243 protein-coding genes, 4 tRNA genes and 4 pseudogenes (2 of these 251 running past the window's edge) are annotated in these 217,684 nt (G+C 65.9%); 122 read left to right on the top strand and 129 right to left on the bottom strand.

The window, feature by feature from the left end; translation table 11 throughout:
- Positions 1-93 carry the start of a peroxiredoxin gene (locus tag G9465_RS16620; protein ID WP_166972005.1) on the bottom strand. It extends 360 nt beyond the left edge of the window, so only the first 93 of its 453 coding nucleotides appear in the window; it begins with the start codon at positions 91-93; its stop codon lies off the left edge, out of view.
- A gap of 139 nt (positions 94-232) precedes the next feature.
- Here G9465_RS16620 and G9465_RS16615 point away from each other — a divergent pair, with 139 nt between their 5' ends.
- From G9465_RS16615 to G9465_RS16590, 6 genes are all read left to right on the top strand, one after another.
- On the top strand, positions 233-883 hold the full coding sequence (locus G9465_RS16615) for an adenylate kinase (RefSeq protein ID WP_166972003.1): 651 nt from the start codon (positions 233-235) through the stop codon (positions 881-883).
- Between the two features lie 34 nt (positions 884-917).
- A complete protein-coding gene (locus tag G9465_RS16610; RefSeq protein WP_166972001.1) occupies positions 918-1,811 on the top strand; it encodes a DUF106 domain-containing protein in 894 nt (297 codons plus the stop codon).
- Positions 1,812-2,274: 463 nt separating this feature from the next.
- Complete coding sequence (gene cmk / locus G9465_RS16605) at positions 2,275-2,853, top strand: (d)CMP kinase (protein ID WP_166971999.1); 579 nt, start codon at positions 2,275-2,277, stop codon at positions 2,851-2,853.
- A gap of 4 nt (positions 2,854-2,857) precedes the next feature.
- Positions 2,858-3,748, top strand: coding sequence for an RNA-guided pseudouridylation complex pseudouridine synthase subunit Cbf5 (locus G9465_RS16600; RefSeq protein ID WP_166971997.1), 891 nt, complete (start codon positions 2,858-2,860; stop codon positions 3,746-3,748).
- A gap of 102 nt (positions 3,749-3,850) precedes the next feature.
- Positions 3,851-5,041 carry a carboxylate--amine ligase gene (locus tag G9465_RS16595; RefSeq protein WP_166971994.1) on the top strand — a complete coding sequence of 397 codons (1,191 nt, stop codon included), beginning with the start codon at positions 3,851-3,853 and terminating at the stop codon, positions 5,039-5,041.
- A 71-nt stretch (positions 5,042-5,112) separates the two neighbouring features.
- A tRNA-Pro gene (locus G9465_RS16590) sits at positions 5,113-5,183 on the top strand.
- Positions 5,184-5,249: 66 nt separating this feature from the next.
- Here the strand turns inward: G9465_RS16590 and G9465_RS16585 are convergent.
- Together G9465_RS16585 and G9465_RS16580 are read right to left on the bottom strand one after the other, a co-directional pair.
- On the bottom strand, positions 5,250-5,579 hold the full coding sequence (locus tag G9465_RS16585; protein ID WP_166971992.1) for a hypothetical protein: 330 nt from the start codon (positions 5,577-5,579) through the stop codon (positions 5,250-5,252).
- Between the two features lie 457 nt (positions 5,580-6,036).
- Complete coding sequence (locus G9465_RS16580; protein WP_166971990.1) at positions 6,037-6,279, bottom strand: hypothetical protein; 243 nt, start codon at positions 6,277-6,279, stop codon at positions 6,037-6,039.
- 140 nt (positions 6,280-6,419) lie between these two features.
- On the opposite strand from G9465_RS16580, the gene G9465_RS16575 reads away from it, so the two are divergent.
- On the top strand, positions 6,420-7,424 hold the full coding sequence (locus tag G9465_RS16575; protein ID WP_166971987.1) for a hypothetical protein: 1,005 nt from the start codon (positions 6,420-6,422) through the stop codon (positions 7,422-7,424).
- Positions 7,425-7,595: 171 nt separating this feature from the next.
- On the opposite strand, the gene ilvD is transcribed toward G9465_RS16575, so the two are convergent.
- Positions 7,596-9,326, bottom strand: coding sequence for a dihydroxy-acid dehydratase (ilvD, locus tag G9465_RS16570; protein ID WP_166971984.1), 1,731 nt, complete (start codon positions 9,324-9,326; stop codon positions 7,596-7,598).
- A 173-nt stretch (positions 9,327-9,499) separates the two neighbouring features.
- On the opposite strand from ilvD, the gene G9465_RS16565 reads away from it, so the two are divergent.
- From G9465_RS16565 to G9465_RS16530, 8 genes are all read left to right on the top strand, one after another.
- The gene (locus G9465_RS16565; protein ID WP_166971981.1) at positions 9,500-11,668 is read left to right on the top strand and encodes a glycoside hydrolase family 15 protein; all 2,169 of its coding nucleotides are present in this window, start codon (positions 9,500-9,502) and stop codon (positions 11,666-11,668) included.
- Positions 11,669-11,727: 59 nt separating this feature from the next.
- Complete coding sequence (locus G9465_RS16560; protein ID WP_166971978.1) at positions 11,728-12,693, top strand: beta-ribofuranosylaminobenzene 5'-phosphate synthase family protein; 966 nt, start codon at positions 11,728-11,730, stop codon at positions 12,691-12,693.
- A 150-nt stretch (positions 12,694-12,843) separates the two neighbouring features.
- Positions 12,844-13,680 carry an HTR-like protein gene (locus tag G9465_RS16555; protein WP_166971975.1) on the top strand — a complete coding sequence of 279 codons (837 nt, stop codon included), beginning with the start codon at positions 12,844-12,846 and terminating at the stop codon, positions 13,678-13,680.
- A gap of 96 nt (positions 13,681-13,776) precedes the next feature.
- Complete coding sequence (locus G9465_RS16550) at positions 13,777-14,697, top strand: ribbon-helix-helix protein, CopG family (protein WP_166971972.1); 921 nt, start codon at positions 13,777-13,779, stop codon at positions 14,695-14,697.
- Entirely contained in the window at positions 14,690-15,214 is a 525-nt protein-coding gene (locus G9465_RS16545) for a hypothetical protein (RefSeq protein ID WP_166971969.1), read from the top strand. The genes G9465_RS16550 and G9465_RS16545 overlap by 8 nt, the downstream gene beginning before the upstream one ends.
- Positions 15,215-15,246: 32 nt before the next feature.
- A complete protein-coding gene (locus tag G9465_RS16540; protein ID WP_166971966.1) occupies positions 15,247-15,570 on the top strand; it encodes a transcription factor S in 324 nt (107 codons plus the stop codon).
- 24 nt (positions 15,571-15,594) lie between these two features.
- Entirely contained in the window at positions 15,595-16,131 is a 537-nt protein-coding gene (locus G9465_RS16535) for an NUDIX hydrolase (RefSeq protein ID WP_166971961.1), read from the top strand.
- 65 nt (positions 16,132-16,196) lie between these two features.
- Positions 16,197-17,114 (top strand): hypothetical protein, encoded by a 918-nt coding sequence (locus tag G9465_RS16530; protein ID WP_193571711.1) that lies wholly within the window; start codon positions 16,197-16,199, stop codon positions 17,112-17,114.
- Positions 17,115-17,123: 9 nt separating this feature from the next.
- Here G9465_RS16530 and G9465_RS16525 read toward each other — a convergent pair whose 3' ends face one another.
- Together G9465_RS16525 and G9465_RS16520 are read right to left on the bottom strand one after the other, a co-directional pair.
- A complete protein-coding gene (locus G9465_RS16525; RefSeq protein WP_166971958.1) occupies positions 17,124-17,996 on the bottom strand; it encodes a ZIP family metal transporter in 873 nt (290 codons plus the stop codon).
- Positions 17,997-18,042: 46 nt separating this feature from the next.
- Positions 18,043-18,735, bottom strand: coding sequence for an SDR family NAD(P)-dependent oxidoreductase (locus G9465_RS16520; RefSeq protein WP_166971955.1), 693 nt, complete (start codon positions 18,733-18,735; stop codon positions 18,043-18,045).
- A 146-nt stretch (positions 18,736-18,881) separates the two neighbouring features.
- On the opposite strand from G9465_RS16520, the gene crtD reads away from it, so the two are divergent.
- The 4 genes from crtD to G9465_RS16500 all read left to right on the top strand — a co-directional run bounded on the left by crtD (position 18,882) and on the right by G9465_RS16500 (position 23,273).
- A complete protein-coding gene (gene crtD, locus G9465_RS16515) occupies positions 18,882-20,369 on the top strand; it encodes a carotenoid 3,4-desaturase (RefSeq protein ID WP_166971953.1) in 1,488 nt (495 codons plus the stop codon).
- Entirely contained in the window at positions 20,366-21,247 is an 882-nt protein-coding gene (locus G9465_RS16510; RefSeq protein WP_166971951.1) for a prenyltransferase, read from the top strand. Before crtD ends, G9465_RS16510 begins: the two co-directional genes overlap by 4 nt.
- A complete protein-coding gene (gene cruF, locus G9465_RS16505; protein WP_166971949.1) occupies positions 21,240-22,103 on the top strand; it encodes a bisanhydrobacterioruberin hydratase in 864 nt (287 codons plus the stop codon). Before G9465_RS16510 ends, cruF begins: the two co-directional genes overlap by 8 nt.
- Before the next feature lie 66 nt (positions 22,104-22,169).
- A complete protein-coding gene (locus G9465_RS16500) occupies positions 22,170-23,273 on the top strand; it encodes an NADH:flavin oxidoreductase/NADH oxidase (protein WP_166971947.1) in 1,104 nt (367 codons plus the stop codon).
- A 35-nt stretch (positions 23,274-23,308) separates the two neighbouring features.
- Here the strand turns inward: G9465_RS16500 and G9465_RS16495 are convergent, their stop codons facing one another.
- The 4 genes and pseudogenes from G9465_RS16495 to G9465_RS26290 all read right to left on the bottom strand — a co-directional run bounded on the left by G9465_RS16495 (position 23,309) and on the right by G9465_RS26290 (position 26,869).
- Positions 23,309-24,019 (bottom strand): hypothetical protein, encoded by a 711-nt coding sequence (locus G9465_RS16495; protein WP_166971945.1) that lies wholly within the window; start codon positions 24,017-24,019, stop codon positions 23,309-23,311.
- Between the two features lie 75 nt (positions 24,020-24,094).
- Positions 24,095-25,099 carry a DUF368 domain-containing protein gene (locus G9465_RS16490; RefSeq protein WP_166971943.1) on the bottom strand — a complete coding sequence of 335 codons (1,005 nt, stop codon included), beginning with the start codon at positions 25,097-25,099 and terminating at the stop codon, positions 24,095-24,097.
- Between the two features lie 97 nt (positions 25,100-25,196).
- The gene (locus G9465_RS16485; RefSeq protein ID WP_166971941.1) at positions 25,197-25,442 is read right to left on the bottom strand and encodes a hypothetical protein; all 246 of its coding nucleotides are present in this window, start codon (positions 25,440-25,442) and stop codon (positions 25,197-25,199) included.
- 57 nt (positions 25,443-25,499) lie between these two features.
- Positions 25,500-26,869: pseudogene (locus tag G9465_RS26290) on the bottom strand (phosphoribosylglycinamide synthetase C domain-containing protein).
- Between the two features lie 105 nt (positions 26,870-26,974).
- On the opposite strand from G9465_RS26290, the gene G9465_RS16475 reads away from it, so the two are divergent.
- Complete coding sequence (locus tag G9465_RS16475; RefSeq protein WP_166971939.1) at positions 26,975-27,247, top strand: hypothetical protein; 273 nt, start codon at positions 26,975-26,977, stop codon at positions 27,245-27,247.
- A gap of 42 nt (positions 27,248-27,289) precedes the next feature.
- Here the strand turns inward: G9465_RS16475 and G9465_RS16470 are convergent, their stop codons facing one another.
- The 8 genes from G9465_RS16470 to G9465_RS16435 all read right to left on the bottom strand — a co-directional run bounded on the left by G9465_RS16470 (position 27,290) and on the right by G9465_RS16435 (position 33,020).
- Complete coding sequence (locus G9465_RS16470) at positions 27,290-28,192, bottom strand: hypothetical protein (RefSeq protein ID WP_166971937.1); 903 nt, start codon at positions 28,190-28,192, stop codon at positions 27,290-27,292.
- Complete coding sequence (locus tag G9465_RS16465) at positions 28,189-28,602, bottom strand: hypothetical protein (RefSeq protein ID WP_166971934.1); 414 nt, start codon at positions 28,600-28,602, stop codon at positions 28,189-28,191. Before G9465_RS16465 ends, G9465_RS16470 begins: the two co-directional genes overlap by 4 nt.
- Before the next feature lie 184 nt (positions 28,603-28,786).
- On the bottom strand, positions 28,787-30,067 hold the full coding sequence (locus tag G9465_RS16460) for a TIGR00300 family protein (RefSeq protein ID WP_166971932.1): 1,281 nt from the start codon (positions 30,065-30,067) through the stop codon (positions 28,787-28,789).
- 45 nt (positions 30,068-30,112) lie between these two features.
- Positions 30,113-30,502 carry a gamma-glutamylcyclotransferase gene (locus G9465_RS16455; protein ID WP_166971930.1) on the bottom strand — a complete coding sequence of 130 codons (390 nt, stop codon included), beginning with the start codon at positions 30,500-30,502 and terminating at the stop codon, positions 30,113-30,115.
- 2 nt (positions 30,503-30,504) lie between these two features.
- Entirely contained in the window at positions 30,505-30,876 is a 372-nt protein-coding gene (locus G9465_RS16450; protein ID WP_166971927.1) for a cyclophilin-like fold protein, read from the bottom strand.
- Positions 30,877-30,927: 51 nt separating this feature from the next.
- Positions 30,928-31,314 carry a hypothetical protein gene (locus G9465_RS16445; RefSeq protein WP_166971925.1) on the bottom strand — a complete coding sequence of 129 codons (387 nt, stop codon included), beginning with the start codon at positions 31,312-31,314 and terminating at the stop codon, positions 30,928-30,930.
- A gap of 65 nt (positions 31,315-31,379) precedes the next feature.
- Positions 31,380-32,132 carry a methyltransferase domain-containing protein gene (locus G9465_RS16440; protein ID WP_227015594.1) on the bottom strand — a complete coding sequence of 251 codons (753 nt, stop codon included), beginning with the start codon at positions 32,130-32,132 and terminating at the stop codon, positions 31,380-31,382.
- A gap of 3 nt (positions 32,133-32,135) precedes the next feature.
- Positions 32,136-33,020 carry an aldo/keto reductase gene (locus G9465_RS16435; protein WP_166971923.1) on the bottom strand — a complete coding sequence of 295 codons (885 nt, stop codon included), beginning with the start codon at positions 33,018-33,020 and terminating at the stop codon, positions 32,136-32,138.
- Positions 33,021-33,101: 81 nt separating this feature from the next.
- Here G9465_RS16435 and G9465_RS16430 point away from each other — a divergent pair, with 81 nt between their 5' ends.
- A complete protein-coding gene (locus G9465_RS16430) occupies positions 33,102-33,854 on the top strand; it encodes an SOS response-associated peptidase (RefSeq protein ID WP_166971921.1) in 753 nt (250 codons plus the stop codon).
- A 62-nt stretch (positions 33,855-33,916) separates the two neighbouring features.
- Positions 33,917-34,855, top strand: a complete 939-nt coding sequence (gene cysK, locus G9465_RS16425; RefSeq protein WP_166971918.1) for a cysteine synthase A — start codon at positions 33,917-33,919, stop codon at positions 34,853-34,855.
- A 184-nt stretch (positions 34,856-35,039) separates the two neighbouring features.
- Here cysK and G9465_RS16420 read toward each other — a convergent pair whose 3' ends face one another.
- Complete coding sequence (locus tag G9465_RS16420; RefSeq protein ID WP_166971916.1) at positions 35,040-35,651, bottom strand: translation initiation factor IF-2 subunit beta; 612 nt, start codon at positions 35,649-35,651, stop codon at positions 35,040-35,042.
- Between the two features lie 163 nt (positions 35,652-35,814).
- Between G9465_RS16420 and G9465_RS16415 the strand changes: the two genes are divergently transcribed.
- On the top strand, positions 35,815-36,756 hold the full coding sequence (locus G9465_RS16415; RefSeq protein ID WP_166971914.1) for a collagen-like protein: 942 nt from the start codon (positions 35,815-35,817) through the stop codon (positions 36,754-36,756).
- A gap of 4 nt (positions 36,757-36,760) precedes the next feature.
- Here the strand turns inward: G9465_RS16415 and G9465_RS16410 are convergent, their stop codons facing one another.
- Positions 36,761-37,858, bottom strand: coding sequence for a CapA family protein (locus tag G9465_RS16410; RefSeq protein WP_166971912.1), 1,098 nt, complete (start codon positions 37,856-37,858; stop codon positions 36,761-36,763).
- Between the two features lie 385 nt (positions 37,859-38,243).
- Here G9465_RS16410 and G9465_RS16405 point away from each other — a divergent pair, with 385 nt between their 5' ends.
- Together G9465_RS16405 and G9465_RS16400 are read left to right on the top strand one after the other, a co-directional pair.
- Positions 38,244-39,803, top strand: a complete 1,560-nt coding sequence (locus tag G9465_RS16405) for a helix-turn-helix domain-containing protein (protein WP_166971910.1) — start codon at positions 38,244-38,246, stop codon at positions 39,801-39,803.
- 52 nt (positions 39,804-39,855) lie between these two features.
- Complete coding sequence (locus G9465_RS16400; protein ID WP_166971906.1) at positions 39,856-40,134, top strand: HalOD1 output domain-containing protein; 279 nt, start codon at positions 39,856-39,858, stop codon at positions 40,132-40,134.
- 3 nt (positions 40,135-40,137) lie between these two features.
- Here the strand turns inward: G9465_RS16400 and G9465_RS16395 are convergent, their stop codons facing one another.
- Genes G9465_RS16395 through G9465_RS16385 form a run of 3 tightly spaced genes read right to left on the bottom strand, consistent with a single transcriptional unit; the run spans position 40,138 to position 44,090 of the window.
- A complete protein-coding gene (locus G9465_RS16395; RefSeq protein ID WP_166971904.1) occupies positions 40,138-41,211 on the bottom strand; it encodes an ABC transporter ATP-binding protein in 1,074 nt (357 codons plus the stop codon).
- A complete protein-coding gene (locus G9465_RS16390) occupies positions 41,201-43,018 on the bottom strand; it encodes an iron ABC transporter permease (RefSeq protein WP_349674903.1) in 1,818 nt (605 codons plus the stop codon). The genes G9465_RS16395 and G9465_RS16390 overlap by 11 nt, the downstream gene beginning before the upstream one ends.
- A 1-nt stretch (position 43,019) precedes the next feature.
- On the bottom strand, positions 43,020-44,090 hold the full coding sequence (locus tag G9465_RS16385) for a thiamine ABC transporter substrate binding subunit (RefSeq protein ID WP_166971902.1): 1,071 nt from the start codon (positions 44,088-44,090) through the stop codon (positions 43,020-43,022).
- Positions 44,091-44,489: 399 nt separating this feature from the next.
- Here G9465_RS16385 and G9465_RS16380 point away from each other — a divergent pair, with 399 nt between their 5' ends.
- From G9465_RS16380 to G9465_RS16370, 3 genes are all read left to right on the top strand, one after another.
- Complete coding sequence (locus G9465_RS16380; protein ID WP_166971900.1) at positions 44,490-45,146, top strand: sugar phosphate isomerase/epimerase; 657 nt, start codon at positions 44,490-44,492, stop codon at positions 45,144-45,146.
- A gap of 50 nt (positions 45,147-45,196) precedes the next feature.
- Positions 45,197-46,306, top strand: coding sequence for a pyruvate dehydrogenase (acetyl-transferring) E1 component subunit alpha (pdhA, locus tag G9465_RS16375; protein ID WP_166971897.1), 1,110 nt, complete (start codon positions 45,197-45,199; stop codon positions 46,304-46,306).
- Positions 46,307-46,402: 96 nt separating this feature from the next.
- A complete protein-coding gene (locus tag G9465_RS16370; RefSeq protein WP_166971894.1) occupies positions 46,403-46,930 on the top strand; it encodes an HTH domain-containing protein in 528 nt (175 codons plus the stop codon).
- 26 nt (positions 46,931-46,956) lie between these two features.
- Here G9465_RS16370 and G9465_RS26285 read toward each other — a convergent pair.
- Positions 46,957-47,176: pseudogene (locus G9465_RS26285) on the bottom strand (hypothetical protein); the annotation flags it as partial.
- 103 nt (positions 47,177-47,279) lie between these two features.
- Between G9465_RS26285 and G9465_RS16360 the strand changes: the two are divergent.
- The gene (locus G9465_RS16360; RefSeq protein WP_166971891.1) at positions 47,280-47,741 is read left to right on the top strand and encodes a nucleoside deaminase; all 462 of its coding nucleotides are present in this window, start codon (positions 47,280-47,282) and stop codon (positions 47,739-47,741) included.
- Here the strand turns inward: G9465_RS16360 and G9465_RS16355 are convergent, their stop codons facing one another.
- Positions 47,742-47,897, bottom strand: coding sequence for a hypothetical protein (locus tag G9465_RS16355; RefSeq protein WP_166971889.1), 156 nt, complete (start codon positions 47,895-47,897; stop codon positions 47,742-47,744).
- A 94-nt stretch (positions 47,898-47,991) separates the two neighbouring features.
- Here G9465_RS16355 and G9465_RS16350 point away from each other — a divergent pair, with 94 nt between their 5' ends.
- Positions 47,992-48,720: a hypothetical protein gene (locus G9465_RS16350; protein WP_166971886.1), complete on the top strand. Its 729-nt coding sequence runs from the start codon at positions 47,992-47,994 to the stop codon at positions 48,718-48,720.
- Between the two features lie 81 nt (positions 48,721-48,801).
- On the top strand, positions 48,802-48,996 hold the full coding sequence (locus G9465_RS16345; RefSeq protein WP_166971884.1) for a hypothetical protein: 195 nt from the start codon (positions 48,802-48,804) through the stop codon (positions 48,994-48,996).
- 162 nt (positions 48,997-49,158) lie between these two features.
- Here the strand turns inward: G9465_RS16345 and G9465_RS16340 are convergent, their stop codons facing one another.
- Positions 49,159-49,395 carry a hypothetical protein gene (locus G9465_RS16340; RefSeq protein ID WP_166971881.1) on the bottom strand — a complete coding sequence of 79 codons (237 nt, stop codon included), beginning with the start codon at positions 49,393-49,395 and terminating at the stop codon, positions 49,159-49,161.
- A gap of 139 nt (positions 49,396-49,534) precedes the next feature.
- Here G9465_RS16340 and G9465_RS16335 point away from each other — a divergent pair, with 139 nt between their 5' ends.
- A complete protein-coding gene (locus G9465_RS16335) occupies positions 49,535-50,782 on the top strand; it encodes a sulfatase-like hydrolase/transferase (RefSeq protein WP_166971879.1) in 1,248 nt (415 codons plus the stop codon).
- A 13-nt stretch (positions 50,783-50,795) separates the two neighbouring features.
- On the opposite strand, the gene G9465_RS16330 is transcribed toward G9465_RS16335, so the two are convergent.
- Entirely contained in the window at positions 50,796-51,752 is a 957-nt protein-coding gene (locus tag G9465_RS16330; protein WP_166971876.1) for a nucleoside hydrolase, read from the bottom strand.
- A 137-nt stretch (positions 51,753-51,889) separates the two neighbouring features.
- Between G9465_RS16330 and G9465_RS16325 the strand changes: the two genes are divergently transcribed.
- The 5 genes from G9465_RS16325 to G9465_RS16305 all read left to right on the top strand — a co-directional run bounded on the left by G9465_RS16325 (position 51,890) and on the right by G9465_RS16305 (position 57,607).
- Complete coding sequence (locus G9465_RS16325) at positions 51,890-54,769, top strand: Eco57I restriction-modification methylase domain-containing protein (protein WP_166971873.1); 2,880 nt, start codon at positions 51,890-51,892, stop codon at positions 54,767-54,769.
- Between the two features lie 333 nt (positions 54,770-55,102).
- A complete protein-coding gene (locus tag G9465_RS16320) occupies positions 55,103-55,396 on the top strand; it encodes an ArsR family transcriptional regulator (RefSeq protein WP_166971871.1) in 294 nt (97 codons plus the stop codon).
- A gap of 260 nt (positions 55,397-55,656) precedes the next feature.
- Positions 55,657-55,956, top strand: a complete 300-nt coding sequence (locus G9465_RS16315; protein ID WP_166971868.1) for a GYD domain-containing protein — start codon at positions 55,657-55,659, stop codon at positions 55,954-55,956.
- A 392-nt stretch (positions 55,957-56,348) separates the two neighbouring features.
- Positions 56,349-57,005 (top strand): thioredoxin domain-containing protein, encoded by a 657-nt coding sequence (locus G9465_RS16310; RefSeq protein ID WP_166971867.1) that lies wholly within the window; start codon positions 56,349-56,351, stop codon positions 57,003-57,005.
- Positions 57,005-57,607 carry a hypothetical protein gene (locus tag G9465_RS16305; RefSeq protein WP_166971865.1) on the top strand — a complete coding sequence of 201 codons (603 nt, stop codon included), beginning with the start codon at positions 57,005-57,007 and terminating at the stop codon, positions 57,605-57,607. The genes G9465_RS16310 and G9465_RS16305 overlap by 1 nt, the downstream gene beginning before the upstream one ends.
- A gap of 90 nt (positions 57,608-57,697) precedes the next feature.
- Here the strand turns inward: G9465_RS16305 and G9465_RS16300 are convergent, their stop codons facing one another.
- The 4 genes from G9465_RS16300 to G9465_RS16285 form a co-directional block, all read right to left on the bottom strand.
- Positions 57,698-59,341: a methyl-accepting chemotaxis protein gene (locus G9465_RS16300; RefSeq protein ID WP_166971864.1), complete on the bottom strand. Its 1,644-nt coding sequence runs from the start codon at positions 59,339-59,341 to the stop codon at positions 57,698-57,700.
- Between the two features lie 142 nt (positions 59,342-59,483).
- Positions 59,484-60,671: a redox-regulated ATPase YchF gene (locus G9465_RS16295; RefSeq protein WP_166971863.1), complete on the bottom strand. Its 1,188-nt coding sequence runs from the start codon at positions 60,669-60,671 to the stop codon at positions 59,484-59,486.
- 300 nt (positions 60,672-60,971) lie between these two features.
- Positions 60,972-61,475, bottom strand: coding sequence for a GNAT family N-acetyltransferase (locus tag G9465_RS16290; RefSeq protein WP_166971861.1), 504 nt, complete (start codon positions 61,473-61,475; stop codon positions 60,972-60,974).
- A 64-nt stretch (positions 61,476-61,539) separates the two neighbouring features.
- Complete coding sequence (locus tag G9465_RS16285; RefSeq protein ID WP_166971859.1) at positions 61,540-62,544, bottom strand: deoxyhypusine synthase; 1,005 nt, start codon at positions 62,542-62,544, stop codon at positions 61,540-61,542.
- A gap of 222 nt (positions 62,545-62,766) precedes the next feature.
- On the opposite strand from G9465_RS16285, the gene G9465_RS16280 reads away from it, so the two are divergent.
- From G9465_RS16280 to G9465_RS16270, 3 genes are read left to right on the top strand one after another with little or no spacing between them, the layout of a single operon-like run.
- Positions 62,767-64,350 (top strand): succinic semialdehyde dehydrogenase, encoded by a 1,584-nt coding sequence (locus G9465_RS16280; RefSeq protein ID WP_166971857.1) that lies wholly within the window; start codon positions 62,767-62,769, stop codon positions 64,348-64,350.
- Complete coding sequence (locus G9465_RS16275; protein WP_166971855.1) at positions 64,350-64,715, top strand: hypothetical protein; 366 nt, start codon at positions 64,350-64,352, stop codon at positions 64,713-64,715. Before G9465_RS16280 ends, G9465_RS16275 begins: the two co-directional genes overlap by 1 nt.
- 31 nt (positions 64,716-64,746) lie before the next feature.
- Entirely contained in the window at positions 64,747-64,908 is a 162-nt protein-coding gene (locus tag G9465_RS16270; protein ID WP_166971853.1) for a hypothetical protein, read from the top strand.
- A gap of 6 nt (positions 64,909-64,914) precedes the next feature.
- On the opposite strand, the gene G9465_RS16265 is transcribed toward G9465_RS16270, so the two are convergent.
- From G9465_RS16265 to G9465_RS16235, 7 genes are read right to left on the bottom strand one after another with little or no spacing between them, the layout of a single operon-like run.
- Complete coding sequence (locus G9465_RS16265) at positions 64,915-66,102, bottom strand: threonine synthase (protein WP_166971851.1); 1,188 nt, start codon at positions 66,100-66,102, stop codon at positions 64,915-64,917.
- Positions 66,103-66,142: 40 nt separating this feature from the next.
- Positions 66,143-66,706, bottom strand: a complete 564-nt coding sequence (locus tag G9465_RS16260) for a transcription elongation protein SprT (protein ID WP_166971850.1) — start codon at positions 66,704-66,706, stop codon at positions 66,143-66,145.
- Positions 66,706-67,473, bottom strand: a complete 768-nt coding sequence (locus G9465_RS16255) for a Nif3-like dinuclear metal center hexameric protein (protein WP_166971849.1) — start codon at positions 67,471-67,473, stop codon at positions 66,706-66,708. Before G9465_RS16255 ends, G9465_RS16260 begins: the two co-directional genes overlap by 1 nt.
- A 32-nt stretch (positions 67,474-67,505) precedes the next feature.
- Complete coding sequence (locus G9465_RS16250; protein ID WP_166971848.1) at positions 67,506-68,273, bottom strand: hypothetical protein; 768 nt, start codon at positions 68,271-68,273, stop codon at positions 67,506-67,508.
- A 41-nt stretch (positions 68,274-68,314) separates the two neighbouring features.
- Positions 68,315-69,079, bottom strand: coding sequence for a hypothetical protein (locus G9465_RS16245; protein WP_166971847.1), 765 nt, complete (start codon positions 69,077-69,079; stop codon positions 68,315-68,317).
- A gap of 38 nt (positions 69,080-69,117) precedes the next feature.
- The gene (gene speB, locus G9465_RS16240; protein WP_166971845.1) at positions 69,118-69,918 is read right to left on the bottom strand and encodes an agmatinase; all 801 of its coding nucleotides are present in this window, start codon (positions 69,916-69,918) and stop codon (positions 69,118-69,120) included.
- A 2-nt stretch (positions 69,919-69,920) separates the two neighbouring features.
- On the bottom strand, positions 69,921-70,301 hold the full coding sequence (locus G9465_RS16235) for a translation initiation factor IF-5A (protein ID WP_166971843.1): 381 nt from the start codon (positions 70,299-70,301) through the stop codon (positions 69,921-69,923).
- 149 nt (positions 70,302-70,450) lie between these two features.
- Between G9465_RS16235 and G9465_RS16230 the strand changes: the two genes are divergently transcribed.
- The 4 genes from G9465_RS16230 (at position 70,451) to G9465_RS16215 (ending at position 73,527) form a co-directional block, all read left to right on the top strand.
- Positions 70,451-71,221 (top strand): phytanoyl-CoA dioxygenase family protein, encoded by a 771-nt coding sequence (locus G9465_RS16230; protein WP_166971841.1) that lies wholly within the window; start codon positions 70,451-70,453, stop codon positions 71,219-71,221.
- A complete protein-coding gene (locus G9465_RS16225; RefSeq protein WP_227015592.1) occupies positions 71,221-72,558 on the top strand; it encodes a divalent metal cation transporter in 1,338 nt (445 codons plus the stop codon). Before G9465_RS16230 ends, G9465_RS16225 begins: the two co-directional genes overlap by 1 nt.
- A 4-nt stretch (positions 72,559-72,562) precedes the next feature.
- Positions 72,563-73,117: a hypothetical protein gene (locus G9465_RS16220; RefSeq protein WP_166971838.1), complete on the top strand. Its 555-nt coding sequence runs from the start codon at positions 72,563-72,565 to the stop codon at positions 73,115-73,117.
- Between the two features lie 104 nt (positions 73,118-73,221).
- Complete coding sequence (locus G9465_RS16215; protein ID WP_166971836.1) at positions 73,222-73,527, top strand: antibiotic biosynthesis monooxygenase; 306 nt, start codon at positions 73,222-73,224, stop codon at positions 73,525-73,527.
- A gap of 21 nt (positions 73,528-73,548) precedes the next feature.
- On the opposite strand, the gene G9465_RS16210 is transcribed toward G9465_RS16215, so the two are convergent.
- The 3 genes from G9465_RS16210 to G9465_RS16200 form a co-directional block, all read right to left on the bottom strand.
- Positions 73,549-75,252, bottom strand: coding sequence for an AarF/ABC1/UbiB kinase family protein (locus G9465_RS16210; RefSeq protein ID WP_166971834.1), 1,704 nt, complete (start codon positions 75,250-75,252; stop codon positions 73,549-73,551).
- 16 nt (positions 75,253-75,268) lie between these two features.
- Positions 75,269-75,625: an Hsp20/alpha crystallin family protein gene (locus tag G9465_RS16205; RefSeq protein WP_166971832.1), complete on the bottom strand. Its 357-nt coding sequence runs from the start codon at positions 75,623-75,625 to the stop codon at positions 75,269-75,271.
- A gap of 111 nt (positions 75,626-75,736) precedes the next feature.
- Complete coding sequence (locus tag G9465_RS16200) at positions 75,737-76,510, bottom strand: GIDE domain-containing protein (RefSeq protein ID WP_166971830.1); 774 nt, start codon at positions 76,508-76,510, stop codon at positions 75,737-75,739.
- 98 nt (positions 76,511-76,608) lie between these two features.
- On the opposite strand from G9465_RS16200, the gene G9465_RS16195 reads away from it, so the two are divergent.
- Positions 76,609-77,538, top strand: a complete 930-nt coding sequence (locus tag G9465_RS16195) for a molybdopterin-binding protein (RefSeq protein ID WP_166971828.1) — start codon at positions 76,609-76,611, stop codon at positions 77,536-77,538.
- Positions 77,539-77,592: 54 nt separating this feature from the next.
- On the opposite strand, the gene G9465_RS16190 is transcribed toward G9465_RS16195, so the two are convergent.
- The 7 genes from G9465_RS16190 to G9465_RS16160 all read right to left on the bottom strand — a co-directional run bounded on the left by G9465_RS16190 (position 77,593) and on the right by G9465_RS16160 (position 82,362).
- Entirely contained in the window at positions 77,593-78,222 is a 630-nt protein-coding gene (locus G9465_RS16190; RefSeq protein WP_166971826.1) for an HAD family hydrolase, read from the bottom strand.
- A gap of 83 nt (positions 78,223-78,305) precedes the next feature.
- Entirely contained in the window at positions 78,306-78,692 is a 387-nt protein-coding gene (gene lwrS, locus G9465_RS16185; protein ID WP_166971824.1) for an LWR-salt protein, read from the bottom strand.
- A 5-nt stretch (positions 78,693-78,697) separates the two neighbouring features.
- On the bottom strand, positions 78,698-78,976 hold the full coding sequence (locus tag G9465_RS16180) for a 4a-hydroxytetrahydrobiopterin dehydratase (RefSeq protein WP_166971822.1): 279 nt from the start codon (positions 78,974-78,976) through the stop codon (positions 78,698-78,700).
- 46 nt (positions 78,977-79,022) lie between these two features.
- On the bottom strand, positions 79,023-79,310 hold the full coding sequence (locus tag G9465_RS16175) for a hypothetical protein (protein WP_166971820.1): 288 nt from the start codon (positions 79,308-79,310) through the stop codon (positions 79,023-79,025).
- Positions 79,311-80,654 (bottom strand): glutamyl-tRNA reductase, encoded by a 1,344-nt coding sequence (hemA, locus tag G9465_RS16170; protein WP_394353971.1) that lies wholly within the window; start codon positions 80,652-80,654, stop codon positions 79,311-79,313.
- Positions 80,651-81,298 carry a bifunctional precorrin-2 dehydrogenase/sirohydrochlorin ferrochelatase gene (locus tag G9465_RS16165; protein ID WP_166971816.1) on the bottom strand — a complete coding sequence of 216 codons (648 nt, stop codon included), beginning with the start codon at positions 81,296-81,298 and terminating at the stop codon, positions 80,651-80,653. The genes hemA and G9465_RS16165 overlap by 4 nt, the downstream gene beginning before the upstream one ends.
- On the bottom strand, positions 81,295-82,362 hold the full coding sequence (locus G9465_RS16160; RefSeq protein WP_166971814.1) for an Lrp/AsnC family transcriptional regulator: 1,068 nt from the start codon (positions 82,360-82,362) through the stop codon (positions 81,295-81,297). The genes G9465_RS16165 and G9465_RS16160 overlap by 4 nt, the downstream gene beginning before the upstream one ends.
- A 134-nt stretch (positions 82,363-82,496) precedes the next feature.
- Between G9465_RS16160 and G9465_RS16155 the strand changes: the two genes are divergently transcribed.
- A complete protein-coding gene (locus G9465_RS16155) occupies positions 82,497-82,781 on the top strand; it encodes a hypothetical protein (RefSeq protein ID WP_166971812.1) in 285 nt (94 codons plus the stop codon).
- On the opposite strand, the gene G9465_RS16150 is transcribed toward G9465_RS16155, so the two are convergent.
- The 3 genes from G9465_RS16150 to G9465_RS16140 all read right to left on the bottom strand — a co-directional run bounded on the left by G9465_RS16150 (position 82,778) and on the right by G9465_RS16140 (position 83,683).
- Entirely contained in the window at positions 82,778-83,188 is a 411-nt protein-coding gene (locus tag G9465_RS16150; RefSeq protein ID WP_166971810.1) for a DUF5778 family protein, read from the bottom strand. The two genes, G9465_RS16155 and G9465_RS16150, sit on opposite strands and share 4 nt — an antisense overlap.
- A 103-nt stretch (positions 83,189-83,291) precedes the next feature.
- Positions 83,292-83,486 (bottom strand): cold-shock protein, encoded by a 195-nt coding sequence (locus G9465_RS16145; RefSeq protein WP_166971808.1) that lies wholly within the window; start codon positions 83,484-83,486, stop codon positions 83,292-83,294.
- A gap of 2 nt (positions 83,487-83,488) precedes the next feature.
- Positions 83,489-83,683 carry a cold-shock protein gene (locus tag G9465_RS16140; protein WP_166971806.1) on the bottom strand — a complete coding sequence of 65 codons (195 nt, stop codon included), beginning with the start codon at positions 83,681-83,683 and terminating at the stop codon, positions 83,489-83,491.
- Positions 83,684-83,786: 103 nt separating this feature from the next.
- Between G9465_RS16140 and uppS the strand changes: the two genes are divergently transcribed.
- Together uppS and G9465_RS16130 are read left to right on the top strand one after the other, a co-directional pair.
- Complete coding sequence (uppS, locus tag G9465_RS16135; protein WP_166971804.1) at positions 83,787-84,701, top strand: polyprenyl diphosphate synthase; 915 nt, start codon at positions 83,787-83,789, stop codon at positions 84,699-84,701.
- A gap of 66 nt (positions 84,702-84,767) precedes the next feature.
- Positions 84,768-84,995 carry a hypothetical protein gene (locus tag G9465_RS16130; RefSeq protein WP_166971802.1) on the top strand — a complete coding sequence of 76 codons (228 nt, stop codon included), beginning with the start codon at positions 84,768-84,770 and terminating at the stop codon, positions 84,993-84,995.
- 63 nt (positions 84,996-85,058) lie between these two features.
- On the opposite strand, the gene tuf is transcribed toward G9465_RS16130, so the two are convergent.
- Positions 85,059-86,327: a translation elongation factor EF-1 subunit alpha gene (tuf, locus tag G9465_RS16125; protein ID WP_166971800.1), complete on the bottom strand. Its 1,269-nt coding sequence runs from the start codon at positions 86,325-86,327 to the stop codon at positions 85,059-85,061.
- Between the two features lie 194 nt (positions 86,328-86,521).
- Positions 86,522-87,130: an undecaprenyl diphosphate synthase family protein gene (locus tag G9465_RS16120; protein ID WP_166971798.1), complete on the bottom strand. Its 609-nt coding sequence runs from the start codon at positions 87,128-87,130 to the stop codon at positions 86,522-86,524.
- Between the two features lie 134 nt (positions 87,131-87,264).
- On the opposite strand from G9465_RS16120, the gene G9465_RS16115 reads away from it, so the two are divergent.
- A complete protein-coding gene (locus G9465_RS16115) occupies positions 87,265-88,608 on the top strand; it encodes a DUF92 domain-containing protein (RefSeq protein ID WP_166971796.1) in 1,344 nt (447 codons plus the stop codon).
- Entirely contained in the window at positions 88,605-89,021 is a 417-nt protein-coding gene (locus G9465_RS16110) for a GNAT family N-acetyltransferase (RefSeq protein WP_166971795.1), read from the top strand. The genes G9465_RS16115 and G9465_RS16110 overlap by 4 nt, the downstream gene beginning before the upstream one ends.
- Here the strand turns inward: G9465_RS16110 and dnaG are convergent.
- A complete protein-coding gene (gene dnaG / locus G9465_RS16105; protein WP_166971793.1) occupies positions 89,018-90,379 on the bottom strand; it encodes a DNA primase DnaG in 1,362 nt (453 codons plus the stop codon). The two genes, G9465_RS16110 and dnaG, sit on opposite strands and share 4 nt — an antisense overlap.
- A gap of 130 nt (positions 90,380-90,509) precedes the next feature.
- The gene (locus G9465_RS16100) at positions 90,510-91,223 is read right to left on the bottom strand and encodes a sugar phosphate isomerase/epimerase (RefSeq protein ID WP_166971791.1); all 714 of its coding nucleotides are present in this window, start codon (positions 91,221-91,223) and stop codon (positions 90,510-90,512) included.
- Between the two features lie 52 nt (positions 91,224-91,275).
- Here G9465_RS16100 and G9465_RS16095 point away from each other — a divergent pair, with 52 nt between their 5' ends.
- The 8 genes from G9465_RS16095 (at position 91,276) to G9465_RS16060 (ending at position 98,742) form a co-directional block, all read left to right on the top strand.
- The gene (locus G9465_RS16095; RefSeq protein ID WP_166971789.1) at positions 91,276-91,620 is read left to right on the top strand and encodes a tRNA-binding protein; all 345 of its coding nucleotides are present in this window, start codon (positions 91,276-91,278) and stop codon (positions 91,618-91,620) included.
- Positions 91,621-91,695: 75 nt separating this feature from the next.
- Entirely contained in the window at positions 91,696-91,905 is a 210-nt protein-coding gene (locus G9465_RS16090) for a DUF3311 domain-containing protein (RefSeq protein WP_166971787.1), read from the top strand.
- 1 nt (position 91,906) lies between these two features.
- On the top strand, positions 91,907-93,433 hold the full coding sequence (locus G9465_RS16085; protein WP_166971785.1) for a sodium:solute symporter: 1,527 nt from the start codon (positions 91,907-91,909) through the stop codon (positions 93,431-93,433).
- A 95-nt stretch (positions 93,434-93,528) separates the two neighbouring features.
- Positions 93,529-94,011: a peroxiredoxin gene (locus G9465_RS16080; protein WP_166971783.1), complete on the top strand. Its 483-nt coding sequence runs from the start codon at positions 93,529-93,531 to the stop codon at positions 94,009-94,011.
- Between the two features lie 60 nt (positions 94,012-94,071).
- The gene (locus G9465_RS16075) at positions 94,072-94,470 is read left to right on the top strand and encodes a DUF2892 domain-containing protein (protein ID WP_166971781.1); all 399 of its coding nucleotides are present in this window, start codon (positions 94,072-94,074) and stop codon (positions 94,468-94,470) included.
- A 77-nt stretch (positions 94,471-94,547) separates the two neighbouring features.
- A complete protein-coding gene (locus tag G9465_RS16070; RefSeq protein WP_166971779.1) occupies positions 94,548-95,456 on the top strand; it encodes a DUF6293 family protein in 909 nt (302 codons plus the stop codon).
- A 307-nt stretch (positions 95,457-95,763) separates the two neighbouring features.
- The gene (locus G9465_RS16065; RefSeq protein WP_166971777.1) at positions 95,764-98,481 is read left to right on the top strand and encodes a valine--tRNA ligase; all 2,718 of its coding nucleotides are present in this window, start codon (positions 95,764-95,766) and stop codon (positions 98,479-98,481) included.
- Between the two features lie 84 nt (positions 98,482-98,565).
- On the top strand, positions 98,566-98,742 hold the full coding sequence (locus G9465_RS16060; RefSeq protein WP_166971775.1) for a hypothetical protein: 177 nt from the start codon (positions 98,566-98,568) through the stop codon (positions 98,740-98,742).
- A 7-nt stretch (positions 98,743-98,749) separates the two neighbouring features.
- On the opposite strand, the gene G9465_RS16055 is transcribed toward G9465_RS16060, so the two are convergent.
- Positions 98,750-99,529, bottom strand: coding sequence for a DUF1405 domain-containing protein (locus G9465_RS16055; RefSeq protein ID WP_166971773.1), 780 nt, complete (start codon positions 99,527-99,529; stop codon positions 98,750-98,752).
- A 63-nt stretch (positions 99,530-99,592) separates the two neighbouring features.
- A complete protein-coding gene (locus G9465_RS16050; RefSeq protein ID WP_166971771.1) occupies positions 99,593-101,068 on the bottom strand; it encodes a hybrid sensor histidine kinase/response regulator in 1,476 nt (491 codons plus the stop codon).
- A 143-nt stretch (positions 101,069-101,211) separates the two neighbouring features.
- Between G9465_RS16050 and pdxS the strand changes: the two genes are divergently transcribed.
- Together pdxS and G9465_RS16040 are read left to right on the top strand one after the other, a co-directional pair.
- Positions 101,212-102,120, top strand: a complete 909-nt coding sequence (gene pdxS / locus G9465_RS16045) for a pyridoxal 5'-phosphate synthase lyase subunit PdxS (RefSeq protein WP_166971769.1) — start codon at positions 101,212-101,214, stop codon at positions 102,118-102,120.
- 106 nt (positions 102,121-102,226) lie between these two features.
- Positions 102,227-103,438 carry a mechanosensitive ion channel family protein gene (locus G9465_RS16040; protein ID WP_227015585.1) on the top strand — a complete coding sequence of 404 codons (1,212 nt, stop codon included), beginning with the start codon at positions 102,227-102,229 and terminating at the stop codon, positions 103,436-103,438.
- On the opposite strand, the gene G9465_RS16035 is transcribed toward G9465_RS16040, so the two are convergent.
- The gene (locus G9465_RS16035) at positions 103,435-103,743 is read right to left on the bottom strand and encodes a hypothetical protein (protein WP_166971765.1); all 309 of its coding nucleotides are present in this window, start codon (positions 103,741-103,743) and stop codon (positions 103,435-103,437) included. The genes G9465_RS16040 and G9465_RS16035 overlap by 4 nt on opposite strands.
- 166 nt (positions 103,744-103,909) lie before the next feature.
- Here G9465_RS16035 and G9465_RS16030 point away from each other — a divergent pair, with 166 nt between their 5' ends.
- The 5 genes from G9465_RS16030 (at position 103,910) to G9465_RS16010 (ending at position 111,637) form a co-directional block, all read left to right on the top strand.
- Positions 103,910-104,494 (top strand): DUF2150 family protein, encoded by a 585-nt coding sequence (locus G9465_RS16030; protein WP_166971763.1) that lies wholly within the window; start codon positions 103,910-103,912, stop codon positions 104,492-104,494.
- Between the two features lie 43 nt (positions 104,495-104,537).
- Complete coding sequence (locus tag G9465_RS16025) at positions 104,538-107,453, top strand: hypothetical protein (protein ID WP_166971761.1); 2,916 nt, start codon at positions 104,538-104,540, stop codon at positions 107,451-107,453.
- A 68-nt stretch (positions 107,454-107,521) separates the two neighbouring features.
- Entirely contained in the window at positions 107,522-108,859 is a 1,338-nt protein-coding gene (gene hmgB / locus G9465_RS16020) for a hydroxymethylglutaryl-CoA synthase (protein ID WP_166971759.1), read from the top strand.
- Positions 108,860-109,172: 313 nt separating this feature from the next.
- Positions 109,173-110,426: a multicopper oxidase domain-containing protein gene (locus G9465_RS16015; protein WP_166971757.1), complete on the top strand. Its 1,254-nt coding sequence runs from the start codon at positions 109,173-109,175 to the stop codon at positions 110,424-110,426.
- Positions 110,423-111,637, top strand: a complete 1,215-nt coding sequence (locus tag G9465_RS16010; RefSeq protein ID WP_166971755.1) for a ZIP family metal transporter — start codon at positions 110,423-110,425, stop codon at positions 111,635-111,637. The genes G9465_RS16015 and G9465_RS16010 overlap by 4 nt, the downstream gene beginning before the upstream one ends.
- Positions 111,638-111,655: 18 nt before the next feature.
- Here the strand turns inward: G9465_RS16010 and G9465_RS16005 are convergent, their stop codons facing one another.
- The 3 genes from G9465_RS16005 to G9465_RS15995 are packed head-to-tail and all read right to left on the bottom strand — an operon-like array spanning position 111,656 to position 113,615.
- Entirely contained in the window at positions 111,656-112,363 is a 708-nt protein-coding gene (locus tag G9465_RS16005) for a helix-turn-helix domain-containing protein (protein WP_166971752.1), read from the bottom strand.
- A gap of 54 nt (positions 112,364-112,417) precedes the next feature.
- Positions 112,418-113,005: a type IV pilin gene (locus tag G9465_RS16000; RefSeq protein ID WP_166971750.1), complete on the bottom strand. Its 588-nt coding sequence runs from the start codon at positions 113,003-113,005 to the stop codon at positions 112,418-112,420.
- Positions 113,006-113,048: 43 nt separating this feature from the next.
- On the bottom strand, positions 113,049-113,615 hold the full coding sequence (locus G9465_RS15995; protein WP_166971748.1) for a hypothetical protein: 567 nt from the start codon (positions 113,613-113,615) through the stop codon (positions 113,049-113,051).
- 91 nt (positions 113,616-113,706) lie between these two features.
- On the opposite strand from G9465_RS15995, the gene G9465_RS15990 reads away from it, so the two are divergent.
- Together G9465_RS15990 and G9465_RS15985 are read left to right on the top strand one after the other, a co-directional pair.
- Positions 113,707-115,194: a replication factor C large subunit gene (locus tag G9465_RS15990; protein WP_166971746.1), complete on the top strand. Its 1,488-nt coding sequence runs from the start codon at positions 113,707-113,709 to the stop codon at positions 115,192-115,194.
- Positions 115,195-115,266: 72 nt separating this feature from the next.
- The gene (locus G9465_RS15985) at positions 115,267-115,653 is read left to right on the top strand and encodes a hypothetical protein (protein ID WP_166971744.1); all 387 of its coding nucleotides are present in this window, start codon (positions 115,267-115,269) and stop codon (positions 115,651-115,653) included.
- Here G9465_RS15985 and G9465_RS15980 read toward each other — a convergent pair whose 3' ends face one another.
- The 5 genes from G9465_RS15980 to G9465_RS15960 all read right to left on the bottom strand — a co-directional run bounded on the left by G9465_RS15980 (position 115,654) and on the right by G9465_RS15960 (position 119,462).
- Complete coding sequence (locus tag G9465_RS15980) at positions 115,654-116,637, bottom strand: amino acid ABC transporter permease (protein ID WP_166971742.1); 984 nt, start codon at positions 116,635-116,637, stop codon at positions 115,654-115,656. It lies immediately after the preceding gene.
- Positions 116,637-117,377, bottom strand: a complete 741-nt coding sequence (locus G9465_RS15975) for an amino acid ABC transporter ATP-binding protein (RefSeq protein ID WP_166971740.1) — start codon at positions 117,375-117,377, stop codon at positions 116,637-116,639. The genes G9465_RS15980 and G9465_RS15975 overlap by 1 nt, the downstream gene beginning before the upstream one ends.
- On the bottom strand, positions 117,374-118,048 hold the full coding sequence (locus G9465_RS15970) for an amino acid ABC transporter permease (RefSeq protein ID WP_166971738.1): 675 nt from the start codon (positions 118,046-118,048) through the stop codon (positions 117,374-117,376). Before G9465_RS15970 ends, G9465_RS15975 begins: the two co-directional genes overlap by 4 nt.
- Before the next feature lie 4 nt (positions 118,049-118,052).
- Positions 118,053-118,859: a basic amino acid ABC transporter substrate-binding protein gene (locus G9465_RS15965; protein WP_166971735.1), complete on the bottom strand. Its 807-nt coding sequence runs from the start codon at positions 118,857-118,859 to the stop codon at positions 118,053-118,055.
- Positions 118,860-118,952: 93 nt separating this feature from the next.
- Positions 118,953-119,462 carry a cytochrome AA3 biosynthesis protein gene (locus tag G9465_RS15960; protein ID WP_166971733.1) on the bottom strand — a complete coding sequence of 170 codons (510 nt, stop codon included), beginning with the start codon at positions 119,460-119,462 and terminating at the stop codon, positions 118,953-118,955.
- 286 nt (positions 119,463-119,748) lie between these two features.
- Here G9465_RS15960 and G9465_RS15955 point away from each other — a divergent pair, with 286 nt between their 5' ends.
- Positions 119,749-122,001: an NADP-dependent malic enzyme gene (locus G9465_RS15955; RefSeq protein ID WP_166971731.1), complete on the top strand. Its 2,253-nt coding sequence runs from the start codon at positions 119,749-119,751 to the stop codon at positions 121,999-122,001.
- A 30-nt stretch (positions 122,002-122,031) separates the two neighbouring features.
- Here the strand turns inward: G9465_RS15955 and G9465_RS15950 are convergent, their stop codons facing one another.
- Positions 122,032-122,274, bottom strand: a complete 243-nt coding sequence (locus tag G9465_RS15950) for a hypothetical protein (protein WP_166971729.1) — start codon at positions 122,272-122,274, stop codon at positions 122,032-122,034.
- A 200-nt stretch (positions 122,275-122,474) separates the two neighbouring features.
- On the opposite strand from G9465_RS15950, the gene G9465_RS15945 reads away from it, so the two are divergent.
- Positions 122,475-123,362, top strand: a complete 888-nt coding sequence (locus G9465_RS15945) for an NAD(P)-dependent oxidoreductase (RefSeq protein WP_166971727.1) — start codon at positions 122,475-122,477, stop codon at positions 123,360-123,362.
- 85 nt (positions 123,363-123,447) lie between these two features.
- On the opposite strand, the gene G9465_RS15940 is transcribed toward G9465_RS15945, so the two are convergent.
- From G9465_RS15940 to G9465_RS15925, 4 genes are all read right to left on the bottom strand, one after another.
- Positions 123,448-124,110 carry a ribonuclease H gene (locus G9465_RS15940; protein WP_166971725.1) on the bottom strand — a complete coding sequence of 221 codons (663 nt, stop codon included), beginning with the start codon at positions 124,108-124,110 and terminating at the stop codon, positions 123,448-123,450.
- An 87-nt stretch (positions 124,111-124,197) separates the two neighbouring features.
- Positions 124,198-124,440: a hypothetical protein gene (locus G9465_RS15935; RefSeq protein ID WP_166971723.1), complete on the bottom strand. Its 243-nt coding sequence runs from the start codon at positions 124,438-124,440 to the stop codon at positions 124,198-124,200.
- 203 nt (positions 124,441-124,643) lie between these two features.
- On the bottom strand, positions 124,644-125,054 hold the full coding sequence (locus tag G9465_RS15930) for a hypothetical protein (RefSeq protein WP_166971721.1): 411 nt from the start codon (positions 125,052-125,054) through the stop codon (positions 124,644-124,646).
- Between the two features lie 44 nt (positions 125,055-125,098).
- Entirely contained in the window at positions 125,099-125,536 is a 438-nt protein-coding gene (locus tag G9465_RS15925) for a pyridoxamine 5'-phosphate oxidase family protein (protein ID WP_166971719.1), read from the bottom strand.
- A gap of 148 nt (positions 125,537-125,684) precedes the next feature.
- On the opposite strand from G9465_RS15925, the gene G9465_RS15920 reads away from it, so the two are divergent.
- Positions 125,685-126,257 (top strand): HalX domain-containing protein, encoded by a 573-nt coding sequence (locus G9465_RS15920; RefSeq protein ID WP_394353981.1) that lies wholly within the window; start codon positions 125,685-125,687, stop codon positions 126,255-126,257.
- A 10-nt stretch (positions 126,258-126,267) separates the two neighbouring features.
- On the opposite strand, the gene G9465_RS15915 is transcribed toward G9465_RS15920, so the two are convergent.
- Together G9465_RS15915 and G9465_RS15910 are read right to left on the bottom strand one after the other, a co-directional pair.
- Positions 126,268-127,491, bottom strand: a complete 1,224-nt coding sequence (locus tag G9465_RS15915; RefSeq protein WP_166971715.1) for an FAD-dependent oxidoreductase — start codon at positions 127,489-127,491, stop codon at positions 126,268-126,270.
- A 59-nt stretch (positions 127,492-127,550) separates the two neighbouring features.
- Entirely contained in the window at positions 127,551-128,591 is a 1,041-nt protein-coding gene (locus tag G9465_RS15910; RefSeq protein WP_166971713.1) for a zinc-dependent alcohol dehydrogenase family protein, read from the bottom strand.
- A gap of 72 nt (positions 128,592-128,663) precedes the next feature.
- Between G9465_RS15910 and G9465_RS15905 the strand changes: the two genes are divergently transcribed.
- From G9465_RS15905 to G9465_RS15895, 3 genes are all read left to right on the top strand, one after another.
- Positions 128,664-129,044: a nuclear transport factor 2 family protein gene (locus G9465_RS15905; RefSeq protein ID WP_166971711.1), complete on the top strand. Its 381-nt coding sequence runs from the start codon at positions 128,664-128,666 to the stop codon at positions 129,042-129,044.
- A gap of 15 nt (positions 129,045-129,059) precedes the next feature.
- Complete coding sequence (locus tag G9465_RS15900; RefSeq protein ID WP_166971708.1) at positions 129,060-129,224, top strand: hypothetical protein; 165 nt, start codon at positions 129,060-129,062, stop codon at positions 129,222-129,224.
- Positions 129,225-129,305: 81 nt separating this feature from the next.
- Positions 129,306-129,548, top strand: a complete 243-nt coding sequence (locus G9465_RS15895) for a PRC-barrel domain-containing protein (protein WP_166971706.1) — start codon at positions 129,306-129,308, stop codon at positions 129,546-129,548.
- Here G9465_RS15895 and G9465_RS15890 read toward each other — a convergent pair whose 3' ends face one another.
- Positions 129,549-130,220 (bottom strand): hypothetical protein, encoded by a 672-nt coding sequence (locus G9465_RS15890; protein ID WP_193571710.1) that lies wholly within the window; start codon positions 130,218-130,220, stop codon positions 129,549-129,551.
- A gap of 538 nt (positions 130,221-130,758) precedes the next feature.
- On the opposite strand from G9465_RS15890, the gene G9465_RS15885 reads away from it, so the two are divergent.
- Positions 130,759-132,420: a hypothetical protein gene (locus G9465_RS15885; RefSeq protein WP_166971704.1), complete on the top strand. Its 1,662-nt coding sequence runs from the start codon at positions 130,759-130,761 to the stop codon at positions 132,418-132,420.
- 351 nt (positions 132,421-132,771) lie between these two features.
- Here the strand turns inward: G9465_RS15885 and G9465_RS15880 are convergent, their stop codons facing one another.
- The gene (locus G9465_RS15880; protein WP_227015583.1) at positions 132,772-133,470 is read right to left on the bottom strand and encodes a GntR family transcriptional regulator; all 699 of its coding nucleotides are present in this window, start codon (positions 133,468-133,470) and stop codon (positions 132,772-132,774) included.
- Positions 133,471-133,605: 135 nt separating this feature from the next.
- Positions 133,606-133,749 (bottom strand) — tRNA-Met (locus G9465_RS15875).
- Positions 133,750-133,883: 134 nt separating this feature from the next.
- Between G9465_RS15875 and G9465_RS15870 the strand changes: the two genes are divergently transcribed.
- Positions 133,884-134,858: a hypothetical protein gene (locus tag G9465_RS15870; RefSeq protein ID WP_166971702.1), complete on the top strand. Its 975-nt coding sequence runs from the start codon at positions 133,884-133,886 to the stop codon at positions 134,856-134,858.
- Positions 134,859-134,990: 132 nt separating this feature from the next.
- Here the strand turns inward: G9465_RS15870 and G9465_RS15865 are convergent, their stop codons facing one another.
- Positions 134,991-135,359 (bottom strand): DUF5830 family protein, encoded by a 369-nt coding sequence (locus tag G9465_RS15865; RefSeq protein ID WP_166971699.1) that lies wholly within the window; start codon positions 135,357-135,359, stop codon positions 134,991-134,993.
- 74 nt (positions 135,360-135,433) lie between these two features.
- On the opposite strand from G9465_RS15865, the gene G9465_RS15860 reads away from it, so the two are divergent.
- Positions 135,434-136,096 (top strand): TVP38/TMEM64 family protein, encoded by a 663-nt coding sequence (locus G9465_RS15860; protein WP_166971697.1) that lies wholly within the window; start codon positions 135,434-135,436, stop codon positions 136,094-136,096.
- On the opposite strand, the gene G9465_RS15855 is transcribed toward G9465_RS15860, so the two are convergent.
- Complete coding sequence (locus G9465_RS15855; RefSeq protein ID WP_166971695.1) at positions 136,071-138,623, bottom strand: PAS domain S-box protein; 2,553 nt, start codon at positions 138,621-138,623, stop codon at positions 136,071-136,073. The genes G9465_RS15860 and G9465_RS15855 overlap by 26 nt on opposite strands.
- A gap of 45 nt (positions 138,624-138,668) precedes the next feature.
- Positions 138,669-138,791 carry an HVO_2523 family zinc finger protein gene (locus G9465_RS26115; protein ID WP_255491948.1) on the bottom strand — a complete coding sequence of 41 codons (123 nt, stop codon included), beginning with the start codon at positions 138,789-138,791 and terminating at the stop codon, positions 138,669-138,671.
- An 86-nt stretch (positions 138,792-138,877) separates the two neighbouring features.
- On the opposite strand from G9465_RS26115, the gene G9465_RS15850 reads away from it, so the two are divergent.
- Positions 138,878-140,398, top strand: a complete 1,521-nt coding sequence (locus tag G9465_RS15850; protein WP_166971693.1) for a molybdopterin-dependent oxidoreductase — start codon at positions 138,878-138,880, stop codon at positions 140,396-140,398.
- Positions 140,399-140,439: 41 nt separating this feature from the next.
- On the opposite strand, the gene G9465_RS15845 is transcribed toward G9465_RS15850, so the two are convergent.
- Positions 140,440-140,970 carry a dihydrofolate reductase family protein gene (locus tag G9465_RS15845; RefSeq protein WP_166971691.1) on the bottom strand — a complete coding sequence of 177 codons (531 nt, stop codon included), beginning with the start codon at positions 140,968-140,970 and terminating at the stop codon, positions 140,440-140,442.
- Positions 140,971-141,061: 91 nt separating this feature from the next.
- On the opposite strand from G9465_RS15845, the gene G9465_RS15840 reads away from it, so the two are divergent.
- On the top strand, positions 141,062-141,352 hold the full coding sequence (locus G9465_RS15840) for a hypothetical protein (protein WP_166971689.1): 291 nt from the start codon (positions 141,062-141,064) through the stop codon (positions 141,350-141,352).
- A 76-nt stretch (positions 141,353-141,428) separates the two neighbouring features.
- Here G9465_RS15840 and G9465_RS15835 read toward each other — a convergent pair whose 3' ends face one another.
- On the bottom strand, positions 141,429-144,569 hold the full coding sequence (locus tag G9465_RS15835; RefSeq protein ID WP_166971687.1) for an adenosylcobalamin-dependent ribonucleoside-diphosphate reductase: 3,141 nt from the start codon (positions 144,567-144,569) through the stop codon (positions 141,429-141,431).
- Positions 144,570-145,064: 495 nt separating this feature from the next.
- On the opposite strand from G9465_RS15835, the gene G9465_RS15830 reads away from it, so the two are divergent.
- On the top strand, positions 145,065-145,253 hold the full coding sequence (locus tag G9465_RS15830) for a hypothetical protein (protein ID WP_166971685.1): 189 nt from the start codon (positions 145,065-145,067) through the stop codon (positions 145,251-145,253).
- Here the strand turns inward: G9465_RS15830 and trpG are convergent.
- The 4 genes from trpG to trpD are packed head-to-tail and all read right to left on the bottom strand — an operon-like array spanning position 145,250 to position 149,113.
- A complete protein-coding gene (gene trpG, locus G9465_RS15825) occupies positions 145,250-145,858 on the bottom strand; it encodes an anthranilate synthase component II (RefSeq protein WP_166971683.1) in 609 nt (202 codons plus the stop codon). The two genes, G9465_RS15830 and trpG, sit on opposite strands and share 4 nt — an antisense overlap.
- Positions 145,855-147,477: an anthranilate synthase component I gene (gene trpE, locus G9465_RS15820; RefSeq protein ID WP_166971681.1), complete on the bottom strand. Its 1,623-nt coding sequence runs from the start codon at positions 147,475-147,477 to the stop codon at positions 145,855-145,857. The genes trpG and trpE overlap by 4 nt, the downstream gene beginning before the upstream one ends.
- On the bottom strand, positions 147,474-148,121 hold the full coding sequence (locus tag G9465_RS15815) for a phosphoribosylanthranilate isomerase (protein WP_166971679.1): 648 nt from the start codon (positions 148,119-148,121) through the stop codon (positions 147,474-147,476). The genes trpE and G9465_RS15815 overlap by 4 nt, the downstream gene beginning before the upstream one ends.
- Positions 148,118-149,113 carry an anthranilate phosphoribosyltransferase gene (trpD, locus tag G9465_RS15810; protein ID WP_166971677.1) on the bottom strand — a complete coding sequence of 332 codons (996 nt, stop codon included), beginning with the start codon at positions 149,111-149,113 and terminating at the stop codon, positions 148,118-148,120. The genes G9465_RS15815 and trpD overlap by 4 nt, the downstream gene beginning before the upstream one ends.
- A gap of 175 nt (positions 149,114-149,288) precedes the next feature.
- Between trpD and G9465_RS15805 the strand changes: the two genes are divergently transcribed.
- From G9465_RS15805 to G9465_RS15700, 22 genes are all read left to right on the top strand, one after another.
- Positions 149,289-149,363 (top strand) — tRNA-Val (locus G9465_RS15805).
- 179 nt (positions 149,364-149,542) lie between these two features.
- Positions 149,543-150,091, top strand: coding sequence for an SWIM zinc finger family protein (locus tag G9465_RS25405; RefSeq protein WP_338071841.1), 549 nt, complete (start codon positions 149,543-149,545; stop codon positions 150,089-150,091).
- A 169-nt stretch (positions 150,092-150,260) separates the two neighbouring features.
- Positions 150,261-150,716: a hypothetical protein gene (locus tag G9465_RS15795; protein ID WP_166971675.1), complete on the top strand. Its 456-nt coding sequence runs from the start codon at positions 150,261-150,263 to the stop codon at positions 150,714-150,716.
- Between the two features lie 272 nt (positions 150,717-150,988).
- Positions 150,989-152,149: a hypothetical protein gene (locus tag G9465_RS15790; RefSeq protein ID WP_166971673.1), complete on the top strand. Its 1,161-nt coding sequence runs from the start codon at positions 150,989-150,991 to the stop codon at positions 152,147-152,149.
- Positions 152,146-152,745, top strand: coding sequence for a hypothetical protein (locus tag G9465_RS15785; RefSeq protein ID WP_166971671.1), 600 nt, complete (start codon positions 152,146-152,148; stop codon positions 152,743-152,745). Before G9465_RS15790 ends, G9465_RS15785 begins: the two co-directional genes overlap by 4 nt.
- Positions 152,742-153,293, top strand: a complete 552-nt coding sequence (locus tag G9465_RS15780) for a hypothetical protein (RefSeq protein ID WP_166971669.1) — start codon at positions 152,742-152,744, stop codon at positions 153,291-153,293. The genes G9465_RS15785 and G9465_RS15780 overlap by 4 nt, the downstream gene beginning before the upstream one ends.
- A gap of 2 nt (positions 153,294-153,295) precedes the next feature.
- The gene (locus G9465_RS15775) at positions 153,296-153,877 is read left to right on the top strand and encodes a hypothetical protein (protein WP_227015582.1); all 582 of its coding nucleotides are present in this window, start codon (positions 153,296-153,298) and stop codon (positions 153,875-153,877) included.
- Complete coding sequence (locus G9465_RS15770; protein ID WP_166971667.1) at positions 153,874-154,128, top strand: hypothetical protein; 255 nt, start codon at positions 153,874-153,876, stop codon at positions 154,126-154,128. Before G9465_RS15775 ends, G9465_RS15770 begins: the two co-directional genes overlap by 4 nt.
- Positions 154,125-155,027 carry a type IV secretory system conjugative DNA transfer family protein gene (locus tag G9465_RS15765; protein ID WP_227015580.1) on the top strand — a complete coding sequence of 301 codons (903 nt, stop codon included), beginning with the start codon at positions 154,125-154,127 and terminating at the stop codon, positions 155,025-155,027. The genes G9465_RS15770 and G9465_RS15765 overlap by 4 nt, the downstream gene beginning before the upstream one ends.
- The gene (locus tag G9465_RS15760) at positions 155,024-155,164 is read left to right on the top strand and encodes a hypothetical protein (protein ID WP_166971665.1); all 141 of its coding nucleotides are present in this window, start codon (positions 155,024-155,026) and stop codon (positions 155,162-155,164) included. Before G9465_RS15765 ends, G9465_RS15760 begins: the two co-directional genes overlap by 4 nt.
- Before the next feature lie 92 nt (positions 155,165-155,256).
- Positions 155,257-155,502, top strand: a complete 246-nt coding sequence (locus tag G9465_RS15755) for a hypothetical protein (protein WP_227015578.1) — start codon at positions 155,257-155,259, stop codon at positions 155,500-155,502.
- Positions 155,502-156,035, top strand: a complete 534-nt coding sequence (locus G9465_RS15750; protein WP_166971660.1) for a hypothetical protein — start codon at positions 155,502-155,504, stop codon at positions 156,033-156,035. The genes G9465_RS15755 and G9465_RS15750 overlap by 1 nt, the downstream gene beginning before the upstream one ends.
- A 5-nt stretch (positions 156,036-156,040) precedes the next feature.
- A complete protein-coding gene (locus G9465_RS15745; RefSeq protein WP_166971658.1) occupies positions 156,041-156,775 on the top strand; it encodes a hypothetical protein in 735 nt (244 codons plus the stop codon).
- 11 nt (positions 156,776-156,786) lie between these two features.
- A complete protein-coding gene (locus G9465_RS15740) occupies positions 156,787-157,059 on the top strand; it encodes a hypothetical protein (RefSeq protein ID WP_166971656.1) in 273 nt (90 codons plus the stop codon).
- Positions 157,056-157,832: a hypothetical protein gene (locus G9465_RS15735; protein WP_166971654.1), complete on the top strand. Its 777-nt coding sequence runs from the start codon at positions 157,056-157,058 to the stop codon at positions 157,830-157,832. Before G9465_RS15740 ends, G9465_RS15735 begins: the two co-directional genes overlap by 4 nt.
- 81 nt (positions 157,833-157,913) lie before the next feature.
- Entirely contained in the window at positions 157,914-158,279 is a 366-nt protein-coding gene (locus G9465_RS15730; protein WP_166971652.1) for a hypothetical protein, read from the top strand.
- Positions 158,269-158,661 (top strand): hypothetical protein, encoded by a 393-nt coding sequence (locus G9465_RS15725; protein ID WP_166971650.1) that lies wholly within the window; start codon positions 158,269-158,271, stop codon positions 158,659-158,661. Before G9465_RS15730 ends, G9465_RS15725 begins: the two co-directional genes overlap by 11 nt.
- On the top strand, positions 158,662-159,279 hold the full coding sequence (locus G9465_RS15720; RefSeq protein WP_166971648.1) for a hypothetical protein: 618 nt from the start codon (positions 158,662-158,664) through the stop codon (positions 159,277-159,279). It abuts the gene before it with no gap.
- A complete protein-coding gene (locus tag G9465_RS15715) occupies positions 159,279-159,530 on the top strand; it encodes a hypothetical protein (protein ID WP_166971646.1) in 252 nt (83 codons plus the stop codon). The genes G9465_RS15720 and G9465_RS15715 overlap by 1 nt, the downstream gene beginning before the upstream one ends.
- A 1-nt stretch (position 159,531) precedes the next feature.
- Positions 159,532-160,584 (top strand): hypothetical protein, encoded by a 1,053-nt coding sequence (locus G9465_RS15710; RefSeq protein WP_166971644.1) that lies wholly within the window; start codon positions 159,532-159,534, stop codon positions 160,582-160,584.
- 2 nt (positions 160,585-160,586) lie between these two features.
- On the top strand, positions 160,587-160,889 hold the full coding sequence (locus G9465_RS25630) for a hypothetical protein (protein ID WP_227015577.1): 303 nt from the start codon (positions 160,587-160,589) through the stop codon (positions 160,887-160,889).
- Positions 160,889-161,314, top strand: a complete 426-nt coding sequence (locus G9465_RS15700; protein ID WP_227015576.1) for a hypothetical protein — start codon at positions 160,889-160,891, stop codon at positions 161,312-161,314. Before G9465_RS25630 ends, G9465_RS15700 begins: the two co-directional genes overlap by 1 nt.
- 24 nt (positions 161,315-161,338) lie before the next feature.
- Here G9465_RS15700 and G9465_RS15695 read toward each other — a convergent pair whose 3' ends face one another.
- Entirely contained in the window at positions 161,339-162,118 is a 780-nt protein-coding gene (locus tag G9465_RS15695) for a hypothetical protein (protein WP_166971640.1), read from the bottom strand.
- Between the two features lie 173 nt (positions 162,119-162,291).
- Here G9465_RS15695 and G9465_RS15690 point away from each other — a divergent pair, with 173 nt between their 5' ends.
- The 3 genes and pseudogenes from G9465_RS15690 (at position 162,292) to G9465_RS15680 (ending at position 165,493) form a co-directional block, all read left to right on the top strand.
- Entirely contained in the window at positions 162,292-163,083 is a 792-nt protein-coding gene (locus G9465_RS15690; protein ID WP_166971638.1) for a hypothetical protein, read from the top strand.
- 560 nt (positions 163,084-163,643) lie between these two features.
- Complete coding sequence (locus G9465_RS15685; RefSeq protein WP_166971636.1) at positions 163,644-164,324, top strand: site-specific integrase; 681 nt, start codon at positions 163,644-163,646, stop codon at positions 164,322-164,324.
- Positions 164,325-164,400: 76 nt separating this feature from the next.
- Positions 164,401-165,493, top strand: a pseudogene (locus G9465_RS15680) (IS630 family transposase).
- A 785-nt stretch (positions 165,494-166,278) separates the two neighbouring features.
- On the opposite strand, the gene G9465_RS15675 reads toward G9465_RS15680, so the two are convergent.
- A complete protein-coding gene (locus G9465_RS15675) occupies positions 166,279-166,623 on the bottom strand; it encodes a hypothetical protein (protein ID WP_193571709.1) in 345 nt (114 codons plus the stop codon).
- 3 nt (positions 166,624-166,626) lie between these two features.
- Positions 166,627-166,944, bottom strand: a complete 318-nt coding sequence (locus G9465_RS15670; RefSeq protein WP_166971634.1) for a MarR family transcriptional regulator — start codon at positions 166,942-166,944, stop codon at positions 166,627-166,629.
- Between the two features lie 117 nt (positions 166,945-167,061).
- Between G9465_RS15670 and G9465_RS15665 the strand changes: the two genes are divergently transcribed.
- The 4 genes from G9465_RS15665 (at position 167,062) to G9465_RS15650 (ending at position 169,349) form a co-directional block, all read left to right on the top strand.
- Positions 167,062-167,268, top strand: a complete 207-nt coding sequence (locus G9465_RS15665; protein WP_166971632.1) for a ribbon-helix-helix protein, CopG family — start codon at positions 167,062-167,064, stop codon at positions 167,266-167,268.
- An 83-nt stretch (positions 167,269-167,351) separates the two neighbouring features.
- The gene (locus G9465_RS15660) at positions 167,352-167,693 is read left to right on the top strand and encodes a hypothetical protein (protein ID WP_166971630.1); all 342 of its coding nucleotides are present in this window, start codon (positions 167,352-167,354) and stop codon (positions 167,691-167,693) included.
- Complete coding sequence (locus G9465_RS15655; protein ID WP_166971628.1) at positions 167,690-168,751, top strand: site-specific integrase; 1,062 nt, start codon at positions 167,690-167,692, stop codon at positions 168,749-168,751. The genes G9465_RS15660 and G9465_RS15655 overlap by 4 nt, the downstream gene beginning before the upstream one ends.
- Positions 168,752-168,992: 241 nt before the next feature.
- A complete protein-coding gene (locus G9465_RS15650) occupies positions 168,993-169,349 on the top strand; it encodes a helix-turn-helix transcriptional regulator (protein WP_166971626.1) in 357 nt (118 codons plus the stop codon).
- Positions 169,350-169,351: 2 nt separating this feature from the next.
- Here G9465_RS15650 and G9465_RS15645 read toward each other — a convergent pair whose 3' ends face one another.
- A complete protein-coding gene (locus G9465_RS15645; protein ID WP_166971624.1) occupies positions 169,352-169,843 on the bottom strand; it encodes an HTH domain-containing protein in 492 nt (163 codons plus the stop codon).
- A gap of 188 nt (positions 169,844-170,031) precedes the next feature.
- Positions 170,032-170,340, bottom strand: a complete 309-nt coding sequence (locus G9465_RS15640; protein ID WP_166971622.1) for a lycopene cyclase domain-containing protein — start codon at positions 170,338-170,340, stop codon at positions 170,032-170,034.
- A gap of 107 nt (positions 170,341-170,447) precedes the next feature.
- On the opposite strand from G9465_RS15640, the gene G9465_RS15635 reads away from it, so the two are divergent.
- Positions 170,448-171,590 (top strand): CBS domain-containing protein, encoded by a 1,143-nt coding sequence (locus tag G9465_RS15635; protein ID WP_166971620.1) that lies wholly within the window; start codon positions 170,448-170,450, stop codon positions 171,588-171,590.
- 354 nt (positions 171,591-171,944) lie between these two features.
- Here G9465_RS15635 and G9465_RS15630 read toward each other — a convergent pair whose 3' ends face one another.
- Positions 171,945-174,170, bottom strand: a complete 2,226-nt coding sequence (locus G9465_RS15630; protein WP_166971618.1) for a CDC48 family AAA ATPase — start codon at positions 174,168-174,170, stop codon at positions 171,945-171,947.
- A 107-nt stretch (positions 174,171-174,277) separates the two neighbouring features.
- On the bottom strand, positions 174,278-174,931 hold the full coding sequence (locus tag G9465_RS15625) for an L-threonylcarbamoyladenylate synthase (RefSeq protein WP_166971616.1): 654 nt from the start codon (positions 174,929-174,931) through the stop codon (positions 174,278-174,280).
- Between the two features lie 134 nt (positions 174,932-175,065).
- On the opposite strand from G9465_RS15625, the gene G9465_RS15620 reads away from it, so the two are divergent.
- Positions 175,066-175,482, top strand: a complete 417-nt coding sequence (locus tag G9465_RS15620) for a universal stress protein (RefSeq protein ID WP_166971614.1) — start codon at positions 175,066-175,068, stop codon at positions 175,480-175,482.
- Positions 175,483-175,527: 45 nt separating this feature from the next.
- Positions 175,528-176,862 (top strand): nickel pincer cofactor biosynthesis protein LarC, encoded by a 1,335-nt coding sequence (larC, locus tag G9465_RS15615; RefSeq protein WP_166971612.1) that lies wholly within the window; start codon positions 175,528-175,530, stop codon positions 176,860-176,862.
- Here the strand turns inward: larC and G9465_RS15610 are convergent.
- Positions 176,859-177,623, bottom strand: coding sequence for a hypothetical protein (locus G9465_RS15610; protein WP_166971610.1), 765 nt, complete (start codon positions 177,621-177,623; stop codon positions 176,859-176,861). The genes larC and G9465_RS15610 overlap by 4 nt on opposite strands.
- Before the next feature lie 25 nt (positions 177,624-177,648).
- The gene (locus G9465_RS15605; protein WP_166971608.1) at positions 177,649-177,936 is read right to left on the bottom strand and encodes a hypothetical protein; all 288 of its coding nucleotides are present in this window, start codon (positions 177,934-177,936) and stop codon (positions 177,649-177,651) included.
- 96 nt (positions 177,937-178,032) lie between these two features.
- Between G9465_RS15605 and G9465_RS15600 the strand changes: the two genes are divergently transcribed.
- Together G9465_RS15600 and radB are read left to right on the top strand one after the other, a co-directional pair.
- Entirely contained in the window at positions 178,033-178,857 is an 825-nt protein-coding gene (locus G9465_RS15600) for a hypothetical protein (protein WP_166971606.1), read from the top strand.
- A gap of 46 nt (positions 178,858-178,903) precedes the next feature.
- On the top strand, positions 178,904-179,617 hold the full coding sequence (radB, locus tag G9465_RS15595; RefSeq protein ID WP_166971604.1) for a DNA repair and recombination protein RadB: 714 nt from the start codon (positions 178,904-178,906) through the stop codon (positions 179,615-179,617).
- A gap of 253 nt (positions 179,618-179,870) precedes the next feature.
- Here the strand turns inward: radB and phoU (G9465_RS15590) are convergent, their stop codons facing one another.
- The gene (phoU, locus tag G9465_RS15590) at positions 179,871-180,551 is read right to left on the bottom strand and encodes a phosphate signaling complex protein PhoU (RefSeq protein ID WP_166971602.1); all 681 of its coding nucleotides are present in this window, start codon (positions 180,549-180,551) and stop codon (positions 179,871-179,873) included.
- A gap of 98 nt (positions 180,552-180,649) precedes the next feature.
- Positions 180,650-181,318: a phosphate signaling complex protein PhoU gene (gene phoU / locus G9465_RS15585; protein WP_166971600.1), complete on the bottom strand. Its 669-nt coding sequence runs from the start codon at positions 181,316-181,318 to the stop codon at positions 180,650-180,652.
- Positions 181,319-181,566: 248 nt separating this feature from the next.
- On the opposite strand from phoU (G9465_RS15585), the gene G9465_RS15580 reads away from it, so the two are divergent.
- A complete protein-coding gene (locus G9465_RS15580) occupies positions 181,567-183,102 on the top strand; it encodes a TrkH family potassium uptake protein (RefSeq protein ID WP_166971598.1) in 1,536 nt (511 codons plus the stop codon).
- A 5-nt stretch (positions 183,103-183,107) separates the two neighbouring features.
- Here the strand turns inward: G9465_RS15580 and G9465_RS15575 are convergent, their stop codons facing one another.
- From G9465_RS15575 to trkA, 3 genes are read right to left on the bottom strand one after another with little or no spacing between them, the layout of a single operon-like run.
- On the bottom strand, positions 183,108-183,452 hold the full coding sequence (locus G9465_RS15575; protein ID WP_166971596.1) for a hypothetical protein: 345 nt from the start codon (positions 183,450-183,452) through the stop codon (positions 183,108-183,110).
- Positions 183,453-183,496: 44 nt separating this feature from the next.
- Positions 183,497-185,068 carry a TrkH family potassium uptake protein gene (locus G9465_RS15570; protein ID WP_166971594.1) on the bottom strand — a complete coding sequence of 524 codons (1,572 nt, stop codon included), beginning with the start codon at positions 185,066-185,068 and terminating at the stop codon, positions 183,497-183,499.
- Between the two features lie 2 nt (positions 185,069-185,070).
- Positions 185,071-186,402 (bottom strand): Trk system potassium transporter TrkA, encoded by a 1,332-nt coding sequence (trkA, locus tag G9465_RS15565; RefSeq protein WP_166971592.1) that lies wholly within the window; start codon positions 186,400-186,402, stop codon positions 185,071-185,073.
- 189 nt (positions 186,403-186,591) lie between these two features.
- Between trkA and G9465_RS15560 the strand changes: the two genes are divergently transcribed.
- Both G9465_RS15560 and G9465_RS15555 read left to right on the top strand, forming a co-directional pair.
- Complete coding sequence (locus G9465_RS15560) at positions 186,592-187,026, top strand: universal stress protein (RefSeq protein WP_166971590.1); 435 nt, start codon at positions 186,592-186,594, stop codon at positions 187,024-187,026.
- Entirely contained in the window at positions 187,023-189,272 is a 2,250-nt protein-coding gene (locus G9465_RS15555; protein WP_166971588.1) for an amino acid permease, read from the top strand. The genes G9465_RS15560 and G9465_RS15555 overlap by 4 nt, the downstream gene beginning before the upstream one ends.
- Here the strand turns inward: G9465_RS15555 and G9465_RS15550 are convergent.
- On the bottom strand, positions 189,269-190,702 hold the full coding sequence (locus G9465_RS15550) for a polysaccharide deacetylase family protein (RefSeq protein ID WP_166971586.1): 1,434 nt from the start codon (positions 190,700-190,702) through the stop codon (positions 189,269-189,271). The two genes, G9465_RS15555 and G9465_RS15550, sit on opposite strands and share 4 nt — an antisense overlap.
- 237 nt (positions 190,703-190,939) lie before the next feature.
- Between G9465_RS15550 and G9465_RS15545 the strand changes: the two genes are divergently transcribed.
- From G9465_RS15545 to G9465_RS15535, 3 genes are read left to right on the top strand one after another with little or no spacing between them, the layout of a single operon-like run.
- A complete protein-coding gene (locus G9465_RS15545) occupies positions 190,940-193,171 on the top strand; it encodes a PKD domain-containing protein (protein WP_166971584.1) in 2,232 nt (743 codons plus the stop codon).
- Positions 193,172-193,227: 56 nt separating this feature from the next.
- Complete coding sequence (locus tag G9465_RS15540) at positions 193,228-194,172, top strand: S49 family peptidase (RefSeq protein ID WP_166971582.1); 945 nt, start codon at positions 193,228-193,230, stop codon at positions 194,170-194,172.
- A complete protein-coding gene (locus tag G9465_RS15535; protein WP_166971580.1) occupies positions 194,165-195,205 on the top strand; it encodes a DUF4350 domain-containing protein in 1,041 nt (346 codons plus the stop codon). The genes G9465_RS15540 and G9465_RS15535 overlap by 8 nt, the downstream gene beginning before the upstream one ends.
- A gap of 49 nt (positions 195,206-195,254) precedes the next feature.
- Here the strand turns inward: G9465_RS15535 and G9465_RS15530 are convergent, their stop codons facing one another.
- The 28 genes and pseudogenes from G9465_RS15530 to G9465_RS15395 all read right to left on the bottom strand — a co-directional run bounded on the left by G9465_RS15530 (position 195,255) and on the right by G9465_RS15395 (position 215,342).
- Positions 195,255-198,764, bottom strand: a complete 3,510-nt coding sequence (locus G9465_RS15530; protein ID WP_166971578.1) for an exodeoxyribonuclease V subunit beta — start codon at positions 198,762-198,764, stop codon at positions 195,255-195,257.
- Positions 198,757-199,998, bottom strand: coding sequence for a hypothetical protein (locus tag G9465_RS15525; protein WP_166971576.1), 1,242 nt, complete (start codon positions 199,996-199,998; stop codon positions 198,757-198,759). Before G9465_RS15525 ends, G9465_RS15530 begins: the two co-directional genes overlap by 8 nt.
- Positions 199,995-200,807: a hypothetical protein gene (locus tag G9465_RS25400; protein WP_193571708.1), complete on the bottom strand. Its 813-nt coding sequence runs from the start codon at positions 200,805-200,807 to the stop codon at positions 199,995-199,997. The genes G9465_RS15525 and G9465_RS25400 overlap by 4 nt, the downstream gene beginning before the upstream one ends.
- 241 nt (positions 200,808-201,048) lie before the next feature.
- The gene (gene secY / locus G9465_RS15515) at positions 201,049-202,515 is read right to left on the bottom strand and encodes a preprotein translocase subunit SecY (protein ID WP_166971574.1); all 1,467 of its coding nucleotides are present in this window, start codon (positions 202,513-202,515) and stop codon (positions 201,049-201,051) included.
- A gap of 6 nt (positions 202,516-202,521) precedes the next feature.
- Positions 202,522-203,022: an uL15m family ribosomal protein gene (locus G9465_RS15510; protein WP_166971572.1), complete on the bottom strand. Its 501-nt coding sequence runs from the start codon at positions 203,020-203,022 to the stop codon at positions 202,522-202,524.
- A complete protein-coding gene (locus G9465_RS15505) occupies positions 203,022-203,486 on the bottom strand; it encodes a 50S ribosomal protein L30 (RefSeq protein WP_166971570.1) in 465 nt (154 codons plus the stop codon). The genes G9465_RS15510 and G9465_RS15505 overlap by 1 nt, the downstream gene beginning before the upstream one ends.
- Complete coding sequence (locus G9465_RS15500) at positions 203,486-204,124, bottom strand: 30S ribosomal protein S5 (RefSeq protein WP_166971568.1); 639 nt, start codon at positions 204,122-204,124, stop codon at positions 203,486-203,488. Before G9465_RS15500 ends, G9465_RS15505 begins: the two co-directional genes overlap by 1 nt.
- Positions 204,121-204,683: pseudogene (locus G9465_RS15495) on the bottom strand (50S ribosomal protein L18). The gene G9465_RS15500 and the pseudogene G9465_RS15495 overlap by 4 nt, the downstream one beginning before the upstream one ends.
- A complete protein-coding gene (locus G9465_RS15490; RefSeq protein WP_166971566.1) occupies positions 204,683-205,132 on the bottom strand; it encodes a 50S ribosomal protein L19e in 450 nt (149 codons plus the stop codon). The pseudogene G9465_RS15495 and the gene G9465_RS15490 overlap by 1 nt, the downstream one beginning before the upstream one ends.
- Positions 205,132-205,983, bottom strand: a complete 852-nt coding sequence (locus G9465_RS15485; RefSeq protein ID WP_166971564.1) for a 50S ribosomal protein L32e — start codon at positions 205,981-205,983, stop codon at positions 205,132-205,134. The genes G9465_RS15490 and G9465_RS15485 overlap by 1 nt, the downstream gene beginning before the upstream one ends.
- Entirely contained in the window at positions 205,983-206,519 is a 537-nt protein-coding gene (locus tag G9465_RS15480; RefSeq protein WP_166971562.1) for a 50S ribosomal protein L6, read from the bottom strand. Before G9465_RS15480 ends, G9465_RS15485 begins: the two co-directional genes overlap by 1 nt.
- Before the next feature lie 2 nt (positions 206,520-206,521).
- Positions 206,522-206,914 (bottom strand): 30S ribosomal protein S8, encoded by a 393-nt coding sequence (locus G9465_RS15475; protein ID WP_166971560.1) that lies wholly within the window; start codon positions 206,912-206,914, stop codon positions 206,522-206,524.
- A 2-nt stretch (positions 206,915-206,916) separates the two neighbouring features.
- Positions 206,917-207,096 (bottom strand): 30S ribosomal protein S14, encoded by a 180-nt coding sequence (locus G9465_RS15470; RefSeq protein WP_166971557.1) that lies wholly within the window; start codon positions 207,094-207,096, stop codon positions 206,917-206,919.
- Entirely contained in the window at positions 207,093-207,623 is a 531-nt protein-coding gene (locus G9465_RS15465; RefSeq protein ID WP_166971555.1) for a 50S ribosomal protein L5, read from the bottom strand. The genes G9465_RS15470 and G9465_RS15465 overlap by 4 nt, the downstream gene beginning before the upstream one ends.
- Entirely contained in the window at positions 207,620-208,378 is a 759-nt protein-coding gene (locus G9465_RS15460; protein ID WP_166971553.1) for a 30S ribosomal protein S4e, read from the bottom strand. The genes G9465_RS15465 and G9465_RS15460 overlap by 4 nt, the downstream gene beginning before the upstream one ends.
- A complete protein-coding gene (gene rplX, locus G9465_RS15455; RefSeq protein ID WP_166971551.1) occupies positions 208,375-208,737 on the bottom strand; it encodes a 50S ribosomal protein L24 in 363 nt (120 codons plus the stop codon). Before rplX ends, G9465_RS15460 begins: the two co-directional genes overlap by 4 nt.
- 4 nt (positions 208,738-208,741) lie before the next feature.
- The gene (locus G9465_RS15450; protein ID WP_166971550.1) at positions 208,742-209,140 is read right to left on the bottom strand and encodes a 50S ribosomal protein L14; all 399 of its coding nucleotides are present in this window, start codon (positions 209,138-209,140) and stop codon (positions 208,742-208,744) included.
- Positions 209,140-209,466, bottom strand: coding sequence for a 30S ribosomal protein S17 (locus G9465_RS15445; protein WP_166971548.1), 327 nt, complete (start codon positions 209,464-209,466; stop codon positions 209,140-209,142). Before G9465_RS15445 ends, G9465_RS15450 begins: the two co-directional genes overlap by 1 nt.
- A complete protein-coding gene (locus G9465_RS15440; protein ID WP_166971546.1) occupies positions 209,457-209,744 on the bottom strand; it encodes a ribonuclease P protein component 1 in 288 nt (95 codons plus the stop codon). Before G9465_RS15440 ends, G9465_RS15445 begins: the two co-directional genes overlap by 10 nt.
- Positions 209,744-209,962, bottom strand: coding sequence for a 50S ribosomal protein L29 (rpmC, locus tag G9465_RS15435; RefSeq protein WP_166971544.1), 219 nt, complete (start codon positions 209,960-209,962; stop codon positions 209,744-209,746). The genes G9465_RS15440 and rpmC overlap by 1 nt, the downstream gene beginning before the upstream one ends.
- A complete protein-coding gene (locus G9465_RS15430) occupies positions 209,959-210,870 on the bottom strand; it encodes a 30S ribosomal protein S3 (protein WP_166971542.1) in 912 nt (303 codons plus the stop codon). Before G9465_RS15430 ends, rpmC begins: the two co-directional genes overlap by 4 nt.
- On the bottom strand, positions 210,870-211,331 hold the full coding sequence (locus G9465_RS15425; protein ID WP_166971540.1) for a 50S ribosomal protein L22: 462 nt from the start codon (positions 211,329-211,331) through the stop codon (positions 210,870-210,872). The genes G9465_RS15430 and G9465_RS15425 overlap by 1 nt, the downstream gene beginning before the upstream one ends.
- Before the next feature lie 2 nt (positions 211,332-211,333).
- Positions 211,334-211,756 carry a 30S ribosomal protein S19 gene (locus G9465_RS15420; RefSeq protein WP_166971538.1) on the bottom strand — a complete coding sequence of 141 codons (423 nt, stop codon included), beginning with the start codon at positions 211,754-211,756 and terminating at the stop codon, positions 211,334-211,336.
- Positions 211,753-212,475, bottom strand: coding sequence for a 50S ribosomal protein L2 (locus G9465_RS15415; RefSeq protein ID WP_166971536.1), 723 nt, complete (start codon positions 212,473-212,475; stop codon positions 211,753-211,755). Before G9465_RS15415 ends, G9465_RS15420 begins: the two co-directional genes overlap by 4 nt.
- Before the next feature lie 2 nt (positions 212,476-212,477).
- Positions 212,478-212,735, bottom strand: a complete 258-nt coding sequence (locus G9465_RS15410) for a 50S ribosomal protein L23 (RefSeq protein WP_166971534.1) — start codon at positions 212,733-212,735, stop codon at positions 212,478-212,480.
- Positions 212,732-213,472, bottom strand: coding sequence for a 50S ribosomal protein L4 (gene rpl4p, locus G9465_RS15405; protein WP_166971532.1), 741 nt, complete (start codon positions 213,470-213,472; stop codon positions 212,732-212,734). The genes G9465_RS15410 and rpl4p overlap by 4 nt, the downstream gene beginning before the upstream one ends.
- 3 nt (positions 213,473-213,475) lie before the next feature.
- The gene (gene rpl3p / locus G9465_RS15400; RefSeq protein WP_166971530.1) at positions 213,476-214,492 is read right to left on the bottom strand and encodes a 50S ribosomal protein L3; all 1,017 of its coding nucleotides are present in this window, start codon (positions 214,490-214,492) and stop codon (positions 213,476-213,478) included.
- A 4-nt stretch (positions 214,493-214,496) separates the two neighbouring features.
- Entirely contained in the window at positions 214,497-215,342 is an 846-nt protein-coding gene (locus G9465_RS15395; protein ID WP_166971528.1) for a putative RNA uridine N3 methyltransferase, read from the bottom strand.
- A 298-nt stretch (positions 215,343-215,640) separates the two neighbouring features.
- Here G9465_RS15395 and G9465_RS15390 point away from each other — a divergent pair.
- Positions 215,641-215,712, top strand: a tRNA-Gly gene (locus G9465_RS15390).
- Between the two features lie 67 nt (positions 215,713-215,779).
- Here the strand turns inward: G9465_RS15390 and G9465_RS15385 are convergent.
- The gene (locus G9465_RS15385; RefSeq protein ID WP_227015575.1) at positions 215,780-216,331 is read right to left on the bottom strand and encodes a response regulator; all 552 of its coding nucleotides are present in this window, start codon (positions 216,329-216,331) and stop codon (positions 215,780-215,782) included.
- Positions 216,332-216,421: 90 nt separating this feature from the next.
- On the opposite strand from G9465_RS15385, the gene G9465_RS15380 reads away from it, so the two are divergent.
- Both G9465_RS15380 and mch read left to right on the top strand, forming a co-directional pair.
- Positions 216,422-216,754, top strand: a complete 333-nt coding sequence (locus G9465_RS15380; RefSeq protein WP_166971526.1) for an MTH1187 family thiamine-binding protein — start codon at positions 216,422-216,424, stop codon at positions 216,752-216,754.
- A gap of 24 nt (positions 216,755-216,778) precedes the next feature.
- Positions 216,779-217,684, top strand: the 5' portion of a protein-coding gene (gene mch, locus G9465_RS15375) for a methenyltetrahydromethanopterin cyclohydrolase (protein WP_166971524.1). 27 nt of this gene lie beyond the right edge of the window; only the first 906 of its 933 coding nucleotides appear in the window; it begins with the start codon at positions 216,779-216,781; the stop codon falls past the right edge of the window.

The following is a 217,684-nucleotide window of genomic DNA, read 5'->3' as shown; positions in this document are numbered from 1 at the left end:
CACGACCGTCGGGTCGTCGAACTCCGGCGTCACCGTCTCGCCGGACTGGTTCGGAGCGCTCACGTCGGGTGCTGGGTCGCCTGCTTCGAGCATACCGGCCTCTGGGCAGCCGCAGTTTTACGGATTTGGATCGGGGCAGTCCGCCACGCGAGGGCTACGAGCGACTGCCCAGTCGGTCCCGGGCCGGGCGCGTTTGGACAACCATTTAACGAGCGCGGGAGAACCCGCGTCCATGTCGAATCCACGAATCCTGATTCTCGGGCCGCCGGGCGCCGGCAAAGGCACACAGAGCGTCAACCTCGCCGACACCTACGGTGTCGAGCACATCACGACAGGCGACGCCCTGCGGGCGAACAAGGACATGGACATCAGCGACATGGACACCGAGTACGACACGCCGCGGGAGTACATGGAGGCCGGTGACCTCGTCCCCGACGCCGTCGTCAACGCCATCGTCGACGAGGCGCTCTCCCAAGCCGACGGGTTCGTGCTGGACGGCTACCCGCGCAACCTAGAGCAGGCCGAGGAACTCGAAGGCATGACCGACCTCGACGTGATTCTCTCGCTCGACGTCTCCCGCGAGGAACTCGTCGACCGCCTGACCGGCCGCCGCGTGTGTGACGACTGTGGCGCGAACTACCACGTCGAGTTCAGCCCGCCCGAAGCGGAGGGCGTCTGTGACGAGTGTGGCGGCGACCTCGTCCAGCGCGAGGACGACAACGAGGAGTCGGTGCGCAACCGACTGGACGTCTTCGACGAGAACACCGCGCCGGTCATCGCCCACTACGAGGACCACGAGGGCTTCGTCGCCATCGACGGCGAGCAGACCCCCGACGAGGTCTGGGACGACATCGAGAACGCGGTCGATGCACACGCAGAATAAACGTTGATAAGTCGTCACTGCTGAACACAGTACAATGGCACGCACCGCGCCGAAGGTAGAACGACTCGCCGACGAGGGCGAAGCAATGACCGACGCACTCGCAGCGGTCCTCTCCGTCGCCGAGGAGAAAGGGACCGTCACGTGGAGTGACGTCAGCGACGACATCACCAGCGGCGAGTGGGGGCGACTCATCGAGTCCGGCCTCCTCGTCGACGCCGACGGCGAGGGGTTCGTCGTCGACGACCCGGAAGGCGTCCACGAAGCGCTCGAAGAGGCCGACGCCGCCCCCGCAGAGGACGACGACGACGGCAGTTGGTCCACGTGGGACAAACTGGCCGGCCTCGCGACGCTCGGCCTCTTCGCCGGGTACTCGCTCACCTCCGTCCGTGACGCCATCGGCGGCGTCATCGACATCGCGCTGGGACCGCTGGCCGAGGTCGTCCCCTTCTACGTCGTCATCCTCGTGCTGGCCGTGTTCACGGGCTCTACGTCCTCGATTCTGCAGGACCAGCTGATGGACATGTCCGGGATGGGCGACCATCAAGAGAAGATGCAGGACCTCAAAGAGCGCCGCGAGGCCGCGAAGGAACGCGGCGACGACGAGGCGCTGGACCGCCTCGAAGAGGAACAGATGGAACTGATGACCGACCAGATGGGCATGTTCAAACAGCAGTTCCGCCCGATGGTCTGGATCATGCTCATCAACATCCCCATCTTCCTGTGGCTCTACTGGATGGTGTTCGGCGCCGGGATGTCCCTGGAGGCACCGGTCGTCACGTTCCCGATACTCGGTGACGTCGGCTCGTGGCAAGAGGGCGCCGCCGGGCCGCTGCAGGCGTGGATCCTCTGGTACTTCCTGTGCTCGCTGTCGTTCACCCAGATCATCCGGAAGGCGCTGAACGTCGAGACGACGCCGACCGGTAGCTAACCCGTTCGCGACGGGGTCGGTTCTCCGTCGCCTCGGCGCTACACCGACTCCGTATCCAGCACACTTTGGTTCAGCCGCGCGAAACGGCGTTCAAGGACCCCGCCGACGGCACACTACGAAGCGACCGGGACGTTCTCTCGGCCGAGACGCGGCGGACGCTGGGTGACGACTGCGACCTATACGCTGTTGTGACTCGGGCGTGTCCAGACTCTTCGTCAGTTCGTTCGGGGCCGCCTCGCTGCCGGTGACTCGTTTTCGCCCGGCATCATCGCGCTTAGTGTCGGGGCTTGTACCGGTGTTGCGGCGGTACTTTGTGAACCTCGTGCCGACGGACTCGTCAAGCGTCGCGACTGGTGTGGTGGCGCTGCGTTACGCGACGTTCGCGATGCGCGTGACGAATTCGTTCGATGCCGATGCGGTCCGAAGACACAACTCCTTTTATCGCCACCTTCGGAGAGTAGCTATGTTGATCACCGTCTCTGGTCCCGCTGGCAGCGGGAAGAGCACGCTCGCGAAGAGTCTCGCCGACGCCCTCTCCTACGACCACGTCAGCGGCGGCGACATCTTCCGCTCGCTGGCCGAGGAACGCGGGATGACGCCGCTGGAACTGAACAAGGCCGCCGAGGAGGACGACCAGATAGACCGCGACCTCGACCGACGACTCCGGGACATCGCCGCCGAGCGGGACGACCTCGTGTTGGAATCTCGCCTCGCTGGCTGGATGGCCGGGGAATACGCCGACATCAAACTCTGGCTCACCGCGCCACTCGACGTCCGTGCCGACCGCATCGCCCAGCGCGAGAACAAGCCCTTCGAGCAAGCCCGCACGGAGACCAGAGAGCGCGGCGAGAGCGAGGCCCAGCGCTACAGCGACTACTACGACATCGACTTCGACGACCTCTCTATCTACGACCTCTCGGTCAACACTGCCCGCTGGGACCCGCAGGGCGTCCTGAGCGTCTCGCTTCACGCCATCGACTCCTACCGTCCGGAGGGCGACGAGGGGAAAGCACCCATCGAAGACATCCGGTACGAGTTCTGATTCGATGACGCTCCGTGGCCCACCCGACGACCGCGACGTCGACGCCCTGCTCTCCTTTGGCGTCGTCAACCTCGATAAGCCCCCCGGCCCCTCCGCCCATCAGGTCGCCGCGTGGGTCCGGGACGCCACCGGACAGGACCGGGTGGCCCACGGTGGCACGCTCGACCCGAAGGTCACGGGCTGTCTCCCGATTCTACTCGGCGACGCCGCCCGCGCGGCCCGCGTCTTCGACGAGGCTATCAAGGAGTACGTCGCCGTGTTGGAACTCCACGACCGCGCTCCCGCGGACTTCGGGACCGTCGTCGCCGAGTTCGAGGGCGACATCTACCAGAAACCACCGCGAAAGAGCGCCGTCAAGCGGCAACTGCGGACCCGACGGATTCACGACCTCGACGTTCTCGAACGCGAGGACCGCCGGGCGCTCCTTCGCGTGCGCTGTGCCTCGGGGACCTACATCCGCAAACTGTGTCACGACATCGGACTGGCGCTCGGGACGGGCGCGCACATGGGCGACCTGCGCCGGACTGCCACAGGCACCTTCGACGACGCCGACCTCGTGACGATGCACGACCTCGTCGACGCGCTCGCCGTCGCCGAGGCTGGCGAGGCGACGCCGCTCCGCAAGGTGGTCCAGCCAGCGGAACGCGCTCTCGTCGCGCTTCCAGCGGTGACAATCGCCCCCAGCGCTGCCCGTGCGGTGGCCGACGGCGCGCCGGTGTACGCCCCCGGTGTCATCGACGTCGGTCCCGCCGAGGTCGGTGGTGCCCCGCCGGAGGAAGGGACACTCGTCGCCTGCTACACGCCGGACGACGCGGCCGTCTGTCTCGGCACGCTGGTCGGGGACCCCGAGGCCGACGCCGGGACCGTCGTCGAACTCGAACGCGTCCTCGTCTGACGCCTCGAATCTGACTGATAAGCCGGTCTTACCACGCGAATGGCGGCCGGCGGTGCCGGTAATTTCCGAGTTACCTACTGCGTGGTCCCCGCCTAGATACCGATGGGAGTATCGACCGGGCACGCAGCGGTCGTCATCGCCAACGCATCACCGGGAAGTATCGCCGCCGTCCGCTCGCTGGGCCGGTGCGGGGTCGATACGATCGTCGCGTCGGACATCACCGTGCCACCGAGTGCCCGCTCGCGCCACTGCGACGAGTTCGTCCCGCTTCCGGAGCCGACAGACCCCGACGACTACGCGGCGGCACTCCTCTCGCTGGCCCGTCGGCCCGACGTCCGAACTATCCTCCCCGGGCGCGAACAGGACATCTTCGTCCTCGCGAGCCACCGCGACGCGTTCGCCGACCACGTGACACCGTTCTGGCCGGAGTTCGAGACGGTCCGGGAGACACACGACCGGTTGTCGCTGTTCGCGACGGCGGCGGCGGCCGACGCCCCAATCCCGACGACCGAACCGCTGGACGCGGTCACGGACTGGTCCGGCGAGCGTATCGTCAAGTCGCGGTACGCGCTGCTGACCGACGCGTACGACCGAACTATCCCCTCACGCGACCTACACAAGCCGCCGTCGACGGTGTACCTCGAACCGGGCCAGACACCCGACCGACAGGCGCTCGTCGAGCGAATGGAACACGTGCCGGTCGCACAGTCGTACGTCGGGGGAACGGAGTACTCCTTCCGGGCGCTGTACGATCACGGCGACCCGGTGCTGACGAGCCAGATTCGCCAGCACCGCGGCTACAAGTACACCGGCGGCGCCAGCGTCTACCGGGAGTCCATCTTCGACCCGCGTCTCGAACGGTCCGGACGCGCGCTGCTGGACGCACTCGACTGGCACGGCCCTGCGGAAGTGGAGTTCCGTCGCCCAGCAGACGGCGACGAGTATCTCCTGATGGAGGTCAACCCGCGGCTCTGGGCCTCGCTGTCCTGTGACATTCGCGCCGGGGTCGACTATCCGTGGGTGCTCTGGCGCCTCGCCGGCGACGACCCGGTGCCCGAGACCACCGACTACGAGACGGGCGTCGGGACGCACCTCCTCCGTGGTGAGGTGTCCTATCTCTACAGCCTCTGGACACACGACTGCCCACTGGTCGACCCGCCCAGTCCATCGACGGCGCTCTGGAACCTCATCGCGTCGTTCCGCCGCCACCCCGACTGTGACTACCTCTCGCCGTCGGACCCGTGGCCGTTCGTCCGCGACACTCGTCTGGCCGTCCGGTCGCACCTCCCGTGACCGCGCCACACCCCACCACGGCGCCGCCGAAGCGAAGCCCTTAATTAAAACACCCTCCTCCTCCCGAGTGCGGGACCGTGGGGTAGCGGTATCCTCTGCCGATGGGGTCGGTAGGACCTGAGTTCGAATCTCGGCGGTCCCACTCCAACTTTACTCAGACGCCGACACCGGTACGCTCAGCGTTGTTTCTCCGTAGCTCGGATCGGAATCAGAACATGTCGTATATCTCTCCGGCGAAGAATTCGGCGTTTTCGTGGCCGTGATACTGAATCTGTTCAGCTTCTCTATCGTAGTCGACCCAGCCTCTGCTGGTGAGTTTCGGTAGATGGGTGTGATGGAGTTGTACCCGTACCTGCTTGCGGCATTGGTCTGGAACTCGCTTCTCGATGTAGGTCACCAGTTCGGCTACTTCCGCAGTATCCTCTTCGAGACAGTCCTCGAAATAGTGGATTATTTCCCGCCGAACATGATGGCTCAAGGTGTCTAAGAGGTCGTTTATCGCGGGGGCCTTGTTCGGATAGCAGTCCTGAAGCGACATCTGGATGGCGTGATTTTACAACCACGGTGATAAACGCTCCGACCGTTAACTAGTAACACGATTGTACGCTGACTATAGGATCCGCATATCTCATCTCCTGCCGCGGTTTCATTCGAGTGGGACACCGGGAATCCGATGCCACGCCCGACGCAATCCGTTCGAGGGCAAAGCCGTCGCAGTTCGAGCTGGAGCGGGACTCCATCTGGCCGATACGTTCGGAGAGCAATACGGCGGCGGTACGGGTCGACGATGCCGATATCGGGGGGTCGTGTTCAACGTCGAACTCCGGAGCGGCGTCAGTCCCCGACGAGAGACGCATCGTTGCCGAGGTACCTGACAGGTAGGTCGTCGTCGGTAGCCCGAAAACGTCGTGAGGCACTCGCCCGCTGTAGTCTGCGAGCGGCAGCTGTCAGTTCGTGTGTGTCGACGGCGGCCGAATCGGGACGTGGGAGCCGAGCTATCGCCGCGTGATTTCGATGAGGCCGCGCTGTATCGCGTCCTCGAACCGCTCGTCTAAGCGCATCGACTCCCAGTCTTCGGGGAGTTCGTCGTCGGGAAGCGAGTTCAGGGAGTCGACGAGCGAGCGATGGAGAAAGCGGCCGTTCCGGCCGCACTCGTCACAGGTCCGGATGATAGACCGGATTTCGAACGGGCGCTCGACCGTCGTTTGGCAGTTCGAACAGACGTACGTCTCGGACACGAGACGGGATTGTACCTCCACCCATTCGTGTGTTGTGACTCGCGGGCGGGTCGTCCGGTGCTCACACGCTTGATTCCACTGGATAGGTGTCAGAACTCATTTGTAACCCCGGTCTGATTGAGACGCTGGGGTTACCACAGATGATCTCTGGTACGGGGGTAAGATCCCTGCTGTTGCAGACTGGAATCGGACCGATAGATGCGATCATCGGTCTGTTCGTGAGTATCGTACTCGGAATCGTGAACTTCGCCGCGCAGGTCTTGCCGACGGTGTTGCTGGCGCTGCTCGTCCTCGGCGTGGGGTACGTCGTCGCCGACCGTCTCGACACGTTCGTCTTCGAGTGGGCGCTCGAAAACGACGTCGACGGAAAGGCCGGTGACACACCGGCGAGCACAGTCGTCGCGGACGAGGACGGCGTCGCCACCGCCGCCGGGCAGTTGGTTCGGTATCTGGTGCTGGTGGTGGCCGTCGTGGCCGCGATTCGCGTCCTGAATCTCTCTGAACTGCAGGAACTGCTCGACATCGTCATCGGCTACGTGCCGAACGTCGTCGCGGCGGCCGTGTTACTGGTCGTCGGGTTCGGTGTGGGGCGCATCGTCCGGTCGCTGGTGCCGGGACTCGTCGACCGGACAGACCTCGGAGACTCGTTCCCGACGACGCACTTCGGCCGCGTCGTCGACGCCGATGGGGGAACCGTCGGTCGACTCGCCGGCATCGCCGTCGAGTACTACGTCTATCTCGTGACGCTGTACGTCGTCGCGGCCACGCTGGCAATCGGGTCGGTCGCCGGGGTACTCGGTGCCGCCGTCAGTTACGTCCCGACACTGCTCGGTGCGCTGGTGTTGCTCCTGCTGGGGGCCATCGTCGCCGACTACGTCGGGACCGTGGTCCGTGGCGTCGACGAAGTCGCTGACTCGCCGTTCGAGTCCCTCGTCACCGGCGGTGTGCAGGCCGTCGTCTACCTGTTCACCGTCGTCATCGCACTGGATGTCGCAGGCGTCGACGCGACCCTTCTGGGACTGCTGTTGCTCGCGGTCGTGCTCCCTGTGGGACTGGCGTTCGCGCTGGCCTTTGGCCTCTCGGTGGGCTACGGCGGGCAGGACTACGTCGAGCAGTACCTCGGCACCGACGAAGCCGCGGAGTAAGGCGCTGCCTTCGAGGACGGCCGGTTCGGCCGTCGATTCGACCGACGCCGACACCGCTCTTGCAGTCCTGTCGATAGACCGACCGAGAGCGACGCGCTCGTGACCGCGTCGGTCACGCTGTCGACGCCCGGCGAAGGGCTGGAAAAACGAGGCTCGGTTTCGCTCGCCGACTCAGTCCCACTTCGCGCCGGGGTTCGTCACGGCGCCGTTCGCCGCCGACCCGAAGTCGCGGTGATACTTCGCCAGCACACCGTTCGTGTAGGTCGGTTCGGGGTCGTCGCGGTCGGCAAGTCGCTGTTCGATTTCCTCGTCAGAGAGGTCGATCGACAGTTCGTGGTCGTCGATGTCGATGGTGATGGTGTCGCCGTCTTCGAGGGCGGCGATGGGGCCGCCGACGAAGGCTTCGGGGGCGACGTGACCGATCGAGAAGCCGCGGGTCGCACCGGAAAACCGGCCGTCGGTCAGCAGCGCCACGTCCTCGGAGTGGCCCTGTCCGGCGACGGCGGAGGTGACGCCCAGCATCTCGCGCATACCGGGGCCGCCGCGGGGCCCTTCGTTGCGGATGACGATGGCGTCACCGGTCTCGACGTTCCCCTCCTGCACGTACTGCATGGCGCTCGACTCCTCCTCGAACACGCGGACGGGACCCTCGTGGTGGAGGTGATCCTCGCCGGTAATCTTGATGACCGCGCCGTCGGGCGCGAGGTTGCCCGAGAGGATGCGGATGGCCCCGCGCTCGTGGATGGGGTCGTCGACGGGGTAGAGGTAGTCGACGTCCAGCTCGTCGATGCTCGGCGGGTCGACGGCTTCGAGTTCCTCGGCCATCGTGTTGCCGGTCACCGTCAGCGCGTCGCCGTGGAGGAGGTCGGCATCGAGCAGGGCCTTCAGCACCACGGGAACGCCGCCGACCTCGTGGAGGTCGTTCATCACGCGCTCGCCGCCTGGCTGGAGGTCCGCAATCTTGGGGGTGCGAGCGCTGATGTCGTTGAACCGCTCGATGTCGAGGTCGACGCCGGCCTCGGCGGCCAGCGCCAGCAGGTGGAGGACGGCGTTGGTCGACCCGCCGACGGCCACCTGTAGCGCGATGGCGTTCTCGAAGCTCTCGATGGTGAGGAAGTCGGAGGGGCGTCGGTCGTTCTCGACGACGTCGAGGACGAGTTCGCCGCTCTCGCGGGCCACGTCGTAGCGCGACTCGTGTTCGGCCGGCGGGGAGGCGCTGCCCAGCGGTGCGAACCCGAGTGCTTCGGAGATGGAGGCCATCGTGTTCGCGGTGAACATCCCGCCACAGGACCCGGCCCCGGGACAGGCGTTGCGCTCCATCTCGTCGAGTTCGTCCTCGGACATGTCGCCGTCGGCGACGGCACCGACGCCCTCGAAGACGTTCTGGATGGTTATCTCACGGCCGCCGTGCTCGCCGGGCATGATAGAACCGCCATAGAGGAAGACGCTCGGGAGGTCGGTGCGGATGGAGGCCATCATCATCCCGGGCATGTTCTTATCACAGCCACCGATGGTGACGAGGCCGTCCATGCGCTCGCCGAACGAGACGAGTTCGACGGAGTCGGCGATGACCTCCCGGGAGATGAGCGAGGCCTTCATCCCTTCGGTCCCCATCGAGATGGCGTCGGAGATGGTGATGGTCCCGAACTCGATGGGCATCCCGCCGGCGTCGTCGATACCTTCGTAGGCGGCGTCGGCGACGTCGTCTAAGTGGACGTTACACGGCGTGATGTCGGCGGCGGGGTTGGCGACGCCGACCATCGGCGAAGCGAGGTCCTCGTCGTCGTAGCCCATCGCGCGGAACATCGCCCGGTGGGGGGCTTTCTCGATGCCCTCGGTGACTTCGTTACTCCGGAGGTCCGGGTCCTTCTCCGAACGCTCGCGGCGTTCCTGCTGGCTCATACCCCGAGGAACGCCGCGGGTGGTCTTAAACGCCTTGACTACCGTGTTCGCTCCCCGGTAGCCGGCGGCGCTTTCGGACCGTCGCTCATCCAGAAAATGTTTGTTTGAAAAGTGAATTCAAGACTCAGTAAATTATTTATAACGGTTAATCCATCAGTAAGTGGGTAGCAACCATGACATGGGATAACGGTCTGGAACGACGAACGTTCCTCAAAGGTATCGGTGCATCGGCCGCAGCAGGTGGGTTGCTTGCCAGTGTGTCGACGCCGGCACTGGCAGGTGAAAACTACGCGGACAGCGACAAGGACGCACTGACTGGCACGCCGAACGGCGCTGGTGACGCCGTTGCGACGGTCAATCAGTACCCGAACTACAACCACGGAAACTGGTTCGGTACGGTCATCGAGGAGGTCAACGCGCTCGACTTCCACGTCGAGATGCTGCGGGACCTCCACGTGATGATTTACGACGACGACTGGGGCATCACGAAGGACGTCCGCAACGACGCGGCCGGCAGCGAGGTCAGCGTGCAGTCGAGTACGGTTCCGACGGTGAACATCCACAACTGGTTCGAGTTCTCTTCGGGCAGTAGCTCCTACTACAGCGACCTCTATCAGGACGTCATCGTCAGCGCCAACCGGCCGGCGCTACACGTCCGGAACGAACTCCAGCACAACGAGGCAAACGGGCACACCGCCTTCACGCTGGTCAACCCCGACATCGACGACGGCGATTCGGCGGGCAGCGGCGACAGTGGCGAAGTCGTGAGCGCGAACGGCTACGAGTTTTTCGTCGCCAGCGACGGGAACTACTATCTCGCGGCCGCCCAGCACCGACCGTCCACCGGAAAGTCGAGTTGGGACGGTCACCGCGTCGGGTCGACCAGCGATAAGACCGCGTGGGACGACATCTACACGGACAACGACGGGTGGATAGACGAGAACAGTTCGAACTCCGGCAACATCGACTGTGGCGGTGGACTCTGGCACTCGACGGATACGAACGTCGTCTGGGAGACGGTCGTCGGCTTTGGCACGAGCAAGAGCGAGGCCATCCAGAACGCCACCGACTCGCTGAACGCCGGTTGGTCGGCGGAACACTCGGACTTCGAGACGGCGTGGCAGGACTGGCACGACACGGTGCACTCCGCGCCCACTGGCGACGCGACGGCCGACGCGATGTACGAGCAGTCACTGACCGCGATGAAGGCCAGCGAGGACTCCTCGGGAGCGAGCGTCGCAGGCCTGTTCGAGCCACACGGCGACCAGTACACGTACGTGTGGCCCCGCGACCAGACCATCACGGCCCAAGCGTGGCTCTCGGCGGGCGCGTATCACGAGGCGAAGAACGCCCTCGCCTGGCTCGACGACGCCCAGATAAAGACGGATACGTGGGTCGAGGCCGAGGGACCGGTCGTCCACGACGACGACAACGTCATCAATCGCAAGGGGACGTGGTGGCAGAACTACAAGGTCGACGGGACGAAGAACTGGACGATGCTTCAGGTCGACCAGGTGGGCGGCCCCATCTACGTTCACTGGCTCTGCTGGCAGGAGATAGACGGCGGGTCGACGAGTTCGGCCATCCTCGACGACCACTACCAGATGTCAAAACTGGCCGCCGAGTTCCTGCTGGGCTACGACAACACCTACGGGATGGTGGACAAGCACAACGACCCGTGGGAGGAAGACTGGGGCTACTCGACCGAGGGCTGTGCGGCGGCCATCGCCGGCCTCCGCTGTATGGCCGAACTGGCCGACGCGAAGGGCGAGACGAGTTTCGCCGACCAGTGTCGCAACACGGCCGACACGTGGGCGTCTAACTTCAGCGACTACTGCCACTACGACACCGCCGACTACGGGACGACGATGGTCTCTGTCTCCGGCGCCGAGTGGGACGCGACCCGCGGCGACATCCCGGACGCCGCCGCGTTCATGGCTCACTGGCCGTGGAACGTCGTTTCCGGAACCTCCGTCGAGGTATCGGACACGCTCGACTCCATCGACAGCACGTGGAACGCGACGAACACGCCGTGTATCGACCGCTATCCCGGCGACGACTACACGCCGACCGACGCCGACGAGGACGGCGGATGGCCGCTGTGTGAGGCCTACACCGACGTGGCCCGCTGGCAGGAGGGCCGCAACCCGAACGCCGTCTCGGACTACGTCTACGACCACGCCGAGCAGTGGCGGACCGCCGGCGGTTTCCTGCCGGAACGGGTCGACGGCGACGGCAACGTCCGATGGAACAGCCACCTCAACTGGTCGCAGGCGATGTACGTTCTCCTGACGGAAGCGGACGTCCGCGGCGCACCGTTTGGCTACGCGCCCAGTAGCTGAAGCCGTCGGTCCGTCGTCGGTGACTGCCCTTTTCTACCGGGGTCGTGTACGGACCACCGATGGCGACGGTCACCACGGCGGCGCGACTCCACTTTGGCTTCCAGAACCTCTCGCTCGCACACGAACGACTGTACGGCGGGGTCGGACTGGCGCTCGACGAGCCACGACTGGTCGTCGAGGCCCACCCGGCGGACGTGGTCGACTGCAACGACGCGGCCGCCGAACCGTACGTCCGACGGGTCGTCGACGCGCTGGATGTCTCGGGTGTGTGCGTTCGGGTCGAAGAGCGGTTCCCGCGACACGTCGGCCTCGGGAGCGGCACGCAACTCGCGCTCGCCACCCTCGTCGCCGTCGCTCGCGCCCACGACACGACGGCCGACGCCCGCACGTACGCGCCGAGACTGGGTCGGGGTGGCCGGAGCGGTATCGGCGTCGCCACGTTCGAACGGGGTGGGTTCGTCGTCGACGGCGGCCACCCGACCGAGCGGTTCACCGCCGAACCGCCGGCCGAGGGCGACTGGGAGGTGCCGCCGATTCTGGCCCGCCACGACGTGCCCGCCCACTGGCGGTTCGTCCTCGTCGTCCCCGACACCGACCCCGGCCAGCACGGGAGCGAGGAGGACCAGAGCATGCGACAGGCCGTCGAACGGGCCGACCCCGGCATCGCAGACGAGATAGCCACACTCCTCACCCGGCGACTCCTCCCGGCCATCGGGACCCGTGACCGCCGGCAGTTCGGACAGGCCGCGGCCCGACTCGGGCGACTCAACGGCGCGTGGTACGCCGACGAGCAAGGCGGCGTCTACCGACCGCCAGCGGGCACCATCGTCGAGCGTCTCTCGGCCGAACCGGCCGTGACCGGCGCTGGCCAGTCCTCGTGGGGGCCGACGGTGTGGGGCCTGACCGACACCGACGGCGTCGACGCGGCCCGGGAAGCGGGCCGGACCGCCCTCGACGCCGCTGGCGTCGGCGGCGACGTCCACGTGGTCGCTCCACGGAATACGGGCGCAACACTGGACGAATAGGACGGCGCTCCGGCTTGCGAGACGGCCGGACGGGTGGACTGATAGGAGGCGTTCTGGTTGTACTGATAGCACCTCTCGGTAGCACCACGGTAAGACACACTTACCGCTAGCAGGGCAAGCGTTTAAGCGACCACACGGGTCAATGCGTGTATGGAGCGTATCCCGTTCGGTGTCAAGCAACTTGATGCCATCATCAACGGCGGCGCACCGGCCGGTAGCGTCGTCCTGTTGGCCGGCGAGGCGGGGGCCGGGTCGCGGGAGTTCATGCACACGAGTGCGGTCATCAACGGACTCAGCCGCGTCGACGAGGAGATGTACGACCTCTACTACGGGGGCCCGTCGGAGACGGCCCTGCCGCCGAAAGAGGTCCACTACATCTCCTTTACAGCAAGCGGGGAGCAACTGGCCTCGGAGATGCGACTCGCGATGGACGAGGACCTGCTAGAGACGGCGCTCTCGGGGATCGAGTTCCACGATATGTCCGAGCGGTACTTCCACATGAGTCCGGTGCCGCGGTCGTGGTACGCCGAGCAGACCCCGAAGATCGAGGACCTGCGGGCCAGACACGAACGCGACGACCTGCTGGGGGCACTGGGGTCGAAACTCAGCGACGTGGCCGCGGGCAACCTCGTCGTCATCGACTCGCTGTCGGACCTCGTCAGCGCCATGGGCGAGGACATCGACTGGGCCGACATCACCTTTCTCGTCGCGGGCCTCCAGAAGGCGGCCCACAAGTGGGGTGGGCTCATCCTCTTGCACCTCAACTACGAGACGCTCTCTGGCACCCGGCAGGGGCAGTTGAGCGACGCCGCCCACGGCACGATGGAGTTCTCGTGGGAGTCCGGCGGGTCGACGCGGGCCCGGACGCTCGTCGTCAAGCAGTTCCGCGGCGTCCTCTCCCAGATAGAGGACGAGGATATCGTCCAGTTCGAGACGGAACTCGGCGACGCCGGGTTCGACATCAGCGACGTGCGCAAGATTCGATGAGTCGGTATTCACGCCGTATCGCGGTCTTCGATGGTGGTTTCGCCGGCTGAAATAGGCGGCAAACCCTTAACTACCTAGTTCATAAGATGGTATGTAATGGCCAGTGAGTCGACGGAGGAGGGGGCCGTCACCGTCGAGTTGCCGCCGGAACTCGACGAGTGGCTCGACGAGCGAGCGGCGACACTCGGGGTGGACCGCGAGGAACTCGTCCACCAGTTGCTGGCGTCGTACCGTGTGGCGACGGACCGCGACGACACCGAGTCGATGGCCGCGCTGTCCGACGTCGACCGGGCCGTCGAGGAAGCGCTTGGCGACCGGCTAGACGCCGTCGTGGCCGCCGCCGTCGACGACGCCATCGACGGGCGAATACCACCAGCCGTCGAATCCGCCGTCGGCGACCGCCTGCCCGACATCACCGACGCCGTCGAGGGTCGCCTCGACCCCCGTTTCGAGTCCGTCGAGGACGATTTTCAGGCGAAGATAGAGGACGTCAGAAGCCGCGTCGTCCAGTTGAAACGGGAACTCGACGGGAAGGCGGCGGCCGACCACGACCACGAGGCGTTAGCCGCAATCGAGGACCTCGAAAGCGAGGTGACGTCGTTACACCGGGAACTCGCCGCTGCCCGCGAGGAACTCGAAGACGACATCACCGACCAGTCGGCCCGGGTCGACGACGTCGAGCGCCACATCGAGGGCGTCGACGACCGAATCGACGACGTCGAAGAGAAACTCACCCGCGTCGCGTGGGTCGTCAACGACCTGCGCGACGACCAGGGCGGCCGGGACGCCCACCAGAAGGCCGTCGACCGGATCAAGCGCGCCGCCGCACAGGAGGGCATCTCGTCGGCGTCCTGTGAGAACTGCGGCGAGTCGGTCGACATCGGTCTGCTGACCGACCCGCAGTGTCCTCACTGTGGGTCGACCGTCTCTGACGTCCGCCCCGAAGGAGGCATCATCCGCAAGAAAGCGCGACTCGTGACCGCCGCCCAACTGGAGGCCGGCCCGACCGATGAGTGAGGACGACCCCGAGGACCCGTTCGAGGACTTCGACGTGCCCGAGGACCCCGGTGACCCGTTCGAGGATTTCGACGTGCCCGAGGACCCGTCCGCGAGTGACGAGGTGCCACCATCCGACGCCGAGAACCCGATGGCCGACGCGACTCTAGACGCGGAGTCCGGCGACGGCGACGCGATGCCCGAGGACCCGTTCTCTGGCATGGGCGACCGTGACGGCGACCCCTTCGGCGACGCCGAGAGCGTCTTCGAGTCGGTGGACGTGGGGTCGGTCGACCCCGACGGAGTGTGGGACTCGCTCGGCGAGGACGACTCGCCGACGCCGCCGTCCGATAGAAAGCGCTACGCCGACGTATCGAAACACCGCTACTGCGAGCAGTGCGAGCACTTCGCCGAGCCACCGGCGGTCCAGTGCACGCACGAAGGGACGGAGATTCTGGAGTTCGTCGACATGGAGACGGTTCGCCTCCTGAACTGTCCGGTCGTCGCAGAGCAGCGCGAACTCGGCAACGAGGAGTAACGTCTTTTTGTCGGCGTCGCGGATAGCCGGGCATGCAGTTCTGCGACGACTGTGGCTCGATGATGCACGCCGACGGCGACGAGATGGTCTGTCAGTCCTGTGGCGCTCGCGTCGCGAAAGACGAGGACAGAGCCGCCGACTTCGTCAGCACGGCCGAACAGAGCGACGACGACGTCATCGAGACGGAGGAAGGCGCGGACTTCGAGGGCAAACCGACGGCCGACGACGTCACCTGTGAGGAGTGTGGCCACGGGAAGGCGTGGTACACCATCAAACAGACCGGGTCCGCCGACGAACCGCCGACGCGCTTTTTCAAGTGCCAGGAGTGTGGCTACCGCTGGCGGGAGTACAACTAAGCCACTCCCGGCCTGCCATCCCCCATGACACTCGAATCGCGGACCCGCGAGACGGTCCGTGCGGAACTCGAACGCCTCGTCGACGCCTACGGCGAGGTGCCCGTCCGGCGCGACACCGTCACCAACGACCCCGACTTCTTCGCACGGGGCGAGAAACTCGCCGAAGAGGGGTGGCTGGGCGACGCCGGCGCGTGGGTCACCGACGATGACGGGCGAGTCCTGCTCATCAAACATCGGGGCGCGCCGGAGACGTGGGGCACGCCCGGCGGTGGTCACGAACCCGGCGAAGGGCTGGACGACACCGCTCGCCGTGAGGTCCGCGAGGAGACGGGCGTCGACTGCACGCTGACGGGCCTATACTACGCGCGCTGGAAGACCATCGTCCACGCCGAGGACGCCGACCGGCGCCTCCACATGCTGACCGTGGAGTTCGACGCCGAGGCGAGCGGCGGCGATATCGACGTGAGCGACGACGAGGTGCTGGAGGCCAAGTGGTTCGAGACGGTCCCCGAGGCGTTACACGAGATTCCCGCCACGCGAAGCCCGGACGAGTCCGCCTGAGGGACGCTCAAAACGCGGCCGAACCTTTCTGAAAGCACTTACACCGGACGGGGGTAGTCACGAGTATGCGCCGCCGGACCCTCCTCGCGCTCTGTGGCTCGCTCGTCGCCGGCAGTGGCTGTCTGGACCTGACTCCCGACTCCGTGCCGGCCGACGAGACTGTGACGCCGGTCCCCGAACGGACGACCGAGAGCGGCACGCACGACGACCAGATTCCGACCGTCGACCTCGCCTCGGTAGTCGTCCAACCCGGCGTCGTCGCACCGAACAGCCCCGACTCCATCGGCGTCTTCGCCGACGCCGGCCAGTACCTCCTCGTCGACGTCGCCGTCGACGGCCCTCTGCCCGACCGCTCGGCGTTCGCGGTCCGCTTCGACGGGTCGACGTACACACCGATGGCGTTCACCAGCGGTCTCTACCGGAACGGCGAGTGGGGTGCCGGCTACGGCGACGGGAGCGACGGGGTTCTCGTCTTCGAACTGCCGGAGACGGGCGACGCCAGCGACGCTCGCCTCACGTGGGACCACGGCGCGGTACCGTTCCCGACGAGCGTGACGGCGTCGCTCGAAGCCCCACTCCCGTCCTTCTCGGTCGCCCTCGACGGCCCGACGAGCGTGGCGGCAGACGACGACCCGACCGTCAGGGTCCGGGTCACCAACGAGGGCGACCGACCCGGCCGGTACGCCCTCGCGCTGAATCGGACCGGGCCACGCGTCGCGTACGCGCCGGTGGCACGCATCGTCGGTGAACTGGACCCGGGTGCGTCCACGACGCGGGAGTTGGATGCCGAGAACCCCTACGTCGCCGACCCGCCCCGAGAGGCCGTCTACCGACTGGACGCAGCCGACGGCGACAACGACGCCAGTCTGACTATCTCGCCGGCCGAGGCGGGGACGGCGACCGACACTGAGATCACGACAGAAACGGGGAAGACGCGAACGCTCGGACGGACCGACGGGGGCACCGCGACGTTGGCGGAGTGAGCGGCCTGCTCAGGGCATGACGACGACCCACGCGAGGACGACGAGCGCCGCCCCGCCGATGGTCGACCCGACGGCGTGGGTCCGGAGTTCGTCGAGCAGGTCGTGTGAGTGTTCCTGCAGGGAGCAGACTTCGTCGATTTCGCTGCCGGCCTCGCAGTTCGGGAGGAAGTCCATCGCGACGTGGAGGAAGATGCCGGCGGCAAAGCCGAAGACCAGCGCGTTTACCACCGGGGTCTGTGGCACCGGCAGGAGCGCCGACGGAATCGCGGTCAGGCCGACGCCGGCGGCCGGGAGCAACAGTGACGTCGCGGTCTTCCCGTTGCGGTTGAGGCGACGAGCAGCGGCGTAGCCGGCGGGGCCTTTGTGCGAGACGATAGCGAGACCGAGCAGTAGACCGAGCGTCGGCATCGTGCCGTAGACGAGGCCGATGATGAGGCCCGCAGAGAGGGCGTGGGCGGCGATGGCGGCCGTCGTCGTATCGAAGGAGGTGTCGACGTGTGTCAGTCGGTGGCCGACGGTGTGGGTGCCGTAGCCGGCGACGATACCGACGGCGATGCCGATACCGCCGATGCGAGGCGTTCCAGCGGCGGTACCCAGCCCCATCGCCTGCGGGACGAGGAACATCGCCGCCGAGGTGACCATCGCCCCGCTCGCGAGACCGTACCCCCAGACGAGGCTGTGGGGGCTCGTTCGGGCGGCCCGGGCACCGAGCCACGCACCGAGTCCCATCGCCGCGAACGCGACCCACGAGATGACCAGCACCTTCTGCAACCCGCCGGTAGCGCCGACGGCCGACAGTGCGAGGAGGCCGACGACGCTCGCGACGCCGAGGAGCGACGGTCGCACGCTCTTATTAACTGCGGAAGATCCGTTAATAGGCATTAGTTACTGAAATCGGGGTATTACTAATAAATCCGTCGGTCACCGGTCAGCGGGTCGCTCGGCGGTAGTCGCCCCAGTCGAGTACCGCGCCGTCGAGGTCGTCGGCGGGGGCGTCGGTGAGCACCCACAGCACCATCTCGGCCACGTCGGCGGGGTCACGGCCACCGCTCCCGGAGAGGTCAGTTCCAACCTTCCCCGGGTCGACGGCGCCTACGGGCACGTCGAGGTCGGCAGCGAACCCGCGGGCGACGGCCTCCGCCGCGGCCTTCGAGACGGCATAGGAGCCGTATCCGGGCATCCCCTGTCGGCCGACGGCCCCCGTCGGGACGACGATTCGAGCGTCCGGAGCGAGGTAGGGGACGGCCTCGCGGATCGTCGCGAACACGCCGCGAGCGTTCGTCCGGAGGTGGTCGTCGAACGCCGCGTAGGACTCTCCGGAGAGCGGCGTCTCACCGGCCTCGCCGTGGTAGACGGCGGCGTTGGCGACGACGGCGTCGACGCGCCCGTTCACTCGGGCCGCCGTCTCCAGTAGGCGCTCCACGTCGAACTCGTCGCGGACGTCGGCCCGCATCGCGGTGACCGCGCCGCCGTCGCTGGCGATGTCGTCCGCCACCGCCTCCAGTACGGCCTTTTGGCGGGCACAGATAACGGCGTGTCCGCCGGCCGCCGAGACGGCACGTGCGACCTGCTCTCCGATGCCCCTGCTGGCGCCGGTGACGACGACTGTCGTGTCGTCCATGGGGGCGTGTTCGGGCCCCACTCACATCTCCGTTGTCACTGGTTGAGTCGGTGTGACCTATCGGAACCTCGGCCCGTGCCTCACTTTATCACACCAATCCAGTTTGGCCGCGTGTTTATTGTCCGTCCGGGCCTCAGAGACGTACAATGAGTGAGGTGTCCGGAGAAGAGGTAGTCGTCGTCGGCGGCGGATTCGGTGGCCTGTCGGCCGCCTGTTATCTGGCCGACGCCGGTGCTGACGTGCGGTTGCTGGAAAAGAACGAGCAGTTGGGCGGCCGCGCCTCCCGTCTGGAGGCTGATGGGTTCACGTTCGACATGGGCCCGTCGTGGTACCTCATGCCCGACGTCTTCGAGCGGTTCTTCGCGTACTTCGGGAAGGAACCGAGCGACTACTACGACCTGACCCGACTGGACCCACACTATCGCATCTTCTTCAAGGACGGCGACCAGCTCGACGTCACCGGCAACGACGACGAGATGCGCGAGAAGTTCGAGGAGTACGAACCCGGCGCCGCGGAGGCGTTCGACGAGTACCTCGCCACCAGCGAACAGCACTACGAGACGGCGATGAACAAGTTCGTCTACGAGGACCGCTCCACCCTGCGCGACTGGGTGGACTTAGACGTGATGACGGCGGCACCGATCGGCCTGCAACTGCTCGGGTCGATGCAGGGCCACGTCGAGGACTACTTCGAGCACCCGAAACTCCAGCAGATAATGCAGTACACGCTCGTGTTCCTCGGCGGGTCCCCGAAGAACACGCCGGCGCTGTACAACATGATGAGTCACGTCGACTTCAACCTCGGCGTCTACTACCCCGACGGCGGTATCGGCGCCGTCGTCGACGGCCTCGTCGAACTCGGCGAGAGTCTGGGCGTCACCTACGAGACGGACAGTGAGGTCCGAGAGATCGCCCGCCGAAAGGACGGCTTCCTCGTCGAGACGGTCCACGGCGACACGCTCCACCCCGACGAGGTACTCGTCAACGCCGACTACGCCCACACCGAGCGCGAACTCCTGCCCGACCACGAGCGACAGTACGACGACGACTACTGGGACGAGCGAACGTACGCACCGTCGGCCTTCCTGATGTACATGGGCGTCGAGGGCGACGTGGACCCCTTAGAACATCACACGCTCGTCCTGCCGACGGACTGGGAACCCCACTTCGACGACATCTTCGAGGACCCCGAGTGGCCAGACGAACCGGCCTACTACCTCTGTGTCCCGAGCGAGACGGACCCCTCTGTCGCCCCGGATGGCCACTCGAACCTGTTCGTCCTCGTCCCCATCGCGCCGGGTCTCCACGACGGCGAGGCCATCCGCGAGGAGTACCGCGAGAAGATTCTGGCCGACATCGCCGACCACACCGGCGTCGACCTGCGCGACCGAATCGTCTACGAGAAGCAGTTTTCCGTCTCGGACTTCGGCGAGCGGTACAACGCTACCGAGGGCACCGCACTCGGTCTGGCCCACACGCTCCGCCAGACCGCACTCCTGCGCCCGAACAACCGGTCGTCGGCCGTCGACGGTCTCTACTTCACCGGGTCGTTCACGACCCCCGGTATCGGTGTCCCGATGTGTCTCATCAGCGGCGAACACACCGCACAGCGCCTCATAGATAACCACGAATGAGCACCGTCACGGACCGTCTGAGCGAGGTCGCCCCCTCCGAGGACACGCGGCCGGGCTACCTGTTCTGGCTCTCGCGGCCGCGGTTCTGGCTGTATCAGGGCGGTCCGGTCGTCGTCGCGGTGACCTACGCGGCCGACGGGCCCGGCGAACTGTTCTCGCCGCTTGCTATCGCGCTGTTCCTGTACTTCACCGTCCCCGCGAACGTCTTTCTCTACGGCGTCAACGACGTCTTCGACCGGGACGTCGACGAACACAACCCGAAGAAAGACGAGGGTCGCGAAGTCAGCTATCGGGGAGATTCGGTCGTCGTCGCGGCTATCGTCGGGTCGGGCCTGCTGGCCGCCGCGTTCCTGCCGTGGCTCCCGACGCTGGGCGTCGTCGCACTGCTCGCGTGGGCCGCCCTCTCCGTGGAGTACTCCGCCCCGCCGCTCCGGTTCAAGACGACGCCGTTCCTCGATTCGCTGTCGAACGGCCTGTACATCCTCCCCGGCGTCGTCGCCTACGCCGCCATCGAGGGCGTCGCGCCGCCCGCCTCGGCCGTCGCCGGCGCGTGGCTCTGGACGATGGGGATGCACACGTTCTCGGCCATCCCGGACATCGAACCCGACCGGGAGGCGGGCATCGAGACGACGGCGACGTACCTCGGCGAGTCCAACACCTACTACTACTGCGTGATGTGCTGGCTCACCGCCGCGTTCGTCTTCACCTACACCCACTGGGTGTTCGGGGCGCTCTTGCTCGTCTATCCGGGCCTCGTCTTCGGCATCCTCGCCGCCGGCGTCGACATCGACGAGGCCTACTGGTGGTACCCCGCCATCAACTCCCTCGTCGGCATGGCGTTCACGCTCGTCGGCCTGTGGGTGATGCTGTATGGCTGAGCGGGCGTGGCAGGTCCCGACCGACCGGACCGAAGCGACCGCCCGACTGGACGCACTCGTCCGCGAACACCGCTTCACCATCGCCGTCGTCTTCCCGCTGGTCGGCACGGTGACACTGCTCGCGAGCGCCGAGGGCCTGCTCCCCCCACCGCTGGCGTTCAACCCCGTCTTCGTCCTGTTCGGGACGCTCGTCATGCGCCTGCCGCTGGTCGCGGGTGTGTTCCCCCTACTCGACCGGAAGGCGACGCTCGCGCTCGTCGCGCTGACGGCGTACTCCTACGGCATCGAACTGTACGGCGTGACGACCGGATGGCCCTACGGCGAGTTCAGCTACGGCGTCGACCTGGGGCCGATGCTGTTCGGGACGGTGCCGCTGGGACTGCCCGTGTTCTTCTTCCCGCTGGTCCTGAACGCCTATCTGCTCGTCCTCCTGTTGCTGGGCCGGCGGGCCGAATCTCACCTCCCGCGCCTGCTGGCGACGCTGGCGACGGTCATGCTCGTCGACCTCGTACTGGACCCCGGCGCCGTCGCTATCGGCTTCTGGGAGTACGAGGTCCAGCAGTTCTACGGCGTCCCGTGGCAGAACTACCGCGGCTGGCTCCTCTCGGGGACCGTCGCCGTCCTGCTGTTCGACTGGGGGTTCGACCGGGCCGGGCTTCGCCGCCGTCTCGAACAGTGTGAGTTCATGCTCGACGACCTCGTGAGCTTCGTCCTCCTCTGGGGCGGCATCAACGCCTTCTACTCGAACTGGGTGCCCGTCGCGCTGGCGGCCCTGCTGGGCGCGGGCCTGCTCTGGACCGACCGCTTCGACTTCGACCTCTCGGAGACGCGCCTCGGTAAAGCGGTCTGGCGGTAGGACGGGGTTCCGGCAACGACGACGTTCGCCCCTGCGGTTATCCGACTCCGCCGCCAATCCCCGCCGATGACAGCGCTGTTCTCCCCGCTCGACCTGCGCGAGACGACGATACCGAACCGGGTGATGGTCTCCCCGATGTGCCAGTACTCCTGTGACAGTCGGGACGGCCTCGCCACCGACTGGCACCGCACGCACCTCGGCTCGCGGGCCGTCGGCGGCGCCGGCCTCGTGATGACCGAAGCCACCGCCGTCGAGGCCCGCGGCCGCATCTCGCCGGAGGACCTCGGCATCTGGAGCGACGAGCACGCGACGGCGCTCGAACCCATCACCGAGTTCGTCCGCCAGCAGGGGTCGGTCCCGGCCATCCAACTCGCTCACGCCGGCCGGAAGGCCTCGACCAGTCGGCCGTGGGAGGGCCACGACCCGCTCCAGCCGGACGAGGGTGGCTGGGAGACGGTTAGCCCCAGCGGCGAGCCGTGGCCCTACGAGGACGGCGACGCGCCGCCGACCCGGAAACTCGATCAGGACGGCATCGAAGGCGTCGTCGACTCGTTCCGCGCAGCCGCCGAGCGCGCCCGCGACGCCGGCTTCGAGGTTGCGGAGGTTCACGCGGCCCACGGGTACCTCCTCCACGAGTTCTGCTCGCCGGTGACCAATCACCGCGAGGACGACTACGGCGGCGACTTCGAAGGCCGGACTCGTCTCGCTCGGGAGGTCACCGCGGCGGTTCGCGAGGTGTGGCCCGACGGCAAGCCGGTGTTCGTCCGCATCTCCGCGACCGACTGGCTCCCCGACCGCGAGTCGTGGACTGTCGACGACTCCGTGCGGCTCGCGGACCACCTCGCCGAGACCGGCGCGGACCTGATAGACGTAAGCGGCGGCGGCATCCACCCCGACTCGCGCCCCGACTACGCCGGGCCGAACTACCAACTGCGCTACGCCGAACGCATCCGCGAGGAGACTGACTCGGACGTCGCCGTCGGTGCCGTCGGCGGCATCACGACGCCCGAACAGGCCGAGGCCATCGTCGCCAACGACCGGGCCGACCTCGCTATCGTCGGCCGCGAACACCTGCGGGACCCCTACTTCGCGATGCACGCTGCCGAGGCGCTCGATGCGACCGACGAAATCGAGGGGCCACCCCAGTACCGGCGCGCGTTCGGGTTCTGAGAGCGGCTACAAACGACTCCGTGTAATATAGAAGCTCAGTCTACAGTGCCCTGTTCTCGCTCAACCACGACTTCCCCTCTGAGTGTGCGAACCTCAATGCTTCGGGCGCTGTCGTTCTCCGAGTCCTCTGAGTCTTCCGAGTCCTCCGATAGAGGAAACTCATCGAGAATATCGTCGCTGTCGCCCTTTGCCACCTGTTTGGCTTGCAGGGGCTCACGGACGCCTGACTGTGAGAGATACGTGTAGTGAAAGCGAATCTCCGCGTCGTCGTCTTTCCCCCGGACGAGCGACGCCAGCGAGCGCTCGTTCCCTCGGGAATTGGGGTCGGTGAGACTGACATACTTACCCTCTGTGAGATGCGTTGGTCGCTCCTTCGGTCGCAGCAGTTTGTAGTCTCGCCCGTCGCCGTCTATGCTTACTTTGATTTGCAAGTACAGCGCCGGACCAGGTCCGAAATTCTTCAATCCGTACCCGTCCAGGTCGTCGGAGTGGGCCGCTCCGTACTCGGGCCGAACAGCCGGCCGAGTAGCCTTATCAGGATGTCGCAAGCGGTACTGCCCATAGAAGACAGTGCACGCTGTGAGAATCGCCAGAGAATCGGATGCAGACACGCCAGTGACGGGCGGCCAGCTGAAGTCCATTACGCCCAATGCCACGATTGCGAGCAGGAAAGTGGCTATCCCCCAATCCGCCCCATCTCGCTGCGGAGCGAAGTCATTCAGCCACCCCCCGATATCTATACTCATACCCCGCCCCTCAAAACGACAAACAAAATTTCTGTCGAATTGTCATATGGGGCTGGAAAGCCGACACACCGCTCTTCACACCGAGTCGAGGTCTAAGTCGACGGCGTACCAGTCCAGCACGAGCAGGAGCGCCGCGCCGACGAGGGCCGCGCCGGCAAAGGCCACCAGCACGTCCGTCGAGAACCCGACCTCGGAGCGGACCTCGAACACTGGCGCCCGGAGCGCACCGACGACGAGGGCGACGAGGAACGCCATCGTCGCCCGGCGGTTCCGGTCGAGCGCGCGGCGGACCGCCCGCGAGACGGTGAACAGGCCGACGAGACCGCCGAGGATGAACGTCACGACGACGGTGCCGAGTTCGACGACCTGTGCCAGCGAGCCACCAGCCAGCAGGCCGATGAGCGAGTCGATGAAGTTGCTCAGCGCGTCCGACATCCGGGTGTACTGCCCGAGGATGACGAGCAGGAGCGACCCGGAGATGCCGGGCAGAATCATGGCGCTGACGGCGACGGCACCGGCGACGAACACCACGACGAGACCGTCGCTGGCGAGAAACGGCGTCGGACCGGAGAGGACGAAGGCGAGAACGAACCCGGTGACTGCGGCGCCGACCTGAAACGCCGACTCGAAGCTGAGTTCTCTGAGCAAGACGATAGCCGAGGCGGCGATGAGGCCGAAAAAGAAACCAAAGAGGAGCGTCGGGGCGTTCTCGCTGAGGACGTGGACGGCCCGCGTGACGACGACGACGGCGGTTGCGACGCCGGCCACGAGTGCGAGGCCGAACCAGCCGTCGACTTCGTCCCAGACGTCGAGTGCGTCCCGGACCGAGACGCCGCCGTTCGTCGGTACGAACGCGGTGAGGAACTGCCAGATGCGATCCGGCGTGATGGCCGTGATCATGGCGATGAGGCGGCCGTAGATGCCGGCGATGAGGGCGATGGTCCCCCCGGAGACGCCCGGCACGGCGTCGGCGCTCCCCATACAGATACCGATAGCGAACGTCCGCGCCCACTCCCGTAACGGGGGGACGGAGCCACGGAGGGTCGGTGACGTGTCGGCAGTCTGGTCGGCGGCGGTCATTGCCCAGTCGTACCGCTATCGCGCTGAAATCTCTTGTGGAGTCACGCCACGGCGACAGCGCTGTGGGGGCGGTTCGGACTGCGGGCTGGCGCTCGAATCAGGCGTCCCCGGAGACGACGAGGACGCCGTTGTTGAGCGACGCCGTCCCGTCGGCGGCCGGGAGCGAGACGTCGTACTCCGTGTGATAGAGTGCCGTGTCGACGGCGACGACGGCGGTGTCGCCGAGCAGTTCGACGGTCACCGCGTCGTCGTCGACGGGGTGGAGGTCGACGGCGACGGTCCAGCCGTCGTCGTGTTCTGACCGCGAGACGTCTAACTCGTCGGCGTCGTGTGTCGCGTCCATCGGACGAGTGTGGGTAGGTGCCACAGCTACATAGGGGGCCGTTCGGCGCGTGCCGAATCAGAGGTAGCCCCACGTCTGCAAGCGATCACCGTCGCCGCCGGGTCTGTCGCTGGCGTCGGTGTGCCAGCGGTCGCCGATGTCCGTCCGGTAGAAGCAGTTCGGCATGAGGACGTTGCGCGCCCGGTCGTACGCCCGTTCCTGTGCCTCACGCATCGTCTCGCCTTTGCCGGTGGCGACGAGGACGATGCCCGAGGTTCCGGCCACGCGCCACTGGCCGTCGGGGTAGACGGCACCCGCTGTGGCGGGGGTGTCCTCGCCCACCGGCATCCGCTTGACGTCCTCGATGTGGTACGTCTCGCGCACCGAGTCGTCGTCCAGCGCGACGGGCGCGTTCCGAGTGGTCTCGTCGAACAGCTTCTCGTCGTCGTACGGAACGGGGCATGCACACACGGACGCCGACCTGATACCCGGAGTGGACCTGCAAGTCGGGGTCCCGGCCGTTCGCGATGGCCGCGAAGAACTCGCCGATGGCGTCTCCATCCCTCTTCTTGGATGTAGATAGCGGGATACCCGAAGCGAGGCGTAAACTCCAGCGGATACACCCCGTCGGCGTTGACGATACAGTTGACGTCCATGCTCCCGACGTACCCCTCCTCGGCGAGCAGCGGTTCCAGTTTGCCGAGGGTCTGCTCGAACAGGGGACAGCGGTCGGTCCAGAACATGCTCGTCCCCATCTCGCCCGTCGACGGGCCGATATTCGACGGGAACAGTTTCTTGTGCTCGAAGTTGACGTTTATCGGTTCGACGAAGCCGTCGCCGTTGCAGAAGCCACAGATGGCGACCTCGACGCCTTCGACGCGTCGCTGTAACTGGAACCCCTTCATCCGGTGGCCCCACGCCTTCTCGTAGGCCTCCAGCACCGAGACCACGTCCGACCCGTCGTCCTCACGGCCGACGTACAGCAGGCGCTTGACGTTCTGGACCTCGCCGAGCGGTTTCACGACGTACGGCGCAGGGTTCTCGCGGACGAACTCGATACCGGCCTCGAAGCTCTCGAACTCGCGGTGCGGGAGCGTCGCGATGCCACACGCTTCCAGCGTCTCCATCGCGAACCCCCGGTCGTCCTCCAGTCGGTCGGTGAGTTCGGTGCCGCCGACGACGGCGTGGCCATCGGCGCGCAGTTCCTCGGCAATCTTGCCGGTACCTAGGTCGCTGCCGTCCCAGATGTCGTCGAAGACGACGACGTCGGCCCACTCCAGATCGGCCCGCCAGTCCTCGCTCTTGGTGACGAACCCATCGCCAATCTCCCGTTCGGCCGGGTGGTGGTCGCTGATGAAGTACCGCACGTCGTGACCCTCTCGCCCGACGCGCCACGCGATGTCGGCGATGAGCGGGGCGTCCAGCGAGCAAAAGAGGACGTTCGCCATACACGACGTGGACGCGCCTACGGCCTAAACGTTCGCCCGTCAGCGACAGGTGCAACATTCTGCACCAAGGGAACCGTTTTATCCCCGTTGGGAGAACGTTCGACTATGACACGCGAGGAACTCGCGACAGCAAGCGACCTGCTCGAATCGGCCGCCGACGACACCGCCAGCGACGACGCCAGCGAGCGACTCGGCGACCTCGCCGACCAACTCGACCGTCTCTCGACGGCGGACCAGGGTCCCGACCACGGCCGTCTCGCTCGCATCCAGTCGGCGCTGAACGACGTCTCCTCGGGCGACGGCGAGGACGTCGCCGACACCATCGACGAAGCCGACGACGCCATCAACGAGTACCGCTCCGGGCTCGAAGGGGTCTGAGACGACCTGCGTCGCGCTCCCGACGACCAGATTTTCCACCCGCTAGTACTGTCGAACGTCGGTGAGGAGACTCGAAAGCCGCGCGCGGACCGTCGTCTCGGCCTCGCCCCTCGGTCGCGGTGCCGTCGCGGCGCCGTACTCGTCGAACTCGGTGACGATGCGGTAGCCGACGGTCCGGGGACGGTCGGCGACTCGTTCCGGGTCGTCTCCCGACGGTCGGAGGACGAGCACTCGGTCGTCGACGATTCGGGCGAGACGGCCCGCGTCGTCGAGCGTCACTTCGACCCGACAGTCGGGTGCGAGGTTGCCAGCCCCGAACGGAAGCGTGACGACCTGTGCGTAGCCGTCACGGTCCGTGACGACGAACGCCCGGTCGCCGTCGCCGGACGTCCACGACGTCCGATGGGGCCGAATCCACTCGCCACCCATGCCCGATTCCGCCCCCCGAGTCGCGCCGCGGATGGCGTCACTCGCCAGATTCGGACGTTCAGTCGGCGTCGTCAGCGTAGGGGCGTCCCAGCTAGCGAGGACCGACCCGTCGGTGAAGTGGACGATAGAGGTGTGTGGTAGGTCGTCGGTGTCGACCACGCCCCAGTGGAAGACACCCAGCAGGCCGTAGAACGGCGTCGGAACCCGGCCCGGCGGTCGCTGGCGCGTCGTGAACACGTGCGTGTGCCGACGCTGGGAGTGCTGGTGGCTCTCGCGGTACCACGCCGCGTCGTACCCGGCCGACCCCGCCGAATCCTCGGTTATTCGCACCCGCGTCAGGGCGCGGTGGTCGGCGGCGTAGCGGTGGCGCGCCGCCGCGACGATACGCTCCCGCGGCGTCTCGCCAGACGGCGGATCGGGGTCGTACGGTCGGATGTCGGCCACTCGGAGACCGAGGTATCCGCCGAGGGAAGCCACTGCTCCGCCGCTCGCGGCGAGGAACTGCCGTCGGTTCATCCCTCTCTCTCCGTCGGCGTCGGTCGGTCAGCGGCCGCGAGGACCGACCGCTTCCTCCCGTTCGGCGCGGCCCAGACGACCCTGACGCCGGACGTCTCACCCAGCGAGTGACGCAGAGTCGCGCCGGGTGTCAACGGATACTCGCTCTCGGCGTCGTGCTCGCGACTGACCCAGACCGTCGTGCGGTCGCTTTCGGCGGAGCGGACGAGCAGTTCGGCGGTGTTCGCCGCGGTCACGCGGTTCCCGCGGACGAACGTGACGTCTACGGCGGCCGCCTCGGCGACCCACTCGAACGAGAGGAGGACGTTGGGTGGCGATTCGGGATACGACTCGGTGGAGGGCGGCGACGGCGTGAGCCCACAGCCGGCGAGGGTGGCCGACGCGGCCGTCAGGAACGAGCGACGGAACACGCCTTCAGTTTCAAGTACGTTGAAATAAGTCTTTCTCCGGACGGGGCGAAGTGGCCTCTCGGTACTGCTCTGCGGTCACGGCGTCGCTTCGAGGGCCCTCACAGTTTCTCGGACTCTCGCTGCTCCTCACGGGTCACTTCGTTTCCCGTTCGTTTCGAGGGTCTGCGCTACGCTCAGACCCTCGCTATTCCCCGTCTAACTGCTCTGCCAGCATCGGGACGAACGTGCCGATGTCGGTGACCATCCCCACCGCCTGTGCGCTCCCGCGGTCAAGCAGTTGCGTGACCGTCGAGGGGTTGATGTCGACACAGACGACACGCGTCGTCGACGGGAGACAGTTGCCCACGGCGACGGAGTGCAGGAGCGTCGAGAGCATCAGCACCATGTCGGCCTCGTGGGCCTGTTCGCGGATGGCGTTCTGGGCTTCGACGGCGTCGGTGATGGTGTCGGGCAGGGGGCCGTCGTCGCGGATGGACCCCGCCAGCACGAACGGGCGGTCGTTCTCGATGCACTCGTACATCACGCCGGACTCGATGGTGCCCGACTCGACGGCCGCCTCGATGCTCCCCTCGCGGATGACCTCACTGATGGCGTAGATGTGGTGTTTGTGGCCGTGGCGGGCGTGGTCCAGGGTTTCGGTGTCGACGCCCAGCGACGTGCCGTAGAGGTCACGCTCGATGTCGTGGACGGCGAAGCCGTTGCCGGCCGAGAGCATGTCGACGTACCCCTCGCGGACGAGGTGGGCCATGTCTTCGCGGGCACCAGAGTGGATGAGCGCCGGGCCACAGACCGCCAGCACCTTCCCGCCGTCTCGCTTCGTCTCCTCGATGGCGCCGGCTATCTTCTGGATGGTCGATTCGGACGGTCGCTCGGCGGAGACCCCGCCCTGCATGAATCCGAAGGCGCCGCCGGAGTCGCGGGGCCGCGACGGCGGGTCGACTCTGATGCCCGTCTCGCCGGTGACGATGCGGTCGCCCTCCTCGACGGCGTTGAGGACCTTCGTGTAGGCTCGCGGCTCCGCGCCGTCGTCTCGCGGGCCCTGCCCGCTCGAACGGTCCGCGGAGCGTTGCTCCGCGCCGTCTTCCACGACCACCGCACAGTCCATCTCCATGTGTTCGACTTCGAGCCACTCGTCGTCGTAGCGGATGTACGTCGGGTGGTTCGTCGTCGAGTAGAACCCCTTCGGGACGACTTGGTCGGCGGGGGCTGGCTGGAGTTTCGCGTCTTTCGGGTCGGCGGGGTTCGCGCCGTGCTGGTGGAGTTCGTGGAGTATCGACTGGAGCGCCGCCTCGTCCTCGGCCTCCACCAACAGGCGGGCGTAGGATTCCTCGTCCTTTCGCCGACCGATGTCGAACTCCTCGACGGTGAACGACCCTCCGAGGTCCATGATGGTCCCGAAACTGGACTCCATCATCCCCGAGTCGATGATGTGGCCCTCGAGTACCACTTCGCGAGAGACAGTCATGCAGTGGAAATGGCGGCAGTCGCGTAAGACGGTTTTGGGTGCGTACTACTCGGGAGGCTGGCGAACCACGACGCCCGCCTCGGTACAGTAGGCCCGGACTCGTCGTTCGAAGTCGCCCTCGCCGGGCCACTCGACCGGCGCGCCGAGTGCGTCGGGGTCACCGACGTAACACTCGACCGACTCGTCCGCCGACGCGAGCGGTACGGCGACGCGGACGTAGAGCCTCCGGTCGACGCCCTCGTACTCGTCTAACGCCTCGATGTCGGGCGTCCGGAGTATCCGCCCCGCCGTCTTCCCGCCGGGCGACAGCGTCGGGTAGCGCCCGTCGATTCGGTGGAGCCCGACGAGTTCCGCGGCCCCGCGGTACTCGTACGTATCGAGCACCGCTGTCGCCGTCGCGTGGTCGGTCAGCGTCCCGTAGACGAACACGTCCATCGTTACGCCCGCTCGATTCGGACCGACGCGCCGCCAGAGATATTCGAGAGCGGGCGCACGTCGTCTATCTCGGCGACGACGTTCACGGGCGAGGCGGCCCGTGGCTCGCCGTTCCGACTGGCCGGCGTCGGCCCCCAGAACAGGCACAGCGCGTTCCCCTGTGGCCAGTAGGCGACGGCGCCGACGGGAACCTCGGTCTGGGCGTCTTCCGGCGGCACGTCGACGGCCACCGAGAAGTACAGTTCGTCTCCCCACCGCGCTCCGTCGCCAGAGAGCGGCAGTGCGTCGGCCAGCGCGTCCCGCGTCGCGTGGTTCGCGTCGGTCCAGGTCGCGGTGAGTACCGCCTCACCGACCTGTACTCGGAGGTCGCTCATGACCGCAGGTGGGACCGGCAGGACCAAAATTGCACTGGCGAGCGTCCCGATTCAGCCCTCGTCGACGAACCGTTCGACGCGCCACGACCAGTCCGAGTCCCGCGCACAGAGCCGCTCGTAGAACCGTCGCAACCCCGGTGGCTCCGTCGTCGGCAAGACGTGGAGTCGGACGGTGCCGTCGCGCACCGCCACCCGGAACACGTCGGCGGTCCCCTCGTCCCGGACCAGCCACAGCGGCATCGGCAGGTCGTGGAAGTCGCCGTAGCGGTAGGGGCCGTCGGCGAGGATGTCGGCTACGACGCCGGCGAGGTCCGACGTCGACAGGTCCGCGTCCGGGAGCAGTTCGAACTCCGTGCCGCCCTCGTACTCGACCCCGCTCCCGTGGGGAAACCGCCGCTGGGGGCGCCGCGGAATCGAGAACGAGGGGTCGGTCGTCATGTGCCTTCGTGCCACGGTAGGGCGTCATCCCGTTTAAACTCGCGGGCAGATGACACGGGGGCCTCTCAGCGAGTCTCGTCGCTGTCCGGGCGCGTCATCGCGACGCTGTACATCGTCCCGGCGAACTCCTCGCCGATGGCCTCGACCAGACGCTCGGCCCGCCGTTCCAGCGGGTCGCCCAGTTCCGGCGGGAGGCCTGCGATTGCGTCCGTCACGACGCCCGCGTGTGCAGACAGGTGGCTCGCGGTCCACGGCACCGGGTCCAGCAGCGTCCGCTCCCTGTCGAACGTCCAGCCGTGACCTGCGAAGACGCGCCTGAGCAAGGACGCCGGGTAGAAGGTCAGCGCCGAACGGCCGGTGGCCAGTTCGGTGGCGGCGTTCTCGACGGCGAAGAGGTCACGGACGGCGGCGCTCTCGGGGAGCGGTTCGTAGTCGTCGACGACGAGGTGACACCCGGCGGCCGCGACCCGCGAGAGCTCCGCCGCGACGGCCGCCAGCGCCGCGGGGTCGAGGAGGTTACAGAGGCCGTGGGCGGTGACGAGGTCCACCGAGTCCGAGCGAAGCGGCGTCTGCCGGAGGTCGCTCTCGACGACGACGAGGCGGTCCGTGGCGTCGCCACAGCGGTCGCGCACCATCGCGGCGTGGTCCGGGTCGTCGGTGACGGCATAGACACGCGCCGCGCCGGCCGCCAGTAGTCCAGCGGTCGTGTTCCCGACGCCAGCGCCCGCTTCCAGACAGACCCGCCCCTCGACGGGCCGGTCAGCTATGGCGGCCTTGACCGTCTCGGGCACGGTCTGCGATGGCGTCTCTTCGGCCACGGTTCAGTGGTGGAGTTGTTCGGGCACCGGGCTGTCGTCGTGGCGGGACTGCTCGATGAGAGCACGCTGTGTCGCTTCGTCCATTCCGTCGTACCGGCTTGCGGCGTCGAGTACCATCGAGACGAGTTTCGGATCGCCCGGCGTCACGACGGTGCTCAGGCCCCGTGTGGCCGCGAAATCGAACCGCTCGCGGATCTCCTCGGGCGTGTCGACCGGTTCGTACCAGTTCGCGTATGGGCGGTCCTCCTCGGGGAGTTCCGAGGTGGACGGCCACGACCCCTTCGCGAACGCCTTGATACCCAGCGTCCCGATGTTCTCCTCGTTCGCGCGCTCCAGTACGGCTTCGTAGTCGTATTCGTCGTCGTCCTTCCCGGCGACGACCGGGTTCAGCGGGAACATCAGCGTCTCCAGGTCGTCGATGCGGTCGATGGCGTCGAGGACCAGGTCGGGGTTCCCGTGACTCGTCAGCCCGATGTGGTCGATTCTGCCGTCGTCCTTCGCCTCGCGGATTGCCGCGAGTGCGCCGTCGTCGCCCGTAATCTCGTCCAGTTCCGACTCGTACTCCAGTCCGTGAATCTGGTAGAGGTCGATGGTGTCGACGCCGAGGCGGTCGAGCGACCGCTCCAGTTTGTGGGCCGCGCCGTCGTAGCCCCGTTCTTGGGTCTTACAGCCGAGGAAGATGTCCTCGCGGTGTTGCCGGAGTTTCGGCCCGAGTTTCAGTTCGGCGTCGCCGTAGGTCGGTGCGACGTCGAAGTGGTTGACGCCGTGGTCCAGGACGTGTTCGACCATCTGGTTCGCACCCTCCTGTTCCAGCCAGTTCAGGGCGATAGCGCCGAACGTCGCCACGGTGCTCTCCTGTCCGGTCGCGCCGAGTGGGCGGGTCTCCATATCCGTACGTCGGAGCGGACGCGCAAAACTGTTGGTGGCGACACGGTGAGACTTTTGCCCGTCGCCGCCTTTCTCTGTGGTATGTGTGGCCGCTACAGCCTGTTCGCGCCGCCAGCGGACCTCGAAGCGCGGTTCGACGCCGCCTTCGACTTCGAGTTCGAACCCCGCTACAACGCCGCGCCGAGTCAGTCCTTGCCGGTCATCACGAACGACGACCCCGACACCATCCAGCGGATGGAGTGGGGCCTGATTCCCTCGTGGGCCGACTCGCGCTCTGACCACGGCTACATCAACGCCCGCGCCGAGACGCTCGGCCAGAAGCGGTCCTTCGCAGACGCTTACGAGTCTCGCCGCTGTCTGGTGCCGGCCGACGGCTTCTACGAGTGGGTGGATAGCGCGGAACAGCGCTCCGCGAACAGTCGAGCGGCGACGCCGCGAGACAGCGGTGGCGGGGGCAAACAGCCCTACCGCGTCGCCCTGCCCGACGACGACATCTTCGCGATGGCCGGTCTCTACGAGCGGTGGGAACCGCCACAGCGACAGACCGGCCTCGGTGAGTTCGGCGGGGGCGGCGACGACGGCGGCGAGGACGACGTGGTGGAGACGTTTACCATCGTCACGACCGAACCGAACGACGCCGTCCGTGACCTCCACCACCGCATGGCCGTGATTCTCTCACCCGGAGAGGAAGAGACGTGGCTCACTGCCGATACAGCGACCGCTGTGGACCTTCTCGACCCCTACGACGGCCCGATGCGCACGTATCCCGTCTCGACGGCGGTCAACAGTCCACACACCGATAGACCGGAACTAATCGAGGAAGTCGAGGTGTAGGACTTCGACACCCACAGTTTTCTGGTGGGGGGCTTACCCCGACCAATCGTGAAGCCCGCGATATGCAACCAGTCGCGGAGCCACCGGAGACACGCGCCGTCGCATCGGACGTAACGGACCTCGTCGGGAACACGCCGCTGGTCCGTCTGGATTCGTTCGCGCCGAATCTGCTGGGGAAGTACGAGGCGGCCAACCCGTACTCGGTCAAGGACCGCATCGCCGCCTACATGATCGAGGCGGCCGCCGAATCCGGTGAACTGCCGGAGGGCGGTACCGTCGTCGAGGCGACCAGCGGCAACACCGGCATCGGACTGGCGGCGGTGGCCGCGGCCCGCGGCTACGACTGCGTGCTGACGATGCCGGAGTCGATGAGCGAGGAGCGTCGTCGCCTCCTGTCGGGACTGGGCGCCGAGTTGGAACTGACGTCGGCCGACGACGGCATGAGCGGGGCCATCGACCGCGCGGACGAACTCGCCGCGGCCGACGACGCGGTTCGAGCCAGCCAGTTCGAGAACGAGGCCAACCCCCGCGCTCACCGAGAGACCACCGGTCCCGAAATCTGGCGGGACACGGACGGCGACGTGGACGCCGTCGTCGCCGGCGTGGGGACCGGCGGCACTATCACCGGCATCTCTGAGTACATCGCGGAGGTGGAAGGAGCGGACGTGACTTCCGTCGCCGTCGAACCCGAAGCCTCTCAACTGCTGTCGAGCGACGACCCGGACAGCCACGGGATTCAGGGCATCGGCCCCGGGTTCGTCCCCGACATCCTCCGAACCGAACTGCTGGACGAGGTACGCGTCGCCAGCGAGGACGAGGCAATGGAGGCGGCCCGCCGTCTCGCACGCGAGGACGGTCTCATGGTCGGTATCTCCGCTGGTGCGGCGCTTCACGCGGCCACCGAGTACGCACACGACAACCCCGACGAGACGGTCGTCGTCGTCCTGCCCGACACGGGAGAACGGTACCTCTCGACGGACCTCTGGGACGGCGACGAGTAGTTCGGACTTACCAGCGGAACTCGTGTGGGTTCGTGTCCCCGGTCAGGACCCGTCCGTCGTCGTCGCGCTGGAACGCCTCACCGGCCAGCAGGAGGTATAGCGAGCATCCGGTCGAGAGCAAGACGCCCGCGACGGACCGTCTGAAACAAATACGTTAGGTAGCGAAAACTGCCCGCAGAACTGCTTACTGGACGCGCCCGAAGGCGAGGGTGCCGCTGATGCTCTCGATGTAGGCGTTGACGACCTGCCCCTCGCGAGCGCCGGAGACGAAGATGGTGTACTTGCCCTTCTCGGCGACGCCGTCGCCCTCGCGGCCAGTTCCGGTGATCTTGACCTCGTAGGTCTCGCCCTCTTCGAGCGTCGGCGTCTGCTGTTGGGTGGTCTTGCTCGCACTCTTCGAGACGGGGCGGAACGCACCACAGGCCTGACAGCGGAGCATGTCGACGCCGTCCTCGGTCTTGAGGACGGTGTCGGGCAGGCCACACTCCGAACACGTGACGTATTCGGCGACGTAGGCGTCGATTGCGGCCTGGAAGTCAGCGACGTCGAAGGACCCGTTGTAGCGGGCCTCGCCGCCGTCGAACTGCCCGTTGGTCCCGAGTTCGCGCTGGATACTGCTGTGGAGGTGCTGGGCGTCTCGCGAGAGCGCGTCGGCGATGGAGCCGAGGTTCGTCAGCCGCGTGAACGCTCCGTCTGTCTGTCCCTCGGGGTCCGGGATGGAGAGACGCTCACCGGCCTCTCTGGGTTGGTCTGGGAGTACGTCGTACGCTCGCTGGAGTGCGGCCTCGTAGTTCATACCTGCTAGAGCGTGTTCTGACGTAAATGGGTTCCGTGATAGCCGCTGTCAGTTCCCGACGACGGCCCACAGCACCTCGTAGGCGGCGGGTAAGCTCGGATTCACGAATCGTCGCCGAGATATGCTCACTATAACAAATTCCTACTCTCCGGTTGACTCCGCTATGACGAGTGATTCGTCAGAATCATTGAACCGCCGACAGTTTCTCGCGACGACGGCGACCGCCGCCGGTGGCCTCGCCGTCGCTGCTGGGGGGGTCAGCGCACACGACGACGGCTTCGTCGTCGAACAGGGCGACCGATGTATCCGCGTCGACCCGCTCTCGGGCGATAAGTCTGTCCGCGACCTCTACCGCTGGGGGCAGGAGGACTTTTTCTACAGTTCCACGGGGACGAAAGACCTCCAGCGAGAGGACACCAGCATCCTGTTTCTCTACGACGGGCCGGACGGTCTGAGTCTCGTCATCGTCCACGACAAACTCGACGACGACTCTCCCGGCGGGTCGGTCTCGTTCACTTTCGAGAACATCCCGGCGGACGCGAGGTGGGTGGTGAAAGACGACTTCTACGACGGCTCTTCGAACTACGACCGGTGGGACATCGACGACACGGAGACGACAGTCGACTGGACGTGGGCCGCCGAGCGAACCGACGGTGGTGCCCTCCGTGGTCTCGACGTCAGCGACCTCTCGCTGCTCATCAGGCCGCGGTTCAACGAGGACGCCGACCTCTTCGGCGAGTTCTACGACGGCCGTCTCGACCGGTGGGAAATCCTCTCTGGCGACATCGACGACCCCGACCGGTACGAACTGGACCGTGAGAAGCATCTGCGCCTACGCCGTGGGGTCTGTGACGACGACCACCACGACGATGTCGACGACCACGACGATGTCGACGATGACGACGACCACGACGATGACGATGACGACCGGGGAAAGCGGGACAAGAAGCGCAAAAAGGACGACGAGGAACGTGGCCCGCCCGACCACGCTGGGCCGCCAGACCACGCAGGTCCGAAGGACGACGACGAGGAACGTGGCCCGCCCGACCACGCCGGGCCACCGGACCACGCCGGTCCGAAGGACGACGACGACGAGGACGACTGAGCGCTCAGCAGTCGCCGAGCGGAATTCGGAGCCCCGTCCCCGCTCGCTCGACGGTGGTGCCGAGCGGGGCCGAGAGCGAACGCATCCGGTCGCGTAGCCACTCCGCGGCCGCGTCGTCGGCGGGCGTCACCCGCGAGTTCACGATTTCGACTGGGACCAGTTCCAGCGCCGAGAGGGTGCCATCGCGGACGACCAGTTCGAACAGGAAGCTCCGGTCGTTGTGGAGGCCGTCCTTGACGAGGTAGTCGTCGACGAAGTCGCCGGCGTCGTAGACGATGGGGCGGCCCCGATACGTCTCGACGCCCTGTATCACGTGGGCGCTGTGGCCGTGGACGATGTCGGCCCCCCGGTCGACGAGCCATCGGGCGAACGACTGCTGGGTCCCCGAAGGTGCGATCTCCCAGTTGGGCCCCCAGTGCAGTGAGACGACCAACAGGTCCGGGTCGCGCTCGCGGGCCCGTGCCAGCGCGCCGCCGACCCAGTTGCGGGTGAGCCGGTCGCTCGATCTCAGCGGGGCGTAGGCGGTCCCTGCTGTGTCCGCACGGGCAGCGTAACTCGGTGACTGGTCGGTAGCAGCGACGACGGCGACGGCGACCTCGCCGACCGTGAGGTGGGCCGGTTCGAAGGCCGACTCTCTGTCCGGTCCGGACCCGGCCGTGTGCACCCCGGCGTCGTCCAGATGGGCGAGCGTGTCGGTCAGCGCCCGCGGCCCGAAGTCGAGAACGTGGTTGTTCGCCTGACTCGCGAACACGGTGCCGGCACTCGACAGGGCCGGAATTGCCCACGAAGGATGCGCTCGGAAGTGGAACGTCCGGCCGGGTCGCGGGTCGCCGCGGGCGGAGAGACAGCACTCCAGATTCAGGAACAGGCCGTCGAGCGCGTCGAGACGGGTCGCCATCCCGTCCCAGACGCCGGTCGGGTCGTCGCGCCAGCGGTCGTCGACGTTGCGGCCCAGCATCACGTCGCCGACGAACCCCAGTCGAGCGGTCTCCTCGGCGTCGACGGGGGCCGGACACTCGACGGCGACCTCGTCCACGCTGCCCAGACAGCCACCGAGGCCGGCGAGGGACGCGGCGAGGACGGCGCGGCGGGTCGGTGCCATTTCGTCAGTGACGAGGGGCGGGGCCCCCTTGAATGCGCTCCCGGGACTGGCCACCGTGCGTATTCGAGGTGGTGGTAGTCGAGTTCGTAGCCGGCGTCTAACGCCCGCTGCACTACCTCACTCGGTTCCCCGACGCCACGGGTCCACAACGAGAGCCCGGTGTCGTCCGCGCCGACGACGAGTGCCGGCACCGACACCTCCTCGTACTCGACGTCGTGGTCCTGCGCCGACGGCGCACTGCCCGCCTGGAATCGGTCTCGCATGGTCGAACGTAGGTGCCGAAGATTCCCGGTCTATACTCGTGCGTGCGAGAGAAAGCCGGGTGTCACGCACACTCTCGACCCCACAAGAATTTCAGGCCGCCACGTCTACCGAACTGGTCTAGATGGAGACGGACTCGGACCGTCGCGCCCTCGCTGGTACCGTGACGCTCGTATCGCTCGGTCTCGTGATGGCGGCTGTCGCGTCCTACGATGTCGTCGAAGACGTCCTCGTACAGGGCGACCCCGTCGTCCTCACCCTGCTTGAAAACGCGGTTCCCTTCGCGCTCTCCCTCCTCGTCGTGGGCGCCGGCGTCCGCGTCTACACCGACGACGGGCCGCTCGAAGACCGCCTCACGGTCGCCCGCTGGGCGCTGGTCGGGACCGGTGGCGTCGCCCTGATGGTGCTGTGGACGCTCGGGTTCCAGCTCTGGCAGGGCAGCGTCAAACCCGCGTTCATCGTCTCCTACACCGCTATCTGGGGCTGTGTCGCCGGCTTGCTCGTCGGCGTGTACGCAGTCAGACAGCGCAGACGCGAGCGGACCATCGAACGGGTCACCGACGTCACCGCCGAACTGTGGAACGTCGACACGGCGCTGGTCGGGGCGTCCTCCCGCGAGGAGATGGAACGGGCCGTCTGTGAGCGACTGACCGAAATCGACCGGTTCAGCTACGCCTGGATCGGCGACGCGACGGCCGCTGACGACGCCGTCGAACCGCGCGTCGCAAGCGGCATCGATTTCGAGGGACGGGGCGCCGTTACCGACGGCGACAGCACCATCCAGCAGGCGGCCCGGCGCGACGGCGACCCCATCGTGGACGCGTCGCCGGACGCTGACCTCACCGCCGGAATCGCCGTTCCGGTCCGGTACGACGGCGCGCCCTACGGCGTCCTCACCGTCGGCGTCGACAGCGCGGCCGCGTTCGGCACGTTCGAGCGCGACGCGCTGGACGGCCTCGGGCGTCGCCTCGGCGACGCCATCCACGCCCTCCGCTCGCGAGAAGCGCTCCTCGCGGACACGCTCGTCGAATTCACTGTCGAACTCACCGGCGCCGAGCAGTTCTGTACGTCCGCGACGGCGGCCACCGACGCGACGCTCGAACTGTCGTCGGCCAACGCGACCGAGGACGCGCCGTTCGCCTTCTTCACCGTCACCGAGGGCGACCCAGAGGCCGTCGCGGACGCCGCCGAGGCACACGAAAGCGTCGCGGAAGTGGTCCCGCTCACAGACTGCGAGGGCGCGCCCGGACTGCAGGTGTTGTACGACGACGACCCCTTCTTTACAGGCGTCGCCGAGGGGACGGGTCGACTCGCCGACGTGCGCGTCAGCGACGGGACGGCGACGGTCGAGGTCTGGTACCCCCGGTCGGCCGACGCCGCCGACGCCGCACAGTTGCTCGGGACGCCGCCAGCGAAGACGGAACTGGTCGGCCGCCGGACCGTCGACATCGACCCGGACCACGTCGAGGCTGTCGAGGACCGGGTCCTCGACTCGCTCACCGATCGACAGGCGACCGTGGCGCGAACGGCGTACTACGGCGGCTACTTCGAGACGCCGCGAGCGCGCACCGGCGAGGAACTCGCAGCGTCGCTGGACATCACATCACCGACCTTTCACGACCACCTCCGGGCGGCGGAGTCGAAACTGTTCGAGGCGGTGTTCGAACCCGAACGTGGGGACTGACCCTAGTTTATGAGCCGTGGCCTCTTTCAGATTGGAAAGCGTACATGAGGCCATGTACCCCGACACCGTGGCCCGGGTCTGTCGCGATGTCGACGACCTCGACGAGCCGCTGGCAGTCGCCGTGACGCGGGCCGTCGCCGACGCGAAGGGGGTCGACCCGACCACGCTTCGACCACTCGACAGGACACTCCCGAGCGATGCACTCACGGACCTCTACGACGACGCCGAGACGGAGCTAGCCGTCCAGTTCGAGTACGCCGACCACCCGGTGACCGTCCACGACGAGGGGGTCGTTCGCGTCTACCCGACCGACGCCTCGCTCGGGGACTGAGAATCAGCGGTCGACGGCGACGACGTGTGCGTCTGCCGGGTCGAACCCGACGACGACGTCGCCGTCCGGCGGATCGGTAGTCCGTAATCGAAGCGTCTCTCCGCCCCAGTCGAGGTGGGCACGCGTCGTCTCGCCGAGGAACTCCGTGCTCGTCACCGTCGCCGAGAGCGTCGTCTCGCCGCCGGAGAGCGAGAGGCGCTCGGGCCGAAGACAGAACGTGAGGCGGTCGCCGACGGCGACCCCGTCACGACTGTCGAGACCGACGCCGAGCGATTCGCCGCCGACGGCGACGGTCGCGGCAGGGCCATCTGCCCCCACGCCCACGTCGGTCACCTCGCCCGAGAGGACGTTGTTGTCGCCGATAAACGACGCGACAAAGCGGGTAGCCGGTTCGCGGTATATCTCCCGTGGTGTCCCCACCTGTTCGATATACCCGTCGCGGACGACGGCCACGCGGTCGGAGACGGCCAGCGCCTCCTCCTGATCGTGGGTGACGTACACCGTCGTGATGCCGAGTTCCCGCTGAATCTCGCGGACCTGCACGCGCAGGCGCTCGCGGAGTTTCGCGTCCAGCGCGCTCATCGGTTCGTCCAGCAGGAGTAGGTCCGGCCCGGGTGCGAGCGCCCGGGCCATCGCGACGCGCTGCTGTTGCCCACCCGAGAGCGTGTCGGGGTCGCGGTCCTCGGTCCCGCCGAGGTCGACCAGTTCCAGCAGGGTCGACACCCGTTCATCCCGAGTGACGCCGCCCGGTGGGTCGGTAAAGCGCAGGCCGTAAGCGACGTTCTCGCCGACGCTCATGTGCGGAAAGAGGGCGTAGTTCTGGAAGACGACGCCCACGTCGCGCTCCTCCGGCGGGACGCCGGCCACGCTCTCGCCGCCGAACCTGACGGTGCCGTGCGTCGGCGTCTCGAACCCCGCGAGCAGGCGGAGCGTCGTCGTCTTCCCACAGCCAGAGGGACCGACGAGCGTGAAGAACTCTCCCTCCCGGACCGACAGCGAGACGCCTTTCAGCGCGGTGGTGTCGCCGTAGCGTCGGGTGACACTATCGAGCGCGACCGCCGGCGTCTCAGAAGCCACCCTCGGCACCTCCCAGTCGGTCGATGACGACGAAACTGCCGGCCGTCACGACGAGCAAGACGACGCCCATCGCCGTCGCGGGGCCGAGTCGGCGACCGATGAACCGCTCGATGGCGACGGGCATCGTGAACTGGTCGGTGCCCGTCGCGAGGACCACCGTCGCGGAGAACTCGCCCACCGAGATGGCGAAGGCGAAGGCGGCGCCGGCGACGACGGCCGGCCACACCAGCGGCAACTCCACGTCCGTGAGCACCCGTGCGCGGGGCGCGCCGAGCGCCCGTGCGGACTCGACCAGCGACTGGTCCACGCTCTCCAGTCCGGGGGCGACGGTGCGGACGACGAACGGGTACCCGGAGACGGCGTGGGCGGCGACGATGGCGAGGGCACCGCCGACGGCGAGGCGCGTGCCACCGATTTCGACGCCGAACACCAGCCCTCGCAACAGGCCGATGCCGACGACGATGCTCGACACCGCGAGCGGAGCCATCCCGACGGCGTCGACGAGTTTCCGCCCGCGGTACTCGCGGGTGGTGAGGACGGCGACGACGACGCCCATCGGCAGAGCCAGCATGAGCGACCCGACGCCGAAGACGAGCGAGTTGCGAACGGCGTCCCACGGCGTCACCTGAAAGGCCGCGGCCGTCGCCTGTCGCCGGACGAGGAACTCGTAGTGGGCCAGCGTCAGGCCGTTCGGCCCGCTCACGCTCGCGTACACCATGCTCGCGATGGGGGCGACGAAGACGGCGAGGGCGACGACGCCGTACACCGCGAGGCCCGCTCTCGGGAGCAGGTCACCGAGCGAGCGCGACGGCGGGCAGAGCGGCCGCCGCGGGAGCGGTCGGATGCCGCGCGACCGGGTGCTGTGGCGCGCCTCGTACCGGAGGTAGGCGTACAGCAGTCCGAGCGAGATGACCAGTTCGACGATAGCGAGCGCGGCGGCCTCGGCGTACTCGAAGTCCCGTAGCAACTGATAGACGAACACTTCGACCGTCGCGAGTTGGAACCCGCCCAGCGCGAGGACGATGGGGAAGGTGCCGAACGTGAACACGAACGTCAGCGCCGCGCCCATCAGCACCGAGGGGTACAGTTGCGGCGCGACCACGTCCAGAAACGCCCGGTGCGGACTCGCCCCCAGACTCCGGGCCGTCTCGACGGCGCTGGCGTCGACGGACTCCCACGCCGCCGTCGTCACGCGGGCGACCAGCGGCGCGTTGTAGAACGCGTGGGCGATTATCACGGCCTCCAGCGTGAACAGCAGGTCGACCGCCCCGAGGCCGAGTGCACCCAGCACGGCGTTCAGCGTTCCGTTCTGTCCGAACGTGGCGACGAACCCCACCGCGACCATGATGGAGGGCAGCACGAACGGAAGGATGGTCAGCGAGCGCAGCGTCCGCCGGCCGGGGAACTCGTAACGGGCCAGCAGGTACGCCGCTGGTAGGCCCAGCACGACGCTCGCCACCGAGGAGAGCGCCGCCTGATACGCGGTGAACCCGACGACGCCGAGTCGTCGGTCCGCCGACAGCAGGTCTTCGAGCACGGCCAGCGGCGACTCGCCCGTCGCTAGCCCGGCGAGGTCGCCGACGTAGAACGGGTCGGTGAGGATGCCGACGAACACCGAGAGTGTCGCCTGCCCCTCGACGAGGACGCTGTCGACGAACACCGTCGCCACCGGGTAGTAGAAGACGACGAGCAAGAGCGCCACCGTCCCGGCGGCCATCGTCGGGAGCGCGTACCGTTCGAGACGGACTCGGACCTGTTCGGCCGCGGCCCCGCGTCCGCTGTCCGTCCTCTCGGCGGCGTCGGTCACGTCAGTTCTGGGCGAACTGCTGGCTCCAGTCGTCTACCCACTCGCCGACCGAGCCCTGCAGTTCGTCGTAGCTGAACGTCACGGGGTCGGGCGGTTCCAGCGCGAACTCCGCGTAGTCGCTGGGCAACTTGGCGTCTGTCGTCGCCGGGAACGAGACGTTCCGCACCGCGATTTCGCCCTGTACCTCGGGACGCAGGAGGAACTGCATGAACTCGCGAGCGAGGTCGGGTTCGTTCGCGTTCTCGAAGACGGCCATCCCCTCGGGGTTGGCGTACCCCTGTTCGTTCAGGAAGCGAATCCGATGTTTCTCCAGATTCTGGTCGTAGCGGTTGGCGTACACTCGGTCGGTGGAGTAGGAGGTGACGATGGGGGCCTCGCCCTCCGACCACGCGCTGTACGAGTCGTCCCACGACCCCAGCACGCGAACGTCGTTGTCCTGTAAGTCGGCCCAGTAGTCGAGGTAGCCGTCCGCGCCGAACTGCTTGACGGTGTGGAGCATGAACGCGCGCCCGGTGTCGGAACTGCTGGGGTTCTGCGTGATGAGGTCGCCAGCGTGTTCCTCGGCCAGCAGCCCCTCGAAGTCCTCCGGAGCCGTCGTCGACGTGCCGTCGAAGACGAGGCTGATGTAGCCGGTGTCGAACGGGACTGCGCGGCCCTCGGGGTCGAACGTGAGGCCGTCTTTCACGTCGCTCTGCCCGCTCACGTCGCCGGCGTCGGTGAACAGCGACTCGTCGAGCGTCTCGTCGACGCGAACGAGGTCGTCGGCGTTGAGGCCCACGTAGAGGTCGGCCTCGACGTCGACGCCGGCTTTCTTGCGCTCGATGTAGTGGTTGAGTTCGTTGCTCGGCGTCTGCCACACCAGTCGGGCGTCGAACTCGCTCTCGAACTGCTCTTTGAGCCACGCACCCGGGCTGGAGGAGGGCGCGTCGATGAACGGGCTGTAGGTGCCGACGACGAGCGTCCGTCCGCCGCTCTCGGTGCTCGTCTCACCCGTGGTCCCGATACCGCTACACCCTGCCAGCGACGTCGCGACTGTCGCGCCGGCCGCCGCGAGGAAACTGCGTCTCTCCATTACGGCGTGGTCACACCCAGTGGTACTTAACCCCCGTGTTCTCCGGAGAGAGGGTGTTAAACGGCTGAAACGAGCGTGTCGGCGTGTCCCCTGCTCGGACGGTGCCTCGCACCCGAACAGGAGGGTGGACTTTACGAGCCACAGGCCCGCGAACTCGGCGAGGAACGTCGTCGCGACGACGTTCCTCCCACTAGCCGGCCGCCAGCCCCGAGAGCGTCAACAGGACTCCGTGACCGTCGACGCGAGGATGAGCGTCCAGAAGACGGCGTGGGTTCAGGTCAGTCGCCGCCGTCGCGGTAGCGTGACGCGTCGTCGGTGGACACGACGGACCCAAGACTGGACCGACGTGAACGCGGGTCGGGACCGCGTTTTAGGGCCCGGGCTACGTAGCCCGACGCGATGGACCTCGTCGGCAAGTGCCCGCCGGACCCGAACTCGCTCGACGCCGCGGCCGACCGTGGCTTCGACAGCGTCGAACTCCACCTCCGCCCCGCCGACTTGGAGGACGTGGCGGCGACGGCCGCGGCGGTCGAGGCCTCGCCCGTCGACGCCGCCACGGTACACACGCTCCACGCCCGCCCGGACGACGCAGAGCCGTTTCGTCGGAGCGACGCGCTGGCCGACCGCCTCGACGCTTATCTCGTCGTCCACAGCCAGTACGCCCAGCACACGCACGTCGACACGCTGGAGGGGTACGACTTCGACGCCCCGTACGGCTACGAGAACAACCCCGGCGCGAGCACGTTCCACCTCCGAAACCTCGTGCTAGACCGGGGTCACGACCTCGTGCTGGACACGGCGCACCTGTTCATGTCTCAACCCGACTACTTCGACGGCCTGACGGACCTCCTCCGGGCCGACGGCGACCGGGTTCGCGTGGTCCACTTCAACGACGCGACGCCGACCGAGGACGGCCTGCCGGTCGGCCACGGCGAGGTGCCACTCGAACGCACCGCCCGACTCCTCGACGCCCACTTCGACGGGCGCGTCGTCCTCGAAGTGATGCCCGACCACCAGACCGACGCGCTCCGGCAGGTTCGGGAGTGGGTGGGCTGACGCGCCCCGGACACACCTTTTTCTCGGTCTGCGCCGATTGTCCCGACAGGATGTCAGCCGACGTACTCGACCGGGCCCCCGACGACCGCGTGCAGGTGCTAGACCCCGACGGCGAGGTAGTCGCGCCGGACCTCCTCCCGGACCTCGACGACGCGGAACTCGTCGAGATGTACCGGGACATGCGGTTTGCCCGTCGGTTCGACGAGCGCATGATAAGCCTCCAGCGGCAGGGCCGACTGGGGACGTACTCCTCGCTGGCCGGCCAAGAGGGGGCACAGGTCGGGTCGACGTACGCGCTGGCCGACACTGACACGCTGTTCTATCAGTACCGTGAACACGGGGCGCTGGTCGCCCGCGGCCTCCCGTGGGAGTATCTGCTGTACTGGATGGGCTACGAACGGGGCAACGCCGCGCTCGCCGACGTGAACGTCTTCCCGCTGAACATCTCCATCGCGGCCCACATCCCCCACGCAGTCGGGTGGTCGTGGGCGGCCAAACGCGACGGCGACGAACAGGTCGGCGTGGTCCACTTCGGCGACGGCGCCACCTCGGAGGGGGACTTCCACGAGGCGATGAACTTCGCCGGCGTGTTCGACACGCCGACCGTCTTCGTCTGTAACAACAACCAGTGGGCCATCTCGGTGCCCAGAGAGCGCCAGACGGCGAGCGCCACTATCGCCCAGAAGGCGAACGCCTACGGCTTCGACGGCGTGCAGGTCGACGGGATGGACCCGCTCGCCACCTACGTCGTCACGAAGGCGGCCCGCGAGCGGGCGCTGGACCCGGCCGAGGACGAACTGCGGCCGACGCTGATAGAGGCGGTCCAGTACCGCTTCGGCGCCCACACCACTGCCGACGACCCGGAGGTGTACCGAGACGAGGCGGAAGTCGAGGAGTGGCGCGACCGGGACCCGCTGGCCCGGTTCGGCGCGTTCCTCTGGGACCGTGGCCTGCTGAATCAGGACCGGCTGGACGGGATGAACGACGCGATAGACGACGAGCTAGCCGACATCGTCGACGCGGCCGAAGACGTGGCGGCGGACCCGACGGACCTCTTTGCCGACGTCTACGCCGAGTCGACCGACGAACTCGACGCACAGCGCGAGTACCTGACCGACCTTCGTGGGCGCCACGGCGACGACGCCTTGCTGGGCGAATGACCACACGCCTGCGTGGATTCGAGGGACGGCGAGCGGACCGGTCGCCAATCGTGCGCGTATCCACACATACATGAGCGTGGTTGTGGTAGGGCCAGTATGGTCCAGATCGACCTGACCACCAGTCAGGAGCAGACGCTGACTGCGCTGGTCAACCACCACCGCTCCGCAGACGGGCCGGTGAAAGGCCAGACCATCGCCGACGACGTCGACCGGAGTCTGGGCACCGTCCAGAACCAGATGCAGAGCCTCGCCCAACTCGGCCTCGTCGAAGGCCACTCCGGTCCGGAAGGCGGCTACGTCCCGACCGAACAGGCCTACGCGGCGCTCGGTCGGGACCCCGGCGCCGAGACGGAGTCGCTCACCGTGGCCCGCGACTTCGAGCGACTCGACGTCACCGTTGATGGGATACGGTTTACCACCGTCAACCACCCCGAGGAGTGCCGCGCCCAACTGCACCTCCAGCAGTCCGTCGGCCAGTTCTCCGTCGGCCAGGCCGTCGCGGCCGGGCCGACGCCGAAGCACAACCTCGTCGTCGCGGGGACTATCGTCGCCATCGACGACACCCAGAACACGCTCATCCTCGACATCGCACAGGTCGAGGCCCCGGTCGAACCGCCGGAGTGAGCGCCGCAGCGTCGGTGTCGGTCGTCGCGTTTGCGGTACCAGACGCGTTCACCGACCGGTGTCCCCCTCGTCGATGTCCAGTCGGCTGACACGGCGGTCCCGCACGGCGACCGTAACGGTCAACTCGCCGGTCTCGCCGTCGGCGGATTCGACGTCGACGACGCAGTAGCCGTCGCGATCGCCGATTCGCTGGATGGTCCCGACCGACCACTTCTCGACGTGGTGGCTCGGTTCCCGGGCGTGGATTCAGTCGCGGTTCACGGTCTCCCTACGTCCAGTACGGTGTTGAGCGTACTGCTCTCGCCGTCGAAGGCGGTCGATTTACCCGCCTGTGGGCCGACCAGCGGGTATGGGAGACTCGTTCGACGAATTCGACCACGAGACGCACATGCGTCGGGCGCTCGAACTCGCCCGCGAGGCGGCCGACCGCGGGGACCGGCCGTTCGGGTCCGTCCTCGTCAGGGACGACCGGATAGTGATGGCGGCGTCGAACCGCGTCGTCACCGAGGAGGACGTGCGACGCCACCCCGAACTCGACCTCGCGATGCGGGCCCGTCGCGAGTTGTCGCCCGAGGAACGCGCCGAGACGGTCATGTACACCAGCACGGAACCGTGTCCGATGTGTGCCGGCGGCATCCGCCACGCCGGTCTCGGTCGGGTCGTCTACAGCGTCGGCGGCCGGGACATCGGCGACTTCACGGACCAGGGCGCGCCCGTCCAGTCGGCGGCGATTCTGGCCGGCGTCACCGAGGTGGTCGGTCCGGTCTTACACGAGGAGGGGCGGGCGATACACGAGGCGTTCGACTGGTAGTCACCGCTGCCACTCGTAGAACCACCACGCGCTCCCGAGCAACATGAGGCCCGCGCCGAGCGCGGACGTGGCCGGTTCGGGGATGACGAACAGGACGAAACCGACGATCAGCATCGTCACGGGCTCTATCTCGTCGTAGTACTGGATGAGAGACATACGGCGACTCTACGACGGCCTCCCTCAAAGCGGTTGGTGCGGCACTCGCAGGTGGGAAAGAGACTTGAGACAGCTGGCCGAGCTCGGGTACACGATGGCTCGCGCCGACGACGTCGACCGGCTCTACCGACTGTTCGACACCCTCGAACGGCGGGTAGACGGCCCCCGAAAGCTGAAGCACTGCACCGGCTACATGGACTGGCCCGAGCGCGGCGTCTACTTCTTCCTCGAACCCGGCGAGACGCACGCCGACACCGACCAGCACCGCGTCACCCGCGTCGGCACTCACGCCGTCTCCCAGGGGAGTGCAACGACGCTCTGGGACCGCCTCAAACAGCACTACGGCACCGGCGACGGAAGCTCTGCCCACCCGCACGGCGGGAACCATCGGGGGTCGGTGTACCGGCACCGCGTCGGCGAGGCGTTCGTCGAGCGACACGCCCTCCACGAGGACTACCCTAGCTGGGACGACCGCTGGGCCAGCATCGACCGGGACCGCGGCGCGGTGCGAGACGAGGAGTACCCGCTGGAGCGCCGGGTGAGCGCGTACGTCCGCGACCAGCCGTTCCTCTGGGTCGCCGTCGACGACGAACCGGGCCCGACCAGCGACCGGGCATACCTCGAACAGAACGTCATCGCCCTCCTCAGCAACGTCGGGGCGACGACTATCGACCCGCGCGCGGACGACTGGCTCGGTCATCACAGCAGGAGCCCCGATATTCGGTCGTCGGGCCTCTGGAACGTGAACCACGTCGAGGAGTCCTACGACCCGGCGTTTCTCGACCGGTTCGAGCGGGCCGTCGACGCGACGACGCCGCCGTGACCCGTCCGGACGAGTCGCCGACGGCATGCATACTCCGGCCGGGGCTATATCCGACCGGACGCGGTACCTACGGGCGAGACGATGACTACTGTCCACGACTCGCCGCTGAACAGACTCAGCGTGCTCTCGACGCTCGTCGACGCCGCGTTCGCGTTCGTCCGCGGCCGAACCAAGAGTGGCCTCGTACTGCTCGGTGCCGCCGCCCTCTCGCGGCGCGTCCCCGGTATCGGTACGGCCGCGTCGGTGTTGCTCCGACTGGTTCGACGGCTCCGATAACGGGCACCGAGGCGCCGCCTATCGTCGGTCAATAGCGCACTAACCGCGAGATAACGCGGCGATAGAGGTATTGAGCGGCGTTATTTCGGGGTTAACGCCACGTTATCGCCAGCTACGTACAGGCGAATCGGTGGTTGACTCGTGTCGGCCTCCGGTGACGCCTCACTCCATGTAGCCCAGCGATTCAAGTCGGCTCTCGACTTCCTCTCGGTCGACGGCGTCGTAGTTCGCGTCCTCGCCGTCCGAGACGGACGCCAGTACTTCTTCGACGACGAACTCGACGTAGGCACTCGCGTCCTCGAAGTCGGTGTACTGGAGGCGCCGTTCGACGTCGTCGACGAGCGCTGTCGGGAGTTCGACGCGGGTGACGCTCTCTGCGGGGACATCGGACCGTGACATGGACGACGAGAGTACGGGCTATCGTAAAAACGCCATCAACCGTTCAGACGCCCCGCCGCACAAATTGCGTGTTTATCGGCTGAAACAGTCGACTTATCTGCTGAATAATAACCCGCGCTCTCTGACTCCCAGATGGCACATGCCCGACGACCAGAGCGTGGTCCTCGTCACTATCGATAGTTTCCGTACCGACTACTGTGGCGTCGCAGCCGGCGATACTGACACGATGCCGACGCTCGCGGCCCACGCCGAGGACGGACTGGTGTTCGAGAACGCCATCGCCCCGGGTGCCGCGACGTTCGCGTCGGCCACCTCCTTCCTGACCGGGATGGACCCGGTCGAGCGGCCGGACGCCGCCGGCGCGACCCGCGAGGACATGAAAGCGCACGTCCGCGAACACATGGCCGCCCGACGGAGCGTCGCCGAGGAGTTCTCGGAACGCGGCTACGAGACGGCCGCGTTCACCGCGAACCCGTGGACCTCGCGGTACTTCGGGTTCGACGAGGGGTTCGACCGCTTCGAGGACTTCATGGAGGACGACGCGTCGAGTGACCTCCTCGAAGGGGGCGAACAGGAGAGTACCATCGGGACGCTGGCGATGAACGCCGCCAACTGGTGGCAGGGACAGGACATGTTCATGTCGTGGGAAGCGCTCGCAGACGAAATCAGCGAGTGGACGGCACAGGCCGACGACCCGTACTTTCTCTGGGTGTTTCTGGTCGACAGCCACCTCCCCTATCTTCCGCCGAAGGAGTACCGGACACAGTCCAGACTCAAGACCTATCCCGCGAACATGGGGCTGTTCCTGAGTCGGGACCTCCCCTTCGAGTCGCTGCTGCACGACGTCTTGACGACGGCCTACGAGAACTCGCTCGCGTACACCGACGAGTTTCTCTCGTTCCTCACTGACGAGGTGGGCGAGGATCCACTGTTCGTCGTCCACGGCGACCACGGTGAGGCCTTCGGCGAACACGGGATGTACGGCCACGGCCGGCAACTGTACGAGCACCTCGTGAACGTGCCGCTCGTGGTCTGTAACGGACCATCGGGGCACGTCGAGGAACCGTTCTCGCTCAGCCGGCTCCCGGCGCTGTTGCACGGCCTCGCCAGCGGTGACGAGTCGGTCCCCGAGCGACTCACAGAGCCCTACGTCTACTCTTCGACGCGGATGCCGAACGTCGCCGTCCGAGGGAAAGACTGGAAGTACATCTGGTCGCCCGACGACCGGGAACTGTACGACTTGACCGACGGCGAGGATGCGGAGGTCGACGACGAGGACCTTCGGGCGGTCGGGCAGGACCTCGTCGACTTCTGGCTCGGGTCCCAATCGGAGAAAGAGCGGGTCGTCGCCGCGGCACAGGACCTCGCCGAGAGCGGGCGGGTGTAGGGACTCGGCTGGGTCACAGCGACTGCTCGGGGTCACCGGCTAAGAGCATGTCAGCGACCATCTGGTCGAACAGGTCTCCGTCGACGGATTCGACGACGCGAGTCCGTGGTTCGCCGTCGGTGATGCCGAGTTCGTCGACGAGGCTGTACCCTCGGGTCATCCCCTCGCGCTCGTCCACGTCGACGAAGTACGTCGCCGCCTCCGTCACGAGGTCGGGGTTGACGAGACACGCCATCGCGAGCGTGTCCGGTTGAGTGGCGGCGTCGACGCCGAACCGCTCTTTCGAGAACTCGCGGGCGTGGCTCGTGATCGCGGTAAAGAACTCGGCGTAGGGCGTGTCCGCGTCGGCGAACCTGTCGAGTTCGTCCCCGTCGATGGTCCCGTGGCGGACCGTCAGCCCCCAGTCTACGAGCGTCACGTCGAGTTCGTTCACCACTATCTTCGCGGCGTCGGGGTCGACCCAGAAGTTGAACTCCGCGGCGGGCGTGTCGTTGCCCAGCGTGTTCACCGCCCCGCCCATCACCCACACCTCGTCCAGCAACTCGTTCAGGTCGGGTTCGCGTCGGATCGCCATCGCGACGTTGGTCAGCGGGCCGATACAGGCCAGACTCACCTCGCCGGGCGATGCCCGGGCCGTCTCGACGATGGCGTCGACGGCGTGGCCGTCCGCCGAGGGAATGCCCGTATCGGGATAGAGGTCACCGCCCAACCCCCCGTCGCCGTGGACGTGGTCGACGTGTTCGAAGTCCTTGAGTAGCGGGCGACGCGCTCCCTCGTAGACCGGCACCGCGTCGGCGACGCCCGCCAGATCGAGCGTGTACTTCGCGTTCTCGACCTCGTACTCGAACTCGACGTTACCGGCGACGATGGTCAACGCCTCCACGTCGACGGCGTCGGCGAGGGCGGCCATGAGAATGGCCTGCGTGTCGTCGCCCGCGGTGTCCGTGTCGATGATGAGCCTTTCTACCACGGCATTAATACACACGGTCCGGACTTAATTCTCGCGGCGGGGCGTCTCCGACGTAGCTAGCGGTGCGGCGCTCCCGTCGAACCCTGTGTTCGTTAGCGACCCACACAGTGAAGACGACGCGGTCGGATGGACTCTCTATGTCGAGCGACCCGTCGGCAGCGGACTTCCGTCGCCGCCTTCTCGCCCGAGTTCGGGAGTACGTCCGTGATGCCGCGACGCCGTTCGACGCCGTCTCTCTCGACGAGGACGTCGACGAGAAGCGGGCGGCTATCGTCGTCGAGTCCGCGCGGACTGGGGGACTGGCCGTCGTGGTCACGAGCGAGACGGCGGGACCGCTGGCTGCCGATGTCGTCGAGCGAGCGTGTGAGTACGCGGCCGAGGCGGGCGTCGAACACGTCGCCACCTGCAACGCCCGTGACCTCTTTCTCTTTGCGGACGCCGACGCCGCTGCCGGCGCGTACTACTACCTCGACTTTCGCCCCGTCGACCTCGGGGACCCGACGCTCGACGGCCGCCTTCCGGCGCTCCTCGACGCGGTTCGGTCGCTCGCCACCGATGGCTCCCTCCCGGAACAGGCGTCGCGAAAACGGCTACTCGGTACCGTTCAATCGTTTCACGGTGCCGTCTGGCCCCGACTCCGAACGCTCGCACGGGATTCCTACGAAACGAACTCGGCGTTCACAGCGGGGTTCGACGCGTGGGTCGAGGCGAACGACTACGCGCCACTCGACGCGGATGCACGATTCACACTCGCTGCGAAACAGTACGCCTACCTGTTAGCGACCGAGGCGCTGTTTCTCGACGTGCTCTGTGAACAACCGCCCGACTCGGCCGAACCCGGGGTGACGGTCGGGTCACTGGTCGACGGAGTCGCTGTGGACAGCGTCGAACACCACCTCGAAGGCCGGTGCGAACTCGACCACGACCCGGGGGTCGAGAGCGGTCGCTCGCTGTTCGCGTCGTTTCCGCACGACGCGGACACGCGGACCGCGCTCGGGACGCTACTGGACCGTCTCGACGCGACGGCGCTCTCGGACGTCGAGGAGGACGTGCTGGGGGAACTGTACGAACGACTCGTCCCCGCGAGCGAGCGCAAGGCACAGGGGCAGTTCTACACGCATCCCGACGTGGCGGCGGCGATATGCGACTGGACCCTCCAGTCGGACGGCGACCGGGTTCCACGAGTGCTCGACCCGGCCTCGGGTAGTGGGACGTTTCCCGTCGAAGCGTACCACCGCATCCGAGACGGGTCGTCGACGGCGACCCATCAGGAGGCACTCGACAACCTCGTCGCCGTCGATGTCAATCGCTTCCCCCTCCGTCTCACCGCGCTGAACCTCTCGTCTCGGACCGTTCGCGAGCAGACCGAGGCGGTCCATACGCTCGCCGACTCCTTTTTCGACGTCTCACCGCGCGACGAACGGCTTCCCGACGCCGGGACCGAGAGGCGTCGGCCGGGGTCGTTCGATGCGGTCGTGGGAAACCCGCCGTACATCCGCCAAGAGGACCTCTCGCCGGACAAAGAGCACTTCCGTGAACACCTGCGGGCGTACGGCCCCGAGGGCGCGACGCCCTACTACAGCGGCGCGGGGAAGCTATCGAAGCAGTCCGATGCGTACGTCTACTTCGTCACGCACGCGCTACGGTTCCTCAGGGAGGGAGGGCGACTCGGCGTCGTCGTCCCGACGAAGTGGCTGACGACGAAGTACGGCGAGTCCTTTCAGGAGTTCCTCTACGACCAGACGAAGGTCCACGCTGTCGTCGGATTCGCCGACAGAGCGTTCTCGGCGCTCGTCGACACCGTCCTCCTGTTCGTCGAGAAATGCGTGGACGAACGGGCGCGCCGAGAGACGACGACGGACTTCGTCCGGGTGAAAGAGCGCCTGTCGCCGGAGACGCTCGCTTCGGTCGCTGGCTCCCACCGTTCCGTCCCGGACGACCGACTGTTCGACATCGAGACCCACGACGAGTACCGCGTCACCAGCGTGCCCCAGCAACACTTGACGGAGCAGGGCGGCCAGAAACTCGACTACTACCTCTACGGTCCGAGTCCGTTCGTTCCGCTCGTGAACAGCGAGAAGACCCGGCGACTGGACGCCTTCGCCGACGTAGCCTTCGGCAACAAGACGGGCCACAACGGCTTTTTCCTGCTGGACGAGGACGACGTCGCCCAGTGGGGCGTCGACGAGCGGTTCCTGCGACCCGCCATACGGTCGATTCGAGACATCGACTCCGTTCGGCTGGACGAGACGGACCAGTATCTGCTGGACTTCCACGAGTACGTCGAGGCGTTCGAAGCCGATCGGACTGGCCTCCGGTCGACGCCGGACCTCGCGGCGGCCGTCAAAGACCAGTTGCGCGAGGACGGCTATCACTCCACCCTTCGGTATCTCGAATACGGGGAGGACGAGGGCGTCCCTGATGGACGTACCGTCTCCACCCACACGCCGTGGTTCAACCTCGGCGAACTGCTCGTGCCCGATGTGCTCCACCCGGTGTTCTACAATGAACGGGTGTTCACCGTCGAGAACGCCGGCGGGTTCGCGCCGACGAACGCCATCCAGTGTGTCGGCGTCACCGACCACGAGGACGTCCTGCCCCACGTCCTCAACTCGACGGTGTACAAGATTCTGCTCGAACTGTGGGGTCGCCACGAAGGCGGCGGGGCGCTCCAACTGCTCACCTACGAGGTGGCCTCGGTGCCCGTGCCGAACCCCGACCTGATGAGCGACGAAATCAGAGACCGGATTTCGCGGGCCGGACGGGCGCTAGTGCGGGGCGACGACGGCGCCCAAGACGACCTCGACGCGGCGTTGCTGGACTTTCTGGAGTTGGACATGTCTCCCGGAGAGTTGCAAGCGTCCCACCGCGGGATGGTCCGCCAGCGCGTCGACGGTGCCGCGTCCGAGAACGTGCAGGTGCGAGCCATCGACGATCTCGACGACTACGACTTGGACTCGCTGATTCCCGAATACGAACCCGAGAGCGACCGAAACGGGAGTCTGCGCGAGTTCTGAGCGGTCACAGGAAAGAAAGGGAGGAATTCTGATACTACTCACCGGGCCTATGTCCGGCACATATCACATTAGAGACTCCAAGAACTAGACGATTTGTCACTAGCTAACATGCGCGTTTTCGTCGCTGTTGTTTCCGCCCGCAATTCGACGAATCAGCTGTTTAATAGACTATGCGCGTTGCGCGAATCAAAGTTGGAGCGGGGGAGACTGCTGTTTGGACTTGTTACTCAGTTACTCAAACGTTCAGATACTGTGATATTGTGAGGGCATTATCCGTGTTTCGACTGTTGTAGGAGTGTGAAGAATGTAGTAGGGTCAATCTCATCCGATGATATGATGGATGCGTTGGCTGACTTTCAGCGACGGAAACTGTTGGTTGCGTTGTTAGAGCATAATCCACAAGATGACGCGCCAGTCGTTATCGCTGACTCTGAAAGCGAATCTGATGCCGTCGAACGTCTCGTGTCGATGCATCACGTTCACTTGCCGAAGTTGGCCGACTACGGGTTTATTGAGTGGAACAAAGACACGCACGAAGTAATCAAGGGGCCGAAATTCGACGAAATCAGGCCACTGCTCGAACTACTGGATAACCACGAAGATGAACTCCCCGCTGACTGGTTGTAATTCGACCACTATTCTCCTTGTCCTGTATCGAACGATTCGTCGGTTGGGTATGCCAACCGTTCTATGACACCCTCGAACAGGAGTCCAACTAAATCGCCCAGTAAAGAGTACGCATTCATCACGAGGGGTCCCTTGATGCAGTAGGCAATCAACCCATGATAACGATTAACACGTCAGATTGCGAATATGAAAGGGCGTTCCATTTAGAGAGGGCGGTGTTGAGGCGCGTTACATCTGGAACGCGAGAGGGTAATCAATCAATGCCAACCTACGTAGTACTCTTCGAGAAAACGGACGAAGGACGTACAATCAACCCCGAAGAGGCACAGGAACGACGCCAGCGAGGGGTGGAGATGGTGGAGAAAGTCGGCGGGGAAGTCACGGCACTCTACTACGGGTCTGGCCGGTATGATATCGTGGGTATTGCGGACCTCCCCGATGGGGAAGCTCTCGGGAAGGTTCAGACCGCGTACGAATCACTCGGACTCACATCGATCGAAGCCTGGGAAGTCTTCGAGCCAGCGGAGTGGAACGAAATCCTCGAAGACGCCCCGATGTAAGCCACGCCCCAACACACCCTATGAACACTGTACACAGAGTCTTTCCTCGGTGTCCGCAGGGTCTTTCGACGTCGAATCCAGGCTCAGCATATACTCCGGTCCCCGTAGACAGTCTCGGTTGCGTCCACGCGGTCCATTTTTGATGACGACTGTCCTCTCTCAGAGGATAGCAGACGCGATTCTCTGACGTTCGTTCACTTCTCCTCGCAAATGTATGGATAGAAAGCTGGCCTCGGCACTCATAGGGTTCGTCACAGTCGGGGAGTCACCCCGACTCGGAACGCACTGTCGTCATCGGCCATCGGAGATACCGACTCCGGCGGTATGACGGTTCCCCCTCGCGGGCGCACAGGAGAACAAACGATAAATCGGGCCGAACCCTTCCGGCGAGCATGAAGCGACGACGTCTGCTGGCGATGGCGGGGGCGGGGGCCGTCGGCGCCCTCGCGGGGTGCGGTAGGGGGAGCGACGCGACGGGGGAGTCCATCGAGGACCACCCGGCGGCGGCGAACTACCGCGAGCAACCGCGGATTGGGGAACTGGGTGGCCACGTCGTTCTGGCGTTCGAGGACCCGTCCTGTCAGCGATGTGCAGCGTTCCACGAGAACACGGTGCCGAAGATCCGGTCGAACCTCGCCGACTCGGGGAGGGGCGCGTACGTCGTCCGAACCTACCCTGTCGTCTTTCCGTGGGGCAAGCCGGCGACGCAGGCGCTCGAAGCGACCTACGCCCGTGACGACGAGGTGTTCTGGTCGCTGTTCGAGCACTACTTCGCGACGCGTTCGCAGTTCACCGTCGACAACGTCATCGAGCGGACGGCGTCGTTCCTGAACGCCGAGACGTCGCTGGACGGCGACGCCGTCGCACAGGACGCCCGAGACGAGGCCTACGACGACGCCGTGCAGGCCGACATCGCGGCCGCGGAGAACGCTGGCCTCGGCGAGACGACGCCCGTCGTCCTCCTGTTTCGCGACGGCGAGTTCGTCACGAAGGTCAACGGGAGCGTCGGATACGAGGTCATCGCCGAAGCGCTCGGGGAGGCGAACTGATGAGCGCGACCCGAATCGGTCGGCGGTTGCCGATTCGGGGCCGCGACTGGCGGCTGATGGGTCGGACGGCGCGACTCGTGCTGACGCTCCCGGTGTACGCCGCCGTCGCCGTCCTCGCGGGAGTCGTCTCGCTGACGGCGTTCGTCGTCTCGCTGAACGTCCCGCTGGTGCTGGACCTCGTTGTCGGCGGGTCCCTGCCACTGACGAGTCGGCTGACGGTCCTCGTCGAACTCTACCCGTTCGTCGGCACGTTCTTCCACCCGGCACAGGGCGTCTTGCTGGTGGCCGTCGCCGCGCTGACCGGCGTGGACGTAGCGATGGCGACCTATCACTTCCGGGAACACGGTCTGCAGATCCGGCAGGGCGGGGCCGGCGCTGCGGGCGTCCTCCTCGGGACGCTCGGGGCTGGGTGTGCGGCCTGCGGGTCGGCCGTCCTGCTGGGGTTGCTCTCCCTGCTGGGCGTCTCGACGTCGCTCCTCTTTCTCCCGCTGGACGGACTGGAGTTCGCCGTCGGTGCGCTCGTCGTCCTCACGCTCTCCATCTACTGGCTCGCCGACGGGATGCGCGGCGGCGAGATAAACGGTTGCCCGGTCGATATCTGAGCGGCGGTCTCATACTGGTGGCTGTAACAAACTGAAGTAATTCGCCACCCCGGGGTGGCGAATATCTTTACGAACTTACAGCCACCAGTATCAGTCGTCCGTCGCCTGTTCGCTCGCCACGCTCGCGTGGCCGACGTCGACCGTCGCGTCGGTGTCGTACTGCTGGAGTTCGAACTGTAGGGTCTCTGCGTCGTCCGCGAAGGTGTCGACGGCGTCTACCATCTCGGCGACGACGGCGTCCTGCTGGTCGGCGGTGTTTGCCACCTCGCCGGCCTCCGTCGCGGTCTGGTCGGCGATAGCGCTGATGTCGTCGATGCGTTCGACCACGTCCTGTGCGGTGCTGGCCTGCTGGTTCGTCGCGCGGTCTATCTCCTGAATGCTGTCGTTGACGTCGACGGTGGCTTCGACGACGTCTTCGAGCGTGGTGATGGTCTCCGAGATGGTGTCGCTCCCGCGGTCGACGGCGGACTCCATCGTCTCCATCGCCTCGACGGAGGCGCCGACCTGCGAGCGGAGCGTCTCGATGAGCGTCTCGACGTCGGCCGTCGCGTCTTTCGTCTCGCTCGCGAGTTGCTTTATCTCGTCGGCGACGACGGCGAACCCGGACCCGGCCTCGCCGGCGCGGGCGGCCTCGATAGAGGCGTTCAGCGCCAGCATGTTCGTCTCCTCGGCGATGCTGTCGATGACGTCTAAGATCTCGGCGACGTCGCCGGCTATCTCGTCGAGTTGCTGGACTTCGCCCGCGGCGGTCATCGACCGATGGCGGATGGCGTCGACGGCGCTCTGGGCCTCCGAGGAGGAGTGCTGGGCGTCCCGGCCGAGTTCCGCGGCGGTGTCGCTCCGGTCGGCGATTTCGGTGACCGACGAGGCCATCTCTTCGGTGGTCGCCGAGAGGTCGCTGAGTTCGTCGGCGGCCGCCGAGAGTTGCGCTCGCTGGGTCGACGCGCCGTCGGCGATTTCGTCGACGCTCGCGGTGACGGACTCGGTCTCGCTACGGACCTGTTCGCCCTGACTCGCGACCAGACCGCTCTCGTCGGCGATACGCGCCGAGATGGCCTGCCCCTGCGAGATGGCCCGTTCGAGCGCGTCGAGTGTCTCGTTGATGGCCGTCCCGACCTCGCCCATCGCGTCGCTCATGCTCTCTGCGTCGACGCGGGCGGTCAGGTCGCCGTCGGCCGCGGCCGCGAGCGTATCGCGGTACTGGGTGGCTTTCAGTTCGAGGTGACTGGAGAGTGCCTCCATCTCGTTTCGCTCGTGCTCGGCGGCCGCTGTCGCGTCTTCGGCCTCTTCGCGGGCCGCTTCGGCACGCTCCTGTGCGCGTTCGACCTCGCGTATGGACTCGCCCAGTGAGTGGGCCGTCCGTTCGACCGTGTCGTACGTCTCGCCGATTTCGTCGACGCGGTCGACGCCGAAGTCGATGTCGTACTCGCCTCTGTCGACCGCTCGCGCTTTCTGGTTTATCTCGATTATCGCACGGTACAGCTCACAGTACCCCAGAAATCCGGTACAGAGGACGATGGCGGCGGCGAAGGCAACCGCGGGTAGCGCATCGGAAAACAGCGTCGCCGCGATGGCCGGACCGACGACGACGGAAACGAACGCCAACAGAAACAGACGGACGCCGAAGTCCCGGCGGAGAGGGCCCGGAAGGTACGGTTCGGCGGCCATCGGGACGGCACCGACAGCCACCAACAGTCGACCGACGAGGCGGTCCTCTGCCGTGTCGGCACTCATCTATCCCCCTCCGTACGACGAGCCACCGCGGCGAATGACCGCCGGCGGGATATCGAATCGGACATACCAGAGATAGCGGTCCGGAGGCCCAAAAACGACGACCCCGGATTATCACAGTTGATGCTCGCGGGCCGCCGACCGCTCAGTTCGTCGTCGTGATCTCGACCACGTCGCGGTGGTCCAGTTCCGTGTCGGCACCGACCTGCCGACCCGAGCGAACGTCGTGGGCGTGGAGGAAGCCGTCGCCGATGTCCGTATGCAGGAAGTACGCGAAGTCCTCGGCGGTCGACCCGTCGGGCAGGACGAAACAGTCCTGCAGGAACGTGCCGTCGTCCTGTGGCTTGCGAGCCCCGGGGAAGACGGCGATGGCGTCGAGTTCCTCGAACAGCGCCGTCTCCAGTGCCTGCTGGACGCCGGTGCCGTCGAACTCGTCGACGAACTCGCGAATCTGTTCGAGGCCGGCGGCCTTCTCCTCTGGGAGGTCCGCCGTGACCTCGAAGTCGCCGTCGCCGGGCCGATAGTCGAGGACGCCCTGTTCGTCGCCGTTCTTCAGGGCCTTCTCGGCGTGGGCCGAGACGGGGACGAACGTGAGGTGTTCGTACTCGGGGTCCGAGGTGACCGTCTCCCAGTTGTCCTGTGCCGCCGGGGTGTCCATCTTGTTGGCCGCGATGACCATCGGCTTGGTGCGGATGCGGATCTCGCGGGCCAGCGCCTCCCGGTCCTCGTCGCTCCACTCGTCCGGGTCCAGTTCGAGGCCCAGCGAGAGGATGACCTGCTTGATCTCGTCCTCGCTGATCTTGAACGCCGACATCTGCTCTGCGAGGTCGGCCTCGACGTCCTTGTCCTCGCCGTGGTAGCCCGAGCGGTAGCGCTCGATGCCTTTCTCTAGGACGTCGAGGTACCACATGTCCAGTTCGTTCTCCAGAAAGTCGATGTCTTCGCGGGGGTCGTGGTCCTCGGTCGGTTCGCCTTCGAGGTCCGTCTCGCCGGTGAAGTCGACGACGTGGATGAGCACGTCGGCCTCGTTGAGGTCCGAGAGGAACTGGTTGCCGAGTCCCTTGCCCTCGTGGGCACCGGGAACGAGGCCGGCGACGTCGACCAGTTTCGTCGGGACGAAACGGACGCCGTCGGCGCAGTAGCCGTGGTTGGGCGTACAGCTATGTTCGAACTCCGGGGCCGCACACTCCACGCGGACGTACGCCTCGCCCATCGAGGGGTCGATGGTCGTGAACGGGTACGCCCCCTCGGGGACGTCGTTCATCGTCGCCGCATTGAAGAACGTGGACTTGCCGACAGAGGGCTTGCCGACGAGTCCGATCTTGTAGCTCATTGGGAACTAGCAGGCCAATCGGCGGCTAAAACGTTGCCAAACGGAGCGCGAGCGTGTGAGAGTGGCAGGCACAGGACCCTCCTCGGAGTGGAACGGAGTGTGCCGTGGAGCGACGGCGGAGGAGCGAACGAAGCGACGGACCCCTCAAACCGGCGAGCGGCGGTAGCCGCGAGCGTGCGGCGCAGTCGTCGTGGTGTGAGGGCTGCGCTCGTCACTGCGTGTCGCGCCCTCGCTACTGCTGCGGGTCCCCGTGGTCACCGCTGTGCGTTCCGAGGGGCTTCGCTGGCGCTCAGACCCACCCTAGTCCCACAACGAACGCTCGTATACGTTGACGGGCAGTTCTTTGCCACCGAACCGCTCGGTACGCTGGTCGACGTGGTCGAAGTGTTTCCGGTAGAAACCGTTGCCGACCTCGTTGTCGACGAGCACCTCGTCGCGTATCTTCCGGACCGAGAGGCTCTGGAGGTGTGTCTTGCCCCGGTCGAGAAGTCGACTCCCGATACCTTCGCCCCAGTAGTCGGGGTGGACGTAGAGGTCGAGGTCGCCGATGCCGACCGGGTCGGTCATCCCGCAACTGGCGTAGCCCACCACGTCGCCGTCCGCCGTCGCGACGAACAGACCGATGTCGTCGAGGTTGACCATCTCCTCCAGGAGGTCGTCGTCGTACCCCTCCGTCAGCAGTGTCTCGACGGTGTCTGGCCCCAGAATGCCGTCGTAGACGGCGTGCCACGAGGCGCGAGCGACCTGCTGAATCGACGAGATGTCGGTCTCGTCCGCCGGTCGGATACGCAGTTGGAACGACATATGTGAACGTGTCACTCCCACAACTATAGAACTATCCCTGCGGCGGGGCTGTGCGGGGGCCGGACTACTCCCCAGCGCGTTCGCGGGCGGCGGCGACGACCAGCGGCAGGGTGATAGTCGCGTCGGCGTAGACGCTCACGTTACGGGCGTCTTTCTCCAGTTTGCCCCACGACCGGGCCTCGTCCAGCGTCGCCCCGGAGAGTCCGCCGGTGTTAGAGGGGTCCATCGTCAACTGGACGGCGTAGTCGTAGGCGTCCGGCGAGACGAGCATCGTCTGGAGGACGTAGTTCTTCGGGACGCCGCCGCCGACGACCATCGCGCCGGCGCTGTCGGCCTCGTAGGCGATGTCCGTGATGTCGGTCATGTCCGCCAGCGCGTCGACCGTGAACTCGCTCGTCTGGGAGTACATCCACGCCTGCAGGCCCAGCACGGAGTCCTGAAACGCGGGACAGTACACCGGCACGTCGTTCTCGTAGGCCGCCGCCAGCACCCCGGCGTCCTCGGCGACGTCCTCGCGGGCGTTGACTTCGCTGTTGGCTCGCCCCAGTTCCTCGGTCATGCGCTGGATGGACACCGCGCCCTCGGCGTCGAGGACGGAGAACACCTCCTCGCGGAGGTGGTCCTCGAACAGCGCGAAGTGTTCCTGCGGGAGGTAGACGTTGTAGATGCGGTCGACGCCTTCATCGCGCAGGGTCTCGTCGTGTTCGCGTTCGGTCCGCTCCGGCGGCGTCACCTCGCCGTGGTGGTGCTTCCCGCCGATGGCCTCGATGGTGTCGTGGGTCAGGTTCGCGCCCGTCGTCACCAGGACGTCGATGTGGCCGTCCCGAATCAACTCGGAGACGACGGCGCGCATCCCGGTCGGCACCATCGCGCCGGCCAGTCCGAAGAAGGTGGTCACGTCGTCGTCTAGCATCTCGGCGTAGACGTCGACGGCCTCGTGGAGGTCGCTCGCGCCGATACCGGCCTCGCCGTAGCTCTCGGCCAACTCGCCGACCGTCATTCCGGCGCGGGCCTCTGCGTGTCCGATGGGGTCGTGACAGAACGTCTCTCGGTCCTCGTGGTCGCTCATTGGTCCACTGTGGTCGGTCCGAGGGCTTGAACGACGTGGTTCACGCCAGTGCCTCGGTGTCGGTCCGCTGCTCGCCCGTCGGTCTGGGGCCGGACTGCGCTCGGTCGACCGTAGAGCCAGTCCGGCCGCCGAACGGGAACCGAGTCCGGCGCCCGAACGTCGCGACAAAATACGAGTGGGCCGCCACAAGACCATTCATCCCCCCACCCGTGCGAAGAAACGATGCCCGCGTCGAACGTTTCGTCCTCGCTGTCCGAGCGAACACGGACACGGTTACAGGGTGGGGTCACACACGTCGCCGACCGCGACCCGCTGACGGTCCGGAGTCCGTTCACCGGCGAGGAGATGGGTACCGTCCCGGCCTGCCAACCGGCGGACGTCACCGAGGCCGTCCGGACAGCACAGGCGGCACAGAGCGACTGGAGCGAGCGCCCCATCGAGGAGCGGGCCGCCGTCCTCCAACGGGTCGCGGACCGCGTGCTGGCCAACCGCGAGGAGTTGCTCGACATCGTCCAGTTGGAGGCCGGGAAGGCCCGACTCGATGCCCACGTCGAACTGCTCGACGTCGTTCTCAACGCCGACTACTACGCCCGGGAGGGCCCGAGCCACGTCGCGCCGACCCGGCGAGACGGCGGGTTCCCCCTGCTGACGAAGGCCGTCGAACACCACGACCCCGTCGGCGTCGTCGGCCTGATCGAACCGTGGAACTACCCCTTGACGCTGGCCATCTCCGACATGCTGCCGGCGTTGCTCGCGGGCAACGGCGCGGTGCTGAAACCGGCCGAATCGACGCCGTTCTGTGCGCTCCGGGCGGTCGAACTGCTCGTCGAGGCAGGCGTCCCCGAGGACCTCGTGCAGGTCGTCACCGGCCACGGCACGACGCTCGGGGAGCCACTGATTTCGAGCGTCGACTACGTCACCTTCACCGGCAGTACGGAGACCGGCCGGACCGTGGCGTCGCTGGCCGGCGAACACCTCGTCGACGCCTCGATGGAACTCGGCGGGAAGAACGCCGCCGTCGTCCTCGACGACGCCGACCTCTCGCAAGCGGTCAGGGGGACGGTCCACGGGAGCTACGCGAACGCCGGCCAGCTATGTATTTCCTTCGAGAGAATATTCGTCCACGAAGCTGTCTACGACCAGTTCGTCGACCGGTTCGTCGACGCAACCGAGACGCTGGACCTCGGTGCGTCGCTCAAATTCGGCCCGGACGTGGGGTCGCTCATCGGCCAGCACCAACTCGACACGGTCGAGGACCACGTCGCCGACGCCCGCGAGCGCGGTGCCACCGTCGAGACGGGCGGGCGCCGACGCGAAGAGGTGGGGCCGCTGTTCTACGAGCCCACGGTCCTCACCGGCCTGCCCGACGACGCCACCGCCGCCTGCGAGGAGACGTTCGGCCCCGTCGTCTCGATAACCCCCGTGGCCGACGCCGACGAGGCGGTCGAACGCACCAACGACACGCCCTACGGCCTCCACGCGAGCGTCTGGACCGAGGACACCGACCGAGGCGAGGCGCTCGCCCGCCGTATCGAGGCGGGGTCGGTCTGTGTCAACGACGCCTACCTCGGCATGTGGGCCTCGACGGACGCCCCCATGGGCGGGGTCGGCGAATCGGGCATCGGTCGGCGCCACGGCCCCCACGGCATCCAGAAGTACACGGAGTCACAGACGGTCACGACACAGCGCCTCCATCCGCTGGTACCCATCGAGGGCCTCCCGAACCGGGTCGCGGCCGCCGGTGCGACGTTGAGCGTCCGGGCGCTCCGGCGACTCCGACGACTCTCGCCACTGGACGGACGCTGATGCGGTTTCTCACCGGCTTTCCCGGCTTTCTGGGGTCGGCACTCGTCGGCCGACTGGTACGCACGCTCGGACGGGCCAGCGACCGCCGGGCCGTCCCGGTCCCGGGCACGGTCGGACTCTCGTACGCGGCGCTGTCTCGCCTGCCGCGACTGGTCGACCGACTCGGCGTCGAACCCGAAGCGCTCCCGTACCTCTCGCACCCGACGAGAACACGCGGCGAGCGCTCTCGGGAACCGGCCTCAGGTGTCCGCTGTTCGAGGCGTACGTCGACACGCTGGTCGCGTACGTCCGCGAGCATCCGGGCGTCGACGACGCGGCGATGGTGTGATACGACGGCCATTGTCGAGTGTGCCCACGGACCGTAGAATTATGTCGCCTCGTTGTCTACCCCCGACGATGGAGTCCGAACACGCGTTCCTGCCCCTGTTCGCGGTCGTGCTCTCGCTCGGCGTCACCGGTCTCCTCGCGATACCCTCGTGGTCGATGGTGTTCGCGGCCCTCGCGGCGGTCGCGTGTCTCGGTATCGGCGTCGTCGTCTACGCCACGTACTGGTACTGAATCCGGTCAGATGATGCGTGCTACAGTCTCGTCGAGCGCCGACAGCGGGACCGTCTCCGCGTCGACACCGGGCGCGTCTAGGTCGCGTTCGGTGAATCCCGTTCCGGTGGCGACGAGTACGACGTCGTCGTCTGCCACGAGGTCGCCACGGTCGCGCAACCGGCGAGCGCCCGCCAACACCGTCGCACAGGCGCTCTCGACGAACAGGCCCGCGCTGCTCGCTAGCGCTCGGCGCGCGTCGAGGATGGCGTCGTCGTCCACGGCGAGAACCCCGCCCTCGGTCGCGCTGGCGGCCGCGAGTACCCGATTACCGCTCGGTGGGTCGGCGTTGGCGATGGAGTAGGCGACCGTCTCCCCCGCCTCGACTGGCGTGACGACGTCGTCGCGCCGGGCCCACGCCTCGGCGATGGGCGCGCAGGCCGATGTCTGTACGAAGTAGAGTCTCGGTACTCGGTCGATGAGACCGGCTGTGGAGAGTTCGCGGAACGCCTTCCAGACACCGCTCGCGTGACCGCCGCTGGAGACGGGGAGTACGACGGCGTCGGGCACGTCGGGCGCGAACGACTCGGCGATTTCGAGCGCCGTCGTCCCCTGACCGGCCACGCGGAGCGGCGTGTCCGAGTTGACGAACCGGACGCCGGTCTCGGACCCGACTCGAAGCGACTCGCGGTAGAGGCGGCCGTAGTCGCCGTCGACCCGGAGTATCGTCGGGTCGTAGCGAGCGAGGAGCGCCAGTCGTTCGACGGGGATGTCCGCAGGGACCAGCACCAGACAGTCAAGCCCGGCGCTGGCGGCGTGGGCGGCCATCGACCGGGCCATGTTGCCGTGGGAGACGGTGCCGACGGCGTCGTCCCCGGCCGCTGCGCCCGCCGCGACGCCGACGGCGCTCCCGCGGTCCTTGAACGTCCCCGTCGGGTTCGCACCCTCGTACTTCACGTGGACGGTCGCGCCCACGTCGTCGTCCAGTCGCGGCGCGCGCACCAGCGGCGTCCCGCCGGCACCGGCGGCCAGTCCGGCAGGTGTCACGTCCGGCAGGAGGGCACGATAGCGCCACAGCGACCGCTCGGGAGTGTCGGGCCACTCGAAGGTCGAGGGGTCGGTCTGGACCCAGTACGGTTCGCCGCAGTCACAGCGGGGCCCGTCCGCGAGCGCCGCCGTCGTCCCGCAGGCGTAACAGGAGAGCGGCACGTCCATACCGCCTGTTCGGCCGTGCGCGACCTAACACTGCCGCCGGTCAGTCCAGCGCCAGTTCGGCACCACAGCAGTCCGAGCGGTAGCGCTCCCGCTCCCGGACCAGTTTGCAGTCCCGGTAGCGCCGGGCGACGAGGCCGCCGCAGGCCACACAGGAGAGGACGTACTTCGGGTCGGCGAAGGCGGGACAGTGGACGTCGGTGTCGAGGTCGGCGGCACGCGCTCGGAAGGCCGCGCCGTGGTCCGTCGTGCCGTCGCGCTGGTACTGCTCGACGTGGACCAGTTCGTGGCGCAGGGTCGCCTCCCACTCCTCGCGGTCGAACGCCTCGAACGCCTCGCGAGTCAGCGACAGGGTACAGGGAAGTGGCCGGCCGTCGGCACCCTCGATGCGCTCCCAGTCGTAGGGCTCTCCCACCGCCGCGTCGGGGAGATTCGGCCGTTTGACCGCGGCCGCGCGCCGCTTCGCGCGGGCCGACACCTCCCACTCGACGAGGTCGAAGCGCACGTCGACGCCCCACTCCCGGCGCACGTCCCGACAGTACTCGCGGGACCACGCGACGATGTCGGTGTCCGCGGTCACGTCCGCGTAGACGACGCTATCGCTCATCAGAGCCCAGTCGGGCAGTCGACGAACGTCGTCTCCAGTCCCCACTCGTCCAGCCTCGACTGGAGCGAGCGGACGCCGAACGTCTCCGTGGCGTAGTGACCCGCGAGCACGACGCTGATGCCAGCCTCGCGGGCCTCGTGGTACACCTGCTGTTTGCCCTCGCCAGTGACGAGGACGTCAGCGCCGACCTCGGCGGCCTCCTCTATCCAATCGACGCCGCTGCCGGTGACGATGGCCACGTCCTCGACGAGCGACGGGCCGAAGTCCAGCGTCCGGACGGACTGCCCGCCCGTGTCCAGTTCGGCTTCGAGCGTCTCGGCGAGGTCCGAGAGCGTCCTCGCCTCGGCCAGCGTCCCGCGCTGGCCGATGTACTCCGGCCCCATCTGACCGAACGGCGCACGGTTGTCGAGGTCGAGTACGTCCGCGAGGCCGGCGGCGTTGCCCAGCGACTGGTGGCCGTCTAGCGGGAGGTGGGCGACGTACAGCGCGAGGTCGTCGTCGACGAGCGGTGCGACACGGCGGTAGGTCGTGTCGGTGACGCGCTCCACCCCGCCCCAGATGATGCCGTGGTGGGTCACCAGCAGGTCCGCGCCGGCGTCGCTGGCGCGGTCGATGGTCTCGACGGCGGCGTCCACGGCGACGGCTGCGTGGTCGACCGGTTGCTCTGTGGGACCGACCTGCAGGCCGTTGGGGCTAGCGTCGACGTCGGCGTAGGAGGCCACGTCCAGTTCGTCGTCGAGTCGGGCGGCGATGTCGCCTGCGTGCATGGACGGGTGTTGCCCCTCCGGGGTGGTATGCCTTACTCCGCCGCGACGAACTGCCCGTTCTCCTCGCCGATGAGGCCGCGGTCGACGGCGGCGTCGATGATGGCGTCGAACTCCTCGGGTTCGATATCGTATGCGTTGACGGCGACCGCACGAATCTCGCTGCGGTCGACCGGTAGCTGGCGGTTCTGGAGCAGACGCATCACCTTGCTGTACTCCAGTCGAGTCAGCGACGGGTCGTCACTCGTGTCGTCGGCCCCGTCGCTCCCGGTATCGGCGATCTCGTTGGCCGACTCGGGTTCGCTCTCGGCGGCAGTCGTCTCGACCGCGCCCGGTGACGCCGTCTCCGTCGCGGTCGTCTCGCTCGACTCGTCGGCGTCGTCCGTCTCGTCGGCGGCCGCCATCGGATGCGTGCGGTCGGGTTCGGCCGACTGCGATTCGGCCTCGCCGCTGTCGAGCGGTCCCTCGGTTTCGTCGTCGCTCGTGTCGTCGAGCAGACCCGCGTCGGACCCCGCTTCTTCGACGGCCGTCCCCGTCTCGTTGGCGTCGCCGACAGCCATCGGATCCGGGTGCGGGTCCATCCCGGACTCGTCCATCACACCGCTCTGGTCCTCCGGGTCATCGTCGACTGCCGCGACGACCTCTCTCAGCACCGTCGCGAGTTTCCGCCGGCAGGTCGGACAGAGCGTCACCCGCTGATCGGACGCCGACTCGGGCTGGAGGCGCTTCGGGACGACTGGGTACTCGGAGAGCGAGGCGTCTAGGGCCGCGCCGCAGAAGTAACACGACGAGAGTCGATCCATGTCGCCACGTGCTCACGCCTCCGTCTTAAAACCGCCACGCCCTAGCCGGGACACCCTCCCCCGAACGCGTCGTCCCGTGCCTCCGCCGGAATCGTCACCCGGACGCGCTCGCCGTAGTCGCGGAACCGCGTCGTGAGCGTCGCCGTGGCCGTCTCGCCGTCGCCGCTGACGACGACTTGCACCTCGCTCCGGACCGGTCTGTTCGTCGTCGCGTCCAGCCACAGGTCGACGGTGACGCTGTCGATGTTCGGCGACCCGAACAGCGGTCTGTTTCCGGCCCCGTCCCGGTAGGCGTCGAGCGCCTCCTTCGAGGGCGACCCGGAGAGGTGGACCGTCTCCCGGCCGTCGACCGTCTCCGTGCCGTTGTGGTAGAGGTCGCCCGAGGACAGGAGCGCGAGTTGCCGCCCGAGCGGCGTCGTCTCGGTCCAGTTGCGCTCGGCTGGGAACTCCTCTTTGCCCCAGAAGCCGCTCGGTACGCCACCGCCGCCGCGACACTCGACCAACGCCGTCCGGTTGTCGACGTACGTCTGACTGGTGGCACCGTCGACCGTCAGGTTGGTCGCGGTACGCCGGGTCGTCACGTTGACTTTCCCGACACCGCTGCCGTCGATTTCCCGAGCGCTGGCCGTCGTCGAGACGGTGACTGCGAGGTCGTACCGGTACGATTCGATAGTCTCTGCGCGCTCGCGAGCGGCGTCGAGTCGGTCGACGGCGGCTTGCTCGCGGACGGGGTCGTCTCCGAGGACGGAACACCCCGCGAGGACGAGACAGGCAGCGAGCGCTACGTGGAGAGCAGGGCGGCGCATCGGCCGCCGCTACTCACGACGACAGAATGAATCTTGTGTCAGGCCTCGGCGTGGGCGAAGACGAACGTTCGCAGGAGTTTCGCCGCCAGCGTCGCGGCCTGTCCGTCGTCGCGGTCGTTCACCTCGACGACGTCGAACCCGACGGCGTGCGGCGCGACCGACTGCACCGCGTCGCGCATCTCTCGCGGGGCCAGTCCGAACGGTTCGGGCGTCCCCGTCCCCGGCGCGAACCCCGGGTCGGCGGCGTCGATGTCCACCGAGAGGTACACCGACGCGTCGCCGAACGCCGGGGTCCAGTCGGCCACGTCTTCGGGTGGGACGACGGTCACGTCGTCGGCGTCGGCGCGATTCCACTCCGCCTCGCTCCCGGTCCGAGCACCGAGGACGACCGCGCGGTCCGCGACCGACAGCGCGTGGTGTGTCACCGTCGCGTGGGAGTACTCGTCGCCGGCATACGACTCTCGCAGGTCCAGATGCGCGTCGAGACAGACGAACACGTCCGGGTCGAGCGCTCGCACCGCGGCGACGCTGACGGTGTGTTCGCCACCGACCAGCAGGGGGACGGCCCCGTCCCTGTCGAACTCGGCGACGGCGCTCTGGAGGAACGTCAGGTACTCGGCGGTGTCGGCCGTCGGGCCCACGTCGCCGTGGTCGTAGACCCCCAACTCGGTGAAGTGCTGGTCCGAGCGGTGGTCGTAGTCGTCGAACTGTTCGGCGAAGTCACGAACGCGGCGCGGCCCGAACCGGGCGCCGGGACGAAAGGAGGTCGACACGTCAAGCGGCGCCCCCACGAGGGCGTAGTCGGCGGCCCCGCGATCGGCGACCGCACCGGGAAACATCGTTACGAGCGGGTGATCTTGCGCTGTTCCTCGTACTCGAGATACTCGATTTCGTCGTCCGGCTGGAGGTCGACGTCGTCGGGCATCAGCATCGTGAACGTCTCGTAGGTGTCTAAGTCCATGACCTGTGCGTCGTCGCCGCTGACGGAGACGACCTGTCCCTGCTTTCGGTCGATGATGGGGACCCACACCTTCGCGTCGACGGGCTGGGAGAGCGAGCGCTTCTTGCTGTCGAAGACGCCACGTGCGTCGATACGAGCCTTGGCGCTCCCGTGCTTTCCGGGTTTGGCCGTGCTGTAGGAGTCGATCTTACACGGCGCGTCTTCGATCATGACGTAGCTGCCTTCGTCGAGTTCGCGAACCTCAGTCTGCTCTCTTGCCATACGGCCGCGTTACCCCTGTTGGGGTATAAACGGTTTGGAATGGCGCAGTGGCGTCACCGCTGGCGTGAACCGTGTTCTACGGTCGCTGGGGGCCAGAGACGGCGCGGCGAGTTGGAAGGGCTTATTACCGGAGAATAGTAGGAGGTGGTATGACACTCACAGACGCGCAGTTCGAACAGTACCAGCGGGACGGCTACGTCGTCGTCGAGGACTGTCTCGACGGTGCGACCGTCGAGGCTGTGACGACGCGCATCGAGTCGTACGTCCGGAACGACCGCGAAGAGACGGGGTTCAACCGGATGCTCGAACCCGATGTCGACGCCGACAGCTTCGAGGACGGCGACCCGGTTCGGAAGTTCGAGGGTATCGACATGGTCCGTGAAGACGACGTCTTCGCCGACCTCGTCCACGACGAGGCCATCGTCGACGTCGTCGAGCAGTTGCAGGGGCCGAACCTCCACCTCCTCCGTAGCGCCGCGATGCTGAAACCGCCCCGCGTCGGCAGCGAGAAGAAGTTCCATCAGGACGCGGCGTACTACCCCATCCACCCGATGGACCACGTCACCGTCTGGATAGCGCTCGACCAGTCGACCACGGAGAACGGCTGCATGCAGGTCGTCCCGGGAGCGCACACGGACGGTTTGCTCGGCCACGAGGCCGTCGAGTACGACACCGACATCGCCATCGCCGAGGCCGACTACGGCCCCGAGGACGCCGTCGCCCTGCCGATGGACCCCGGCGACGTCCTCTTTCAACACTGCCTGTTGCCCCACTACACCGCACCCAACGAGACCGAGGACTGGCGCCGCGCGTACATCGCCTCGTACATGCGCAGTCGCTCGCGGTTCACCGACGAGAACCCGCCGGAGTGGGTCGACAGCTACGACGTGACCGGCGAGAGCTTCGCGGGGTGCGTGTAATGGCGACCAGCGACTCCGGCGTCCTCTCGCGGTTCTCCGAGATGGGCCCGACGTGGCTCGCGGGCGCTATCGCCACTGGGCCGGCGACTATCGGGGCGCTCGTCACCGCAGGCGCGAGTTTCGACTACACACTCCTGTGGGTCGTCCTCCTCTCTGCGGTGATGGGTGCGACCGCGCAGTATCTCGCGATGCGACTCGGCCTCCTCACGGAGGCTGGCATCGTTACCGCCGTCGAGGACAACCTCGGAGAGGCGTGGGCGTGGCTGCTGGTCGCCGACACCGTCGTCGCCGCCGGACTCGCCCAACTGGTCATCATGAAGACGCTCGCCGGCGTCTCCGCCGAAGTCACGGGCCTCAGTCCCGTCGTCTGGGCGGCCGTCTGGGGCGTCGTACTGGCCGTCGGCCTCGCCGGCGGCGGCTATAAGTACGCCGAACTCGGTGCGAAAGTACTCGTCACGCTCGTGGTTCTCCTGTTCGTCGCGTCCCTGTTCGTCGTCCCCATCGACTTCGGTGCGGCGGCAGCGGGCCTCGTCCCGGCCATCCCGGCCGGCGTGGAAGGGGCACTGCTCGCGGCCGGTATCCTCGGTGGCGCCGTCCACATCGCCCTCGTGACGATGCAGTCCTACACGATGCGGGCCCGCGGCTGGACGACCGACGATTCGGACCTCGCCGTCTTCGACGTCGGGGCGTCGATGCTGGTCGCCTTCGGCATCGCCAGCCTCGCCATCTTCCTCGTCGCCGCGTCGGTGCTCAGCGACCCCAGCCTCGGGGCGGTGGGCGCCGCGAACTCGCTCGGCCCCCTCGTCGGATCGAACGCGAAGTGGCTGTTCCTGCTCGGTCTCTGGGGCGCGGCCGTGACGACGCTGGGCGGCAACACCGTCGTCCCGCCGTACCTCGTCGCCGACAAGATGGGATGGGCACAGGACACCTCGGACTCGCGCTATCAGGCTACCGTCGCCGCCTTCGCGCTCGTCAGCATCCTCGGCGTCTTCATCCCGGGTGCCGTGTTCGGACTGCTGATTCAGGCGCTGGCTATCGGCTTCGTCGGCACGCCGTTCGTGCTTGCGCTCGTCGTATACCTCCTCAACGACCCGACCGCCGTGCCGAAGACGAACTCGCTGCTAGAGAACGTCGGCGGCCTCCTGCTGATCGGTATCAGCACCGTGGTCGCCGGCCAGTGGGTCAAGCGCGTGGCGGCCGGCGGCGTGACCGACCCCGTGTCGCTGTCGATACTGGCCTTCGCCGCCGTCCTCGCCGCGGCGATGCTCGGCCTCGCGGCGATGTCGGTCCGCAACTGGCTGGGGCGGGACACCGACCGCTCGATGGCGGCCGACTGAGACGATGTCGGACAGTCCGGTCCCGCTCGACGGCTCGGTGCTCGTCGTCGGCCCCTCGAACGTCGGCAAGACGCGGTTGACGGCACGAGCCCTCGACCGCTGGGTCGCCCGGCACGGGACCGACGGCTGTGTCGTCCTCGACTTCGCGCCGACGGTCGAACGGGACGGCGAGGTGCTGGGCGGCCCGCTCACGCAGTTCACCACCGTCCCCGAGGGCGTCTACCACGGCGTCGTCGACGCCCACGCGCCGCGCTCGGAGGGCGAAACCGACGACGAGGCCCGCGCGCTCGCCGAGGAAAACGCCGCGGCGGCCTTCGAGGCGCTCGACGCCGCACCGGCGACCCCGACGGCCGTCTTCGTCAACGACGCGACCATCGCTCTGCAGGCAGACCCGGACGCGACGGGGCGACTGACCGACTACTGCGAGCGGGCCGACTGTGCGGTTCTCAACGCCTTCGAGAGCGACGAACTGGGCGTCGATAATCCAGTCTCGGCGAGCGAGGTCACGGCGTTGCGGCGGTTGCGAGCGTGGGCCGACCGCGTGGTCGACCTGTCGTAGCCCGGCATCGGACCGGTAGCGCCTGCACGCCGGTCGACCTGTCTCCGTCGAGAGCGAGACGGACCGTCGTGCGCACTTTTGTGACTAGAGAATAACCGTTCTGTATGCTCGTCGTAGCGAACCATCTCTCGGTCGCTGCCGAACACGAGGCGGACTTCGTCGAGGTGTTCGAGGAGCGAGTCGCACAGCTCCGGGGACGGTCGGGACTCGAAAGGGTGGAGATTCTGCGCCAGCGTGAGGGGAATCAGTTCGTCGTCCAGGCGTACTGGGAGTCGAGGGACGCCTTCGAACAGTGGCGCGACAGCGACGACTTCGTCGACGCTCACGCCGACCTCCCGTCCGAGATGTTCACCGGACCGAATCGTCTCGAAATCTACGACCTGACGGCGGTGTTCGAACCGGGCGGGTGAGCCTCCGGCCGCCGACGTCGCTCAGGCCTCCTCGTCCTCGAACGAGGTGGCGAGGCCGCCAGCGCTCTCGCCCTGCTGTCGTTCCCGCATACTCTGGCGGGTGAACTGCGGTTTCGCGCGGACGCCCTTCTTCGAGCGAAACGACCACCACAGCGCGCCAGACACGGCGAGGACACCGGTACCGGCGATGGCGGCGACGATGGGGGGCGCCTCGGCGTAGAGGAACGCCGTCGAGAACACGGTGCTCGCGAGCAACATCCCAAGAATCAGTCGCTTCGTCATCGTCGCCAGCAGGCGGTCCGAATCCTCGATGTCGGCCCGAATCTGGAGGTCTTCGCGCTCGACCCTGTCGAGGACGGATTCGAGTTTCGGCGGGATGCGGACCGCCGACTGTGCCGCGTCTTGCACCTCCGTCGCCCGGTCCTCGACGTAGTTTCGGACGCCGGCGGCGATGTACCCCTCGTCGCGGAGGTACTCTGTCGCCACCGAGATGAAGTCGAACTCGGGGTCCAACGTCACGCAGACGCCTTCGACGACCGTCGCCACCCGCAACACGAGCGCCAGATTCGACGGAAGGCGAAGCGGGAACTCGTAGATGGTGTCCTCGACTTGCTGGATTATCTGCTGGACGCGGTACTGTTCGATGTCCTCGCCGCGGGCGTCCGCGATAGCCAGTTCCATCACGTCGCCCATCACCTGCCGGTCGGCTTCCGGGGAGAGCGTCCCCATCTCGATGAGGGCGTCTAAGATGGCGTCGATGTTCTGGTCGGCGACGGCGGCGTAGAAGTCGACGATCTTCTCCTGGACGAACGGGTCGACGCGGCCAGACATCCCGAAGTCGTAGAAGACGAGTTTGCCGTCCTCCTGTACCGCGAGGTTCCCCGGGTGCGGGTCGGCGTGGAAGACGCCGTCGTCGATTATCATCTGGAGGTACGCGTTCTGGAGCGTCTCGGCCAGTTGCGTCCGGTCGAAGCCGCGTTCGTCTAAGTCCTCGATGTCGTTTATCTTCGTTCCCGGGACGTACTCCATGGTGAGGACACGTCGGGTCGAGTGCGTGTCGATGACACGCGGGATACGGACGCGGTCGTTGTCGGCGAAGTTCTCCCGGATCTCGCCGAGCATTCGCGCTTCGCGCTCGTAGTCCATCTCCTCGCGGATGGTCTTTGCGAACTCGTCGGCTAGCGTCTCCAGCGAGAACGAGCGGGACTCGTCGATGAAGTACATCAGCAGGGGCAGAGACCACCGGATGACCCGGAGGTCGGCCTCGACGAGGTCCTCGATGTCCGGGCGGCGGACCTTCACCGCGACCGGTTCGCCGTCGACTTCGGCGCGGTAGACCTGTCCGAGCGAGGCCCCGCTGATGGCCTCCGTCTCGAACTCGGCGAACCGGTCGTCGACCGGCCCGAGTTCGGATTCGAGGACTCGCTTGGCTTTCGCCCACTCGGCGGGCGGGACGCGGTCCTGCAGTTTCGAGAACTCGTCGATGTACTCGGGCGGGAGGATGTCGGGCCGCGTCGAGAGCAACTGCCCGAGTTTGATGAACGTCGGCCCGAGCGTCAACAGCGACTCGAGCAGCGCCGCCGCACGCTGGCGCCGTTGCTCGTTCGTGACCTGTCGCGAGGACCCGACCAGCAGGAACCGGTTCCGGTCCCGGGCGTACGCGAGCAACAGCGGCAGGAACTGCCATGCGACGACGAAGAACCGTCGGTACGCGCGGAGGTTCACCTACAGGGCACCCCGCTCAGGCCTCGTCGATGGGAATCGTCGTGCTCGGTGCGGCAGTGGCCTTCGGGAGGGTGAGTTCGAGGACGCCGCGGTCGACGGCACCCTCGGCCCCTTGCCCGGTCGCATCGGGCGGGAGCGGGAGTTCTACGTCTAAGAACACCGATCGGTCCTCTCGGACGAAGCGGAACTCCTGGGGGACGTCCTTGCTGCGCTGTCCTTCGATGACCAGACGGCCGCCTTCGACGCTGACGTCGAGTGTCTCCGCGGTCACGCCCGGCAGGTCCAACACGAGCAGGTACGCCTCCTCGGATTCGAGCACGTCCGCGAATACGGCGTCCGGGAGGTCCCGCAACGCCTCACGCAGCGCTGACATGGGCAAGCATAGGGGCGGCGGGGCGTTAAACCCGGCGGTATCGGCGGGGTCAGAAGAGGACACGGACCAGCGTCGTCCGGCGTGTTGCTGGACCCGTGCTAGCACGACTGGTCACAACACGATGGGACCGACGAACAGCAAGCCGAGTACAGCGAGACCGACGCCCAGACCGACTCGCCAGAGCCCGGCGCGGGCGAAGCGCCACGCGGTCCCTCGTTCCGAGGCGTCCGAGATGACGAACACGGGCGTCCCGTCGCCGTCACCGACGACGGCGTCGACGAGGTCACTGCCCCACTCGACGGGCGGTCCCCGACTGGTCTGCCCGTAAACGTACACCGACTCGCCGACGTCGAGGCGGCGCTCGGTGAAGCGCTGTCTGTTCCCGACGCTGAGTTCGGTGACGAGCAGGTCCACCGTCCTGTTCTGTGGGTCGACGGCGTCCGTCTCGGCGACGTACCGGGCGAGTCTGTCGGGCAACTCGGTGCCCGGCGGGACGGTCACGGTGTGGTCCTCGAGGCGGATGTCTGCTCCCGTCGGGTCGACGCGGACCCGGTCGGTGCCGTCGTCGACGACGAAGTCCACGCCGTCCATCCCCTCCTCGAGGGTGTGCCACGAGGAACGCTTGCCCGACGAGCGGAGTTCCTCGACTTCGTAGGTGTAGGCCAGACACGGCGACCCGGTGAAGGGCGCCGTCACCGTCCCCTCCTCGCTGGCGACGGCGGTACCGGTTATCTCGACGGGGCCGGTGTAGCCGTGTAGCTCTCGGACGGGGACCGGGTCGTTTCGCAGGATGTGAAACACCGTCGTGAGTTCGCGTCCGCCGGTGACACAGAGGTATCCGGCGACGGCGAGGAACGCGAGGGCGACCAACTGCGGGAGGACCATGCGCGGACCCGCGGCGGCGAGGCGCAAAAGCGTTCCCGAACCGACGGCGGAATTGCCCCACTCCGGAGTCTTTTGCCGTCGCAGTCCCAACGAAGGGTATGGCCGGGGCTTCGCCGACGGATACCGAAGAGTGCAGTCTGGAGACCGCCCGCCGCCAACTCGGGAGCTACGCCGTCCCGGTCGACCGGACCGACCGCATCCCGCTGTCGGTTGCCGTCGGGCGGGTGCTGGCGATAGACGCGACGGCCTCCGAGCAGGTGCAGGACGCCGAAATCGGCGTCGACGAGACGGTGTTCGAACGAGGCCATCAGGTCAGGCCCGCCGACGTGGGACTGCTGAAAGCCGCCGGGGTCGACGAACTGCTCGTCCGCCAGCGCCCGCAGGTCGGTATCCTCCCGACCGGCGACGAACTCGCACAGCACGTCTCCGGTGCGGACGCCCGCACCGAGACGGCGGGGTTCACGCTCGCACAGTACGTCGACCGGTGGGGCGGGAAAGTCACCTATCGCGACCCCGTCGCAGACGACCCGCCGGCGCTTCGGATGGCCGTCCAGCGCGACCTGACCCGGGATATGCTCGTCGTCACCGGCACCGAACCCGGCGACACGCTCCGTGAGGTCGTCCGCGAACTCGGCGACGTCGTCGCCGACCGCGTCGCCATCTCCCCGGGCCGGGAGACTGGGCTGGCCGTCGTCGAGAACCGCCCGGTCCTCCTGTTGCCGGAGTCGGCGGTCGCGGCTCGCGTCGGCGCGCTCCAGCTCCTCCGGCCGCTGTTGAAGGCCTTCGGCGACGCGCCGCTCACGCCCCATCCGACCCGGACGGTCCCGCTGACCGACGGCATCGACGCCGATCCGTCGCTCCGGACGTTCGTGCCGCTGGCGGTTGACGAGGACGGCGCTACGCCGCTCCCGGGCACAGACATCGCCACCGCGACGCGGGCCGACGGCTGGGTCGCCGTCCCGGAGGGGACTGCGGGACTGGCCGCCGGCGACAGCGTCGACGTCGAGAACTGGGACTATCTGCCGTAGCCACTCGATACAGTAGGCCCCTGATACGGCGCCGAGCGAGTTCGCTGCCCGGCCTTACAGATCCAGCAGCGTCGTGACGCGGTGGTCGCCGCGCACGCACCGGTCCGTGGATACCGGCGACTCTCGGTGGACGTGGATGCCGTCCAGTCCGGCGTTCCGGGCGGCGCCGATGTCGCCGGGGTTGTCGCCAGCCAGTGCGCCGACGTGACCGTTGTGTCCGACGCCCATCTCGCCCATCGCCCGGTGGACCGGCGCCGGGTCCGGCTTCCAGCCGATGTCGTCGTCACAGCAGACGACCGTGTCGAACCAGTCGGCGATGTCGAGGTGGTCGAGCACCGGGTCCGTCAGATACCGCTGACAGTGCGTCACGAGCCCCACGGGGTCCGTCCGGTCGGCGAAGAACTGCTCGGCGTCGTCGTAGAGGTACGTCGCCTCGGCACGGGCCTGCGGGTCCTCCTCGTCGTGGAACGCGGTCCAGAACTGCTCCGGGTCCACACCGCGTTCGGCGAGCAGTTCGGCGCGGGTATCGCCCTGCCCGTACCACAGACGGGCGGCGTCCTGTTCGGTGAACCCCTGACCGAGGCGGTCACCGACTCGGGCTATGACTTCGACCGTGTACGACGGGTAGACGTCGACCAGCGTCCCGTCGAGGTCGAATAGCCAGAAGTCGTAGTTTCGGGGCATAGGGAACAGTGCATAGGGTAGTTTCGGGTATAGTCTTTCTGTCCCTAACGGGTCCGTAACGAACGACTAATCGGGGACCGGTATCACTCGACGCGGATGGAACTCCCGAGGTACTTCGAGAGCACCTCGGTGACGTTCTCGGCGTTGAACGCGTCGAGGTCGGCGGCGATAGCCGCCTGCAACGCATCGAGGTACGCCTCGGTCGTCTGGAGTTCGCTAAAGGAGGCCGACTCGACGGGGACGCCGAGTGCGTCCGTGGCCTGCCGCCGGAAGTGGGCTTCGTCGGCGAGGTTCCCCCGCCAGAGGTTGTCCCGGAAGAACAGCCACCCGTCCTCACCGGGTGGGTTCGCCGTCCGGTACAGCACCGTCTCGAAGCGGTCGGGTTCGACGGCGAGTCCCTCGCCCGGCGTCAGTCGGACCGTCACGCGGAACACGTAGCGGGCCGGTGCGTCGGTGGGATCCCCTGACACGGCCGTTACTCGTAGATGCCGTTCAGTCGCTCGGCCATATCGACGTCGTTCTCGGTGATGCCGCCCGCGTCGTGTGTCGTCAACCGAACCTCGACCTCGCCCCAGCGGATGGTCATCTCGGGGTGATGCCACGCGTCCTCGGCGACGCCCGCCGCGGCCGCGAGGAACCCAGACGCGTCGAGGTAGGCGTCGAATTCGAACGTTCGGACGATTTCGTCACCCTCTCGCTCCCAGTCCTCGGGGAGGCGCTCGGTGATCTCCGAATCGGAAAGCAACTCTGCCATACGCTAGCGGTCGCCTGCCAGCCGCAAAACAGTTGTGTCGGCCGGTTCAGTCGGCGTCGAGTCGCTGCCGGAGCCGACGCTGGAGGAAGACGACGCCCACGACGGCGACCGAAAGGCTCGCGAACAGCCAGAACGGCAGGTCGGCGTTCTGGAAGCCGACCCACGTCGCCGCCAGTCCCAGCGCGAGGACCAGCAGACAGCCGTAGGTGAACGCCTGCACGAGCCGTCGCTCGCGCCGCCGCTGTGTCTCGGTGTAGTTCGTCACCTCATACAGTCCGCCGACGGCGGCGACGACGAAGCCGACGCCGACGACGAACGGGAGCAGCGTGACCATCTAATCGTCGGCCAACTGTTCGAGGATGGACGCGGGGATCTCATCGCGCACTCCTTCCGGGATGTCCTCGATAGCCACGTCCTCGATCGCGGCCGGCGGATCGCCGCTCTCGGGTCCGAACTCGGGGTCGAACAGTTCCAGTGCCGTCTGGATGGTCGACCAGTCGTCCTCCTCGGCGGCGTCCCGAAGGCTCCGGGTCGGCGCCGCGAGCAGTTGCGAGACGATGGCGTCCGCCATCGACTCGACGATTTCCCGTTGCTCCTCGTCGAAGTCGGCACCAGTCATCGCCGTGTTGAGTTCGGCGGTCTTGACCTGCTCTGCGCTCTCGTACATCGCCGAGATGACGCGGTCGGCCCGCTTGCGCTTGTACTGGGTCAGCAGGTGGTCGAACTCCTCGTCGACGAGGCGCTCGACCGCCTCCGCCGCCCGGCGGCGCTGGGCGCGCGTCTCCTCGGTGACCGACTCCAACGCGTCGAGGTCGTAGACGGTGACGCCGGGCACGCCGTCCGCGTCGGCCGGGACGTCCCGCGGCTGGGCGATGTCGACGACGTACGTCTCGCCGGACTCGGCGAACGTCTCGGCGTCGAAGACGTGCTCGTTGCTTCCGGTCGCCGTGACGACGATGCGGGCCTCCTCGACGGCGGCATCGGCGGCGTCCAGCGCCACGGCGCTCGCGTCCACGTCGACGGTTTCGGCGACGTGTTCGGCGTGCGGGACGGTGCGGTTGGCGACGATGACGCGGTCGACGCGCGTCGAGAGCGCCTTCGCGGCGAGTTGGCCCATCTCGCCGGCGCCGACGACCAGCGCCGTCTCGCCGTCCAGCGAACACTCGCGGTCGACCAGTCTGACGGCGGCCGACGCCAGCGAGACGACGCCTTCGTTGATTCGAGTCTCGTTACGGGCGCGTTCGCCGACGTGGATGGCCTTCGTCACGCCGTCTTCCAGCAACGGGCCGATGCCGCCGACGCCACGGGCGTCCTCGTAGGCGTCGCGTAACTGGCCCAGAATCTGGTCCTCGCCCAGCACGATGGACTCGAGACCGGCGGCCACTCGGAGCAGGTGGCGCAGGCTCTCTTCGTGGTCCATCGTGACGGCTACGTCGTCCGAGATGTCGTGCGTGAAAAGCGAGAGGGCGTCCAGTCCCGTCTCGTGGTTGGGTGCGACCACGTACCCCTCCGTCCGGTTGCACGTCTGGAGCGCGAGCGCCTCCTCGACGCCCGGTCGAGAGAGCAGCGACTCGACGGCGTGGCGTTGACTGTCTGTCGCTGCCGTCTCCAGTTGATCGACGCTCGCGCGGTCGTGTGATACGCGAACGCCGACGATGACGCCGTTGTCCTTCATCACGTGGTCTCACCCGGGAAATCTCCGATCACGTCTTGGGCTACCTGTCGGGCTTTGGTTCTACCACTATCTAAAGCCTTCCAAACCTCGCGCTCTCTGACGACGGCACGGACTGCGTCTCGCCGTTCGGCGGGCGGGACACCCGCAGCGTCGAGACTCTCCCGCAGTTCGCCCGTCAGTTCAGCCATCTCGCCCGCGCCGGCGAACTCCGACTCGAACCGCTCGCGGAGGTGTTTCGACAGTGCCGGGGCCCGGCCGCCGGTGGCGACGGCCATCGTCACCGGGTCGTCCCGGACCGTCGCCGGCACGACGACGTTCCCGACGGACTGCTCCCCGTGGTCGTCGGCGCGGTTGACGAGTGCGCCGTGGTCCCGGGCGGCCGATTCGGCGGCCGCGTTCAGGTCCGCGTCGTCCGTCGCGGCGACGACCAGCGCCGGGTCGGTTCGCGCTATCCACCGTCGAATCTCGTCGGCGTCGGGCGCGGCACGAATCAACTCGGCACCGCCGAACTCGCGGTCCCCGAACTCGGGACTCAGGACGACGACGGACGCCTCCTCGGCGAACCGCCGGGCTTTCCGCGCGCCGACGGGGCCGCCGCCGACGACGAGCACGGTTTCGCCTTCGAAGTCGTGGAGTAGCGGTATCATCCCTGGTCGGGGGCCGATTCGACGTTCGCTTCGGCTCTATCCTTAACTCTAATGCCCGTCTTCTTCAATATTCGTGTCGAGAACAGGGTGTCCCAGTCGTCGTCCCCGACGTCCCAGTACTCGGTCATCCGGTCGTGGACCTGCTGGATGCGGCGCTCGCTCTCGGCCTCGTCGCGGCCGTGAGTCATCGCGAAGAAGTTGTACGGCCAGACGTCCTCGTGGCGCGGTCGCTCGTAGCAGTGGGTGACGAAGTCGAACTCGGCGATAGCCGGTCCCACCTCGTCGACGACGTCGTCGGGCACGTCCCAGACGGTCATCCCGTTCTCCGAGTAGCCCAGCGCGTAGTGGTTCGGGATGGCACCGACCCGGCGGACCTTCCCCTCCTCGTCGAACCGCTTGATAGTCTCTAGGACCCACTCGGTGTCGGCCCCGATGGCGTCGGCAACGTCGGCGTACGGCGTCTCGGTGACGGGGAGTCCGCCCTGAATCTCCAGGACGAGGTCGAGTTCCTCGGGGGTTAGGGACTGCCTGTCGGTCGGCGTCACGTCGGGGCCGTCGTCCGAGCAGTCGATAGCCTGCGTCTGTGGGCCCTCGACGGGGAACTTCGCGCCGACGTGGAACTCCTGCTGTTTGGGGAGGTTGAACGTCGGTTCGCCGGTCTCTGCCTCTATCTCGGCCAGTACGTCCTCGACGCGGCTCTCCTCGGCCACCGAGAGGACGAACCACATGTTGAGGTAGGGGTGTTCGCGCTCGTAGTTGTGGGCTACCTCGGGGTGGGCGTTCACCATCTCCGCGTGGTCGTCGTAGGCGTCCTCGGGGGCATGTGTCGCCACCAGCGTCGCCGTCCCACCGATTTCCTCGGCGTTGATGAGTGCGCCGAAGCGGGTCAACACTCCCTCCTCGTCGAGTCGCTGGACCCGTTCGAGCAGTTCGTCCGCGCTCACGTCCACGTCGTACTCGGCCAGTGCGGCCGCCGCCGGTTCGAACGGTCGCTCGACGACCGGGAACCCGCCCTGAAACGCGTTGAGGATGGCCCTGTCCACCCGCCCGAGGTCTTCGCTCATGTACGACGCTCGGGACTCTGTGAATAAAAACGGCGCGGGAGCGGTATCGCCACACGCGGGCAGGACTGGGAGTTTGTGGTCCGCTACGGACTGCTCGCCCCAGTGCTTTAGCGCCTCCGACACCTAGTCGTCCCGTGCAGATATCCACCGCTGAACTGGCGGTGCGGTTGCTCGTCTACTGTCTCGTACTGGTGGGTGCGCCGCTCTTTTTCGTCGTCATGTTCCGCGTCATGGACTACACCGCACGGGACTCACTCGTCGAGCAGTTCAGCGGTCGGCGGGCCGGCCTCGATACGGGCCAGCTAAACGCCTACTTCGAGAAGGCTGACGTCGAGGCCCGGACCTGCCAGTTTTGCGGGTCGGCGAACGGTCCCGACTACACCTACTGCCACAACTGTCAGGAACGGCTCTCCGATTAGTCGCCGCGGACGCCGGTGACCGCGAACCCGCGGTCCTCGATGGCCGCTAAGATGGCCTCGTGGTCCGCGCTGGCCTCGTAGTAGAAGACGAGGTCGAACGACCCGTTACGCAGGAGTTGCTGGCACTCCCAGACGAACTCCTCGCCGTCCAGCGTCAGCCCCTGGTGTTGGTTCGAGGCGAACTCCGGGTCGTCGCTGCCGGAGTAGACGAAGGTGTCTGTCGGGTCCATCCCGTACCCCTCCGCGATGTCGTCGCCGACGTCGATGGTGGCCTGCATCATCTCTATCTCGTCGCTGCCGTCGTACTCCGTGTGGACGACGGCGCCGTTGAGTTGAATCTCGCCGGGTTCCAGAAGCTGTTTCGTCCGGCGGTACAGGTCGTCATCGAGTGTGTCGGCGTCGCTCATACGAACACCTGCGCTTGCGGGTGCCTAATGCACTTCGGATTCACGACGCCGTAGCGGCCGCTCTCGCCACCACGACAGTCTCGTCGGCCACGAACGTGTTCGCTTACAGGCGCGTCACGTTCTCGGCGCGCGGACCCTTATCCGCCTGCACGATGTCGAACTCGACCTCTTGGCCTTCTTCGAGGTCGGGGCCGCCGACGTCCTCCATGTGGAAGAACACGTCCTCCTCGGCGTCGTCCGTCTCGATGAAGCCGTACCCGCCCGTGTCGTTGAAGAAGTCGACTGTGCCGGTCGCCATCGTTACAACCTCGTGAGGTTCTTCGCTCGCGGACCCTTGTCCGCTTGCTCGATGTCGAACTCGACCTCTTGGCCTTCTTCGAGGTCGGGGCCGCCGACGTCCTCCATGTGGAAGAACACGTCCTCCTCAGCGTCGTCTGTCTTGATGAAGCCGTAACCGCCCGTGTCGTTGAAGAAGTCTACCGTACCGGTCGCCATTGCATCTCTACGTAGACGTCGGGGGTATTAAAACTATGCGGCGCAGTCACATGGGCGGTCGGAGCCACAAACGCCTTATCGCTCGGTTGATACACTACAGGTGATGCGAGACAGGGTCCGCAGTCTCGGCTACGCCGCCTACGAACGCCTCCTCCGCTGGGAGCTGTCCGGGACCCCGAGCCACGTCGCCGTCATTCAGGACGGGAACCGCCGCTACGCCCGGAAGGAAGACGTCGAGACGAACCAGGGGTACACGGAGGGTGCGGAGACGACCGAGTCGCTGTTGCACTGGTGTGACGAACTCGACATCGAGGAGGTGACGCTGTATGCCTTCTCGACGGAGAACCTCGACCGACCCGAAGAACAGCGGGCGTACATCTTCGACCTCGTCGAGGAGAAACTCCGTACGTTCGCCGACGCAGACCGGGTCCACGACGCCGAGGTGTGTATCCGCGCCATCGGTGAGACGGAGATGCTGCCAGAGCGGGTTCAGGACGCCATCGACTACGCCGAGGCCAGAACCGCACAGTACGACCGCCTCAACCTCAACGTCGCGCTGGCCTATGGGGGGCGCGCGGAACTGCTCGGCGCGGCCCGGGCGGTCGCCGAATCAGTCGAGGCCGGCGAGATTTCGCCGGGCGACGTCGACGTCGACACCGTCGAGGACCGCCTCTACGAGGGTCCGACGCGGGACGTGGACCTCATCGTGCGCACCGGCGGCGACGAACGCACCTCGAACTTCCTGCCGTGGCACGCCAACGGGAACGAGGCCGCGACGTTCTTCTGTACGCCCTACTGGCCCGAGTTCCGGAAGATAGACTTCCTCCGGGCCATCCGGACCTACCAGAACCGCGAAGAATCGTGGCGCACGACCCGCGCCCGGCGGGCGCTGACGCTCGTCCGCGCACTGGAGAACGCCGAGGTCGAACAGGCCCGCCGCGTCCTCGGCCGGTTCCGCGACGCGCTCCCGAGCGGCGAACGCGAGGAACTCGACGAGGAGTACGAGGCCGCCGACTGAGTCGTCGACGTCGCTCGGGGCGGTGTCGGCCGACGTGATTTGTGCCGACAGTCCCTACTGTCGACTATGCGGGGCACCGTCGACGACGCGGACACCGCGGCAGCGTTGGCACTCGGCTACGCCGACGAGGAGTGCGTCGGCGAACCGGGCGACGTGTCGTCGGTCGAGCGAGACGACGGCAGATGGGTCGTCGAGTTCGAGACGCACACCTTCTCGGACACGTACGAGCATCGGGTCCGAATCACGACCGAGGGAAACGTCTTCGGCCACGAGCGGAGCAGTCGCTTCGACTGACGTCGAGGTCGGGTTCAGCCGTCGCTATCCGGCCCGCGACCGGACGGGACGGCGTCACAGCGGCTAGCGCTCGGTTACCGAGAGGACGCGACCGGCGGCGACGGTCTGTCCCATGTCTCTGACGGCGAAACTCCCGAGTTCGGGAATCTCGTCGCTCGGTTCGACCGACAGCGGTTTCTGCGGCCTGACGGTCACGACGGCGGCGTCGCCCGACTCGATGAAGTCGGGGTCCGACTCCAGCACCTCGCCGGAGGACGGGTCGACCTTCCGGTCGAGCGATTCGACGGTACAGGCGACCTGTGCGGTGTGGGCGTGGAAGACCGGCGTGTACCCCTCGGTGATGACCGACGGGTGCTGCATCACGAATATCTGCGCCTGAAACGTCTCGGCGACGGTCGGCGGGTCCGCCGCCGGACCACAGACGTCACCACGACGGATGTCGTTCTTCCCGATGCCGCGGACGTTGAACCCGACGTTGTCGCCGGGTTCGGCGAGGTCGACCTCCTCGTGGTGCATCTCGATAGAGCGGACCTCGCCGCTCGCGTCCGATGGCTGAAACGACACGTCGTCGCCGGGTCGCAACTGTCCCGTCTCGATGCGACCGACCGGGACGGTCCCGGCCCCTTCGATAGTGTAGACGTCCTGAATCGGCAGGCGAAGCGGCGCGTCCGTCGGCGGTTCGGGTTCCTGTAAGTCGTTGAGCGCTTCGAGTAGCACTCGTCCGTCGTACCAGTCCATGTTCTCGGACCGCTCGGCGACGTTGTCGCCCTGCAGGGCCGACATGGGGATGAACGAGGCGTCCGACGTGGGGAACTGGACCTGGTCCAGCAACTCCTTGACTTCCTCGACGACTTCGCGGAACCGGGGCTCCCCGTACTCGACCATGTCCATCTTGTTGACGGCGACGACGAGTTCGCCGATGCCCAGCGTCCGGGCGAGGAAGACGTGTTCTCGCGTCTGTGGCTGGACGCCGTCGTCGGCGGCGACGACGAGGACGGCGTTGTCCGCCTGACTCGCACCCGTGATCATGTTCTTCACGAAGTCCCGATGGCCCGGACAGTCGACGATGGTGAAGTAGTACGCGTCCGTGTCGAACTTCTGGTGGGCGATGTCTATCGTCAGCCCCCGTTCGCGCTCCTCGGCGAGGTTGTCCATGACGTAGGCGAACTCGAAGCCGCCCTTGCCCTTCTCCTCGGCCTCCTCCCGGTACTGCTCGATGACGTGTTCCGGGACGCTCTCTGTCTCGTACAGCAACCGACCGACGAGTGTGCTCTTCCCGTGGTCTACGTGGCCGATCATGGCCAGATTCTGATGGGGTTTGTCGGTGGTCATTGGTACCACCTCACAGCGTTCGGAGAGTACGACGCGCGTGAGCAAAAAGGCACGCGTCTGTTCACTCAGATAACATGAGTGGGGTGCGCGGCCCTACCGGCCGAACTTCCGACAGACGCGGTCTGTCGGCGTTCGGACGCTTCACTCCGTTCAGCGGCCAAACCGTCGCCGAGCGACGCTCGGCAGGATTCGTCCTACCGGCCGAATCGCCGCTGGCGCTCCTGATAGTCCCGCAACGCCCGCAGGTAGTCCCGACGTCGGAAGTTCTGCCAGTTCACGTCGGTGAAGTACAGTTCGGAGTACACCGACTGCCAGATCATGAAGTCCGAGAGCCGTTCAGCGCCCGTCTTGATGACGAGGTCCGGGTCCGTCGGGAAGACGAGATGGTCCTCGACGGCGGCCTCGTCGATGTCCTCGGGGGCGAGCGTGCCGGCCTCGACGTCCTCGGCGAGTTTCTGGACGGCCGTGGCGAACTCCGACTGGCCGCCGAGGCCGATGGATATCTGTATCGGCGCGTCGGCGACCGTCTCGTCGTCCGGCCCGCGGATTGCGATCTGCTTCGGCGCGCGCAGGTCGGCCAGTTCCCGACGAATCGTCGGCACCACGTCCTCGTCGAGGACGCTCACGTACACCACGACAGTATCGGCCTCGTACTGGACCGCCCAGTCGAAGAATCGCTCTAAGGTGGTGTAGGCGCCGTCCGTCAACAGATCACGCTCGGTGATGACGAGTGCCACCGTCTCCGGGAGGTCGGCGTCGCTCATCCGCAGTCGGCTGGCGAGGTACCTATCGTAGAGGCCCACAGCGACGGGTACACCGACCGCTCGCCTAAACCTCACGGTCCGGGACCGTCGGCCTGTGGACGTGTTCACAACGTACTGATGGATAGCCCGCAAGTTCGGAAAGGGTAAGTGGCTCTCGGGGATACCGGCGGGACGTGACTTCGACAGTCCGACGTGCTGGCGCGTTCGCTGCGGTCGGGACGCTAGCGTTCGTCGTGCCGGCCGCGACCCGCATCCAGTCGCCGGCGCTCGCGACTGTCGCCGCGACGGCCCCGTTCGTGCTCGTCGCGGTACTCGCCATGACCGTCGTCGGTCAGGGGTCGGCGCTGTTCGAGTTGTTCGCCCGCCCCGGGGACTACGAGGACGGCAAACTGTACGGCCTCGCGGCCTTCGCGCTCGCCGCGGCCGGCCTCGCCCTGATAGCGGTCCAGTTCGGACTCCCCGTCTGGGTGTTCGTCGGCACCGTCGTCATCGTCGCCTACGGCAACCTCGGCCAGCGACTGGCCGCTCGGGTTCGGACTGACGAGGTCGTCGCGTCCGCCGGGTTCGTCGTCAGCGGATTCGCCACCGGCGTCGCTGCGCAGTTGGGGGCCGCCCGGTTGCAGGGCGCCACGGTCGCGTGGCCCGACGCGCTGTTTCTCGCCGCCAGCGGTGCCCTCGTCGCCGCGCTGCTCCGGTCGGTGCTGTTCGAGCGTGACGACCCGCTGGTGATGCTCTCGGTCGGGTTGTTGCTGTGGCTGTTCTTCGAACTCGACCCGTCGGTGGCCTCCCAGCGCGTGTTCGTCGCACTGGGTATCTCGGCCGTCCTCGGGTACGTCGCGTACGCGCTGGATACGGCCTCCTTACCCGGCATGCTTACCGGCGTCCTCCTCTCGCTGCTGACCATCGTGCTGGGCGGGTACGGCTGGTTCGCGATGCTCATCACCTTCTTCGGCCTCGGCGGTCTCTCGACGAAGTACCGCTACGAGGAAAAGAAAGACCGCGGCATCGCCGAGGAGAACGAGGGGGCCCGCGGGAGCGGGAACGTCCTCGCGAACTCCATCGTCGCGCTGGTCGCCGTCCTCGCGTGGGCGGCCAGTCCGAGCCACACCGCCGTCGACCCGACGTTGTTCCTCTATGCCTTCGCCGGCGCCGTCGCCGCCGCCATGACCGACACCTTCTCCAGCGAGTTCGGCGGCCTCTACGACAACCCCCGACTCATCACCACGTTCCAGCCGGTCGAACCCGGCACCGACGGTGGCGTCACGTGGCAGGGCGTCGTCGCCGGCCTCGTGGGGTCGGGCATCATCGCCGGTATCGCTGCCGTCACCATCGGCACCGTCGGGTCAGTCGGCGCGGCGGTGATTCTGGTCTGTGGGTTCGTCGGGATGACCGTCGACAGCCTCCTCGGAGCGACCGTCGAAGGCACCGTCGTCGGCAATCAGGGCGTCAACGCGCTGGCGACGCTCGCGGCGGCACTCACCGGCGTCGCCGTCGCCGTGGGCCTCGCGCTGGTATGATTCGTCCGGCCAGCGACGCGGACCACGACCGCCTCAGCGCCATCCAGTCGGCCGCGCTCGACCACCCGTGGCCGGGCCTGCTCGACGTCGCAATCGACGGGCCGCCGCTGGTCCTCGTCCTCGACGAGAACGGCCCGATAGCGTACGCACTCGTCGTCCCGGACCACCCCGTCGCCTACCTCGCGGAGTTCGCCGTCGCGCCGCCGGCACAGGGACAGGGCCACGGCACGCGACTGATGGACGGCCTGCTCGACACCCTTCGCTCGGAGGGGTTCGAGACGCTTCGACTCACCGCTCGGGCGGACGAGGAACGCGTCCGGTCGTTCTACGGGCGGTTCGGCTTCTCGGTCACCGACCACCTCCCGGACCACTACGACGACGGCGACGGCGTCCTCATGGTACTGGACCTCTAGCCGACGGTTCGGACCTGCACGCTCGTCGGTTGCTTGACGTACTCGCCGTCGCCGGTCGCGACGACGACGTCGACACCGCGCTGGGCGGCGACGTCTAACACTTTCTGCGAGCAGATGTCGTCTAAGACGATGGTCCGGGGGACGCCGTCGCACGACTCGACGAGCGAGACGACGTCGTCGGCGTCGCCCTCGGCGAGGACGGTCAGGTCCTCGTCGAGCAGTCGGACGGTGCCACTCTCGCTCCGGATGACGGCGTCGACGTGGTCCGAGAGCCCGGCTGGGTCTACCGTCTCGTCTGTACTCGTCTCCTCCTCGGTGGCGTCTTCGTCGCCCACCGGGTCGTCCTCGTTGGGCGTCGCCGCCGTCTCCTGCCCGCCCGTCGCGGCCGCTTCGGCCGCTACTCGCTCGTCCGGCGACGGCGAGACCGGGTCGGGTCTGCTGACCGCCGCTGCAGACTCGGCGACCGTCTCGTCCGCGCCCGTCTGTGACCCGTCGACAGTGCCCGCCCCGTCAGCGCTCGTTGCGACTGCTTCGAGGGCGGCTTCCGGGGAGTCCGCGTCGGCGACGGTGTCGTAGGGCACCTTGTCCCGAAGCGCCTTCATCGCCTCGCCGCGCGAGAGGTCCTCGACCGAGTGGCCCCGCGGCGCGACGGCCACGTAGTCCACCTGCCCGACCTGTGCCAGTTCCTTCAGGATGAGATCACCGCCCCTGTCACCGTCGAGGAAGGCCGTCACGGTCCGTTCGTTCGTCAACTCGGCGACGGCCTCGGGGACGTCGGTCCCCTCGACGGCGATGGCGTTCTTCACGCCGTACTTCAGCAGTTGCAGGACGTCGGAGCGCCCCTCGACGACGACGATGGCGTCGGAGTCGGCGACCCGTGGGCCGGCGGGGAGGCCCTCGTACTCCGTGATGTCCTCGACGCGGGCACGCTGTCGGACCGTCTCGACGATGTCCTCGGTCTGGACGGACTGCTCCTCGAAGGCGGCCAGCAACTCCGTCGCCCGGTCGACCACTTCCCGTCGTTTGGCGCTCCGGACGTCTTCGATGTCAGAGACGGCTATCTCGGCCCGGCAGGGGCCGATTTGCTCGATGGTCTCTAGGGCCGCCGCGAGGATGGCCGTCTCGACCTTGTCGAGGCCGCTCGCGACGGTTATCTGGCCGAACGACTGCCCGCTTTCGGAGCGTATCTCCACGTCGATGCGGCCGACCTTCTTCGAGTCCTGTAAGTCCCGAAGGTCCAGTTCCTCGCCGAGCAACCCTTCGGTCTGGCCGAACACCGCGCCGACGACGTCGCTTCGCTCGACGACGCCGGCGGCGGTAATGTCCGCGTGTATCAAATATTTCGCTGTGTCGTGCATTATCCCGGACTCCTGGTCCATCGCAGAGAGCGGCGACAGACCGCTGTCACTATGCTTACGTTGGCGACGGCGCTCCAAATAATTGGCGTCGCGGGTCTGTCTGGTGGTTAGTCCCACGCAGCGACGTCGGTCACGCGTCCAGTACGCGCTCTAAGACCTCGATACCGTTCTCCACCGAGGCCATCGGGTCCGCGGGGTCGTCGTGTTCGAAGACCAGCCACTCCGTGCCGGCGTCGCGGGCGGCCTCGACGACCCCGGGCAGGTCGACGACGCCCTCGCCGAGTTCGGTCGGTTCGCCCGCGGCGGTCACGTCCTTGGCGTGGACGACCGGGACGCGGCCTGCGAGGTCCGAGAGGAGCGCCGCGGGGTCGCGGCCCGCCGCCTCCGCCCACCCCACGTCGAGTTCGAACCCGATAGCGGTCTCCGCGACGAGGCGGTCGAACGCCGTCTCGGTCCCGACCGGCACGAACTCGTGGTCGTGGTTGTGATAGAGGAGCGGCCGGTCGCACTCGCTTGCGAGGGCGTCGAGCATCGCGGCCGTCTCGTCGACGGTCGCTGTGTCTATGAAGTGGTCCGGGTCGAGGTACGGGACGACGACGTAGGGGACGTCGAGCGTCGTCAACTCTGCCGCGACGCCCACCGGGTCCGCCCTGAGTTCGTCGGCGCCGACGTGCGCGCCGGCCGCCACCAGTCCCACCTCGTCCATCGCTCGGGCAGTCTCCGGCGGGTCCTCGATGCCGGCGAACTCGACGCCGTCGTACCCCGCGGCGGCGACCCGGTCGAGCAGCGCCGGCGTCGAGACGTCGAGCTCCCGGAGCGTCCACAACTGGACTGCTGTGTGCATACCTTCCTCTGGCGGCGCGATTGTCATATAACCGGCCCCACAATACGGTCCCATGGGATTCAGCGAAGCGAGCATCGACCCGGCACGGTTCCTCGAAGACGTGGAGATGCGCGTCGGCGAAGTCGTCGACGTGGCGGACTTCCCCGAGGCGCGAAAGGACGTCTATAAACTCGAGGTGGACTTCGGCGAGGAGACCCTGCAGTCGGCGGCGGGCCTCACCGACTACTACGACCACGAGGACCTGCTGGGCGCACAGGTCGTCGCCGTCGTCAACCTCGGCACCGTCTCCATCGCGGGATTCGAGAGCGAGTGTCTGGTCACCGGCGTCGACGGCGGTGACGGCGTGGTTCACCTGACGACCGAACGCGACGTCGAACCCGGGACCCGTGTGTACTGAAGAGAAAAACTCTTCATAGCGTCGCTGTGAAGGTTCGACACCCATTAGTATCGGCAGTGTGTACCATACGTCGAAATGAGCGTCGCACGAACTGTCGGCTGGACTCTCGTCGCCGTCGTCCTGATGGCGCTGGCCGTCCCGTGGTTCCTCTGGGGCAGTGCGGGTGTCGCGTTCGGACTGCCGGTGTGGCTCTGGTGGCACATTGGCTGGATGGTGCTGGCGAGCGTCGTATTCGCCGTCTTCGCCCGAACCGACTGGGGACTCGGCGTCGAGGGGGTACACTGAGATGGCCGACACCGCGCTTCAACTGGGTATCGTCGGCGCGTACATGGTCGTCGCGCTGGCGGTGGGTGTCGTCGCCTACCGCCTGACCGACCGGAGCGCCGAGGACTACTACCTCGCCAGTCGGACGCTGGGCACCGTCGTCCTCCTCTTTACGACGTTTGCCACCCTCCTCTCGGCGTTCACCTTCTTCGGCGGGCCGAACCTCGCGTTCGCCGCCGGCCCCGAGTGGATTCTGGTCATGGGCCTGATGGACGGCATCATCTTCGCCGTCCTCTGGTACGTGCTGGGGTACAAGCAGTGGCTGGTCGGCAAGCGCCACGGCTACGTCACGCTGGGAGAGATGCTCGGGGACCGCTTCGGGTCGACGCCGCTCCGGGTCCTCGTCGCCGGCGTCAGTCTCGTCTGGCTGTTCCCGTACGTGATGCTCCAGCAGAAGGGGGCGGGACAGGCCATCGTCGGCCTGACCGAGGGGGCGGTGCCGTTCTGGGTCGGCGCGGGCGGCATCACGCTGTTCATGATCGTCTACGTCGCCATCTCCGGGATGCGCGGTGTCGCGTGGACCGACACCTTACAGGGCCTGTTCATGCTCTCGCTGGTCTGGGTCGCCGTCGCGTGGATTCTTGCCGCCGTCGGCGGCGCGGGCGAAGCCACCGCGGCGCTCGCCGAGACGAACCCCGAGTTCCTCGCGCTGGGCGGCGGCCTCTACACTCCGCAGTGGATGCTCTCGACGGCCATCAGCATCGCCTTCGGCGTGACGATGTTCCCGCAGATAAACCAGCGGTTCTTCGCCGCCGGGTCGAAGACGGTGCTGAAGCGAACGTTCGCGCTGTGGCCCGTCCTCGTCCTCTTGCTGTTCGTGCCGGCGTTCATGCTCGGCGCGTGGGCCGCCGGCCTCGGCGTGACGGTGCCGGAGGGCAGCAACGTCGTCCCGGCACTGCTGGCCCAGTACACGCCGACGTGGTTCGCGGCGCTGGTCATCGCCGGCGCGATGGCGGCGATGATGTCCTCCAGCGACTCGATGCTCCTCTCGGGGTCCTCGTACCTGACGCGGGACGTCTACCGCCCGCTGAAGCGCGTCTTCGGCGAGGGCGAGGCCGACGCGGACGCACGGGAGGCGCTGGTCGCCCGCGTCGGCGTCGTCGCGTTCGCGACGCTCTCGTTCGTCGCCAGTCTCTACACGCCGGGGACGCTCGTCCAGATAGGCGACACCGCCTTCAGCGGGTTCGCCCAGTTGACGGTGCCCGTCGCGCTGGCGCTGTACTGGCAGGGCACCACCCGCTACGGGATGTACGCCGGCATCGGCGGGACGCAGGTATTCTACGTCCTGCACGTCTTCCCCGTCGTCGAGACGCTCGCTGGAGTGGTCGGCGCCTCCGTCGCGCTCCCGACCGCGTACATGGGCTGGACGCCCGGTATCGTCGGCATCCTACTCGGATTGGTCCTGACGGTCGGCGTCTCGCTGGTCACCTCCACCGCGCCGGAGGAGAAACCGGCGGTCTACCGGGTCGACGGCGTCGACGCCGACTGACGGCCGTCTGCTCCGCCGTCTCTCAGCCCCCGGTTGTGTCGACCGGTCGCACACCCGGACGCCCGTTATTTATCGATGCGGCTAACGACGCTTGCATGACGCTGGAACAGTCGCAAGCGCCGGATTTCACGCTCCAGAGTACCAGCGGTGAAGACGTCTCCCTCTCAGACCACCTCGGCGACGGCCCGACGGTCGTTCTCGTCAACCGGGGCCACTGGTGCAGTTTCTGCGCCGAACAGCTACAGACGTTCAGCGAAGTCTCCTACGACCTCTGGTTCAACGACGACGTCGACATCTTCCCCGTCGTCACCGACCCTATCGGCCCCGTGACGGAGATGCGGGACCGCTACGACCTCGACATCCAACTGCTGGCCGACCCCGACGGCGATGTCGCAGCGCAGTACAGCGGCACCGAGGAGACCAGTCACGGTCTCACCGGTATCGCCGCGACCTACGTCATCGACGAGTCCGGGACGGTCCAGTACGAACAGGTCGCCAACCACCCCGCCGACCGGACCCACGGCAACTGGGTACGGTACTTCATCCGCAACGGCTACGAGGACCCGTTCGGCGAGTGAGGACGGGGCCGCCGTGGCCGAGACGTGAACCTACAAGGGCGTCCGGGCCGACGGTCCAATATGGACGTTTCAGAGAACGTCGGCGACCGCGACAGACTCGCCCGTGCAGCCCTCGCAGTGGTCCTCACCATCGCCGCGATTCGTTCGTTCCGGAACGGCAAGCGCGTGCGGGGCCTGCTGGCCGGTGCCGGTGCGCTCGTCTTCGGGTTCAACGCGAGCACGAAGTACTGCGGCGTCAACGACGCCCTCGACATCGACACGTCCGTCGGTGTCTCCGACGACGAGTCGGACGACGACACCGCCGTGGTATCGACCGACGACGAGACGACCGAGTCCGCGACGGAGAGCGCGACCCCCGGCGCGTCGCTGACCTGTGCCGCCTGCGGCGAACCCATCGTCGTCGGCGAGTCTCGAAGCCCGAACGAAGACGGCGAGACGGTCCACGACGCCTGTAAGTAACTGTTCGGTCGGATACCCGTCGCCGACGCGGCGGGAGTCTACGGGAGTTTATAACCGTCCGTGACGGCAGTTTGGGTATGCAGACCCACATCGTCCCGGTCGGCTTCGACTACGACCGGCTCATCGCGCCGCTGGTGCGCGAGCAACTCGACGTGGACCGCGTCATCCTCTTAGAGGGGGCCGTCGGTTCGGAGGCCAACGTCGAGTACTCGCGCAACCTCGCCAGAAAGCTGGAGAAAGACTACAGCAACCTGCTGGGGGCCGAGACCGAACGGGTCGTCGTCGCCGACGTCTACGACTACGACGAGGCCTTCGAGCAGGCGTTCGAACTCATCAACGCGGAACTCGACGCCGGGGGCGAGGTGTGGGTCAACGTCTCCGCGATGCCCCGGACCGTCTCCTTTGCCTTCGCGACGGCCGCCCACTCCATCATGGTCGAACGCGAGGGCGACCGGGACCGCATCCACACCTACTACACCGTCCCCGAGAAGTATCTGGAGACGGAACTCGCCGAGGAACTGCGCCGACAGGTCGCCCTCCTCGAAGACCTCCAGCAGGGCGGGGACGTCGACGACCGGGTCGACGAGCGACTGGCGACGGCACTGGACCTCTTAGACGAGTTCGACGAACGCGGCACTACCATCGGGGCCAAGGAGATAGACGGCTCACACATCGTCGAACTCCCCGTCGCGTCGTTCTCGAACGTCAAGCCGTTCGAGGAGGTCATCCTCTTCACACTGGGCGAACACGGCGAGTTCGAGTCCGTCTCGGAACTGGCCCAAGAACTGGCCCGCGACCTCGGCGAGGAGTACACCGACTCGTTCCGCTCGAAGGTCATCTACAACGTCGACCGACTCGGCCCCGGCGGCAAGGGGTACATCGAGCAGGAGGAACACGGGAAGTCCTACCGCACCCGCCTCTCCCGTATCGGCGAGTTGTGGGTCCGCGCCCATTCGGCCGAGGACCGCGACCACGAACTGCCCTAGATACCGTCTATTGATTCGGTAACGTCGTTGTGATTCGACAGAACCGGAACGTCCCACCTCGTGGAACAGCCAATCGGGCGGGACTTTCTGGCTGTTCGGACCCCTGCTCGCGTCCCCACACTCAAGAGTTGCATCGACACCAGCAAACCGAAGTCGTTTAGCCCCCGGTTGGCCCACATACACGTAATGGCGCGTCGAGCAGTCTCCGAAGCCGTTCTCGTACCCGCCGTAGTAGGGGCCCCCACGCCCCACTAACACCACCTCTCGACGCCCGCACCGTTTTCGACCGACACGCCGCCGTTCAGACATGAGTGACACACAGGACCCACCGACCGAGGAATCGCCAGCCGACCAGTCCGAGAGCATCGACGGGGAGTACGACCCCGCCGAGATAGAGCCCAAGTGGCAGGACCACTGGGTCGCCGAGGACACCTACGCCTACGACGGCGACGCCGACACCCGCTTCACCATCGACACGCCGCCGCCGACGGTGTCGGGCAACCTCCACATGGGCCACCTCTATCAGTTCACCCTGCAGGACTTCGTCGCCCGCTACCACCGGATGGCCGACGACACCGTCTACTTCCCCTTCGGCTACGACGACAACGGCATCGCCTCCGAGCGCCTGACAGAGCGCGAACTGGACATCCGCCATCAGGACTTCGAGCGCCGCGAGTTCCAGGAGAAGTGCCGCGAGGTCTGTACGCGCTACGAGGACGAGTTCACCGAGGACGTTCAATCCTTGGCTATCTCCGTCGACTGGGACAACACCTACAAGACCATCGCGCCGGAGGTCCAGCGGGTCTCGCAACTGTCCTTCCTCGACCTCTACGAGCAGGGTCGGGAGTACCGCCAGCGCGCGCCGACCATCTGGTGTCCGGACTGTGAGACGGCCATCTCGCAGGTCGAACAGGAGGACGAGGACAAGCACACGAAGTTCAACGACATCGCCTTCGAACTGGTCGAGGACGGCGACGGCCCCGTCGAGGACGAGACCTTTACGATTTCGACGACGCGCCCGGAACTCCTCCCGGCCTGTGTCTCCGTCTTCGTCCACCCGGACGACGACGAGAACCAGCACCTCGTCGGCGGCACCGCGCGGGTCCCGCTGTTCGGACAGGAGGTGCCCATCATCGCCGACGAACGCGTCGACATGGAGACCGGCAGCGGCCTCGTCATGTGCTGTACGTTCGGCGACCAGAACGACATCGAGTGGTATCAGGCCCACGACCTCGACCTCCGACTGGCCATCGACGAATCGGCGACGATGACCGAGGTGGCCGGCGACTACGAGGGGATGAGCACCACGCAGGCCCGCGCGGCCATCATCGAAGACTTAGACGTCGAGGGGTACCTGCTGGAATCGCGCGACCACGAGCACACCGTGCAGGTCCACGAGCGCTGTGGCGTCGAAGTCGAGTATCTGGTCACCGAGCAGTGGTACATCAAACTGCTGGACAAGAAAGACGAGTACCTGCAGGCCGGCCGCGACATGGAGTGGTTCCCCGAGAAGATGTACAGTCGCTACCAGCACTGGATAGAGGGGCTGGAGTGGGACTGGTGTATCTCCCGCCAGCGCGATTCGGGCATCCCGATTCCGGTCTGGTACTGTGACGAGTGCGGTGAGCCGATTCTGGCTGACCCCGAGCAACTGCCCGCGGACCCGCTCTCGGACGACCCGCCGGTCGACGGCTGTCCCGAGTGCGGCCACGACACGTTCACGCCCGAAGAGGACGTCTTCGACACGTGGGCCACCTCCTCGCTCACGCCGCTCGTGAATGCGGGCTGGGACTGGACCGCGGACGACGACGCCGACGCGGACGAACCCAACTCCATCACCGACGGCACCTTCGAGATGGAGATGCCGGAACTGTACCCGTTCGACCTGCGCCCGCAGGGCCACGACATCATCTCGTTCTGGCTGTTCCACACCGTCGTCAAGTGCTACGAGCACACCGACGAGGTGCCCTTCGAGAACGTCATGGTCAACGGGATGGTCCTAGACGAGAACCGCGAGGCGATGTCCAAATCGAAGGGCAACGTCATCCCGCCCAGTGAGGTGCTGGAGAACTTCCCGGTCGATGCCGCCCGCTACTGGGCCGCCGGCACCTCCATCGGCGACGACTTCCCGTACAAGGAGGGGGACCTCGAAGCGGGCGAACGCCTGCTCCAGAAGCTCTGGAACGCCTCCCGACTCGTCGACCAGTTGACTCCTGCCCACGACGCGGTCGGCGACGTCGACGAGGCCGACCTCTCGGCCGTCGACCGCTGGCTACTGGCGGAACTGGACGCGACCATCGACTCCGTCACGGCGAAGTTCGAGGACTACGCGTTCTCGAAGGCCCGCAACGAACTGCGGTCGTTCTTCTGGAACACGTTCTGTGACGACTACCTCGAAATCGCCAAACAGCGCCTCTCCGACGGGAGCGACCCGTCCACGGAGTACACCCTCCTGACCGCTCACCGGACCTTCCTGAAACTGTTCGCGCCCTTCCTCCCCCACATCACGGAGGAACTGTGGGACCGAATCTACGACGAAGAAGAGTCGGTCCACACGACCGACTGGCCCGTCGCCGGCGGCTACGAGGCGGACCTCGAAGCGGGCGAGACGGCGATGGAAGTCGTCTCCGCGCTCCGCCGCTACAAGACGGAGAACGGCCTGCCGCTGAACGCCGACTTAGAGCACGTCGAGGTGTACGGTCACGTCGAAGGGTTCGCCGCGGCCATCGCCGAGGCCATGCACGTCGAGACGCTGGAGACGTTCGAAGACGCCCCGGACATCACCACCGAGGTCAGCGACATCGACCTCGACTACTCCATCGTCGGGCCGGAGTTCGGGAGCGACGTCGGTGCCCTCGATAGCGCTATCGAGTCCGGCGACTACGAGATCGACGGCGACACGCTGGTCGTCGCAGGCGGCGAGTTCGAACTCGACGCGGAGATGTTCGCCGTCGAGGAATCTCGTACGTACTCCGGCGAGGGCGAGATGACCGAGACGGAGAACGCCGTCGTCGTCGTGCGGTAAGCGACGAACTGCGTTCGGCCGCCCTTCTTCGCGCGCATCGCCGCGACCAGTAGCATCAATGCCGACCGGCGAGTACGGTCGCGTATGCAAGACGAGGCAGCGATACGGGACCGCATCGAGGCGCTTCGGGACGAGTACGACAGCCACGACCCCCCGTCCTCGGAACTGGAAGACGAGGCCGAAGTGGCCATCCTGCGCGCCATCGAGGAACTGGAGTGGGTGTTAGAGGAGCGCGACGAGGACGACCCATTCACTATCTGAGCGCCGCTCACTCGGTCGCGGACCGGCGCTTTATCTTCTCGACCCGCGTCGACAGCGCCCAGAACGTCGCGGCGAGAGTCAGGACGACGGCCCACCCCGCCGCGAGGTCGTGCGCGAGGACGGTGTGGTCGAACGTGTAGGCCGCCACCAGCGGTTCGCCGCGGAGCCACGTGTGGTGGGGGCCTCCGAGTACCGGCACGAAGTAGTCGACCACGTCGTTGAACCCGTACCAGAACACGGCGACGGCGACCGCCGGCACCGAAAAGCTGGCGTATCGGTGGATGAGGAACGCCTCGACGGCCATCGCCATGTGCGAGAGGACGAGAAACCAGTAGAGCCACGCCGCGATGCCGCCCGGGCCGTTGATGACCAACTGGACGAACGGCGTCCACAGGCCGAGTTTGATACACCCGAAGAACGCGAGCATGTGCAACCACTCGACGTCCCAGTCGAGTCGCCACGCGGCAAAAGAGAGGCCGATGAACATCGTCGCCACCGGCGAGTCGGGGATGAGCGGGTAGGCGAGCAACGGCGCGGCGCCAAGTTGGCCCTCGACGAGCGGCGGTGTGAGGTTCAGCGGTCGGCCGGCGTAGTACCAGAAGCCAAAGAGCGTCCCGACGAGGTTGACCAGCGCGATAGGCCACGCCAGCCGTAAGCCGACGTTTTCGAGCCACTCGGGAAGCGGCGCGACGTACCGTGGGAGTCCCTCGGTGGTGGGCACTGGCCCGTCGAAGACCCGCGCGACGATCGCCTCGATGCGCCCACCGACACCCTCCTGTGTGGCCATGTCTCCGCTGTGGGATGGCGCGGGCAAAACGCTAGCGGTCGGGCGGGTAGAGTGCACCCGCGGTCAGACACTGATGTCGAACCGCGTGCCGCCCGCCTCGCTCTCGGTCACCGCGACGGTCCAGCCGTGTCGGTCTGCGACAGTCTCGACGATGGCTAGTCCGAGACCGGTCCCCTTGGCGGCGGTAGTGTACCCCGTCTCGAATACCCCCTCACGGTCGCTCTCGGGAATACCCGGCCCGTCGTCGGCGACGAAGAATCCCGTTCCGTCGTCGAGAGGGCCGACGGTCACCGTCACGTCGGACCCGGCGTGGTCAATCGCGTTGTCGATGAGGTTGTCGATGAGGCGGTTCAGTTCGGTGGGGTCCGCCTCGACGGTCGGGAGGTCACCGACCGAGAGCGTCGCCTCATCTGTGCTGTGACTGGCCCACGCTTCCGAGACGGCCTCGGACAGGTCGACGGGTTCCGGCGTCGGGTCGACGTCGCCGTGTCTGGCGAAGCTCCCGAGTTCGTCGGCCAGCGCGGCGATGCGGTCGTGGCTCCGTTCGATAGCGTCCAGTCGCTCGTCGTCAGCGCCCGTCTCCCGTAGCAACGCGACGTTCGAACTCGCGACCTGTAGCGGCGACCGGATGTCGTGAGCGACTTCGGCGAGGAACTGTTCGAGACGCTCGGTGTGCCGTTCCAGCGACTGCTCGTAGTGCTTGCGGTCGCTGATGTCGAACGTGATGCCGATGAGACCGACGATGTCGCCGTTCTCGTCGCGCCACGGCACCTTGGAGGTGAGTGCCCACTCGTTGTACCGCTCTTTGTCGGTGACGACGTCTTGCTCGTAGTTGTCGTCGAGATGGTCGAAACTGTACGTCTCGCCCACCTCGTCGATGGTCTGTTCCTCCTTGTGGATGATCGGTTCGCCCGTCTCGATGACCGACATGTCGTCGGCGTAGGTGTCCTCGGCGTGGGGTCCGGGGTAGAGTTCGCGGTCCGTCTTGCCGATGGCCGCCTCGGGGTCGTCGACGTGTGCGTGACTCATTCGGACGTGGCGACCCGCCGCGTCTTTGATGTACATGTGATGGGGAACCTGCTCGAAGATAGTGTCGAGCAGGCTACTCTCGTACGCGAGACGGTTTTCGGTCCGGGCGTGGTCGACGGCGTTCTCGATGCGGTTTTCCAGCATCTCGAACGTCTCGCTGTCGCCGCTCTTCTGGACGTAATCTGTGACACCGGCCGAGATGGCTTCGCTCGCGACCTCCTCGCTCCCTTTCCCGGTAAACAGGATGAACGGCAGGTCCGGGTGGTCTTCCCGCACCTCTCGCAGGAGTTCGAGGCCGTCGATGGGGCCCATGTCGTAGTCCGAGACGACGCACTCGATGTCGCCCTCGGTGAGTCGGTCAGTGACCACTGTCGGGTCGGTGACGGGGACGATGTCAAGCGCGTCGGACTGGCGAGTGAGCACGGCCTTCGCCACCTCCAGAAAGTCCGCGTTGTCGTCGACGTGGAGGACCCGTATCTGTCCTGTGTAGTTGAGTGGGGGCCACTCCATATCCATCTGTGTACGGATTATCTGCTATGGATAAATACCACTAGCACGCCACGGGCCGTCGTTCGCCGTGTTCACTCCGGCCCGTCCGTTCCTGTCCCCGCCAAGGACACGCGTTAAGTAAATCCAGTCCTAATCCCCGGTCAATGCCTGAAGCTACCGATCTGGAGGACCTCCGCCGCGGTACTGATCTCGTCAAGCGCGGGTTCGCGAAGATGCAGAAGGGCGGCGTCATCATGGACGTCGTCACGCCCGAGCAGGCCCGCATCGCCGAGGACGTCGGTGCCGTCGCGGTGATGAACCTCGAAGCGGTGCCGGCCGACATCCGCAAGCGTGGCGGCGTCGCCCGGATGGCCGACCCCGCCTCGCTACAGGCGGTCATCGACGAAGTCTCCATCCCCGTGATGGGGAAGTCGCGCATCGGACACACGAAAGAGGCCGAAATACTCGAAGCCGCGGGCGCGGACATGCTGGACGAGAGCGAGGTGCTGACACCGGCCGACGACCGGTACCACATCGACAAGCGCGAGTTCACCGCGCCGTTCGTCTGTGGCGCTCGCAACCTGCAGGAAGCGCTCCGACGCATCGACGAGGGCGCAGCGATGATTCGTACGAAGGGCGAGGCCGGCACCGGCGACGTGAACCAGGCCGTCCACCACCAGCGCAACATCAAGGGCGCCATCCGCAAACTGGAGGGGATGAACTACGAGGAACGGGAGAAGTGGGCTCGGGAACACGAAGCGCCCGCGGACCTCGTCCACGAGACGGCCGATATGGGTCGCCTGCCGGTCGTCAACTTCGCCGCCGGCGGCATCGCGACGCCCGCCGACGCCGCGCTGATGATGCACCACGGCTGTGACGGCATCTTCGTCGGCTCGGGCATCTTCGGTGCCGAGGACCCCGAAGCGATGGGCACCGCCATCGTCGAGGCCGTCAACAACTGGGACGACCCCGAGAAACTCACCGAAATCAGCAAGAACGTCGGCAAGGGCATGAAAGGCGACGCCAACGCCGACCTGCCCGAAGAGGAGCAACTGCAGGGCCGCGGCGTCTAAACGGGCACCGCTTCGCTGTCCGTTCCGTGGTCACGCTGCCGGTTCGTCTTTCCGTCTACGGGTCGGAAACGAAGACACAAGTCACTACGGTGGTGATATGGGGGGTGTGCAGGGGACGGACACGACGACTGAGGCTGCGGATCGGTCCACACAGTCGCTACTCGACTTCGTGCAGGCGCTCCAAGAGTCACTCGAAGCGCTCGCGGCGTCGGAGGGCCAACTCGTCGCGACGGCCATCCTGTTCGGCATCCTCGTGTTCAGCGTCGTCGTCGTCCCAGCGCTGCTCGCTCGCCTGCGTACGCTCGCCGTCAGCCAGCTAGGGTCCGGTTGGCTGACTCGGCTCGCAGCCTATACGCCGACGTCGTTCCACGGGGTCCTCCTGCGGACGGCACAACTGACGGTGCTGTTGCTCGTCGTCCTCTCCTTTCTCGTCGTCTGGAACCTCGTCGACGTCGCCGGGACGTTGCGCCCGTACGTCGAGAGCGACGACCCGACGCTGTTACGGACCCTCCAGACGGCGCTGCTCGTCACGGTAGCGTTCGTCCTCTCGGATCAGTTACAGCGGACTATCGACCGCCTGAGTCTGGCGCTCGATGACTTCACAGAGCATCAGGAAGAGATTCTGCTCCGTCTCGGGCAGGTGACGATCTTCGTCACCGCCGGGGCGACCATCCTCGCCATCTGGGGTATCAACATCGGCGGCCTCCTCGTCGGGGCCGGTTTCCTCGGTATCGTCGTCGGTTTCGCGGCCCGACAGACGCTAGGGTCGCTCATCGCCGGGTTCGTTCTCATGTTCTCTCGACCGTTCACCATCGGCGACTGGGTCGTCGTCGGCGACGAGGAGGGCATCGTCACAGACATCACCATCTTCAACACGCGACTGGAGAACTTCGACGGCGAGTTCGTGGTCATGCCGAACGACTTGGTGAGCGAGAAGGCGATAACCAACCGGAGCCAGAAGGGGCTGTTACGGCTGACCCTCGACGTCGGTATCGACTACGACGCCGACGTGGACACGGCGATGGAGACCGCAGAGGATGCGATGGCCCGCGTCGACGACATCATAGACTCGCCACCGCCACAGGTCGTCCCCAAGTCGTTTGGCGATTCGGCCATCGTCCTCGAACTCCGGTTCTGGATCGACCACCCGACGCCGCCTCGCAAGTGGCGCGCCATCTCGGCCGTGGTTCGGGAAATCAAGACGGCCTTCGAGCGGGAAGACATCTCTATCCCGTTCCCACAGCGGACGCTCGAGACCAGAGGCGACGGCGCGGTCGACGACCCGGTCCGGTCGGTCAGCGCCGACGCCGAGGACTAGTCGAACAACCCGTCTAGCAGGAGGCCGGCCCCGAGCAGCCAGCACCCCGCGAGCAGGCCGAGCGCGCCGACGTGGAACAGCCACGCCCGCCCGTATCCACCGACGAGCGGCGTGCCCGCCGCGGCGAGGACGGCGTCGACACCCGCTGTGAGCGTGGGTGCGTCCACGAGCATTCCGGCGACAGTCCCCACGACCAGCGGTAGCGTCGCCGCGGCGAGAGCGAGTCCGGCCCGCGTCGCCCGTCGGCCCACGACTGCCGGGTCGGTGTAGCCGGGCGCGTCGAGCGTCGAGCGCCGCTGTGACATGAAATGTCATAGCATACGAAAGCGTATAAATCCCCCAGAACTACGGGTGGGACCTGTCGAACCGCTTGAGGACCGCCACCCGTTCGATTCCGGATGGTTTGGTGGCTACGCGGCGGTAGGCGTCGCCTGTCGAAGCTATTATCCCCGGGCGCACGAACGGAGTTGTATGAGCACTCCGCCGGGGGAGTATTACACCGAGGAACGCTGGCAGAACTGGCTCGACCGCATCGAAGAGGAGGGTGTCGACCCCGAGGACGAGGATTCGGCGCGCCTCCTGTTGAACCTGCAGGACGATGCCGCTATCGCCATCGCGAAGATACTCACCGACTACGAGGACGGCACGCTAGACGAAGAGACGACGGTGGACGAACTCGCCGGGGTCAGAGAGATCGTCCTCGACGACATCGAGATGGACGACGAAGAGACGCTGATGCTGATAGACGGCGTGCAAACGTCGCTGGTCTGTGTCTTCTACGCCGCCGAGGAGTACGTCGCAGAAGGTCCCGCCGAAGAGGCGACGGTCGCCGACTACGTCGGTGCCGCAGCGGACGCCGAGGCCGAAGAAGACCTCGACGCGGCGCTTGGTTACTGCGTGCAGGCCGGGACGCGCATCATCGACGGCGACGAACTCGCGATGGACGTCGCCGAGGACCTGGAGTACGGCCTCGTCTCCGAGTGGGTCAACGGCCTCGACAGCCTCCAGACGGCGATGAGCGACCCCGAAGTCGTCGAAGAGGAAGACGAAAGCTGAGTCACCGGACAGGTTTTTACCTACCACTCCGCAACTACCCTGCATGGATTTGGTCGGGGACCGGAGAGCACAGTCGGTCCAGGTGGGGGCCGTACTGTTGTTCGCCGTCCTCGTCGTCGCTTTCTCGTCCTATCAGGCGTTCGTGGTTCCCCAGCAAAACGAGGAGATAGAGTTCAACCACAACCAGCGGGTCCACACCCAGATGCAGGACCTGCGAAACGCCATCGTCTCGCAGGTCGGCGGCGGGTCGTCGGCGGCGGTGTCGGTGACACTCGGGACGAACTACCCGAGTCGGGCCGTCGCGGTCAACCCGGGGCCGCCGTCCGGGTCGTTGCGGACGAACGGCACCGTCGACGCCTCGAAAGCGTTCACCGTGAGCAACGCCGTCGCGAGCGGTGAGACCGGTGACCTCTGGGACGGGTCGCCCCGGCGGTACAACACCGGTACGCTGGTCTACGAACCGAACTACAACCTCTACGGCTCGGCTCCCACCACCTACTACGAGCACTCCGTCGCGTACAACCAGTTCAGGAGCGACGCGCTGCCGCTGTCGGGACAGACGTTCGTCGAGGGGCGCCGCATCTCGCTGGTCGCGCTGAACGGGTCGCTCGGCAGGTCTTCGAGCGGTACGACGACGGTGGACGTCGAACCGGTGAGCCAGTCGACCCGCACCGTCACCGTCACAGACGACGGGACGAACCCGGTATCCGTCTCGCTGCTGACGCGGCTATCCCCCACGCAGGTCCAAGATCTCCTCGACGAGGAGTACGACCCCGGTGGCACCGACCCCGACGCCTACGTCACCAGCGTGAGCAAGACCGGCGAGAACGGCCCGTTCAACAACGTCACGATTGCGTTCGAGTCGGGTGTTGACTACCGACTCCAGATGGCGAAAGTCGGTGTCGGGTCGCGCGTCACCGACGAGGAGGACGCCTACGTCACGGTCGTCGACTCGGGTGACGCGACGGTCACACAGAGCGGCGAGACCGAAATCGTCCTTGAAGTGCGCGACGCGTACAACAACCCCGTCGAGGGGGTGACCGTCGAGGCCAGCGACAACAGTTCCAGCCCGGGGTCGTTCGCGGCGATGGACAACACCCGAAGGACGGACCAAGATGGACGAGTCACCTTCACGTACAACACTGACGGGTCCACCGCGACGACGCCCCATCAACTCAACTTCACGACGACGGAGGCTATCACCGGCGACGTAGCGGTGACACCGAACCTCGTTTCGTTCGACGCCGGGGACCCGAAGAACGTCACGCGAACGGTGACCGTCGAGTCCGAGAGTACCGGTCTCCCGGCGGGGAGCGTCACCCTCGCCTCGGCGCTGGCGAAAGACGACGACGACGCGGACGGCGACGGCGACGCCAACACCGTTCCCGGCGGCGTGGACCTCTCCTTCCAGAACACCTACAACAAAGAGATAACCGTCACCGACATCGACATCCGACCGGCTGATACGACCATCGACGCCCTCGCCGACGAGTCGGCGGGCACCGGACCGACGGACAACGAGTACTACGTGGAGGGCGACGTGCAGGACGCTTACGTCGACTTCAGCCAGTTTTCCTCCGGATTCTCCGGCCGGGACGGCGTTCCGATCCCGCGCGAGACCGACCTCGACATCGACGGGCGCATCAACGGCGACAACGCCCGCGTCTCCGCCGGGACGACGTTCACGGCGTACCTCTATGAGTTCTACCGCTACGACGAGGGGTCGGGGACCGCCTCGAACGTCGACATGCGGGGCGAACAACTCTTGGTGTCGCTGACGTACACCGTCGACAGTGTGGTCTACGAACGGACGTACACCGTCTCGCCCGCCGACACCAGCGGTTCGTTCAGTAGCACGCGGGCCACTGGACTGGTACCCAACGCGAAGCAAGAACAAACGCTGACGTTTACGCCCTCGACGACGCTTCCGTCGGGGACGACGGTCACCATCAACCTCGACGACCCGCAGACGGTGAGTCCGTTGCAGGTCGACTACGGGTCGGCTTCCATCGCCTCGGCCGGCGGCGGGTCCGCCACTTGGGTCTCTCAGTCCGACGACGACCAGACCCGCATCGAGTACACGCCGTCGAGCGACGTCGCGGCGGGAACGCAAGTCACCATCAGACTGACCGACGTCATCGCTGGCGACCAGAGCGACCAGTCGAACCCGTACTCGGTGCCGTTCACCCGGGCCGACACGGGTAACACCGTGACCGACGACTTCTCGGTCACTCGCGGGGCCGGTACCTCGGCCCTCGACAGCGTGAGCGTCGACAACCTAGACCCCAACACCGGGAGCCAGACCCAGCAGATATCGTTCTCACCGGCGTCCGGGACCACGCTCCCGAACGGCGAGACGGTGTACGTCGACCTCTCGAACGCGCAGGGCGCCGACGACGTGAACTACGGCAGTGCGAGCGTCACCGTCGCTGGCGGCGGTGGGTCCGCTCAGTTCCTCGAACAGGGCAGTGACGTCGTCCTGCAGTACACCTCGGACGGGGCGACAGACGGCGACACCATCACCCTCGAACTGACTGGCGTCAGTACGGGGTCGGGCGCGAACTCGCCGTACACCGTCGGTTTCAGTCGGAGCGACGCCGACACCGCGGGAACGACGTTCGAGGTGACGGCGGCGAATCAGCCACCTTCGGTCTCTATCGACCAGATTACGACGTCGATCGGAGGAAGCGGTCGGAGCGGGGACGTGACCGTCGAGTTTACCGGTACCGACCCGGACAACGACCTGACGGGGTACACGGTCGAACTGTACGACTCCTCAGCGAAGAACAACCGCCTCGACATCGCCACGGACGGCGGATACACCGGCGGTACGGCGACCGAAACGGTGAGCGATACCGACAGCTCTAACCAACCCGGCGGTGGGTCACCACCCTATTACGTCGTCGTCACCGTCACTGACAGCAACGGCCAATCTGACACGGCGGAGCAGTCGACCTAAGCTGTGGTTCGACATACGTCGAATTTACAGACGACAATAACTTAACCACCCCCACCGACCCTCTACTCATGACAGCAGTCGGTATCGACGCGATGGAGATATGGACAGGGAAACTGAAGCTGGACCTCGCCGAGACGTTCGCGCCGGCCCAAGGTGACGACCCCGGGAAGTACACGAAGGGGTTGGGGCTGCACGCCTCCTCGTTCCCGGACGTCTACGAGGACATCGTGACGATGGCGGCCAACGCCGCCCACCGACTGATGGAGCGCAAGGGGCTCGAACCGGCAGACATCGGCCGCATCGACGTGGCGACGGAGTCCTCCTTCGACAACTCCAAGCCCGTCTCGACGTACGTCGCGGGCTGTCTCGAACAGGTGTACGACGGCGACTTCCACCACGCGAACAAGGGCGAGCGGAAGTTCGCCTGTATCGCGGGCACACAGAGCTTAGACGACGCTTACAACTGGATTCGAGCCGGTCGGAACCGCGGCCGGGCGGCCATCGTCATCGCCACGGACACGGCGCTGTACGCCCGCGACGACCCCGGAGAGGCCACGCAGGGGGCCGGCGCCGTCGCGATGCTCGTCGACGAGGACCCGAGCCTCGTGGAACTCTCCACCGAACAGGGCTTCGGCAGCGCCGACGAGACGGACTTCCTCAAGCCGAACCAGCAGTTCCCCTCCGTCGACGGGAAGCGCTCGGTGAACGTCTATCTGGCACGGATGCGCGAAGCGCTCGACGACTTCGCGTCGCAGGTCGGCGACATCCACCCCGACGACTACCCGCTGATTCCGTTCCACACGCCGTTCCCCGGCATGGTCCGGAAGGCCGCGGCGCTGGGCTACCGGCACATCATCCGCGGCACCGACGTCGAGGACCTCGTCGCCGAGGAAATCGGCCACCAACCGATGCGCGAGGACTTCGAGTCCGACGACGCGTTCCGCGACGCCATCCGGGAGTACACCGACGCGCTAACCGAGACGGAGCGCTATCAGGACTGGTACGCCGACACTATCGACCCGACGCTGGAGATCTCACGCGAGGTCGGGAACTGGTACACCGGGTCGGTCCACATCGCCCGCGCCGCCGGTCTGAAACACGCCCGCGAACACGGCCGCGAGTTAGACGGCAAACAGCTACTGGTCGCCTCCTACGGGTCGGGCGCACAGGCCGAGGTCCACGCCGAGACTGTCGTCCCCGGCTGGGAAGAGGAGATCGCCCAGTTGAACATCGACGAGCAGAATCGCAAGCGGTACAACCTCTCGTTCGAGGAGTACGAGCAGATTCACGACGTCCACAACCACGACACGAACGCCGACGTCGAGGAGTTCACTGCACCCGACTCGGAGTTCGTCTTCGATGGCTGGGGGCGGATGGGTGAGCGGAAGTACCGGTACGTAGAGTAGACCGGACCCGGACGACGTGCGGTCCGCGTAAACGACGAGTGGGGAACGACGTAACTCGCGAGGCGTCTCACTCCGTTCGACGGGTCGTTCCGGCGCGGCGGCTTTTCGATCGATGTTTCTGTCACCGAGAGACGTATCCACGCCGCAACACCGCTTTGAACCGTCAGGCCGGCCCGTACTACAGTCGTACACGCGTTCTCACCACCGGCACACTTTTGCTTTAGACGCATCTAATCTCGACTATGCAGAAATCTAAAAGCTGGAACGACGCCGTGCTCTCTCGGCAGTCGAATCCCGAAGGTGGTGCTGTCTGATGGCCGACGACGGACCACGGTCGACCGGCGACCGCGAGGACGCGGCGGAACTCACCGAGTCGCTCTCTGACCGACTCGTCAGTGCCGTCAAAGACGACGCGGCGGTCAGTCGCCGTGCGGTATTGGGTGGGTTGGGGCTCGCAGGCGCGAGCGCCGTGGGGCTCTCCGGCGGTGCCACTGCGTCGGGCGACCACGATGGCGCCGAATCGCCACACGGTCGCGCCGGCGTCGTCGGCGAGTTCCAATCTGCGGATTTCGATCCACACGAGTTCCTCCGGACGTTCGAGACTGGAACGGTCAAGATGGAAGACGGGCAGCGCGTCCGGGAGTTCGAACTGGACGCGTCGCTCCGAGAGATCGAAATCGCGCCGGGCGTCACGTTCCCGGCGTGGACCTACAACGGGCAGGTCCCCGGGCCGACGCTGCGGGCCGTCGAGGGAGAACTCGTTCGCATTCGGTTCAGCAACGGTCAGGACCACCCCCACACAATCCACCCGCATCTGAAGAACGTCAACCCGCAGATGGACGGCATCCCCCAGAACGGTCCGGGCGTCATCGAACAGGGCGAGCGGTTCGTCTACGAGTGGCAGGCCCGGCCGGCGGGGTGTCACTTCTATCACTGCCACTCCATGCCGCTGAAAGAGCACATCCACCGCGGGCTCTACGGCGCGATGATCATCGACCCCGACCCAGAGCGCGTCCGGCAGAACCCGCGCGACTACGTCAACTACCACGGCCCGATGACCGACGACCTGCGAGCCGAGTTGGTCGAGGAGGCCGAACTGCGTAACCACGAGTACCGCGCCGACGAAGTCGACGAGATGGTGATGGTGATGAACGGCTTCGACACCAACTTCGACGGCGACAACGAGGTGTACGCCGCGAACACGCGGGCCTTTGCCTACGGCGTCGGGTCGACCGACGCCGAGAACGGCGAGTGGGAGGCCGGCGAGACGGTCAAGCCGATACAGATACGGCGCGACCAGCGTCAGCGGGTGTATCTGATTAACGCCATCGAGTTCGACCTCGTCAACTCCTTTCACACCCACTCGCAGTTCTTCGACTACTACGACCACGGGACGACGCTGAAACCGACACACAAGACCATCGACACCATCATGCAGTGTCAGGCACAGCGCGGTATCGTCGAACTGGACTACTCGGACCATCAGCCGGGGCTGTATATGTTCCACGCCCACCAGTCGGAGTTCGCCGAACTCGGCTGGATGAGCTTCTTCGAGGTGCGAGCATGACCGACGAACGTACCGACGGTGGCGCGACCGTTGCCCGCGGCGGAATGCCCTTTGGCCTCCCGACGTGGGTCGGGGCCGTTGCACCGCTCGTCTTGCTCGCTGTCGTCGTCGCGGGGTTCGTCTTTCTGAACCCGTTCGCCGGACTGGTGACCGGTGGCGCGTTGCCCGACGTCACGGTCACGCACGCGTCGCTGCCGAACGACGAGACGGTGGTCCTCCACGTGACCAACAACGGGCCGGACCCCGTGACGATCAGCCAGGTGCTCGTCAACGACGCCTACTGGGACTTCACGCTGTATGCCGGCGGCGAGGCGACGAACACGCTCGCCCCGATGGAGAGCGGGCGCGTCGTCGTCCCGTACCACTGGACGCCGGGGTGGGACCTTCACACCGGTCTCGTCCTCTCGGACGGGACGACGTTCACGCACACGATTCCGGCCCCGCAGGTGTCGCCGGGGCTCACCGGTGAGTTACTCGGCCTGCTGGCCGTCGTCGGTCTGTTCGTCGGCGTCATCCCCGTCGCACTCGGGATGCTGTGGTACCCCGTGATGCAAGGCATGAGCGACCGGTCGCTGCACGCTATTCTGCTGTTCGCCGTCGGCGTGCTGGCGTTTCTGGCGTTCGACGCCGGGTTCGAAGCGTTCGAGTTGGCGGCCGAGGTGCCCGGCGCCTTCGAGGGGAACCTCCTCGTCGTGCTGGGCATCCTCGGGGCCCTATTGCTGGTGCAGGCCGTCTCGGCGTGGAACGCTTCGGGTGACGTGAATCCGCTGGGTATCGCCTACCTCGTCGCCCTCTCCATCGGCCTGCACAATCTCGCCGAAGGGCTGGCCATCGGAAGTTCGGTGGCGCTGGGGCGCGTCTCGCTTGGCGCGTTCCTCGTCGTCGGCTTCATGATTCACAACGTCACGGAAGGCCCGGCAGTGGTCGCCCCCGTCGCGGAGGGCGAGCGGCCGGCGTTGCGACACTTCGTCGCGCTGGGCGTCATCGCTGGCGCGCCGGTCATCCTCGGTGGCTGGATAGGTAGCATCGCCTTCTCGCCGACGCTGGGGGCGCTGTTTCTCGCCATCGGCGTGGGCGCTATCCTGCAGGTGAACTGGGAGATCGGGACGATGGTCCGGCGTCGCGGGTCGCTGGGCACGCCGACGAACGTCCTCGCGTTCCTCGCCGGCCTCGCCGTGATGTACGCGACGGACCTGCTCGTCGCACTCTGAGCGACGAGCAACCCGATGTTACGGGAGGCCCCGTAACCCGTCCAGCACGTCCTCTATATCCCGGTCCGTGACCGCGAGCGAGAAGTCGTCGATGCGCGCCAGATCGGCCGCCTTCTCCCACACGTCGTCGCTGTCGAGGCCGTGCAGGATGACGGCGTTCGGCGTCGGCGAGACGACGCGCAGCGCCACGAGCGGGGACTCCCCGCGGGTGACGTTCGTAAACACCAGCGCGCGGTTGGTCGACTGGCCGTACAACTGGTAGAACTCGTCGGAGGAGAGGCGCGTGATGGCGGCGATGGAGTTGATGACGGTGTGGCCGGCGACGGTGTCCTGCCCGCCGCGGTGGAGTTCCTCGGCGCCGATGGCGTCGTACACTCGCTCGACGGGGACGTTGGCCGAGTACTCCCGCAGGTCGTGGACCACGTCGCTGTCGAACCCCGAGGACAGCACGCGGGCGTGCTGTCGGATGTGGTCGCCGCCTCGCTCCTCGTCGATGTCGAGGAGCGCAACGACGAGTCGCCGGACGACGGCGATACCCGGGTTGTCCCGACGCCCGCTCTCGTAGTCGGAGACGACCGACGGTGAGACGTCCAACCGGTCGGCCAACTCCGTCTGTGCAACGCCGAAGTCGGTACGCCACTTCCGAAGGGTCGCCCCCGGGTCGTCGCTGAGTGCGACTTCGCCGGCTATCTTCTCGGCGAGTTGGGCGCGCGCGCCGCGTGTCATTAGTTAGCAAGATTATCGGACTGGAACAAAAACGTACCGGAACGCCGGTCCCCATCAGGACGCCGTCATCGACTCTTCGACGAGGACGGCCCCCGTCGGCGTGTGGACGAGGCGGACGGTGAACCGCTCGCCGGCGTCGAGAGGGCACTCGCTCGTCGCGAGACGGAACTGGGCCGTCTCGCCGGCGCTCCACGTCCCGTCGTCGTCGACGTCACCCGTCCCGATAGGCCCCTCGACGGCGTCGTAGGCGTTGTCGAAGACGTCGTCGCCACGGACGTACTCGTCGGTCGGCCGCAAGTCGTCGCCCGTCGCGGGGAGGTTCACCAACCGACCCGACTTCCCACAGGCGTCGCTGGCGTCGACGACCAGTTCGAGGTCGGCGACGCGTAACGGGTCGCCGGCGAGGTGCGTGACGCGGACTATCTGGTCGGTGTAACGGCCACCGCCGGTCGCGTATCGCTCGAACTCGCCGCTGGACTGGGCGACGGTCGGGGCCGGGCCGCGTAGGTCACTCGCGTATCCCACGGTAGCGGCGGTCACCGAGGCGGCGAGGACGACGACGAGAGCGACGAGCAGTACCACCGCGACCACGGGCGTGACCGCTCGCTCGTCGCCTGTCTGACTCGGGTATCGACGGACCACGGTCGTCCGTGGCCGCGCCTTCCCACGTAAACGCTCGGCCGCGTCAGTCGCCGCCGAGTGCCGTGCCGAGGACAGCCCCGAGCGTCCCGAAGACGACGGGGTAGACGACGCCGGCGAGGACGACGGCGGTCAGGAGGTCGGGGGACCCACCGCTCCCCTCGCCGACGCTGACCGCGAACAGCAGCGCACCGGCGATTGCCAGCGGGAGGTAACCGAGCGTGACGGCCGGCCCGACTCGGAGCGCACGCGCCGTCTCCACCGCGCCGTCGACACGGGCGGCCGCGAGACCGGCGGCGGTCAAGAGAGCGGGCGGAATCACGTACAGCACGGGTGACAGCGAGTCGCTCTCGGCGATGAAGTTCACCGCGTCGGTGCCGCCGAGCAACGGCACGTCGACGGTGACGGTCGTCGTGACGAACTGGGCGTTGAAGAACACCCAGCCCACTATCTTCCACGCGGCGTTCTCGTCGCCGAACGCCTCGGCGATGCCGGTCAGCAGCGAGTCCCGGACGACGGAGATGCTGAGGGCGTATACGAGTACGTACGCGAGGACGAACGCGACGGCACCGGCCGCCGCGGCGGCGACGTAGCTACGGCTGTCTTCGTTCATGACGGGTCAGACGCCGCCTGCCGGCGGTAAATGCCTTCGGGCCACGTTGTCTCCGCAACCCCTAAACGCCGGTCGCACCAACCACGGTCCAATGGACTGGACGGAGAAGTACCGCCCGAGTACGCTCTCGGAGGTACGGGGCAACAACAAGGCCCGCGACGCGCTGAAGGAGTGGGCTGATACGTGGGAGAGCCACCACGAGGCGGTCGTCCTCCACGGCACGCCCGGCGTGGGCAAGACCTCCGCCGCTCACGCGCTGGCCAACGACATGGGCTGGCCGACCATCGAACTCAACGCCAGTGACTCCCGCACGAAGGACGTCATCGAGCAGGTCGCCGGCGAGGCGGCGAAGTCCGGCACCCTCACCGCCGGCGGCGCGGGGCGACGCCTCGTGGTGATGGACGAGGCCGACAACATCCACGGCAACGCCGACCGGGGCGGTGCCCGTGCCATCTCCTCGCTCGTGAAGGAGGCCAACCAGCCGATGATTCTCATCGCCAACGAGTACTACGAGATGTCCAACTCGCTTCGAAACAACTGCCAGGACATCGAGTTCTCGGCGGTGCAGAAGCGCTCTATCGTCCCCGTCCTGCGTGACCTCTGCCGGAAGGAGGGTATCGAGTACACCGACGCGGTCATCGAGGACATCGCCGAGCAGAACAGCGGCGACCTGCGCGGGGCCATCAAGGACCTGCAGGCGACCGCCGAGGGCCGTGACCGTATCGAGGCCGACGACTACGTCTCCGGCGAACGGGACACCTCCGAGGGTATCTTCGAGTACCTCGACGTCGTGCTGAAGGAGGGCACCGCCGAGGAGGCACTGAAGGCCAGTTACGACGTCGACGAGACGCCCGACGACCTCATCAACTGGATAGAGGACAACATGCCCAAAGACTACGAGGGCGCGGAACTCGCGAAAGCCTACGAGTTCCTCTCGAACGCCGACCGATGGCTCGGCCGGGTGCGGGCGACCCAGAACTACTCGTTCTGGCGCTACGCGGGCGACAACATGACTGCCGGCGTCGCCGCCGCCCGCGACGGGAAGAAGGGTGGCTGGACCCGCTACGGGCCGCCGTCCTACTGGTCCAAACTCGGCCGCTCGAAGGGGACCCGGAAGACCCGGGACTACGTCGCCCAGCAGATAGCCGCCGTCGACGGCGTCTCGATGCGGACCGCCCGCCGGGAAATTATGCCGTTCCTCGCGACGATGACCCACCACTGCACGAACCGCGAGTTGACGGTGGCGATGGCCGCCACCTACGACATGGAGGCCGAACACGTCGCCTTCGTCACCGGGTCTGGCAAGGACACCAACAAGGTCCAGTCCATCGTCGAGGACGCCGAGCGACTGCAGGAGGAGGCCGCCGTCGAACACTCGGGCGGCGCGTTCGAGGGCGCGTCGGCGAGTGGTGCCGAGGCGAGCGACGAGGAGGAAGACGGCGACGACGACTCGCAGGCCACACTGGGTGCGACCGCCGACGACGGCGCGGAGGCCGAGACAGCGGACGAAGAGGAGGCGCCCGACAGCGACGCCGCCGAGGAGGACGACCAGCAGTCCGGGCTCTCGGACTTCATGTGACTCTCAGTCACACATAAACGTCAGTCATACTCCCCGCCCGTCGCTTTCTGTCGCCCCGACAACCACCCTGCCATGACCGACGGGTACGCCATCGTCGACCCCGAGACGGTGCCGGACGACCGGTTCCAGACCTGCGAGTCGACGGTCAGGCGACTGACCGGACCGCTCGGTGCCGAGGAGATGCGCGTCAATCAGGTCGTCGTCGACGCCGGCGAGGTGACGACGCCACACACCCACGAGGGCCAAGAGGAGGTGTTCGTCGCGATGACCGAGGGTCAGATAGCCATCGAGGGAGAGGTGCAGGACGTGCCACGAGGCGGCGTCGTCCGCGTCCACGAGGACACCGTCAGGAACCTCTGTAACCACACCGAGACGCGACACGTCTGGTTGGCGTTCGGTGCGCCGCCGGTCGGCACCGCCGAGGACTTCGGGGCCTACGTCGTCGAAGACGAGAGGTAATCAGGCCTGTCGCTTCCCGCCGATACCGGGTATCGCGGTTCGATCCTCGACCTGATTCATCAGGAGCGACGCCGAGACGACCAGCGCGAGGTAAAACAGCGCCGCTAACACGAACAGTTCCGTGTAGCGGAAGGTGTCGTTGGCGATGGACTCCGCTTGGAAGAACAACTCCCGGACCGTGATGAACGCGGCCAGCGAGGAGTACTTGATGAGGTAGACGAGTTCGTTCGACCACCCGGGGATGGCGTAGCGAAGCCCCTGCGGGAGGACGACGTAGCGGATGCCGTCGACCTTCGAGAGGCCGATAGAGCGAGCGGCGGTCAACTGCCCGACGTCGACGGACTCCAGCGCCGACCGGATGTACTCGGCCTGATACGCGGCGCTGTTGAGCGTGAAGCCGATGACGGCGACCCACACCGCCGTCCCGGGGACGAACCCGACGCCGACGCCGGGCATCTCCCGGATAATCTGGGTGAGTGGGAGGCCGAAGTACAGCACGAACAACTGGGCGAGCAGTGGCGTCCCGCGGATGAGTTCCGTGTAGGACAGCGAGAGCCACCGCAAGCCGCGGCCGCCGTAGACGCGCGCCACCGACAGCGGCACGGCCAGCACGAACCCGAAGGCGATGCCGGCGACGGTGAGGACGATAGTGAGCCACGCCCCGCGGGCCAGCGCCGGGAGCGAGGGGATAGCCCCGGCGACGAACCCGAGGAGACCGGCGACCACGTCCAGCGGTGCGCCGACGATGCCCAGCGAGGCGGCCGTCGCGCCCACGGACTCCGCGGCCGCGGCGACGGGTGCGACCGGGATGAACGACTGGTCGCTCGGGAACGCCGTCCCGTCTGGCAGGAGGAAGTCGTTCGTCCAGCGCAGGAGCAACCAGCCCCAGAACACCGCGAGGCCGACGAGCGCCCACGGTCTGTCGGTGTCGACGGTGACGGTGGTTCGGACGTCGTCGGCGACGGACGGTTCTTCGGCGCTCATCAGTGGCCGTTCGACTGGAGTCCCGTGAGGAACTCGCTGGTTCGGTCGTGTTCCGGCCGCTGGAACAACTGTTCTGGCGGCCCCGACTCGACGACCCGGCCGCTGTCGAGGAAGTGGATGTCGTCGGCCGCAGAGCGGGCGAATCCCATCTCGTGGGAGACGACGAGCATCGTCATCCCGCGCTCTGCGAGGTCACGCATCACCTCGACCACTTCGCCGACGAGTTCGGGGTCTAAGGCGCTGGTGGGTTCGTCGAACAGCATCAGTTTCGGCTCCATCGCCAGCGCGCGGGCGATGCCGACCCGCTGTTGCTGGCCGCCCGAGAGTTCGGCGGGGTAGGAGTCCGCCTGTGCGGCCAATCCCACCTGTGCGAGGTGGTCGGCGGCCCGTTCCGTCGCCTCGGCCTCGGGCACGCCCAGCACCCGTTTCAGGCCGAGCGTGATGTTCTCCAGCGCGGTGAGGTGGGCAAAGAGGTTGAAGTCCTGAAACACCATGCCGACGTCCTGCCGGAGTTCGTTTACGTCAGTCTCCGGGTCGTAGACGGGCGTCCCGTCCAGCCAGATGTCGCCGCTGTCTATCTCGGTCAGGCGGTTGATACAGCGCAGCATCGTCGACTTCCCGCTGCCGCTAGGGCCCATGAGGACGTCGACGTCCCCGCGGTCCATCTCGAAACTAACGCCCTTCAGTACCTCCTCGTCTCCGTAGGACTTGTGTACGTCCTCGACTCGTAGCAGTGTCATGAACTCTCTCCCGACGGAATCGCGTAGTACTCGCTCAGACGGTCCAGCGCCCGGTTCGTCCCGAACGTCAGCACGAAGTAGACGGCGCTGATGGCGACGAACACCTCCAGCACGGCCGTCGACCGGCCGCTCTGGGTGAACAGGTCGTAGCCCCGGGTCAACAGCTCCGCGAGGCCGATGGCGAAGGCGATGCTCGTGTCCTTCAGGACGATGGTGAACTCGTTCTGGAAGCCGGGCATCGACCGCCGGAGCGCCTGCGGGACGACGACGTGGCGGATGGCCTCGAATCGACTCATCCCGACGGCGCGGGCCGCCTCCATCTGCCCCTCGTCGACGCTCTGGAGTGCCCCCCTGAATATCTGTGACTGGTAGGCCGCGCTCCGCAGTCCTAGCCCGACGGTGGCCGTCACGAACGCCGACTTCGAGATCGAGACGACGAAAAAGAGGACGAGCATGATGACGACGATGGGCGTCCCACGGAGGACGACGCCGCTGACGCTCACGATGCGCTGTGCGATGCCCTCGCCGTACACCTCGACAGCCCCGGCCGGGAACCCCAGCAGGAAGCCGAGCAACAGGCTGGTCAGCGTCAGGCCGACGGTGACGGCCGCGCCGGTCAGCAGGTAGTCGAAGTTGTCGAGGACGAACGCCCAGTCGCCTGCCTGCAACATCGATTTACTCGCCGAACCACTTTCGCGTCAGTTCCTCGTAGGTGCCGTCCTCGCGGACCGTCGAGAGTCCCGAATTGAGGGCCTCCTGGCGAGCGTCGTCGTCGGTGCGGACGCCGAAGCCGAACTTCTCGCCGGTCTCGTAGACGAACGCCACCTCCACGGGCCGGTTCGCCGCGAACGTGTTGGCGACGGGCACGTCGATGACGACGGCGTCGACGTTGCCGTTCTGGAGGTCCTGGATGGCCAGCACGTAGTTGTCGTAAGCGTTGTACTGGTTCTCGGTGATCTCGTCGCCGACGAGTTCGTCCTGTACGACGCCTTCGCCGGTCGTCCCCTTCTGGGCGCCGACCGGGCGGTCGGCGAGGTCTGAGAGGCTCTCGGGGGCGAAGTCGCCGTCCGAGCGAACGACGATGGCCTGATCCGAGGAGTAGTATGGGTCGCTGAAGTCGATGGTTTGGTCGCGGTCGTCGTTGATGGTCATCCCGGCCGCGATGACGTCGATGTTGTTGTTCGTGAGTGCGGGGATGAGCGAGTCGAACTCGAATTCCTTCCAACCGGAGAACTGGTACTCGGTCTCCGAGACCACGGCTTCGAGTAGGTCGATGTCGAATCCGACGAGGTCGCCGCCCTCTTTCATCTCGAACGGCGGGAACCCTGGCGCAGTACCGGCCGTGATAGTCGGTTGCTCGGTGCCACCGTCACCGCCGTCACCGCTGTCGCCATCACCGGAACATCCGGCTACCGAGAGCGTCACTGCCGTCCCGCCAACGGTGGTGAGGTACTGTCGTCGCGAGAGTCCTTTGTCTGACATGGACGGTACATGGTCGCATGCCCGGATTAGTGTTACGAACCGGTTACTACCGGTGTTGTACGTTCTTCGAAACGTTTGGACGGAATCGGGCGGTCAGTCGGAACTGGGACTGGCGTCGGCGTCCGCCGTCGACTCGCTCGCCGAGGTGTCCGACCGGGTTTCGGCGGGCGAACTGGCCCCGTCGAACGTCCACGCGGTCGCCGCGACCATCGCGGTCAGAATCGTCAGCGCGGCGGCGTGGTGGAGCACCTGTGCGGCCGCGCCGAAGTTGATGATGGTGTTTGCACCGAGCAGTATCTGGACGGGGAGGACCACGGTGGCGACGCCGGTCGCGTACTTGATGCGCGTCGAGTACCCGCCGCGCCACGCGGCGACGGTAGAGCCGAGGATAGCGAACCCGGTAATCATCGCGACCAGACGGTGGAACCACTCGACGAAACTCGCCCAGTTAGCCGGGAACAGTCCCATCCAGCCGTCACACAGTGGCCATCGGGCCCCGCACGTCAGTCCCGCACCGATGGCACCGGTGTACACCCCGAGCAGGATGAGGCCGAACGTCAGGGCCGTCGTCGCCGTGAGTAGCCGACGGAAGCGGTCGGTCATACTCGAACCTTGGTGCGCTCGTACTTATCCCCTTCTTTGGGTGGCCGAGGGTGCAGACGCCACGCCGTCCGAGACACAAGCCACTGTCTTTCATACCACATCGCTGTACGCCGCCGTCGAACTCGTCACCGTCGCAGAGATGGGGCGGGACCGACGACGTCCTCGACGGATACCGTCGCCGGCACGCGGTGTCGAGACTGTCCGAAGGATTTCGACAGTCGTTGAGGATGGGTACGTCGCTTGACGGTAAACTTGCCTTTTTGATGGCCGGGAACGACGTCTCGGTATGGGACTTGACGAAGACGCACTCGACTATCACAGCCGGGACCCGCCCGGCAAGATAGAGATAGCGACGACGAAACCGACCAATACACAGCGGGACCTCTCACTGGCGTACTCACCCGGCGTCGCCGCACCCTGCGAAAAGATCGCGGAGAACCCAGAGCGGGCCTTTACTTACACAGCGAAGGGGAACATGGTCGCCGTCGTCTCGGATGGGTCCGCGGTGCTGGGGTTGGGCGACATCGGGCCGGAGGCCTCAAAGCCAGTGATGGAAGGGAAAGGCGTTCTGTTCAAACGTTTTGCCGACATCGACGTCTTCGACATCGAACTCGACACGGACAACGCCGACGCGATGGTCGAAACCGTCCGGGCGATGGAACCGACCTTCGGCGGCATCAATCTCGAAGACATCGCCGCTCCGGAGTGTTTCGAGGTCGAGCGCCGTCTCCGGGAGGAGATGGACATCCCGGTGTTCCACGACGACCAGCACGGTACTGCTATCATCTCCGGGGCTGCGCTGGTCAACGCCGCCGACATCGCCGGGAAGGACCTCGCCGACCTCGACATCGTCTTCTCCGGGGCGGGCGCGAGCGCCATCGCCACTGCCCGCTTTTACGTCTCGCTGGGCGCCTCGAAGGAGAACATCACGATGTGCGATTCGTCGGGCATCATCACTGAGGACCGCGCCCACCACGAGGACCTCAACGAGTTCAAACGGGAGTTCGCCCGGGACGTTCCGGAGGGCGACCTCGCGGACGCGATGGCCGGTGCCGACGTGTTCGTCGGCCTCTCTATTGGCGGCATCGTCGACGAGACCATGGTCCAGTCGATGGCGTCGGACCCCATCATCTTCGCGATGGCGAACCCCGACCCCGAAATCGACTACGAGACGGCGAAACACGCCCGCGACGACACCGTCATCATGGCTACCGGTCGCTCTGACTACCCCAACCAGGTCAACAACGTGCTGGGGTTCCCGTTCATCTTCCGCGGCGCACTGGACGTGCGCGCGACCGAAATCAACGAGGAGATGAAGGTGGCCGCCGCCGAAGCGTTGGCCGACCTCGCCAGACAGGACGTCCCCGACGCCGTCGTCAAGGCCTACGGCGACCAACCGCTCCAGTTCGGGCCGGAATACATCATCCCGAAGCCACTGGACCCCCGCGTGCTCTTCGAGGTGACGCCAGCCGTCGCGAAGGCTGCGATGGACAGCGGCGCCGCGCGCAAGGAGTTGGACCTCGACGACTACGTCGAACGGCTGGAAGCGCGGTTGGGCAAGTCCCGCGAGATGATGCGCGTCGTGCTCAACAAGGCCAAGAGCGACCCCAAACGGGTGGTGCTGGCGGAGGGCGACGACGAGAAGATGATTCGGGCGGCCTACCAACTGGTCGAACAGGGTATCGCCCAACCGGTCCTGCTGGGCGACGCCGACGAGATAGAGGCGACGCGTCGCCGGTTCGGACTGGAGTTCGACCCCGTGGTGGTCGACCCGGAGACGGCCGACGTCGAGGCGTACGCCGACCGCCTGTACGAACTCCGCCAGCGCAAGGGCGTCACGCGGCGCGAGGCCGAGGAACTGGTCCGGGACGGCAACTATCTGGGGAGTGTGATGGTCGAGATGGGCGACGCCGACGCGATGCTGACCGGCCTGACCCACCACTACCCCTCGGCCCTGCGCCCGCCCCTGCAAGTCATCGGCACCGCCGAGGACGCCGACTACGCCGCCGGCGTCTACATGCTGACGTTCAAGAACCGCGTCATCTTCTGTGCGGACGCGACGGTGAATCAGGACCCCGACGCCGACGTGCTCGCAGAGGTAACTCGACACACTGCCGAGTTGGCCCGCAGTTTCAACGTCGAACCGCGCGCGGCGATGCTGTCGTACTCGAACTTCGGCAGTGTCGACACCGACGGCACCCGAAAACCCCGCGAGGCCGTAGCGAAGTTGCAGGCCGACGAGCGGGTGGACTTCCCGGTCGACGGGGAGATGCAGGCCGACACGGCCGTCGTCGAGGACATCCTCAACAGTACCTACGAGTTCTCCGAACTCGACGACCCGGCGAACGTGCTCGTCTTCCCGAACCTCGAAGCGGGCAACATCGGCTACAAACTGCTCCAGCGACTCGGTGGCGCCGAGGCTATCGGTCCGATGCTCGTCGGGATGGACAAACCGGTCCACGTCATCCAGCGTGGTGACGAGGTCAAGGACATCGTCAATCTCGCGGGCGTGGCAGTCGTAGACGCCCAGCAGGAGTAATCACGGCGACGTCGTCGCTACGGCGGCGTTTCACCTGCCTGTTGGCGGGTTGATGAAGAGGGCGTCGACGACGGCAGTCAGTGCCAGAACCGACCCGACGGCGAGCGCTTTCGGAACCGCAACGCCGACCAGTCCGGCGGCGACGACCGTCAGCAGGAACGTCGTGGGGATGAGCGCGAGTACGAAATCGTATCGAGAGAGCGACGGTGTCGGTGCCGACCGGTCCGTGTACTGTCCGTCCGAACTGTGAGTCCTGCTGGTACTGGTACTCATCTGTCTGTCACCTCCCAGTGGTTACTATACATCCCCTCCCACTTAAAGTTTGAGCTGTGTGACGTTGGGGGAACGTTGCTGAAGTCATACACGAACGTCTGGATAACTTATGCAGTGCTAAACCGTGCCGTCCCGTCACAATGGTCTGCAGCGTTACACTCGCCACGGCGGTTTTGTCGTCGGCCCCTCACTGGCGACGTATGGGAACAGTCGCGGTCACCGGCGGCAACGGTCGGGTCGGACAGGCGGTCCTCGAACACCTCGGTGCGGAAGGGTATCGGACCGTCAACATCTCTCGGGGGAAACCCGACGAGTCACACTCGGACGCCTATCTCACGACCGACTTGCTCGACGCCGGCGAGGTGTACGGGTCGCTCGCGAAGAGCGACGCCGACGCCGTCGTCCACCTCGGGATGCTCCCGACGCCCGAACGAACGCCGGGGTATCGGACCTTCGAGAGCAACGCCATGTCCACCTATCACGTACTGGAGGCCGCCGGCGAACTCGGCGTCGAGACGGTGACGCTCGCGTCGAGTTTCAGCGCCATCGGTGGCGGTTTCGAACCGGACCCCATCACCGTCGACTACCTCCCGGTCGACGAGTCCCATCGACTCACCCCGTCGACGTCCTACGGGTTGGGCAAGCAGACGCTGGAGACCATCGCGGACGGGTTCGCGCGACGGACCGCCGACCGGCCACGGACTATCACGTCACTTCGGTTCCCGTGGGTCGTCGACGACGAGATGGCCCGCGAGACGTTCGTCGAGGCCGACCGGACGCTCGGCGGTCTCCGGGCGACGGATACCCTCCACACCCAGCGCAATACACTGTTCACCTACGCACACGTCTCAGACGTGGTCGACCTCGTCCGGCGGTCGGTCGAGGCGACGTTTGACGGCCACGAGCGCGTCTGGGTGTCGGCCCCCGATACGAGTGCGGAGACGCCGACGGAGGCAGTGGTGGCCGACCTGTTCCCGGACGCGGCGGTCCGGGCGGACCTATCGGACCACACCGCACTGGTCGATACGTCGAAGGCAGCACGGCTGTTCGACTGGGCCCCGTCCTGGAGCTGGCGGACGCTCGAATGACCGGTTAGGTGGTGTATAATCCGCCGAGATGGACGTACCGTCGTCGGCTATCCGCGCCGTGACGAGCGCCGGCCCGCCCTCCGGGTCAGTCTGAGGCCCCGCCACGCTCCGACCGAGAGGGCGGCGGCACACGCTTGTCGGTGGACGTGGTCTGTGGGAGGACACAGCGGTCCGGTTCGCCGTTGACGTGGGCGTACTGGTCCGGCGCGTTGGCGAGCGGATGGGCCGGGTTTCGGTCGCTGGAGATGCGGGCCGCCCGAACCTCGCCGAAACTGTTGACGCGGGCCTGAATCCCCCGCCAGTGGAGGCCCGTCGCTGGCGGTACCGAGACGCTGTGGGGCGGGTCGTAGGCCGACCCGTGTGTCGCCAGTACCTCGGCGTTGACGTTCTCGGCGAGCTGGTCGTGGTCGATGAGCAGTCCGACGCGGGCGTCAGCCGGTGCCCGCGTCGCGAGGACGTCCAGTCCGAGGTGGAGCGCCCGGTACTCGGCGACGTTGTTGTCCGGCGCGCTGTCCGGTACCGAGAGACGGACGACTCGCTCGCCGTCTAGTGTCTCGACGACGACGCCCAGACCACCTCGCTCCGTCGGGCGTCCATCACTGGCGACGGGGTCGATTCCGTGCTGTCGGAAGGACCCGTCTGTGGCGATGTAGAAATCCCGATGGTGGCTACGAGGGGGGTGTGCGATGTGCGGCGTCGGTGACTCGTCGAACAAATCTCGTAGGGTCGGCCGGCCGTAAGCGGCCATACCAGTCCTTAGACGACTGGGAATATAAATATGTGGCCCCGACCCGCCGAGACAAAGTCGGGGCTGGGACCGACAGACGCCACTCCGTCACTCTCGCGCGTACGAGTGGCCGAGGAGCAATGCGACGGCGTTACAGGCGACCAGTGCGGCGAACGCCGTCCTGACGGCCGGGGTCTCGAGGCCCGACGCCAGCAGCGGCAGGTAGAGGAACGGGAGGGCAATAGCTGTCCAAAAGGCGATGCCACGGAGCGGTTCCAGGAGGGTTTGGGGAACGTTCGGGACCGTTTCGTCGAGGCGGGCGAACAGTTCGTGTGCTGACGAACTCGACATGGAGTGACCTGTTCCCTCGTAGAACGGATACCGGCTTATAACTGCGAGAGCGTTCGCCCTATTTCGTTTCGTTTCACGCGACGCCCCGAGAGACCCCGACGTTTCACGCCACGATTAAATCCGCGTAGACGTTTTAGAATCGCCTCTCGTGCTGTTTCAGCCGGTACTATAGCAGTACAGATCGGTACGTTCGACCCCGTTTTTCAGGGACCCAATAGAGAGATATTAACTTCGTGGTCAACGGCCGGTACTGTGACCGCGTCGACGACGTGGTCGAACACCGTCTCTCGCCATTCGTCGACGCGCCGTTCGTGATACGCCCGGTGGCGCTCGACGGTGTACGTCTCCTCCTCGTCCGCACGGAGTTCGTCTGCGGTGTCGTCGGGCGTCGGATAGGCAGGTGCCGTATCCGTCAAGAGTTGCTCCGGCGCGACGTGGAGTGTCTCCTCGTCGTCTCCCTGTACCACGTGGAGTCGCGCTCGCATCCGACCGCTGTATGGCGGCGTCGCACGGAGGACCGTCCGCGGTCCGTCACGGGCGTTTGCCTCCAGTGCCGCGGTGAGGTCTTCGGCACTGACGGCTAGCGAGCGAACGACCGACGGGTCGGGTGACATCGACGGGGGTACGACCGCCAGCCACAAAGCCCCGACGGGTCGCGTCACATCCGACTGCTGTAGTCCCACGAGTGCAGGCGGTCGGGGGTAATCGTGATCGTCACCTCGTGACGGTCGGGCGACAGGAGTCGCTCGGCCAGCGGCGAGTCGGTCCCGCCGAGGTACCGGTGGATGAGCGCTCGCAGCGTCGCCTTCCCCTCGTCCGGCGTGACTGTCGCGGTCCCGTTTCCTCTGACACCCCGGTACGGTGGGTCGTTGGTCGACACCTCGAAACTGACGACGTCGTCGTGTTCTAGATATCCGACCACATTGGCGTCGGCGGCGGTCGCACACTGTAGCGTATCGTCTTCGTAGCGATACCACAGCGAGAGCATCCATGGGTCGCCATCGGGGCGTCGGCACCCTATCCGAATCGGTACCGTCGTCGACTCGAGGAAGTCCGTGAGTTCCTCGTCGGACCACGGACCCGTGACAGTGGCCATCGAGTGCCGATAGGTGGGCCGGTGTAAACTGTTCTGGGGTCCCTATGCAGAATCACCATTGATAATCCGAGAGGTGGGTTTATTATCGCTATCCGGTAAGAACGCACTCAGAACAGTCGGTGGGGACACGATGACGAAGAAACAAAGTGTGCAAGCGACGACTCACTCGGGGACGGCGACGGTACTCGTGGTCGACGACGAACACGACGTCGCCGAACTCTATACGGCCTGGCTGGGAACAGACCACGACGTCCGGAGTGCCAACGACGGCGAAACCGCGCTCGAGAAGATGGACGACACCGTCGACGTCGTGTTTCTGGACCGGCAGATGCCGGGGATGTCGGGAGACGACGTGCTCGACGCCATCGACGACCGGGGCCTCGACTGTCGCGTCGTGATGGTCACGGCCGTCGACCCGGGGTTCGACATCGTCGAGATGCCGTTCGACGACTATCTCACGAAACCCGTCGGCCGCGAGGACCTGTTAGCGGCCGTCGACGAGATGCTCGTCCGCGATACGTACGACGACCACCTCAAGCAGTACTTCGCCATGGCGTCGAAGAAGGCGACACTCGAATCCGAGAAGAACCACGCCGAACTCGACGCCCACGAGGAGTACCACGAGGTCAGCAGGCGCGTCGAGGAACTCCGCCAACGGGCCGACGACGCGGTCAACGAGTTCGACGACTTCGAGACCGCGTTCCGGGAGTTTAGCGGGTAGCAGTCACCAGTCAGCCTCGCGTGACGACGTCTTCGTCCGTCGGCCCCTGTCCGTCGTATCTCGCGACGAACTCGTCTAACCTGTCGCCGTCGTCCGCGCCGGGCAGGCGTCGAGTCGCCGTCTCGCAGTCGGCCTCGACGCCGAGTCGCTCGCAGACGAGGTCCGTCGTCGACGCTGCCATCTGCCGGTAGGTCGTCAACTTGCCGCCGACGACGCTGACCAGATTCTCGACGCCGTCGTCGACGTGATCCAGCCTGAAGAACCCCCGCGAGATGCCCCTCCGGTCGCCGTCGCCCTCGTCGGGCGCGTACAGCGGTCTGACCCCCCACCACGTTCGGACGACGTCGGCGTCCGCCACCGGCGGGAGCATCGCCGCACATTCCTCGATGGAGCGGTCGACCTCCCACTCGGCCCGTTCGTAGTCGTCGGGGTCCGAGACGGGGACGCTGGTCGTGCCCAGCACCGCCTCGCTCTCGTGTGGGACGACGATGTCGCCGTCGTCGGGGTCTCGACACCGGTTCAGAACCGGCTCGAGCGAATCGTACTCGACGGAGACCATCACGCCCCGCGCCGGGGCCATCTCCACGTCGACGCCAGCCTTCGCCGCGACCTGACCTGCCCACGCGCCGGCCGCGTTGACGACGTAGTCGGGTTCGACCGTCTCGTCGGCGTCGCCGCCGAGCGTCGCGGCCGTCACCCGCCCGTCGGTGACAGTCAGCGATTCGAGGGGCGCGTGCGGGTGAATCGTCGCGCCGTTGGCCTCGGCGTCGGCCGCGTTCGCGGCGACGAGGCGTGAGGGGTAGATGACGGCGTCCGGCACTCGCATCGCGCGTTCGACCTCGGGAGAGAGGTCCGGCACCAGTTCGCGGGCCGCGTCCGCGTCGAGTTCGTCAGTCTCGATGCCGACGGCCTCGCAGGCGTCGCGCTTCGCTTCGAAGTACTCGGGGTCGTCCTCGGTCAACTGGACGAACAGGCCGCCGGTGTCGCGGATACACTCCCCGGCGACGTCTCTGAGGATCCGGTTCTCCTCGATACACTCCTCGGCGCCGGTCGCGTCGGCCTCCGCATAGCGCGCACCGCTGTGTAAGAGCCCGTGCGAGCGACCCGACGTTCCGCTGGCGAGGCCACCGCGTTCGGCCAGCGTCACGTCGACGCCGCGGAGCGAGAGGTCACGGGCCACACCGACGCCGGTCGCACCGCCGCCGACGACCAGTACTGTCGTAGAGCGTGTCATCACCAGATGTTGGTCTGGATACACATGGGTCTAGCGCTCGGGCCGGGCGCTCGGCCCATCTACGGTTTGACGAGGACCTTGATGGCGTCGCGTTCGTCCATCGCGCGGTAGCCCTCCGGCACGCCGTCAAGGTCGACCGTCTTCGTGAAGATGGGCGACGGGTCGAGCGTCCCCTGCAACACGTCGGCCATCAGGTCCTCGGCGTAGGCCCGGACCGGCGCGACGCCGCCGCTGAGGGTGATGTTGTCGCCGAACATCCCGAAGAGGTCGAGGCCGTCCTCGTTCACGCCGTGGGGGACGCCGACGTAGCCGACGGTCCCGCCCGGCCGACACACCTCGATGGCGGTCTCCATCGCCGACGCGGCACCGACACACTCCATGACGTGGGTCGCACCGCCGTAGGTCGTCTCGATGGCTCGCTCGATGGCCTCCTCGCCGCGGGCGCTGATAGTCTCGGTGGCACCGAACTCCCGGGCCAGTTCCAGTCGGTCCTCGTGGTGTCCCATCGCGACGATGCGCTCGGCACCGAGTCGACGCGCGGCGAGGACCCCACACAGACCGACGGCGCCGTCGCCGACGACGATGCAGGTGTCGCCCTCGCCGACGCCCGCGCTCACGGCGGCGTGGTGGCCGGTCCCCATCACGTCGGTCAGGGGGAGCAACGCTTCCAGCGTCTCCTCGTCGTCGGCGTGCCGGTCGGGGACCCGGACGAGCGTCCCGTCGGCCGTCGGCGCGCGGACGTACTCTCCCTGTCCGCCGCCGTTGTCGCCGCCCCACGAGTCGCCGTTGACACAGGAGGTGTGCAGTCCCTTGCGGCAGAACTCACAGCGCCCACAACTGACGACGAAGGGCGCGAACACCCGGTCGCCGGGTTCGACCGAGCGCACGTCCTCGCCGACTGCCTCCACGATGCCCATGGGTTCGTGGCCGACGCGGGAGCCCTCTTCCCGGTCGCTCTGGCCCCGATAGAACCACAGGTCGGAGCCACAGACTGCCGTGTGTGTGATGCGGACGACGGCATCGGTCGGCGATTCGACTTCTGGCTTCGGGACCTCCTCGACGGTTATCTCGCCGGGGCCGCGATAGATCGCTGCGCGCATACCCGGCGTTCGGGCCGAGCGTGAAAAACCGTTCGCCCACAGTGGTAAGGTCCATGGCCGGTATGTCCCTGTATGGATGCCAGAGCGACCATCCACGACTACTACGACTCGCTGCGACACGGTGCGCCGTTGGACACCTTCTTCGCCGACGACCGGCCGGCCGACGACCCCATCGTGAAGTTCGGCATCTCCGAGCGCCTCGTCGGCTCCGACACGATTCAGCAAGGCCTCCGCGACCAGACCGCGTCGACGAGCGACTGGACCGTCGAGAGCCACGACCTCCGGGTCACACAGCGCGACAGCGTGGCGTGGTTCAGCGACGTCGTGGCGCTCTCGTGGGACGAGGGCGACGCCCACCACGAGTTCTACACCCGCTGGAGCGGGACGCTCGAACACCGCGACGGCGACTGGCGGTTCGTCGGGATGCACGTCAGCGTCGCGACGGAGTTGTAAGCAGGCCGTCTCACAGTGCCGGAGGAGCGCACACTCCTCACTGACCCCATCGAGCGCGGTCGTGACTGGGCGGTAGGCCCCGCTCGAACGACGTCCGACGCGACGCTCTGCGGCGAGTATCCGCTGGAGCGGGACAGTATCACCGACGTCGACACACCGCGAGGACGGACCATCGTTTGAGACGACGAGCGCTATGTGGTCGCGATAAATTAATGAAACCTAGCCTGTATATTTATCCCGCTTCCCGGCGATGGTAGTGACATGTCCCGGGTCCTCGCAAACGAACTCGCTGACAAGCGGGTGCTAACGACAGACGGACAAGAGATCGGCACCCTGTACAGTATCACGGCGGATTTGGATTCTGGCGCGCTGGACACGCTCATCGTGGAAACGGACCGTCACGAGGTGTACGGCATCGAAAGCAACGCCAACGGACGCGTGTCGCTCCCGGCTGACACCCTCGAGGCCATCTCCGAGCACGTCGTGATCACGCCGCCGGAGTGACTACCACCCGCCGTCGAGGGACTTCTCGGCCTTGACCGCCGGCCAGCCCGCTTTCCGGAACTGCTGGATGTGTGCGGGCTCGTGCTCGCAGTAGACGCGGCCTTTCGGACGTCCGACTACCCACTCCTGCTGGCCCTCGCGGACGTCGTCGGGGTCGACGATCTCGGCTAGACGGGATTCACTCTCGTAGAAGCGGTCCCAGACGACGTACTGGTCGGTGTGGGTCTTGCGGATGTCGACAAGGACGCGCGGGTCATCCCACCCGGCGTCGTAGCCGTAGATGGCGTGGTCGTCGACGAGTCGGTTGGCGAGGTCTTCCGCGGGACGAACGTGGGTCTTTCGTGAGAAATCGCCATACACGACCCCCTCCGCAGCGGCGAAGCTGCCGTGGAGGCCTTGCTCCTCGCGAGCTTTGTCTTCGAACTGGTTGACGATCTTCTCCAGGCCGTCCTCGGGGAGGAGTTCGTTGTGCTCCGTCGACGCGACGATGACCTTCATGCGGTCGGCCCACGGGAGCGGTTCGTCGTCAGGTCCCACCCGTCGCTCGGTCACGTCGTAGAACTGGTTGTAGCCCGCGATGATGGGTGAGTTTTCGAAGACGTCCGCCGGGTCGTCGGGGACGCCGACGTCGTCGGTCGCGATGCTCGCCGTGGGTGCAAATTCGATAGACATAGCTGAGGAGGTCACCGCTGGGTCAGAGCGGCTGAGTGATGGTCTTATAGGTCCTATGCGGACCAATGAATAAACTCAGTTCGCAAGCGGCGGGTGCCACTACGGGTTTCACATGATAGTCGCAACTCAAAAGCCGCGACGGAAATTCCCGGTCCAGTACACCCGAGCCACATCACTCTATGGCCCGTTAACACTTTGTTATCAACCATAATAACACCTCTATCTCCGATATATCGGAACTTGAGATTGATTTTGACTCAGTATCTATATGGGGTTAGTACAATTTTGGCGACTTATCTGTTCTATTCGGTATTTCCTTCGGGCTCAAATATCAGATTCGATATTTACTAGACCGATAGTGAATGCGGGATGTGAGTAATACGGAACTATGCCGTCAGGTGAAAATCATGATGCAGAAGATGTTGAGGAAGGACGAGAAAATGAATTGGATACAACCAGACGAAAACTAATGGGCAGCTTCGGCGGATTAACGTCGATGGTTGCGGGATGCAGCAGTTCGGGTGATATCTTCAAATCGATGCAGTCATCCGAGGTTGCCAGTAGCCTCAAAGGCGACCTCGATTTGAACGGGAACGACATCCTGAACGTCAGTGACATCACGACGACGACCGATCGCGCGTCCCTGCGCACACCAGGGTCTGGTAACGGCGCGGTAGAAATCTACGACGACGCCGCCGAGGACTGGTCAATGCGTGCGATGGAGGGAACAGACCAGCCGGGACCGGTCAAGTTCCAGTCCACAATCGAAGGGACGACCCCAGCCGACAGTGACGTCCCTGATCTTCGAGTCCGTGGTGGGGTCAAAATGGACGACTTGACCGTCAATAGCTGGGACGTCGTTGACGTCACCGAACGCGGGATCAAACCGGGATCAGACGACGACCTCGGAGCGTTCATACAGGAGCACTTCAACCGACAGGAGCCGAACGAGAGTGTCATCTACTACCTGCCCGATGGGACGTACACGTGGAACACGGCAGTCGAAGCCGACGAGTTCGCCACGCTCGGCCTCGTCGGCAAGCCACAGGCCACGGTGAAGTGTACGAACCCGGAGATGCCCTACTTCGTTCGGGCTGGTGTTGACAGACCGGGATATGCGGACATCTTCATCGCGCAGGATATCGAGTTCGATATTCAAAAATCGAACGTGGCTGCCTCAGCGATGATTGTGTCCGTCGACGAATACCTCGAAATGGACCACTGCCGGCTCGTCGGTGAGATCGACCGCATTGTCCCGCCGTACTACTCCATCCACCCGACGCTCTTGACGGAGACTGGCCAGGGATTCGTGAACATCGCGATGCCAGATGGCTCCTTCTACGACCCAGACCTCACGGAACAAGAACATCCGATGGGACTCGCTATTGAGCGTAACCATCAAGGCTATCTTGTCGTTGAGAACAGCGACATCTCCGGGTTCATCAACAACGGTATTTACAGTGCCGGCCACAGTGGCAAGGTTGCGATACGGAATACGAGCGTCACGAACTGCGGCGCCGGGAACATCCGCCTCGGTGATGGCGACTTCGCCTACAAGTGTGCGATCACCAACACCGACGCGGAAGACCGGGGCTACTCCTACGCTGCCCTGTGGGTGAACAAAGCCCACCAGGCCGTCGCCGACAGCATCAGAATTAATGCCCAACAGCGGACGCCGTCTGAACTGGTCCGTGTCGGGAGTGACGTCGACCACTGCACGCTGTCGAATATCACTATCGACAGCAGCGCCAACCAGTATATTTGTGACATCTCCGGCAATGGCTCGGATAGAGATTTGGGACGGATCGTCGCCCGCAACTGGACTATCTACGACAGCGGGAGCGCACAGTCGAACGCGCATCTCGGTCGTATCACCCGATCGAACGTGATACTCGAAAACTGGGACGTCCACATGGATCCCGGAAGCGACGGCAAACGCCATGGCCTTCTCGTCGACGCGCCGTGGCTCGACGTCCGGGGCTGTTCGTTCAATCATACCGGCGGCGGACTGGACCTTCTCCTCGACGACGGCGCCGATCACCTCCGGCTCAAGGACTGTGACTTCAAGAGCGGGCAACTCTACCAGTACAGTCGAGCGACGACCGAAGACGCCATCGTCGCCGACAACCGGTTCGGCGACGGCATGACGCTGGCCGGCGACCAGGTGAACTGGACGACCAGAGGGCCCGGCTTCGAATAAAATAGAGCAGAGCCATCTTAGCTATAGACGAGGGTGTGAAAAATATGACTGCAGTGCAGCTCGGTCAATGGCCTGATACAGAGGACTTCACGCATCTCGACCAGGTCTGCTCTCGATCATCCCTTCTTGCTCTAATAATTCTAGCGCATCTCGGGCTGTCCTGTCAGCTAATGCGGTCCGAGCCCGAATCTCTGCAAGACTCAATGGACCACACTCGTCGATAATTAGGCACACAAGCTTGCCTGAAGGCGGTACGTCGGCAACATTAGGTGACAGTGTGAGATCAGTCATTGGTAGAGCAGGGGCTGTCGGACCGTCGGTGAGAGCGGTCCGGAATCGGCTGTCTGGTCGTCAGTCTGAGGTGTTCCGCCAGTCCCAGACCGAGCTCTCTGGCTGATCATCGGTACTCGATCCTGTGGTGAGTGCGTCGACGGCTGGAGCGGGGCCCCGAATCGCCAACGACCACGTATAGGTATCCAATACGCTATCGTTGGCAGTCTCGCCTAGGTCCACGACGCCGGCGTTCGGCAACCCGTCGTCAGCGTACAGCGTCGCCCCGTGGACGCCGCCACCCTCGAAGGCCTGCACTGCGTCCATGCCCTCGAGGCGATTGAGCGTCTGCCGGACGTGTTCTTTCGTGACGCCGACATCGTCGGCGATCTCCCGAGCGGTCATGGATGTCGTCGACGAACGGAGCGTCGCGACGATATCGCGCTGGACGTCGGTGAACGTCCACTCGATGCCCGACACCTGAACGTCGGCGAAGTCGGTGGGCATCGCGTCGGCCCTGACGAACACCGTCGCGTGACTCTCTGGGTCGTCGGGGTTCCGAGCGTACCGACCGGTAGCCTGGGCGGTGTGGTTCTCCCGAACGCTTGCGAGGAGCGTCGCCGCGGTGTCGGCATCCGCGCCCTCGAACCCGCGACCGTGGGCCCGTTCCTGCTCGCCGTCGACGTCGACGGTCTCGCCGCCGTCGGCCAACTCCGGCCGCTCGGTAATGTACTGGACGGTGCCGTCGAGCGGGTCGCCGTCGTACGAGGCCCCGCTCATGCCTGACACCCCACCGTTTCCGCTGCAATATCTGGAGGAGTATCTATTTCGTTATATGATTCATCGGCCAGTTTATCGGTCAGTAACCCGTCGTTAGACCGGTTCTGCCGATGGGTATGTGAAGTTTCAGAGTAGTGCCCGGGGAGGGCTCCGAACCCTCGATCTCCGCATAACCCAGGTCCGGGGTGTGACGAGCACCCCACGGGTCATGCCGGTTGGTACCGCATGAGTCGTCAGACCCTATGAGTGCGGCGCTATGTCCAGCTAAGCCACCCGGGCTCGGGTGCACTCGGTCGTTGGCCGCTTTCCGTCTTGAAGGTTCTCATCTGCCGTGGGGCTGTGGGACTCTCTCACGGCGGCCGCCCGCTCGGGGGACCCACGGATTTAAGCCACCACGCTAGTATGCACCCTGCATGGAGATTCCCGACCTCGTCCGGCAGGAACTCGGGGACGAGGAGATCCAGGCCGGCGTCAACCTCGGCGACGAGGACGCTGTTTGTTTCACGCCGACCCGGACGCTCGTCTACCGTGGGGAGGGGTTGTTGAGCGACGAGAAGGTCACAGCCCACCCTCACGACTTCGAGCGCCTGACGATATCCGAAGGCCGACGAAAGACCAAGTTCACGCTATATTACACCGACGAGAAGCGCGACTTCGGCGTGCCGAACGACCGCGCTGGGACCATCCTCGAACGGTTGCTAGAGGGCAAACTCCGCGTCTCGAACGGTATCGACGCCGACGAGAGCGTCACCGGCGTCTTCCGGTTCAGCGAGCTCACGCTGGTGGTCACCGACACGCAACTGCTGAAGCATCTGGGCAACGTCACGTGGGACGCCGACTACGAGGCCTACCTGTTCGAGGACGTCACCGGCCTCGACTTCGAGGAGGGCAGTGTCGCGACGGCCATCGTCCTCTCGGTGAACGACCGTCCCGAACGCATCAAGGCCCCGGCCGAACAAGCTCCGACGGTCCGAAAGACGCTGCAGGAGGCGCTCTTTGCCTACCACGACGTTTCGTCGCTTGCCGACCTGAACGCGAAGGTCGGCACCGAACCGGAGGACGGGAGCGACGCCGACGGCGGCCTCGGCCTCGAATCCGGTATCGACCCGCTCGTCGGCGACGACGAGGAGACCGACGAGGACCAGTCCGAGCAGCGATCCACGCAGTCCGCTGCGGCCGCGACACAGCAACAGCCGTCGACGGCCGACGCCGAACCGGCGACGAAGTCGACCGTCCAGCCGTCGTCGACGGACCGCGGCGGTGACGTCGAAGCCCTCGAACGACAGGTCGCCGAACTCACGGCGGCCGTCGAACGCCAGACCGAGCGCATCGAACGCCAAGAGCAGACCATCAAGACGCTCATCAAAGAGCTTCGACAGGGGCGCTAGACCAACGGCGACGGTCCGATTCTCGCTACACGTCGTCGAAACCGCTCCCGAGGCCACCCGCTCGCTGTTGCTCTGCGGTTCGCGCTGTTCACCGCGTCGTTCGAGGGCCGCTCACTGCGCTCGCGCCCCTCGCTACTCCCGCCCCAGCACTTTCCTGATACAGGTCGACCCGAACGGTCCCAACTCGCCGCCGTCGAACTGGACGAAGTGGCCCGTCGAGATGCTCGCGCCGCAGCGCTCACAGGAGAAGTCGCCCTCGCGGACCACCACGTCGCCCTCGAAACTGACGTAGGTGCCTCGCGTCCGTGGTCGGACCAGTCCGTCCTCGCGGTCGATGACGCCGCGCATCGCTGCGGTGTCGAGAATCTCCCGTTGGAGGCCGGGATTGGTGGTGACCGTCTCGATGCGGTCCATGGCCTCGGCTACCGATAGCTCCTCGTGTTCGAGGTGGGCGAGCAGTTCGACCCCGAGTTCGACGGGGTCGCTGTCGGCGTCGTCCACGACGGCACGTCGTCCGCCACCGGATTAACGCTTACCACAAGAGGTTTGCCGCTCGCTGTCACTGTCTCGGGTAGATGGACCGTCTGGTGAAGCGGCAGGTGGTGGGGTCGGCCGCACTCCTCGCCGCCGTGGCCGTGGCCGCGCTGGTTCTCTCGCCGGCCCACATCATCCGGGAAGCGATGCATCTGGCCGACCACCCCGTGTATCTGGCGGCGCTCATCGTCTGCCTCTATCTCGTCCGGCCGCTGTTCGCGTGGCCGACGATGCCGCTGTCGGCGTTCGTCGGGTTCGTCCTCGGCGTCGAGTGGGGGTTCCCCGTCGCGCTGATGGGCGCACTCGTCACCTGCCTCATCCCGTACCGGTTCGCACGGAAAGCCGGCGAACAGGGCGGGATGTTCGGCTGGCTCGGTGAGTCCGGCCAGCGAATCATGTCGGTGACCGGCGAGACGCGCGGGGTTCTCGCCGCTCGTCTCTCTCCCGTCCCGGCGGACCCGGTGTCATACGGCGCTGGCTTCGCCGACGTCTCGACCCGGGCGTTCGTCGTCGGCACGTTCCTCGGCGAGATTCCGTGGGTCGCGGTCGAGGTGGTCGCCGGCGCGTCGATGCGCTCGCTCACGCTGACCGGCCTGTCTATCGAGGCGCTGCCGCACCTCCTCTCCCTGTTCGGAGCCATGGCGGTGCTGGTGCTCGCCGGTCCGACCTACCGGCACTTCAGCGGTCGGCCGGAGTCGTCCTGAACTCGAAGCGTGCGCCGCCGGTCGCGCTTTCGGTGGCTTCGACCGACCATCCGTGTGCGGTGGCGATGTCCTCGACGATAGCGAGGCCGAACCCGGTCCCGTGGTCGCTTGAGGTATAGCCTCGCTCGAAGATTTTCTCACGCGTCGCCGGCGGGATGCCCCGGCCGTCGTCAGCGACGACGAAGCCAGCGGTCGACGCCCCGTCCGCCATCGTGTCGACGGTCACGGTGAGGTCAGCAGTCTCGGATCCGGTGTCAGCACCGTGTTCGACGCTGTTCCGGAACAGGTTCTCCAGCAGTTCTCGAAGCCGAGCGGGGTCGGCCTCGACGGTCGTCGTCGTGGCACAGTCGAGCGTCGCACCGTCGGTATCGACGTTGGCCCACGCCTGCTCTGCGGTGGTCCTGAGATCGACTTGCTCCGTGGTTCCGACGGTTTCGCCCTGTCTGGCCAGCGACAGCAGGTCCTCGATGAGCCGCTCCATCCGGTCGGCCGCGCCCGCCGCGTCGCCGAGGTGGTCGACGTCGCCTGTCTCTTCGGCCAGCGTGAGACGCCCCTGGACGACGTTGAGTGGGTTTCTGAGGTCGTGGCTGACGACGCTCGCGAACTCGGAGAGGCGCTCCTCGCGCTCCTTTCGCTCGGCGATGTCGCGGATGACGCCGGCCGTCCCGGCGAACTCGCCGTCGGGCGCCGGGAGGAGCGCCATGTTGTTCTCCGACGGAATCCGTTCCCCGTCCCGCGTCACGATGTCCATCTCCAGCGTTCCGCTGTTGGCGTCGTCGTCGTCCAGCAGGTCCTGTATGACCCGCTCACCTCGTTCCAGTCCCTCGTCGGTCATGACGACCCCGATGTGCTCGCCGACGAGCTCCTCGGGGCTGTACCCGGTCATCGGTTCGATGGCCTCGTTGACGAACGTGAACACGCCCTCGTCGTCGAGCGTGTAGACGGGGTCGTCCACGGCCTCGACGATAGTCTCGTAGCGTTCGAGTTCCCGTTCGCGTTCGGTGCGCTCGGTGATGTCACGGATGACGCCGACGGACCCGACGAACTCGCCGTCGTCGTCTACCAGCGGCGCGACCTTGTCCTCGTTCACCGTCCGGTTCCCGTCGGCGTCGATGGTGTGCATCTCGAACGTGGCCCACGTCCGGTCCGGGTCCGAAAGCAGTCGCTCGATGATGTCGTTCCCCGTCTCGACGTCTTCTGGGGGCATGAACTTCGTGGGCTCTGTGCCGATGATCTCCTCGCGTTCGTACCCGAGGTGGTCCACCATGGCGTCGTTGGCCATCCGTATCGTCCCGCCGGCATCGAGGACGTACATCGCGTCGCCGACGTTCTCGACGAGGGTCTCGTACTGTTCGAGTTTTCGTTTGCGGGTCTTGCTGTCGGTGACATCGCGGGCGATACCGGCGACGCCGAGAACCCCTCCGTACGGGTCCTCGATGCGCGACCCGCGGAACTCGTGGGGAATCAGCTCGCCGTCTTTCGTCTGTATCGGTAGTTCGACCGTCGTGTGGCCCTCCGCGACAGTCTCTTTCAGACGGTCCAGCAGCACGTCGTGGTACGCCTCGGGGAACAGGTCGAGGGCGTGCATCGAGGCTATCTCCTCGTCACTGTAGCCGGTCACGTCGAGGACGGTGTCGTTCCATCGGAGCAGCTCGCCTTCCGGGCTGACGAGGTAGAACATGTCGTCGATAGCGTCGACGAGCGTCTCGGTGAACTGTCGCGTCTGCTCTAGTTCTCGCTCGCGCTCCTTGCGGGCGGTGATGTCGGTGACGAAGCCTTCGAGCAGTTCGACGCCCTCGTCGTCGGTGCCGACGACCCGGCCTCGTTCCCAGAGCCACCGCGTCTCGCCGTCGGCCGTCTCGACCTTATAGGTGACTTCGAACGGTTCGTCTGCGGCGAGACAGGTCTGAACCCGCTCCCAGACGTGGTCCATCTCCGTCTCTTCGATGAGGTCGCCCCACGTCACCTCGCCGGACTCTACGGTCTCCGGGGCGTACCCGACCAGTTCCTCGACGCCGTCGCTGACGAACTCCATCGGCCACCCGGGTTCGTTCCGTGCGCGGTAGACCATCCCCGGAAGGTTCGAGATGACCGTCGAGAGTTGCCGCTCCGACTCCTCTAGAGCGGCCTTCGCTCGGTACTCGCCGACGGCGCGTCTGATTCTGTTGGCCAGTACGGCGTACTGGTCGGTGCCGACGTCCTTCTGGAGGTACTCGGTCACGCCGGCCGAGATGGCGTCGCTCGCTATCTCCTCGTTGCCCTTCCCGGTAAAGAGGATGAACGGCAGTTCCGGGAACTCCTCGCGGACCGCCTTCAGAAACTCCAGCCCATTCATGTTCGGCATATCGTGGTCGCTCACCACGCAGTCGAACGGTTCGGACCGGAGCCGTCCGAGCGCAGTGCAGGCGTCCCGTTCAGAGACGACGTCGATGCCGCCGTCAACCCGCTCCAGATGCATCGCGGCGACATCCCCGAACTCCGGTTCGTCGTCGACGTGGAGCACGCGAATTTCGCCATCGCTACCCATTGTACTACGTCTGCGGTTCCATCATAATAAAGCCGCCAGCAGCCGTCAGTAGAACGTATCAGCGCAGTCATATACGACGCCGTGTTCCGGGCAGACGTACTTACAGTGCCGATGGTACATCGCACGGTCGCACATCGGACAGGGCCGCCCGCCTGACTCGTCGCTCATACGCCGTGGGACGGACTCCTGACGCTTCGCTCTTTGGGGTCGAAATTGGAACAACGCCTTTTGTCGGGTAGCGCCTCGGAGCGAGTATGACCGACGACGTCCTCGACACGAGGGGTGGGCGGGTACTGGTCAGCGTCGCCGCCGGGGTGGCCGGTCTCGCGGGCTCCTACGCCGTGACGGGGAACGCGCCAGCGTTTCTGGCCTCGCCAGTCGAACGGACGCTCGCTCGCACCATGCCCGGCGCGATAGTCTCGTTCGCGATTACGACGCTCGGGAGCCTCGGCCAGCAACTCAATCTGCTGACCGCTATCGTCGTCGCGGGCCTCTTCGTCGCGCTGGCGGCACGGGCGGCCATCCTCGCCGGCGACGCGGCCAACAACCGCCTGCTCCCGAGCGTCGGGACGGCCGTCGTCACGTGGGCCGTCGCCGCCGCACTCACAGGGGAACTCGTTCTCTCGGCCGGCGCGGCACTGCCGGCGGCCGGCGTCGTCGTCCTCGCACAGGCACTCGACGCCGCCGGTGGCCACACCACACCTATCTCCTCGAAGCGTCGTCGGGCGCTCTCGACGGTCGGCGTCGCCCTCGGTGCGAGCGTCCTCGGCTACAGACTCGGTGGACAGCGGACGCCGACGGCGACGGCGGCGGACGCCCCGACGCTTGCGGCCCCCGGTGCGGACCTCGACGACGCACAGACGAAACTCGACGCCGCCAGCGACCGGTCGCTGGACGTCGACGGCCTCGACTCGCTGGTCAGCGAGACGTTCTTCGAGGTGGACATCAACTCCATCGACCCGCAGGTCGACGCGGGCGAGTGGACGCTCTCGGTCACCGGCGCCGTCGAACAGGAGGTCACGCTCGACTACGACGAGTTGCAGGGAATGGCCGCCGAGAACCGCTTCTCGACGCTCCGCTGTGTCGGAGATTCCCGAAACGGTAAGAAGATGGACACGGCGCTGTGGACCGGCGTCCCGGTCGACCAGTTGCTCGACGAGGCGGGGGTTCAGAGCGGGTGCGAGTGCGTGATGCTCCGCGCGACAGACGACTACTACGAGGAGTTCCCCATCGAGGCGCTCCGCGGCGGTCTGCTGGTCTACGGCATGAACGGGAAGGTCCTCCCGCGGGGCCACGGCTACCCCGTCCGGGCACTCGTCCCGGGTCACTGGGGTGAGGTCAACGTCAAGTGGCTCACCGAAATCGAGGTACTCGAACGCGAGGCCGAAGGCTACTGGGAGCAACGCGGCTGGCAGGGCACTGGACCAGTCAAACCCGTCGCCAAGCTCCACCACGCCGAGCTGTTGGACGACGGGCGCCGCCGACTGGCGGGCCACGCCTACGCCGGTCTTCGCGGTGTCTCCCGCGTCGAAGTCTCCACCGACGGCGGGGAGACGTGGGCCGACGCGACGCTCTCGGACCCGCTTCCGGCCGTCGACGGTGACGGGGCCGCCGAGGACGCGTGGCGGCAGTGGGTGTACGCCTACGACCCGCCCTCCGGCGGACACACTGCCGTCGTTCGCATGGTCGACGGTGAGGGCACCGTCCAGACCGCCGAGGAGACGAACCCCGTTCCGAGTGGTCCCTCCGGGTGGGTCAGTCGGGAGTTCGCCTGACTGCGGGCTACGGTGGTGGTGCGGACCCGCCTACCGACTGGCTACTCGGTGTCGATTTCGTACGCCAACTCGACGAGCCCGTTCGCGTACTCCGTCGTCTCGACGAGAGTCAGCGCCTGTCGCGGTCCGTCACCGAACAGGGAGATGCCGCCACCGAGAAGTATCGGGACGACGGTCAGCCGAAGCCGGTCGACGTGTCCCTCGCGGAGGAACGCCTGTGCGAGTTGCGCGCCGCCGACGAGCCAGATTCGGTCGCCCCGTCGTTCGAGACGTTCGGCGAGTTCGTCAACGTCCTCGGAGACGAACTCGACGGTGTCCGCCGTGCGCGGCAGGTCCCTGTTAGTCACGACGTACGTCGGTCGGTCGTCGTACGGCCACTCGCCGAATCCCAGCACCTGCTCGTACGTCGTCGACCCCATCACCAGACAATCCACGTCGTCGAAAAACGCGTCGTAGCCCTCGCTGACCTCGTCTGACTGGAACACGTCTAGCCAGTCGACGCCGCCGTCCGCCGTCGCGACGTACCCGTCCACGCTGGTCGCGACGTACAGGACGATAGTGCCCCTATCCATGACCGACGTTCGCTCCGCGTGGGCATATCGCTGTGCCCACGCCGATACTCACAGAGACAACACACATGCCCGTCGGCCACGAGACGCCGGTATGACCGAGACGATTACGGGCGAGGTCATCCACGTCGTTCCGCCCGAGGACCTCGACGACTACGAGCTAGACCCCGACTTGCAGTCGCTTGCCGAGGCCCGGTACGTCCTCGTCTGCCGGAAGGGCGGCCGCCCCTCGTGGGTCGAGCGAATCGTCGCCTTCCTCCGGCGAACGCCCATCGAACCGGTGACGCTCGTCGCCGACAGGCCCGCCGAGGAGGGCGACGACGTCACCGCGCGAGTCGAATCGACGGGCGTGACTGGCGTCTACGACGTGGTCGAGTTCCGATAGAAAACCGCTCCGCGCGGGTGAAAAACGGGCTCCGGTGTCACACGCTCCGTCTGGCCGCTATCGCAGGCCGGTCAGTTCAGCACTCGGACCAGCCACAGGACTCGCAGGTCTTACAGCCCTCCGAGTAGTACAGCGAGAGCGACCCGCAGTCGGGACACTCGGGGCTCTCGCCGGCGTCGATGAGTTCTTGCTGGTCGCCGGTCGTGCCGGCGTCGGCGTTCGGGCCGTCGGCGGTCTGGGTACCGCTGGGCTGGGCCGCCGGACCGCCGTCCGTCTGCGTCGCGGCGTCACGCTCGGCTTCCTCTTCCTCGGCCGTCTCCTCCAGCGTGACCTGCTGGGGGTAGGCCTTGTCGACGTCGCCGTCGAGGTAGCGGCGCAGGGCCGTGCCGATGGCGTCCGGGATGGACTGAATCTGTTCGCCCTTGTCCCAGGCGACCTTCGGCGACCGGATGCCCTGCAGTTCGTCGGCTATCTCCTCGGGGTCGACGCCAGAGCGCAGCGCCGTCGAGATGGTCTTCGCCAGCGCCTCGGTGAAGGAGGCGGTGAAGCCACCGGAGTTGCCGATGTTGGCGAACAGCTCGAACGGCCGCTCGGCCTCGGGGTCCTCGTTGATGTTGACGTACAGCTTCCCGTAGCCGGTGTCGATGCGCTGGGTGACGCCGTGGAGGACGTCCGGCCGCGAGCGCTTGCGGGCGAAGTCGGACTGCTCGCCGTCGGCGACGGAGAGCATCCCCTCGACAGACTCGTCTAAGGCGGCCTGGACGGCCTCGTCCTCGAGGAAGCCCTCGATGCCGCCGAACATCTCCTCCAGTTGGGCGACCAGTTCTTCGGTGTCCATGTCCGAGAACTCGGTGTTCTGGGCACGGGTCGTCAGCACCTGCTTCGAGCGGGTGCCGTCGCGGTAGTAGGTGACGCCCTTGCCGCCGTGTTCGTAGATGTACTCGAACACTTCGGCGGCGTCCTCGACGGTGGAGTCGTTCGGGGCGTTGACCGTCTTCGAGATGGCGGAGTCGACGCCCTCCTGACAGGCGACCTGCACGCCGGCGTGGTCCTGTGCGGAGAGGTCGCCGGTCGTGACGAACAGTTCGCCGATGGCGTCCGGGACCGTCGTGAGGCCGTCGACGCCGTCGAACTCGTTGTTGGCCATCTGCTCTTGGGCCTCTTCCTTGACGGCCTCGACGTCGATGTCGTTGTCCTCCAGTGCGCGGAGGAAGTAGTCGTCGAACTCGACGAGCATCTCGTCGCCCTGCACGTCGTCGGAGACGTTCTTGTAGTAGGCGACGTTGTAGATTGGCTCACACCCGCCGGTGGTGTTGCCGATCATCGACGTGGTGCCGGTGGGCGCGATGGTCGTCGTGTTATGGTTGCGGATGGGGAACCCGTCTGCCCAGTCGTCGGCGTCCTCGCCGGTCTGCTTCTCGAACCACTCGCGATACTCGGTGGGGTTCGCGTACTTCGAGTTCTCCCACTCCTCGAAGACGCCGCGGTCCTCTGCGAGTTCGCGGCTGGCCTGCTTCGAGCCGTGGTTGATGTGTCGCATGACCTGCCGGGCGATTTCGTTCGCCTCGGGGGAGCCGTACTCGACGCCGAGCTGGATGTACAGTTGGGCCAGTCCCATGATGCCCAGCCCGATTTTGCGCATCTCCCGGACCTTCTGCTCGATTTTCTCGACCGGGAAGTCCGACATCGTGACGACGTTCTCGAGGAATCGAGTGCCGAGTTCGATGCGCTCGTTCAGTTCGTCCACGTCCAGCGCCTCGTCGAGGAACGCCTCGATGGCGGCCTCCTGCGTGTCGTACTCGTCTGCGTGCTCGTCGGCCCAGACGCGGTAGTCCGGCGCGTCGAGCGCGGCGAGCGTCGAGAGGTTGATGTGGCCGAGGTTACAGGCCTCGTACTCCTCCAGTGGCTGTTCGCCACAGGGGTTGGTCGCGAGAATTTGGTGCTCGGGGTGTTCCTCGACGTCGAAGGAGTGCTGTTTGTTGACGCGTTCGAGGTAGATGACGCCCGGTTCGCCGTTCTCGTGGGCGCCCTCGACGATGCGTTCGAACAGTTTCTCGGCGGGGATAGAGAGCACCTCACCGACGTCGACGTACTCGCCGAGGTCGAACATCTCGTACAGTTCCTTGGTCTCGGCGGTGGCGACGTGTGGTTCCTCCGTGCGGGGGTTCGTGAAGGTGAACTCCTCGCCGTTCTGGAGAGCCTCCATGAAGTCGTCGGTGATGCCGACGGAGATGTTGAAGTTCGAGAGGTGGCCCTCGACGGCGTTCCGGAGGTGTTTGGGCACCTTGCCGTCGTCGTCAATGAGTTCGCGGGCCTCTTCGAGCGCTTCGGCGAAGGAGTTGTGCGTGAAGTCGTCGGGGTCGTTCAGACGAAGCGTCTCGGCCAGCGAGACGTCCTTGTTCTTCGCGTGGATGAACTGGATGACGTCGGGATGGGAGACGCGCATGACGCCCATCTGGGCGCCACGACGGGCACCACCTTGTGCGATGGTCTCGCACATCTGGTCGTAGGTTCGCATGAACGTGATGGGCCCGGAGGCGATGCCGCCGGTCGACCCGACGGGGTCGCCGTACGGGCGGAGCTTCCAGAACGCGTACCCCATTCCCCCGCCGGACTGGAACACCTGCGCCGCTTCTTTGGCGGTCTGGTGGATGTCGTCGATGTCGTCGGCCGGCGAGTCGACGAAACAGGCCGAAAGCTGCTGCAGTTCGTCGCCGGCGTTCATCAGCGTCGGCGAGTTCGGCATAAAAGAGAGCTGTTCCATCTGCTCTTGGAACGCGTCGGCCGTCTCCTCGACGTGGTCGCGTACCTCGTCGGGGAGTTCCGGGACGACCGTCTCGTAGGCGAACTTGTTGACGTTGTAGACGGAGAGCGTCGTCTCGACGTCGTCCTCGGCGGTGGTTCCCTTACCGAACACCTCGGCGGCGAGTTCGTCGCGTCGCGGGTGGTCGGGCTTGAGTTGGTCGGGTGTGACGGTGACCTCGACGTCGTGCTTCTCGGCCTCGAAGACGGCCTCGGCGAGCGCGATGTTCTTCGCGACGCGGTCGAAGAGGTCCTCGGGGTCCTCGACGAGGTCGCCGTCGGCGTCCTTCCGCAGATAGCGAGCAGGCAGAATGTTGTTGTAGGCGTTGCTCGTCAGTCGCTCTTCGATGGTGTCCCCGTCGATACGCTTGATGGGGAGCGTGAGTTCGTCGGCGGAGAGTTCCGCGTCACTCATTCGGCGTCCCTCCTACCGACAGCGTCCGTCTGCCGGTCGATACCCCTCTCGACTGCTGGCCGAGTTCCTGTCATTTCTGGCGGCGAATACGTATTCATGGATGGCGTATAACCCTTGCTTTCTCCAACTTTTATCAGATTCCGTAGCTATCAGAGAGTCGAGACTACGGTGGTTGTGGGTCGGTGCTGGCGACACGCACGGAATAGTCGTGTACGACCACTAGCAACGTCGGTTACTCCTTAATGGTGAGCAGACCGCAGTGAAAGTGAAAACGCCTCACCTACAACCACCGGACAGCGACCTGAGATCCAGTAGAAACGAGCGGGGGTTTCGAGTGGAGGTTTGGGCACATTGCCGCCATATTGGGGGCCGAATAGACTGCGTCAGACGTCCCGCAGTCTGGCGATTATTGCCACGCTGGGTCGCCGTCTTGCGGTGCGGGCCAGTTACCAACTAGCCACGAAGTATATGTGTCCGTCTCGCGTGAGTGACGATATGTTCTCGCTGTTGCAGCTAGGGTCGTTCGGGTCCCCGCCGTCGTTGCTCGTCGGCCTCGTCCTCGTCGCACTCGTGTTGCTCGTGGGGCGATTCGTGCTGAAAGTGGCGTGGCGCCTCGTCCTCCTCGCTATCGTCGCCGTCACGGTACTGTGGATACTGGGAATGCTCGGGATTCAAACAATTTAGACGGTCGCGAGGAAGTTCCGGACGACGTCGTGACCCACGGCGGTCAGTACCGATTCCGGGTGGAACTGTACCGCTTCGATAGGGTATTCGCGGTGTCGAACGCCCATCACGAGTTCGGTCCCGTCTTCTGTCGTCGTCGTGGCCGTCACGTCGAACTCTTCGGGCACTTCGGACGCGACCAGTGAGTGGTACCGGCCGCCCTGAAATCCCTGTTCGAGGCCGCGGAAGACGCCCTCCCCGTCGTGGTCGATGGGGAACGCCTTCCCGTGAATCGGTTCGGGGGCGCGACCGACGGTGCCGCCGTAGGCGTACACCGCCGCTTCGAGGCCGAGACAGACGCCCAGCGTCGGAATTTCCGGACTCAGCTCCCGGAGGACGTCCATCGTCACGCCGACGTCCCGGTCGTTCTTCGGATGACCCGGACCGGGCGAGAGGAGTATCGCGTCGGGGTCGAACGCTCGCACCTCCTCCAGTGTGGCCGTGTTGCGGACGACCTCCGTCTCGGCGTGTTCGGAGACGTACTCCACGAGGTTGTAGGTGAACGAATCGAAGTTGTCGACGAACAGCACACGCAGGTCGTCGGTGGCCGGTTGCTGTGTGCTCATCGGTCCACCTCCGTGTCGACGACGGCACCGCCGGGCGTCTCGATGCGTTCGAGCGCTGCGAGCACCCCGTCCATCTTCTGTTCGGTCTCGACGTACTCGCTCTCCGGGTCGGAGTCGGCGACGATGCCGGCCCCGGCCTGCACCGTGACGCGGTTGGACGTCGTCTCGTCGCTCGCGTCCGGGAGCGAAACCCCGTCCTCGACGGTGGCCGAGCGGATGACGATGGCGAAGTCGGTGTCGCCGTCCCAGTCGAAGTAGCCGACGCCGCCGCCGTAGGGGCCTCGGGGCGACCGTTCGAGTTCGTCGATTATCTCCATCGCGCGAATCTTCGGCGCACCGGAGAGCGTGCCGGCGGGGAACGTCGCCCGCGCGGCGTCGAAGGCGTCACAGTCCGCGGCCAGCGTCCCCGTGACCGTCGACTCGATGTGCTGGACGTGGCTGTACTTCAGGACGTTCATGAACTCCTCTACTCGTACCGACCCGGCCTCGGCGACCCGCCGGACGTCGTTTCGCGCGAGGTCGACGAGCATCGTGTGTTCGGCCCGCTCTTTCCCGTCGGCGAGCATCTCGCCGGCCAGCCGTCGGTCCTCGACGGGCGAGTTCCCGCGCGAGCAGGTGCCCGCGATGGGGTTCGAGACGACGCGGTCGCCGGCCACCGAGACCAGCGTCTCCGGACTCGCACCGACGATACTCAGGTCGTCGTACCCGAGCAGGTACATGTACGGCGAGGGATTGACCTCGCGGAGCGCCTCGTACAGGCCCAGCGGGTCGACGTCGCCGTACAGTTCGCGGGTCCGGGAGATGACGCCCTGATAGATGTCCCCCGAGAGGACGTACTCTTTCGCGCGCTCGACGGCGTCCTCGTACTCGTCCTGCGGACCGGCCACCTCGGCCTCGCGGGTGAACCCGCCGGTCGAGAGGTCGTCGGCCCCGGTGAGTGCGGCTTCGATGCGTTCGGCCTCGGCGACGAGTTCGTCGTAGCGCGCGCCGGCGTCCTCGCCCACGCGGACGACGGGGGTAAAGACGAGTTCGACGCTCTCCTCGACGTGGTCGAACCGGAGCGTCGCCGTCGTCAGGACGAACTGCGCGTCGGGGAACCGCGAGTCCGGGCGGTCCAGTCCGACCTCGTCCAGCCAGAGGTCGTAGACGGCATCGTACGAGAGGAAGCCCACGAGGCCGCCTTCGAGGTGCTGGCGGTCCATCTCGGGAAACCCGCGCAGTTCCACGTCGGGCATCGCCGCCCGCAGGTCGTCGACGACGTCGCCGCCGTCGGTCGTCACGAGGTCCGCGTAGCGGTCGTCGAACACCTCGACCTCGCTCTCCTCGCCGGTGACCGTGACGACCGCTCGCGGGTCGTAGCCGACGAAGGAGAACCGGGCGTGCCGGTCGTCGGTCTCCGGGGCGAACGCGCCGTCCGGGTCGCTGGAGGCGACCTTCTCGGCGCTCTCTAAGAGGAAGGTGTAGTCGCTCGATTCGACGTCGCTGGTGCGACCCGACAGGGCCGCGTACGCCGCCAGCGGTTCGACGTCGACGTCGAGTTCGGCGGCGGCCCGCACGACCACTGGCCGGTCGGCCTCGGCGTACTCGACGAACGCCTCGCGGGAGACGTCGAGGGTCACGCCGACACCTCCGCGTCGGCGGCCGCGACGGCCGCGACGAACCGCTCGACGGCGTCGTGGTCTTTCACGCCGCCGCTGGACTCGACTCCACTGGCAGTGTCGACGGCGAACGGCCGTACCGTCTCGACGGCCTCGGCGACGTTCTCGGGCGTGAGGCCGCCCGCGAGAATCACGGGCACGTCGACAGTCTCGACGAGTTCACGGGTGCGGTCCCAGTCGTGTGTCTCGCCGGTTCCGCCCGCGCCCTCGTCGTCGACGGAGTCCACGAGGAGGGCGTCTGCGTGGGCGGCGTAGTCGGCGAGGTCGTCCGCGTCGGCGTCGACGACCGCGATGATCTTCTGCGTGACCCGGCGGGAGAGCGCCCCCAGTTCCGTCGGCGAGAGGCCGTCGTGGACCTGCACGGCGTCGGGGTCGACCGCGTCGACGCGGACGACGGCCTCCTGTACCGTCCTCGGCATCGTCACGAGGACGCTGGTCACCAGCGGCGGGACCCCTTCGACGAGGTCGGCGGCGGTGTCCTCGTCGACTTCACGCGGGGTGTCGACGGGGACGCCGTAGATGATGCCGACGGCGTCGGCCCCCGCCGCCACGACGGCGTCGCGGTCCTCGGGGGTGGTTACGCCACAGACCTTCACTCGCGTCATTCGCCGACGAGGTCCTCTAGCTTGGCGGCGGCCGCGCCCGAGTCGATGGCCTCTCGGGCGAGTTCGACGCCGTCCGTGTGCGTTTCGGCGACGCCAGCGACGTAGATGGCGGCACCGGCGTTCGCGAGGATGATGTCGCGTTTCGCCCCGGTGACCTCGCCGGAGACGATGCCCCGCAGGTCCTCGGCGTTCTCCTCGGGGGACCCGCCCGCGACGGCCTCGATGTCGTGAGTCTCCAGTCCGATGTCCTCGGGCGTGATGCTGTACTCCGAGATAGAGTCGCCCGTCACCTCGGCGACGGTGGTCTCGCCGTGGATGGCTATCTCGTCGAGGCCGCTCCCGTGGACGACGAGCGCTCGCTCGACGTCCAGACGGGCCAGCGCTTCGGCCATGATCGGGACGAGGTCCGGGTCGTAGACGCCCAGCACCTGCGCGTCGGCGTCGGCGGGGTTCGTCAGCGGGCCGAGGATGTTGAACACGGTCCGCATCCCGAGTTCCTTTCGCGGGCCGATGACGGCCTTCATCGCCGGGTGGAAGACGGGTGCGAGCATGAAGCCGATGCCGTCGCGCTCGATTCGGTCCTTGACGGCCGGCGGTTCCGCGTCCACGTTGACGCCGGCTACTTCCAGCACGTCGGCGCTGCCCGAGGACGAGGACACGGAGTAGTTCCCGTGCTTCGCGATCGGGACGCCCGCACCCGCCGCGACGATAGCACTCGTCGTCGAGACGTTGATCGTGTCGTAGTCGTCCCCACCGGTCCCGCAGGTGTCGACGAGGCCCGCACGGTCCGGTTCGATGGTCCGGGCGGCGTCGCGCATCCCCTGTGCGAACCCGGCTATCTCGCCCTCCGTCTCTCCTTTCGCCCGGAGGGCAGTCAACAGGGCACCGATCTGTGCCTCTGTCGCTTCTTCGAAGACGAGCGTCGCGACGTCCCGTGCCTCGTCCTGTGTCAGATCCTCGCCGTCAGTGACGCGTTCGATGTACTCCTGCATGATATTCACCAATGAGCTATTTCGTGTTGTGATGTACAAATCCGTACACTGACTTAAGGCTATCGGGGAACCACCGGACGGGGCGCATGCGGACAATCAACAGACGACGTGCGGGTCCGGAATTCGAAACCTTCAATTATACCCCCCGGCAACAAAGAGATGTACGAGGCAGCGAGGGTTCGTGGTCTAGGTCGGTTATGACACCTCCTTGACATGGAGGAGGCCGGCGGTTCAAATCCGCCCGAACCCATCCCTACTTAAAGAAAAAGGCAACAACATCCGCTAGTTGTGCCTGTTTCCGGAGGTGGTCGGCGTGACCGACCTCCCCGATTTTGACGGACACTCTGCCCCAGTCTGTGACTTCTGCGGTTGCCCCATCCACTACGTCGGGCAGGAGTGTCCCGCACTCGCTAACGGGGTGTGCCAGCCGTGAGCAGCCGCACGTTCTCTCCCAGCGACGACCTCCCCGGCATGGTCGGTGGGCCGCCGACGCTTTCGATGCCCGCCGACTGGACGCTGTCGACGGCGTGGCAGCGCGCCCAGCGCGAGAGTGACGACGGCGGCGCCGTGAACGACGCCGAGCGCATCGTCAGCCTGTCCGACGGCGACGACTTCCACCGCGTTCTGTGGGCGCTCAAGGGCCGTACGCTCGTCGCTGAGTGCGATTGCGCCGGCCACAAGTACCACGGCGGCTGGTGCGCTCACGTCGCCTCGTTGTGGTGGCAGTGGGTCCGTGGCTCCATCGTCGTGGCTCACCTCGACACCGGCCGGGAGTACCCAGCGCCACCATCGTGGCTGCGCCTCGACGACGACCCGACCGCCTACGAACAACTCACTCCTGCTGAACTCGACGCGCTCCTGTCCTGCGACCTCGGTAGCTTCGGCGTTCGGGAGTTCGCCCGCTACACCGACCGCGCGGCGGGTACCATCGGCAACCTGCTGGCCGACGCCCGAGAGAAGACGGAGGGATGCCGATGACGGGGACCCCACCCCACACACTCTCGGAGTGGGGTGCGGGGGGGTGTCCGCCACCATACCGTCCACTCGAAACGAACCCAAGGTTAGACGCCACCCGGATGCGGGGTACTCCGACCCCCGTTTCATCTGTGTCCGCAGCCGACCCCCAATCTGCGGACAGGAGGGACCCATGAGCGGGTCCGGCAGTCGACTCCCCGGTGACTCCGAGAACAACGACCGGCACAAGAGCGAAGAACGCGCCGAAGCGCGCTTGTCGGGCACTCTCGGTGTCCGTTTTGCCGAGTACGTCGACTCTCACGGCGTTGCCAAGAGCAAGGTGGTCCGCAACGCGCTGGACGAGTACCTGCCCGACTCCGAAGGCTCTCAGTATCTGCTGCCCGAAGACCCGGAACTCGCTGATGCGTACCTCGCTCTCGCTGGCGACGAGAAACGGGTGATGACCGTCGACAAGGCCGAGAGCGTGCTGTGTCAGGAGACGCACCCGAACACGCCGAAGAAGCTCATCCGCGAAGAAGTGCTTGAGCCACTGGCCGAGACGCCGTTTTTGACGGTGAGCTACGGCCGGGTGGCCCTGCCGCCCCTCACTCCGAAAGACGACCTCTCAGGAGGTAGTGACGATGTGTGAGCAGTCTATGGGCGGCACGTACCGGGTGACGCTCGATAACCCAGCCGCGAACTCGCGGACCCACGTCCAAGTCAATGCGGACGACCGACGAGATGCGCGTCGCCGTGCGAAGCGTGACTATCCGCGGCACGTCGTCCAAGGCTGCGAGGTAGTTGCGGCTACTGACCAGTCCGATTAATGGCTTAATCAGCCATTCAGCCATTCAGCTGCTCGTTTTACGGCGTTTTGGGTTCTGCGTTGGTCCGTATGCCTACTGAGCGTGCGGTGATACGTTGACAGAGCGTATCGAGTACGGGAGTAAAGACGCGGCAGACGCCGCGAGAGACAAGCACAGCGAGTATCTGTGTAGCGAGGACGACAAGCGCCTGAAGACGGTCGCGTTCGCGGAGAACGGCACGCCCGAAAGCGTGCTTGAGGACGCCCATCTGATGGCCGATGACTCGCACGTGAACACGGGAGAGAGCAGCGGCAGTGTGCCTCTCACCGACGCCGAGAAAGACGAAATCGACTTCTCGGAAACCGACACATGGACCGCGAGAGCGGCGAAAGGCGCGTTTCTGGACGAAGGTGTGAGCGACTGGCTTACCTACTGGTCCGAGGACCTGACGACGACCGGCGAAGCGAGAGAGGCGGCGAAGCGAGCGAAGCAAGACGAGAAAGACACTCGCCTCGACGCCGGGCCGACCGACGAAGAACGCGCCCACCAGTACGGCAAGCGCGCTCGACAGGCCCAACACCGGCAGTGCAACCACATCGAGGGCGAGTGTGAGAACGGCGACCCGGAAGCCTGCGAGTTCCTGACTCAGCACTGCGGCTACTCCGAGGAGGAGGTATCGCAGTTCATCGACGAGTCGACCGGCACCGACCACGAGCAGCAGGACCTCGTGACCGTCGGCGGCGACGAGTACCCTGAGATGGAGGTGACACCCGAGGTGGCCGGTGCGCTTCGGGACTCGTGGACCGGCTACAAGGGCGGTCTAAGCGGGATAGAGCGCGCTCTATCGGACGCCAGAGAGGCGGTCATCAACACCCGGCAGGCGTGGCGGGCCATCAACCGGATTCGGGAAGCGAACGGACAGGACGCGATGCATCCCGACCGGCTGCACACCCTGCTCGACGCGCTCGACGGGATGCCCGCGACCATCCCCGAGGTGCGAACGCTCGACCACTTCGCCGGGTCGGAGACCGACCGGTCGGCGGTGCTTGAGACCGACGACCAGCGCACTTTGAGCGGCGACCGCGCCGACGACCAAGCCCGGTTGGCCGGTGGCGAGCAGGGCGAGCGCGCTCAGGGCGAGGTGGTCGACCAGACAGAGGAGAACCCCGGAGGCCTGCTGACCGACGAGCGCGCCGACACCACCGACCCCGAGGACACAGAGCAGCAGGTACCCGACGCCTTCCGGGTGGCTGAAGGCGGTCAGGAGACGTTATGACAGGACCAACTTGCCCCGCTGAGGGGTGCGACTACAACGAGAACGGCGAGAAGAGCAAGCAAAGCGTCCGGCGCCACATCAACGCGAAGGCAGACGACGCACACAGTGACGTGCAAGCACTCAGGAGCGCGCTGAACCGCCCTGACGAGGGTACCGACGAGGGCGGTGAGCAGGGCGCTCAGGGCGCTCCCGACGAGGACGGCGACGACGAGCAGGGCGAAGCAGCAGAAGAGGGCGCTGAACCGGCCGAAGAGCAGCAGAACGACCAGCAAGAGATGGACCAGTCTGAGGAGTACGAGCAGCAGCTACAGACAACGACCGGCGAAGAGAGCGGAGAGACCACCGAAACCGAGGGACAGCAGGGGACCGAGAGCAGCACCACGAGCGGCGGTAACGGCCCCTCGCTGAAGGCGGTCCTCGGTGGTCTCGGTGGTCTGGCCCTGCTCGCTATCGCCCTCGCAGGTAGCTCCGGCGATGACGACCAGCCGGAACCGGCGCCGATGGATGTAGAGAGCGAGGCGACCGACGTGGACGAGGCGACTGACGACACCGACGAGAGCGGCGACGGCTTCAGTGCCGCCGGGTGGGACGAATGAGCGGCGCCGAAGCGGCCGAAGCCGACACCGAAGAAGATGCCGAGGAAGTGGACCAGCCCGACGACGAAGAGGACGTGCCAGAGGTGGAGATCGACGAGAAAGCCGATGTGGACCTCGACGCGCTGGGCGTCGACCCTGACGAGGTAGAAGAGACGGCCGGTGCCGGCGCCGAAAGCGAGGACGTCGACGACGACCGCGACGACGAGCAGGCCGACGAACTGCCGGCCCCTGACGGCGAGACGTGGGGGGACCAGTACGTCGACATGCTGGCCCTCGTCCTCGGAGAGATAGCGGCGGCAGACGGTGAGCCGGGCAAGACTGCCGAGGACATCGAGGAACTGGCGCGTGCCCCGCCGGTCGAACTAGACGACAACGTAGACCAGTGGCTTGCCGAAGCGGGGATGGGGCAGGACGTACCGCCCGGCAAGGCCGTAGCAATCGGCACAGCGGGCCTCGTGCTGGTTATCCTGCTGACGGAGACCGACATGGCGACCGACGCGGTGGACGCACTGAGCGAGCAACTGAACGGCGACCTCCTGAACTTCTGACGATGATTACCGACAAACTGAAGCGAGCGCGAGAGGCAAAGGCAGAAATCCAGAACCCCCACGAGAGCGACCGAATCCGGGCGATGGCGGAGATACTGGCGACCATCCAGACCGAGCAACGCAGCGCCGTGATAGACCAGCGCGACACGCTCGGCCTCGACCCCGACGACGACGCCGACCGACTCGACAAGAGCGAGCGAGTCACCGCTATACTGGACGTGGTGGACGGCTACGGCCCCGGTGGCCCGTCGCTGGCCGAGGTGTGGATAGAGCAGTGCGCTCCTGACGACCTCGCCGTCGACGATCCGGAGGCGCTGGCGAACTACGCCGAGATGACTCACGAGGAGTGGACGGCGCAGATAGAGCGGTGGGCACAGACGTACCGAGACAGCGGGGCCGACGCGATGCACTCCGACCGCTCGCTCGCTGACGCGCACGTTTCGGGGAAGTGGGGCGTCTCTCTGGAACGGTTCGAGACCGTGGTGGTCGACTGGAACCCGACCGACGCACTGACCGACCTGCTGGGCGGTCCCTCCGAGGCGACCGAGGACGCTGTGCGGGCCAACACGGAGGCACTGGCATGACCGTCGTCTACAGAGACGAGGTGCTGCAAGCCCTCGGTGTCGGCCTGCTGGCCGCTGCACTCATCGCTATGGTGGAGCGCAACGCCAGAGACCGGCCGCAGTCTGGAAGCGACGAGAGGCCCGACCACGCCGTTCTGACGGAGGTGGACCTGACCGCGCTGGCCGACGGGGAAGCGCAGACGGTCGGCACCGCACAGGGCGAGACAGTCCGACTCGAAGCGGTCGGCGTCGAGGAGGAGACCGACGAGTGAATCTGAAAGAAGTCATCGGTCCGGTCCTGATTGTCGTGGGCAGCATCACGGTCACTGTCTCGGCGGCGCTCAACGCCGCCGATGTGGCCGGCCCAGCCTGTGCCTCTGCCCTGCTGTTCGCGGCTCAGTCAGGGTGGGGAAAATCGTACCACGGGCAGGCGTGGATGGAGAGCAACGCCGACGCCTACGAGGGCATGGTGGTGATGGACTACTGCGGGGAGTACCGTGGACTTGTCAAGTACGGACTGGCCCAGCACTGGATAGTCGGCCCGGCGGAGCGCAACCTGTCGGTGTCCGGGTGGGTCGACGTACTGACCTCGAACCCGAAACTCGTCTTAGAGCGCCACAACTCCCTGACAGCCGAAGAATGGCGAGAGGTGTGCGACCGCGTGGCCGAAGCCGCCCGTCGTCTTGATCGGGACCAACTCGTCGTCGTCGACGAAGCCCACTTCGTCGTGCCCCAGCAGGGCAAGCTACCCGACGCCCTGAAGTCGATAGCGACGACCGGTCGGGGCGCAGGCACTTCCTCGATGTGGATTACGCAACGACTCGCGGAGATTGACAAGACCATCACGACACAGTGCCAGAGTCGGATGCTCGGCGGGTTCAAGGGCGGAGACCTCGGTAGCGTCTCCGTCGAGTATCCCAGCGAGCTACACAACCCGACCGCCGACCCCTCCCCGCACGGCCTCCCCGACGAACTACTGCCGACCGGCCGAGAGCGCCCTACATCGCTCCAGAAGCACAAGGACGACGACGGCCACACAATCGGGAGTGAGTGGATATACAGCGACGACAGCGGCGAAATCAGGCGTATCAACACGCAGAACGTGACGATGCACAGCACCCACTACGGCAGTCAGGGCAACGACCTGCAACCACCGGAGTACACCGCATGAGGACACAAATCACACTCCGAGGCGAGGACAGCGAGGAGTTCGAGCAGACCCGTGAACGCATCGCCGAAGAACGGCCCGGCGGCGAACCCAGCAACGCCGAAGTAGTGCGCGTGTTGATGGATTCCGCTTCATACTGACTGCACGCCGAAGCGGTTTGTAGTCGCTTTTTCGTCGGTTCTTGATGGGTAGCGGTGCTAAAACGGTAGGTTGCATGGATTTTGGTAATGCAATGTCGACCCTCGCCTCCGAGGACTACGTGACGGACGTGGCCCTCGTGATGGGTGGGTTCGCTGCACCGGCCGCAGTCAAGTACGGCGTCGAGAACAAGATGGGCAAGGACCTGCCCGACGAAGCCTACGGCCTGACAGTCGCGGCGGGCGGCGCCATCTACGGCGGCGCCGGCCGGAAGGTCGCTATCGGCGGCGGGGTTCACACGCTCGAAGCGCTCCGAACGCGGTTCATGGAGGGTAACTGATGGCGCAAGACCTCTTCGCCGCCGAGGGCAAGACCGCCGACGCGGTGACGGTCTCGCAGAACGCGCCCTCGTCGCCCGTTCCGACGCCGATTCTCGAACTCAACCCTGACCGGGGCCAGTTCCTCCGGCTGCTGAACCGCGTGGCGATGGGTGAAGCGCAGGGTATCCCAATCTACGCCGACCTTCGAGACTCCAACGGCGACCCGCTCCCCGTCAACACGTCGCTGTTCTTCGCCCTGAAGCCCTCGGGGCATCACACTTCGATGAAGGTCTCGGAGGTGGTCGAGTCCATCGACCAGTTCACCAACCTCACCATCAGCGAGCAGCGCAACGTCGACAACATCGACGCGGTGAAGTTCACGCTTCAGTTCCCCGAGACGCACCCCAACAAGCCCGGTGACGCCACGCAGTTCGTCGACATTCGGGACATTGACGAGTTCTTCGTCATGTGTGATTCGGCGGCACAAATCGACTGGTCTCAGTCGTCGTTCTACATCGAGTCCAGCGCTGTCGAGCAGAGCGGGCGCCGGTGATACCGATGCAGAAGGAACTTGCCCAGCGACTCGCCAACACGCGGCGCCAGCCCGGTCACATCACCCCCGACGAGTTCGACAACTCGGTCAACAGTCAGGGTCAGCGGTCGGAAATCGGCACGTATCAGGTCGACACCGCCCACCTGCTCCGGCAGGGTCGTGACCACCCTCTCAAAATCGCCATCCCGGCGTACCAGAAGGAGACGACCAACGGGACCGCCGACGACTCCGAGCAGTTCACTCTCAGCCACGACGTGACGGACACGCCCGTCACGCAGTCGGTCGTCTGCTGGCTGGACGGCACGTACTACGGGACGCCGGACTCGGTGGACTACGCCAACAACACCATCACCGTCACCGATGCGGGCACCAACAGCAACCTGCACATCTACTACGTGGCGGCAGACCCGGCCTCGATGGAGATTCGCAAGAGTCTCCCCGGCGAGTCGACCGACCAGTCCCAGCGTGTGTACACGGGCAACCTCGGACTGGTCCACGAGTCGCCGCAGTTGGAGCAGCCCGAGTATCTGTCCCTGACCGACGGCGAGATGCACCCGTGGCTCTCCGCCGACATGACGTTGACCGTGTACCTCGATGCACCGTACACGGTCCGGTGGACCGACAACGACGGCGACGGGACCGAGCCAACGAACGCACTCCTGAACGTCCCGGTTCTGCGTGGGAGCCGTGAGGTGCCCGGCCTCGCGGCAGCCATCAGCGCAGGCATGGGGCAGGCGTAGGAGGCCCTACAATGCAATTTTCGAGCGACTACACCCCAGTCTGGGAGAGCGGCGCTACCCCCGGCAGCGACGACTTCGAGGACTCGGTGACTCTCACCAGCAACGAGGGCAACGAGTCGATACAGGGGAGCAACACCGAGACGAACGGCCCGCTGACGCCGACGACCGTCGTCGAGGGAACCGGCTGGTCTGAGGACGATGTGATGCTGGCCGCGCAGGTGGTCAACATCATCCTGTTCCTGCTGTTGGTGTACGAGACCTTCTACGGAGGTGTTGGAGCGTGAGCGAGGACCTGAACGGCATGGAACAGTGGGTACAGGAGCAGGATAATATGGTCATCGAGGACGATGGGAGCATCACCAACACCGAGACGGGCGTGAACACGTCAGACGACGACTCCGGTAACGCGCCCATCTACGACTCTGACACGACGAGCTACGACGAAGCGGTGAGCGATTCGTCCAGTTCGTCGGACCCGTGGAGCGACCCGTCTTCTGACCCCGGTGACGCCAGTGAGCCGACCTACACGGGCGGTATGCCGTCCGACACGTATGGCAACACCGACCCAGACGCCAACAACACGGACGGTCCCAACACCATCGACGGCGATGGAGACGGGGCGGTCAACGTGCCCGACGACACCGACGACGGCGACCGTCATGAGGGACTGTTTGGCGGCGGGACTCAGACCGACAGCGACGGCGAGAACGTCGACCAAGGATTCGGCAACGACACCGACAACGACGGAGTACAGGACCAAAACGACCCCAACCCCGACCGGAGCAACGGCGGCGACTCGTCGGACTCCGGTGGCGTGAACCAATCCGACCCGTCGACGGGCGAGAGCCAGACCGGCGGGACGCCCGAAGCCGTGGAGAACGTCGAGGAGAGTATGACCGAACTCCGCAACGACGTTCGTGAGTCCTTCGAGGCACTCCGCCAGCAGGTGCAACAGCAGGGCGGTCAGACCGACGCCAGCCCGGCACTGGCCCTCGGCCTGCTGGCCGTCGTCGGCGGGGGCCTCTACCTCTCTCAGGGAGGGCAGGCCGATGCCTGAGGTGACTGCGACCATCGAGGAGATGGACGAGCAGGAGAAGGAGACTCAGCGCGAGCGAATCGAGCAAGACGGAGGTGCAGCGTGACGGTCGTCCCGAAGCCGGACCCCGGAGACGTGGGGTACAACGACCCCATCACGCGGCGTCTGAACGCGGGGGAAATGCTCACCGTGACGTTCGAGCCGACCCAGCGCGTGACTGACTTCGCGCTGCCGTTCCTCGCCATGTCGAAACACCCTGACAGCAGCTATGAGGTGTGGATGGACGGCAGCCGCCAGTACGGCCCGGCGCCCATCCCGCCCACGGACATCGACGACATGGTGCCTACGTTCATCCCGGCGAAGCGGTTCAGCGAGTCGATGACCGTCTACGTGCGGAACCTGTCGGACACGACGGCCCGCACGTACAGTGTGCAGCCCATCGGCTGGGAGGTGTCCAATGGGACTTGATACCCGCGCCGAAGTCGGCGAGCTACAGACCGTCCAGAACGAGCAGGGCGACAAGGTGCCCCCGGCCAACGAGAGCCATCAGCAGGCCATCCGTGACGCAGTGGGCAACCCAGACGGTGCGACTATCCAGACGTACAGCACCAGCGGGACCACGCCCGAGCAACTGCCGGACCTGACGATTCCCGACGGCGTGACGGCGCTCATCGTCTACCTGCCGGGCAACAGCGGGGACGTGTACCTCGGCAACGACACTGACCAGTTCGTGCCCCTGACCGACGCCGGCCACGTCTTCAGCTGGGAGGGGAGCAACGTCAACGACCTCTACATCAAGACCAACAGTGCCGGCGACGGCGTGGGCATCATCTTCGAGGGGGCGCAGTAGATGGCTGACATTCGCGTCCGATACGTCGACTACCGCGACGAGCAGGCCGCGAACCAGCCCTTCCCGGTCGAAGTCGGTATCAACAACCTCGAAACGGTCGGTCCGGTCGGCTGGGGGCCGGTGGTCTGTCCCGACTCCGGCGCGGTCAACAACGGCCACATGACCGACGTGACGCTGACTATCCGCGACTCAACCGGCAGTGTCGTCGAGACACTGGAGGAACCGCTGTGCGTCCCGGTCAACCGACCCTCACTCGTCGGACAGGCCAACGCGACGGCGGAGTTCCAGCCCTCGCTACCGCCCGGAGAGTACACTGTGACGGCCGAGGTGGCCGTCCGGGGCAACAACGGAACCGACACGTCACAACCCCAGAGCCTCACCGTCTCGGAGGGCACGGACAGCCTGCCCGGCGGTGACGCAGACCGGGGCTTCTGGCAGGACCCCGGCCCGGACGGGAACGACGGCGGGACCGACGGAAGCGACCCGTTCGCCGCTATCCCCGGCGTGACCGCGACCGAGGCGAAGGTCGGCGGCGGGCTGGTGGTCCTGCTGGTCCTGCTGTGGGTGGCAGCGCCGTACGCCTCTCTCGGGGCGTCTCTCGCCGGAGGTGGGCGGTAGTGGACCCACTCACCGCCTACGTCGTGCAAGCGGCTGCAATCGTCACAGCAGCGGCAGCGACGTACGGAGCGACCGCCCTCCGAAGTATCAAGCAGCAGGTGACGGACAACACGCGACGAAGCAAGCGCAACCAGAAGATGATAACCGGACGAGACACGCATCTGCGCGGCGTTCTGCCGCGCCTCGGTCGCATCGAGCGGAAGATACTCGGCGCCGTCCAGACCGTCGACGCCGACGAGGAGGGCCAGTAACATGGCCGGACTCAGTGCCTCGTCCGGTGGCGGCTGGGACTACATACAGTCCGACACGCCCGCCGATCCCGAAAAAGGAGAATCGTGGTACGACACGGACGGCGGCGCCGACGGACAGGGCGAAGCGAAGGTCTACGACGGCACGCAATGGGACGTGACGGGCTACATCTCGCACGACCAGTTAGACAACATCTCGGCAGCCGACCACCACGACCCGGTGACGGTGACGGCGCCGATCACTCGGTCGGGGCAGGCCCTCGCTCTCGCCTTCGGCAATGCGCTGCACGTCGACGCGAACGACGACCTCGCGGTCGACGAGTCGGCCATATCGCACGACAACATCTCGGGTGTCTCGGCAGCCGACCATCACGACCCGGTGACAGTGACGGCACCGCTTACCCGGTCGGGGCAGGCCCTCGCTCTCGCGCTGGGCAACGCACTCACGACCGACGCGAACGACGATCTCGCGGTCAACGAGGGCGCTATCTCCCACGACAACCTGTCGGGCGTCTCTGACTCGGACCACCACAACCCGGTGACGGTCTCGAACCCGCTGAACGTCGACGACTCGCAGGGTCTCACCCTCGGAATAGGCAACGCGCTGTACGTTGACGGCAGCGGGAACCTCGCTGTGGCCGGTAACTCCATTGGCGGCGCCGAACTTGAGTTCGACCCGGCCACCCAACCCGAACTCGACTCCCACGCCGGAGACGCCGACGCGCATCACTCCCGACCGACTGGCACGCAGTCGGCGCAACAGACGAGAACGACCAACTGGAACCGTCAAGTCGACCCTGACACCAGCATCCTGGTGACTCCGCCACCCTACGTGGAGACGATGGACCTCGAAAGTTCAGGGACCTCGTACGCGTCTGAGTACGTGATTGTGCGGGGCAACGGCAACCAAATCACGGGGAGCGTAGGCGCGACGGAGACGAAGACGATTACCGTCGATTCGTTCGTTCGCGAGGTGCAGTGCCCCAGCAGTGCGACCACCAGCCTCGCAATCAAGAACGTCACCGAATCGTTCCCCAGCCACACCCACGGTATCTAACCATGCAATCCGCAATATCCGCAATCCCGACCCCAGAGGCACAGACGCTCGCGATGGCCGTGCTATTCTTCCTCGGCGGCATGGCCGTCCCGACGAAGTACGGCATCGAGCGCGTGGAAGGCTTTGGCCGGTGGGTGGCCGTCAAGTTCCCGTATCAGTCCCCGCCGGGACAGGACGAGCAGCAGGCGATGAAGCGAGCGGTCTACGGGCGCGGCGCTGTCGTCGAGGACGGCGCTGACCAGCAGGCCGACGCTGACGCGGCGCCGGTCGAGAGTGAGGCCGGCGGGGAGACCGCGCAGTCGTGATGTGGCCGTACCACGTCGTGCCGGACGGCAACGCGGCACTGCCTCACCACTACATGACGTTCCTGCTGGCGGCGCTGGTGCCGTTGCTCATCGTCTGGGACGACCACCGCGACCGCGAACCGTGGCTGGTCCTGTGCGGTATCCTCGGCGGGCTCGCGTCGTTCGGGCTGGTGTGGGCGCGGTATCCGGTCATCGGCGCCACGCTGTCGCTCGTCGCCAACGCGCTGGTGATACTCGCGCCCCTCCGGCCGGCGTGGTCGGCATTCTGGCCCCGGCGGCATCGAGTCGCTGTCATCCTGTTGGGACTCGGCGCCGCCGACGACGTTGTGCAGCACGCGATGGGCTGGCCGACGCCGATTGACTGGGTCTGGAAGCACGGCGGTCGGACGGCGGTGGTCGAGGTGTTTAGCTTGTTGTTGGGATAACCTGAATCCAGAACTTTCACCCGCTTATTTGGCAATTTTCACTGGTACATCTCTCTTTCCGACCCGCTTCTCAATGAAATGGAGCCTGAGGACATAAAATACCGTTACAGACGCTGGTGCGGTTGCCAGAAGCCCATACATCAATAGTAACATCTTTGGACCAAAAATATCTGCAAAGTTCATCGCAAAGGGTACTGAGGTACCAATAACACCGACAAGTGTGGCTGATAGCGTTATTTGAGCCATCCTCCACTGGTTCGCCATATACCGATCAATATCTGCTCTAAATTCCACTTCCTCAGGTATGAGTGCCTTTGTGAATACCAAACAGATGGCATATACAAGAATAAACTGCAACACGACTCCAAACATGGGCAGCGACCTCGGCATGTTCATCAATTGACGGCCTTCTATGGTAATGCCGTATCTGAAGTGAGCCGCTATAAAAAGGATTAGACCGTACCCACCCGTCGCCAGCAGCGAGATTGTTTTGTCGTACTTTCTCACATTACGAAGAATTGCGACTACTGAGACCGTTGCCAGAGGAGTAAGCACAATCAGGACGAAAGCTTCTGATGAGATATTGAACGGCCAGACCTGGTTGAGCGGGAATACTTCGATCCCCGGTGTTGTACTATCCCCGAATGGCCCTGGGGCTATATCTGCCCATCCGAGAAACGAAGTGAGCGTTATGAGGATTGCACCATACGCAATCAAAAACCCGACAGGAGCATGTACGAATGGTGTATTAAAATCGCCAATTAGGTTCTGCTGGATCTCGCGAGGGGACTTGAGCCAACTCACACCTATAGTATACTATTGCAGTTTAATTACACTCTCGTTTGGATGACTACTTACATATCTCATGCCAGAGAATCCTTCATTCTCGTGTATTCGTAACAGAGTCTTGCTATCCCAGGAATGGTATGTAAACTATCGGGAAGAAATTTAGGTGGCTAATCAGAGGGTATGTAGTAATGAGTGGGAAGACTGAGATCTTCGGCAAGAGCATTTTCGAGCTTCTGAAACAGAGGGTGATTCTTCCGGGGCTTTACTCTCCTATTGAGCAATTAGATAACTTCCTATGGGAGAACCGTCATTTATTCACGCTAATCGGGATCTTCGGTGCAATCAGCGTATATCTAAGTACAGTAGAAGCTCAAATCTCGGAATCACTGGAAATATTTAGCAATTTTGCCGTTGTTGCTGGATTATCTCTTGTGACTATTCTTTCTTTGGTAATCCTAGTAAAATTGTATATCTGTTTGGGTGATAACAGCCGATGGGAAAATATTGGGCTGTTTATTTTTGCAGCGTTTTTTGTTCCACTTATTATTGTAATAACTGGATTGCTGACGACCTTCCCCCAAATCTGGGCAATCTACTATTTCATGGTTATCTATGTTTTTGGGTTGGCAGGTGGATTCGCGATATTCATTGTACCGTTTTTTATTGGTACAAAAATAGATGAGCATCTTAATACAAAACCTCCAGTATTCAGTCTTATTGCCACATTTTCTCTACTTATTACTATTTCAGCTCTAATTACTGAATATCCTGCGGTAATTACCCAACCAGCGATTGAATTTGGCGAGGCAACATCTGTAGAAGCGTGGGGGCGGCTCTTTTTGTTAATCTCATTTGGTATAGCCTTTGCCGTCTCCTTATTCGCTGCTGCCTTCTTTACTTTGGTAACGATTCTCTGGTGTGTGATCTATATTCTCAGAGCGACCTATGAGAGATTATCTGAGACTGATTTGCCATACTAATCGATTCTTGTAAGCAGTCGTAACCTGTGCCCGAGAAGCACGCATTCTCATTCAGTTCGTAGTTTAATACTTGGTAATTTCGTCTGTAACGTCTGATTGGTATACCTGCGTATCGAGCAGAATTACGAGTTTTGTAACGATAATAAATAAAGAGGGGGTTTATCGGAGTTTACGCATAAGACTAGCTAATGTTTCCATCCACAGAGGTTAGAGACGGCCTACCGTCTGCTTGTGAGGAGGTTGCGCGACTCCGTCTCCGATGGTCTAACTATTCTCTGTCGGAATTAGTGGAGAAAGACGTTCTTGAGCGGGATGAAGACGAGAACGTTGTGAGAAAGGGTGAGCGATTCACCGAAGTATGGAACGACATATGGTGAGAGGAAACGCGGGTCGGTAACTAACGTTACCTCTATCCCCTGTACTGACCAACATGTGAGACCTCACAATCTGGTGCCCGAGAATCGGGCATTCTGGTGCAATCTCGCTCGATCTGACCCCTGCTGACCCCCGAGTTCACCGAAAAAACTAGATGTTTTGCAATAGAACTGGGGAACGAGTGCATGAGGCTGAAGGACTACGACAACGACGACGGCAAGCGGGTGTGGCTCTCCGACGATGAACTGACGCGACTGATCGAGCAGGCCGAGACGCCTCACCAGCGGCTGGCCTTCCTGCTCGCTGGTCGGGTCGGACTCCGGCGCTCGGAAATCATCAAGGTGTGTCCGCAGGACCTCGTCGACGGGCCGACCGGCGACCACATCCGAGTCTGGGAGAGCTACGCGAAGCGAGACAAGTACCGAGAGCCGCCGGTCCCGAAGGAGGTCGTCACCATCGCGGAGACGCTGGCGTACCAGCAGGACGACGACGAACCGCTGCTGGACGTGGCAGGGTCGACAGTCTACCGCTGGGTTCGGCGCGCCGCCGACGCCCTGGAGGAAGAAACTGGCGACCGCGGTTGGCAGTATCTCGACGTCCACGATCTCCGACGGACGTGGGGCACCTACCTACTGGAGCAGGGCGTAATTCCGTCCGTCGTGATGGCCTTCGGCGGGTGGGAGGACTGGGACACGTTCAGAAAGCACTACCTCGGGGAATTCAGCCCGGAGGCGATTCGACGGGAGCGTGGGAAGGTTGATTTTCTAGAAGGCGGCGATGTCTCTGCTGAGGTTGTACACCAGGGAACCATGCCGTCGACTACGGGAAGAAAACCAATCTCCAAATCTGCTAAGCAGAATCAATAACTTTATATCTTTAGATGAAGACGGCTACTACTTAATGAGTACGAAAACTTTTGTGAGTTAAGACTGACTGCCGTTCATGGAGCGCTCACGTCGCAAGGAGATCAAGCGTCACCTGTCTGAGGAGGAGATCGACGAATTGCTGCGTGAGGCTGAAGACGATCACCGACTTCGGCGTCTTGGGTTCCTGAAAAACCTCTATCAAGGTGATTCGATTCCGGAGGCCGCCGACCGGGAAGGCAGGTCGGCGGCCACCGGTGATCGCTGGGCAGAAGCCTGGAATGAAGGTGGGCTCGAAGAACTCATGCCGAGTTTCGGGGCGGTCGGCCCCCGAAACTCGATGAAGACGAACAAGAAGAGCTGATCGAGATGCTTCGTGACGGTCAGCCTTGGAAATCACAGGAGATTCAGCATCTTCTCAAGGAAGAATTCGACGTCGAGTATAGCCGGAATTATCTCGGCACCTTCCTTCGAAATCTTGGTCTTTCGTACGCGAAACCACGGCCAAAGCGGCCTCATCAGCCAGAGAACCCAGATGAAATCCTCGAAGAGCGCGTCGACGACGCGCTCGACGAGGACGATCAGCCATACAACAAACGCGAGGGTGACGATGACGATGGATGGGTTGTTGACGATGATGTTTGCACCGACGGTGGAACCGTCTTGGGCTTCTTCGATGCATCGAAGCCACAGCCATACGATAATTCACGCCGGGTCTGGTACGTTGATGATCCTCATATCGAACGACCACTAGTCAAGACGGACGATTCAGCTGTCGGGTTCTATGCGCTTAACGGTGAGAGTCTCGTTATGTTCAAAGAAACTGAGGAGAAAGAACGGATTTGCGAAGTCTTAGAGAAGGTCCGCGAGCAGAATCCGCGACGCCGGATTCTGCTCGTCTTGGACAAGCACGGATCCCACATCTGTAAACACACGCGCAAGCGTGCGCATCAACTTGGGATCGACCTGGTCTTTCTCCCACAAGCTCACCGCATCTTAATCCAATTGAGAAGGTTTGGGATTACCTCAAGTGGACGATGTGCCCAATCATCGTGGAAAATGAAAACGAGTTCAAAGATCTCGTTCAGGAGACGTTCGAACAAATAACCGAACGCGTTAGCTTCGCAAAGAAGTGGTGCCAGAAATTCCTTGACTTTCAAAAGTTATCTTAGTCATTAAGTAGTAGCCGTCTTCATCCGTAAAAATTGCTTCCGGGTACGCCTCTCTACTACGTAGAGAGGCGTACCCAAAACACTAAATCAATGAATCACTAGTTAATTACTAAGATGAGCATGAACTGGGAGTCTGAACGTGACATGGCACGTGACGTTCGAGAGAACAAGGAACTGTACGAGGCCTGCGCTGCGTCGCCCGAAGACGACGAATAGCTTCTTATCTTTCTTCAGTCGGGCTTCTGAGAACGGTCTTGAAGAACAAGAGCCAGACGAGAAACATTCTGTCCCGTTTGTAGAGTGTGTTGAGCTTGATATCCTCAATCTCTCTTCTTACTTTGTGGGAGCGTAGGACTGCCTCACGTAGTACCTGTGGGGGCCACCGTCCCGGAACGATTCCATTGTCTTTCAGTAGTTTTCGGAGGAGTGCTAACGCAGTCCGGTGATTGGCATCTGGGAAAAAGTGGCGACCAGCTACGGCGTGCATCCAGCCGGCACACTGTTCACATAGGGTGTGGTTGACGGGGAACCGTCGCATCAACTTGCGTAGGTCTGCATTCCGAACGTTCCAGATTCTACGGCGAAGCCTCTTGCGAGATTGATATTCCAACATGTCATACGGGAGGCTCTTATCATCCAGAAAGCTTGTGTTCCTGAATTTGAAGTTTTCTGCCTGAATTGAAGACAGATCAGTGATGCGTGGCTGTTCGCCCGGTGGAATCATGGTTCTCTCTCACCCTCTCTGTTATCGGCTACCAGATGGGGCAAGTTGTTGATCAACTGTATCACGGCCAATACGGCTTCACTTCGGCGTGCGCCCAGTCCGACGGCGTCGCGTACCGTTCCTTGAACACCTTGCTCGGCGTCGGCTCTGGGTAGTGTTCGGCGTCGAGGTCGCCTTTCAGGTACAGAATCCCCTCGCTCGTCAGGTCGTACATATCGCCATGGATCGGTTCGATGAACCCGGCGTAATGCAGGCACATACAGCGCTCGCGGATTCGGCCCTCGGAAGCGCTGAAGCCGCGTTCACCTTCCAGCAGGCGTGGTGAGGCCCACCCCTCGGAGCGGATGAACTCCATGATTCGCTCGTCCAACTGTTCCATCCAGTAAGCCGACTTTCTCCCTTGCATGAATCAGACCTCGTTGTGGTTCTCACCAGCGCTCGGCTCTTCGTCGAAGACAGATTCTACTTCATCAGGTGCATCTTCCGAGGTGTCTATCTCTCCTTCTAAGTATCGTTCACCTCGCTCTGTTATGACGTAGACTCCGTTGCCGAGGTCATTGAGCAGGCCGTATTCGGTCAGTTTCTTGCACCGTGTACTGATGTACTGCCGAGAGTACCTCACATATCCGCTATCGGCCATCTCCTTTGGGCGACCGGAGTCTTCCTTTCGTATATACTCAAGAATCCGGTCGTCGGCGAGTACCATCCAGTCGCCCGAATACCTCATGAGTCAATCATTGATTGCCGTGGCTATAATAGAATGGATTGGCTGTTTCATCCTCTGCCAGAGGTTATTGATTCCACCGTGAGCTATATCTTCCGAGGGTAGCCATTCACTAATGCAATGCCACATGCAAATGTGACCGTGGGCATGGAGCCCTCCATGCTCGCGGACATCGAGGAAGAGCGGAAACGACACGGAATGAGCCGGGCGGAGTACATCCGTCACCTCATCCGACAAGCACACGACTCGCCGTTTGACGTTCCTGAGACGGTTCTGTGTACGGACGGGAACCATCGACCTGAAGAGTCCGAAAAGGGGGCCGCCTAAGCCATGTCCAGTGAGCCTGAGGCCCCCGATTCTGACGACGGTACCGGTCAGGAAAAACGTGACGACGACGCGGAGGACGGCCCATGAACGACGCCGTCGACCCGGAGGACCTGCCGAGCAACTACACGCCGGCAGTCGTCCAACTCACTTCTGAGGGGCCGGTGTTCGTGGCCGACTACTACACCCTGAGCAGCGGGTGGCTGGCCGTCCGGCAGTGGGACGGCGAGCGTGTGAAGCTACCTCCGCACAGGGTCGGTTCCATCTCGGAGGTTCGAGTACAGAGCTACGGGACCGACCGGGACCGCCTCAAACGTCGCGTAGCGGACAGCCAGCGCCGCGAGATGGCGGAGTCGGACGACACCGCCGGCATGGTCGTCCCGAACGCGGCCGCGGCGACGCCGTCGACGAGCGAGACGCAAGCATGAGTGGCCCGCCGGACCTCAAACCGAGAGAGGCCCGTGACCGCTGGCTCGACAAACTGCGCGTCGAGAAACGCGGGGCGTCAGTGTCGACGTACCACTACCGACTGAAGCTCTTCGTCGAGTGGGCCGAAGAGCAGGGTATCGAGCGGATGCGGGACCTGTCCGGCTGGGAACTGGAGTCCTACGAGAACTTTCGTCGCTCGCAGGACCTCTCCCCTATCACGCTGAATAAGGAGATGGGAACCCTGCGGAACTGGCTGGAGTACTGTGCCCGCATCGAGGTGGTTCCCGAGGACCTGCCGGAGAAGATCGACCCGCCGGACGTGCCGAAGGACGCCGAGAGCAGCGACGTGATGCTGCACCACGAGGAGGCGAAGAAGCTACTTACACACTACCGGGAGAACCCGGAACTGCGCGGAACGCGCCAGCACGTGCTGCTGGCGATTGCGTGGACGACTGGGGCGCGGATGGGCGCGATTCGTGCGCTCGACCTCCGCGACTTCCATGTAGACGACGGCGACGACGGGCCGCTGTACTACCTCACGTTCGCCAACAGGCCGTCGACGGACACACCGCTGAAGAAGAGCAGTGACGGCGAACGCGCCGTGTCACTCCCCAAGTCGGTCGGGAAGTCGGTACAGCGGTACGTCCTACACCACAGAAACGACGTGTACGACGACTACAGTAGACAGCCGCTCATCACGACCCAGCGGGGGCGAGCGTCGAAGGGAACGATTCGGAACCTGATGTACCTCGCTACACAGCCGTGCAACTACGGCGAGTGCCCGCATGGGAAGGAGCGGCCGACGTGTGGCTGGCGGACGCAGTCGCAGGCGAGTCAGTGCCCGTCGTCGCGTGCCCCTCACCACGTCCGAACAGGCGCGATTACATGGATGCTCCACCGCGGCGTTCCTGTCGAGGTCGTCGCGAAGCGCGTCAACTCCAGCGTCTCGACTATCGAGAAGCACTACGACAAGCCCGACCCCATCGAGGAGATGCGAGCGCGCCGAGCGTCGTACCTGCCCCTTCTCGAAATCGACCCAGAGGAAGCCGAACCATGAGCCACAGCAAACCAGTTTCACCAGACCAGAGCGGCAGAGACGAGCGGCACAGTTCAGGAACTCAGAGAAAATCCGCCCGAACCCACTACTTCTGTTCCGGACGTCGCTCGGAGCGACCGCCTCGTTCGTGGAGAGCGAGCCACACAGTACGTCCTGTCGGTCGGGCCAGTCGACCGACGGTGTCTCCACACGAGTAGAAACGTTCCAGTAGTTTCTTAGACGAGCCAACATAGCGACACGTATGGAGGAGACACTCCGTTCTGCGCGGTCGTTCGAACAGTTCGTGCTGTTGTCGGTCGTGGAACTGTCGGTAGCGGACGAGACGCCGGCCCATTCCTACGACGTGACGCAGGCGGCGAAGGCCCATCTCGACGACCTGAGTCGGGACACCTTCGGCGGCGTCGAGCGACAGGAAGTCATCTCGGCGTTGCGGTCGCTGGCCGACGACGGGTTACTGGCCAAAGACCAGACTACGTCGGCTACCGGGAAGGGGCGTCCCGCCTACGGACTGGCGGCCGACGCCGACGCGGTACTGGACGAACTGGCCGACGCCGAGACCGTCAGCCCGTACGTCGAGACGCTCAGAACGGAGGCGTAATCTCAGACGAGACTCACGTCGGCGGCACTCTGTTCGAGCGCCGGCGGTTCACCGTTTTCGAGGCGTTCCAGCCGGTCGATAATCCTGTGGACGACGTCGCCGTCCGTGCAGGGCGCAACGTGTGCGAGTTCGCCGTCGTGGTACTCGGCCAGTCCCATGATCGGGAGGACCATCGCCTCGTATGCCTCGCCGGTGACCTCCGATTCGATCTCGCTGGTCTGATAGAACGACTCCAGAGAGACGTTGTTCGAGAGCGCCCACTGTCGGAACTCGGCGACGCGGTTGAGGATGTACCTCCCCTCTTCGGTGTTAGCGGCCGCCGACTCGGGTGCGACCTGCTTGCCCCAGACGACGACGTTGTAGCCGGCGATTTCGTCGTCTCGGTCGAGTCGTTCGAGGTGGTCGATGACGGCGTCCTGTCGCTCGTGGGCCCCGTCCGGGAGAAGCGACCGGACGTACAGTTCGATTTGGGGTGCCGGCGTGTCTTGGCTCATGTCTAAGTGAAATCATGAAGACGAAGGTACATATACGTTCCGTGGGGAGTATATGCACATCTCGGGACAATATATTCCTACGTATCGCTAGACGGCGACCGGTTCGAGTGTCTCCGGTTACCATCGTTGTTCCCGATCCCGGACGCGGTTAACAGTTGGCAACCACATATTCGGATTGTGATATGTCGTCACGACGCGTCGCGGCGACGGAGCGTCTCGTGGATGCCCAACACGAGTGCGGGAACCACGACCATGAAGACGTGTTCCTCGATTGGGATGCCCAGAAGATCGACGCCGGTTCGCAGACGGATAGCGAACACGCCCACTTCGAGCGTATACCAGTCCCAGACGTACGCGACTGGGTAGAGAACGATTATCGTCCGGCCGGCGAGACGGAGTGCGTCGGCCCGCCACAGAAGCACCAGTGCGACGGTTCCCCAGACCACCTCTGTCACCAGATACGTGTAGGGGCCAAACACACCGATGTCGGGAAGCATATGTGACGGACGGCCCGGGGTTCCTAAAGTTTGGCCCACCTCTCGTAGTACGGGAACTAAACCAACCTTGATAACCCTTCACGTAGAATCTGCGCACGTGAAGCACGATGGACATTGCTGACATCGCCACCAGAGAGTTTGTCGAGGTCGACGCCAACAAGCGCCTCGGGAAGGTCCGTTCTATCTTCGAACGGGAGAACCCGAAGGGCATCATCGTCACCGAGGACGGTGCGTACGCGGGCGTCATCACGCAGAAGCAGTTGGTTCAGTCCCACGTCGAGGACGACGCGAAGGCGGGGGCGATGACTCGCTCGGCGCCGAAAGTCGGGCGAACCGACGACGTCCGAGAGGTCGCGCGCGTCCTGGTCGAGGGCGGGACCAAGATTGCCCCGGTGTTCCAGGGCGAGGACCTCTGGGGCATCGTCACCGAGGACGACATCCTCGCGGCGGTCCTCGAAAATCTGGACGCCCTCACTATCGACCAGATATACACCGAGGACGTCATCACCATTCGAGAGGACACCAACGTCGGGCAGGTCGTCAACCTCCTGCGAAAACACGGTATCTCCCGGCTTCCCGTCCTCGACGACGCCGAGTCGCTCACGGGGATGGTCACCCGACACGACATCGTCGACGTCGTCGTCCGGGACATGAACAAAGCCACTCGGGGCGACCGCGCGGGCGAAATCGAGCGAGTCCTCGACCTGCCGGTCTACGACGTGATGAACAGCCCCGTCGAGACGGCGAACCTCGACGACTCCGTCCGTGACGCTGTCGAGCGGATGCTGGAGAACGACTTCGCCGGGTTGGCGGTGACGGCGGACGACGACGACAGCCACGTCGTCGGCATCGTCACCAAGACGGACGTGCTCCGAGCGCTGACCTACACGGAGGAAGACCACATGGACGTCCAGATCACCAACATCTCCCTGCTTGACACCATCAGCCGCGAGGACATCCGCGCCGACATCAGCGACGTCGCGGACAAGTACCAGGCGATGCAGGTCCAACACGCCCACGTCCGCTTCCACGAACACAAGGAGAAACTCCGCGGCACGCCGCTCATCCAGTGCCAGATTCGCCTGCGGACCAACAAGGGGCAGGCCGCCGGCTCCGGTGAGGGCTACGGCGCAGCGACGGCGTTCAACGTCGCACTCGACAAACTCGAACGGAACGTCCTCGAACTGAAGGGCGTGCAGGCCGACGAGGAGTACCGCGGCCAGCTCCTCCGGAAACTCGGCGAACTGTAGCGGCCCTCGCCAGTCCGCCTTCTTCGTAGCCGACGGCTCGATAGCGACCGTCCCCGCCGTGTCACTCACGGCTGAAGCCGTCGCTGGCATCTCTCTGCTGTACCGGCGACCGACACGGTTGGGCGACCGCGAGTCCCTGTCGCTGTCAGCGCGTCCCGCTGGTGAGCGAGTGCTGTTGCTCGTGAGAGTTAGAGAGACGGTTTAGGACAGACAGCGGTAACCGCACGTGGAATCCACGCGGGTTGAAAGGTAGCCGTCCGACCGTGCCGTCTACCTCTACCTCTCTCGGTACAGCGTAAAACCCCTCCGGTACGCCGGTCGACTGGTACTCGTCCGGAAATAAAAACGAGGTCGCTACTGGAAGCCGATGCGGCCGCCGCTGCCGGCCTGTCGCTGCGGGCTGGACCCGCCTTTGAATTCCTCTTGCATCTGCTCGTAGTACTCGCGGATGTCGTCGGTAATCGTCGGTCTGACGCTGTCCATGGCCTGCCGGAAGTGGCGCATCTCCACCTCGTCGGCGTCGTCGGCCTCGCGCAGGGCCTCGATGGCGGCCTCGCGGGCGATGGACTCGAGGTCGGAGCCGACGAACCCGTCGGAACGTTCGGCGAGTTCACGCAGGCTGACGTCGGGGGCCAGCGGCGTGTCGTCGGTGTGAATCTTCAGTATCTGCTCGCGGCCCTCGACGTCGGGTTCGCCGATCATGACGAGGCGGTCGAAGCGACCCGAGCGGATGAGCGCCGGGTCGATCATGTCCGGGCGATTGGTCGCGCCGATGACCATCACGTCCTCCATCTCCTCCAGCCCGTCGAGTTCGGTCAGGAGCTGGTTGACGACGCGCTCTGAGACGTTCGACCCCATGTCGCCGCCCCGTCCCGGCGCGAGCGAGTCGAGTTCGTCGAAGAAGATGACCGTCGGGGCCACCTGTCGGGCCTTCCGGAACGTCTGGCGGATGGCCTTCTCCGATTCACCGACCCACTTGCTGAGCAGTTGCGGACCGCGGACGCTGATGAAGTTGGCGTCGGTCTCGTTGGCGACGGCCTTCGCCATCAGCGTCTTCCCGGTGCCGGGTGGGCCGTACAGCAACACGCCCGAGGGCGGGGTGACGCCCATGCGCTCGAACTTCTCGGGTGAGTTCATCGGCCACTCGACGGCCTCCTGTACCTGCTCTTTGGCGGATTCGAGGCCGCCGACGCTGTCCCAGGAGACTTTGGGCAATTCGACGAGGACCTCCCGCATCGCGCTGGGACTGACCTCGTTGAGCGCCCCTTTGAAGTCCTCGCGCTTGATTATCATCCGGTCGATGAGGCTCGGCGGGATGTCCTCCTCGTCTAAGTCGATCTCGGGGAGGTACCGGCGCAGGGCCTTCATCGCGGCCTCTTTGGTCAGGCTCTCGATGTCGGCGCCGACGAAGCCGTGGGTGTCGGTCGCCATCTTCGCGAGGTTGACGTCGTCAGAGAGGGGCATCCCGCGGGTGTGAATCTGGAGAATCTCCTCGCGGCCCACCTCGTCGGGGACGCCGATTTCGATTTCGCGGTCGAAGCGGCCCGGGCGGCGGAGCGCCGGGTCGACGCTGTCGACGCGGTTGGTGGCAGCGATGACGATGACCTGCCCCCGGGATTCGAGGCCGTCCATCATCGTCAGCAACTGGGCGACGACCCGGCGCTCGACCTCGCCGGTGACGTCCTCGCGTTTGGGCGCGATAGAGTCCAGTTCGTCGATAAAGATGATAGCGGGCGACTCTTCGCTGGCGTCCTCGAATATCTCCCTGAGTTGCTGTTCGGACTCGCCGTAGTACTTCGAGATGATCTCCGGCCCGGCGATAGAGAAGAAACTGGCGGAGGTCTCGTTGGCGACGGCTTTCGCGAGCAGGGTCTTCCCCGTGCCCGGTGGCCCGTGGAGCAGGACCCCCTGCGGTGGCTCGATGCCGAGTTTCTTGAATATCTGGGGGTGTTTCATCGGCAGTTCGACCATCTCGCGGACCCGCTGAATCTCGTTCTGGAGGCCACCGATGTCCTCGTAGGTGATGCCGCCGCCGGTCTTCTCGAAGCCCGAGATGGGTTCCTCGCGGAGTTCGACCTCGGTGTCCTCGGTGATGAGACAGACGCCTTCGGGTTCCGTCTCGACGGCGATGAGCGGGATGGCTTGCCCCGGCGAGCGCATGAACGGGTGGTTCGTCGAGGACATCACCGGGACGATGTCGCGTTCGACGACCGGCCGCTTCAGAATCTGGCGCTTGACCATGCCGGCGGCGTCGGACCCGAACTGCACGGACGCCTCCTCGGGCGGTGCGAGCACCAGTTTGTCGGCCTTCTCGGCCTCGGCCTTGCGGATGGTCACGCGCTCGCCGATGCCCACGTCAGCGTTCTGCCGCGTGAACCCGTCGATGCGCACCGTGTCGGTGTTCCAGTCCTGCCGGTCGGCACGCCACACCTTCGCGGCCGTCGTGTCGCTACCCTCGATTTCGATGATGTCTCCGGGCGAGAGCTTGAGATGCAGCAACGTGTCGGGGTCGAGGCGGGCGATGCCGCGTCCCGAGTCGTTCGGGTACGCCTTCGCCACTTCCAGTTGCACTTCGTTCATAGTAGAGTCGAGCTAGAGAGAACTCGGGTAGCACGAGAGATATGCTTTATGCTACCGGCGGGCAGGACGCGACAGCGACGGGTTTATATGTGAACTGCTACCATGCGTCAGTCGACGCGCAACGGCGCGGCGTTCTCGACGCGTTCGACCGTCACGTCGCCCTGCCGGAGGACCGTCGCTTCGGCGGCGTCCCCGGCCGCGAGCGAGAGGATGGTCGACGCGCGCGTGGTGTCGTCCGGTTCGCCGCCGAGGACGTAGTCCGCCCCGTCACCGACGTGGGCGACGGCCGTCTCGACGTCGACCAGTTCGTCGTCCGGAACGGTCCCGGACCGGTTGGCCGAGGTCATTGCGACGGGACCGCCCACTGCGTCGGCGAACGACCGCCACACCGGGTTCGACAGGCATCCGACGCTGACGGTGCCGTTCATACGGAGACGCTCGTGGAGCGAATCGTCGGCTATCTCGAGGACGAGGTTCAGCGGTCCCGGCCAGAACGCGTCGACGAGTGCGTCGACGACGGCGGGGTCATCGTGGCGACCGAACCGCCGCCAGTCGCCGGGGTCACGGACGAACAGCGTCAGCGGCTTGTGAGCCGGCCGGTCTTTGAGTTCGTAGACGCGCTCGATAGCGGCGTCGTGGTCCGGCGCGACGGTCAGCGCCATGTTCGTATCGCTCGGCGCGACGACGACGCCGCCGTTGCGGACACAGTCGGCCGCGGTCGCGACGTTCTCTGATGACGGTTCGAGAACCGACACAGCCATAGCTTCCGTTGCTTTCGGTGTGAAAAAAGAGCTGCGGTCGCGCGACCGACGTCGAGATTCCCGCAGTCGGCAGATACGCCGCACCGACTGCCGCCACCGCCGCGTTTGATAAGGCTGGGCGCGATAGCGCCGGTATGGTATTTCTCGTTCCCTTCGACGGATCGTCGCTCGCCGAGGCCGCACTCGACCGTGCGGTCACGTACGCCGCCGCGATGGACGTCGACGTCGTCGCCGTCAGTCTCGTCCCGACCGGGTCGGACTACGCCCAGCGTCGTCTCCGCGTCGATCCACACGAGGACTTCGCCGCCGAGACGGCCGCCGCCGACCTCCGACGGAAGATAGAGGAAGCGACCGACGACGCCGAACTCAACTACGAGGACGTCAGCGCGTACTCGGCGAACAGTCTCTCGGAGACGGTCCGGCAGGTGGCCCGTGACGTCGACGCGACAGTCGTCTTCCTCGGGAGCGCCGACACTGAGGACGTCGTCGTTCCCATCGCGGAACTGAACGAGGAGGACGCCTACGACGTACACATCGTCCGGCGCTCGTGAGACCGTTGTAGTAGGCTTTTATCCGACGGGTACGAGGGTCCGACCATGCGAACACTCGCCTTCGACGGTCGGATGGGCGCCGCCGGCGACATGATGCTCGGTGCGCTGATCGCCGCTGGTGCCGACCGGTCCGTCCTAGACCCCGTCGAAGACGCGCTCGCCGTCGACTACGCCGTCTCGACGGTCGACCGCAACGGCATCAGTGCCACGCGCGTCGAGGTACTGCTGGCCGAGGCGGACGACGACGGGCACTCCGACGGTCACGACTCGCATCACAGCGATGACGACTCACACGACAGCTCTGACGAACATAGCCACGGCGACCACTCGCACGAGCACGGTCACTCACACGAGCACGACGGCCACACGCACGCCGAAGGCCACGGTCCCACCCGAAGCTACGCCCAAGTCGTCGACGTCGTCGAGGCGATGGACCTCCCGGCGGCCGTCGAGACGGACGCGCTCGCCATCGTCGAGATTCTCGGCGCGGCCGAGGCGTCGGTCCACGGCACCGACCTCGACGACACGCACTTCCACGAGGTCGGGGCCGACGACGCCATCGCGGACGTCGTCGGCGCGGCGCTGCTGCTGGACGACCTCGACGTCGACCGCGTGGTGACGACGCCGCTGGCGACCGGTGGCGGGACCGTCGAGATGAGTCACGGCACCTACCCGGTTCCGACGCCGGCCGTCGTCGAAATCGCCGAACGGGCCGACTGGTCGCTGCAGGGCGGCCCGGTCGACGCCGAACTCCTCACCCCGACCGGCGCGGCCATCCTCGCCCACGTCGCCGAGGGCGTGGACCGACTGCCGACGCTGACCGTCGACAGTGCGGGATACGGCGCGGGTGGCTGGACGTTCGAGGACCGACCGAACGTCCTCCGGGCGCTGGTCGGGCAAAGCGAAGGCCCGCTCCGTCGGGACGACATCACCGTGCTGGAGACGAATCTCGACGACGCGCCGCCCGAACTACTCGGCGATCTCCAGCGTTCCCTTGCGGCCGTGGGCGCACGCGACGTCTCTGTGCTACCGGCGACGATGAAGAAGTCCCGACCGGGCCACCTCGTGAAGGTCGTCTGCAAGCCGGAAGACGCCGACCGGGTCGCCCGCCGACTCGCAGAGGAGACCGGGACACTCGGGGTGCGAGAACACGGCGCGGGCCACCGCTGGGTCGCAGACCGGTCCTTCGAGACGGCGACGCTGACCGTCGACGGCGAGGCGTACGAGGTGACGGTGAAAGTCGCGAGCGACAGCCACGGCGAGGTGTACGACGTGAGTGCGGAGTTCGACGACGCGGCGGCCGTCGCCGACGCCACGGACCGGCCGGTCCGCGAGATACTCCGGCGAGCAGAACAGCGGGTCCAGCAGGCCGAGGACTAGCGCTCTGTCGGGTCCGGTCCGTCGCGGTCGTCGTCGCCCCGGTGTTCGGCCAGCGCGTCCTCGATAGTGAGGTCGCCGTCCGCGACCCGGCGGGCGAGTTCGGCGTCGATCGCGCGGTTGGTGTCGCTCGCCTCGCGCGAGCGGTCCTTGATGCGCTGGAGTTCCCCGGGCGTCGGTTCGACGTCGCGACTGACGATTTCTTCACCCTCCAGCCGAGCGATGTTGACCGCCGCGAGGACGTCGCCCATCCCGCGGACGCCGCTACCCAGATACGGCGTCGTCCCCGTCTCGTCGACCAGTTCGACGGTCACGTCCTCGATGTCGTCGATGACGCGCGACCCGACCAACCGCGCGCCGTCGCCGATGCGGACGAGGGGATTCACGGCGTCCTCGACCTCTCGGCGGACCACCTCGGCGGCGTCCGCGGCCGGCACCTGAAAGGCGGCGACGACCATCTCGCCGTGCAACACCGCGATGCCGGGCCTTTCGCCGGGGTCGATGCCCACGACGGTCCGTCCCGTCTCCCCACGGAGCGTCGCGATAGCGGCCTCGACGGCCCGTCGCGGTCGGTCGGGGTCGGCCTGCACCACGTCCACGTCCTCCGGGACGTCGATGGCTTCGCCGGCGGCGACGATGGCGAGAGTCGTGTCTTCAGGCCAGTCGTCGTCGGGTTCGATTGTCGTGAACGTCACGCCGCGGTCCCGTAGCTCCGTGACCACGCCGTGGTACACCTCGAAGTCACCCGTCGCGACGACTATCACGCACCGGACTTGGGTGGGTATCCACTTACGATTGCTGGGTCGTCGTCTCGACGGGGCCGGTGGTGTCCGGTCGTGCTTCGAGGGCCACCTTTCGGAGGATCGCCACGACGCCGACGAGGTCCGCGACCGTGAACACCGCGTTCAGTACGCCTGCCAGCACCCGCGGGCCGAGGCCGTAGACCAGAGGGCGTATCGGTCCCGGCCCGACGTCCGCGTCGAGGAGGACGGCCCCGAGGAGGACGAGGCCGTACAGTCGGAGAAACGTCGACCCTGTCGCGTACGATAGCAGGCTTCGCAGTTCGCTGGAGAGCATATCTACCGGCTTCGATTAGTCCTCGAAACAATGTCGGCCGGCAACCACGGCCGTCGAGTGTCAATCGTTTTCAATCCCGTCTGCGAAGCGCCACCAATGTCGCCCTCCACAGACAGCGACGCACCTCGGCGAGACGCCGACCCGCTGTTCGGCGTCGTCGCCGGGGCGTACCTCGCGCTCCTCTGCGTCCCGCCCGTCCTTCTCGTGGTCACCCGTCTGGTCACCGGGTCGCCCGGCACGCTGTACGGGACGGCCCTCGTCACGTTCGCCGCGGTGACCGGTGCGGGATGGTTGGGTATCGCCCGCTGGGACGGCCTCGCCGTCCGACTCGGCCGGACCGCCGTCCGATGGCTCCCGGCGGTGGTTCCTGTCGGCTACGCGCTCGGCGGGTTCGCCTCGCTCGGACAGACCGGCGTCGTCGGCGTCCTCGCCTTCTTCTTCGGCCTAGTGGCGATGCTGTTCGGCTTCGCGCTGGGCGTGATGGCTCGGACGCGGTACGCCGACGCAGTCACGGCCGACGCGACGACGGACTGTGATTTCACCGCTGGATGGCCCGAACGGGCACGCCGGCGACTGCTCGTGGTCGCCGGGTCGCTGGTCACCGTCACCGCCGTCGGCTTCGTCGCCGGTCTACTCACGGACCGCTTCTGGCTCCAACTCACCTCGCAGGCGCTGTTCCCGGTCGGTCTCGTCCTCGTCACCGGCAGTGAAGAGCGAACGTACACCGTCTCCGAGGCCGGTCTCGAACACCGCCTTCCCGTGGCGCGCCGCCTGTTCCCGTGGTCGACTTTCGACGGCTACACCAGAACCGAGGACGCGCTCGTCCTCCACCGTTCGTGGCGCGTCGACACCAGAATCGCACTCGCGGACCTGGCGGACCCCGACGCCGTCGACGCCGCGTTCGCTCGTTATCTCGGCTGAACCGCAGGTGCGAGCGTTTTTATCCGGACACGTCTAACCCGTTGCCGTGAGCGACCACGTCTCGACCGGCTGTGACCCGCTTGACGAGTTGTTGGGAGGGGGACTGGAGCGCGGGGCCGTCACGCAGGTCTACGGGCCGCCGGCGGCCGGCAAGACGAACCTCGCCCTCTCGGCGGCGCTCGACGTCGCCGCGGGGGGCGACGCCGCCCTCTACATCGACACGGAGGGCCTCTCGCCCGACCGGATGGAGCAGATAGCCCGCGGCCGCGCCGGGCCGAACCAGACGGTCGACGACCTCGCGGGCCGCCTCATCGTCTCGGAGGTGTTCGACTACGACGAGCAGACCGAGGCCGTCCAGGACGCTGCGGAGTTCGCGGCCGAAATAGAACTCGTCGTGCTGGACAGCGCGACGGGTTTCTATCGACTCCGACGCGACGACGACGACGGCGGCGAGACGCTTCGCGACGTGGCCCGACAGATAACCCACCTCCTCTCGCTGGCCCGCAAACACGACCTCGCGGTCCTCTTTACGAATCAGGTGTTCACCGACCCGGACAGCGACCGGTCGACGGCGCTGGGCGGCCACACGCTGAACCACTGGTCGGGCGCCATCCTCAGACTCGACCGCTTTCGCGGGGGCAACCGACGGGCGACGCTGGAGAAACACCGCGCGAAGCCCGCCGGCGACACCGTCCAGTTCAGCATCACCGACGACGGACTCGTCGGCGACGACGGTCAGCAACCGCCGCGGCGAGACTGAGTTTCGGTATGCGGTGGACGCGTCCTCGCGCTGTGAACCGCGAGGGACGAGAGACGAGTAGCACAACGCGGTCGGTTGGGGAGTGTGGCTGTCGACGTTGCTGTGCGGGAGCGCATACCGCTCGCCGCTGGCGAGTGATTTCACCGGAACGCGCCGAAGGCGCGTCTTCCGGCCTTTTCAGCGAAGGGTTTTGCACGCGGGGGTGCCCGCAGGGTCGGAGGCCCGAGGACACCCCCGCGTGCAAAAAGGACTCTCAGTAGATGAGGTCGTCGTCGTTCTCGACCATGTACAGCGTCCGGGCGGCGATGTTGACGGCGTGGTCGCCGACCCGCTCGATGTCCCGAATCGTCAGCAGCAGGCGCGAAACGTCGGCCATCAGTTGCTCTATCTCCGCGTCGCTGGAGTCGGCGTCTATCTCGCGCTCGATGAGGTCACGGACGACCGCCTCGGAGGCCGTCTCACAGCGGCTGTCGACCTCGTCGTCGGTCTCGGCGATAGTGTAACAGAGGTCCGGGTCCTCGCGGTCGTAGGCGTCCATCGCGTTCTCGATCATCTCGATGACGACTTCGGCGACGTCCTGAATGTCGACTTCCGGAAAGACGTCGCGTTCGGCCTCCAGCGAGTACTCGCCGAGATTGGTCGCGAGGTCACCGATGCGTTCGAGGTCGGTGATGATCTTGAACGACGCGGCGATAAAGCGGAGGTCCGATGCGACGGGTTGCTGGAGCGCCAGCAGGTCGATACAGTCTTGTTCGAGGTCGAGATACAGTTGATTGACCTCGTCGTCGCCGTCGATGACCTGCCAGGCCATCTCTTCGTCTTTCTGTTCGAGGGCACTCAGCCCCAGTCGCAACCGATCGAGGACGACTTCGGACATATAGAGGACGTCCTCGCGGAGCGATTCGAGAAGCTCCTGATACGATTCGCGTGGCATGGTCGGGACTCCCCCGGCCGGGCGTATCAGCCTTTCCCTTCTCCCAATATACACCGCTCTCGGTCCCTCTCACCGTAGCCGAGAACGTCGCTCCGCGGTCAGTAGATGAGGGCGTCGCTGCTCTCGACCATGTACAGCGTGCGGGCGGCGACGTTGACGGCGTGGTCGCCGACGCGTTCGAGGTCACGTACCGTCAGGAGATACCGCTTCGTATCGGCCAACAGTGCCTCTGTGTCGTCTTCGGCGGGCGAGTGGTTCACCAGCGTCCGGACCAGGTCGTCGGTGGCGGCGCCACAGCGCTGGTCTACGTCGGTGTCGGCGGCGGCCACCTCACGACACCGGTCGGCGTCGGCGTCCTCGTAGGCGGCCATCGCGCCGTCGAGTTGGGCCAGCGCCATGTCGGCGATGTCGGCGATGGGGACGTTCGGGATGGTCTCTGACTCCATCGCGTCGACGTACCCGCCGAGGTTAGCCGCGAGGTCGGCGACTCGCTCGATGTCGGTGAGTATCTTGAACGACGCGACGACGACGCGGAGGTCCGAGGCGACCGGTTGGTAGAGCGCCAGCAGGTCGATGCACTCCCGTTCGAGCGAGAGATATCGCTCGTTGATAGCGTCGTCGGTCGTCGCCACGGCCCGCCCCATTTCGTGGTCACGCCACTCGTAGGCGGTCGTGGCCCTGTCGAGTCGGTCGACGACGTCGGTGCCGAGGGCGTAGACGTCGGCCCGGAGGCCAGCGAGTCTGTCCGCGAAGGCGTCGCGGGGCATCTATCTATCTATCTATACCTGTAGCGTGGGTGTCGGTTTAGCGTGTCGGTGGTGGGGGTCGGCTTCGACTGGGGGTTCGTACCGCTGCCGACTCTGGCGGCTTTAATAGGCTACCGGCGTCAGCACACGGTGATACGGATGACCGGTGATACGGACGTCGACGCACCGCTGGGCCGACGCGTGGGGTCGGCGCGACGGCGTCGCACGGGTACGAGGAGTTCGCGCGCGGGCGTGAGCGGAGCCGACAGATGAACACCGTCGTCGACTGGCGCAAGAGCGTCGCGCTCACCGGGACTGTCGTGAAGTTCCTCTCGGTGGCGATGCTCGTGCCCCTCGTCGTCGCGCTCGTCTACGGCGAGGACGCGGGCGTCTTCGGCGTCTCCATCGTCGGCACCGTCCTCCTCGGACTGGCCGTCGAGCGACTGGACCCGGGGACCGAACTCCGCGAACGCGAGGCGCTGTTGTTCGTCGCACTCACGTGGTTCGTCGTCGCCGTCGTCGGGGCGGTGCCGTACGTGCTGGCGGGGATGGGCACCGAGTCGACGCTCGCGAATCCGGTGAACGCCCTGTTCGAGTCCATGTCCGGCTTCTCGACGACGGGAGCGACGGTGATGGGCCAAATCGGTGTCGGCCACCACTCACACGCCATCATGATGTGGCGGCAGGTGACCCAGTGGCTGGGCGGGATGGGTATCATCGTCCTGATGGTCGCCATCCTTCCCGAACTGGCGGTCAACGGCGCCCAACTCATCAGCGAGGAGGCACCCGGGCCGACGCTGGAGAAACTCACGCCACGCATCAGCGAAACGGCCCGAATCCTCTGGCAGGCGTACTTCGCGTTCACCGTCCTGCTGGCAGTCCTCCTCTACGGCCTCCATCTGGCCGGCTACGCGCCGAACATGGACCTGTACAACTCGGTCGCGCACGCGTTCTCGACGCTCCCCACCGGTGGCTTCTCGACGAAGCCGGCGAGCATCGCCGCGTTCTCGGCGGCGGTGCAGTGGGTCGTCATCCCGTTCATGGTCGTCGCCGGCACCAACTTCGCGCTGTTCTGGTACCTGTTCGACGGCGAGGTACGCACCGTCTTCGAGGACACCGAGTTCCGCGCGTACGCCGGTGCGACGGCCGTCTTCACCGCCGTCCTCTTCGGCCTCCTGTTCTCGGGCGCGGCCCCGGCGCTCGCAAACGGTGGCACCACAGAGGGCGCGTTCGCCAACGCCCTGCGGCAGGCGGCGTTTCAGGTCGGGTCGCTGATGAACTCGACCGGGTACGCTACCAGCGACTTCGCTCAGTGGGAAGTCCACAGCCAACTCGTCCTGCTACTCGTGATGTTCGTGGGTGGCTCTGCCGGGTCCACGGGCGGGGGCATCAAGGTGGTCCGCTGGCTCATCGTCCTGAAGACGCTCCGTCGGGAACTGTTCCACGCGAGCCACCCCGACGCGGTCCGGCCGGTCAGACTCGGCGACGTCGTCGTCGACGAGGAGGCGATTCGGGGCGTCGTCGGGTTCACGCTCCTCTATCTGCTGGTGTTCGGCTTTGCGGCGGTGTTCATCGCGCTGGACGCCACTCGCGTCGGCATCGCGCTCACGCCGATGGAGGCAGTCGGTGCGAGTCTGGCTGCCATCGGCAACATCGGACCGGCCTTCGGCCGACTGGGGCCGTTCGGGTCGTACCTGATGTTGCCCGACACGACGAAAGTAGTGATGATTCTCCTGATGTGGGCCGGGCGACTCGAAATCATCACGGTACTGGTCGTGTTCACGCGGTCGTTCTGGCAGCGCTGATCCGCTCAGACCAGGTCGCCGGGGACGCACTCTTCGTTCTCGGCGAGGAGGCAGATCATGGGTCGTACCTGTTCGAACTCCGGTCCTCGCGAGACGACGCCGGCGTCACGGTCCCACTCTATGAGACCTGCTTGTGCCAGTTTCGGGAGGTGGGTGTGATACAGTTCGATGGTCACTGTCGAGTCCGTCGTCGTTCCACTGGTGGCTATCGCAGGTGGTTGGCCGTGACGGGCTCCCCGCATCAATATCGCATCAGGGACCTCGATGCGCTCCGAATCACAGAGGGTGACGAGTATCTGTCGCCGGTAATCCGCGGCTAACAGTTCGAAGACCGACGATGCCCCGAGCACAACGTCATAGTTAAACTACATTCCTAATAAGTATTGTCTAGGAATCAGGAACGCCAGTAGGCCCGAGTCAGGAGGACGAACACGGGGAGAATCTCTAGGCGACCGGCCCACATCAGGAATATCATGTACGCCTTACTGGTCCACGCGAAGTCCGTGTACCCGTTCATCGGGCCGACGGCACCGAACCCGGGACCGACGTTGCCGAGCGTCGCGGCGACGGCGGACATCACTTCGAGGACGGACAGCGAGTAGCCGACCCGGGCGCAGTCGAAGAAGACGACTGCGACGCTGACGAAGAAGAGGACCAGATACAGCAGCGTGAAGGCGTAGATGCCACGGACCGCGCGCTCGTCGATTACGCGACCGCCCAACCGGACCGGCGAGACGGCCTCGGGGTGAATCGTCGTGAATAGCTCCCGGCGGAGCGACTTCAGGATGACGAGCCAGCGGACCATCTTGACCGCCCCGCCCGTCGACCCGGCGGACCCGCCGACGAACATCCCGAACAGGAGGAGGTACTTGGCGGCGTCACTCCACGTGTTGAAGTCCATCGAGGCGTACCCCGTCGTCGTGACGATGGAGATGGTCTGAAACGTCGCGTGCCGGAGCGAGCGCTCCGCGCTCCCGCCGATGGGGAGGACCTGCTCCGGAATCGATGCGAGGCCCGGACCGAGACCAGCGAACAGCAGGCCCGCGATGACGGCCGATAGCGTGGCCATCACGCCCGCGTAGAACCTGAACTCGCTGTCCTCGCGGAACACGTCGAGGTTCCCCTGCGTGGCCCGCCAGATGAGCGCGAAGTTGGTACCGGCGACGACCATGAACGGGATGACGACCCACTGCACCGCCGCAGAGAACGCCTCGATGGACCGAGCGGCCGGCGAGAACCCGCCGGTCGGCATCGTCGTCAGCGGGTGGGCGACGGCGTTGTACAGCCCCATCTTCGGGGCGAACCCGGCTAGATGGAGGCCGTAGAGGAGCACGAACTCGAGGACGGTGAACCCGATGTACGCCAGCCACAGCGCTCGCGCCGTCTCGGCGATACGGGGCGTGAGCTTTTCGATGCCGGGACCGGGCGCCTCGGCGTCCATCAACTGCGCGCCTCCGACGGAGAGTTCCGGGAGGATGGCGACAGCGAGGACGACGATACCCATGCCGCCCAGCCACTGGGTCAACTGCCGCCAGAGCAACAGCGCGTGCGAGTGCCGTTCGAACCCGATACTGCCCATGACTGTCGCCCCCGTCGTCGTGAAGCCGGACATGGACTCGAACAGGGCGTTCACCGGATTCGCGAGCGTCGACTCGGTGCCCATCCCCGCCAGCACGTACGGCACCGCCCCGACGACGGTCACGGCGAGCCACGTCAGCGACACCATCAGGAACGCCTCGCGAGCCCCGAGGTCGGGGTCGGTATCGAGACGTTCGAGAGCGATGCCCGCGAAAACCGTCAGCACGATAGTGATACCGAAGACCCCGACGTCCTCGCCGTAGTACAGCGCCAGCAGCATCGGTGCGAGCATCGCCACCGAGAGGTACTTCACGACGCTCCCGACCAGCGAGACCGCCGCTCGCCAGTCGACGCGGAGGGAGCGGGACTGCGCTGTCGCCCCGAGCATGGTCAGAGGACGGTGCTGGCGGCTTCGAGTGACTCGGCGTCGACGAACAGGACGACGTGGTCGCCCTGCTGGATGACAGTGTCACCGCGCGGGATGACGAGTTCGCCGTCTCTGGTGATGGCGCCGATGACGACGCCCTCGGGGAGGTCGTCGACGGACTCTCGGATGGGGCGGTCCGCGAGGACGCTCTCTGGTCCTACTTCTATCTCCAGCACTTCGGCGCGGTCGGACTCGATGATGGCGACGTTCTCGGCCTGATGCTCGCGGGTGAACCGCGTTATCTCCTCTGCGGTCGCCTCGCGCGGGTTGACCGCTACGTCGACGCCGACCGCCTCGAACAGCGGGACGTACGCCCCGGAGTCGACGACGGCGACGGCACGGTTCGCTCCGAGGCGCTTCGCCAGCAAACTCGCAAGCAGGTTCTTCTCGTCGTTGTCCAGCGCCGCGACGACGATGTCTACGTCCGCGACGTGTTCGCGCTCGAGGAACTCCCGGTCGGTCGCGTCGCTCTCTAAGACCGTGGTCCCCTCCAGTTCCTCCGCGAGTTCGCGGGCGCGCTCGTGGTTCTGTTCGACGAGTCGGGGTTTCAGGCCGCGGTCCTGTAGTAATCGGGCGGTGTGGTATCCGACGTCGCTCCCACCGACGACGAGGATGTTCCGGGCGCCGTCGACGTCGGGGGCTATCTCGTGGGCGAAGGTGTGGACGCTCTCCTGACTGCCGATGACGATGACGTCGTCGCCGGGTTCGAGTACGGTCTCTCCTCGCGGGATGACGACGTCGTCGCCCCGGAGGATGGCCGCGAACGTGAGCGACTCGTAGCGGTCGGCCTCCTGGACCGTCTGGTTGGCGACGGGGCTCGTCTCGGCTATCTCGAACTCGGCCATCTGGACGAGGCCGTCGGCGAACGTCTCCACGTCCTGTGCGGCAGGCAGTCCGACGACTCGCGTAATCGCCTCTGCGGTCAGCAGGTTCGTCGCGACCATGTGGTCGACGCCGAAGGCGCGCTCCGATTGCTCCCACGTCCGGAGGAACTTCGCGCTCTTGACCCGGGAGATGGTGAACGTGTCCGTCACAGTCATGGCGGTGCCACAGGTGACGATGTTCGTCTCGTCGTCGTCCGTGCTGGCGATGAGGATGTCGGCCCGTTCGATGTTCGCGTCCGCCAGCGTCTCGAGGTCTGCGCCGTCCCCCTCGACGCCCAGTACGTCGACGTCGTAGACGAGTTCCTCGACCCGGTCGCCGTCGATGTCGACGACTGCGACGTCGTGCGTGTCGGCCAGACTCTCGGCGATGGCCGACCCGACCTCACCGGCGCCGACGATTACGACGTACATCTGCGACCCTCCGCGTCGTGCATACCCGACCCGTTCAGCCGGCCGCGTGAAGTGTATTTCTATCTCTCGAACTGCCGGCAGACGTGAGGGTTAAGGGTTGTGCGAGACTGGGAAGGGATATGCATTGGCCAGCCACGGTTACGTCGTCAGACCGCCGACAGCACGGGGGAGCCACGGGGGGACGGTTCCATGGCTGACCTGCTCGAGCGGGTCGTCGTCCCCGTCGCGAGCGAGAACGACGCCGAGACGTCCGCTCGCGCGCTCGCCCGACAGTCCTACGGCGAGGCCGTCTTCGTCCACGTCGTCGAGAAGGCCGGCGGCGCGCCGGACAAGGCAGGGGTCGAACAGCGAGAGCTAGAGGCCGAGGAGATGTTCGAGGCGGTGCGGGCCGTCCTCGGCGATGTCGAGACGGACATCTACTACGGAACCGACGTCGTCGAGACGATATTCGACGCCGCCGAGGACGTCGACGCCTCCGCCGTCGTCGTCGTCCCGCGCGGCGGGAACCGACTCGTCCAGATGGTGACGGGCGACGTCGCACTGCGGCTGGTGACGGGGAACGACCGACCGGTCGTCGTCCTCCCGGCCGACGAAGACGGCGAGGACAGCGAGGACGCGACATGAGCGACGAGGAACTCGCGAAGGACCTCGGTCCACTGGCCGCGCTGACCATCGGCGTCGGGACGATGATCGGAGCGGGCATCTTCGTCCTCCCCGGCGACGCCATCATCAAGGCCGGGTCGATGGCCTCCGTCGCGTTCGTGCTGGGTGGCGTCATCGCGATGTTTACGGCGTTGTCGGCCAGCGAACTCGGAACTGCGATGCCGAAGTCGGGCGGGGCGTACTACTACGTCAACCACGCGCTCGGGCCGCTCTTTGGCTCGGTCGCCGGGTGGGCCAACTGGCTGGGACTGGCCTTCGCGAGCGCGTTCTACATGGTCGGGTTCGGCCGCTACATCGCCCGTATCTTCGGCCTCTCCGGTACCGTCGGCGTCGGCCCGGTGTCGATGTCCGCCGTCAAACTTGTGGCGCTGGCCGGCGCGGCGCTGTTCGTCTTCATCAACTACGTCGGCGCCAAGGAGACGGGGCGCCTGCAGAACGCCATCGTCGTCCTGCTGGTGGCCATCCTCGCCGTGTTCACGTTGCTCGGCACGCTTCGGGCCGCCCCCGAGAACCTCCCGGAGGCCCGGAGCGTCGTGACGACGCTGGAGACGACGGGCCTCATCTTCGTCTCCTACCTCGGCTTCGTCCAGATTACGAGCGTCGCCGAGGAGATTCAGCAACCCGGGAAGAACCTGCCGCGGGCCGTCATCGGCAGCGTCGTCCTCGTGACGGTCATCTACGCGCTGGTGCTGGTCATCATGAGCGCGGCCGTCCCGCAGGGGTTCATCGCGGGGCTCTACGAGAACCTCGCACCCGGCGAGACGGCCCCCATCGCCGTCGTCGAGGTGGGCCAGTACCTGCAGGGGGCCGCCATGGGCGGCGCGCTCCTGTTCGGTGGCTTGCTCGCCACCGCCTCCTCGGCGAACGCCTCCATCCTCGCGTCCTCGCGCATCAACTTCGCGATGGGCCGTGACCGCATCGTCACGCCGGCACTCAACGAGATTCATCCCCGGTTCGGCACACCTTACCGGGCTATCGGCATCACGGGCGGCCTCATCCTGCTGTTCATCGTCGTCGGCGACATCACGTTGCTCTCCGGGGCTGCCTCGGGCCTCCACCTCATCATCTACGGCCTGCTCAACGGCGCGCTCCTCGTGATGCGCTACGTCAACCCAAAGGAGTACACCCCCGACTTCACCGTCCCGTTGTTCCCGCTGCTCCCGATTCTCGGCGGCCTGCTCTCGTTCGCCCTGCTGGCGTTCGTCGCCTCGGACGCGCTGTTGCTCTCGTTCGGTATCGCTGGCGCGGCGATACTGTGGTACGTCCTGTACGCCCGCACCCGTACCGAGAAACAGGGCATCCTCTCGGAGCACATCCTCTCACGCTCGGAGGAACTGCCTGGCGCGGCCGTCAGCGCCGCCGCCGGCGTCCAACCGGACGGCGGCCAGTACCGCGTGATGGTGCCGCTGGCCAACCCCGAACACGAGAAGGACCTCATCACGCTGGCGAGCGCGCTGGCCAAACAGCGCGGCGGCACCGTCGTCGCCACACACATCGTCACCGTCCCCGACCAGACGGCGCTGGCCGGTGCCGCCGAGCAGGCCAACGAGATAGACGAGACTTCCGAGCGGCTCTTAGACCGCGCCCGCGAGGACGCCGAGACGTTCGGTGTCCACGTCGAGACCCACACCATCATCTCGCACAAGTCCTTCGAGGCCATCTTCGACGCGGCCCGGACCCACACGGCGAACCTCGTCGTGATGGGGTGGGGGCCCGACGCACACGGGTCGCCCGGCCGCGCCGAGTCCGCGATGGACGAACTCACCGAGGCGGTCCCCTGTGACTTCCTCGTCCTGCGTGACCGCGGGTTCGACCCCTCGCGCATCCTCCTCCCGACCGCCGGGGGCCCGGACTCGGACCTCTCGGCGTCGGTCGCACAGATGCTCCAGGCCGAGTACGACTCGGACGTGACGGTGCTCAACGTCACCGACGACGACCCGGAGGACGCCGAGGCGTTCCTCGAAGAGTGGACGGCCGACCACGGCCTCGCCGACGCCGAGATACGCGTAGAGGAGGGCGACGTCGAGTCGGCCATCGCGGCGGCCGCCGAGGACGCCACGCTGTTGCTCGTCGGGGCGACCGAGGAGGGCCTGTTACGCCGCCTCGTCTCCGGGTCGGTGGTCATGGACCTCGTCGACGACGTGGACTGTTCCGTGTTGATGGCGGAGAAACACCGCGAGCGCGGCCTGCTGGAACGGCTGTTCTAACGACCGTTCTCCCACATTTCGAGTATCTCGTCTAACGTCTCGTCGTCCATCTTCTTGCCGTTCGTCCGGGGGACGTAGGCGTCCTGCTCGTTCCAGTGGACGGCCCGCTGGACGTCGGCGAGTTCGATGTCGCCGTCGCGGGCGACGACCCGGGGGACCGACAGCGGTTCGATTTCGGTCACCGGCGGGTCGAGCAACTCCGTCAGCATCGTCGAGGGTTTGATGACGTCGAGCCCTCGTTCGGCGATGCCGTTCATCGTCTCCCGGAAGGCCGACTCAGATATCCAGCCGCCCGCCCCGACCTGATGGTAGGCCAGTACGACCGTCTGCCCGTACTTCTCGGCGAGGTCCAACGTCGTCTCGACCCGGTCGCGGTTCTCGCCGAACACGCGACCCACGGTGAGCGGCCCGGTCAACCGGGCGCCGTGTGGCATACTGCCGTCGGTGAACGCCAGATAGTGGTGGTCGCTGACGATGTTGCGGATTCGCGGCGAGTTGCCGCTCCACGGGTACGTGAATATCGCCGACCCGACCTCGAATCCGCGGTCGAGGAGCCACTGCTTGGCGTCGGCGACCTGTCGCCTCGCTTCGTCGTTCGAGAGTTCCGGGAGGTCTCGGTGGTCGACGGTGTGGCTCCCGATTTCCCAGCCAGCGGCCCGCATCTCGCGCATCTCTGACTCGCCGAGGTAGTCGTCTCTGTCGACTCGCCCCGTGTTGACACACGTCACTGCGGGGAACCCGAACGACTCCAGAACCGGGAGCGCACGCGTATACTGTGTGATGCCACCGTCGTCGAACGCGAGGACGACACGGCCGCCGTCGACCCGCGGCGTCGTCCCGAGGTCGTCCAGCCAGACGAGCATCGGGTCGTCGGAGTCCCGGTTGAAGCGAATCCGTATCTCCTCGACCGAGGAGAGGTCCGGGTCGCCGGACTCGTCGGTCACCCCGAGGTCGATGCGGAACCACCCGTAGGTCGGCGAGATGGTCCGGCGGTTCATCTCGACGTAGTCGCCGTCCTCGTCTTCCACCTCGACGACGAGTTGCTCCGTGTCCGGGTCCCCGAGACGGAGCGAGAGAGAGAGGTCGCGGTCCGAGAGGTCCAACTCGTCGAACTCCCTGCTGATGGCGAGCGCGTCCGCGTCGCTGTTCGCGGGCGTCGAGAGCCTCGCGGACTGTGACCCGCGGTACACTTCGTTCGTGTCCGCGCTCAGCGACCCCTCGTCCTCGCTCCACTCGTCTAAGTCCTCGAAGTCGTCGAGGCGTTCGTCGGGATCGGCATAGCGGCTCGTACTCTCGAAGTCGGTCGTGAGCAACGGGTGGCGCTGCTGGGCGCGTGCCCGCCCGAGGGCGCGACCACCGGTCGTGAGCGCGAGGGCGGCAGCCCCGTGCTTTAGTACTGCTCGGCGAGAAACCGGCGGGATGTCGGTCATTCGAATCCGACTAGTGGCGAGGCAGCTATTGTTATAGCGAGCTTTGTTGGCCGCCCGATAATACAAGGTGTATACAACGGAAACGGGAAAGCGGGCCTTACCGACACAACGCGGCCATAACAAACCACTGGGGGGCCCCGACTACGGACATCGATGGTTCCGTCCCGCCTTGCAGCCGCTTTCACCGTGTCGACGCGCTACCGCTCTGTGAGCTTTGGCCGGGAGGTGTGATGTAGAATGTCACGACGACACGTCGTCGCGGCCTGTCTAGCGCTCCTCGCCGTCGTCGCCGTTCCGACGGCGGTCGCTGCACCCGACGACGCGGTCGTCGTGGCGCAGTCACTCGGCACCGACAGCGTCGCACCGGGTGGGTCGGTGGACGTCACTGTGACCGTCGAGGTAACGGACGCCGACGCGCCCGGAATCGACGTCTCGGTGCCGGCGAACTGGACCGTCACGGTCGAGGACGACGGCGATAGTGCCGCGAGTTACGACGACCGGGCGTGGGTCTGGCGTGGCGGAGACGAACACACCGTCGTGTTGACGCTCGGGGTCCCAGAGACTGCCGAGCGGGGCGCATACGACCTCGTCGCGACCGGGTCGGGAATCTATCAGGACACCGGCGAACGTGTCACCGACCGAACGGTCGACGAGGTCGACGTGAGCGGGGAGTTGCCCTTGACGGCCGACGCGGGCGAGAACCGGACGGTCACGCCGGGGACCAGCGTCGAACTCGACGGGAGCGAGTCCGTCGACCCCGTCGGTGACGGACTTACGTACCGCTGGACGCAGGTGAGTGGGCCGACCGCCACGCTGGCGGCCAACGAGACGGCGACGCCGACGTTCGAGGCACCCGACGTGACCGACGCGGCGACGCTCGCCTTCGAGTTGACCGTCACCGACGCGAACGGGACCACGGACACCGACAGGGTCGCCGTGACCGTCGAGCGACCGAACCGACCGCCGACTGCGAGGGCCGGTGGGGACCGCTCAGTCACGCCGGAGACGACCGTCGAACTCGACGCGACCGGGTCTTCTGACCCCGACGGCGACGAACTCGGGTACGCGTGGGCGCAGGTCGAGGGGCCATCCGTCGACCTCGACGACGCCGAGACGGCGACGCCAGAGTTCGAATCGCCCGACGTGAACGATCCACAGCGACTGGTCTTCGAGGTCGCCGTCACGGACGGCGAGCGAACGAGTACAGATACGGTCGTCGTCACCGCGGCCGAGACCCCGCCTCCCGTCGCTACTGTCGGCGAGAACCAGTCGGTGACCGAAGGGGACACCGTGACCCTCGACGGCCGGGCCTCGGAGGCCGCCGGAAACGCGTCGTACGCGTGGACACAGGTCGAGGGGCCATCCGTCGACCTCGACGACGCGTCCGGTCCCGCTCCCTCGTTCGACGTCCCGGCGGTGAACGGCCAGACGACGATGGTGTTCCGACTCACCGTCACCGATCGGTTGGGACGAGAAGCCACGGACTCCACGACGGTGATGGTCCGACCCCGGTCCGGCGGTGGTGATTCGGGCGGTGGCGGCGGTGGCGGCGGTGGCGGCGGTGGCGGCGGTCCGGTCGCGTCCGAACCGAGCGGACCGATTATCGCAATCGACCGGCCGGACGGTCGGAGCGCCATCGTCAACGTCGTCGCACCGTCTGCCGACGGCCCCGTCGGCGTTACGCCCGACGTCGCCGACGGCGTGCTGACCTACGACCGACTCAGCCTCTCTCCGAGTGCGACGCCCGCTATCCTCCGCGTAGCCGGGCCGAACAATACGACGCGGGACGTCACTGGGGTCAGGCCGGTCGGCACGCTGGCGACCGACACGGCCGCGAACGCCACGGTGACGACGACGTTCAGCGTCGCCGGTGCTCACCTCGCGGACGTCGACCCCGACGCAGTGACAGCCTACCGCGTCGACGACGGGTCGGTGACCGCGCTGAACACGACGTTCGTCGACACCGCTGGCGGGCGGCACGTCTACAACGTCACGACCGCGGCACCGTTCGAACTCACGGTCGGCGTGCCGGTCCCCGCGCTCTCGGTGACGGACGTGCGCTCCAACGTCTCCGAGACGACGGTCGGTGACCCGGTCGAAGTCACAGTCACCGTGACCAACGAGGGCCGACGGGCGGGCACCGAGACGGTCAGTCTCGCCGGGGCCGGCACGCCGACGAACCGGACTGTCTCGGTGCCGGCCGGCGACACCGCGACGACGACGTTCGTCCGCCGCTTCGACTCGGCCGGTGTCCACACGGTCCGCGTCGGTGAGGCGAACACGACGGTCAGCGTCGTCGCGGCATCGACGCCGTCGGACGGTGGGTCCGACGCGCCGTCGTCGGGCACCGAGACGGACGCCGAGAGTGGCACGACCGAACGGACGACCGGGCTGGCGGGGCCCGGATTCGGTGTCGCGATTACGCTCGTGGCTGTCCTCGTCGCCGCTCTGCTGGCCCGTCGCCGCTGACCCCCTCCCCAAAGCTATTCGTCCGGTGGCACCTACCGCAGATAGTGTCAATGTAAATGAAATTGTCACCAACTACCACGGCCGCGTACGTGGTCGTCGTCACCGCCGCCGTCGTGACGGCGGTCGTTCTGGGGCCGGTCGTCTGGGACGTGACCGCCAGCGCGGGCGGCGACCGCCAGAGCGTCGCCGTCGTCACGCTTCGCGGCGGCATCACCGACGCCAACGTGGCCGCCGTCACGCAGCGACTCAGACAGATACGGGACAACGACTCCATCGGTGCGGTCGTCCTCCGCGTCGACAGTCCCGGTGGTCCCGTCGACGCGAGCGAGGAGTTCTATCTGGCGGTCAACCGGACCGCAAGCGAGATGCCGGTGGTCGCCTACGTCGAGGGGACCGCCGCGTCCGGCGGGTACTTCGGTATCTCGCCGGCCGACGAGATAGTCGTCAAGCCGAGTTCGAACGTCGGCAGCATCGGCGTCATCGTGCAGGTACCCCGAAGCGTCATCGAGGACACCGCGCGACAGCAAGAGCAGTTCGTCCGCTCGGGCCCCGACAAGGCCCAGATAAGCCTCGACAGTCTCCGGCGGGACATCGAGACGCTTCAGCGAGCGTTCGTCGGCACGGTGATGCGCCACCGCGGCGACGAACTCTCGCTGGGCCGGGACGACGTCGCCAACGGCCGAACCTATCTCGGTACCCGCGCGGTCCAGAACGGCTTTGCCGACCGCATCGGTGACATCGAGACGGCCATCGAACGGGCCGCCGCGCTCTCCCCGGACATCGAGGACGACCAGTACGACGTGGTCTACGCAGATACCCAGCGCCCCGTGCAGGTCTTCGTCCTAGACGGGACCGTCGAACGGGTCGAGGGAGACGTCGTCTACGTCGACCGGCCCGAGGACACGCCGGATCAGGCGTTCCAACAGCCAGTCGAGTACTACGCCGTCTGGGGCGTCCCGGCGGGGAACGCCACCGACGGGGAGGTGTACGTCTATGACTGAGGGGCGCGTCGTCACGCTGGTCGCGGCGTACATCGTGGTCGCCGTCCTGCTCGTCGGCGGGACGGCGCTGCTCGGTCTCGTCGTCGGCGGGACGGCCGGGACGCCCGACGGCGTCGGCGTCGAGGGCCAGTCCCCGGCGCAGTTCCAACCGGACCGCGTCAACCCCGAGGTCGACCCCGAGACGGGGCGGATAGCCGTCGACCGCGGGGACGCTCGCATCCTCGTCGACGCCGACCACGGCAACCAGTTCGAGGAGTCGGACCTCGAACCCGCCGTCGAGGCCGCGTTCCGGGCCGGCCACACGGTGACGTTCTCCGACGCCGTCGACAGCGACCAGCAGTACAACCAGACCCTCGCGGGCCGGTCGGGCCTGCTGGTCGTCCAGCCGACGGAGGGGTTCTCCGTCGGCGAACGGGCGGTAATCCGCAACTTCACGGCCGAGGGCGGTCACGTGGTCGTCCTCGCCGAACCGACCCAATCGCGCGTCTCGACGGGCCTGTTCGGCGGGGGAGCCACCACCGTCTCCTTCGGTGCGAACAACTTGACCGAGTCCTACGGCGTCCGCATCGGCGCCGAACCGCTGTTCAACGTCGAGGATACGGCCAACGACAACAACTTCAAGAGCATCTACAGTTCGCCGCGGGGCGACGACCCGCTGACCGACGGCGCCGAGACGGTCACGTTCGACGCCGGCGGCTACGTCGCCGTTCGCCGAACCAGCGACGCCGAGGTGGTGTACCAGTCCGTCCCGGGGACGCGGACGCTCGACTCCCGTCGGGCCGGCCAGTACCCCACCGTCGCCCGCACGGAGAACCTCGTGTTCGTCGCCGACACGACCCTGCTCGAACGGTCAGAGGTGTACGACGCCGACAACGAGGCGTTCGTCGGCAACCTCCTCTCGTTTCTCGCGGCGGGAGACGCGCCCGAACACCTCCCCGGACCACCCGTGACTGACGGCGAGTCTGACGAGGACAACGAGCCGACTAACGAGACGGTCACGCCCACCAACGAGACGCCGACGCCGTCGACCTGAGTGGTCCGGGTCGAGAGCGGCCCCCGCGGCGCCATCCCGTGGAACCCCGTCACTCCAGCAGCGACTGCACTCGTCGTTCGACGACCTCCGGCGGCCACGACGGTGTGACCGTCTCGCGCGTGACACCGAACGTTTCGATGGTCGGCCGGACAGCGCCACTCGACCCGTTTTCCCGTTCGAAGAGGTACGCGTACGCCGACACCTGCAGGTCGTATCGCCGTCGCGTCTCCGCTGTCGGCTCCGCGAGCGCGATTTTCACGTCGGTCACGTACCGCTCGCCCGAGGGCAGGTCGACCACGAAGTCCGGTTTGCCGTGGACCTCGACCTCGACGTCGGCGACGCTAACGAGCCCGTCGACGGGGTGCTCTACGCGAACGCTCTCGGCACGCTGGAGTCTCTCCCAGAGGCTCGACGCGAGGAGGTCCTCGACCACGTCGTCGAAGAACGTCCACAGTGCGGCCAGTTCGTCCTCGCCGATTCCCGGCGCGGTGTCGTGAACGACCTCGTCGAACACTCGACGGACGCCGGCGTCCATCGCCCGGAGGTCGGCTTCCGGAACACCGCGGGTGACGAGTCGCGTCACGACTTCGTGTAGGCACGTCCCGACCGACTCTGGCCCCAGTGCGTCGAAGCGAAGGGGCAGGTCGTCGGGTACCTCGTTCGCCGCGGTGTGGAGCGGCTCCCCGAGTAGATGGGCGAGGACGTGCGCGTCGGGGTCCGCCGTGAGCGGGTACATCGTGCTGGGGTTGCAGAACCGAGGAACCCACGGGTCGAGGCACGAACGGCGGGGCGGCGTCACGGCGACGTCTGGATCCGGCGGCGACCCCGAGTCACGCTCCCGGGTCGCGAGCGCGTCCACGTCGTTGACGCCGACAGCCACCTCCCCACTCGGCGTCGAGAGCGTGTACGAGTCGGTGCCACCGTCGAAGCCGAGTCCGTCCCGGAGCGTCTCTATCCACCGGTCGCGAGGGCAATCGCCGGGCAGCGACCGCGGGAGCGGGACGACGAGGTGGTCCCGCGGCCGAGTCAGCGCGACGTACAGCAGGCGCCACGCCTCGGCCAGTTCGTTCCCGACCACTCGCTGCAACCGGTCGGGGCCGACGAGTCCGCCGCTGTCTGCCGCCCCCGTCACCGTACTGCGCCACCGGGCCGTCGCCCACCGGAGCCCGACGTCCCGCGTCCGGCCGCTGTCGGGCGTGTACAGGCCGCCGACGAACGGCGGGACGTCGATATCGGTCGGCACCTCGGTGTTCGTCGGGGGCGCGAGTCCAGCGACCGGTCCCTGTGTGACGAACCGCTGATGGACCGGCCCCTGCGACCAGATGTCGAACCCGGGGTCGGCGACGGCGACGACGTCGGCTTCGTCGCCCTTCGCCCGATGTATCGTTCGAAACGCCACGTCGTACGTCGACCCGGACGCGCTCGGCTGTGCGGGCCCGTCGCTCGGCGTCTCTCGGAACGGCGCCACGAGGTCGGTGAGTTCCTGCGGGCCGTAGTACTCGTCTGTCTCCCACTCCGCGACCGTCTCGACGAGCGCGTCGAGAGCCGCGATACGCTGCCGCGTGTCGGTGTCGGGGAGGCACCCGTTCGAATCGGAGCGGAGCGCGAGCCGTTCGGCGACGTCTTCGAGGTAGATCGCCGCCGGCCGCATCTCGGCGGCGTCACGACGGTCACGGAGTTCCTGCAACCCGGTGAGCGTCCGCTCCTGTGACGCTTCGAGTTCGTCGGCGGCGTCGAGCACCGCATCGACGTCCCAGCCGTGCGTCTCGAAGACGTCGGCGAGCGAGGCCAGTCCGAGGCCGGAACCGGTCACGAGTTCTCGGGTCCGCTCCGGTGATCCGGTCCCTGCGAGCCAGTCACACACGTCGAAGACGGCCTCGACCACGGGATGGTCGAACAGGGGCTCGCTGGCGTTGCGGACCCGCAGTCCGGCCGCCTCGAACGCGGCCTCGTAGTCGCCCATTCGCGTCCCCCGGCGGAACAGGACGGTGATGTCCAGCGGGTCGCCGTCGTCGTCGGTGAACGTGCCGTCGGCGAGCCCCTTCGCGAGGTGGGTCGCCAACACGTCCGCCTCGCCGCCACCTCCCTCGGGGTGGACCCACTCGGCGGAGCCCGGACGGTGGTTGCTCGAGAACGACGCGACGTGGACCGCTGTCTCGTCCGTCCCGTCTCGCGCCGGGTCGAGCGACGGCAGCGCCGTTTCGAGGTTGCCGACGTCGCCGCGTGACTCGTCACCGAACATCGGGGCCGCGACGGCGTCGACGGCGGCGGCGACGTCCGGGACACACCGGTACGTCGTCGTCGCGGTCTCGTTGCGATGGGTGGGCCAGTCGACGCCGAGGTACTCGCCGTCCCTCGTCGCCGACTGGAACAGCGTCGGGTCGGCGTGTCGCCACCGGTAGATAGACTGGCGCACGTCGCCACAGGCGAAGACGCGCATCTCCGGGCCGACGAGATGTGACAGTGCCGCGTGCTGAATCGCCGAGACGTCCTGTGCCTCGTCGATGATCACGCTCCGCAACCGACCGCGATAGCGCTTGCGCACGCGCTGTCTGTGGGCGTCGTCGACGCGACCCACGCAATCGGCGTCGGCGATGGTCTCGTCGAAGTACGACGTGACGAGATAGGCCACGTCCGTGTGCGACACCACGCCGTACTCGCGGGTCAGTTCTCGATACGCCGCCCGGTAAGCCGACAGGAGTGCGGTGAAGTCCTCGATACGCACACCCCACTCGTCGTAGAGGTGCTTGTCAGCAGCGACGAGTCTGTCCCGGTCCGTCCCGTCGACGGCCGCTCTCACGCTTTCGCCGACGTCGCCCGCTCCGACGACCCGCTCTACGGCCGCGACGATGTCCTCGAAGGACTCGGGTCGACCGTCGTAGACGGACGCCCGGGTCCGTTCGAGTTCCCGCTCGAACGCCGCCGTCGAGAGCCGGCGGTCGCGGCAGTACGTCACGGCGCGCTCCAGCATATCCGCGACACCGTCTACGTATTCACCCGCCTCGTAGGCCGCATCGAGCGCTTCGAGGCGGGCCGCGTGTGACGGGTCGGTCGCGAGGCGCTCGTAGCAGTCCGCGTGCACCCGCTTCAGCAGTGCCTCGTTGCCCACGGACGGCATCCCATCGAAGCCGACGGCGTAGACGAACTCCTGTAACACTCCCCGGAGAAGACTGTCGATAGTCCCGACGAACGGGGCGCGCTGGACGCGCTGGACCAGCGACTCCACCTCGGCCCCAGACACCTCGGACGCGACCGGCGTGAGGTCGTGTTCGACGATGGTTCGAAGCTGTTTACAGACCTCCGGGACGATGTCTGCCGCCTCGTCGCGGTTGAACGAGACGACGGCGATGTGCTGTTCGGGCGTGGGGTCGCCAGCGACGTATCGCCGGAGGATGTCGTCCGGCGCGATGCGATACGCGACCGTCGACTTGCCGGCCCCGGGCACACAGGAGAGCGTGAAGAGCCCGCTCTCGTGGTCGAAGTATGCGTCCCGGATATCCGCCTGTGCGTTCTGCAGGCGGATCGGGCTGTCCGTTTCGTCCGTTCGCTTCTCAGTCATCCGTCTCGCCCCCCGCCTCGGACAGCATCGCCCGAATCGGCGCCGGGAGCGCTCGCTCGGCGCTCCGCAGCCGCTCCATCTCGCCAGCCGAAACGGAGTCCGTATCGAGGACCGTCAGGAACGGTGATGGGTGGACGGTGTCACCGCCGCCGGTCTCGGTGTGTCGTGTCAGGACCACGCCGCTCGCTGCCGCACAGAGCGTGTCCGCGAAGTGGTCTCTGTCTCGTCCGTCGGTCCACGCGGGACTCGGCGCGAGCGTCGATGCCGCCCCGGCGCCTCGCAGCACCGCTTCCTGAAACTCCGGTGGTAGCGTCGACTCGGTCTCCTGTGGCCACTCGGTGGCCGTCAGGCCGACGGCGACGACGTAGGGGACGTCGAGTGCCCACACGTCGTTCGCCTCCAGAACGTCCACGGCACGGGCGTTCGAGTGTTCGCGGCGCCCCGGTCGCTGTGTCGCGATGACGGACGCCAGTTCGGCGACGTCGGCCCACGACCGCTCGAGGCTCCCGTCGTCGAGCCTCTCCGCGAACTTGTGCCGGAGTTGCTGGACGAGGGTCCGGACGCGAACGACTGCCCGAGCGTCCGTTTCGGTCGCCAGCAGTGCCGGCGCGTCGGCGGCTTTGGTCTCCGGGAGCCCGTGGTCGGCGTACGCCTCTACGACCGCCCCGAGGACGGAGGCGACAGTCTCCGGGCGCGGCTCCGGTACGTCGCTGAGCCACTGGACGAACGCCCCGATCCGGGCGTCGACGTCGTCGGTCGTCGCCACTACCTCGACCCACTCCCCGACTGGCCGAGCGCCGTCGGGCAGACCGGCTATCGCTCGCTGAACGACCCTCGGTTCCACGGGCCACGAGTGACCTGCCGCCGAAGCCGGTGCCCAGCGGTGTTCCAGCGGCCGGAGCAGCGTCCGTGTGTCGACCCGCTCGCCAGCGAGCGCACCGCAAACCGACTCGACGAGTGCGTACGGACGCGTTCGCGTCACTCGAAGCTGTGTCCAGAACACGGGCGTGACGCCGTACTGCATCGCCGCTCTGAACAGCGGTTCCTCGTACGCGTCTAGGTCGCGGACGACGAGAGCGATATCACGGACCGGAACGCCCTCCTCTCTGAGCGCGGCGACCAGTGCCATCACACTCCGCGCTTCTGCACGCCGCGTCGTCGACGCCATCTCCACGACGGGGACGTCGGGTGGCTCAAGCGGACGCGCGAGCGCGAGCCGGTTCGGCGGCGTCACTCGAACACCTCCACACCGGGCTCTGCGATGTCGAGCAGCGACGGGAACCGCTGCTCGAGATATTCGCCCGTGACTTCTCGGAAGTAGACGTGTACGTCGAGCGTCGTCGCCGCGACCAGCGCGTGGAGGAAGTCGGCGACGGTCGCGGAGATACTGCTCAGCCCCATCAGCGAGAGTCGCTCCATCTCGGGGTAGGCGTCCGTCCACGCGGTCCCGTCTGTTGCCGTAAGCTCCCGCGTCGCCCGGCGCACGAGTTCGGTCTCGGAGACGGCTTTCGCCGTCTGCGCTCTGAGGGCGCGTTCGACGTCGAGCGCCGTATCGAGCAGTGCCGCTGTGTCGGCGTCGATCGGCGCGTACAGGTCCCCGACCACGTCCTCCCACGCCGCGATGCGCTCGGGGTGGTAGTTGGTTATCGTCTCTACCTCCGTCCGAATCTGCTCTACGTGCTGTGGGTCGTGCGACCCCGTCCCCACGGGCAGCGAGACGGATGGCGCGGACGCCGACTCGTCGAGTATCTCCCGAACGAGCGTGAGTCGGTCGATACGGTCGATAGCCGTCGTCGATGCGTCGCTCGCACGGAGAACGCTGCGGCTCACCCCGACGACGTCGTCGAACTCGAACGCGTCTTTCGGCTCCCTCGCCTCGCGGAGCCGTCGCTGTACGTTTCGCTGGTGCAGTTCGACTGGTGCGACGACGAGTTCGGTCGGCCGTGGTGTGTGACGGGCTCGGTCTAGCAGCTCCAGTTCCTCTCCGACGTGGAGCGTCACCTGTGCTGGGAGCGTGTCCGAACGTGTGTGTTCGCGTTGCATTGTCCCGTCCCCGCAAATCCGGCTCTCTCGGTTCCAGTTCGTACACGCCTCGCCGTTGAAGAACTGTCGGTCACTGTCGCACTCTGTCCGCTGTCATCTCGACGTGTCACCGACGCTGGTGACTGGCTGTCGTCGCTGCTAGCGAACCGTGACGATAGCGACGCCTCTCGCCGAGTACTGCCGTGACAGCATGCGAGTAGAGAATCGGGCCGGGCGACGCCCGGCCGTCGTTCGTTCGACGTCAGCCGAACATCTGGCGCATCATCGGGTGCATCTCCATGAGCTGCTCCTCTGCGATCTCCTCGTACAGTTTGTACGTGATGGAGACCGTCAGCAGCAGTCCCGTCCCGGAGACACCACCGATAGTGCCGAGCATGTTGGCCATGACGGCCAGCAACCCGACGAGGGCACCGCCGATGACAGTGACCTGCGGGATGTAGCGTTCGAGCACCTTCTCGATGACGCCGACGTTCTGTCGGAAGCCGGGAATCTGCATCCCGGAGTTGTGGATCTGCTTTGCGGTCGCTTCCGGCCCCATGTCGGTCGTCTCGACCCAGAAGACGGCGAAGATAGCACCGCCGACCAGCATGAAGGTCAGGTCGATACCGACACGAATGAGTATCTGCCAGGCCGGCTGGCCCGTCGTCTCCAGCCACCACATCCAGTCACCGGGTGACTGGATGGGTGCCAGATAGTAGAACAGGCCACCAGTGGCCTGCCCGTTGTCGTAGGTCCCAAGCCACGCCGGGAGCGAGCCCAGCTGCGACTGGAGGATGCGTCCGAGGAACTGGATGTTCGCCTGCAGCGCCCGGACGAGGATCATCGGCAGGACGCTCGCGTAGATGAGCTTCACGGGGAAGCGACCACGAGCACCCTTGACCCGCGCGTTCGAGAGCGGAATCTCGACGCGCACGGACTCGGCGTAGACGACGACCGAGAAGATGAGGATGGTCGTGACGAGCGCCAGCAGTCGACCCTGTCCCATGAAGATGGTCTGGAGACCGGCCACACCGAGCACCGGTCCGATGGGCTCCTGTCCGACGGCAAACAGGTACCAGGTGTGCAGGATACCGCTCTGGCCACCGATAAAGGGCGTCGAGAGCAGGCCACCCAGCAGTCGCTGGCTCACGCCGGCGACGATGAACAGCCCGATACCGGAGCCGACGCCCCATTTCGAGATGACCTCGTCCATGAACAGGATGAGGACACCGCCGACGAATATCTGCGCGAAGATGAGCCACTGGACACCGGTCGTGCCGATACCCAGCGACTGCGCGACGGCCGTATCAGCCGGCAGGAAGCCGCCCGCAAAGACCATCGGGAGGCCCGTCAGACAGATCATCACCAGGACCAGCAGCTTCTGGAGGCCCTGATAGAGGATCTGATCGCGCGGGTCGTCCTGCGTGTTCAGCCCGAGCAGGTTCGCCCCACCGAGCAACTGCAACACGATGGACGCCGTGACGATGGGCCCGATACCCAACTGCAGGATGCTCCCCTGTCCCGATGCGAGAATCGACCCGAATCGGCCGAAGACGTCCTGACTGGCGTCGATGTCGAGGCCGAACAGCTTGACGTTCGTCAGGAAGAAGTACAGCATCAACACGCCGCCGGTCCACAGCAGCTTGCGCTTGAACGGGACGTGGCCCTCCGGACGCTGCACTGCCGGCATCCGGACGAGCAGCGGTTCGGCGGTGTCCTTCCAGCTCATTGGTCGTTATTCCTCGTCGTCCGCGTCGTCCTCGGCGGCTTCTTCGGCGGCTTCCTGCCGCTCTTCGCCGAGCTCGGTCAGTTCCGTCTCGCCACCGGCGGCCGTGATCTTCTCTTTGGCGCCCTCCGAGAAGTCGTCGGCGACGACGGTGAGTTCGTTGCGGACCTGTCCGGCGCCGAGCACCTTCACGACGTCGGCGTCGTCGGCGTCCTCGACGACCTCTCGGGCGTCGATGTGGTAGCCGTCGCCGTCCTCTTCCGCGAGGCCGTCGGCGACCAGCAGCGGCGCGTCCTCGTCCAGTTCGCGGACGTCGACCGTCGCGACCTCTTCCTGGACCTTCTGCGGGCGCTTGAAGCCGCTCTTGCCGAGCGGCTCGTAGTTGTGCATCTCGTGCTTGGCACGCCCGGCGGCCCCGCGGCCACCGCGGTGACCGGCACCGCGTCGGTTCTTGTGCGAGCCGCCACCGTGCGTGCGCGAACCGCGCTGTCGTCGTTTCTTGCTCGTCATTATCGCATCGCCTCCAGGAGCGAATCGATGCCCTCGGTATCGTGTCGCCCGAGTTCACCGCCTTCCTTGGTGGGGTGCTTGATGCCGTCGTGGCCGCCGCGCGGCGGGTGCAGACGGAGCGTCGGGGAGAGGCCCTGCTTTTGCAGCGTCGTCTCCTCGGAGATCAGCGCCCACGCCAGCCCCTCGATGTCGTCGTAGTCGGTGTTCTCGGCGACCCACTCGTCGTCGACGTCGGCGTCGCCTTCTGCGGGCTCTGCGCGCGTCTCCAGGAGCAGTTCGACCGTCTCCTGGCTGGGTTCGCCGAAGGCCACGAAGTCGTTGACCTTCGAGACCATCCCGTTGTACGTGTCCGTATCGGGGACGAACGTACAGTGGTTGACGTGGTGGATGTTCAGCATCTTCAGCGTGTCGTGGATGTCCGTATCCATGTTCACGTCGCCGCGGATCTGAACGAGCGCTTGCATCACTCGATCACCTCACGCTTTTCGAAGGTGCGTTCGGGGACGCGCGCTTCGGCGGTGTTCTTGAGGGCGTTGAACGTCGCCTTCGCGAAGTTGACCGTGGTGCGCGTGTTGCCCGACGAGCGGGTCCAGATGTCCTCGATGCCGGCCAGTTCGAGCACCTTGCGGACGGTCTCTCCGCCCGCGAGGCCCAGCCCGCGCGGGGCGGGCTGGAGCTCGACCTCGACGCTCCCGGCCTTGCCCTCGGTGCGCAGCGCGACCGTGTGGGGACGGCCACAGCCACACTCCCAGGACCCACAGCCACGGGAGACGTCGATGAGGTTCAGTTTGGCCACGTCGATGGCCTTCTGGATGGCACCGCCGACCTGGTCGTCACGCCCTTCGGCGTAGCCGACGAGGCCGTCGCGGTTGCCGACTGCGACGACACAGCGGAACTTCACCCGCCGGCCGGAGTCGGTCATCCGCTGGACCATGTTGATGTCCAGCACTTCGTCTTCCAGATCGGGAACGAGCTGGTCGACGACTTCCGATTCTTTCAGGGGAAGCCCCGAGTTCAGCGCCTCCTGCATGGAGTCGATGTCGCCCTCGGCAACCTGCTTGCCGAGGCGTGTCCGGGGTTCCCAGCCGTTGTCAGCACTCATAGTTCGATGTCACCTTCCAGTAGGGTCTCCCGGATTTCGTCGAAGTGTTCCGGGAGGTCTTCGGCGTCGAAGTCCCCGCTGTACAGCGGGTCGTCCAGCTGCTCGGCGTACTCGGCGATGTGGGCACCGCGCGTGCGCTGCCAGTCGGCGAGGACGTCGTCGTTGTGGGGGACGTCGAGCCCGGCGTCGATAGCGCCTTCCTGTATTGCGAATACTTTGCTTCCGGGGTCGGGGAGTTGAGGCCGATGTCAAGCACCGCTTCCTCGACGCCCGCTTCCTGTGCGCGAAGGCCGGCCAGCAGGCCGGTGAGGTACGCCGAGGGCATGTTGCCCGTCGGGGCCTCCCAGCCGTAGTCGGCCAGGTCGCTAGAGTGAGCGGACGCCAGCGTGCGGTCGCCGTCGGGGCCGAGCGTCACCAGCTGCGCCCTGACGTGCTTGTTGCTCTTTCGAGCGACGAGGCGGGGCTTGCCGGATTTCAGCAGGCGCAACCGCTGATGGTAATCGGTACGGGCCTCGCGGCGTCGCCGCATCGGCACGTTGTATCGTGGTCCTGTCGCCATTATGCGTCACCGTGGTTTGCGTCGATGTATCGTTCGAGATCGGCGACACTGTCGAACTCGCCACCGCCTGCCTTGTCGTACAGGTCGCGGTACTGCGAACTCGAGAGTGTGCCGTCGTCGCGCAGTTCGCGCAGCTTCTTCCGCTGTGCGCGGATGCGCGACTCCCAATCCTTCTTGGGGTCCTGTCGCGCCCCGGCCTTGCCCTTCCGGGAACCGGCTCCCTTCTGGTGACCGTAGGCGCGCTTCTTCTGGCGTTCCCGGGCGCGGCCGCGGGAGTTGCCTTTCTTGTCTTTCGCCTGAATGGCGCCCTCATCTACCAGTTCGCGAACGTCCTCGCGGGTGATGGCGTCCGCGATGTCGCCCTGCCGGTCGGGGTTGAACCAGACGCGGTTCTTCCCGACGTCGAGGACGTCCGCTGCGAGTCGCTTCTGTGCGGAGAGGTCCGTCATTACTCGTTCACCTCGACTTCTTCGTAGGTGGGGTTGAGCACGCGGATGCCCGCGTCCTCGGCCTCCTCTTCGATACGCTCGCGCTTGCGAGCGCCGACCTTGGAGGCGATGCGGACCGCTTCGACGTCCCCGTCCACGCCCTCGAGGTCGTCCACGTTGTGGACGCGGACCTCCTCGAATCCGGAGGGGTGCTTGCCACGGACCGCGGTCGGCGAGCGGAAGCCCGCCTCGACCGTGTCGCCCTTGCCTTTGATGCCTCGTCGCTGCTTCGAGAGGTCACCACGGGGCTTGCGCCACGACGTCGAGACGCGCTTTTTCTTGTGGTGGTCCTGCCGGTTGAACTGCGGCTTGCCGACGCGGTGTCGCTGTGCCAGCAGTCGAGCCTCCTCGTCGTCGAGGTCGGGCGTCTTATCGGCGAGACCACGGGGCTGGAGTTCCGTCTCCACGTCCTCGTCGGCCTCTTCCTCGGCGCCTTCCTCTTCGACTTCGGCCTCGGTCTCGGTGTCGACTTCGAGCCCACCGACGTCGGCCTTGATCCGGGCCGCGAGTGCGTTCCCGACGCCGCTGACCTCCGCGAGTGCGGACTGGTCTGCGGCGCGGATGTCGTCGACCGTCTCGAAGCCGGCCTCGCGGAGCGAGTCGGCCTTCGCGTCGCCGACGCCGCTGATGTCGGTCAGCTCCATGTCTTCGGCCTCGGAGTCGGCCTCTTCGGCTCGCTGGTCGGCGTCCTCGGCGGGTTCGCCGTCGAGTGGCTGCTCCGACTCGACGTCGTCCTCGGGGGCGCCGCCCTGCGTGAGTGCCTCTTCGTTGGCGTCGGCGTCGCTGCTCTTGTTGTCGGGGTTGTCTGCCATTAGGCGTCACCTCGGTTCGGTTTCTGGGTGATGTACACCCCGTCCTGAAACACGCGCACGTCCTTGTCGTTGATGCGCGTGAGCTGTTCGATGTCCGCGGCGGTCTGGCCGACGGCTTCGATGTCGGGACCAGACAGCGTCAGTTCCTCGCCGTCGACCTGCACGTCGGTCTCACCGTGGACGGTGGTGCGACGGGCGGCCTTCTCGCCGAGGAAGTTCTCGATGACGACTTCGTCACCTTCGACGCCGACCTGCATCGGGAAGTGAGAGTAGAAGACTTCCATCTCGTACTCCCAGCCCTCGGTCACGCCGTGGAACATGTTCTCGATGTGGCTCTCGAAGGTACCGATAGTCGACATCGTCTTTGCGTCGTCTTCCTCGGACTCGATGACGACGGTGTCGTCCTCGACCGAGACGTCGATGTCGGGGTACCAGAGCCGACGTGTGACGCTGCCGTTGGGCCCCTCGACGGTGACGTCGAGATGGTCCTGTTCGGCGGTCACGTCTTCCGGAATTTCCAGTTCTACTCGTGGCATTGTCAGTATACGTACGCGATGACCTGACCACCGACGCCCGCCTCTCGGGCGTCGTAGTGGCTCATGATGCCGTGGCTGGTCGAGACGACGAGTGTCCCGTAGTCACGGGCGGGGAGGAACCGCTTCTCCCACTTCTCGAACTCGTCGGCACCCGCAGAGTAGCGGGGCTTGACCGGGCCACACTCGTTGATGGCACCTTTCAGTTCGACCTCGAACTCACCGGCTTTGCCGTCGTCGACGAAGGTGAACCCGTCTATGTACCCGCGGTCGTAAAAGACCTCGAGGACGGAGCCGATTTCGTTCGAAGCGGGCGATACCGTCTGCTCCAGATGCCCGACGCTCTCGGCGTTATCGATGGCCGACAGCGCGTTGGCGAATGGGTCGTTTCCTGTCATGGTTAGCTGTACTTCTTGAAGCCCATTCCCCGAGAGATCTCGCGGAAGCACTGGCGACACAGCCAGATGTCGTACTTGCCGACGAGTCCCTGTTCGCGACCGCAGCGCTGACAGGACTCGAGCTGGCCGGTCCGCTCTGCCTCGGCGGCGTCGGGCTCGTCTGTGGTTTCACTTTCGCTCATTCACTGACCTCCACGTCGAATGTCGACTCGACGAACGCGGTCGCGTCTTCCGGGTTGAGTCGGTGGTTCGACGGAATCGAGCGCGACGCCTTGTCGCGCTTGGCGACGCGGTACCCCGGGCGGACGAGGTTGACGGTGACGTCCAGCCCGTAGATTCCGATGCTCGGGTCGTACTCCTGACTCGGGAACTCCGTGTGTTCCTCGACGCCGAAGCTGAAGTTGCCGGTGTCGTCGAACTGACTGGCCGACAGCTCGGCAAGCGGCAGCGCCGTCTCGAGGAACGACTCGGCGACCTCGTCGCGAAGGGTGACCTTCGCACCGATGGGGTCGCCCTCGCGGATGTCGAACTCGCCGACGGTCCGCTTTGCCTTCGTCCGGACGGGGCTCTGGCCGGTAATCTCGCCGAGGATGTCCTCAGCGTTGGCCAGGTCACGACCACCGTGGCCGATGCCCATGTGGACGACGACTTTCTCGACGCTCGGCTCCCGCATCTCGTGGAAGTCGGCGGATTCGCTCTCCGAGCTCATTCGTCATCACCCTCGCTCGCGGCTTCACCGCTCGCGTTTTCCGATGCCGATCCGGCATCGCCAGTGAAGTTCTCGTCGATGACGACGACGTACTCTTCGACCGTCTCGAAGCCAGCGTCGTCGTCGTCCTGTGAGACGATGACGTTGTTCTGTGCGGACCCGGGCGTGACCTGAATCTCGTCGATGGTGCCGATTTCGCCGGCGTGTGCGCCGTCGACGGCCGTGACGAGTGCGCCCTCTTCGTACTCGAAGTGGGCGATGACCTCGCTCGACTCGTTGTCGACGACGATGGAGTCACCGCCGTCGTAGGTCTGGTCGTCCTCGACGATTAGCGTCTCGCCGTCGTGGAGGCCCAACTGGACGCGGCCACCGTCGACGTGAGTCTTGGTGACAATCTTGCCCAGTTTGGACTCCGCGGCGTCCGCTTCGATGGCGGTCAGCGCGAGCCGACCACCCTCGCCGGGGAACACGCGGTAGTACTCTTCGCGCTCGGTGAACGCGAGGATGTCGAACATCCCGACAGGGCGCTCCTCGTCGGAGACGGCCTTGCCGTTGATGAGGACGTTGTCCTCGTTGAGCGCGTAGCGCGCTTCTTTGCGGTTGTCGGCGTAGCCCAGCACGTCCCGCAGGACGATGAGCAGGGGGACCCCCGACTCACCGTGCGGGCCGGCGCCGGCCTTCACCGTGAACGTTGCCGTCTTGCGCTCTACGGGCCAACTGTTCGGGACCGAGAGACGCTTCTGGTGGTTACTCATGCGGAATCATCCTCCGATTCGAGACGCGACTCCCGCTTTTCGTCCTCGAGGTTCAGGTCTGTGACCCGAACGTTCGAGGCTTTCAGCGGGCGGGGGACCTCTTCGCCGTCCGTCTTCTCGAGGGTGACGTCCTCGACGTGGATGACGGCGTCTTTGAGGTCGACGTTGACGACTTCGCCTTCTTCGCCGGCGAAGTCACCGCGGAGCACCTCGACGGTGTCTCCGTTGTTGACGCGGACGTTGCGCTGGCCGTACTCCTCGCGGAGGTCGGCCGACAGCGTCGCCCGAACCTGCTTGTGTCGCTCGTGGAGCGGGGCGCGTCGTTGACTCGTTCGCTGTTTGTCTGGTTGCTCACTCATGGTTCTATACGATCATCGTCGCTGCGGAGGCGACACTCCCGAACCGCTCTGCGACTTCCCGCGAGATGGGGCCTTTCAGCTCGGTCCCGCGCGGGTCCTCGTTCTCGTCCACGATGACGGCCGCGTTGTCTTCGAACTTGACGCGGGTGCCGTCGGGACGGCGGATGGGCTTTCGCTGACGGACGACCACGGCCTCGAGCACCTGACGACGCATCTCCGGCGTCCCCTTGGTGACCGAGACGGTGATCTTGTCGCCCAGACCGGCTTTCGGGTGTCGGCTCTTCGTCCCCGAGTAGCCGTGGACCGAGATGACCTTCAGCTCGCGTGCGCCCGTGTTGTCGGCACACGTGATGAGCGAGCCCTTCTCGAGTCCCTGGGTGACGTCTGCGTTCAGCGCCTCCATTATTGCTCACCGTCCTCGATTGCCACGACGACGTGGCTCTTCGTTTTCGAGAGCGGTCGACACTCTGCTATCGTGACCGTGTCACCGACCGCGAGGTCGAGACAGTCCGGTGCGTGAGCCGGAACGCGGCTCCGCCGCTTCATGAAGCGGTCGTATTTCGGCACCTTCACGTCGTACTCGCGCTCGACGACGACGGTCTTCTCCATGTCGGTGGAGGCGACCTCACCGTCCAGTGTCTGACCGCGCACGGAGAGCTCTCCGTGGAACGGGCAGTTCTGGTCGGTACAGGTCGTCTCCGGTTCCTGTACGTTCAGTCCTAGCGCCATTTGGAATCACCTGATTTCTCTGTGCGGCGAGCGGGACGGGCGACGAGTTTCGAACCGTCCACCCGGACTCGCTGTCCCGATGGCAGGTCGAAGGCGAACGTCGCGCTGTCCTTCGGCACGTGCCACACCCGGTCGGCTCCTTCGACGGCCAGCATCTGGGTCGTCTCCACGACGACCGTTCCGCTGATACCGACGGCGTCCGGATTGGACGCGGCGACGACCTCTACGTCGAGGCCGACGAGTTCGTGACGTGGGAGCGTCTCGGGTGTCAGTGGCATTATTCGTCCTCCGGCTGGAGGTCGCCTTCTTCGCCCTGAATCGTCTTGATCCGGGCGATGGCCTTCTTCAGTTCTTTGATGCGACCCGGGTTCTCCGGGGCGCCACCCGCGGCCTGCACGGCCCGGGCGTTGAGCAGTTCCGTCTTCAGGTCGTCGAGTTCAGCCTCGCGTTCGGCGGGCGTCATGTCGCGGATTTCCTGCACGTGGAGGACAGTCATTCTTCGTCAGCCTCCTCGTCGTCCATCTCGTCCATGAGCTCCTCTGCTTCGGCTTCGACGTCCTCGTCGAGTTCCTCGTCGACTGCGTCTTCGAGTTCGTCGACGTCGACGTCCTCGACGTCGTCGTCGGTCGGGACTTCGACGTCCTCCTCGACGATCTCCTCTTCGATGACTTCCTCGTCGACCTCGACGTCCTCAGGCTCGTCGTGGCCGACTTCGGTCGTCTCGGCTTCGCCCTCGTCTTCGGGTTCGCCTTCGAGGAGTTCCTCGACCGACTCGCCGTCGGTCTCGGCGACGTACTCCTCGACCTCGACGTCCTCGTAGATCTCGAAGTCGTCGGGGAGTTCGGCGTTCGGCGGAATGATCTTCACGCGCACGCCGATGGTACCGAGTTTCATCACTGCGACGCCGACGCCGCTGTCGACGATGTCCTCGGCGGGTTCGCCGTTGTGCTTGATGTAGCCGCGGTTGAACTTCTCGACGCGCGAGCGTGCACCGGTGACCTTCCCGGAGAGGACGATCTCGGCGCCCTTCGCGCCGGCTTCCATGATGCGGTCGATCGTCGTGTGACCGGCCTTGCGGAAGTACCAACCGCGTTCGAGGGCGTTCCCCAGACGGTCCGCGACGATGCGGGCGTTGAGGTCCGGTTCCTCGACTTCCTGCACGTCGATCTGCGGGTCGTCGAGGTCGAATCGGTCTTCGAGTTCCGTCGTGATCTTGCGGATGTTCTTCCCGCCCTTGCCGATGACCATCCCTGGCTTCTCGGCTTTCAGGACGATCTGGGTCCCCATCGGGGTCTTAGCGACGTCCATGCCGCCGTAGCCCGCTCGACCGAGCTCTTCTGCGAAGAACTCGTCGATCTGGGTCCGCTGGAGGCCGTCCTCGATGAACTGCTGTTCGTCAGCCATTATTCGCTGACCTCCTCGAGGATGAGTTCGACGTCGACCTGCGGTGTGTTCCAGGCGGAGGCACGCCCCATCGCGCGGGGCTTGCGACCCTGCTGTTCGCCGACCTTGTGGGCGGCGACGTGCATGATCTCCATGGCTTCACCGTCGAAGCCCTGGTGGTCGGCGTTGCCGATGGCGTTCTCCAGCAGGTCGATGAAGGCCTTCGAGGCCTTCTCGGGGTAGCGACCGGCGTCCCAGCCGTCGACCTTGCTCTTGTGGCCGACGCCCGAGTTGTGCTGCTTGAACGCGACAGGCTGGTCGCCCTCGATAACTGCTTCGAGGAACCCGACGGCGTCGCCCGCCGTCTTGCCCTTGATCTCTCGGGCGATGGCTTTGCTGTGCTTGTGGCTCATCTGCCGCTCACGGAGCATCGCTTTCGCGGTCGTGTCCGGATCGGCGTCGACTGAGTAGCTGATTCCCATGATTACTTGAGCGGTACGAACTTCGAGGAGCGTGTCGCTCCGATACCGGCCTGACCGTGTTCGACCGAGGTACGGGTGAGCTGGAACTCACCGAGGTAGTGCCCGAGCATCTCGGGCTCGACCTTCACGCGCTCGAAGCTCTGGCCGTTGTGGACAGCGAAGGTGATGTCGACCATCTCCGGAAGCACCGGCATGTCGCGCAGGTGCGTCCGGATGGGGTCGTTCGCCGTCGCCTCCTCTTCGGCCTCGCGGGCCTTCTCGAGGAGTTTCTGCTTTTCCTCGGTCAGACCGCGCTTGATACTTCGCCGCTGGCGTGCGGGGAGCAGTTCCGCGACTTCCTCGAGCTCCAGATCCTGCAGCTCGTCGAGCGTGTGGCCTCGGAAGGTGAACTCACCTTCGTGGCCGATTTGATATTCCGAACTCATTCCTCACCACCTCGGCCGGTTCGTTTCGAGGCGATGTCCCCGACTTTCCGGCCTGGCGGAGCGTTGCGGGAGATCGATTTGGGCTTGCCGGGGTGCTGTCGGCCGCCACCACCGAACGGGTGGTCGACGGCGTTCATCGCGACACCACGGACGTTTGGCCACTTCGTCCCGCGGGCTTTCATCTTGTGATACTTGTTGCCGGCCTTGACCATCGGCTTGTCAGTACGGCCGCCACCGGCGACGACGCCGATGGTGGCACGACACTGCGGGTCGAGGCGCTTCATCTCCCCGGAGGGGAGCTTGACGACGGCGACGTTGCGGTCGTGGGTCAGCAGCGTCGCGTTGACACCCGACGAGCGGGCGAAGCGCCCACCGTCGCCGGGGCTGGACTCGACGTTGCAAACCGGAACACCCTCGGGAATCTCCGCGAGTGGGAGCGTGTTCCCGGGGGCGATTTCGGCGCTGACGCCGACCTGCAGTTCGTCGCCCACGCCGACGCCTTCCGGCGCCAGCACGAGGCGGTGGTCGCCGTCCTCGAACTCGACGGCCGCGACGGGCGCCGAGCGAGCGGGGTCGTGTTCGATGTCCACGACGGTCCCGGCGACGAGGTCGCCGTCTTCGACTTTCCGGTGCTGAAGATCAGCCTTGTAGCGGTGCGAGGGCGCCCGGAACGTGGACGTCCCGCGACCGCGTCGTTGTCCCTGAATTCGTCGTCCCATCGTTAGAACACCCCGATTCTGGAGGCGACTTCCTGGGCGTCGTCGTCCTCGGAGAGGCGAACGACGGCCTTCTTCTCGCCGTCCATCGTGTTCTGTGTGTTCACGTCGACGACGGTGACGTCGTACTGGGACTCGACGGCCTCGGCGACCTCGGGCTTCCCAGCGGCGTCGTCGACGACGAACTGGAGCTTGTTGTCGAAGTCCATGTCGTTCATGGCCTTCTCGGTGACGTGCGGGTACTTGATGACGTCCCAGCTCATCGCTCACCAACCTCCTCGAGTGCGGACTCGGTGAAGACGGTGAGCCGACCGGGCACTGCGCCGGGTGCGAGGTCTTCTGCGTTGACCTCTCGGGCAGTCGCCACGTCGGCGCCCGCGAGGTTGCGGGCGGCCTTCGACGGCTCGTCGCTGGTCACGAACAGGATAGAAGACGGGCGGCGGTACTTCCGGCCGCGTGCCTTCCCCTGTCCGGCCTTGATCTTCGTCTCGTCGGCGCGCTCGATGTCGGCGTGAACGTCCAGCGATTCGAGGACGTCGACGACTTCCTGCGTCTTGACGAGGTCCTCGAAGTCGTCGGAGACGACGACGGGCACCTCGTCGCGGTCGAACTCGTGGCCGCGCTCGGCGACGAGTTCGGCGTCCGTGGTGGCGGCGAGCGCCGAGCGGACGGCGAGCTGGCGTTCCTTGTCGTTCAGGTCGAGCGACCGGTCCGTCTCGGCTTTCGGCGGGTGGGCGCGTCGCCCCTTGACCGCCTGCGGGACGCGGCGGGCACGGCCGTCCTGTTTCGGGACGTGTGCCTGACCGCGACCGCTACCGAACGACTCGGCCGGCGTACGGAGGCCGGCGTAGTCGTCGGACCCGTAGTCCTGCTTCCGGTTTGCCTGGGCGGCGCGAACGGCCTTTCCGATGAGGTCGGGTCGCACGGGCGTCTCGAAGACGTCCGGCAGGTCGACCTCGCCGTCGGCCTCGCCGTCCAGAGTGTAGATAGTTGCCTGCATAGGTTATCCCTGGTTCGATTCTGTGGAGACGTAGCGCACCTCGGGGTCGAGGCGCGGCTGGTCGTTCGGACGCACCGCGGGCCGGAAGCGAACCAGACGCTTGTCCGGACCGGGCACCGACCCCTTCACGAGCGTGTAGGGGCCGTCGACCTCGCCGTAGTTGACGAAGCCACCGTCGACGGTCGCTTCGTCGCCCTCGCCGATGTCGATGAGGCGCTTGTTCAGTTCCGTGCGCTGGTGGTAGCCGGTCTGCCCCTGCTGGGGGACCGTCGAGCGCACGCGGGAGGGGTTCCACGGGCCGAGGTTACCGATTCGGCGCCGCCAACCCTGCCGGGCGTGCTTGCCCTTCCGCTTCTGGACGCCCCAGCGCTTGACGGGACCCTGGGTCCCTTTGCCCTTCGTGACGCCCGCGACGTCGGCGTACTCGCCGGCGCGGAAGACGTCGTTCATCGAGTGCTCGCCGCCGTCTGCGACGAGTTCGAGGGCGTGACTGAGGCGGTCCTCGAGGGAACCACCGCCGACGCGAGTCTCCATCACGTCGGGCTTTTTCTTCGGGACGCTCGGGACGGCGTCGGGGACGGTGTGCGTGATGAGACGCACGTCCCCGAGGTTTCCGGCCTCGAGTGCGTCGCGTACCTGTTCCTCTGCAGCGTCCGGGTCGTGGTCCTCCGGAAGGTTCAGTGTCCGGTCGAGTTCCCCGTGGAACTCGTCCGTCCAGACCTCCGTCAGCGGACGCTTGCCGTACGGCGTATCTTCGTACGCTCGCAGGGCGACGGCGCGCATCGGCGGCGTCTCGACGACCGTCACCGGGACGGTCTCTTCCATCCCCTCGCGTGGGGAGTTGGGTTCGTCGTTGACGAGCACGACGTGAGTCATGCCCGCCTTGTAGCCGGCGAACCCTTGAACGCCGGGCTGGCCGTCGTCGGACGGCCAGCTGTTGAAGCGCGGCGTCTCGCTCGTCGAGCGCTTGCGCGGGCCGAAGCCCAGCGAGCCTTTGCGTGGTCTGCTTGATTGTGGCATACGTTTACTCCGTGAGGGTTAGACAGGCGAGGGAGGCGAACAGTGCTTCTTCCGTTCGCACGACCTCGCTGCCCTGGTTCGGAACCGTATTCAGCCAGAGGTCGAACCCTGTGGGGTCGTCGTCTGTCTGGTCTCGTCCGACGGAGCCCGGGTCCACGTCGAGTATCGACGGTAACCCACGCTCGGGGGCTCCGAAGGCGACTGTCATGCCGCCCTCGGCGTCCCGTCGCTCGGCCAGACGGCCGAGACGGTGTGTCGTCGCCGGCTCTCCGTACCTCGAAGAGGCGATGGTGAGCCCGGCGTCGTCACGCGAGAGTGCTGCATCGAGGTCCGCGGAAACGACGTCGAACCCCGGCGTGGGGTGGTCGACGAGTTTCGCCCGGACCGGCCGTCGCGAAGAGACCCTGACGGTCACGCGCTCCCCCTGACCCACGTCCAGACCGTCTGGAACGGGGAGGGAGATCGGGTGTTGCATGCCGCAATTGACCCGGACGCGCCCATCAGCTCCGACCTCGGTCACGATTCCCTGTCTTAACGACCCCGAACCCTCAGATCCGGAGCCGGTCTGTGAACGCACGCGGAGCGGCGGCAGGACGCCGACGTACTCTAGTTCGTCCCGCTTGCCCCACATCTCCTTTCGGAGGTGTGGCGGCGTCGCGGCGTACCGCAGCACGGTTTCGACGAACCCGTCTTCCCACTTCCCCGCCCCGTCTGGGTCGGGGAACACCGTCAGCCGGTCGACCCGGAACACCGTGGCCGCGCGGGCCACGTATCCGAGCTTTCGAGTCGCCTCGCGGCGGTCCTCGGCTTCCCGTGTGAGGGAATCGGGCACGAGTACGCTGGTCGTCATGCCGTGACGCTTCCACGTCACGCCACTAGACTGTGCCGATACATCTCCGTCCCTACGGTAAAAAGACCCCGCTTCGCGCACGCGTTGGGACGCGTTCACACGGCCCGTCACAGCCCCTCGCCCGTGAACCGCCTGCACGGGCCTTGCCGGTTCCGAAAGGTCGTGGCGTGCTATTCACTCCCGGGAAATATATGCGCCGAATGCCCTCACGTCCCACGATTGGGCTCGGAAAACGGAAGGCTTTTTACTATCACCCCCGCCAGATTAGAATGCAGAGAGGCGCGGTGCGCCACGCTGGGCGCTGGTAGTGTAGTTGGTATCACGTGACCTTGCCATGGTCACAACCTGGGTTCAAATCCCAGCCAGCGCATTTCTCCAAATTCCAACCGACAAGCGGTCGCGCTACGTGCCATCACGCGAGCGTCGGTACCGCGTGCCTACTGTTCTAGTTCGCGTTCTACGTCCGCACACTCGTCGGCTATCTCTTCGAGTTGGGCTTCTAAACGCTCGATGTCCGCCTGCAGGCGGCGGAACTCCTCGCTTTCGTCGAGTTCCGACGGTGCTTTCTCCTGTTCGAGGACGTTGCGTTTCACGCGCTTCTGACTCAACTCCCTGTAGATCTCGTCGTATTCGGCCAGCGACAGCAGTCGTTCGACGGCGTCTCGAATCGCATCGGTGGTCACCGGTTTGACGAGGTAGTCGTCGACGCCCATGTCGATGATCTCGAAATCGGGTTCGACGGCGGTGACCATCGCGACGTAGCAGTGGTAGTTTCGGGCCTGAACCTCTCGGAGGACGTCTTCGCCGTCGGCGTCGGGAAGTGCGCGGTCGAGGAGGAGGATGTCGGTCCCGTCTCCGAGACGGTCGATAGCCATCGCTGCAGTCGCGGCGGTCGACACGTCGTAGGACTGTGAGAGGACGCGGGCGTAGGTCTCACGGAGGGGTGTGTCGTCCTCGACGACGAGGACAGTTGGGCGGGTATCGCTCACGACAATGGTTTTTTCTGTCGGCTGTATAATAAATCTAGGTTCGAGGTCGCGAACGCCACTGTTAGGGTGTCCCCTACCCGATTGCCACGTATGACCTGTATCGGGTTCCTGTCCGTCGCACCGGTCGTCGAAGAGAGCATGGCCCCCTACGTCGCCGACGCCGTCGCGGCCTTAGAGGCGTTCGACGTCGAGTACGAGACGACGCCGATGGGGACAATCATCGAGGCCGAGGACAGCGAGGAACTGTTCGCGGCGGCCCACGCCGCACACGAGGCCGTCGGCGCGCAGTCCGACCGCGTCGAGACGTTCCTGAAGATAGACAACAAGCGCGGCGTCGACCAGCGTGCGAGCGAGAAGGTCGACGCCGTCGAATCGCAACTGGGCCGGGCGGCGCGAAGCGAGCGGTCCGAAGGTGGAGATTAAAAGGCAGGCTGCCAAAGGCGGCGTATGGACAGCCTCAATCGGATGGCCACGGAACTCGTCGACGAGGCCATCGACTTCGCCGACGAACTCACGATAGACGTACACGCGCTCTCTGGCGACGCCGCGGTGCTCGACTTCGGCGTCGACGTCCCCGGTGCCGTCGAGGCGGGGATGGTGCTCGCAGAGATACAGACCGCTGGACTGGCGACGGTCCAGTCGACGATGGACACCGTCGCCGGCGCGCCGCTGACACACGTGGAACTCTCGACGGACCACCCGGCGCTGGCCCTGCTGTGTTCGCAGAAGGGTGGCTGGGAGCTCTCGGTCGACGGCTTCGAGGGCCTCGGGAGCGGCCCGGCCCGCGCGCTGGTCGCCGAGGAGGAGGCGTTCCAACGTATCGGGTACCGAGAGGAGGCCGACTTCGCCGTCCTCGCCGTCGAGACGGCGCAACTGCCCGACGAAGCCGTCGCTGCACAGGTCGCAGAGCGTACCGGCGTCCCCGAGACGGGCGTGTTCCTCCCGGCGTTCTCGACGGCGAGTGTCACCGGGAGCGTCGCCGCCGCCGCCCGCGCGGCCGAACTGGCCGTCTTCCGGCTGGCCGAACTGGGCTTCGACCCCGTCTCGGTGCTCTCGGCGACCGCTCGCGCTCCGGTCGCGCCCGTCGCCGGCGACGAGGCGACGGCGATGGCCCGGACGACGGACGCACTGGCCTACGGCGGCGAGGTCCACCTCACCGTCGACGAGTCGTTCGACCGGTTCGAGGAGGTGGCCTCCGTGGCAGGGGCCGAGTACGGTGAACCGCTGGCGGCCGTCTTCGAGGACGCCGACTGGGACTTCGCCGACCTCCCCGTGGGGCTGTTCGGACCGGCACAGGTCACTATCGACGTCGTCGGCGGCGAGACACACGTCGTCGGTGAGACCCGCGAGGAC

The organism is Haloarcula sp. JP-L23 (assembly GCF_011602445.1).
In the GTDB taxonomy this organism is placed as follows: Archaea; Halobacteriota; Halobacteria; order Halobacteriales; family Haloarculaceae; genus Haloarcula; species Haloarcula pellucida.
Note: the sequence above shows the minus strand (reverse complement) of the source record. Positions and strands in the feature narration are given on the sequence as shown.

What these genes read in the sequence shown, in the direction of transcription:
- G9465_RS16615 (WP_166972003.1), top strand. Translation starts at nt 233, where the DNA reads ATGTCGAATCCACGAATCCTGATTCTCGGGCCGCCGGGCGCCGGCAAA.
- G9465_RS16610 (WP_166972001.1), top strand. Translation starts at nt 918, where the DNA reads ATGGCACGCACCGCGCCGAAGGTAGAACGACTCGCCGACGAGGGCGAA.
- cmk (WP_166971999.1), top strand. Translation starts at nt 2,275, where the DNA reads ATGTTGATCACCGTCTCTGGTCCCGCTGGCAGCGGGAAGAGCACGCTC.
- G9465_RS16600 (WP_166971997.1), top strand. Translation starts at nt 2,858, where the DNA reads ATGACGCTCCGTGGCCCACCCGACGACCGCGACGTCGACGCCCTGCTC.
- G9465_RS16595 (WP_166971994.1), top strand. Translation starts at nt 3,851, where the DNA reads ATGGGAGTATCGACCGGGCACGCAGCGGTCGTCATCGCCAACGCATCA.
- G9465_RS16585 (WP_166971992.1), bottom strand. Translation starts at nt 5,579, where the DNA reads ATGTCGCTTCAGGACTGCTATCCGAACAAGGCCCCCGCGATAAACGAC.
- G9465_RS16575 (WP_166971987.1), top strand. Translation starts at nt 6,420, where the DNA reads ATGATCTCTGGTACGGGGGTAAGATCCCTGCTGTTGCAGACTGGAATC.
- ilvD (WP_166971984.1), bottom strand. Translation starts at nt 9,326, where the DNA reads ATGAGCCAGCAGGAACGCCGCGAGCGTTCGGAGAAGGACCCGGACCTC.
- G9465_RS16565 (WP_166971981.1), top strand. Translation starts at nt 9,500, where the DNA reads ATGACATGGGATAACGGTCTGGAACGACGAACGTTCCTCAAAGGTATC.
- G9465_RS16560 (WP_166971978.1), top strand. Translation starts at nt 11,728, where the DNA reads ATGGCGACGGTCACCACGGCGGCGCGACTCCACTTTGGCTTCCAGAAC.
- G9465_RS16555 (WP_166971975.1), top strand. Translation starts at nt 12,844, where the DNA reads ATGGAGCGTATCCCGTTCGGTGTCAAGCAACTTGATGCCATCATCAAC.
- G9465_RS16550 (WP_166971972.1), top strand. Translation starts at nt 13,777, where the DNA reads ATGGCCAGTGAGTCGACGGAGGAGGGGGCCGTCACCGTCGAGTTGCCG.
- G9465_RS16545 (WP_166971969.1), top strand. Translation starts at nt 14,690, where the DNA reads ATGAGTGAGGACGACCCCGAGGACCCGTTCGAGGACTTCGACGTGCCC.
- G9465_RS16540 (WP_166971966.1), top strand. Translation starts at nt 15,247, where the DNA reads ATGCAGTTCTGCGACGACTGTGGCTCGATGATGCACGCCGACGGCGAC.
- G9465_RS16535 (WP_166971961.1), top strand. Translation starts at nt 15,595, where the DNA reads ATGACACTCGAATCGCGGACCCGCGAGACGGTCCGTGCGGAACTCGAA.
- G9465_RS16530 (WP_193571711.1), top strand. Translation starts at nt 16,197, where the DNA reads ATGCGCCGCCGGACCCTCCTCGCGCTCTGTGGCTCGCTCGTCGCCGGC.
- G9465_RS16525 (WP_166971958.1), bottom strand. Translation starts at nt 17,996, where the DNA reads ATGCCTATTAACGGATCTTCCGCAGTTAATAAGAGCGTGCGACCGTCG.
- G9465_RS16520 (WP_166971955.1), bottom strand. Translation starts at nt 18,735, where the DNA reads ATGGACGACACGACAGTCGTCGTCACCGGCGCCAGCAGGGGCATCGGA.
- crtD (WP_166971953.1), top strand. Translation starts at nt 18,882, where the DNA reads ATGAGTGAGGTGTCCGGAGAAGAGGTAGTCGTCGTCGGCGGCGGATTC.
- G9465_RS16510 (WP_166971951.1), top strand. Translation starts at nt 20,366, where the DNA reads ATGAGCACCGTCACGGACCGTCTGAGCGAGGTCGCCCCCTCCGAGGAC.
- cruF (WP_166971949.1), top strand. Translation starts at nt 21,240, where the DNA reads ATGGCTGAGCGGGCGTGGCAGGTCCCGACCGACCGGACCGAAGCGACC.
- G9465_RS16500 (WP_166971947.1), top strand. Translation starts at nt 22,170, where the DNA reads ATGACAGCGCTGTTCTCCCCGCTCGACCTGCGCGAGACGACGATACCG.
- G9465_RS16495 (WP_166971945.1), bottom strand. Translation starts at nt 24,019, where the DNA reads ATGAGTATAGATATCGGGGGGTGGCTGAATGACTTCGCTCCGCAGCGA.
- G9465_RS16490 (WP_166971943.1), bottom strand. Translation starts at nt 25,099, where the DNA reads ATGACCGCCGCCGACCAGACTGCCGACACGTCACCGACCCTCCGTGGC.
- G9465_RS16485 (WP_166971941.1), bottom strand. Translation starts at nt 25,442, where the DNA reads ATGGACGCGACACACGACGCCGACGAGTTAGACGTCTCGCGGTCAGAA.
- G9465_RS16475 (WP_166971939.1), top strand. Translation starts at nt 26,975, where the DNA reads ATGACACGCGAGGAACTCGCGACAGCAAGCGACCTGCTCGAATCGGCC.
- G9465_RS16470 (WP_166971937.1), bottom strand. Translation starts at nt 28,192, where the DNA reads ATGAACCGACGGCAGTTCCTCGCCGCGAGCGGCGGAGCAGTGGCTTCC.
- G9465_RS16460 (WP_166971932.1), bottom strand. Translation starts at nt 30,067, where the DNA reads ATGACTGTCTCTCGCGAAGTGGTACTCGAGGGCCACATCATCGACTCG.
- G9465_RS16455 (WP_166971930.1), bottom strand. Translation starts at nt 30,502, where the DNA reads ATGGACGTGTTCGTCTACGGGACGCTGACCGACCACGCGACGGCGACA.
- G9465_RS16450 (WP_166971927.1), bottom strand. Translation starts at nt 30,876, where the DNA reads ATGAGCGACCTCCGAGTACAGGTCGGTGAGGCGGTACTCACCGCGACC.
- G9465_RS16445 (WP_166971925.1), bottom strand. Translation starts at nt 31,314, where the DNA reads ATGACGACCGACCCCTCGTTCTCGATTCCGCGGCGCCCCCAGCGGCGG.
- G9465_RS16435 (WP_166971923.1), bottom strand. Translation starts at nt 33,020, where the DNA reads ATGGAGACCCGCCCACTCGGCGCGACCGGACAGGAGAGCACCGTGGCG.
- G9465_RS16430 (WP_166971921.1), top strand. Translation starts at nt 33,102, where the DNA reads ATGTGTGGCCGCTACAGCCTGTTCGCGCCGCCAGCGGACCTCGAAGCG.
- cysK (WP_166971918.1), top strand. Translation starts at nt 33,917, where the DNA reads ATGCAACCAGTCGCGGAGCCACCGGAGACACGCGCCGTCGCATCGGAC.
- G9465_RS16420 (WP_166971916.1), bottom strand. Translation starts at nt 35,651, where the DNA reads ATGAACTACGAGGCCGCACTCCAGCGAGCGTACGACGTACTCCCAGAC.
- G9465_RS16415 (WP_166971914.1), top strand. Translation starts at nt 35,815, where the DNA reads ATGACGAGTGATTCGTCAGAATCATTGAACCGCCGACAGTTTCTCGCG.
- G9465_RS16410 (WP_166971912.1), bottom strand. Translation starts at nt 37,858, where the DNA reads ATGGCACCGACCCGCCGCGCCGTCCTCGCCGCGTCCCTCGCCGGCCTC.
- G9465_RS16405 (WP_166971910.1), top strand. Translation starts at nt 38,244, where the DNA reads ATGGAGACGGACTCGGACCGTCGCGCCCTCGCTGGTACCGTGACGCTC.
- G9465_RS16400 (WP_166971906.1), top strand. Translation starts at nt 39,856, where the DNA reads ATGTACCCCGACACCGTGGCCCGGGTCTGTCGCGATGTCGACGACCTC.
- G9465_RS16385 (WP_166971902.1), bottom strand. Translation starts at nt 44,090, where the DNA reads ATGGAGAGACGCAGTTTCCTCGCGGCGGCCGGCGCGACAGTCGCGACG.
- G9465_RS16380 (WP_166971900.1), top strand. Translation starts at nt 44,490, where the DNA reads ATGGACCTCGTCGGCAAGTGCCCGCCGGACCCGAACTCGCTCGACGCC.
- pdhA (WP_166971897.1), top strand. Translation starts at nt 45,197, where the DNA reads ATGTCAGCCGACGTACTCGACCGGGCCCCCGACGACCGCGTGCAGGTG.
- G9465_RS16370 (WP_166971894.1), top strand. Translation starts at nt 46,403, where the DNA reads ATGGTCCAGATCGACCTGACCACCAGTCAGGAGCAGACGCTGACTGCG.
- G9465_RS16360 (WP_166971891.1), top strand. Translation starts at nt 47,280, where the DNA reads ATGGGAGACTCGTTCGACGAATTCGACCACGAGACGCACATGCGTCGG.
- G9465_RS16355 (WP_166971889.1), bottom strand. Translation starts at nt 47,897, where the DNA reads ATGTCTCTCATCCAGTACTACGACGAGATAGAGCCCGTGACGATGCTG.
- G9465_RS16350 (WP_166971886.1), top strand. Translation starts at nt 47,992, where the DNA reads ATGGCTCGCGCCGACGACGTCGACCGGCTCTACCGACTGTTCGACACC.
- G9465_RS16345 (WP_166971884.1), top strand. Translation starts at nt 48,802, where the DNA reads ATGACTACTGTCCACGACTCGCCGCTGAACAGACTCAGCGTGCTCTCG.
- G9465_RS16340 (WP_166971881.1), bottom strand. Translation starts at nt 49,395, where the DNA reads ATGTCACGGTCCGATGTCCCCGCAGAGAGCGTCACCCGCGTCGAACTC.
- G9465_RS16335 (WP_166971879.1), top strand. Translation starts at nt 49,535, where the DNA reads ATGCCCGACGACCAGAGCGTGGTCCTCGTCACTATCGATAGTTTCCGT.
- G9465_RS16325 (WP_166971873.1), top strand. Translation starts at nt 51,890, where the DNA reads ATGTCGAGCGACCCGTCGGCAGCGGACTTCCGTCGCCGCCTTCTCGCC.
- G9465_RS16320 (WP_166971871.1), top strand. Translation starts at nt 55,103, where the DNA reads ATGATGGATGCGTTGGCTGACTTTCAGCGACGGAAACTGTTGGTTGCG.
- G9465_RS16315 (WP_166971868.1), top strand. Translation starts at nt 55,657, where the DNA reads ATGCCAACCTACGTAGTACTCTTCGAGAAAACGGACGAAGGACGTACA.
- G9465_RS16310 (WP_166971867.1), top strand. Translation starts at nt 56,349, where the DNA reads ATGAAGCGACGACGTCTGCTGGCGATGGCGGGGGCGGGGGCCGTCGGC.
- G9465_RS16305 (WP_166971865.1), top strand. Translation starts at nt 57,005, where the DNA reads ATGAGCGCGACCCGAATCGGTCGGCGGTTGCCGATTCGGGGCCGCGAC.
- G9465_RS16300 (WP_166971864.1), bottom strand. Translation starts at nt 59,341, where the DNA reads ATGAGTGCCGACACGGCAGAGGACCGCCTCGTCGGTCGACTGTTGGTG.
- G9465_RS16295 (WP_166971863.1), bottom strand. Translation starts at nt 60,671, where the DNA reads ATGAGCTACAAGATCGGACTCGTCGGCAAGCCCTCTGTCGGCAAGTCC.
- G9465_RS16290 (WP_166971861.1), bottom strand. Translation starts at nt 61,475, where the DNA reads ATGTCGTTCCAACTGCGTATCCGACCGGCGGACGAGACCGACATCTCG.
- G9465_RS16285 (WP_166971859.1), bottom strand. Translation starts at nt 62,544, where the DNA reads ATGAGCGACCACGAGGACCGAGAGACGTTCTGTCACGACCCCATCGGA.
- G9465_RS16280 (WP_166971857.1), top strand. Translation starts at nt 62,767, where the DNA reads ATGCCCGCGTCGAACGTTTCGTCCTCGCTGTCCGAGCGAACACGGACA.
- G9465_RS16275 (WP_166971855.1), top strand. Translation starts at nt 64,350, where the DNA reads ATGCGGTTTCTCACCGGCTTTCCCGGCTTTCTGGGGTCGGCACTCGTC.
- G9465_RS16270 (WP_166971853.1), top strand. Translation starts at nt 64,747, where the DNA reads ATGGAGTCCGAACACGCGTTCCTGCCCCTGTTCGCGGTCGTGCTCTCG.
- G9465_RS16265 (WP_166971851.1), bottom strand. Translation starts at nt 66,102, where the DNA reads ATGGACGTGCCGCTCTCCTGTTACGCCTGCGGGACGACGGCGGCGCTC.
- G9465_RS16260 (WP_166971850.1), bottom strand. Translation starts at nt 66,706, where the DNA reads ATGAGCGATAGCGTCGTCTACGCGGACGTGACCGCGGACACCGACATC.
- G9465_RS16255 (WP_166971849.1), bottom strand. Translation starts at nt 67,473, where the DNA reads ATGCACGCAGGCGACATCGCCGCCCGACTCGACGACGAACTGGACGTG.
- G9465_RS16250 (WP_166971848.1), bottom strand. Translation starts at nt 68,273, where the DNA reads ATGGATCGACTCTCGTCGTGTTACTTCTGCGGCGCGGCCCTAGACGCC.
- G9465_RS16245 (WP_166971847.1), bottom strand. Translation starts at nt 69,079, where the DNA reads ATGCGCCGCCCTGCTCTCCACGTAGCGCTCGCTGCCTGTCTCGTCCTC.
- speB (WP_166971845.1), bottom strand. Translation starts at nt 69,918, where the DNA reads ATGTTTCCCGGTGCGGTCGCCGATCGCGGGGCCGCCGACTACGCCCTC.
- G9465_RS16235 (WP_166971843.1), bottom strand. Translation starts at nt 70,301, where the DNA reads ATGGCAAGAGAGCAGACTGAGGTTCGCGAACTCGACGAAGGCAGCTAC.
- G9465_RS16230 (WP_166971841.1), top strand. Translation starts at nt 70,451, where the DNA reads ATGACACTCACAGACGCGCAGTTCGAACAGTACCAGCGGGACGGCTAC.
- G9465_RS16225 (WP_227015592.1), top strand. Translation starts at nt 71,221, where the DNA reads ATGGCGACCAGCGACTCCGGCGTCCTCTCGCGGTTCTCCGAGATGGGC.
- G9465_RS16220 (WP_166971838.1), top strand. Translation starts at nt 72,563, where the DNA reads ATGTCGGACAGTCCGGTCCCGCTCGACGGCTCGGTGCTCGTCGTCGGC.
- G9465_RS16215 (WP_166971836.1), top strand. Translation starts at nt 73,222, where the DNA reads ATGCTCGTCGTAGCGAACCATCTCTCGGTCGCTGCCGAACACGAGGCG.
- G9465_RS16205 (WP_166971832.1), bottom strand. Translation starts at nt 75,625, where the DNA reads ATGTCAGCGCTGCGTGAGGCGTTGCGGGACCTCCCGGACGCCGTATTC.
- G9465_RS16200 (WP_166971830.1), bottom strand. Translation starts at nt 76,510, where the DNA reads ATGGTCCTCCCGCAGTTGGTCGCCCTCGCGTTCCTCGCCGTCGCCGGA.
- G9465_RS16195 (WP_166971828.1), top strand. Translation starts at nt 76,609, where the DNA reads ATGGCCGGGGCTTCGCCGACGGATACCGAAGAGTGCAGTCTGGAGACC.
- G9465_RS16190 (WP_166971826.1), bottom strand. Translation starts at nt 78,222, where the DNA reads ATGCCCCGAAACTACGACTTCTGGCTATTCGACCTCGACGGGACGCTG.
- G9465_RS16180 (WP_166971822.1), bottom strand. Translation starts at nt 78,976, where the DNA reads ATGGCAGAGTTGCTTTCCGATTCGGAGATCACCGAGCGCCTCCCCGAG.
- G9465_RS16175 (WP_166971820.1), bottom strand. Translation starts at nt 79,310, where the DNA reads ATGGTCACGCTGCTCCCGTTCGTCGTCGGCGTCGGCTTCGTCGTCGCC.
- G9465_RS16165 (WP_166971816.1), bottom strand. Translation starts at nt 81,298, where the DNA reads ATGATACCGCTACTCCACGACTTCGAAGGCGAAACCGTGCTCGTCGTC.
- G9465_RS16160 (WP_166971814.1), bottom strand. Translation starts at nt 82,362, where the DNA reads ATGAGCGAAGACCTCGGGCGGGTGGACAGGGCCATCCTCAACGCGTTT.
- G9465_RS16150 (WP_166971810.1), bottom strand. Translation starts at nt 83,188, where the DNA reads ATGAGCGACGCCGACACACTCGATGACGACCTGTACCGCCGGACGAAA.
- G9465_RS16145 (WP_166971808.1), bottom strand. Translation starts at nt 83,486, where the DNA reads ATGGCGACCGGCACAGTCGACTTCTTCAACGACACGGGCGGGTACGGC.
- G9465_RS16140 (WP_166971806.1), bottom strand. Translation starts at nt 83,683, where the DNA reads ATGGCGACCGGTACGGTAGACTTCTTCAACGACACGGGCGGTTACGGC.
- uppS (WP_166971804.1), top strand. Translation starts at nt 83,787, where the DNA reads ATGCGAGACAGGGTCCGCAGTCTCGGCTACGCCGCCTACGAACGCCTC.
- G9465_RS16130 (WP_166971802.1), top strand. Translation starts at nt 84,768, where the DNA reads ATGCGGGGCACCGTCGACGACGCGGACACCGCGGCAGCGTTGGCACTC.
- tuf (WP_166971800.1), bottom strand. Translation starts at nt 86,327, where the DNA reads ATGACCACCGACAAACCCCATCAGAATCTGGCCATGATCGGCCACGTA.
- G9465_RS16110 (WP_166971795.1), top strand. Translation starts at nt 88,605, where the DNA reads ATGATTCGTCCGGCCAGCGACGCGGACCACGACCGCCTCAGCGCCATC.
- dnaG (WP_166971793.1), bottom strand. Translation starts at nt 90,379, where the DNA reads ATGCACGACACAGCGAAATATTTGATACACGCGGACATTACCGCCGCC.
- G9465_RS16100 (WP_166971791.1), bottom strand. Translation starts at nt 91,223, where the DNA reads ATGCACACAGCAGTCCAGTTGTGGACGCTCCGGGAGCTCGACGTCTCG.
- G9465_RS16095 (WP_166971789.1), top strand. Translation starts at nt 91,276, where the DNA reads ATGGGATTCAGCGAAGCGAGCATCGACCCGGCACGGTTCCTCGAAGAC.
- G9465_RS16090 (WP_166971787.1), top strand. Translation starts at nt 91,696, where the DNA reads ATGAGCGTCGCACGAACTGTCGGCTGGACTCTCGTCGCCGTCGTCCTG.
- G9465_RS16085 (WP_166971785.1), top strand. Translation starts at nt 91,907, where the DNA reads ATGGCCGACACCGCGCTTCAACTGGGTATCGTCGGCGCGTACATGGTC.
- G9465_RS16080 (WP_166971783.1), top strand. Translation starts at nt 93,529, where the DNA reads ATGACGCTGGAACAGTCGCAAGCGCCGGATTTCACGCTCCAGAGTACC.
- G9465_RS16075 (WP_166971781.1), top strand. Translation starts at nt 94,072, where the DNA reads ATGGACGTTTCAGAGAACGTCGGCGACCGCGACAGACTCGCCCGTGCA.
- G9465_RS16070 (WP_166971779.1), top strand. Translation starts at nt 94,548, where the DNA reads ATGCAGACCCACATCGTCCCGGTCGGCTTCGACTACGACCGGCTCATC.
- G9465_RS16065 (WP_166971777.1), top strand. Translation starts at nt 95,764, where the DNA reads ATGAGTGACACACAGGACCCACCGACCGAGGAATCGCCAGCCGACCAG.
- G9465_RS16060 (WP_166971775.1), top strand. Translation starts at nt 98,566, where the DNA reads ATGCAAGACGAGGCAGCGATACGGGACCGCATCGAGGCGCTTCGGGAC.
- G9465_RS16055 (WP_166971773.1), bottom strand. Translation starts at nt 99,529, where the DNA reads ATGGCCACACAGGAGGGTGTCGGTGGGCGCATCGAGGCGATCGTCGCG.
- G9465_RS16050 (WP_166971771.1), bottom strand. Translation starts at nt 101,068, where the DNA reads ATGGAGTGGCCCCCACTCAACTACACAGGACAGATACGGGTCCTCCAC.
- pdxS (WP_166971769.1), top strand. Translation starts at nt 101,212, where the DNA reads ATGCCTGAAGCTACCGATCTGGAGGACCTCCGCCGCGGTACTGATCTC.
- G9465_RS16035 (WP_166971765.1), bottom strand. Translation starts at nt 103,743, where the DNA reads ATGTCACAGCGGCGCTCGACGCTCGACGCGCCCGGCTACACCGACCCG.
- G9465_RS16030 (WP_166971763.1), top strand. Translation starts at nt 103,910, where the DNA reads ATGAGCACTCCGCCGGGGGAGTATTACACCGAGGAACGCTGGCAGAAC.
- G9465_RS16025 (WP_166971761.1), top strand. Translation starts at nt 104,538, where the DNA reads ATGGATTTGGTCGGGGACCGGAGAGCACAGTCGGTCCAGGTGGGGGCC.
- hmgB (WP_166971759.1), top strand. Translation starts at nt 107,522, where the DNA reads ATGACAGCAGTCGGTATCGACGCGATGGAGATATGGACAGGGAAACTG.
- G9465_RS16015 (WP_166971757.1), top strand. Translation starts at nt 109,173, where the DNA reads ATGGCCGACGACGGACCACGGTCGACCGGCGACCGCGAGGACGCGGCG.
- G9465_RS16010 (WP_166971755.1), top strand. Translation starts at nt 110,423, where the DNA reads ATGACCGACGAACGTACCGACGGTGGCGCGACCGTTGCCCGCGGCGGA.
- G9465_RS16005 (WP_166971752.1), bottom strand. Translation starts at nt 112,363, where the DNA reads ATGACACGCGGCGCGCGCGCCCAACTCGCCGAGAAGATAGCCGGCGAA.
- G9465_RS15995 (WP_166971748.1), bottom strand. Translation starts at nt 113,615, where the DNA reads ATGAACGAAGACAGCCGTAGCTACGTCGCCGCCGCGGCGGCCGGTGCC.
- G9465_RS15990 (WP_166971746.1), top strand. Translation starts at nt 113,707, where the DNA reads ATGGACTGGACGGAGAAGTACCGCCCGAGTACGCTCTCGGAGGTACGG.
- G9465_RS15985 (WP_166971744.1), top strand. Translation starts at nt 115,267, where the DNA reads ATGACCGACGGGTACGCCATCGTCGACCCCGAGACGGTGCCGGACGAC.
- G9465_RS15980 (WP_166971742.1), bottom strand. Translation starts at nt 116,637, where the DNA reads ATGAGCGCCGAAGAACCGTCCGTCGCCGACGACGTCCGAACCACCGTC.
- G9465_RS15975 (WP_166971740.1), bottom strand. Translation starts at nt 117,377, where the DNA reads ATGACACTGCTACGAGTCGAGGACGTACACAAGTCCTACGGAGACGAG.
- G9465_RS15970 (WP_166971738.1), bottom strand. Translation starts at nt 118,048, where the DNA reads ATGTTGCAGGCAGGCGACTGGGCGTTCGTCCTCGACAACTTCGACTAC.
- G9465_RS15965 (WP_166971735.1), bottom strand. Translation starts at nt 118,859, where the DNA reads ATGTCAGACAAAGGACTCTCGCGACGACAGTACCTCACCACCGTTGGC.
- G9465_RS15960 (WP_166971733.1), bottom strand. Translation starts at nt 119,462, where the DNA reads ATGACCGACCGCTTCCGTCGGCTACTCACGGCGACGACGGCCCTGACG.
- G9465_RS15955 (WP_166971731.1), top strand. Translation starts at nt 119,749, where the DNA reads ATGGGACTTGACGAAGACGCACTCGACTATCACAGCCGGGACCCGCCC.
- G9465_RS15950 (WP_166971729.1), bottom strand. Translation starts at nt 122,274, where the DNA reads ATGAGTACCAGTACCAGCAGGACTCACAGTTCGGACGGACAGTACACG.
- G9465_RS15945 (WP_166971727.1), top strand. Translation starts at nt 122,475, where the DNA reads ATGGGAACAGTCGCGGTCACCGGCGGCAACGGTCGGGTCGGACAGGCG.
- G9465_RS15940 (WP_166971725.1), bottom strand. Translation starts at nt 124,110, where the DNA reads ATGGCCGCTTACGGCCGGCCGACCCTACGAGATTTGTTCGACGAGTCA.
- G9465_RS15935 (WP_166971723.1), bottom strand. Translation starts at nt 124,440, where the DNA reads ATGTCGAGTTCGTCAGCACACGAACTGTTCGCCCGCCTCGACGAAACG.
- G9465_RS15930 (WP_166971721.1), bottom strand. Translation starts at nt 125,054, where the DNA reads ATGTCACCCGACCCGTCGGTCGTTCGCTCGCTAGCCGTCAGTGCCGAA.
- G9465_RS15925 (WP_166971719.1), bottom strand. Translation starts at nt 125,536, where the DNA reads ATGGCCACTGTCACGGGTCCGTGGTCCGACGAGGAACTCACGGACTTC.
- G9465_RS15915 (WP_166971715.1), bottom strand. Translation starts at nt 127,491, where the DNA reads ATGACACGCTCTACGACAGTACTGGTCGTCGGCGGCGGTGCGACCGGC.
- G9465_RS15910 (WP_166971713.1), bottom strand. Translation starts at nt 128,591, where the DNA reads ATGCGCGCAGCGATCTATCGCGGCCCCGGCGAGATAACCGTCGAGGAG.
- G9465_RS15905 (WP_166971711.1), top strand. Translation starts at nt 128,664, where the DNA reads ATGGATGCCAGAGCGACCATCCACGACTACTACGACTCGCTGCGACAC.
- G9465_RS15895 (WP_166971706.1), top strand. Translation starts at nt 129,306, where the DNA reads ATGTCCCGGGTCCTCGCAAACGAACTCGCTGACAAGCGGGTGCTAACG.
- G9465_RS15890 (WP_193571710.1), bottom strand. Translation starts at nt 130,220, where the DNA reads ATGTCTATCGAATTTGCACCCACGGCGAGCATCGCGACCGACGACGTC.
- G9465_RS15885 (WP_166971704.1), top strand. Translation starts at nt 130,759, where the DNA reads ATGCAGTCATCCGAGGTTGCCAGTAGCCTCAAAGGCGACCTCGATTTG.
- G9465_RS15880 (WP_227015583.1), bottom strand. Translation starts at nt 133,470, where the DNA reads ATGAGCGGGGCCTCGTACGACGGCGACCCGCTCGACGGCACCGTCCAG.
- G9465_RS15870 (WP_166971702.1), top strand. Translation starts at nt 133,884, where the DNA reads ATGGAGATTCCCGACCTCGTCCGGCAGGAACTCGGGGACGAGGAGATC.
- G9465_RS15860 (WP_166971697.1), top strand. Translation starts at nt 135,434, where the DNA reads ATGGACCGTCTGGTGAAGCGGCAGGTGGTGGGGTCGGCCGCACTCCTC.
- G9465_RS15855 (WP_166971695.1), bottom strand. Translation starts at nt 138,623, where the DNA reads ATGGGTAGCGATGGCGAAATTCGCGTGCTCCACGTCGACGACGAACCG.
- G9465_RS26115 (WP_255491948.1), bottom strand. Translation starts at nt 138,791, where the DNA reads ATGAGCGACGAGTCAGGCGGGCGGCCCTGTCCGATGTGCGACCGTGCG.
- G9465_RS15850 (WP_166971693.1), top strand. Translation starts at nt 138,878, where the DNA reads ATGACCGACGACGTCCTCGACACGAGGGGTGGGCGGGTACTGGTCAGC.
- G9465_RS15845 (WP_166971691.1), bottom strand. Translation starts at nt 140,970, where the DNA reads ATGGATAGGGGCACTATCGTCCTGTACGTCGCGACCAGCGTGGACGGG.
- G9465_RS15840 (WP_166971689.1), top strand. Translation starts at nt 141,062, where the DNA reads ATGACCGAGACGATTACGGGCGAGGTCATCCACGTCGTTCCGCCCGAG.
- G9465_RS15835 (WP_166971687.1), bottom strand. Translation starts at nt 144,569, where the DNA reads ATGAGTGACGCGGAACTCTCCGCCGACGAACTCACGCTCCCCATCAAG.
- G9465_RS15830 (WP_166971685.1), top strand. Translation starts at nt 145,065, where the DNA reads ATGTTCTCGCTGTTGCAGCTAGGGTCGTTCGGGTCCCCGCCGTCGTTG.
- trpG (WP_166971683.1), bottom strand. Translation starts at nt 145,858, where the DNA reads ATGAGCACACAGCAACCGGCCACCGACGACCTGCGTGTGCTGTTCGTC.
- G9465_RS15815 (WP_166971679.1), bottom strand. Translation starts at nt 148,121, where the DNA reads ATGACGCGAGTGAAGGTCTGTGGCGTAACCACCCCCGAGGACCGCGAC.
- trpD (WP_166971677.1), bottom strand. Translation starts at nt 149,113, where the DNA reads ATGCAGGAGTACATCGAACGCGTCACTGACGGCGAGGATCTGACACAG.
- G9465_RS15795 (WP_166971675.1), top strand. Translation starts at nt 150,261, where the DNA reads ATGAGCGGGTCCGGCAGTCGACTCCCCGGTGACTCCGAGAACAACGAC.
- G9465_RS15785 (WP_166971671.1), top strand. Translation starts at nt 152,146, where the DNA reads ATGACAGGACCAACTTGCCCCGCTGAGGGGTGCGACTACAACGAGAAC.
- G9465_RS15780 (WP_166971669.1), top strand. Translation starts at nt 152,742, where the DNA reads ATGAGCGGCGCCGAAGCGGCCGAAGCCGACACCGAAGAAGATGCCGAG.
- G9465_RS15775 (WP_227015582.1), top strand. Translation starts at nt 153,296, where the DNA reads ATGATTACCGACAAACTGAAGCGAGCGCGAGAGGCAAAGGCAGAAATC.
- G9465_RS15770 (WP_166971667.1), top strand. Translation starts at nt 153,874, where the DNA reads ATGACCGTCGTCTACAGAGACGAGGTGCTGCAAGCCCTCGGTGTCGGC.
- G9465_RS15760 (WP_166971665.1), top strand. Translation starts at nt 155,024, where the DNA reads ATGAGGACACAAATCACACTCCGAGGCGAGGACAGCGAGGAGTTCGAG.
- G9465_RS15755 (WP_227015578.1), top strand. Translation starts at nt 155,257, where the DNA reads ATGTCGACCCTCGCCTCCGAGGACTACGTGACGGACGTGGCCCTCGTG.
- G9465_RS15750 (WP_166971660.1), top strand. Translation starts at nt 155,502, where the DNA reads ATGGCGCAAGACCTCTTCGCCGCCGAGGGCAAGACCGCCGACGCGGTG.
- G9465_RS15745 (WP_166971658.1), top strand. Translation starts at nt 156,041, where the DNA reads ATGCAGAAGGAACTTGCCCAGCGACTCGCCAACACGCGGCGCCAGCCC.
- G9465_RS15740 (WP_166971656.1), top strand. Translation starts at nt 156,787, where the DNA reads ATGCAATTTTCGAGCGACTACACCCCAGTCTGGGAGAGCGGCGCTACC.
- G9465_RS15725 (WP_166971650.1), top strand. Translation starts at nt 158,269, where the DNA reads ATGGGACTTGATACCCGCGCCGAAGTCGGCGAGCTACAGACCGTCCAG.
- G9465_RS15720 (WP_166971648.1), top strand. Translation starts at nt 158,662, where the DNA reads ATGGCTGACATTCGCGTCCGATACGTCGACTACCGCGACGAGCAGGCC.
- G9465_RS15710 (WP_166971644.1), top strand. Translation starts at nt 159,532, where the DNA reads ATGGCCGGACTCAGTGCCTCGTCCGGTGGCGGCTGGGACTACATACAG.
- G9465_RS25630 (WP_227015577.1), top strand. Translation starts at nt 160,587, where the DNA reads ATGCAATCCGCAATATCCGCAATCCCGACCCCAGAGGCACAGACGCTC.
- G9465_RS15700 (WP_227015576.1), top strand. Translation starts at nt 160,889, where the DNA reads ATGTGGCCGTACCACGTCGTGCCGGACGGCAACGCGGCACTGCCTCAC.
- G9465_RS15690 (WP_166971638.1), top strand. Translation starts at nt 162,292, where the DNA reads ATGAGTGGGAAGACTGAGATCTTCGGCAAGAGCATTTTCGAGCTTCTG.
- G9465_RS15685 (WP_166971636.1), top strand. Translation starts at nt 163,644, where the DNA reads ATGAGGCTGAAGGACTACGACAACGACGACGGCAAGCGGGTGTGGCTC.
- G9465_RS15675 (WP_193571709.1), bottom strand. Translation starts at nt 166,623, where the DNA reads ATGCAAGGGAGAAAGTCGGCTTACTGGATGGAACAGTTGGACGAGCGA.
- G9465_RS15670 (WP_166971634.1), bottom strand. Translation starts at nt 166,944, where the DNA reads ATGAGGTATTCGGGCGACTGGATGGTACTCGCCGACGACCGGATTCTT.
- G9465_RS15665 (WP_166971632.1), top strand. Translation starts at nt 167,062, where the DNA reads ATGCCACATGCAAATGTGACCGTGGGCATGGAGCCCTCCATGCTCGCG.
- G9465_RS15660 (WP_166971630.1), top strand. Translation starts at nt 167,352, where the DNA reads ATGAACGACGCCGTCGACCCGGAGGACCTGCCGAGCAACTACACGCCG.
- G9465_RS15655 (WP_166971628.1), top strand. Translation starts at nt 167,690, where the DNA reads ATGAGTGGCCCGCCGGACCTCAAACCGAGAGAGGCCCGTGACCGCTGG.
- G9465_RS15650 (WP_166971626.1), top strand. Translation starts at nt 168,993, where the DNA reads ATGGAGGAGACACTCCGTTCTGCGCGGTCGTTCGAACAGTTCGTGCTG.
- G9465_RS15645 (WP_166971624.1), bottom strand. Translation starts at nt 169,843, where the DNA reads ATGAGCCAAGACACGCCGGCACCCCAAATCGAACTGTACGTCCGGTCG.
- G9465_RS15640 (WP_166971622.1), bottom strand. Translation starts at nt 170,340, where the DNA reads ATGCTTCCCGACATCGGTGTGTTTGGCCCCTACACGTATCTGGTGACA.
- G9465_RS15635 (WP_166971620.1), top strand. Translation starts at nt 170,448, where the DNA reads ATGGACATTGCTGACATCGCCACCAGAGAGTTTGTCGAGGTCGACGCC.
- G9465_RS15630 (WP_166971618.1), bottom strand. Translation starts at nt 174,170, where the DNA reads ATGAACGAAGTGCAACTGGAAGTGGCGAAGGCGTACCCGAACGACTCG.
- G9465_RS15625 (WP_166971616.1), bottom strand. Translation starts at nt 174,931, where the DNA reads ATGGCTGTGTCGGTTCTCGAACCGTCATCAGAGAACGTCGCGACCGCG.
- G9465_RS15620 (WP_166971614.1), top strand. Translation starts at nt 175,066, where the DNA reads ATGGTATTTCTCGTTCCCTTCGACGGATCGTCGCTCGCCGAGGCCGCA.
- larC (WP_166971612.1), top strand. Translation starts at nt 175,528, where the DNA reads ATGCGAACACTCGCCTTCGACGGTCGGATGGGCGCCGCCGGCGACATG.
- G9465_RS15605 (WP_166971608.1), bottom strand. Translation starts at nt 177,936, where the DNA reads ATGCTCTCCAGCGAACTGCGAAGCCTGCTATCGTACGCGACAGGGTCG.
- G9465_RS15600 (WP_166971606.1), top strand. Translation starts at nt 178,033, where the DNA reads ATGTCGCCCTCCACAGACAGCGACGCACCTCGGCGAGACGCCGACCCG.
- phoU (WP_166971602.1), bottom strand. Translation starts at nt 180,551, where the DNA reads ATGCCACGCGAATCGTATCAGGAGCTTCTCGAATCGCTCCGCGAGGAC.
- phoU (WP_166971600.1), bottom strand. Translation starts at nt 181,318, where the DNA reads ATGCCCCGCGACGCCTTCGCGGACAGACTCGCTGGCCTCCGGGCCGAC.
- G9465_RS15580 (WP_166971598.1), top strand. Translation starts at nt 181,567, where the DNA reads ATGAACACCGTCGTCGACTGGCGCAAGAGCGTCGCGCTCACCGGGACT.
- G9465_RS15570 (WP_166971594.1), bottom strand. Translation starts at nt 185,068, where the DNA reads ATGCTCGGGGCGACAGCGCAGTCCCGCTCCCTCCGCGTCGACTGGCGA.
- trkA (WP_166971592.1), bottom strand. Translation starts at nt 186,402, where the DNA reads ATGTACGTCGTAATCGTCGGCGCCGGTGAGGTCGGGTCGGCCATCGCC.
- G9465_RS15560 (WP_166971590.1), top strand. Translation starts at nt 186,592, where the DNA reads ATGGCTGACCTGCTCGAGCGGGTCGTCGTCCCCGTCGCGAGCGAGAAC.
- G9465_RS15555 (WP_166971588.1), top strand. Translation starts at nt 187,023, where the DNA reads ATGAGCGACGAGGAACTCGCGAAGGACCTCGGTCCACTGGCCGCGCTG.
- G9465_RS15550 (WP_166971586.1), bottom strand. Translation starts at nt 190,702, where the DNA reads ATGACCGACATCCCGCCGGTTTCTCGCCGAGCAGTACTAAAGCACGGG.
- G9465_RS15545 (WP_166971584.1), top strand. Translation starts at nt 190,940, where the DNA reads ATGTCACGACGACACGTCGTCGCGGCCTGTCTAGCGCTCCTCGCCGTC.
- G9465_RS15540 (WP_166971582.1), top strand. Translation starts at nt 193,228, where the DNA reads ATGAAATTGTCACCAACTACCACGGCCGCGTACGTGGTCGTCGTCACC.
- G9465_RS15535 (WP_166971580.1), top strand. Translation starts at nt 194,165, where the DNA reads ATGACTGAGGGGCGCGTCGTCACGCTGGTCGCGGCGTACATCGTGGTC.
- G9465_RS15530 (WP_166971578.1), bottom strand. Translation starts at nt 198,764, where the DNA reads ATGACTGAGAAGCGAACGGACGAAACGGACAGCCCGATCCGCCTGCAG.
- G9465_RS25400 (WP_193571708.1), bottom strand. Translation starts at nt 200,807, where the DNA reads ATGCAACGCGAACACACACGTTCGGACACGCTCCCAGCACAGGTGACG.
- secY (WP_166971574.1), bottom strand. Translation starts at nt 202,515, where the DNA reads ATGAGCTGGAAGGACACCGCCGAACCGCTGCTCGTCCGGATGCCGGCA.
- G9465_RS15510 (WP_166971572.1), bottom strand. Translation starts at nt 203,022, where the DNA reads ATGACGAGCAAGAAACGACGACAGCGCGGTTCGCGCACGCACGGTGGC.
- G9465_RS15505 (WP_166971570.1), bottom strand. Translation starts at nt 203,486, where the DNA reads ATGCAAGCGCTCGTTCAGATCCGCGGCGACGTGAACATGGATACGGAC.
- G9465_RS15500 (WP_166971568.1), bottom strand. Translation starts at nt 204,124, where the DNA reads ATGAGTGCTGACAACGGCTGGGAACCCCGGACACGCCTCGGCAAGCAG.
- G9465_RS15490 (WP_166971566.1), bottom strand. Translation starts at nt 205,132, where the DNA reads ATGACGGACCTCTCCGCACAGAAGCGACTCGCAGCGGACGTCCTCGAC.
- G9465_RS15485 (WP_166971564.1), bottom strand. Translation starts at nt 205,983, where the DNA reads ATGGCAGACAACCCCGACAACAAGAGCAGCGACGCCGACGCCAACGAA.
- G9465_RS15480 (WP_166971562.1), bottom strand. Translation starts at nt 206,519, where the DNA reads ATGCCACGAGTAGAACTGGAAATTCCGGAAGACGTGACCGCCGAACAG.
- G9465_RS15475 (WP_166971560.1), bottom strand. Translation starts at nt 206,914, where the DNA reads ATGACAGGAAACGACCCATTCGCCAACGCGCTGTCGGCCATCGATAAC.
- G9465_RS15470 (WP_166971557.1), bottom strand. Translation starts at nt 207,096, where the DNA reads ATGAGCGAAAGTGAAACCACAGACGAGCCCGACGCCGCCGAGGCAGAG.
- G9465_RS15465 (WP_166971555.1), bottom strand. Translation starts at nt 207,623, where the DNA reads ATGAGCTCGGAGAGCGAATCCGCCGACTTCCACGAGATGCGGGAGCCG.
- G9465_RS15460 (WP_166971553.1), bottom strand. Translation starts at nt 208,378, where the DNA reads ATGAGTAACCACCAGAAGCGTCTCTCGGTCCCGAACAGTTGGCCCGTA.
- rplX (WP_166971551.1), bottom strand. Translation starts at nt 208,737, where the DNA reads ATGAGTGAGCAACCAGACAAACAGCGAACGAGTCAACGACGCGCCCCG.
- G9465_RS15450 (WP_166971550.1), bottom strand. Translation starts at nt 209,140, where the DNA reads ATGGAGGCGCTGAACGCAGACGTCACCCAGGGACTCGAGAAGGGCTCG.
- G9465_RS15445 (WP_166971548.1), bottom strand. Translation starts at nt 209,466, where the DNA reads ATGGCGCTAGGACTGAACGTACAGGAACCGGAGACGACCTGTACCGAC.
- G9465_RS15440 (WP_166971546.1), bottom strand. Translation starts at nt 209,744, where the DNA reads ATGCCACTGACACCCGAGACGCTCCCACGTCACGAACTCGTCGGCCTC.
- rpmC (WP_166971544.1), bottom strand. Translation starts at nt 209,962, where the DNA reads ATGACTGTCCTCCACGTGCAGGAAATCCGCGACATGACGCCCGCCGAA.
- G9465_RS15430 (WP_166971542.1), bottom strand. Translation starts at nt 210,870, where the DNA reads ATGGCTGACGAACAGCAGTTCATCGAGGACGGCCTCCAGCGGACCCAG.
- G9465_RS15425 (WP_166971540.1), bottom strand. Translation starts at nt 211,331, where the DNA reads ATGGGAATCAGCTACTCAGTCGACGCCGATCCGGACACGACCGCGAAA.
- G9465_RS15420 (WP_166971538.1), bottom strand. Translation starts at nt 211,756, where the DNA reads ATGAGTTCGGAATATCAAATCGGCCACGAAGGTGAGTTCACCTTCCGA.
- G9465_RS15415 (WP_166971536.1), bottom strand. Translation starts at nt 212,475, where the DNA reads ATGGGACGACGAATTCAGGGACAACGACGCGGTCGCGGGACGTCCACG.
- G9465_RS15410 (WP_166971534.1), bottom strand. Translation starts at nt 212,735, where the DNA reads ATGAGCTGGGACGTCATCAAGTACCCGCACGTCACCGAGAAGGCCATG.
- rpl4p (WP_166971532.1), bottom strand. Translation starts at nt 213,472, where the DNA reads ATGCAGGCAACTATCTACACTCTGGACGGCGAGGCCGACGGCGAGGTC.
- rpl3p (WP_166971530.1), bottom strand. Translation starts at nt 214,492, where the DNA reads ATGCCACAATCAAGCAGACCACGCAAAGGCTCGCTGGGCTTCGGCCCG.
- G9465_RS15395 (WP_166971528.1), bottom strand. Translation starts at nt 215,342, where the DNA reads ATGACGACCAGCGTACTCGTGCCCGATTCCCTCACACGGGAAGCCGAG.
- G9465_RS15380 (WP_166971526.1), top strand. Translation starts at nt 216,422, where the DNA reads ATGACCTGTATCGGGTTCCTGTCCGTCGCACCGGTCGTCGAAGAGAGC.